Source organism: Streptomyces sp. CB01373 (assembly GCF_002803075.1).
GTDB lineage: Bacteria > Actinomycetota > Actinomycetes > Streptomycetales > Streptomycetaceae > Streptomyces.
In genome coordinates this window covers 1-229,400 of record NZ_NNBK01000008.1, presented here as the reverse complement: position 1 = coordinate 229,400, position 229,400 = coordinate 1, and the positions used below count along the sequence as shown (strand labels likewise).

Sequence of the window (229,400 nt, the reverse complement as noted above, 5' to 3'; positions counted from 1 at the left end):
GGCGCCGCCGAGGTCAAGTCGCTCCTCGACGCGCACGCGCTGCCCGAGCGCACGGACTTCCTCGTCGTGCCGGGCGGCGAGAGCCGCCAGGAGTCGGTCGGGCTCGGCCTGGACGCGCTGCCGCCGGGCCACGACATCGTCCTCGTGCACGACGCGGCCCGTCCGCTGGTGCCGGTGGACACCGTGGACGCGGTGATCGAGGCCGTGCGGGCCGGGGCGCCCGCCGTCGTGCCGGCGCTTCCGCTCGCCGACACCGTCAAGCAGGTCGAGCCCGCGGCGGAGCCCGGCGGGCCCGAGCCGGTGGTGGCCACGCCCGACCGGTCGCTGCTGCGGGCCGTGCAGACCCCGCAGGGCTTCGACCGGGCGACGCTGGTCCGCGCCCACGAGACCGTCACCGACGACGTCACCGACGACGCGAGCATGGTCGAGCAGCTCGGCGAGCGGGTCGTGGTCGTGCCCGGCCACGAGGAGGCCTTCAAGGTCACCCGCCCGCTCGACCTGGTCCTCGCGGAGGCGGTCCTGGCCCGGCGGAGGCTGAACGATGGCTTCTGACGCGCCCCTGCTTCCCCAGGTCGGCATCGGCACCGACATCCACGCCTTCGAGGAGGGCCGCGAGTTGTGGTGCGCGGGCCTGAAGTGGGAGGGCGAGGGCCCGGGACTGGCCGGGCACTCCGACGCCGACGTCGTCGCGCACGCCGCGTGCAACGCGCTGTTCTCGGCCGCCGGCCTCGGCGACCTCGGGCAGCACTTCGGCACCGGGCGCCCCGAGTGGTCGGGCGCTCCGGGGGTCACCCTGCTGGCGGAGGCCGCGCGGATCGTCCGCGCGGCGGGCTTCCGGATCGGGAACGTCGCGGTGCAGGTCGTCGGCCCCCGGCCGAAGATCGGCAAGCGCCGGGACGAGGCCCAGAAGGTCCTGTCCGAGGCGGCCGGGGCACCGGTCACCGTCTCCGGCGCGACCACCGACGGGCTCGGCTTCCCCGGCCGGGGCGAGGGACTGATGGCGGTGGCCACGGCGCTCGTGGTGCGAGTGGCCTGACGGCGTGCGAGGGTACCCGCGTACGCCTCGTCCCCGACGCGTACGCACCCGCCCCCGACGCGGGCACCCGACGCGCGACCAGGTTCACGGAGGTCCCCCATGTCCGCCGCCCTGCCCGACCGGCTCAAGTCACTGCTCGACGGTCCCGTCTTCGTCATTCTCGGCACGATCCAGCCCGACGGCAGCCCGCAGATGTCCCCGGTGTGGGCGAAGCGGGACGGCGACGACGTCCTCGTCTCCACCACCGTGGACCGCCGCAAGAAGAAGAACCTCGACCGCGACGCCCGCGTGAGCGTCGTCGTCCAGGACCCCGAATCGCCCTACGAGTACGCCGAGATCCGCGGCACCGTGGAGACGACCACCGCGGGCGGCCGGCAGCTCATCGACGAGCTGTCCATGAAGTACACCGGCAAGAAGTACGCCGAGTTCAACCCCTCCTCGGCGCAGGACGCCGAGCGCGTGATCGTACGGATCAGGCCGCGGAAGGTCGTCGGCCTCCTCTGACCGCCGCCCTCCCGCGCGGCGCATACGCGTCACCTGTGCGGAAAAGCGGCGGGCGCACGGCGAAAGGCAGGCGAGGCACTGCCCGGCGCCCACTACCCTGGAGTGGTGACCATTCGCCTGTACGACACCAGCGCCCGGCAGATCCGTGACTTCACCCCGCTCGAGCCGGGTTGTGTCTCGATCTACCTGTGCGGCGCGACCGTGCAGGCGGCCCCGCACATCGGGCACATCCGCTCGGGGCTGAACTTCGACATCATGCGCCGCTGGTTCGCCTACCGCGGCTACGAGGTGACGTTCATCCGCAACGTCACCGACATCGACGACAAGATCATCACCAAGGCGCGCGAGCAGCACCGCCCGTGGTGGTCGATCGGCTACGAGAACGAGCGCGCGTTCGACGACGGTTACACCGCGCTCGGCTGCCTGCCGCCCACCTACGAGCCCCGCGCCACCGGCCATGTGCCGGAGATGATCGAGATGATGCAGGGGCTCATCGAGCGCGGCCACGCCTACGCGGCCGACGGCAACGTCTACTTCGACGTGCGCTCCTTCCCCGGCTACCTGGAGCTGTCGCGGCAGGAGCTCGACAACCTGCTCCAGCCCTCGGGCGAGGGCGAGACCGGCAAACGCGACCCGCGTGACTTCGCCATGTGGAAGTCGGCCAAGCCGGGCGAGCCGACCTGGTCGACCCCGTGGGGGCCGGGACGTCCGGGCTGGCACCTGGAGTGCTCGGCGATGGCGCACAAGTACCTCGGCAGCGCCTTCGACATCCACGGCGGCGGCCTGGACCTGATCTTCCCGCACCACGAGAACGAGATCGCCCAGGCCAAGGCCTACGGCGACGACTTCGCGCGGTACTGGGTGCACAACGCCTGGGTGACCATGGCCGGCGACAAGATGTCCAAGTCGCTGGGCAACAGCGTGCTGGTCTCCGAGATGGTCAAGCAGTGGCGGCCCATCGTGCTGCGGTACTACCTGGGCACCCCGCACTACCGCTCGATGATCGAGTACAGCGAGGAGGCGCTGCGCGAGGCCGAGTCCGCGTTCGCCCGGATCGAGGGCTTCGTCCAGCGCGTGGTGGAGAAGGCCGGCCCGGTCGAGCCGGCCGAGCAGGTGCCGCCCGCGTTCGCCGAGGCGATGGACGACGACCTGGGCGTGCCGCAGGCGCTCGCGGTGGTGCACACCACCGTCCGCCAGGGCAACAGCGCGCTCGCGGCCGACGACAAGGAGGCCGCCGTGGCCCGGCTCGCCGAGGTGCGTGCCATGCTCGGCGTCCTCGGCCTCGACCCGCTGGACCCGCACTGGGCCGGAGGGGACGAGCAGCGCGGCGAGGACCTGCACGGCGTGGTCGACACCCTGGTCCGCATGGTCCTCGACCAGCGCGAGGCGGCTCGTGCGCGCAAGGACTGGGCGGCCGCCGACGCCCTCCGCGACCAGCTGAACCAGTCGGGCCTGGTCATCGAGGACAGCCCGCAGGGGCCGCGCTGGAGTCTGGGCGCGCGCTGAGCCCGCCCGCGAGCGCGGAAGATCGATTGTGCCGTCCTGCCTCCCGGGCGGCACACTGCATAGACGTACGTACGACGCTTCAACAGACAGGTAGGTCATGGCCGGGAACAACCGCCGCATGTCCGGCAAGAAGGGCGCGCAGGTCGGCAGCGGCGGCCAGCGGCGCCGGGGGCTCGAGGGCAAGGGGCCGACGCCCCCCGCCGAGATGCGCAAGGGGCACGCCAAGCAGCGCGCTGCCCAGTCGAAGGTGCGCCGCGCCCAGGGCCGCCCGCCGCAGCGGCGCGGTTCGGGCCGGTCGTCCTCCGAGCTCGTGGTCGGCCGCAACCCGGTCGTCGAGGCGCTGCGCGAGGGCGTGCCCGCCACCACGCTCTACGTCCAGCAGTTCATCGACAACGACGAGCGGGTGCGCGAGGCGCTCCAGCTCGCGGCCGAGCGCGGCGGGATCAACCTCATGGAGGCCCCGCGTCCCGAGCTCGACCGGATGACGAACGGACTCAACCACCAGGGCCTGGTCCTCCAGGTGCCGCCGTATGAGTACGCGCACCCCGAGGACCTCGCCGACGCGGCCTACGACGAGGGCGAGGATCCGCTGATCGTCGCCCTCGACGGGGTCACCGACCCGCGCAACCTCGGCGCGGTGGTCCGCTCCGTCTCCGCCTTCGGCGGGCACGGCGTGGTGGTCCCCGAGCGGCGCGCGGCCGGTATGACCGCGGGTGCCTGGAAGACCTCCGCCGGCGCCGCCGCCCGTACGCCGGTAGCCCGTGCCACCAACCTGACCCGCGCCCTGGAGACGTACCAGAAGGCGGGCATCACGGTGGTCGGCCTCGCGGCGGACGGCGAGGCGGAACTCGGCGACCTGGACGCCCTGGCGGGTCCCGTCGTCATCGTCGTCGGCAGCGAGGGCAAGGGTCTGTCCCGGCTGGTCGGCGAGACCTGCGACGTGCGGGTGCGCATCCCGATGCCGGGCGGCGCGGAGTCGCTGAACGCCGGTGTCGCGGCCGGGATCGTGCTCTACGAGGCGGCGCGCAGGCGCGGCTGAGCGGCCGTCCGGAGCCGGGCGCGGGCGCGCCTGGCGGGTCGTCCTCAGCCCGGCGCGGGTGGTCGAACGGTCGTCCGTACGGTCACCCGCCCGGGTGGAACCGGGCGATCCGCACAACCTTGACGCGGTCCGGACAGATCCGACGCGCCGTGACAGTGTCCTAACTCCTCGTCACTCGGTTAGATGAGTGTGGACACCAGAACACCCCGCACACCCACGGGGGACCGTTCGTCGGGATACGACGACGCTCCCGCGCTGAGCATGGTGAAGGTGCCGAGCGATCCGGCGCAGGTCATCGTCAACCACGCCAGTTTCCGCGTGCAGTTGGGCGCCACCTCGCGGCGCGCCCAGACCCGGCGGATCGCCCGGCACCCCGGCGGCACCGAGTACACCGGCAGCGTGCCCGTCGCCGCGGGCCGGGCCGGGGCCGCGACCCACCGCCGTCCGGTCGTCTGGAGCGGCCGGTCCGCCCCCGATGACACCGGCGCCCACCGGCTGCTCCAGGCCGTGCGGAGCGGAAGCGTGCGGTACGCCGACGAGTCGTCCGCGGACACCGGGGCCACGCGGGTCGTCCCGCGCGTCGGCGGCACACCCGGCCACGACGCCTACGACCTCGAACGGACGGTCGAGACCCCCGTCGTCGGCGCCCAGCGCGCGCCCCAGCCCGGCGAGACCCGGCTGCTGCCGCACATGCGGACCGCGGGCAGCGCCTACGAGGAGTCCGCCCACGGCGGTGCCGGATACGGCAGCACCGGGTACGGCGGCGCCGGGTACGGCGAGAACGCGTACGACACTCCGGCACACGGCCAACCGCCGTACGACGACGCCGGCTTCGCGGACGACAGGTACGCCGGGGACGCCGAGGACGGCGCCTACGACACCTACGGCGAGCAGGACGGACACCGGCAGGGCAGGCGCCACGCCGACGACCCGTCCCGGCACGCGTACTACCCGGGCCGGCGGATGAACCTCGGGGTCGTGCTGCTCCCGCTGCGCATCTTCCTCGGGTTCATCTCGCTCTACGCCGGCATGGGCAAGCTGTGCGACCCGCTGTACTTCGACGGCGGCAAGCGCGGCTCCATGGTCAAGTGGCTCGACACCCTGCACCCCTGGGAAGTCGCCGAGCCGCTGCGCCAGTTCGCGCTCCACCACCCCGTCGGCTCCGGCCTCTTCATCGCCTTCCTCCAGGTCGTCGTGGGCATCCTCACGGTCCTGGGCTGCTGGCAGCGGGTCGCCGCGGGGATCGGCGCGCTGCTGTCGGCCGCGCTGATCGTGACGGTGAGCTGGAAGTCGGTGCCCGCCTACGACGCGCCGGACATCATCTACCTCGCGGCCTGGTCCCCGCTGGTCATCGCGGGCGCGCCCGTGTACTCCGTGGACGGCCGCCTCGCCGCCTCCGCCTGGCGGCGGCTCGGACCGCGCTCCGACATCTGGGAACTGCGCCGGTTCGTGCTGCGCCGCGGCGCCCTGGTCACGGTGGTCGTCACCGGTCTGACGCTGCTCGTCGGCTCGCTGGTCGGCGGAGCCGTCCGCGACGCCGACCGGGTGGTCGTGCCCGGGCCGGGCGAGGCCCCGCGCAACGAGCTGCCCGGTTCGCCGCTGCCGAAGGAGACGGGCGAGCGGCGGCAGCAGCCGCCGTCGGCGTCGACCTCGCCGGCCACCCGGCACGGCTCCTCGGCGAGCCCGTCCCGCGGTCCCGCGAGCACGCCGGGCGCGGCCCGCGAGAGCGGTACCGCGACCGGCGGCGTGCCGAGCGAGACCCAGGGCACCGGTCAGACGCCGCCGCGGCACTCCGCCCCGGCGCAGCAGGCGCCCAGCACCAGTTCGGGTCCGACCTCCGGCGGTACCGCGACCGGCGGCAGCACCGGATCGAGCGGTGGCTCCGGGGGACCCAGCTCAAGCAGCGGCGGCTCCAGCGGTGGCGGCTCCTCCTCCGGCCAGCCGGGGCTGGTGGGCGGACTGCTGGGATAGCCCGGCCTCCGCGGCGCCGCACGGGTGCGGCGCCGCGGACTCACCTGCCCAGTGCCGCCAGTTCCTTGGCGGCCTCGGTGAGGTCCTTCGCGGTGTCGATGGCGCGCCAGTAGGCGCCCTGAGGGATCGGGAAGCCGGCGAGCCTGCGTTCGCGGGCCAGGTGCGGGAAGGTGGTGCGCTCGTGGTCGCCGCGCTCCGGGAGGAGGCCGGCGAACTCGGGCGAGAACACGTAGACGCCCGCGTTGATCTCGAAGGTCGAGGGCGGGGCCTCGATGAAGTCCGTGATGTGGCCGAAGCCGTCCGTCCGCACGGCGCCCCAGGGGATCCGCGGGCGGGCCAGCGCGAGTGTGGCGATCGCGTCGCGCTCGGCGTGGAAGTCGGCCATGTCGCGCAGCGAGAACCGGGTCCAGATGTCGCCGTTGGTGGCGTACCAGGACTGGTCCGGGTGGGGCAGCTGGGCGGCGGCGAACTTCAGGCCGCCGCCGCGGCCGAGGGGCTCCGGCTCCACGACGGTGCAGACGCGGACCGGCAGGTCCGCCGAGTCCAGCCACTTCTCCAGCACCTCGGCGAGGTGGCCGCAGGACACCACCACGTCCGTCACCCCCTCCTCGGCCAGCCAGGCGAGCTGGTGGCCGATGATCGGGGTGCCCGTGCCGGGGATCTCGACCATCGGCTTGGGCCGGTCGTCGGTGTAGGGCCGCAACCGGGAGCCCTGGCCCCCGGCCAGGACGACGGCTTGAGTGGGGCGGGACGCGGTCTTCGGAGGGGTCATGCCCGCACTGTACGACCCGCCCTCGGAGCGTCCGTCAGGGGCTGTCACCGTACGCACGGGGGCGACGGACACGGGCGACTCGGCCGGACGAAAGCCACTGCAGGAGGACTGCCGCGTCTCGGGACGAGCCGGACGGGGTCCGGTCCGGCCCCGGTCCCGAAGGGACGGCCGGACCCTCCACGAGTCCCCAGCACGAAGCCGCGCGTGCGGGCGCCGGGCTCCGGCCGGAAGGCGCGGCCGACTGCTCTACGAGGTCCGGGACGCGGAGCGGGGGCCGGTCGGCATGCTGCCGCTCGCCCGGCCGGTCCGCGGCCCGTCGTGCGGGCGCCGGGTCTCGGTTGGGTGGGGCGGCCGACTGCTGTACGAGGTCCGGGGTGCGGGGCAGCGGGGCGGGTGATGGGGCGCGGAGCGGTGGGGTGGGGGCCGGTCGGCGTGCTGTCGGTCGCCCGGTCGGTCCGCGGCCCGTCGTGCGGGCGCCGGGTCTCGGTCGGGTGGGGCGGCCGACTGTTCTGCGAGGTCCGGGGCGCGGAGCAGCGGGGCGGGTGATGGGGCGCGGAGCGGTGGGGCGGGGGCCGGTCGGCGTGCTGTCGGTCGCCCGGCCGGTCCGCGGCCCGTCGTGCGGGCGCCGGGCCCTGGTCGGGTGGGGCGGCTGACCTCTTCACGAGGCCTGGGGCGCGGGAATGGGCGGGCCCGGGCGTGGGGGCGTGGTCTCCGCGCCCGGGTCGTCGGTCGTCCGGCCCGGGTCGGGGCGCACATCACGGTCACCGTGCCCAGGGCCGGAGCTGCCCCGCCGGGTTGCCGGCCCAGGCGCGGGCAGCGCCGGCACGGCTCTCCGCGGTGCCGCCCGGGGACGCGTTCAGGACGGGTGCGGTCCTCCGCGGTGCCGCCCGGGCACGCCTTCAGGGTGGGCGCGGGTCTCCGCGCTGTCGGTTCGGGTGCCGTCGGGTGCGGGGCGGCTCCTATCGCCGCGGTGCACGTCGGGCGCGGAAGCGGGTGGCCCTTGCCCTGGCGCCGAGGGGTGTGCTCGGGCGGCCAGGGCGATGAGGGGCGTCAGTTGTGGGTGGACTGGATGCCGGTGGCGAAGGAGGTGTCGCAGACCGGGCGGGCGTAGGACTGGGCGCGGGTGGGGCCGTAGATGTGGACGGCGGCGCGGCCCAGGGTGCGGGCGATGGAGGCGCAGTGCCGGGCCAGCGACGGGCGGCCGTTGACCGCCTGCTGAAGGTGGGTGAGGACCACGCCCGGGTTCTTGTCCTGCAGCTCGGTCAGGAGCTGGTCGCGCAGCACGTCCTGTGGGGCGCGGGCGCGGGACTTCGCCGCGGCGGGGGCGGCCATCGCGTCCGACGCGGTCAGGACCGAGTTGGAGGTGCTCCCCGACCAGTTGACCCGGGTGACCGCGAGGGTTCCGGAGAGCACCAGGACGACGGGCAGGACGAGGGCGAGGGAGCGGCCGATCCGGCGGGCGGGGCCCGGGCCGCGTCGCGTGGAGTGGTTGGTGGAGTGCTTCACGCGAGTGAGGGTAGCGCCCGGTAATGATTTGGCGACATTTAGTCACCCCTTCGGGGGATGGTCGAACCCTCCCTCCCGGCTGGCGTGTTGACGCACACCGCTCGAAATGTCCGGTGCGCGGGGGTGGTTCGGGGGCATGGAGAAGGGCCCCGCGGCCAGGTCGCGGGGCCCTTCTCGTCAACTTGGGTGAATCGCTCGGGGATGTCCCGAGGTTTCAGCCGTAAGGCGTCAGCCGCGGACGGGTCAGTCCGTCAGCCGCTCGCCCGTGGAGGTCGAGAACACGTGGGTCTCGCCCGGCCGCGGCACGACGTGCAGCGTGGAGCCCTTCTCCGGGACGGAACGGCTGTTGACGCGGACGACGAGGTCCCTCTGCTCGCCGCCGACCTCGACCGAGCCGTAGACGTACCCGTCGGCGCCCGTCTCCTCCACCACGTTCACGGAGACGGCGAGGCCGGCCGGAGCGTCCTCGGTGTCCTTCGACAGGGAGGCCGCCGCGCCGCCGCCCAGCTCGACCACGTCGAAGTGCTCGGGGCGCACGCCCACCGTCACCGTGCGGTCGCCCTTGTCCGAGGCGGCCTTGAGCGCGTCGCGGTTGACCGGCACCACGCTGTTGCCGAACTTCACGCCGCCGTCGGTGATCGGCACCTCGACGAGGTTCATGGCGGGCGAGCCGATGAAGCCGGCGACGAAGAGGTTGGCGGGCCTGTCGTACATGTTGCGCGGCGAGTCGACCTGCTGGAGCAGACCGTCCTTGAGCACCGCCACGCGGTCGCCCATCGTCATGGCCTCGACCTGGTCGTGGGTGACGTAGACGGTGGTGATGCCGAGCCGGCGCTGGAGCGAGGCGATCTGCGTACGGGTGCTCACCCGGAGCTTGGCGTCCAGGTTGGACAGCGGCTCGTCCATGAGGAACACCTGCGGCTCGCGCACGATCGCGCGGCCCATGGCGACACGCTGGCGCTGACCGCCGGAGAGCGCCTTCGGCTTGCGGTCGAGGTACTCGGTCAGGTCGAGGATCTTCGCGGCCTCCTCGACCTTCTGCCGGATCTCCGCCTTGTTGACGCCGGCGATCTTGAGCGCGAAGCCCATGTTGTCGGCGACCGTCATGTGCGGGTACAGCGCGTAGTTCTGGAACACCATGGCGATGTCCCGGTCCTTCGGCGGCAGGTGGGTGACGTCGCGGTCACCGATCCGGATGGCTCCGCCGTTGACGTCCTCCAGGCCCGCGAGCATCCGCAGGGAGGTGGACTTGCCGCAACCGGACGGGCCGACCAGGACGAGGAACTCACCGTCCTCGATGTCGATCTCGAGCGCGTCGACGGCGGGCTTGTCGGAACCCGGGTAGATCCGGGTCGCCTTGTCGAACTGGACAGTGGCCATGGCGAACGGGCCCCCTTCTACCGGCAGGAACGTGCCGGACGATCCGTTGTAGGAAGGTGGTGCCACTACGGGTGATTCCGTTGTGGTGGTGTAGTCCACACGAGTGAACTGGCACAGGACGGTACCTGGCGTTCACCTGGTCTGTCAGTAGCCCAGGCCACGTGAACTTCGCCGAAATTTTCGACGGTGGCGAAGTGATGGGTGCACGAGCGGGCACGCACGGTTGCCGAGACGCGCGAGGCGAGGAACTTCGTGGCCGGGTGAAACGCGCTCTGTGTACAGTGGAGCAGCGCTTCGCGTACGGCGTTGCGGTGCGCGACGCCTCCTTAGCTCAGCTGGCCAGAGCGCCGCACTTGTAATGCGTAGGTCGTCGGTTCGAATCCGACAGGGGGCTCCGGAAAAGGCCAGGTCAGGCAGCGTCTGACCTGGCCTTTCGTGTGCAGCGCCGGGCAGGCGGTGGTCGGCCCGGCTTCCGTGCCTGTCAGATCACGCTGCCGCTCCAGTGCTTCACCGGGGACTTGATGCCGGTGCCGGTGCTGGTGAAGGTGAACAGGGAGTTGATCAGGCGGCCGTCGGGGGTTTTACCGGCGTCGTAGAGGACGCCGACGTCGCACTTGCCGTCCTTGTCGTAGTCGCCGGCCGTCAGCTGGCTCGCGTTCCAGTTGAAGGAGCCTGTGCTGGTCCACACCTCACGGGGGGCGGCAAGGTCGGTGCCGTTGCTGGTGAAGGTGAAGAGTGAGGAGGCTGCCTTGCCGTCGTCTGCCGTGCCCCGGTCGTAGAGGACGGCGACGTCGTCCTTGCGATCGCCGTTGAAGTCACCGGAGGTCAGCTTGGACCGGCTCCAGGTGAAGGAGCCCGAGCTGGTCCAGGTCTTGCGGGGATTGTTGAACTCGGTGCCGGTGCTGGTGAACGTGTACAGGGAGCTGATGTTCTTGCCGTCGTCGGACGTTCCGCCGTCGTAGAGGACGGCGACGTCGTCCTTGCCGTCGCCGTTGAAGTCACCGGAGGTCAGCTTGGACCGGCTCCAGGTGAAGGAGCCCGAGCTGGTCCAGGTCTTGCGGGGATTGCTGAACTCGGTGCCGGTGCTGGTGAACGTGTACAGCGAGGTGATGCTCTTGCCGTCGTCCGCCGTTCCGCCGTTGTAGAGGACGGCGACGTCGTCCTTGCCGTCGCCGTTGAAGTCACCGGACGTCACCTGGGAGGCGCTCCAGGTGAAGCCGGAGTTGGTCCAGGTCTTGCGGGGGTTGCTGAAGCCGGTGCCGGTGCTGGTGAAGGTGTACAGGGAGCTGATGTTCTTGCCGTCGTCGGACTTTCCGCCGTTGTAGAAGACGGCGATGTCGTCCTTGCCGTCGCCGTTGTAGTCACCGGCGGTCAGCTTGCTGGACGCAAAGGTGAAGCCGCCAGGAGTGCTCCATACCTTCTTCGGCTCCGCGAAGCCCGTGCCGGTGCTGTAGAAGACATGGAGTGAGCACCTGTTCTTGCCTTCGGGTGACGTGCCGTTGTCGTAGAAGACGGCGACGTCCTCCCTCCCGTCTCCGTTGAAGTCACCGGAAACGACCTGGCTTGCCCGGGGCAGAGCGCGGACCTGCTGGACCCATTCGTTGAGGTCGTCCACCCTGGTGTCGACGGCACCGGTACGTGACTCGGTGGAGCCGAAGCAGCCTCCCTGCCAGGATCGGCTGTTGACGGCAACGAGCTCGGAAGTGCCGTCGGTGACGCGAAGCGCCGGACCGCCGGTGTCTCCCATGCAGATGGCGCCGTCGGTGCCGGCGAGGGACACACTGTCCGCCTCGACGCTGTCGACCGTGAAGGACGCGGTGTGCAGCCGGTCGGGCACCCAGGCGTCGGCGGTGCGGCCGAAGCCCCCGGCGAGCAGGGTTTCCCCGGTGGACGGGGCGGTGGACGCGACAGTGACCGGTGCGACGTCGGTGACCGGCTGCGCCAGCTTGGCCATCACCAGATCACGGTCCGTGCGCGGAACCAGCTCCACCACCTGGCGGACCTGCCCCTTGGCAGTGGTGAGGTCGGTGCGTCCGATCGTGGCGACCGTCGGCAACTGCGGCGGACCAGCGGGCACATCGATGCCGGCGGCCGGGTTGTCGACGAAGCAACTGGCCGCGGTGAGCAACCACTCGGGGTCGACGAGGGTGCCGGAGCAGGCACGCGTGCCTGCTCCGATGTCGAGGTGGGCTGTGTAGCCGTAGCCGGCGTCGGGTGCGGCCGGACCGGTGACCGCCTGAGCGGACGGAGCGGCGCACGTGCCGACGGCGAGCGCGGCGGCGAGCAGGCCGATGGCCGGCGCTCTACGGACGGAAAGTCTGCGCATAAGAAACTCATTTCGATCAGACTGAAATCGACTGATCCGAAGCTGATCGGCCTCGGCCAAGTGAGCCGCCGTGTCAGGCGGAGTTGGTGACACGTAGGCCGAGACCCTCAATTATTTCACTGAGAAAGTCTCAGTGGCCCACATAGTAGGCAGCGAGGCCGAAGAATACGGCGAGAGCGCATGCCGCCTGTAGCGTCCATGGGCCGGTCGCCTCATCGTAGGGAACTTTGGGGTCCGCCAGCACTTCGCGCAGTGCCTTTCGGTGTCCCAGTATCCCTGACGGTACGGAGATGACCAGTGCGCAGTAAATAGGGAGTATTTCCGTAAAAGGTTCCTTGTATTTCAGGCAGTACGCCGCCAGTGGGATAAAAGCCAGCACTGGGCCGAGAGAGACGAAGATCTTGTGATTTCGCGTGGGCATGGCGGGAAGCATTACAGAAAACCAGATGAGGGCACCTGCGGCGGCGAATAGCCACCACCATGGAGAATCCTTCACAATATTCCGTACCTCTCCGCCGAAGGGAGCAAGGTAGGCTTTTTCTGCTCCCCTCGGCGAGAAACGTGACTATGCCGAGAACCAGCCTACAATATTCGCTGCCATGTCGTGGGCTCCCTGGATCGTTTTTTGACCGAGACGGACTCCGCTGGTTACGGCAACCTTCCCGGCGCCGCTGACCATAGAACCCGCGGCAGCGCTTCCCACCGCTCCGAGGCCCAGGGCGAGGCCTATGCCGGCGACTGACCCCACGAACTCCTTGCTTTTCCAGCCATAGGCCTTGCCGTTGTACAGCGCGCCGATCCCTGCGAACACAAGCGATGCTCCGGCAAGTCCACCCGCAAGCAGCTGCCCGCCGGGGATGAATGCGGAAACCACCGCAGCCGTGCCCAGTACCGCGCTGGCCCGCCCGAAGAATTTGGCAGCTTCCTCGTTATGCTGCTTCTCGAGTGCGGCGAAGTCGACTTCGTCGTTGGCGGGCGAATCGGCGGGATTTACGCGGTTTTGTTCGTTCAGTTTCTTCTCTGCGACCGCCTTGGCCGCCTCTGCGGCCATCTCCTCCCGCCGCTTCTGCCGATACGCGGCCTTTGCCTCGTTGGACGCGGCCAGGGCGGCGCGTTCGTCCTTGCCCGCCGCGATTGCGGCGGCGCGAGCGCTGTCGGCCGAGGCTTGTGCGCTGCTCGCGGCTTCGACGGCGCTGTTGGCCGATGAGATGGCCTGATTGGCCGCGTAGTTGGCCTGTCGTTTGGCCGAACGAGCAGCCGCCGCCGCGTTGGAAGCCTGCTTGGCAGAGGCAGCCGCGGAGGCCGCCGACGCGTCCGCCTTCGCTGCCGACTTTGCTGCGTCATCGGCGTAGCTCTTCGCGCTCGCCGCCGAGTTCGCTGCCTTGGTGGCCCACTCCCGGGCCTCCGCTGCGGCACCGCGGGCGTCGGCTGCCGCCTTGGCCGCCTCGGCGGCGTCCTGGAAGGCTTCAGCTGCGATAGCGGCTGCTCGGGCGATCTGTGCCTGAATGGCCGCCACGTGGGTGGCAGTGTCCTCATCGGCCTGCTGGGCCCTGTGACGGACTGTGCTGACAAAGCGCTCGAGCATCCACTGGGGTCCCTCGAGCGCAGCTTGGGCCGCGGCCTCGACACTGGGGCCGGCGCCCTGCAGAGCCGCGAGGGTCGTGACTCGATCGTCCTCCGTCTTGGCCTTGGGGAAACCGGTAAGGAGGTACCCATGCAGGGCTTTGACGCCGCCATCGTCCAGCGCAGCGTTGGCAGCTGCTGTTACGGCCTTGCCGGCGCCTTGCAGTGTCCTCAGTACCTCGAAGCGGTAGTCCTCGGCCTGAACGGCCAGAGCTCCCCCGGCCAGGAAGTCCGTCACAGCCTGCTGATCGTCATCAGCGAGTACATTTTGGGCCGCCTCGGCGAGCACGGCGTTCCCAGCTGTGGCAAGCGTGAACACCCGTTCCCGGTCATCGAGCGCCATGGCTTCATCGTGTGCCCGAGTGACCCAGTCGACCACCTCCTGATCGTCACCGGCGAGCGCATCCTGGGCAGTTTCACGGGTCCAGGTGCCGACGGCGTCCATCAGGTTGACGGCAGCCTTGCGCCCCAGCACGACCACCCGTGCAGGATCGCTTTCCGACCGTGCCTGAGTCAGCAGATCGCGGGTCTCCTGGTCGGTGAGCTCCTGCTGGGTCTGGGTCTGCTCGACACGGGCGCGGTTTTCGGCCTCTTCCTTCTTCAGCTCCTGGGCCACCTCGATGGCCAGGGCACGTTGCTCGGCGAGCTCTGCTGCTTCCGCCTCGCGGGCGAGAGCCGCGACGTTCTGTGCCTGGGTGACCGCGGCGGCGGCATCCGTGGCCGCGGCGACGGCCTTGTTGGCCTGAATGGTCGCCTCGTTGGCCCAGTCCTGCGCTTTGCCCGCGTTCTTGGCAGCGTCCTCAGCGGCCTTCGCCGCGGCCTCCGCGTGGTCAGCGGCGCTATTGGCAGCCTTGTGGGCATCTTGAGCGGCGGTGGCTGCCCTGGACGCGAGAGTGCCGGCCCGATTCGCAGCCGCCGTAGCTGTGTTGGCGGCGCTGGTCGCCAGCGCCGCGGCCTCTCTGGCTCGCCTGGCCTCAGCCTGGGAGACACCCGCCGCCGCTGCCGCGTCCGCGGCAGCGTTGGCGGAAGCCGCGGCGTTCTGTCCCGCACGGGCTGCGGCCTCGCTCGACACCGTGGCCTGACGGCTGGCCTCCGCGGCAGCAGACGCGGCAGCGGCGGCAGCGCGGGCCTTCTTGGCCGTGTCCCGGGCCACTTGCGCGGCTTCGCGCGCCGCCGCGGCCTGACCGGCGTCCTTTGATGCCGCGGAAGCGGCCTGGTAGGCGCGCACCGAGGCCCGAGAGGCGGTGCCGGCCGCGGCCGCCGCGGCCTGGGCCGCGCTCGATGCCGTGCGGGCCGCGGAGATCGCGGTCCGCGATGCCGCGACCGCGGTACGTGCCGCGGCAGCCGCACCGTTGGCCGCGTCCGCAGCCCGCCCGGCGGCGCGTGACGCCTTGAGTGCGTCGCCCTTGGCCGCGGCGCTCTCCGCGGCTGCCAGCAGGGCGGCCTTTTTGGCCTCCGCGGATGCGGCCTCGGCATGCTCGGCCGCCTCCTTGGCCCCGACCGTTGCCGTGTGGGCGCGGGCACCAGCACTCTCCGCCTGCAGTACAAGTTGATCGATTGTCAGTTTTTCCTGGTCCCGAGCGCGCGCGAGGTGCTGCCCGTACCGCAAGAACTCGCTCACATCGGCTGGCGTGCCGTCCATCGCACGGTTGATGGCCTGGGTGAGGTACGGCCCGGCACCGGACAGCATGGCGACCGTCTCGAACCGGTCGTCATCCTCGCGCGCGGTGGACTGCCCCTCCTGGAGGAAGGCGTCCAAAGCCTCCGGCGAACCATTGTCCAGGGCTGCGTTCGCCTTGCGCACCACGGACTTGCCACCGGCGCCCAGGATCGTCAGGACCGCGACCCGCCGATCATCGGCCAGCGGAAACTTGTAACCCTCCGTGACGAACTCGTGCAATTCCCCGTCGGCGCCGTCGAGGGCCAGTTGAGCCTGCGCCCGCACACCGGGACCCGCAAAGTTGAGCATCTCCAGGACGCAGACGCGGTCGTCCTCAGCCTGCGCCCTGGCCAGCCCGGTGGCAAGGAAAGCTGCCACGTTTGCCTCGGTGCCGGTCAGTGCCTGCTCGGCTTCGGTCCGTACAGCGCGGCCGCCGAGGAGCCAGGCGTCGACAGCCCGAGCTCGGTCACTGCCTTCCGTTCCCCCGTCGGCCGCGATCGCCGACGAGTTCCTTGTCGTCACCACCGAAGCGGCCGTAGCGGCGACCGCCAGGGTCAGAAACCTTCTGCGCGAAGGACCCCATTCAAAGACTCCCTGCCTCGATGGGTTACGTCTCAGCACGCCTGCCCCACTTCCCCTAAAACCATCATTAGTGAGTACAGAACCCACACACAGTCATATGTGAGCCCCCCAACAACCTGTCAGGGCAGTCGACTTTTCGGCAAGAGGGTAGTTTCAGTGCGCACCTTTTGCCCTTTAAAAGTGGACATGCTGTGGAGGGGGTGTAATTTTATGCCGCCAGGGCTTATGAATCCAGGTCGGGCTTATCTCGGTGGAAGATATGATTTTGAACTTCAACTCGGCGGGTAACGGGAGTCCTGACTGGACCCACAAGATCACAAATCGGTAACGGTCTGCGTTGTGCGTCCTTGTTCGCCTTAAGGTGAAAGGGTGGCGCGTTTCGTTTGAATTTCTTTCGATGTGGAGAAAAGGTATGAGAGTTGCGGGTCGTATAGCCGTGTCGATTTGTGCGCTGATTGCTGTCGGTGCGGGCGTCGCGTTCGGTGCAACGGGTCGGCAGGAAACCCCCTTGCAGGTAGATGTCGCGGCTGGAGAGGGTCCGGCGTATGCAGTGGAGTACTTCGATTATCCGCAGGCGGACAAGATCCTCAAAGAGAAGGGGATCGTGCTGAAGCGTGGGGACGGGCATATCCTCCTGGCGGAGTGCGGAAGTCAGGAGGGGTTGCTGGAAGTGTGGCCGCGAACCATGGACAAAATCTGCTTCCGGGTCACTGGTAACGGCGGATACCTGACCTTGGAGATACCGTCGGTTTACGGAGTGAGGGGCAACGCCTACGAGACTGAGGTGAAGATGACCGTGGGCGAGCGGGAAAAGTCCTACGATGTCGCAAAGAACGCTTGGACCAATGTGGGAGAAGCGGCCAACCCGGCGGACGGCGATCACATGTTGGTTGAAATCATCTCCAGCAAGTGAGGTTTTCTCGGCGAAATATTTTCCGCGCGGTTGGCTGATCCGCCCGTTCCTGGATGGGTCAGGCGAGCGGCATCTGATTGCGAGTAGACGTAAAGCTCCTGGCGGGAAAAGTATTGGCGCGGGCTCCCTTTGATGCGGAGCACCTGGCTGCACGTGACCACGATCGGAGATGTCGCCCCCTCGATCCTTGTCATGGCGGAGCCGGGGCCGACAAGTGTGACACCAGGCAGGAAGTCACGCAGCTAACCCCGTGAGGGTCGTCGCAGATGTCGTTGCCCACACCCTGCGCGTGAAGTCCCCTGCGTCGTCGCGAAGTTCTGCGCGGAGTGGGTATTGGTGGCGGAGCGGAAGGCATGCGCCTCGTGGGCGGACAACGCAGGTGCCACCGCGCTGTCCCACGTCTTTTAACGGCGCTCAACAGACAGAAAGATTCCTATGTTTAAAAATCATCCACGTGTCGCTTTGGCAGGCGGCCTCCTTGCCGCTGCCTTCGCGGGCGGTCTCCTCGCCCCCGTTTCGGCGCAGGCCGTTACCGGCACGGCCGCCCTGGACGGGGAGTACGCGTTCACCGCGAAGCTCGACATCGGTTCCCGTGAGACCCAGCGTGCCTGTTCGGGTGTGCTGGTGAATACGAACTGGGTGCTGACCGCGGCCAGTTGTTTCGCCGACGACCCTGCCCAGAACCCACAGGCTGCCGGAGGCAAGCCCAAGTGGGCGACCACCGTCACCATCGGTCGTACCGACCTGAGCAAGACAGCCGGCCAGGTGCGGCAGGTCACCGAGCTCGTCCCGCACGGTGACCGGGACCTGATGCTGGCCCGGCTCGCCACACCGGTCACCAACATCACGCCTGTTGTGCTCAGTTCCACCGCGCCCACGGCAGGGGAGGAGCTGCGGGGCGCCGGATACGGCCGTACCAAGAACGAGTGGGTGCCCGACCGCCTGCACTCGGGTGCGTTCGGTGTGGACTCCGTCGGCCCCGCCGAGGTGAACATCACGGGCAAGGACGGTGCCGCGGTCTGCATGGGCGACACCGGCGGGCCGGTGTTCCGTGTCACGGGTGGCAAGGCTGAGCTGGTGGCAGTCAACAGCCGGTCCTGGCAGGGCGGTTGCCTGGGCAACGACGAGACTCGCACGGGCGCGGTCAGCACTCGTACCGACGACGTGACCGGCTGGATCCAGCGGGTGCGTCTGGCGGGCAAGCCCGAGCGGGCCGAGTGGAGGCTGGACGAGGCCGCCGGCGCCACACAGGCAGAGGGTTCCACCCCGCCGCGATCGGCCGCGCTGTACGGCGCCGCCACCACCGGGGTGGCGGGCAAGAAGGGCACGGCCCTGCAACTGGACGGCACCAGCGGCTACGCCTCCAGCGATCTCGCGGTGGTGGACACCGACCGCGGGTTCTCGGTCTCGGCCTGGGTGAAGCTGGACCGCAAGCCGACCGCGGCCGCGATCGCGGTCACCCAGCCCGGCAAGCACAACCCCGGGTTCGAGCTGTACTACTCCGCCGCCTACGACCGTTGGATCTTCAACCAGTTCACCGCCGACACCTCGAGCGCCACACCGATCCGCGCCATGGCCGCCCAGGCCGGTGGCGTCACCGTCGGCGCGTGGACGCACCTGGTGGGCCTGTACGACGGAACGTCCAAGACGCTGCGTCTGTACGTCGACAACAAGCTGGTCGGTGAGACGCCGGTACCCAAGGCCTGGAACGCCCAGGAGGGACTGGTCTTCGGAGCCGGCCGCTACGACGGCGTGATGAAGTCGTTCTTCCCCGGCTCCATCGACGAGGTGCAGCTCTTCGACAAGCCCCTCTCGGCCACCGAGATCGGCAAGCTCAACTCCCTTCAGCAGATCGCTGACCCGGGCCGTCCCGCGATGGCCGCCTTCTCCATGGACGAGAAGCAGGGAGCGGCCGGGGTCGACGGACACGGCGTCGTAGTGCCCGCGAAGTTCTTCGGCGGGGTCACCCCCGGCCAGCCGGGCATCGACGGCAACGCCGCCGCGTTCAATGGCACCAACGGCTACGCGAAGATCGGCCAGACCACCGGCCCGCACCTGAACACCCAGCAGAACTTCACCGTCTCCGCCTGGGCCAAACTCGACAAGAAGCCCACCAGCGCGGCCATCATCGTCGCGCAGACCGGCCAGTTCAGCCCCGGGTTTGAGCTGTACTACACGGCCGCCTACGACCGGTGGGCGTTCAACCAGTACTCCGCCGACACCGCGGACGCCACGCCCATCCGGGCCATGCAGCCCGACGGCACTACTGCTCAGGCCGGAGTGTGGGTGCACCTGGTCGGCGTGCACGACGTCAGTGCTCACACCCTGACGCTGTACGTCAACGGCACCAAGGCCGGGCAGACCACCCTGAGCAAGCCCTTCTACGGAGGCCAGTCCACGTACATCGGGGTCGGCTCCTACAACGGCGGCCAGCTCAAGAGCTACTTCCCCGGCACCATCGACGACGTCCGCCTCTACACGAGCGCCCTCACCGCCGACGAGGTGCGCCAGCTCTCCCAGCAGAAGGCCCTCAACAACCGCTGATCCTCCCTGAGCAGGAGGCTCCACAGACAGAGGCCATCCGCACCGCCAGGTGCGGGTGGCCTCTGTTCGTTCTCGCAGGTCAAACTGTTCTGAGCACCGTTCGTACGACCTGCCGCAGCGTTGCCTCGGCGTCCGGTACGGCGCCTGTCGCCCGCCAGGCCACGAAACCGTCCGGGCGGACCAGTACCGCTCCGTCGGCCGTGGTGCCGTGGGCACGGGCCCAGTCGGGTGCCGCGCCCTCCACGCCGTCGCGCGGGTCGTGGACGATCTCGGCGCCGAAGCGGTACGAGTCCAGGCGTACGCCGTCGCTCTCGGCGACGCGCAGGGCCGCCGCGTGCCAGCCCGCCGCCGACCGGGCGTCGCTGAGCAGCACCAGGGAGCGCTCGTACAGGTCGAGCGTCGAGATCTGCCTGCCGCCGCGCCGCAGCCACAGGTGGGGCGCCCTGCTGCCCGGCTCGCCGGTCAGGCGCATCGACTCGGGCACGACCTCCTGGTCCGGGTCGGCGCCCACGACGGCGCCCTGCGGGTAGCGGTAGCCGAGGACGACGTTGAGGATGCCGCCGCGCCTGCCGCCGCCGATGCCGGGTGCCGGGGCGAAGCCGGGGTGGCTGTGCTCGACGGAGCGGGCGGAGGCGCGGGCGCTGGTCGCCGTGGCGACGGGGCGGCGCTCGGCGTCGTAGGTGTCGAGGAGGCCGGGTCCGGCCCAGCCGCCGAGCACGGCGGCCAGCTTCCAGACCAGGTTGTGCGCGTCCTGGATGCCGGTGTTGGAGCCGAAGGCGCCGGTGGGGGACATCTCGTGCGCGGAGTCACCGGCGAGGAACACCCGTCCGGCCGAGTAGCGGTGGGCGACCCGTTCGGCGGCGCGCCAGGACGCCTTTCCGGTGATCTCCACATCCAGGTCGGGGGCCCCGATCGCGCGGCGGATGTGCCGCTGGAGCCGGTCCTCGGTGAACTCCTCCAGCTTCTCGCCGCGCTCCGGGTGCCAGGGCGCGTGGAAGACCCAGTGCTCCTTGTTGTCGACGGGCAGCAGGGCCCCGTCGGCGTCCTGGTCGGTGAGGTAGCAGCAGATGAAGCGGCGGTCGCCCACCACCTCGGCGAGCAGCTTGGAGCGGAAGGTGACGCTGACGTTGGCGAACAGGTCGCCGGGCCCGCTGTGCCCGATGCCCAGGCGGCGCCGGACCGGGCTGCGCGGCCCGTCGGCGGCGACCAGGTAGTCGGCGCGGACGGTGCAGCGCTCGTCGGTGCCCCGGTCCCGCACCACCGCGGTCACGCCCTCGCCGTCCTGCTCGAAGGACTCCATCTCGTGGGAGTAGCGCAGGTCGCCGCCGAGCCTGCGGGCGCCCCTGAGCAGCTCGGGCTCCAGGTCGTTCTGGCTGCACAGGCACCAGGTGGCGGGGCTGAACCTGGCGAGGCCGCCGCCCGGGTCGATGTGCTTGAACAGCCACTCTCCCGCGTCGCCTGCCAGCGTCGGCGTCTGGAGGATGCCGTGGTTCTCCGCCAGCAGGGACGCCGCCGTCCTGATGTCCGGTTCGACGCCGGCCGCCCGGAACAGCTCCATGGTCCGCACGTTGTTGCCGCGCCCGCGGGGGTGGATGGAGGTGCCGGAGTGCCGTTCGACCAGCAGGTGCGGCACGCCGTGGCGGCCCAGGAACAGGGAGGTGGACAGGCCCACCAGGGAGCCGCCCACGATGAGGACGGGTACCCGGTGGTCGGCTTCTCGGCGCATCGATGCCTCCAGGAGCGGGGTGCGGGTGTGGGGCGCATCGGAGTCTCCATGCCCTCGCGGAGGCCGTCGTGCGTACGTCCGCGGCACCAATCACCCCTGTGATCACCCGCGTGGTGCACACGAGTCGCGCACCGATCGGGCACGGCACAGGATCGAGATCACGCTGACGTCGCGTCACCCGCGGCCGGCGTTCCTCCTGCCCCGCCAAGCCCGCCAAGGAGTCGTACGCAGATGACCGCCATTTCTGAGCGTGTATCAGAACCTACCGAGCAGCAGGCAGCGACACGTGTCTCCCAGTCCGTCTTCGACGGCTCCCGGCTCCGGGTCATCCTGCTGGTGGACGTCCACGACGGCGCCCAGCAGAAGTTCCTGGAGGCCTACGAGCAGATGGGCAAGCAGGTCGCGGCCGTTCCCGGGCACGTCAGCGACCAGCTCTGCCAGTCCATCGAGAACCCCTCCCAGTGGCTGATCACCAGCGAGTGGGAGAGCGCCCCGCCGTTCCTCGCCTGGGTGAACAGCGAGGAGCACGTGCGGATGGTGCAGCCGATGCACAGCTGCATCCGGGACACCCGGTCGCTGCGCTTCCACATCGTCCGCGAGACCGGCGTCACGGTGGGCAAGGCCGGCGCTGAGCGCCGGCTCCAGGACTCGGCGAGGGTCGGGGACGGTGTGATCCGGCACGCTCTGACCTTCACGGTGAAGCCGGGCAGCGAGCAGAAGGTGGCCGACATCCTGGCCAACTACGAGCCGCCCGAGGCGGACGTGGACGGCACCACCCGGCTGTGCCGCACCTCCCTCTTCATGCACGGCAACCGGGTCGTGCGGGCCATCGAGGTGCGCGGCGACCTCCTCGTGGCGCTGCGGCACGTGGCCCAGCAGCCGCAGATCCGGAAGACCGAGGAGGCCCTCAACCCCTACCTGGAGCAGGACCGCGACCTCGACGACCCGGAGTCCGCCCGGGTGTTCTTCACCCGGGCGGCGCTGCCCGCGGTGCACCACGTGACGGTCGGCCAGGAGAGCACGGAGGGTGAGCGGCACGCGCTGTACTACCCGGCGCGGCCCGGCATGGGCATGAAGCTGGCGGAGCTGCTGTCCCAGCACGACGAGCAGGCCGGCCAGAACCCGGACAGCCCGGTGCTGCGCAGCACGGTCTTCGAGCGGGACGACATCGTCGTCCGGCTGGTCGACGTCCGTGGCGGTCTCGACGCCGACCCGGCCGCCGCGCTGGCCCTGACGGATCCCGCGCAGGCGTCGGAGCTGACCACCCTGCTCGACGAGGGCGCCGCCCCGAAGGACGGCGACCTGGCCCGTCTGCTCACCCTCGCCCGTATGGACCTCATCACCGACCGCCGGTCCGCGCCGGACGCCTGACGCATTCCGAAGCCGACGTACCACACCACCGGAGGAACGACGTGATCAAACCCAGGCCCAGGATCGTGGAGCTCGGCGAAACCGAGCCCAACACGAAGCGCGGAGGGGATCTGCGCGCCATGCTCACCCCGGCCACGGTCGGTTCCACCAGCGGCTTCATGGGCGTGGCCATCGTGCAGCCCGGTGACCGCATCGGCGAGCACTACCACCCGTACTCCGAGGAGTTCGTGTACGTCGTCTGCGGCGAGCTCGAGGTGGACCTGGACGGCGAGCCGCACCCGCTCAGACCGGAACAGGGTTTGATGATCCCCGCCTACATGCGCCACCGCTTCCGCAACGTGGGCGACGTGGAGGCGCGGATCGTCTTCCACCTCGGGCCGCTGGCCCCGCGCCCGCAGCTCGGCCACGTCGACACCGAGGGCACCGAGCCGGCGGCGGCCGGCGCGGAGGCGCCGCCGGCGGACGTGGCAGAGGTCCGATCATGACCAGGCGGGTGGCGGTCACCGGCATAGGCATCGTGGCGCCGGGCGGCATCGGCGTCCCGGCGTTCTGGGACCTGCTGGCGAACGGGCGCACCGCGACGCGGGGCATCACGTTCTTCGACCCGTCGGGGCTGCGGTCCCGGATCGCCGCCGAGTGCGACTTCGATCCGGCGGCCGCGGGGCTGGACGAGGAGCAGGTGGAGCGCTGCGACCGCTACATCCAGTTCGCCCTGGCCGCCGGCCAGGAGGCGGTGGCGGACTCCGGACTCGACCTCGCCGGGGAGAACCCCTGGCGGGTCGGGGTCTCGCTGGGCACCGCGGTCGGCGGCACCACGCGGCTGGAGAACGACTACGTCCTGGTCAGTCACCGCGGCGACCGCTGGGACGTGGACCACGAGCGGTCCCGGCCGCATCTGGAGCGGGCGTTCACGCCGAGCACGCTGGCCTCCACGGTGGCCGAGCGGTTCGGGGCCCGCGGTCCGGTGCAGACCGTCTCCACGGGCTGCACCTCCGGACTCGACGCGGTCGGCTACGCGCTGCACACCGTGGAGGAGGGCAGGGCGGACATCTGCATAGCCGGAGCGTCGGACTCGCCGATATCGCCGATCACGATGGCGTGCTTCGACGCGATCAGGGCGACGTCGCCGAACAACGACGACCCCGCACACGCCTCCCGCCCCTTCGACAACGACCGTGACGGGTTCGTCATGGGCGAGGGCGGCGCGGTGCTCGTACTGGAGGAGCTGGAGCACGCCCGGGCCCGCGGCGCCCATGTGTACTGCGAGCTCAGCGGCTACGCCACGTTCGGCAACGCCTACCACATGACCGGACTGACCAGCGAGGGCCTGGAGATGGCGCGGGCGATCGAGACCGCCCTTGACCACGCCCGCCTGGACGCCACCGCGATCGGCTACGTCAACGCGCACGGCTCCGGCACCCGTCAGAACGACCGGCACGAGACGGCCGCGGTGAAGCGGGCACTGGGCCACCACGCCTACGACACCCCCATGAGCTCCATCAAGTCGATGGTGGGTCACTCGCTGGGGGCGATCGGGGCGATCGAGGTGGTGGCCTGCGTGCTGGCGCTGGCCCATCAGGCGGTCCCGCCGACCGCGAACTACGAGACCCCCGACCCCGAGTGCGACCTGGACTACGTCCCGCGGGTCGCCCGCGAGCGGAAGCTGGACAGCGTGCTCTCCGTGGGCAGCGGCTTCGGCGGCTTCCAGTCCGCGGTGATCCTGACCCGGCAGAGGGAGAGGACACGATGAGCGCACCGCGCAAGCGGCGGGCCGCCGTCACCGGCATCGGTGTCGTCGCGCCCGGTGGCACGAGCACCGAGGCCTTCTGGAAGTCCACCCAGGAGGGCGTGAGCGTCCTGGACCGCGTGACCCGTGAGGGCTGCGAGCACCTGCCGCTGAAAGTGGCCGGCGAGGTGCGGTCCTTCGAACCCTCGGCCGCGGTCGAGGAGCGCTACCTCGTCCAGACCGACCGCTTCACGCACTTCGCGATGGCCGCGGCCGACGCCGCCCTCCAGGACGCCCGGCTGGGTCAGGGCGACACCGACGCGGCGCCGTTCTCCGCGGGCGTGGTCACCGCGGCCGGGTCGGGCGGCGGCGAGTTCGGCCAGCGGGAGCTGCAGAAGCTGTGGGGCAAGGGCAGTCGCTATGTCGGCCCCTGGCAGTCCATCGCCTGGTTCTACGCGGCGAGCACCGGCCAGATCTCCATCCGGCGGGGCTTCAAGGGGCCCTGCTCGGTGGTCGCCGCCGACGAGGCGGGCGGCCTGGACGCCCTGGCGCACGCGGCGCGGGCCGTCGAGCGCGGCACCGATCTGATCGTGGCCGGTTCGACGGAGGCGCCGCTGGCCCCGTACTCGATGGTGTGCCAGCTCGGCTACCGGGAGCTGAGTCCGGTGGCCGACCCGGAGCGCGCCTACCGCCCGTTCACCGAGGAGGCCTGCGGGTTCGTGCCGGCCGAGGGCGGCGCGATGCTCGCCGTGGAGGCGGCCGGGGCGGCCCGTGAGCGGGGCGTGCCCGTACGGGCCGTCCTGGCCGGGCACGCGGCGACCTTCACCGGCGCCTCCCGCTGGGAGCTGTCCCGGGAAGGGCTGGCGGAGGCGATCCGCGGGGCTCTGGCCGAGGCCGGGTGCGCGCCCGAGGAGGTCGACGTCGTCTTCGCCGATGCCCTCGGCGTCCCCGAGGCGGACCGGGCCGAGGCGCTCGCCCTCACCGACGCGCTCGGCGCGCACGGCCGGCGTGTGCCGGTCACGGCGCCCAAGACGGGCACCGGCCGGGCGTACTGCGCCGCCCCGGTGCTGGACGCGGCGACGGCGGTCCTGGCGATGGAGCACGGCCTGATCCCGCCCACCCCGAACGTCTCCGACATCTGCCATGACCTCGACCTGGTGACCGGTCGTGCCCGCGCCGCCGAGGTGCGCACGGCGCTGGTCCTCAGCCGGGGGCTCATGGGCTCGAACTCGGCGCTGGTGCTCCGGCACGGTGCCGCCGAGGCCTCTTAGCGAGGCAGCCACGATCAACCGGGAGCAACAAGGAGAGGAACCGCATGAGTGACCGAATCACAGTGGAGGAACTGGCCGAACTCATGAAGAAGGCCGCTGGGATCACCGTCAGCCCGCAGGAGCTGGCGGACCGGTCCGAGACCGGATTCGACGAGCTCGGTATCGACTCGCTCGGCCTGCTCGGCATCGTGGGCGAACTGGAGAACCGTCACGGCATGCCGATGCCGGCCGACGCGGAGCGCTGCAAGACGCCCAGGAAGTTCCTCGACCTCGTCAACAGCACCCTTCTGGCAGGAGCGTAGAAAATGGCGGGACACACCGAGAACGAGATCACCATCGCCGCGCCGGTGGACCTGGTCTGGGACATGACCAACGATGTGGCGAACTGGCCGCGGCTGTTCAGCGAGTACGCCTCCGCCGAGATCCTGTCCCAGGAAGGCGACAAGTGCACCTTCCGGCTGACCATGCACCCGGACGAGAACGGCACCGTGTGGAGCTGGGTCTCCGAGCGCGAGCCCGACCGGGCCACACTCTCGGTCAGGGCCCGCCGGGTCGAGACGGGCCCCTTCGACCACATGAACATCCACTGGAGGTACGAGGAGGTCCCCGGCGGCACCCGGATGATCTGGACCCAGGACTTCGCGATGAAGCCGGAGGCGCCGGTCGACGACGACTGGATGACCGACAACATCAACAAGAACTCCAAGGTCCAGATGGCCCTGATCCGCGACAGGATCGAGAAGGCCGCCGCCGGGCACCGGGCCGAGCCGGTCCTGACCACCGACTGAGCCGGACGGAGGAAGCATCGTGCACCAAGCCCTGATCGTCGCCCGGATGGCCCCGGACTCGGCACCGGACATCGCCAAGATCTTCGAGGAGTCCGACCGGGGGGAGCTGCCGCACCTGGTCGGCGTCACCCGGCGCAGCCTCTTCCAGTTCGGCGATGTGTACATGCACCTGGTCGAGGCGGACCGTGACCCGGGGCCGGCCATCGCCAAGGTGGCGGGCCACCCGGAGTTCCGCGGCATCAGCGAGCGGCTGTCGGCGTACGTCAGCGCCTACGACCCGCAGACCTGGCGTTCGCCGAAGGACGCGATGGCCCGGCGCTTCTACCTGTGGGAGCGTGACTGAGCCTTCGTACCAGCCAACTGACGAGCCGTCCGATCCCTCACGGACGGCCACCGGCCGCCGGGCCCGCTCTGTCGCGGGCCCGGCGGCCGGTGTCCGGAAAGGTCGCGGCGGCGCCGTCGGCACGGGTCCGCTCAGGCGGGCACCGTGCAGTCGAAGGCGTGCAGGTAGGGGTTGACCGGGCTGATGTCGTCGATGACCAGGCCGGCGGCCTTCAGCCGGTCGGCCATGCTGGCGCTGGTGTGCTTGGCACCGCCGACGTTGAGCAGCAGGAGCAGGTCCATGGCGGTGCTGAACCGCATCGAGGGGGTGTCGTCGACGAGGTTCTCGATGACCACGACCCGTGCCCCGGCCCCGCCCGCCTCGATGACGTTGCGCAGGCAGCGGGCGGTGGAGTCGTCGTCCCACTCCAGGATGTTCTTGATGATGTAGACGTCGGCCTTGACCGGGACGGCCTCACGGCAGTCGCCGGGCACGATCCGTACCCGGTCCGCCAGCGGGCCGCCGGCGCGGAGCTGGGGGTCGGCGTTGTCCACCACCCGCGGCAGGTCCAGCAGGCTGCCGTGCATCAGCGGGTACTTCTCCAGCAGGCTCGCCACCACGTGCCCCTGCCCGCCGCCGATGTCGGCGACCGAGGCGGCGCCGGACAGGTCGAGCAGCTCGGCGACGTCCCGCGCCGACTGCTTGCTGGAGGTCGTCATGGCCCGGTTGAAGACGTCCGCCGACTCGGGGGCGTCCTCGTTGAGGTGGACGAAGAACTCCTTGCCGTACAGGTCCTCCACGACGTTGCGCCCGGTGCGCACCGCCTCGTCCAGTTTCGGCCAGGCGTCCCAGGTCCACGGCTCGGTGCACCACAGGGTGATGTAGCGGAGGCTGGCCGGGTCGTCCTCGCGCAGCAGCCGGGACATGCCGGTGTGCGCGAACGTGCCGTCGTGCTCCTCGGTGAAGACGCCGTAGCAGGTCAGTGCCCGCAGCAGCCGGCGCAGCGGCCGGGGTTCGGTCTTCACCGCGGCCGCGAGGTCCTCCACGGTCATGGGCGCGTCCCCGAGCGCGTCGGCCACACCGAGCCGGGCGGCCGCGCGGAGGGCGGCGGCGCACGCCGCCCCGAACGCGAGCTCCCTGAGCCGCATGGACGGCGGTGGGGCGGACTGAGCGGTCGTCATGTGCCGCCTTCCTTCCTTCTCGGTCCTGTGGGTTGCACGAGTGGCGATGGCCTCAGCACAGTCCGGCGGGCGTGGAGGTCCCGCAGGAGTTGGCTGTGAAGGTGTTGCGGAGCGCGGTCCTCTCCTGGTTGACCAGGTCCGCGGGGGAGTTGCCGTCGAGCATGTTCAGGCTCACCCGGTTCCGCTCGCCGGGCGCGCCGACGAAACTCTTGAACAGCACGATGCCGCCGGACAGGGGGGACCTGCCCGAGTTGCGGGCGACGAGGTTGCGGGACACGTCGGTCCGCTCGGTGCCGGTCAGGACGATGCCCGAGCCCTGGAGGAAGGGCAGCCGTGCGGTCGCCGGGCAGAACCTGTTGTTCTCCACGACCCGGTTGTCGCGCACGGTCAGGGCGCCGGCCCGCGGCTTGTTCTCGTCGCCGACCACGAACACTCCCGCGCAGTTGCCGGTGACGTGGTTGGCCATGACGGTGAGGTCGCGCAGCCGGCGGACGGTGACGCCGATCCGGTTGCCCTCCAGCCGGTTGCCGGCGATCAGCGTGCCGCCGGTGTCGACGGCGCCCTGCTCGGCGGTGATCGTGTTGGCCAGGAAGAGCCCGGCGTCGCCGTTGTTCCGGGCGGTGTTGGAGCGGTACTGGCTGCGTACGGAGCGCTCCTCGGCCAGGCCCCAGACCCCGTTCTTCTCGGCGGTCACCTGCCGCACGGTCAGCCGGTCGGTGCCCACGGCCATCAGGCCCGCCTGGCGGAAGCCGGTGAGGGTCAACTGGGAGACGGTGACGCCTTCGAGGCGCTTGGCCTTGGTCCCCACCACACAGATGCCGTTGCCCCGCTTGCCGCAGGCGCTCGAGGTGCTTTGGCCGCCCGGTTCCAGGACGGTGCCGCGGCCCGTGCCGCGCAGGGTCAGACCGGGCGTCGTCACCTTGACGCTCTCGTGGTAGACGCCGGGCAGCACCAGCACGGTGTCACCCTGCCGCGCGGAGTCCACCGCCCGCTGGATCGATTGGCCCGGGTGCACCAGGTGCGTCCTGGGCGCCGGGACCGCCGGGGCGGCGGCGATGCCCGTACCGACCAGCGCGGTGGCGCTCAGGAGCAGAGCGATATGGCGTTTTGTCATATTCTGTACCGTATGGCGCGACAGTCGGTGGACGTGCCGGATGGGCCGTCCGGCGGCGTGTCACCGGCGCAGGGCGTGCTTCAGCGGCGTGTCACCCGCGCAGGGCGCGGCCGATCCACAGCTGTTCGGGGGACAGCGGACGGCCGTCCTCCAGGTCCCACAGGGCGTTCTGCAGGACGCGGCCGAGCGTCCAGGCGCGGGCCCGGTCCCGGTCGAGGCCCAGCACCCCGGTCATGACCTCGAAGCGCGGGACGGCCTCACCGGGCTCGAAGCGGTTGAACAGCGCCGGGAACAGCTCGAAACCGGGGTCACCGGCGAGCGGCTTGGGGTCGATGGCCAGCCAGGGCTCCCGGCCGGCACCGAGGACGTTGTCGTAGTGCAGGTCCCAGTGCAGCAGCCGGTCGCCGCTCTCGCCGGCGACCTCGCGCACGGCGGCGGCGCAGTCCGCGAGCAGCCGGCGGTCGTCCCCGTCGGGCAGCAGCCGCAGCGCGCCCGGCGTCCGCTCCAGGAGGGCTCCGGCGATGTCACCCAGCCGCCGTGTCCCGGCCGGGGCGGGTACGGACGTCAGACGGGCCAGCAGACCGGCGATCACCTGGACGGCCTCGCGGGTGTCCGGCAGGCATGTCAGCGGGCGGGCGGAGTCGAGCCGTTCCAGCAGCAGCGTGCCGGTCGGTCCGTCGTGCTCCAGCAGCCGTACGGCCCCCGCGCCGTCCCACGCGCGCAGCGCCGGCGCCTCTCCCGCGCTCTCCTCGTCGGGCAGCTGGAGCTTCAGGACGGCGGGCAGGCGGTCGGCGCACAGGACCGGAAGGACCAGCGCGCAGACGCCGTGCATCGCCGGCCCGTCGATCCGCAGCCGCCACCGGTCGAGGAAGCCGGACACCTGCCGGGGCAGACCGGCGACGAAGGCGCGGCCCGCCGTCCCGTTGAATTTCTCCTGGGAAGCGGCCAGCGCGCCGGGCACCTCGATCACCCTGACGACCATACTTGCGCCTGTGAGCGGGGTCATGCGGATGCGGCGTGGGCTTCGGGCGGCGACGGCGTACGTCCGCAGCGCGCCGGGCACCTATGTCTGGCTGCTGATCCTGTTCCTGACCACCGTGGCCCTGCACCACATGTCGCCGCAGTTCGAGCAGCACTTCCTGCGCCACCGCTCGACGAACCTGCGCGAGCTGTCGCACGACCCGGTGCGGGTGCTCTTCTCCAGCGCCATGTGGATCGACAGCGGCCACTGGCTGCCGTACGCGGTCCTCTACACGGTCTTCCACGCCCAGGCCGAGCGCTGGCTGGGCACCCTGCGCTGGCTGCTGGTGTGCGTGACCGCGCACGTGCTGGCCACGCTGATCAGCGAGGGCGCCCTGCTGTGGGCGATCCAGCGGCATGTGGTGCCGGAGTCGGCCGTCAACACCCTGGACGTCGGCGTGAGTTACGCCCTGGCCGGGGTGGCGGGGGTGCTGGCGTACCGGATCGCCCGGCCCTGGCGGTACCTGTACCTGACCGCCGTCCTCGCCTTCTACGCCATGTCGCTGGCGACCGGGCGCACCTTCACCGATCTCGGGCACTTCGCCGCCGCGCTGATCGGCCTGGGGTGTTATCCGCTGGCCAGGGGCCGGGGCAGGCCGTGGAACCCGGGGCAGGCGCTGTCCGCGCTGAGGCGTTAGCGCCCGGCCCTCGTGCCTCATGCCACCGGTTCGCGTACGGGCGCCTTTGCCGGGGCCCCGTGCTTGGGGGCCCTGCCCGTCACCATCAGGCCCGCGACCAGCCCGGCCAGCAGCATCACGGCGGCCGCCCACCAGATGGCGACCGTGTAGCCGTGGACGATGCCCTCCGGCACCACCCGGGCCCGGTCCGCCCCGCCCCGCAGATGGGCGGTGACGTAGGCGGCGCTGCTGGTCGTGGCGAGCGTGTTGAGCAGGGCGGTGCCGATCGAACCGCCGACCTGCTGCGAGGTGTTCGCGGTCGCGGAGGTCACCCCCGAGTCCTGCGGGGCGACGCCCGCGGTGGCGGTGGCGAACACCGGCATGAAGGTCAGGCCCATGCCGAGGCCCATCAGCACCAGCGCGGGCAGCACCTCGCTCGCGTAGTGCGAGTCGACGGTGAGCCGGGTCAGGAGCAGCAGGCCGCCCGCGGCCAGGAGCGTGCCGGGGACCATGAGCGCGCGCGGCGGCACGTGCCGCAGCAGCCGGGCCGAGATCTGCGTCGAACCGGTGATGATCGCGGCGGTCATCGGCAGGAAGGCGAGCCCGGTCCGCAGCGGCGAGTAGCCGAGGATCCCCTGCAGGTAGTACGTCATGAACAGGAACAGCCCGAACATGCCGACCACGGCCAGCAGCATGGTCAGGAAACAGCCCGCCCGGTTGCGGTCCCGCAGGACGTGCAGCGGCAGCAGCGGCACCGGCGCCCGGCTCTGCCACCACACGAACGCCAGGAGCAGCGCCGTGCCGAGGGCGAACAGGCTCAGCACCACCGGATCGGTCCAGCCGCGCGGTTGCGCCTCGCTGAACCCGTAGACGACGGCGACCAGTCCGCCGCAGCCCAGCGCCGCGCCGAGCATGTCGAGGCGGGCGTCCGTCCGGCCCGGTCTGTCACGCAGCAGGGCGAGGGCGCCCAGGACGGCGACGACGGCGATGGGCACGTTGACGTACAGGCACCAGCGCCAGTTCAGGAACTCCGTCAGCACGCCGCCGACGATGAAGCCGATCGCCGAGCCGCTGCCCGCCAGGGCGCCGTAGATGCCGAACGCCTTCCCGCGCTCCCCGGGGTGGGTGAAGGTCGTGGTGAGCAGGCTGAGCGCGGAGGGGGCGAGGACGGCCGCGAAGGCGCCCTGGAGGGCGCGGGCGCCGTAGAGCATGCCCGAGGACGTGGCCGCGCCGCCGAACGCGGAGGCGAGGGCGAACCCGGCCAGTCCGACGACGAACGTGCGCTTGCGGCCCACCAGGTCGGCGATCCGCCCGCCCAGCAGGAGCAGCCCGCCGAAGGCGAGGGAGTAGGCGGTGATCACCCACTGCCGGTTGCCGTCGGACATGTGCAGGGCGTGTTGCGCGGAGGGGAGCGCGATGTTCACGATCGTCGCGTCCAGGACCACCATGAGCTGCGCGAGAGCGATGACGACCAGTGCCCACCAGCGGTGCCGGTCGGTCTCCTGGGACGCGGATTCACCTGTGTGGGTGACGCTCATCTGGCCAGAAGACCATGAATCGGGAGGTATCGCATCCCCGTGTGGACAAGGGGCGCCGCGCGGCCGGAGACGGGCCGGAGAGGGAAGTGCCGGGGCGTTGTCAGTGGCGGGGTGCAGCATGGGGGCATGGTGAGCGGATCGAGCGGCAGGGCCGGTGTGAAGGGCGCGCGGCGGCCCGAGGTGCGGCTGCCGGCGCTGGAGGCGTACGGCGGCGGGGGACTGGCGCCCGACGGGGACTACGACGGGCTGGAGTTCAGGGAGGAGGACTTCGCCGGGCAGGACGGGGCGGGTGCCCGCTTCCTGGACTGTGCGCTCGGGGGCTGCGCGCTGGACGACACGTCGCTGCGCCACGCCCGCTTCCTGGACTCCGTCCTCACCGGCATACGGGGTGTCGGCACCGACCTCGCCGAGGCGACCCTGCGCGATGTGGAGGTGGTCGACGCCCGCCTCGGCGGTGTGCAGTGCCACGGCGCGGTCCTGGAGCGCGTGTGGATCCGCGGCGGCAAGATCGACTACCTGAACCTGCGCAGGGCCCGGCTGCGGGACGTCGTCTTCGAGGGCTGTGTCCTCGTCGAGCCGGACTTCGGGGGCGCCCGGCTGGAGCGGGTGGAGTTCGCGGACTGCGTGGTCAAGGGCGTCGACTTCAGCGCGGCGACGCTCTCGGACGTGGACCTGCGGGGCGCCTCGTCCCTGGAGATCGCGCGCGGCCTGGACCGGCTGGCGGGCGCGGTGATCAGCACCGGTCAGCTCCTGGACCTGGCGCCGGTGCTGGCGGCGGAGCTGGGGATCAGGGTGGAGGGCTGAGAGGGCCGGGAAGAGGGGGGCGGCTCAGAGAGGGAGGCTCCGGGGAAGAGGCTCAGGAGACGCGCGGGTAGCGGGCCTGGAGGGTCCAGATCGCCGGGTTCTCCGCCAGGTCCTCGTGCAGGTCGCACAGGTCGGCCACGAGGTCGTGCAGGAAGTCACGGGCCTCACGGCGCAGCGCCGTGTGCGAGAAGGACAGCGGGGGCTCCTCGGCGGGCATCCAGTCGGACTCTATGTCGACCCAGCCGAAGCGGCGCTCGAAGAGCATGCGGTCCGTGGACTCGGTGAAGTCCAGCTCCGCCCGCTGTGGACGGGAGGCGCGGGACCCGGCCGGATCCCGGTCCAGCCGCTCGACGATGTCGCACAGGGCCCAGGCGAAGTCGAGCACGGGCACCCAGCCCCAGGCCGTGGCCAGTTCGCGGTCCGACTCGGTGTCGGCCAGGTAGACGTCGCCGCAGAACAGGTCGTGCCGCAGCGCGTGCACGTCCGCGCGGCGGTAGTCCGTCTGCGGCGGGTCGGGGAAGCGGTTGGAGAGGGCGTAGCCGATGTCGAGCACGTAGGTGATGGTGTCATGTGCCCCGCATAGGATCGCGCGCGTGTATCGATCCGCCCCGTTCGCCCGGACCGCCGCGGCCGGCTGCGCCCTGCTCGTGCTGACGCTGGCCGGGTGCGACGGCGGCGTCCGGGGCACCCCGGGCGGGACCGGCGTACAGGACCCGTACTTCCCCCGGGCGGGCAACGGCGGGTACGACGTCAGCCACTACGGCCTGACCCTCGACTACGACCCGGACCGCCGTCACCTCACGGGTACGGCGGTCATCACCGCCCGGGCGACCAAGGACCTGTCCGCCTTCGACCTCGATCTCAGCGGGCTCGACGTCCGGAGCGTCACGGTGGCGGGGAAGGCCGCCTGGTTCAGCCGGGCCGGGCAGGAACTCACCGTGCGGCCCCACGACGATCTGCTGAAGGGGGAGACGTTCAGCACGACGGTGCGCTATTCCGGGAGCCCGCGGGTCGTCGTCGACCCCGACGGATCGCGGGAGGGCTGGCTGCCCACCGCCGACGGTGCGCTCGCCCTCGGCGAGCCGGTCGGGTCGATGGCGTGGTTCCCGGGGAACAACCACCCGTCCGACAAGGCCGCGTACGACATCGCGGTCACCGTGCCCGAGGGGCTGCGGGCCGTCTCCAACGGTGAGTTGAGGAGCGAGACGACCAGCGGGGGGCGTACGACGTTCCGGTGGCGCACCGCCGAGCCGATGGCGAGCTATCTGGCCATGGTCGCGATCGGCCGGTTCGAGATCACCCGCTCCACCACGAGGAGCGGCCTGCCCGTGTACGTCGCCGTCGAGCCGTCCCAGGTGCGGGAGAGCAGGGCCGTGCTGGCCAGGATCCCCGAGGTCGTCGAGTGGGCGGAGCGGCGCTTCGGCCCGTATCCCTTCTCGTCCACCGGCGCGGTCGTCGGCCGTCGCGAGGACGCCGGCTACGCCCTGGAGACCCAGAACCGGCCCGTCTTCCCCGGCACGCCCGACATCGGGACCCTCGTCCACGAACTCGTCCACCAGTGGTTCGGGGACTCGGTCACCCCGAAGAGCTGGCGGGACATGTGGCTGAACGAGGCCTTCGCGACCTACGCGCAGTGGCTGTGGGAGGAGGACCACGGTGGCCGGACCGCGCAGCAGGCCTTCGACGCGCTCCTGCGCGGCGACTACTTCACCGACGACGCCGCGAACGAGGAGGTGTGGGCTTTTCCGCCCGCGCGGCCCAGCGGTGCCGAGCACATCTCCGGCCGGCCCGTCTACGAGCGCGGCGCGATGGTGCTGCACCGGATCCGCCAGGCGGTCGGCGACCGGGCCTTCCAGGACATCGTCCGGGGCTGGGCCGCCGCCCACCGTCACGGCAACGCGGACACCGCCGACTTCACCGCCTACGTGCAGAAGAAGGCCCCGGACACGGACTTCGCCGGAATCTGGGCCGACTGGCTGTACGGGGACGGCAGACCTGCGGGTCCCTGACCACGGCCGGCCGCCGGCCGGCCGTGGTCGCCGGACCGCGTCCGTCAGACGTTGACGCCGAAGTCCTGGGCGATGCCGACCAGGCCCGAGGCGTAGCCCTGGCCGACGGCGCGGAACTTCCACTCCGCGCCGTTGCGGTACAGCTCGCCGAAGACCATGGCCGTCTCGGTGGCCGCGTCCTCCGACAGGTCGTAGCGGGCGATCTCGGTGCCGCCGGCCTGGTTGACGATGCGGATGTAGGCGTTGCGGACCTGGCCGAAGTTCTGGCCGCGGTTCTCGGCGTCGTAGATGGAGACCGGGAAGACGACCTTGTCGACGTCGGCGGGGAGCCCGGCGAGGTTGACGTTGATCGCCTCGTCGTCGCCGTCGCCCTCGCCGGTGACGTTGTCGCCGGTGTGGACGATGGTGTTGTCCGGGGTCTGCTTGTTGTTGAAGAAGACGAAGTGCTGGTCCGAGTAGACCTTGCCCTGCGCGTTGACCGCGATCGCGGACGCGTCCAGGTCGAAGTCCGTGCCGGTGGTGGTGCGGACGTCCCAGCCGAGGCCCACGGTGACAGCGGTCAGGCCCGGAGCCTCCTTGGTGAGCGAGACGTTGCCACCCTTGGACAGGCTTACAGCCATTGTTGGGAGTCCCTTCCCTCGTTGCGTATGCGGACGAAGCTACCGCCACCCATAGGAACGCCGAGGAGGGTCCTCCGAGTTCCGCGTCCCTTTACCTTTTTTACCCACCCGGATCGAACACGCCCGCGGCGAAAACAGGATGACGTGACGGGACGGGGAGGGGAACATGGACGACATGTCCGGTCCCCATCTCATCCGCGGCTCCGTCGCGCTCCCCGAGGCCGAACTGGCCTGGCGCTTCTCGCGGTCCTCCGGGCCCGGCGGCCAGCATGTCAACACCACGGACTCCCAGGTGGAGTTGCGCTTCGACCTCGCCAACACCGAGGCGCTGCCGGAGGTGTGGAAGCAGCGCGCCCTCGAACGCCTCGCGGACCGGCTCGTCGACGGCGTCATCAGCGTGCGCGCCTCCGAGCACCGGTCCCAGTGGCGCAACCGCGAGGCCGCCGCCGTGCGCCTCGCCGCGCTCCTCGCCGAGGCGACCGCGCCCCCGCCCAGGCCCCGCAGACCCACCCGCATCCCACGCGGCATCAACGAGCGCCGGCTGCGCGAGAAGAAGCAACGCTCGCAGACGAAGCGGGGACGCTCGGGAAAGGACTGGGGCTGACCGGCGTCACGCCGCCGACGGGACGCCGGCGCGACCGGGCGGTGGCCGGGCACAGCGCGCCGGCGGACGGCGGCCCGGCTCGGCGGTAGTCGGACACCGGATGCGGTCCTGACGTCAGCGCAGGTGGCGGTAGCGGCCGTGGTAGTACATGAGAGGTTCGTCGTTCGTGCCGGGCAGGCGGGCCGTCAGGACGCGGCCGATGACCAGGGTGTGGTCGCCCGCCCGCACCCGCTGTTCGGTGCGCAGTTCCAGGGTGGCCAGGGCGCCGGTCAGCAGGGGGGCGCCGGAGACCTCGCCGCGGGTGTGGGGGAGGTCCCGGAACAGCAGGCGGTCGCTGAGCCGGCCCTTCATGGCGAAGCGGCCGGCGATGGCGTGCTGGCTGTCGGCGAGGACCGAGACCGCCCACAGGGGCTGTTCGGCGAGCAGGTCGTCCATGCGGGAGCCCTCGCGCACGCTGACCAGGGCCAGCGGCGGGTCCAGGGACACCGACATGAACGCCGTCGCCGTCATGCCCGCGTCCTCGCCGGCCGGAGCCCGCGGGTCGTCCGGGTCCAGCGACGGCTCCTGCGCAGTCACCAGGACCACACCGGCGGCCAGCCTGGACATCGCGGCACGGAACTCCTCGTCGGTCACCCCCTCAGCATGCCCGGACGGCGGTCCCTGCCGCCCGAGCGGGGCCGGCTCGGCGGAGGCGGTGGGACAGGGGGCGGGCGGCACGGAGGAAGTGTTCAACACACACGGAACGCTAACCACCGGCCCGCCACCGCCGCATCGGACCCGGGCCCGAACCGGGACCTAGGACCAGCGGCCGAGCAAGTCGTGCATCATGTCCCCACAGCCGCGTGGCCCGCGTTCATCAAACGCACGGGGGAAAGACAGAAACCGCGCTCAATTGTTCACGTTCATCTGTGACTTGAGTCACAAGAGCTGTGAATTGTTGACCCTGTGTACCGAGTGGGCTTCGCGCTGTGATTCAGTGGCTGAGAATGCGCAGACGATACGCCGAACAGCACCCTTGATTCGCTGGCGAGGTCTCGGGGGGAGGGCGAGCATGGAGACCGACTCGGAGCCGTACGTCCGCCTGGCGTCCTTGCGGAAACTTCACCAGGTCATGGCGGACATGAACACCGCACGAAGCCTGGCGGACACACTGCAGACCGTCGCCGACGGCGTGGTGCAGGGCCTGGGCTACGACCTGGCCTGCGTCAACCTCGTGCGCGCCGACGGCGACCTCGTGGTCGCCGCCCTGGCCGGGAACTCCGCCGCCGAGGCGCTCATCACCGGCCGCGTCGGCTCCCGGGAGTCCTGGGACCGCCGGCTGGCCATGGGCGAGCAGTGGGGCGGCCTGGTCTTCATACCCCACACCGAGGGCTGGGTCCTCGACGACGACGACGTCCCCACGTGGTACACCGACGGGCCCGCGCCACGCTTCGAGGACGAGTGGCACCCCGCCGACCGGCTTTTCGCGCCCATGGACGTCCCCGGCGGAGCCGGCGGCTCCTCCGGCGAACTGCTCGGCGTGATCTCCGTGGACAGCCCGCGCAACGGCCGCCGGCCCGGCGCCTGGGGCCGCGAGGCCCTCCAGATGTACGCCTTCCAGGCGGCCATCGCGATCAGCAACGCCCGGCTGCGCTCCAACATGCAGCGCGCCCTCATACGCCTGGAACGCGAGCAGCAGGCCCTGCGCGCCAGCGAGGAGAGCTTCCGCCAGGCCTTCGAGTACGCGCCGTCCGGCATGGCCATCGCCGAGATGGGCGGCGACCAGCACGGCCGGATCCTGCGCACCAACGACGCCCTGTGCCGGCTGCTTGGCCGCCCCGCCTCCGCCATGCGCCGCTACTCCTTCTCCGACCTCGTCCACCCCGAGGACATAGGCACCCTGCTGCGGACCTCGGCGGAGGGCGGCCGGGCGGAGCTGCGGCTGGGCCGCCGCGACGGCTCCTACGTCTGGGTGTCCCTGCGCAACTCCGTCGTCGCGGACGCCGCCGACGGGCCCCGCTTCCTGCTCACCCACGTCGAGGACATAGAGGAGCGCAAGCGCCGCGAGCTCCAGCTCGCCCACCGCGCCTCCCACGACTCCCTGACCGGCCTGCCGAACTCCGCCGAGCTGCGCGCCCGCCTGTCCTCCCGGCTGTGCCGGCGGTCCCAGACCGCGCACGCGGGCGACCCCGAGTCGCAGGACACCGCACACGGCCACCCCGGCTACGACGTCGGCGACCACGGCTTCGACTTCCGGCCGGGCACCGAGGCGTACGACGCCTACGACCACCACGTGCACACCGTCGCCCCCGAGGGCGACCACGACGACGGCACCAAGGGCCTCGCGGTCCTCTTCTGCGACCTCGACGGCTTCAAGTCGATCAACGACCGGTTCGGGCACAACGCGGGCGACGCGGTGCTCATCGAGGTGGCCCGGCGACTGGGCAACGGCGTGCGCGACGGCGACACCGTGGCCCGGCTCGGCGGCGACGAGTTCGTGATCCTCGCCGACGGCCTCGGCCGGGCCGACGCCCAGGACCTCGCCGTACGGCTGCGCAACGAGATCATCCAGCCGATCCGCGCCGAGGGCCGGGCCGTCCGGGTGGGGGCGAGCTTCGGCATCGGGTGGGCCCACTGCGGAATGACGGCGGACGAAGTGCTGAAATCAGCCGACGAGCGGATGTACGTCGAGAAACGATCTCGTCCCAAACAACATCGCCGCGCCGGATGATCCGCAGGTCAGCCGACTTGTGCGGCGTGAGTCACCCGTTTGGGCCCCGCAGAGCGGGTAGGCTCGCATTTCTCACGACGTACCGCCCGACCCCGCACCTGTTGAGGAGTACCAAGGGATGACGCCCGGCAACAGCGGCGCGAGCACGCCCGAGGACGACGACCCGTTCGGTTACCTGTACGCCGACGGTCAGGCCAACGGAGCCCAGCCGCCCTCCGGCGGTTATGGCTACCCGAACGCGGTCAACCGGGTCCACACGGTCGGTCAGCGGCAGTACGGCCAGCAGCCCCCCACGGCGCCCCAGGGCCAGGTCCCGCAGCAGCAGGGCGCGTACGGCAGGCCGAACGCCCACTACGCCGCTCCGGAGGCCCTTCCGGGCGGCGCGCCCACGGGCCGCCAGTCGGGCCAGGGCGGCGGCCGGGGCCCGAACACCAAGGGTCTGCTGATCGGCGCCGTCGCGGTGGTCGCCGCGGTCGTCATCGGCATCGGCGTGGCCATGCTCAACGACGACTCCGGCGACAAGGGCGAGGACACGGCAGGCGGCCCGGCGCCCACGGCCACCAAGAGCTCGGAGCCGAGCCCGTCGACGAGCGCCAGCGCAGAGACCTCGGGTGAGCTGCCGAAGATCGATGCCAAGGCGCTCAGCCTGGAAGGCGGCGCCAGGACGGCGACCGACTTCAAGGGATCCAAGGCTGACGGCGGTGTCTACGTGGCCGACTTCAACCAGGTGGGAGCCAAGGCCACCTGGACCGTCGACGGTATCCGGAACGCCGGTTCCTACCGGCTGAACGTCCGCTACGGCATCCCTGGCGTGGATGCCAACGCGACACTTGCGGTCAACGGCAAGGATGCCTCTCAGACGCTGAGCATGAAGAACTTCTCCCACATGCCCGAAGGGGACTGGGAGAAGGGCTGGCAGACAACCTGGGCGCTCGTGAACCTGAACCAAGGCACCAATACGATCGAGATCGCCTGCAACGACGGCAACCAGTGCAATGCGGTCCTGGACCAGGTGTGGCTCAGCAAGGGATGAGACGGCGGCCGCCCTCGCGTGGAGCGGAGGGCGGCCGCTGTCTTTTTCCGGCCGCCGTCGGAGCTATGCCGCCGTCATTTCCGTCGTCACCCTGACACGCGCCAGCAGATCCTCGTAGGAGCGGCAGTCGTACTCGCCCGCCGCCGGGGACAGGACCGTCGCCGTGGACAGGGCGACCGCGCGGGCCAGGAGGTCCGGCCAGGGCAGGTGCTCCACGAGGCCGGACAGCAGGCCCGCCACGGCCGAGTCACCGGCGCCGGTCGGGTTGCCTCGGACGCGGGTCGGCGGGGCGGCCCGCCACAGGCCGTCGGAGGTGTGCGCGAGCAGGCCCTCCGCGCCCAGGGAGGCGACCACCGCGCGGGCGCCGCGGCGGCGGGCGTCCTGGGTGGCACGCAGCGGCTCGTGGGAGCCGGTGAGCTCGGCCAGTTCGTCGGCGTTCGGCTTGACGATGTCGGGGCGGGCCGCCACCCCCCGCCGCAGGGCCTCGCCGCTGGTGTCCAGCAGGACGGGGACCCCGGCCGCCCGCGCCGTCCGTATCAGGCCGGCGTACGCGCCCACCGGCAGCCCGGGCGGCAGGCTGCCGCACAGCGCCACCGCCGACACCGAGCCGAGCAGCTCCTCGTACACGTTCTGGAAGGCGGACCACTCGGCGGGGCCGACGACCGGGCCCGGCTCGTTGAGCTGGGTGGTGTCGCCGGTGCGCGCGTCGACGACGGCTATGGTGCGCCGGGTCGCTCCCGCGACCGGGACCAGCGCGTCCACCACGCCCGGTGCCTCGGACGCGAGCCGGTCCCGCACCTGGCGCCCGGTTGCCCCGCCCGCGAAGCCGGTGACCGTCACCGCATGGCCGAGGGCCGCCAGCACGCGGGCCACGTTGACGCCCTTGCCGCCGGGGCGCTCGGTCACCTCGGACACCCGGTGGGTGGTGTGCGGCCGCAGGGACGGCACCCGATAGGTGATGTCGAGAGCGGTGTTCAGCGTGACCGTGAGGATCACCGGGCCGGCCTCCCCCGAGTAAGCGCGTGTCCGCCGCGAAGTTCCGAAGACACGATCATGCCAAAGACACAGCCCCGCCGCCCACCCCGCGGACCGGCCACCGCGGCCGGACAGACGGACGGATCAGCCCAGTTGGGGCTCAACCACCCAGGCGCCCCGCCGCATCACGCCCTTGAGGGCGAAGTCCTCGTCGAGCAGCACGAGATCGGCGTCCTTGCCGGGTTCCAGGGAACCCACCCGGTCGTCCATCCCGAGCAGCCGGGCCGGATTGGCGGACAGCGCGGCGACCACGTCCGTGACGGGCAGCCGGTCGACGGTCACCGCCCGGCGGAACGCCCGGTCCAGGGTCAGGGTCGAGCCCGCGATCGAGCCGCCCTCCACCAGTCGTGCCACGCCGTCCGCGACCTCGACCTGGAGCGGGCCGAGCAGGTAGCGGCCGTCGCCGGCCCCGGCGGCGTCCATGGCGTCGGTGATGAAGGCGACCCGCTGTGCGCCCGCGTGGTGGAACGCCAGCTCCAGGGCGGCGGGGTGCAGATGCACTCCGTCGTTGATCAGCTCGACCGTGACCCGCTCGTCCTCCAGCAGGGCCGCGATCGGGCCGGGGGCGCGGTGGCCCAGCGGCGGCATGGCGTTGAACAGATGGGTGGCGACGGTGGCCCCGGCGTCGATCGCCTCCACCGTCTGCTCGTACGTCGCGTCCGTGTGCCCGATCGCCGCGATCACGCCGTGCTCCGCGAGCAGCCGTACGGAGTCGATGCCGCCGGGCAGTTCGGTGGCCAGGGTCATCATCCTGGCCCGGCCGCGGGCGGCGTCGATCAGCTTGCGCACCTCGGCGGGGTCCGGGGCGCGCAGCAGCTCCTCGGAGTGCGCTCCCTTGCGGCACGGCGAGATGAACGGCCCCTCGAAGTGGACGCCCGCGATCTCGCCCTGCTCGGCGAGTTCCGACAGCAGCCCCGCCTGCTTGACGAGGAGGCCCATGTCGTCGGTGACGGTCGAGGCGACCAGGGTGGTGGTGCCGTGCTCCCGGTGGGTGCGGACGGCGGTCAGTACGTCGTCGGCCGTGCCGGAGAAGGAGGCGCCGCCTCCGCCGTGGTTGTGGATGTCGACGAAGCCGGGGACCAGCCAGTGCCCGCGCACGTCGAGGGTCTCGGCGTCCTCCCGGGCGTCGCCGGCGATCCGCGTGCCGTCGACGATCACACGGCCGCCGTCCACGATCCCGGTGGGCAGCACCACCCGGGCTCCGGTCAGAACCTTGCTGGGGGCCATCAGGCGGTTACCTCCGGAGAAGTCGTAGAAGTGTTGAGCAGGTCCCAGGCCAGGAGCCCCGCGCCCAGGCAGCCGGCGGTGTCCCCCAGGGCCGCGGGGACGATCAACGGCAGCTTCTGGAAGGTGACGCGGCGCTGGACCGCCTCGCGCAGCGGCGCGAACAGCGTCTCGCCCGCCTCGGCGAGCCCGCCGCCGATGATCAGCGTGCGCGGGTCCAGCAGGGTGAGCGCGGTGACCAGCCCGTCGGCGAGCGCGTCCACCGCCTCCTGCCAGACCGTTTGTGCCCCGGCGTCCCCGGACTCCACGGCCTTGGCGCAGTCCGCCGCGTCCGCGTCCGGGTCCCCGCACGCCTCGGCCCATGCCTGGCTGACCGCCGACGCGGAGGCGAACCGCTCCAGGCAGCCGCGCTGCCCGCACGGGCAGTCCAGGCCTCCGGGGCGAACGACGATGTGGCCGATCTCGCCCGCGAAGCCGTGCGCGCCCGCCTCCACCCGGCCGTCGATGCCGATGGCGCCCGCGATTCCGGTGCCCAGCGGCACGAAGAGGAACCGGTCCGCGCCCCTGCCCGCCCCGATCCGGCCCTCGGCCAGCCCGCCGGTGCGCACGTCGTGGCCCAGGGCGACGGGGGCGCCGAGCCGCTCGGCGAGCAGATCGCGCAGGGGGACGTCACGCCAGCCGAGGTTGGCCGCGTAGGCGGCGATGCCGCGCTCCTCGTCGACGATGCCGGGGACGGCGACGCCGGCCGCGGCCGCCTCCTGCCCCAGGTGCTGGACGCCGTGGGCGCGCAGCGCCGCGGCGAAGTCGAGGATGCCCTCGACGACGGCGTCCGGCCCGCGCTCGCGACCGGTCGCCCGGCGGGCCCGGTGCAGCAGGGAGCCGTCGGCGGCGACCAGGGCGGCCTTCATCCCGGTGCCGCCCACATCGAGAGCGATGACGTGTTTCACGTGGAACAGTGTGGACCGTCGACCGGGAGAGGTCTAGTCCACTTACTTGGTGCAGACCAATTGTGTCCACTTGGTGACGCCGGGACGGCCGGAACGGTGCGGGCGGGCCCGGGGAAGGCCGCTGTCGGTGGCGGAGGCTACGGTGCCTGGTATGGACGACGACGAGGAGCAGGGGCTCGGGTGCAGGGAGCGGGGCATCCTCGCCCTGGAGCGCCGCGGCTTCACCGGGCCCGGCGCGAAGGAGCGCGCGATACGCGAGGAGCTCGGTCTGTCACCGGTCCGCTACTACCAGCTCCTCAACGCCCTCCTCGACGACACCCGCGCCCTCGCCCACGACCCGGTCACGGTGAACCGCCTCCGCCGTGTCCGCGAGACCCGCCGCGCCGAGCGCTGAACCCGTCCGAGCGTCGAGACCCGTGCCCGGCGGAGGAGTGCGCCGGGTCCCGGAGGGATAGGTTCGCCTCATGGGTAGTCAGGACCGTCACTCCGCCGACTCGACCGCCTCCGTCTCCTCCCTGCCGACGCCCGCCACCCGGGCGGGGCGGGACGGGCTCGCCACGATCCTCGCCCGGCCCGAGCGCGCGCTGATCGCGCTCGACTTCGACGGGACGCTCGCGCCGATCGTCCCCGACCCCGACCAGGCCCGCGCCCACCCGGACGCCGTGCCCGCGCTCGCCGCGCTCGCCCCGAAGGTGGCCGCCGTCGCGGTGGTCACCGGCCGCCCGCCCGGCGTCGCGGTGCGCCACGGCGGCTTCGCGGGCGTACCCGGCCTGGAGCACCTGGTCGTCCTCGGCCACTACGGAGCCGAGCGCTGGGACGCCGCCACGGGCACGCTCACCGCCCCGCCCCCGCACCCCGGCGTCGCCGCCGTCCGCGCCGAACTGCCCGGCCTCCTCGACCGGACCGGCGCCGGGCACGGCGCCTGGATCGAGGAGAAGGGCCGCTCGGTCGCCGTCCACACCCGCCGCGCGGACGACCCGCAGGCCGCGTTCGAGGCGTTGCGCGAACCCCTCGCCGGCCTGGCCGCCCGCCACGGGCTGATCGTCGAGCCCGGCCGCATGGTCCTCGAACTGCGTCCCCCGGGCATGGACAAGGGCGTCGCCCTCCTGGACTGCGCCCGCGACCTGGGCGCCACGTCGGTCCTGTACGCGGGCGACGACCTGGGCGACCTCCCGGCCTTCGCGGCGGTCGACGAGCTCCGCTCGGACGGAGTCCCGGGCGTCCTGGTCTGCAGTGGCAGTACGGAGGTCACCGAGGTGTCGCGGCGGGCCGACCTCGTGGTGGACGGCCCCGCCGGGGTGGTGGCACTGCTGAGGAACCTGGCGGACCGCCTGGCGTAGCCGCCCGTCCGCTCAGCCGCCCAGTTCCTGGAGCTGGTCCAGGAACCACTGGGCGGGCGGCAGCGCGGTCGCGGCCGCGGCCAGCCGCTTCGTCCGCTCCGCCCGCTCGGAACCCGGCATGTTCAGCGCCCGGTGCAGTGCCCCGGCCGTCCCCACCACGTCGTACGGATTGACGACGACCGCGTCCTCGCCCAGCTCGGCATACGCCCCCGCTTCCCGCGACAGCACCAGCGCGCACCCCGAGTCGGAGACGACCGGCACCTCCTTGGCGACCAGGTTCATCCCGTCCCGGATGGGGTTGACCAGCGCCACGTCGGCGATCCGGTACGCCGCGAGCGACCGCGCGAAGTCGTCCTCCACGTGCAGCAGGACGGGGGTCCAGCCGGGCGTCCCGTACCGGGCGTTGATCTCCTCGGCCACCCGCCGCACCTGTTCCGTGTACTCCCGGTACACCGCGAGGTCCTGCCGCGAGGGGTAGGCGAACGCCACGTGCACCACCCGCTCGCGCCACTGCGGGCGCTCCTCCAGCAGCTCCCGGTACGCGTGCAGCCCCCGCACGATGTTCTTGGACAGCTCGGTCCGGTCCACCCGCACGATCGTCCGGCGGGGGCCACCGTCCGGTCCGGTGCCGATCTCCTCGCGCAGCGCCGCCATCCGCTCCTCGACGTCGGCCCGGTGCGACCGCTCCCGCAGGAACTCCGCGTCCGCGCCCAGCCCGTGCACCCCGATCCGGGTGCCCCCGAGCCCGCCGACGAGCGCGTCGCAGCACCCGGCGAACGCGTCGGCCCACCGCTGGGTGAGGAAGCCCAGCCGGTCCGCGCCCAGCATTCCGCGCAGCACCTGCTCGGCGATGTCGTCGGGGAGGATCCGGAAGTAGTCCGCCGGCGCCCACGGCGTGTGCGAGAAGTGCCCGATGCGCACATCGGGCCGGAAATCGCGCAGCATCCCCGGCACGAGCGTCAGGTGGTAGTCCTGCACCACCACGGCCGCCCCCTCGGCCGCCTCCTCCGCGAGCGCCTCGGCGAAGGCCAGGTTGTAGGCCTCGTAGGACTTCCACAGGCGCCGGAACCCGGCGTCGAAGACCGGCTCCAGCGGCGTCTGGTACAGCATGTGGTGGACGAACCACAGCACCGAGTTGGCGATGCCGTTGTAGGCGTCGGAGAAGACCCGCGCGTCGATGTCGAGCATCCGCACCTGCTGCCCGCCGGTCGCCTCCGACGGCAGCCGGCGCCCGCCCTCGAAGCGGCCCGCCGCCTCCCGGTCGGCGTCACTCAGCGCGGCGCACACCCACACCGCCCCCGCCTCCGGGCCGATCGCGGAGAGTCCGGACACCAGCCCTCCGCCTCCGCGCCGGGAGTGGAGCGAGCCGTCCTCGCGCACCTGATACGAAACCGGGCCGCGATTGGACGCGACCAGCACCTCGGCACCGTGCGTAGAAGCCATAAGCCTCAACCTAGCCCGGCCCCGAAACGCTCAAACGTACGGTTCCGCTTCGTAGCCGCCGGAAAGCGGGCGAGGCCGGTGTTTCACGCCACCTGCCGGGCCGCGTACTCCGCGACCTCGGCCATCGGCGGACGCTCTTCGGTGTCCACGGGGTGCGTCCGCGGCTCGAAGCCGTTCTCGCCGCGCTCGAACTGGGTGAGCCGGGGGCGCACGAGATGGCCGCGGGCCAGGCGGAGCTGGGCGGTGCGGTAGATCGCGGCGGCCATCCTGCCGAGCGCCTGCCCGTCCTGGTGCCGGTGCCTGCGCACCCCGACGTCGACCTGCGCGAGCGCGTCCAGGCCCACCAGGTGCAGCGCGTCGACCAGCATGCCCAGCTCGACGCCGTAGCCGACCGGGAAGGGCAGCTGTTCGAGGAGTGAGCGGCGGGCCGCGTACTCGCCGCCGAGCGGCTGCACGAAGCCGGCGAGCTGCGGCCAGTGCATGTTGAGCAGCGGGCGCGCCATCAGCTCGGTGACCCGTCCGCCCTGCCCGGCGGCGGCCGAGGCGGAGGCGTCCTGGCCGGGCACGGTGAAGGGACGGTCGTACATCGCCTTGACCAGGTCGACGTCCCGTTCGGTGAGCAGCGGGCCCACGATGCCGGTGACGAAGTCGGAGGAGAACTCCCGCAGATCGGCGTCGACGAAGCAGATGACGTCCCCGCGGGTGACGAGCAGGGAGCGCCACAGCACCTCGCCCTTGCCCGGCACCGCGGGCAGACGCGGCAGGATCTCGTCGCGGCGCACCACCCGGGCGCCCGCGGCGGCGGCCACCTCGAAGGTGCGGTCGGTGGAGCCCGAGTCGACGACGACGATCTCGTCGACGAGCGGCGCCCGCTCCACCAGGTCGCGGCGGATCACCGCGACGATGTCGCCGACCGTCGCCTCCTCGTTCAGCGCGGGCAGCACCACGGAGACCGACTGACCGGTGCGCTGCTTGGCCGCCAGGATCTGGTGCAGCGACCGGTCGGCGACGGACCAGGAGCGGGTGGCCAGCCAGCGCTCGACTTCTTCCAGCACGGTCAGCGGCTCCTCACTGTCGTCCCGCGACTGTCGTCTCGCGGTGTCGTCTCGCGGTTCGGACGACCGTCTCCGCCGTCCTGGCCTTCCGTTACAGTCTTGAACAACGCGGACGACCATCCCATGCCGGGGGTCACCTCCGCCTCACAACCGAATACAGCTCATCCAGAGGGGCAGAGGGACACGGCCCGATGAAGCCCCGGCAACCCTCCAGCCGGTTCTCGTATCGACTGCTGTGCGCGCACAGCCGATCGTCTTCGCGAGGCTCCCGGCTAGGGAAGGTGCCAAATCCGTCTCACGGCGAGATGCGTCGTGAGGAAGATGAGGAGAAAGGGCCTCGCCTCACATGGCTGTGCAGACTGTTGCAAGCAGCACCGATTCCACCGTGGACCTCGGCCCCGCCGCGGCACTGAGCTGTCGCGAGTGCGGTCACCGCGTCCCTCTCGGCCCGGTCTTCGCCTGCGAGGAGTGTTTCGGCCCGCTGGAGATCGCCTACGACTTCTCGGCCTACGACACCGAGGAGCTGCGCAAGCGGATCGAAGCGGGCCCCGCGAACATCTGGCGCTACGCGCCGCTGCTGCCCGTCCCCGCGGACGTCGCCGGCAAGCCGAACCTGAACCCGGGCTGGACCAAGCTCGTCCGGGCCGACCGCCTCGCCGGTGAACTGGGCGTGACCGGCGGGCTGTACGTGAAGGACGACTCCGGCAACCCGACGCACTCCTTCAAGGACCGCGTGGTCGCCCAGGCGCTGGAGGCGGCCCGCGCCTTCGGCTTCACCACGCTCTCCTGCTCCTCGACCGGCAACCTGGCCGGTGCCGTCGGCGCCGCGGCCGCCCGTGCCGGACTGCGCTCCTGCGTGTTCATCCCGCACGACCTGGAGCAGGGCAAGATCGTGATGGCCGCGATCTACGGCGGCGAACTCGTCGGCATCGAGGGCAACTACGACGACGTGAACCGCTTCTGCTCCGAGCTGATCGGCGATCCGGCCGGCGAGGGCTGGGGCTTCGTCAACGTCAACCTGCGGCCGTACTACGCCGAGGGCTCCAAGACGCTGGCGTACGAGATCTGCGAGCAGCTCGGCTGGCGGCTGCCGGACCAGATCGTCGTCCCGATCGCCTCGGGCTCCCAGCTCACCAAGGTCGACAAGGGCCTGCGGGAGCTGATCGAGCTGGGGCTGGTCGAGGACAAGCCGTACAAGATCTTCGGCGCCCAGGCCGAGGGCTGCTCGCCGGTGTCCACCGCCTTCAAGGCCGGCCACGACGTCGTGCGGCCGCAGAAGCCGAACACGATCGCCAAGTCCCTGGCCATCGGCAACCCGGCCGACGGCCCGTACGTCCTGGACATCGCGCGCCGTACCGGCGGCGCGGTGGAGGACGTGACCGACGAGCAGGTCGTCGACGCGATCAAGCTGCTGGCGCGGACCGAGGGCATCTTCGCCGAGACCGCGGGCGGTGTGACGGTCGGCGTGACGAGGAAGCTGGTCGAGAACGGCGTCCTCGACCCGACGAAGACGACCGTCGTCCTCAACACCGGCGACGGGCTGAAGACCCTGGACGCGGTGGCCGGCACCGGCCTGACCGCGACGATCCGTCCGACCCTGGACTCCTTCCGAGAGGCTGGCCTGGCATGAGCGTGACCGTCCGCATCCCCACCATCCTGCGCACCTACACCGGCGGGCGGGCCGAGGTGAGCGCCGAGGGCGCGACCCTGTCCGACGTCATCTCGGACCTGGAGAAGAACCACACGGGCATCGCGGCCCGGGTCCTGGACGACCAGGGCAAGCTGCGCCGCTTCGTCAACGTGTACGTCAACGACGACGACGTCCGGTTCGAGCAGGGCCTTCAGACGGCCACTCCGGACGGCGCGGGCGTCTCGATCATCCCCGCGGTCGCCGGCGGCTGATCATTACCTTCGGTAATTCCGGTCACGCAGAGTTCACCGGGTTGCCCCTTCCGTAAGAGATACGGAGGGGGCAATTCTGTGTGATTGAACGCGGTAGAGTTGGGGAACGCGCCCTCGGAATCGGAATCCGGGGCCATGGAATCCTGCCGCGGGCCCGGTAAGAAGTAGCCAAAGTCTGCGAGCCTTTTGCGGTATTTGCCTTGTTCGTGGGGCCCGAATTGCCCTGAATTCGCGTGAATTCTTCCTATATTCCGGACCGTGTGCGTCCAGATTTCTCGTCCGATTGACCTGTTGCAGAGGGCAGTTGGGCAGATACATTCGGCCGCGGTCGACGCGTTCCGGCGCACGCCCCCGATTCACGGGGGGTGAGGTCTGACCCGGGTCCGCGAAGTGTGGATCTGTGCAAGGGCCAGTAATAGGGGAGTTAGGCATGGCTCAGGGCACCGTCAAGTGGTTCAACGCGGAGAAGGGGTACGGCTTCATCGCGGTCGACGGTGGTGCGGACGTCTTCGTCCACTACAGCGCGATCCAGATGGACGGCTACCGCACGCTGGAAGAGGGCCAGCGGGTCGAGTTCGAGATCTCGCAGGGCCAGAAGGGTCCGCAGGCCGACATGGTCCGCGTCACGGCCTGAATCGCGCGACCACCGCAAGCGACGTTCTTCTTCGGAAGGGCCCGCACCTCCGCTGCCGGGGTGCGGGCCCTTCGCTGTGCCCGCGCGCCGTCCGGGTGTGCCGGCCTCCGTGCGCCGCTCCCTCGCCGGGCCGGCCCGGCGGTGTCCGCGCGCGGCTGACTGCCCGCCGACCCCCCGAAGGCGCTTGCACTCGAAGGGGTCGAGTGCTAATCATTGGCGTTAGCACTCTGAAGGTGAGAGTGACAACGAAGGACCGAGTCGGTGAGGCCACGGGCCAGGTGGGGCAAGGAACCACCTCAGGCCGGGGCCGTCCGTCGCGGGCGCGGGCGCGGTCCGAAGGAATCACCCCCAGTCCTGGAGGGACCACTTCACATGGCCAAGATCATCGCGTTCGACGAGGAGGCGCGGCGAGGCCTCGAGCGCGGCATGAACCAGCTCGCGGACGCCGTCAAGGTGACCCTCGGCCCCAAGGGCCGCAACGTCGTCCTCGAGAAGAAGTGGGGTGCCCCCACGATCACCAACGACGGTGTCTCCATCGCCAAGGAGATCGAGCTCGAGGACCCGTACGAGAAGATCGGCGCCGAGCTGGTCAAGGAAGTCGCCAAGAAGACGGACGACGTCGCCGGTGACGGTACGACCACCGCGACCGTGCTCGCCCAGGCCCTGGTCAAGGAAGGCCTGCGCAACGTCGCCGCCGGTGCCAACCCGATGGCCCTGAAGCGCGGTATCGAGCGCGCCGTCGAGGCCGTCTCCGCCGCCCTGCTCGACCAGGCCAAGGAGGTCGAGACCAAGGAGCAGATCGCCTCCACCGCCTCCATCTCCGCCGCCGACACCCAGATCGGCGAGCTCATCGCCGAGGCCATGGACAAGGTCGGCAAGGAAGGCGTCATCACCGTCGAGGAGTCGCAGACCTTCGGGCTCGAGCTCGAGCTCACCGAGGGCATGCGCTTCGACAAGGGCTACATCTCCGCCTACTTCGCGACCGACATGGAGCGCATGGAGGCGTCGCTCGAGGACCCGTACATCCTCATCGCCAACTCCAAGATCTCCTCGGTCAAGGACCTGCTCCCGCTCCTGGAGAAGGTCATGCAGTCGGGCAAGCCGCTGCTGATCATCGCCGAGGACGTCGAGGGCGAGGCCCTGTCGACCCTGGTCGTCAACAAGATCCGCGGCACCTTCAAGTCCGTCGCCGTCAAGGCCCCGGGCTTCGGCGACCGCCGCAAGGCCATGCTCGGCGACATCGCCATCCTCACGGGCGGCGAGGTCATCTCCGAGGAGGTCGGCCTCAAGCTGGAGAACGCGACCGTGGACCTCCTCGGCCGCGCCCGCAAGGTCGTCATCACCAAGGACGAGACCACCATCGTCGACGGTGCCGGCTCCTCCGAGCAGGTCAACGGCCGGGTGAACCAGATCCGCGCCGAGATCGAGAACAGCGACTCGGACTACGACCGCGAGAAGCTGCAGGAGCGCCTGGCGAAGCTCGCCGGCGGTGTCGCGGTCATCAAGGCCGGTGCCGCCACCGAGGTGGAGCTCAAGGAGCGCAAGCACCGCATCGAGGACGCCGTGCGCAACGCCAAGGCGGCCGTCGAGGAGGGCATCGTCGCCGGTGGTGGCGTGGCTCTGCTGCAGTCCACCAGCGTCTTCGACAAGCTGGAGCTCGAGGGTGACGAGGCGACCGGCGCCAACGCCGTGAAGCTCGCCCTGGAGGCCCCGCTGAAGCAGATCGCCGTCAACGGTGGTCTCGAGGGCGGCGTCGTCGTGGAGAAGGTGCGCAACCTGGCCGTCGGCCACGGTCTGAACGCCGCCACCGGCGAGTACGTCGACATGATCGCCGAGGGCATCATCGACCCGGCGAAGGTGACCCGTTCCGCGCTGCAGAACGCCGCCTCCATCGCCGCGCTGTTCCTCACCACCGAGGCCGTCATCGCCGACAAGCCGGAGAAGGCCGGCGCGCCGGCCGGCGGCGGCATGCCGGGCGGTGACATGGACTTCTGATCCCTCAAAGGATCGGATCCGTCCTTCACGTACCGAGGGCGGTACTCCCTGGAGACAGGGGGTGCCGCCCTCGGGCGTGTTCCGGGTCACAGGAGTGGATCGGTGGAATGTCGTGGCCGGTGGGGCAGTTGACGCCGGTGCCCGGCCGGCGTGCGTGCGTGCCAGCCGGTACCTGACACGATTTCGAGGAGCCCCCCACCGTGACCGTCACCGCTTCCGAATCCGGGTCCGCGTCCCGCGCGGCCGAGATCCTCTCCCGCCCCGTCACGCTGAACGGCCTCACCGTCCCCAACCGGATCGTGATGGCGCCGATGACCCGGATGTTCTCGCCGGGCGGCGTCCCCGGCGAGGACGTGCTGTCGTACTACGCCCGCCGCGCCGCCGCAGGTGTCGGCCTGATCGTCACCGAGGGCACCTACGTGGGGCACGACTCGGCCGGGCAGAGCGACCGCGTGCCGCGCTTCCACGGCGAGGAGCAGCTCGCAGGCTGGGCGAAGGTCGCCGAGGCCGTGCACGCGGCGGGCGGCACGATCGTGCCCCAGCTCTGGCACATCGGCATGGTCCGCAAGCCGGGCCAGCAGCCGTTCCCCGAGGCGCCCGCCGTGGGCCCCTCCGGGCTGCGCATCGGCGAGTCCGAGGTGACCGGCAGGGCGATGACGCGGACCGACCTGGACGACGTCATCGGCGCGTTCGCCGAGGCGGCCGCCGCCGCGGAGCGCATCGGCTTCGACGGCGTGGAACTGCACGGCGCCCACGGCTACCTGCTCGACCAGTTCCTCTGGGCGGGCACCAACCGCCGCACCGACGCCTACGGCGGCGACGCGGTGGCCCGTACGAAGTTCGCGGCGGAGATCGTGGCGGCGGTGCGCGCGTCCGTCTCGCCCGGCTTCCCGGTCCTCTTCCGGTACTCCCAGTGGAAGTCGGGGGCCTACGACGCCCGTCTGGCCGAGACGCCCGAGGAGCTGGAGGCGATCCTGTCGCCGCTCGCCGCGGCCGGGGTGGACGTCTTCCACGCCTCCACGCGCCGCCACTGGATGCCGGAGTTCGAGGGCTCGGACCTCAACCTCGCGGGCTGGACGAAGAAGCTGACGGGCAAGCAGGCCATCACCGTCGGCTCGGTGGGTCTGGACGGCGACTTCATCAAGGCGTTCAAGGGTGAGGGCGCGGAACTCGGCAGCCTCGACAACCTGCTGGACCGGCTGGAGCGCGACGAGTTCGACCTGGTGGCCGTGGGCCGCGCTCTGCTCCAGGACCCCGAGTGGGCGGCGAAGGTCCTCGGCGGCCGCTTCGACGAGCTGAAGCCGTACGACGCGGCGGCGCTGGAGACGCTGAGCTGAGCTGAGCCGAGTCGCGGGGGCGGCGGCTGCCTGAGGGCGGGCGCCGCCCCTTTTTCTGTGTCTCTTCGGCCCGGCGGGCCGTCCTGACTCTGTCCGGGGGCCTTCCCGGCGGGATTTTCACTTGCTTAAGTCAATCAAGTCCAATTAAAGTTGCCTGAGTCAAGTACACCTGCTCTCCGACGGAGACCTTCCTTCATGTCCGACGCACTCGCACGGCCCGCCGCGGCCGGGCAATCCGCGCCCCGGCCCAACGCCGTCGTGGCCGTACTCGCCTTCGGCGGCATCGTGGTCTCGCTGATGCAGACCCTGGTGATCCCGATCATTCCCGAGCTGCCCCAGCTCCTGCACGCCTCGGCGTCGGACACCGTCTGGGCCGTCACCGCCACGCTGCTCGCCGCGGCCGTGGCCACCCCGGTCATGGGCCGCCTCGGCGACATGTACGGCAAGCGCCGCATGCTCCTGCTGAGCCTGGCCATGCTGGTGGCCGGCTCGGTCACGGCCGCGCTGAGCGACTCACTGACGCCAATGATCGTCGGCCGGGCCCTGCAGGGCCTCGCCTCCGGCGTCATCCCGCTCGGCATCAGCATCATGCGCGACGAACTGCCCGCCGAGCGGCTCGGTTCGGCGACCGCGATGATCAGTGCCTCGCTCGGTGTCGGCGGCGCCCTCGGACTGCCCGCCGCCGCGCTGATCGCCGAGAACCTCAACTGGCACATGCTGTTCTGGGTCTCGGCCGGCCTGGGCGTCGTGGCGGCGGCACTGGTGCTGGGCTTCGTGCCCGAGTCGGCGGTGCGCACCGGCGGCCGCTTCGACCTTCCCGGCGCGATCGGTATGGCGGTGGGCCTGGTCTGCCTGCTGCTGGCGATCTCCAAGGGCGCCGACTGGGGCTGGGGCAGCGGCACGACCCTGGGCCTGCTCGCGGCGGCGGTCGTGGTCCTGGTCGTCTGGGGCCTCTTCGAACTGCGCGTCGAGGAGCCCCTGGTGGACCTGCGCACCACGGCCCGCCGCCAGGTGCTGGTGACCAACCTCGCCTCGGTGGCCATCGGCTTCGCGATGTTCTCGATGTCCCTGGTCATCCCGCAGCTGCTGCAACTGCCCGAGCAGACCGGCTACGGCCTCGGCAGGTCGCTGCTGGCGTCCGGCCTGGTCATGGCGCCCTCCGGCCTGGTGATGATGGCCGTCGCCCCGGTGTCGGCGATCATCTCGCGGACCAGGGGCCCCAAGGTGACGCTGATGATCGGCGCGCTGATCGTGGCCGCCGGCTACGGCCTCAACATCGCCCTGATGAGCGAGGTCTGGCACTTCGTCCTGACGTCCTGCGTGATCGGCGCCGGTATCGGCTTCACCTACGGCTCGATGCCCGCGCTCATCATGAGCGCCGTCCCCGCCTCCGAGACGGGCGCGGCGAACAGCCTCAACACCCTGATGCGCTCGATCGGCACGTCGGTCGCCAGCGCGGTCGCGGGCGTGGTCCTGTCCCACATGACCACCGCGTTCGGCCCCTACCAGCTGCCCTCCGAGAACGGCTTCCGCACGGTCCTCGCCGTGGGCGGCGGCGCCGCGCTGCTCGGATTCCTGGTCGCGTCCTTCATCCCGCGCCCGCGCCCCGCGGGGCCGGGGGAGCCGGCGGCGGCCGGTGAGCCCGCGCCCGCCGGGGCGAAGGTGCCGTAGGCACCGGCCCCACGCCCTACGGGTTGCCGGGGTTGCCGGGGTTGCCGGGGTTGCCCGGGTTGGCCGGGTTGGCCGGGTTGCTCATGGGTTCGATGTCGGTCCGCGCCGGATGGCCCCAGATCCGCACCACCTCGTAGTCCGTGAACTCGTGCACGAGCCGGTAGGCGGGCGCGGCGCGCGGGGCCCGGCGCCGGGCGGCGATGAACAGCTCGGCCTCGCGCCGGTCCCGGCGCGGGGTCCCGCACAACTGCCACTCCCGCCCGTTCCACAGCTCCGGCAGCCACCGCTGCTGGGGCTGCGGCCGGTCCTCGCGGACGCCGTAGCGGGACGGGGCGGAGGCGGCGGGCCCGGCGGCGCGGCGCGCGTACGAGGCGTACGCCCCGTCGACCTCGGAGCGGCGGGCGGCCCGGCGCCGGGTCTCGCACAGCAGACACAGGTCGGGCGCGCTCTCGTCGACGGGCCCGTTCGGATGCTCGGGGCACCGGGTGGCGGGCGCGGCCGTCGTGACGGTCTCGTCCAGCAGGTCGAGAGCGCGCCGGAGGTCCGCCTTGACCTCGTGGAGCCTGGCGTCGGGCGTCTCGGCGGAGAGCGCCTCGCCGTGCTCGCCGAGCAGACGCAGTGCCCGCCCGAGGGCGGTGAGCTGGGCGTGGTTCATGGTGTCCTCCAGCGTAGGGCGCCCCGGCCGGTGGGGGAGCCCCCGGTCCGTCCATGCGCTCCCGCCGCTGGTCACAGGCCCGCCGGGCTCAGTCCTTCGCCCGCTCCAGTGCCGCGCGCAGATGGCCGTCGGACTGCTCCAGGAGGCGGGTCGCCGTGGGGCCGTCGAGGTCGGTGAGGAGGGTGAGGATGGCGGTCTTCACCTCGCCGTCCGCGGCCGCGAGGGCCTGTTCGATGTCGTCGTCCGGCGCGCCCGTGGCCAGGGCGACGATGCGCCGGGAGCGGGCGCGGAGCTTGTCGTTGGAGGCCCGTACGTCGACCATCAGGTTTCCGTAGGTCTTGCCCAGCCGGATCATCGTGATCGTCGAGAGCATGTTGAGGACCAGCTTCTGCGCCGTGCCGGCCTTCAGACGGGTGGAGCCGGTCAGCAGCTCGGGGCCGACGACGACCTCGATGCCGTGCTCGGCGGCGGCCGCCAGCGCGCTGTTCGCGTTGCAGGACAGGCCGACGGTCAGGGCGCCCAGGGCGCGGGCGTGCTCCACCGCGCCGATGGCGTAGGGGGTGCGGCCGGAGGCGGAGACACCCACCACCGTGTCGTCCGGCGTGAGACCGAGGGCGTCGAGCGCCTCTGCCGCCAGCTCCTTGGAGTCCTCGGCGCCCTCGACCGAGGTCACCATGGCCTGCGGGCCGCCCGCGATCACCCCGACGACCTGGGAGGGGCGGGTGTTGAAGGTCGGCGGGCACTCCGAGGCGTCCAGGACCCCCAGCCGTCCGGCGGTGCCCGCGCCGGCGTAGACCAGCCGGCCGCCGCGCGCCATCCGCTCGGCCACCGCGTCGATCGCGGCGGCGATCTGCGGCAGCCGCTCGGCCACTGCGGTGGGCACGGTGGTGTCCTCGGCGTTCATCAGCCGGGCGATCTCCAGCGTCGGCAGCCGGTCGATCTCCGCCAGCTCGGGGCGGAACGCCTCGGTCGTCAGCGACTCCAACTCGGAGCGCAGCTCGCGGTAGTGGGGCGTGGAGGTCATGAGGGGGCGGCTCTCTCGTGCGATGCGGTACGGCTGACCGTGCGGATCCGGGCTTGTTCGGTTCTCGGCTACGAGCGTCGCGAGCGCGGCGAACGCTACGAGCGGTGGGTCCCGCCCCGCGGGCTGTGCCGGTGGGCGAGCGCCTCGTAGGACGCGGCGAGCGCGGGCGCCGCTGTTTCGTACGTCCGCTGTGCTACGCCGACGAACAGGCAGTCCACCACGAGCAGTTGGCTGGTCCGGGAGGACATCGCCGCCGGGCGCAGCTCGCTCTCGCGGGCCGTGGAGGTGGTCAGGACGTGATCGGCGTACTGCGTGACGGGCGCGGTGGGCCGGCCGGTGATGGCGACGGTGGTCGCGCCGCGTTCGAAGGCCACCCGCAGCGGTTCGATCACGTCCCCGGTCGAACCCGAGTGGGTGATGGCGATCGCCACGTCCCCCGCGCGCAGTTGCACCGCGTTGGTGACGGCGAGGTGCGGGTCGCTGTGCGCGTGGGCGACCAGCCCTATGCGCAGCAGTTTCTGGGTGAGGTCCTGGGCGACCAGTCCGGAGGCGCCGATGCCGTAGACGTCGGTGCGGCGGGCGGCGGCCAGCGCGGTGACGGCCGCGCCGAGCTGGATGGTGTCGAGCCCTGCGGCGGTGTCGGCCAGGGTCTGCTGCTCGTCGTAGGCGAGCTTGGCGACGACGTCGGCGATGGGGTCGTCCACCGCGATGTCGGTCGTGATGGCGGGCGCGCGCCCCGACTGCTGCTGGGCGGCCAGGCCCGCGAGGGCCAGGCGCAGGTCCCGGTAACCCGGATAGCCCAGCAGGCGGGCGGTGCGGACGACGGTCGCCTCGCTGGTGCCGGTGAGTTCGGCGAGGCCGGTGACCGTGAGGGCCGCGCAGCCGGCCGGGTCGGCGGCGACGGCCTCGGCGACCCGCTGCATGGAGCGGGTCATCGAGGGCGCGAGCGTGCGCACCTTGGCCGCGAGGGCGGCGGGGGCGGGGGGCGTGAGGCCCGGGGCGCCCACGCCTGCGAAAATTTCCTTCACGTCCTGGGTCACACGATGAAAGGTATTTTCCGTACGGTCGCGGGGTCAAGGCCGCGAGCAGAGGCCCGAAGGCCGGACGCGGACGTCAGCGCACCTCCTTGCGCGCGCCGCGCAGGATCGCCGCCGCCAGGCAGCCGAGCGCCAGCACCACGGCGACGGCCAGGGCCCGTTGCGCCTCGTCGATCGCCGTGTGCCGCAGGAACGCGTCCGGCGCCCGCGTCAGCTCGGTCGGGAGCCAGCGCGACACCCGCGGCACCGCCCCGAGCAGCGGGAGCGTGAACAGCACGAGCAGCGCGTACCCGACGGTGCCGAGCGTGCTGCGCGCCAGCGTCGCGGCCAGTGCCGTGACCGCCACGGCGAACACCAGGTACACCGAACCGACGAGCGCGGTCCTGCCCATGGCCGCCGTACCGGGATTCCCCAGCAGGACGGCCGTCTCGTACCAGGCGGCGAGCAGCCCGGCCAGGTAGCCGCCCACGGCTCCGGCGGCGCTGACCGCGAACCTCGGCACCAGCAGATCGCCGAAGCGCCGGGCGCGCGTGCGGTAGAAGACCGACAGGGCGGTCCCGGCGTCGATCGAGCACGCGTACGCCGCCACGACGACGGTCACGATCAGGCCGATCCCGAGCGCGTTGCCCACGTACTGGACCACACCGTCCGCCGGGACCGGGGGCGGAAAGACGATCTTCACCCGTTGGCCCGAGCTTCCGGCGTGGTTCAGCAGCTCCCCGGAGTACCGGGCGAGCAGCGGCCCGGCGAACCCGAAGAGCACGAAGACGCCCAGCAGTGCGATCAGTCTCTTGGTGCGCAGCAGCCGGAGCCACTCCACCCGCCACAGCGAAAGCTCGTTCACGCCGCACCCGTCCGATCCGCGTCCCGCTGGCCGTCCTTCATGTCCTGTCCGTCCCGCCCGTGCTCCGCGTCCCGTCCCTGCCGTCCGCCGGTCAGGGCGAGGAACGCGGCCTCCAGGTCGGCGTCGACGGGGTGCAGGCTGATCAGAGCGGCGTCCGCCTCGGCGATCGCCTTGGGCAGCCGGCGCTCACCGACCGCCGTGCTCGCCGCCTCGACGCGCACGGACCCGTCCGAGTTCACCGTCACCGAGGTGACCCAGTCCTGCTGCCGCAGCAGTTCGGCCAGCCGCTGCTCGCCGCCCCCGCGCAGCCGCACCTCCCAGGCCGGCTGGAGGAACCGGTCGATCAGATCGCGTACCGGCCCCTGGAACAGGAGCCTGCCCCGGTCGAGCACGCCCACCGTGTCGGCGACCCGCTGGACGTCCGCCAGGACATGGCTGGAGAAGATCACGGTGCGGGTCCGGCCGAGCCCGGCGACCAGGGACAGGACCTCCGCCCGCCCGGACGGGTCGAGCGCGCTGGACGGCTCGTCGAGGATCAGCAGCTCGGGGTCCAGCGCCAACGCCACGGCGAGGCCAAGCCGTTGCTTCATCCCGCGCGAGAAGCCGCCCGTACGCCGGCCGGCCGCCTCGGTCAGGCCGACCTCGGCGAGAACGGCCGCGACCGGGTCGGGGGCGTCCGAGCCGTGGTCGTGCTTCGTACCGCCGCGGCGGCGGCGCCCGTCACGCGCGGCCAGACCGCGGGACTGGCGCACCACCTCCGCCGCGGTGAGCCAGGGTTCGAACTCGGGGGTGTCGGGGCAGACCCCGATCCGTCCCGCGTCGATCGACAGCCGGACCTCGCCCGCGTCGGAGCGGCGCAGACCGGCCACGATGGACAGCAGCGTGGTCTTGCCCGCGCCGTTCGGGCCCACCAGACCGTAGACACCGCCGCGCGGCACCTCCAGGTCCACTCCGTGCAGCCCCGCGCCGTTCCCGTAGTCGCGCACCAGGCCCGCGGTGACCACGGCCGACCCGTTCATCGGTTCTCGCTCCGCCCCGCCACCAGGTAGGCGATCGGGCCCAGGGGGTTCACACACAGGCAGATCAGCACCCAGGCCCAGCGGGGCAGGTGACGCGTGTTCCGGTGCCGCGCGACGTCGACGAGGCAGTACACGAGGAGGGCGAGTTCGGCGACCAGCAGGGGCGCGATCGCGGCCCAGGGGATGTCCGAGGCATGGAGGGTGGAGGCAAGCACGGGACAGTCTTTCTGTGGGCGGTCTGGCTGCGGGGAGAAGAGCTGCGGGGAGGAGAAGGGGAGGCGGAGCGGCCGGATCAGGGCGTCCCGGGTGTCCCGGCCGTCACGGAGTCTCGGGCGGGAGGATGTGCATTCCGCCGACCTTCTCGTCCATGTCGAAGGCGACCCTGGCCTTCATCTCACCGGTCTCGTAGCGCAGCGGGATGTCGACCACGGTGTGGTCGCCGATGCGGCGGACGAACGGCTCGCCGTCGCCGAAGCCCTCGAACGCGCCGACCAGGCCGGCCACGGTGGCCAGGGCGTTGCCCCGCACCTCGTCGGTGAAGGCCGCCAGGACCTCGGCGTTGAAGGACGGCCGGGCGTCGTCCATCCGGCCTTCGAGGACGGCCGTGAAGATTTCGAGGGCGCGCTCCGCGGCGTCGGTCATGAGCACTGTCTTGTCCATGGGTTCTCCCGTTCGGGGGTCGATGGGCTTGCCGAACCGCTGGAAGGCGGCCTGGCGGGTGACTCCGAGCAGGTCCCCGACCTCCTGCCAGGTGTGGCCCGCGTCCCGGCTCTGCTGCACGCAGAGCTTCAGCACCTGTCCGGCCAGGGCGTCGATCTCCTGGGCGCGCCGGACCAGTTCGAGGTAGTCCGGTGCGGCCAACGGGCTGCCCGCCGCCGAGGCCATGGCCGAGGCGTGCTCGGCGAGCCGCGCGCTCAGGGAAGTGAGGGGGAGGGAATCGGTCACGTGTAAAGGGTGCCTTTACGGCCTTGCGCGCGTCAAGGGTCCCTTTACGTCGCTGACGGCCCTCTTCCGGTGAGCGATCCGCCGTCGATGAGTGACCCGCCGTCGGTGCGTGATCGGTCACCGACGGCGGGTCCGTGACTTCCGGGTGACAATGGGGGGCATGGAACCCATCAGCCCCCTGGAGCAGGCCCTGCATGCCGCCCGCGCCCTGGTGCTCGCCGACCTGGTCGCCGGCGAGGTCGCCGACGCGGACGTGGTCTCGCTCGTGGAGGACTCCGTCGTCCAGCGCCGCTGGTGGGTGGAGCAGTGGCCGGAAGGCGCGCGGTACGTCGCGGGTCTGGTCGCGCAGGACGTCCAGGACGCGCTCCTGGAGAGGTACGGCCGCTGGCCGTTGTGCCCGGTGTGCGGCTACGGCGACCCGCACGCGCTGGACGTCGAGCCGGAACTCGGGCCCGACCCGCACTGGGTGTGCGCCAAGGCGGGCGTGAAGGTGGCGGCGGTGGGCGCCCTCGCGGAGGCGACCGGCCGGAGCACGACGTCGTGACGGCGCCGCGCCGGGCGGCCGCGCCGTGACCCTCTACATCGACCCGCCGTCCTGGCCGGGCCACGGCCGTATGTGGTCCCACCTGGTCAGTGATGTCTCCTACGACGAACTGCACACGTTCGCAGAGGGGTTGGGTGTGCCCCGCCGGGCCTTCGAGCGGGACCACTACGACCTGCCCTCCCACCGGTACGCCGACGCGGTGACGGCCGGCGCGGTCGAGGTCAGCAGCCGCGAGGTCGTGCGGCTGCTGTACGCCGCCGGGCTGCGCTGCCCCAAGCGCCATGTTCAGGGCCGGAGTTCGTAGGAGATCTCCTCCTCGCCCTCACTGACGGCGACGAACCCGGCGCGGGTCAGGACGCGTTGGGAGGGCACGTTGTGCCGGTCCACGGTCGCGATCAGCATCCGCAGGCCGTCCCGGGACAGTGCCCAGGCCGACAGCGCGCGCAGTGCCTCGGTCGCGTAGCCGTGGCCGCGGGCGGACACGGCGAGGTCGTAACCGACCTCCGCGCTTCCCTCCTCGTCGGGCACACCGTGGAAGCCCATCCCGCCGACCGCGCGGCCGTCCTCCTGCCGCACCAGCACGAACATCCCCCACTCGGGCCGGTGCACCCCGGCCTCGTACGCCTTCACGGTCATCCCGGCGGCGTCCCGCGTTCCCTCGTAGGGGCCGCCCTCGGCCCACGTGAACCCGCCGTCACCGCCGGCGCTCAGATCGCGGGCGGCGGCGGGGGTGACACCCTCCAGGGTGAGCCGGCCGGCGGGAATGGCCGGCGGGTTGCTCCAGCGCCACTCGGTGACCGGCGGGCGGCCGGGGAGGTCGCCGCGGCCGGTGGCCCACAGCAGCGTCGCCCAGGGCGCGGAGCCCGGCTGGACGTGCGGGAAGAGCCGGGTCAGCACGTCCTCGCACAGCTCGGCGGGCGGCTCGTAGTCCAGGTTCAGGCCGGTCGCGATGTCGTGCGTGTGCAGCAGTACCTCGGCGACACCCATTGCGGCGAAGCCCTCGCGGTTCGCGCTGCGGAAGGGGTACGGGTGGAAGGCCCGGACCTCGCGCGGGGTGGTGCGGACGGCGGCGGTGAGCAGGGCGCCGGTCGTCCCGATCACGTCCAGGACGTCCGCGTTTTTGGTGCCCTCGTCGAGGGTGATCCCGAAGGGGACGTAGGCGCTCTGCGCCCGCCCGGTCAACTGCCCGGCGTACGCGAGGAGATCGCTCGCGATGTGCTCGGCCGTCCGTCGGCAGCTCCACTCAAGCCGCCCGGCCGTCGCCCGGTCCCAGTCCCGGTCCGTCGCCGTCCTCAGCAGCGCCACGGCGCCCGCGACGGCCTGCTCCACCTCTTCTTCGCCCCATGTACGCATACGGCGCAGGGTAGGGGCGGTGGTGCCCTCAGAGCGACAGCATTTCCAGCTCGGAGGTGACGTTGTAGCGGGCGGTCGCCTCCCAGTGCTCCGCCCCGTACGGGGTGCGGAACAGCCGGGGCAGGGCGAGGAGCTGCCGCAGGACGGAGGCACGGCCCTCGCGGAAGGCGTCGTTCGGGACGAAGTGGTACTCCTCGCGGACCCCGGCCGCGTAGGCGGCGTACGCCGACGGAGACGCGGCCAGGATCGCCAGGTCGGCGTCGCACAGCACCTGGCCGTCGCGGTCGTCGTCGGCCGGGTCGTGGGTGACGGTGAGCCGGACCAGGCGGGCGACCTCGGTGGTCCTCTCGGCCGGGACCCCGGCCTCGGGCAGCGCGCGCTCGGCGAGCCGCGCGGACCGCTCCTCGTTCTCGGACCGCTCGGGCAGGTAGACCGCGTCATGGAACCAGGCCGCCAGCCGGACCGCGTCGGGATCGTCGGCGTGCCGCTCCAGTACGTCGACGCGGTCGAGGACGGCGGCGAGGTGCGTGACCGTGTGGTAGTGCCGCTGCGGCTCCTGCCAGCGCGCGAGCAGGTTGTCGGCGTACGGCACGGGATCGGGGCCACCGCCGGGACCCCGCGCACCCTCCAGGGCCCGGGTCCAGCGGAAGCGCAGCGCGTCGAGATCGGCCATGCGCTCATTGTCACCGTTGCCGGACGGTGTTCCTGCCGGGTCGGTTTGCTCGGTGACGGGTGGGCGTAGGTTTAGATTGGACTAGACCTGTCCGCTTCAGGGGAAACGAGGGAAGGGCTCCTATGAGCATGCGTGCAGTCCTGGAGGTGATCGCGCTCGATGCCGGGGACGCGGTCGCCGCTCAGGCCGGAGGCGCGGACCGCCTCGAACTGGTCACCGACATGGCGGCCGACGGGCTCACCCCGCCGGTCCGCACCGTCGCCGGGATCCGCGCCGCCGTGGACATTCCGCTGCGCGTGATGCTGCGGCTCGCGGACGGGTTCGGCGTGGGGGGCGCCGGGGGTCTGGACCGGCTGGCGGGGGTCGCGGGCGAGATGCGGGCGGCCGGTGCCGAGGAGTTCGTGCTCGGGTTCCTGGACGAGGAGGGCGGGGTGGACCTGGGGGCCGTCGAGCGGGTGGTCGCCGCGCTGGACGGCTGTCCGTGGACCTTCCACCGGGCGATCGACCGCGCGGCCGACCGGGACGTGCTGCGCAAGCGGCTGGACGGGCTGCCGGGGCTCGACACGTATCTGACGGCGGGCGCCGCCTCGGGCGTGGACGAGGGGCTGCCCACACTGATCGCGGAGGCCGCGCGCGGCGGGGAACCCGGCTACCAGCCGCAGATCATGGTCGGCGGCGGTCTGCGCCTTGACCATGTGCCCGCGTTGCTCACCGCCGGGATCGGCGCCTTCCACATCGGCGGCGCGGCCCGCCCCGGCGGCTGGGACGGACCGGTCTCCGTCGAGGCGGTCGCGGAGTGGCGCGCGGTGCTGGACGGGGTGGGGGTTTGAATTGCTGCTGTTTGACAGCGGTTGGGTGTGTTCTGGTGAGTATGAGTGAGCTTTGCGGTTGCGGTGCGCGACGTGAGAGGGCGGTGTGTGGCAGGGCGACGGGAGTTCTGGTTTCGAATGCGTGACCTTGGGGCGGGGGTGGTCGTTGGGTGTGGTGGCGGTTCTTCGGTTTCGGGCGGGGGGTGTGCTGTGGGCGGGTTGCGGGAGTTGGCGGCGGCGTTCGTGGTGCCCGGACCGTCCGGGGTGGCGATCCGCGCCGGTCTCAAGGGTCTGACCGGGCAGGACGAGACGGTGCTGCGCCAGGTCGGCGCTCTGCTCGGCTCCCTGGCCTCTCGTGACCTGAAGGTGCGCTGTGCGGCGGGGTCGGCTCACGTCAGTGAGCAGTGGGCGTGGCGGAAGCGGGCGTTGACCGGGCAGTCGTCGTCGCGGTGGGCGGGCAGTATCACCAAGGCCACGCACGACCAGTGGGCGCTGGCCCGGCGCAGTCAACTCGCCCACATCCACAGCCTGCGGGCGGGCGTCGAGACGATCACGCACCGGCTCGCGCAGCCTGTCGGGGCGAAGGGTGCCAAGGGGGTGCCGGGTGGTTACCGCTTCGAGCGGGAGTGGTTCGCCAAGTCCCGGCGCCTGCATGTGCTTGAGGACCGGCTGGAGCGGGTGAGGGCGGACTGGGAGGCCGGGCGGGTGCGGGTGGTGCGCGGCGCCAAGAAGCTGCTCCGTTCCCGGCACCACCTGAGGGCCGCAGGGCTGACCGAGGCGCAGTGGCGGTCGCGGTGGGAGGCCGAGCGGTGGTTCCTGCAGGCCGACGGCGAGTCCGGCAAGCGGTTCGGAAACGAGACGATCCGCGTCACACCCGGCGGTGAGGTGAGCATCAAGCTCCCGGCGCCGCTGGCCCACCTGGCCAACGCGCCGCACGGCCGATACGTGCCGGCCTGCCGGGTCCGCTTCCGCCACCGCGGCGAGCAGTGGGCCGACCGCGTCGCGGCGAACCGTGCGGTGGCCTACCGCATCCACTACGACGTAGACCGGGGCCGCTGGTATGTGACCGCCTCCTGGCAGAACCCGCCCGTGACGACGGTGCCGCTTTCTGCGGCCCGCGCGGGTGGGCTGGTCGGGGTGGACATGAACGCCGACCACCTGGCCGCCTGGCGCCTGGACACACATGGCAACCCCCTCGGCGCGGCCCGCAGATTCGACTACCAGCTGACCGGCAGCGCACAGCACCGCGACGCGCAGGTGCGCCACGCTCTGATCCGCCTGCTGCACTGGGCCGCACGGCACGGCCTGGCCCTGGCGATCGAGGATCTGGACTTCGCTGCGGAAAAGACACGGGAGAAGCACGGCAGACGGAAGCGGTTCCGGAGGCTGATTTCCGGGATGCCGACCGCCCGGCTGCGGGCTCGGCTGGTGTCGATGGCGGCCGGGCTGGGAGTCGCCGTTGTCGCGGTCGACCCGGCCTACACCAGCCGCTGGGGCGCCCAGCACTGGCAGAAACCCCTGACCAGCAAGAACAGGAAGCCCACGCGGCACGACGCTGCCGCCGTGGCGATCGGAAGGCGCGCCCTGGGATGTGCGATCCGGCGTCGGACGGCACCGCCCCCACACGACCGGAGTGATCGTGTGGGGCATCGGACCGTCCAGGCCGCATCGGATGCCCCGGGGCGTGAGGGACCCCGCCCCCGCATTCCCGGACCACGGACACGATCCGTGCCGCCCGGACGCGGAGCGAAAGCGGGCGACCAGTGTGCCCACAACCGTTCGGGGCACACGGCTGAGCACGAGCCCTGACACCAGGACTCACTCCCGCTCAGTTTCTAGGAACGGTTGCCCAGCAAGCTCCGCAGCGTCGTCGTGTACCACTGCTTGGAGCCGCTGCGCTTGCCCGTGGTCTGGCGTGAGGAGTAGCCGGGCGACGGGACGCCCTCCTTGTTGAGGTCGTTGATGATCTGCATGAGCGAGTCCTTGGTCAGGACCCGCTCCACGATCCGCTTGATCGTCTTGGCCTCGTCCTCGTTGACCGCAAGGACCTTGCCCGCCCCGTTGGGGTTGGGGACGACCATGTACCCGTACGGGACCCGACCGCCGGTGTAGCGGCCCTCGCGGCGCAGGTGCTCGTGCGCGCTGGACACCCGCGTCCCGATGGTGTCGGACTCCAGCTCGGCGAAGACCGCGATCACCTTCGCCATGGCCCGGCCCATGGACGACGTGAGGTCGAGCGGCTCCGTCGCCGACGCGAGCGCAACGCTCTGGTGCTCGGCGAGTCGCATGATCTCCGCGAAGTCGACCGTCGAGCGCGCAAGCCGGTCGATCTTGAAGAACACGATCACGTCCAGCTCGGCGAGCCTGGTCAGGATGCGTTGCAGTCCCGGTCGAGCCCACGCGAGAAGCCCGAGACATCGATGTCTTCCTCGGCGGCCACGACCTCCCAGCCGCGTGCCTCGCACAACGCCTCGCAGGCCGCGCGCCGGCGTTCGGGCGAAGTCGTCTCGTCGGTTTCGCGCGATAGGCGAACATAGATAGCGGCGCGCATCCCCGGCGCGCTGGCCGGGACGCCCTTCCGGCGTCGGGCACGGGGCATAGCCCGTGCTGTGACAGGCGTTGTTCCTGTCATGAGACGACCTTATCTCCGGAGGTATGTGTGTCCTGCCTAATCGTCCAGTCGGACAAGACCCTGCTTCTCGAAGTCGACCACGAGCAGGCCGGCGACTGCCGCCGGGCCATCGCGCCGTTCGCCGAGCTGGAGCGGGCGCCCGAGCACATCCACACCTACCGGGTCACCCCGCTCGGCCTGTGGAACGCGCGCGCCGCCGGGCACGACGCCGAGCAGGTCGTCGACGCCCTCGTGCAGTACAGCCGCTACCCGGTGCCGCACGCGCTGCTCGTCGACATCGCCGAGACGATGGACCGCTACGGGCGGCTGACCCTCAGCAAGCACCCGGCGCACGGCCTCGTCCTGACCACCACCGACCGGCCGGTCCTGGAGGAGGTGCTGAAGTCCAAGAGGATCGCCCCGCTGGTCGGCGCCCGCATCGACCCGGACACCGTGGCCGTGCACCCCTCCGAGCGCGGGCAGATCAAGCAGACCCTGCTGAAGCTGGGCTGGCCCGCCGAGGACCTCGCCGGATACGTCGACGGCGAGGCGCACCCGATCGAGCTGCGCGAGGACGGCTGGGCCCTGCGGCCCTACCAGAAGCAGGCCGTGGAGAACTTCTGGCACGGCGGCAGCGGCGTCGTCGTCCTGCCCTGCGGGGCCGGCAAGACCCTGGTCGGCGCGGGCTCGATGGCGCAGGCGAAGTCCACGACGCTGATCCTCGTCACGAACACCGTCTCGGCCCGGCAGTGGAAGCACGAGCTGGTGAAGCGGACCTCGCTGACCGAGGACGAGATCGGGGAGTACAGCGGCACCAGGAAGGAGGTCCGCCCGGTCACCATCGCCACCTACCAGGTGCTGACGACCCGGCGGAAGGGGATCTACCCCCACCTGGAGCTGTTCGACTCCCGCGACTGGGGGCTGATCGTCTACGACGAGGTGCACCTGCTGCCCGCGCCGGTCTTCAAGTTCACCGCGGACCTCCAGGCCCGGCGACGGCTGGGACTGACCGCGACGCTGGTGCGCGAGGACGGCCGCGAGTCGGACGTGTTCTCCCTGATCGGCCCCAAGCGGTTCGACGCGCCCTGGAAGGAGATCGAGGCGCAGGGCCACATCGCGCCCGCGGACTGCGTCGAGGTCCGGGTCAACCTGACCGACTCCGAACGGCTGGCGTACGCGACGGCCGAGACGGAGGAGAAGTACCGCTTCTGCGCGACCACCGCGACCAAGCGGAAGGTCACGGAGGCGATCGTCCGCCGCTTCGCCGGCCAGCAGATCCTGGTCATCGGCCAGTACATCGACCAGCTCGACGAGCTGGGCGAGCACCTGAACGCGCCGGTGATCAAGGGCGAGACGTCCAACGCGCAGCGCGAGAAGCTCTTCGACGCCTTCCGCGAGGGCGAGATCAGCGTGCTGGTGGTCTCCAAGGTGGCGAACTTCTCCATCGACCTGCCGGAGGCCACGGTCGCCATCCAGGTCTCGGGCACCTTCGGCTCCCGCCAGGAGGAGGCCCAGCGCCTCGGGCGGGTGCTGCGCCCGAAGGCCGACGGCCACCAGGCCCACTTCTACTCGGTGGTCGCCCGCGACACCATCGACCAGGACTTCGCCGCCCACCGTCAGCGGTTCCTGGCCGAACAGGGCTACGCCTACCGGATCATGGACGCCGACGAACTGCTGGCGGAGGAGGGCTGACCCGTCCGCGTCCGGCCGGACCACTGTCTGCGGTACGCCAGCGCCACCGCCCCGAGCAGGACGAGGCCCAGCAGGGGATAGGGCGAGGCCAGGGGCTGCTGCCACCAGGACAGGCGCAGCTCCACGCCCTTGTTGGGGACCGTCCACAGGGTGCGGGCCGTGAACACGACCACGGTGACCGCGGCCCAGCCGCGGCGGCCCTCGGCCAGGAGTACGGCGATCAGCGGGACGCACCACACCCAGTGGTGGGACCAGCTGATCGGTGAGACCAGCAGCGCGGTCAGGGCGGTCAGCAGCACGCCCCAGCGCTCCCGCCGCACCCGGCACGCGAGCCACAGTCCTGCGGCGGCCACCGCGACGGCGGGCAGGATCCAGGCGAGGCCGGGCGACGGCTCCCCGAGCAGCCGCGCGGCCAGGCCCTGGAGCGACTGGTTGGCGATGATCCACGGCTTGCCCACCCGGTCGGTCTCGAACAGGCGGCGCGTCCAGTAGTCGACGCCGGCCGCGGGCAGGACGAGCACGCCGACGGCGACGGTCCCGGCGAACCCGGCCAGCGCCGCGGCCGCCTCGCGGCGCCGCCCCCGCAGCAGCAGGTACACGATGAACAGGCCCGGGGTGAGCTTGATGCCGGTCGCGACACCGATCAGGACACCCTTGCCGCGGGCTCCGGGCGGCCGGGTCAGGTCCCACAGGACCAGGCAGGCGATCGCGAGGTTGATCTGCCCGTACACGAAGGTCTGGAAGACCGGTTCGAGCCAGACGGCGAGCGCCGTCGCAGCGCACAGCAGCGGGAGCCCGGCCCGGCGGCCGGCGAGCCGCGCGGAGAGGTGGACGAGCCAGGCGAGCAGGAGCGCGTTGCCCACGAGGAACGCCGCTCTCAGGGCCGCGGCGGGAAGCCACACCGTCGGCACGAACAACAGGGCCGCGAACGGCGGGTAGGTGGCCGGCAGCCGGCCCTGCGTGACCGTGAAGCCGTAGAGGTCACGGCCGTGGACGACCGCCGCGCCCTCGGCCTGGTAGACCACCGCGTCGGCCATCTGCACCCGCTGCACCGCGAACAGGGCCGCGAGGGCGGCGAGGGAGACGACGAGGAGGGCCAGGGCGGGTGCCGCGGGTGACCGGAGAGTCACCTTCCGTGCTGTCACGAACCGACCCTAGTTGCTCACTTGCGGCGTACGCCCGCCTCCTCGCCGTACTCGCCGAGGACGACCACGTCGAACAGGGCGCCCGCGAACACCTTGACGGCGTGCAGGGCGTCGCCCAGGGCATGCTGACGGGGGCCGTCCTGGACAGCCGTGGCGCCGGCCGGGCGGGCGGCGGGAGCGGGGTGGATGGTTGCTGCGCTCATGTCTCCATGGTGGATCCGTTGACACAGGTCCGGCATCGGTCCGCGGACCGGCTCTTCCCGCCCCCGGGTACCCCTCCGGGGGGACCGCGACCCCTGCGCCGGGCGGACGCGGACCCCTAGGGGAAGGCGATCACGGCACCCCGGCGGGCGCGGCAGGAGAAACCGGCGGGAGCAACCGGCCGGGAAAACCGGCTGGCCTCCGCCCGGCCCCGCGTCCTAGAATCCACCCTCTTGCCCGCCTCCCCTTCGGGAGAGCCGCCGTCCGGACGGAAACCGGTCGGCAGATCCCGCCGCCGCGCGGCACAGCCACACGGCACCACCCCACGGCACCCGCCTGCCCCGAAGGCCTTCCGGAGGCACCCCCTTGTCGTCCCTGTCGCCCTCGCCGACCTCGCCGACCTCGCCGATCTCGCCGCTGTCGCCCTCGTCCGCGCCCGCCGCTCCCGCCCCCGACCGCCCCGCCGACGACCCCCTCGCCCGCGAGCGCGCTCACCTGTCCGACTCCCGCGCCGCGCTGCGCGCCATGCGCGAGGACGTGGAGTCGCTCGACATCCGGGACGTCACCGCGAACTGGGTCAACGCCGAGGTGCTCGCCCGCCAGATCGACGAGCGCATCAAGGCGCTGGCCGACCTCAGCGACACCCCGCTGTTCTTCGGGCGGCTGGACTACCTGCACAGTCCGGGCGCGGACCGGGCGGAGGGCGCCGAGGGGGAGCGCCCGCGGCCGGAGGACGCTTATCAAACACTGCACATCGGGCGGCGGCACGTGCACGACGCCGAGGGCGACCCCATGGTCATCGACTGGCGCGCACCGGTCTCGCAGCCGTTCTACCGGGCCTCCAAGAAGGACCCGATGGACGTCGGGCTGCGCCGCCGCTTCGGCTACACCGGCGGCGACCTCACGGCGTACGAGGACGAGCACCTGTCCGACCCGGCCGAGCCGTCTGGGGCCGCCACCACCAGCAGGCTGCTCCAGCAGGAGATCGAACGCCCGCGTGTGGGTCCGATGCGCGACATCGTGGCGACCATCCAGCCCGAGCAGGACGAGATCGTCCGGTCCGGGCTGTCCGGCACCGTCTGCGTCCAGGGCGGCCCCGGCACCGGAAAGACCGCCGTGGGCCTGCACCGGGTCGCCTACCTCCTCTACGCCCACCGCGAGCGGCTGGCCCGCACCGGCACCCTCGTGATCGGACCGAACCGGTCCTTCCTGCACTACATCGAGCAAGTGCTCCCCGCGCTCGGCGAGTTGACCGTCCAGCAGGCCACCGTCGGCGATCTCGTGGCGCATGTGGAGGTGCGGGGCGCGGACGACGCGGCGACCGCGATCGTCAAGGGCGACGCCCGGATGGCCGAGGTGCTCCGCAGGGCGCTGTACTCCCATGTCACGATGCCCACCGAACCGGTCATGGTGGTGCGCGGCTCCCGTCGCTGGCGCGTTCCCGCGTACGAACTGGAGGACATCGTCCGCGAGTTGCTGGACCGGGGCATCCGCTACGGCGCCGCCCGCGAGGCCCTGCCGCAGCGGATCGCGCACGCCGTGCTGGTGCAGATGGAGCGGGCGGGCGAGGCCCCCGACGACCGCGTGCAGGACGCGGTGGCCCGCAACGCGGCGGTCAAGGCGGCCGTCAAGGCGGTCTGGCCTCCGGTCGACCCGGCGAAACTGCTGCTGCGGCTGCTGACGGACGCGGACTTCCTCGCCGAGCACGCGGACGGGATCCTCACCGAGGAGGAGCGCGGGACGCTCCTGTGGGCCAGGCCCGTACGGTCGGTGAAGTCGGCCAAGTGGTCCGCCGCCGACGCCGTACTAATCGACGAGGCCGCCGACCTGGTGGAGCGCACCCACTCCCTCGGGCATGTCGTCCTGGACGAGGCGCAGGACCTCTCCCCCATGCAGTACCGGGCGGTCGGCCGGCGCTGCACCACCGGCTCCGCGACCGTCCTCGGCGACCTGGCCCAGGGCACCACGCCGTGGGCCACCCGCACCTGGGAGGAGGCGCTGGCGCACCTCGGCAAGTCCGACGGCCTGATCGAGGAGCTGACGGCGGGCTTCCGTGTGCCGACGGACGTCATCACGTACGCCTCCCGGCTGCTGCCGCACATCGCGCCCGGCCTCGCGCCCGTCGCGTCGGTACGTGAGAACCCGGGGTTCTTCGAGATCCGCCCCGCCGCCGGGGACGCCGACGTGGTCACCGCCTGCGAGGAGTTGCTGCGCAACGAGGGCTCGGTCGGCCTGATCGCCGCCGACGCCCGCGTCCCGGCCCTGGCCGAGGTCCTGACGGCGGCCGGCCTGCCGTACCTCGCCCCCGGCGAGGAGACGACGGCCGAGACCCGCCTCACCCTGGTCCCGGCCTCCCTCGCCAAGGGCCTGGAGTACGACTACGTCGCCCTGGACGAACCCCAGGCCGTCGTCGACGGCGAACCCGACGAACGCACGGGCCTGCGCCGCCTGTACGTGTCCCTGACCCGAGCGGTCTCAGGCCTGATCGTCACCCACACGACCCCACTGCCCGATCAGCTCTCCTGAGCCCCGCCGGGCTGCTGGGAGGACGGCTCGGCCGGGGCGGGGGCAGCAGGGCTGATCCCATCGGGGCTGAGTGCATCGCCGGGCGCGGCGGGGCCGGTCCCCTCCGGGCTGTGCGCGTCGCCGGGCACGGCGGGGCCGGTCCCATCCGGACTGTGCGCGTCGCCGGGCACGGCGGGACCGGGCGCGGCGCCGGGCGCAGCCGAACCGGACGCGGCGGCACCGGACGCGCCGCCGAGCACGGCAGACCCGGGCCCATCAGCGCCGGAAGGCGCGACGGGGTGGGGCGCATCAGGGCCTGACGGCGCTGCGTCGGACGCGGCGGCCGGGCCGGGGACGGTCGCGTTCGGGGCCGGCGGCGGGTACGGGCCGGGGTTGCCCTGCGGCGGCGCGTAGGGCCAAGGCGCACCCGGCGGCGGCGCGTACACCCCATGCCCACCCGGCTGCTGCGGGTACGGCCACGGCGCTCCGGGCTGCTGCGGGTACGGCCCGTACGCACCCGAACCGTACGCACCCGGCACCTGCCCGTACGGCCAGTACGCGCCCTGCGGCGGGGCGTACGTCGGCTCGGGGGGCGGGGCGGACAGGTGCTGCGGGTGGCGTCGCCGGGCCAGCCGCAGCACGATCGCGGCGAAGAGCAGTACCGAGGCCATGTCGATGAGGGCCAGTTGCCAGGAGGCGTCCGCCGCCGTCTCGTCTGAGGCCAGCCCGTCCACGTACGCGGCGGACACGCCGAAGGCCAGCAGGTTGTTCAGCGCGTGCAGGGCCATGGACGCCTCGAGCCCGCCCGTGCGGATCGTCAGCAACCCCGCCACCACTCCAAAGACCAGAAGGTCGGCGAAGCCCCACGGCGTGCCCCAGCCGTGCGCGGCCGCGAAGAGCACCGCCTGCGGCAGCACCGCGAGCCACGGGGACCGGAGGTACGCCCCGGCCGCCTGGAGCAGCCAGCCGCGGAAGACGTACTCCTCCGCCGCCGACTGCAACGGCACGAGGACAGCCAGCATGGCCAGGGAGACGAGGAACGTCTGCCACCCCGCCCACACGTCGGACCCGCCACCGTCGCCCTCGTCGCCCGGCAGGAAGCCCGCGACCACCGGCAGCAGCACCATGGGGGGCACGGCGGCCAGCAGGCACCAGCCCAGCCATCCCCAACGCGGCCGCCCGATGACGGAGGCCACCGTGCCGGCCGGACGCCGGCCCAGCCAGAGGACGACCAGCAGGACCAGCGGCAGGTCCAGGGCTATGAACGCCAGGTCGAGGCCCGTGTTCGCGATCGGGCCGAAGTCGGTGCCGCCGTCCGGCAGTTCCGGGTAACCGGCGGCCCAGCCGATCCCGTCGACGAGGGCGTAGAGGATGCCGGTGACCAGGACCGACCCGACAACCAGCACCACGGTGCCGAGCAGCGGCCGCCACCAGCGGTGGTGAGGCGAGTACCGGGCCATGCGGTGATAGGGCAGCCCGGTGGGGTCAGGAGACGTTGCTGTCATGAACGACATCGTGCCCGGTCGGAATGGGTCAGACGTACGAATTACGCGGGCCCGGACCCACTTCTCCGCCCCGCCCCGGTCAGGCGGCGACTCTCAGCCCGTGGGCTGCCGAACCGTTCCCATGGACTGAGCGGGAGTGAGTCCTGGTGTCAGGGCTCGTGCTCAGCCGTGTGCCCCGAACGGTTGTGGGCACACTGGTCGCCCGCTTTCGCTCCGCGTCCGGGCGGCACGGATCGTGTCCGTGGTCCGGGAACGCGGGGGCGGGGTCCCTCACGCCCCAAGGCATCCGATGCGGCCTGGACGGTCCGATGCCCCACACGATCACTCCGGTCGTGTGGGGGCGGTGCCGTCCGACGCCGGATCGCACATCCCAGGGCGCGCCTTCCGATCGCCACGGCGGCAGCGTCGTGCCGCGTGGGCTTCCTGTTCTTGCTGGTCAGGGGTTTCTGCCAGTGCTGGGCGCCCCAGCGGCTGGTGTAGGCCGGGTCGACCGCGACGACGGTGACACCGAGCTCGGCCGCCATCGACACCAGCCGAGCCCGCAGGCGGGCGGTGGGCAGGCCGGAGATCAGCTTGCGGAACCGCTTGCGGCGACCGTGTTTCTCCCGGGTCTTCTCGGCGGCGAAGTCGAGGTCCTCGATCGCGAGCGCCAGGCCGTGGCGGGCGGCCCAGTGCAGCAGGCGGATCAGGGCATGGCGCAGTTGTGCGTCGCGGTGCTGTGCGGTGCCGTCCATCTGGTAGTCGAACCTGCGGGGCGCGCCGAGAGGGTTGCCGTGTGCGTCCAGGCGCCAGGCGCCAGGCGGCCAGGTGGTCGACGTTCATGTCGACGCCGGCCAGCCCACCCGCACGAGCCGCTGAAAGCGGCACGGTCCGCACGGGCGGGGTCTGCCAGGACGCGGTCACATACCAGCGGCCCCGGTCCGGGTCGTAGTGGATGCGGTAGGCCACAGCGCGGCCTGCTGTGACGCGGTCGGCCCACTGCTCGCCCCGGTGGCGGAAGACGATCCGGCAAGCGAGCACGTACCGGCCGTGCGGCGCGTTCGCCAGCCCGGCCAGGGCAGCCGGAAGCCGGATGCTCACCTCACCGCCGGGTGTGACGCGGATCGTCTCGTTTCCGAACCGCTTCCCGGACTCGCCATCGGCCTGCAGGAACCACCGCTCGGCCTCCCACCGCAACCGCCACCGCGCCTCGGTCAGCCCTGCGGCCTCCAGATGATGCCGGCTGTTGAGCAACTTCTTGCCGCCGCGCACCACCCGCACCCGCCCGGCCTCCCAGTCGGCCCGCACCCGCACCAGCCGGTCCTCAAGCACATGCAGCCGCCGGGACTTGGCGAACCACTCCCGCTCGAAGCGGTAACCACCCGGCACCCCCTTGGCACCCCTGGCCCCGACCGGCTGCGCAAGCCGGTGCGCGATCGTCTCGACGCCCGCCCGCAGACTCTGCATGTGGGCGAACTGTCCGCGCCGGGCCAAAGCCCACTGATCGTGCGTGGCCCTGGTGATACTGCCCGCCCACCGCGAAGACGACTCCCCGGACAACGCCCGCTTCCGCCGCGCCCACAGCTCACTGTCATGGCCCAGCCCCGCCGCGCAGCGCACCCTCAGATCACGGGAGGCCAGCGAACCGAGCAGACCGCCGACCTGGCGCAGCACCGCCTCGTCCTGCCCGGTCAGACCCTTGAGACCGGCGCGGATGGCCACCCCGGACGGGCCGGGCACCACGAACGACGCCGCCACCTCACGCAGCCCACCCACACCCTCACCCCCGCCCGAAACCGCAACCGTCACCGCACCCAACGAGCAGCCCCGACCAAAGGTCACGCATTCGAAACCAGAACACCCGGTCACCGCCCCCGGCCACGCGCCTTCACCCACGCCACGCTCACTCATACACACCAGAACACGTCCAACCGCTGTCAAACGGCAGCAGTTCAAACCCCCAGTTGCTCGGCCAGGTCGTCGAGGACGGAAAGCCGATCCTGCGGACGGACGGACTGCCGCTGGTCAACCGCCCGCCGATCCTCGACACGGACACCTGGCAGGCGCTCCAGGACGAGTTGGAGCGCCGGGCCAACCCCGGTGAGAAGCGCCGGGAGGGGACGTCGCTGCTGCGCGGCATCATGCACTGCGGAGTCTGCGGTGAGCGCATGTACACCTTCAGCGGGCGCAACGGCCAGCTTCGGTACCGGTGCATCGGCCCTCTGAAGTACCGCCGAACGGCGAAGCCGGGCGGCGTGAAGGCGGAGCCGACCGGAGAGACGCACGCCGAGCAGTGGAAGCGCTCGGACGTGGCCGGTAAGCGAGATCTGCTGTTGAACGCGGGCGGCTACGTGGAGGTGGCACCCGCGAGGCGCGGCGGCAAGAAGCTGGACACGTCGCGTCTGTCGGTGCACTTCGGCGAGGAGGGGCACATGCGGCGGGCGGCAGCGGCGAAGGAGAGCGAACAGGAGACCGAGGCGGCTGACAGCCAGGGCTGACGCCGACGTCAACGGACACAAGCAGCGGCGCGCCCACCGGACGGGGCGGATTCTAAGGATCATCGCAACACGTGATCGCCGCTATGTGATGGCGAGCAGTCCAAGGGTTGTCCCGCAACTGATCTTTGGCAGCACGAGAGTGGCTGGCCGGGATCGCATCCCAGATCCCCCCTGTTCGGGGAGGCGCCGGCCTCGGTTCACCCCTGGGACCGCACGACACAGCAGCGGACAGCAGGGCCCTCCTCCCGACAACGTGCGGACCTACCCACCCAGGGAGATGAGCAGGACCCCTGTTATCGTGCGCCGATGTCAACGATCAAACAGTTCCAAGTGACCTTCGACTGCGCGGAACCTGCGCGCCTCGCCGCTTTCTGGTGCGAGGTGCTGGGGTACGTCGTACCGACGGTCCCGGAGGGCTTTGCCACGTGGGAGGAGTACCACTGCTCGCTGCCGCCTGAGGATGAGATCTACTTCGCGTGCACTGATCCCTCCGGTGTGGGTTCACGCCTGCTCTTCCAGCGAGTTCCCGAAGGCAAGGTCGTCAAGAACCGGGTCCATCTCTGTGTGCGGGCCGGCGCCGGGCTCGTGGGTGACGAGCGCCTGGCCACACTCGAGGCCGAATGCGCACGGCTGATGGCTCTCGGCGCGAAACACGTGCTGACGCAGCGCGCCGATGGCGTCAACGAGTCGTGCATCACGATGCAGGACATCGAGGGCAACGAGTTCTGCCTCGCCTGAATCTCCTCCAAGACTGCGAGGTGGGGAGCCGTCTCCCGTGGACCTCTCAGGTCCCGCATGCGGCAGGAGCTATCCCGTGAGAGCAAGGTTGTGTAGGCGGGCGATGCCGAGCATGGCGTGGTGGACGCCGTCGCCGCGCAGGCGGCAGTCACGAGCGATCCACTGCTCACGATCTCCCGGCGGTCGATCATCCCCCGCACCTCTTGAGAGGGGGATCCACTCGATGCGGTCGGACTCGTTCTTCTCCGTGGGCGGCCCGGCGTAGGCGGCGCCATCAGCGCGGAAGACGTGGTGCTGTGAATCGGTGATGCCGTTGGCCGGCTCGGCGTAGATCAGGGGCTTGATGGGACCAGGGCGCCAGCCCGTCTCTTCCAGGACCTCGCGGGCCGCCGCCTCTTCCGGGTCTCGCCCTCCGCCCTAGGCCCGTCTGGCATCGACGCGTGGCTGCGGATCCGGCGTGTCGGCGAACGGGCGCGGGCGGCATTCGCGCCGGGCCGAGCGATCCGTAGCGGGAGGTGCGGCGGCAGCGCGCCTGCGGGTACCTGAACCGCAAGGCGTAGCCCTGCGCCCTGGCCTGACCTCTCAGTCGGCCAAATCCAGGTGCGAGACGATCCGGGCGGCAGATAGCTTCGCCCGAATGACAGCCATGCTGAACGATTCCGCCCGGGCGCTGCTCGATGCGCCGGTTCCCGCCGTCCTCGCCACTGTCAACCCGGACGGAAGCCCGCAGACGTCGGTGGTCTGGGTTGGCCGCGACGGTGATGACCTGCTCGTCTCCACCGCTGCCGGCCGTCGCAAGGAACGCAACCTACGCCGCGACCCCCGCGCCAGCCTGACCGTCTATGATCCGGCCGACCCGTTGCGCTACGTCGAGATACGCGGCCTCGCCACAATCACCGAGGACACTGGCCGGTGTCTGGCGGTCACCCTCGCCGAACAGTACGAAGGCCCCGGTGCCGGCCAGGAGTACCTCGAGCTCCCGGCAGAGGTTCTCCGTGTTGTCGTCCGTATCAGCCCGACCAAGGTGGTCGGTACCGCCACCGCCTGACTGATCATCACCGGGACGCCATTGCGATAGCGGGGGGCATGAAGACACCCGGCACTGCCGGTGTCCACGCGGAGAAGCGCGAGGACGCCGACAGCGTCGACCTCCCCATGCAGGCCCGTCCGTGCCTCGGACGCGGCCAGCAGATCCGAGCCAGGCGCCACGATCCGAGGTAGGCGGTCCGGCGGTAGCACGCCCGCGGATTCCGGAACCGCAAGGTGTAGCCCTGGCCCGCGTGACCGCGAACCTGGAGCGTCTGTTATCGACATCGGACCCGAAAGCAGACGACCATGAGGGCGTGTCAGGGACGGATCAGGGTGCATGCGGGGCAATCCCTGATCTCTGAGTACGGTGCGGACCGAAAAAATCGACACATGACGAACCGACCTTGGGGAACTCGCCGGACCGCACTGACTCGGACCGCTTTCATCGCCGCACCGCTGTGCATGCTCGCCTACGGAGTCATCCGTCTGTCCGACCCGGACCACGGCCCGGGCCTTGCCTGGACCAGCGGCCACATCGCGCTGATCGCCGGGGTGTTGCTCTTCGCCGCGATCTTCCTGGGGCTCCTGCGGCTGTCGAAGCCGACGACCAGCGCAGCACGGCTGAGCATCCAGGCGGCGACGCTGCTGGGACTGGTGGGGGTGGTGGCCGTCACCGCCCAGGGCGTCATCGACCTCGTTGTCGGATTCCGCGCCGACGACCGGGCCGGGATGGACCGGTTCTTCGAGAGCATTCAGAGCCACCCGGGCGTGATGCCCGCGGTGTACACGGTGGGCCCGAATCTCTTCTTCGTCGGCCTGCTGTGGCTGGTGATCCAGCTCGCCGTGCAGCGCCGCATCGGGGTCTGGCGCCCTGTGCTGGTGGTGCTCGGTACGGCGGCGATGGCGGCCAGTCTGGACCTGATGCCGCTCGGCGCGCTTCTCTTCTGCGCGGCACTGTCCCCTTTGGGACGGAACGCCACAGCTCACCCCACGCGAGCCGAGCTCGGCGAAGCCGATGGTCGGTGGCCACGGCAGCCGGCTTGAGCCCGAGCCAAATACAGGGTGGCCCTCAGCAGCTTTCGAATCTGCGTCACTCAGGCATCCGGAAGAGACTCAGAAGGACTAATGAAATCGGCTAGTCCAGTTCAATGGTGATCTGAGCGGGCGAATAACGACCATTAATGCGGACAAGTGGCTGCGTTCAGTGCTGGAGGAGGCCATTGGCCTCGACGAAGAGAAACTTAATATAAAGTTTAACTGATATTTCCGTGAAACGCTGTTGAATGGCCGCTATGACAGAATCTACGTGGTCCAAGCTGAAGACTGGGGCAGTGAACAAGATCCTTTACTATGTTCTCCGCCGCTCCATGGCCTGTGCGGCAGTGCACTCCTTGCTGATTGCAGTGTTCGTCGTCCTCTTCACCACGGTTGCCGAAGGCTCGCCGGACCGGCCTTTGAGGGACAGTGTCGAGGCCGCCTTCATCCTCGTGCTCATCCTGTTCCTCGGACTCCTGCTGCTCTACGGCCTGATAGGCATGCTCGGCCACGTCCCGGCGGTGCGGAAGCTCGGCTTCGAGCCCACTCCGGGCAATCTCTCGCCATACCAGTCGAGAGCCGTCCCGGTGCGTGGTGGAGGCGCGTACGCCATCGGCCGCGCGCGCAGGATCCTGCAGGAGACGGACGGGGTCCGCATCATCGAGCAGGAGCCGAACGGCACCCGCGTCAGGGCGGTCCGAAAGGCCCATGACGACGCCGGCTACGCGCAGCTCATAGAGATCACCGCGGACCCGTCCGAAGGGGCCTCGAACGTCGAGGTTCGCAGTCGGCCCCGATTCCACCTGGCGCCCTTCGATCGGGGCCAGAACCTGGTAAACGTGGAGAGCATCGCGGCAAGGCTGGGCTAGCCGTAATACGGGCCAATAAGCGCATCCCGCCCGCGGCGGGAGCTCCCGCGGGTAAGGCATCGCCGGATGCTGGTGGGTCTCCAGTTCCTTGATGGGTGACTGGCTGGGCAAGGGGGCCCGGTCGAGATCGCCCCGCGCGTCGAGGAGGTGGCCGCCACGCTGGGCTCCGCCGGGAAGGCGGGCGACGCGTTGTCCGCGGCCCTCGCCGCCCTGACCGTCTTCCTCACCGCCTTCCTCGCCTCGATCCCGGGCCTGGCGGACTGACCCCGGGCGCGGACGGAAAGGCTCAAGCGGAGTCGTCCGCGAGTTCGGCGACCCCGGTCACCCGGTGCAGGGGGTAGGTGCGGACCTCGTCCGCGGTGTGGTCGTAGGCGGTGACGAAGCCGCCCTCGACACGGATCGGCGCGATGACGCGCTGGCTCGCGGTGCCCTCGGCGTTGACGTAGCCGATCCACAGGGACTCGCCGGTGAGGACGGCGGCCTGCATGGTGGCGAGGGTCTCGGCGGAGCCGGTGCGCGGCAGCTCGCCGTCCTCCCGCGTGGCCGCGGTCGGCTTGCGCGGGGCGGTGGAGGCCAGGTCGCCGGCCCGGATCGCGCGGATCGCGGCGGACAGCAGCACGGCGTCCGGGGCGGGCGGGCCTTCCGGGACCGGGTCGGGAGCGGTGCGCGGCGGGGTGCGGTGGGAGTGCGCGCGGGTGATCAGCACGTCGCCCGCCGCGGACTCGGCGGCCGGGGCGTAGCCCATCGCGCGCAGGCCCTCCAGGAGCGCGGCCGGGTCGGCCTGCGTGGCCAGCACGGTCGGCGCGAGGCGGCGCAGGCCCAGCCCGGCGGACCGCTTGTCGGCGAGGATCTCGTTCAGCAGCGCGTCGTCGTCGCAGCGCACGTACGCCGAGGCCGTGCCGACCCGCAGATGGCCATGCCGGCGGGCCACGTCGTCGATCAGGTACGCCAGCGGCTGCGGCACCGGCGTACGGGAGTGCGCGGCCAGGAAGGCGTGCAGGTCGGAGGCGGTGCGGCCGGCGTCCAGGGCGCGGCGTACGGAGGCGGGGGTGAACCGGTAGACGGTCGCGCCGCCCTTGGACTCCACGTCCGCGAGCACGCCCAGCGTCTCGGCGAGCGGACGCCGCAGCGGCCCGGGCGCGACCGCGGTCAGATCCGCCTGGAGCAGCACGTGATCCAGCGGCTCGGGCAGAAGCGGAGCAAGGACCCGGGCCGCCTCGGCGACGGCGGCGGCCTGCTCGGCGGGGGAGTCGGGAGCTGTGGGGTGGACCGGCGGGACCGGAACCACGGCGGGCGGGGACTGGGGTCCGGGGGCGCCGGGGGTTCCCTCCGGGCGGTGGTGCTTGTGCACGGGCAGCTTGTCACCGGGGCTCGCGGGCGTGGCCCCGCCCGCGTCCGTGGCCGGCTCGGCGCGCGTGCCGGGACCACGCCCGCCCTCGCCCGCAGGGGTCCCTTCCGGCGCGGGCGCCGACGCGCCCAGCAGCGCGCGGCCCTGGGTGGACAGGGCGCCCCTGCCCGTGACGCCGAGCAGTTCCGCCTCGGACAGCGTCCACCGGGCGAGGCGGCTGCGCAGGTCGTCCTCCTGCCGCGCCCCGCGCGGCGGGTGCTCCCAGCGCAGCCGGGCCGGCACCGACTCGGCGACCGGCGCGGTGCCCGGCGGCAGTTCCGCGAGCAGCGCGAGGACCCGGTGGCGTACCTCCGGCGCCGCCGAGCGGTCGAGGCCGGGGCCGAGCGCCGACAGCGCCCGGTCCTTGGCGTCCCGTCCGCCGGCCAGCCCCGCGGTCCGCGTGGCCGCCAGCCAGGCCGACGCGAGGTGGGCCCAGCGTTCGGCGGCGGGCCGCTCCAGCCACTCGTCGTGGGCCGGGGTGGCCGCGTACCGCTCGTCCGCCTCGCCGTCGGAGGCGAGCAGACCGGCGGTGTAGGCGAGTTCGACCCAGAAGGCGGCCGCCGGTTCGGGCACGTCCAGGGCGACGGCGGTGCGCTTGAGGTCGCGCACGCTCAGCCCGCCCGCGCGCAGCACGCTCGGGCCGCCCTCGTCCCAGTCCCGCAGCAGTTCCTCCACGGTGGCCAGGGCGGTGTACGCCTGCCCCGCCGCCGTCGCGTCCACCATCTGCGGACGGTGGGCCGCGGCCGCCTCCACGGCCGGCGGCACCGGCTCGGTCGCACGGTGGGCGCGGCCCCCGCGCAGGTGCAGTGCCGCCTCACGGGGCAGGACGACGGTTCCGGGCGCCGTGGGCAGCAGCAGCCCGCGGTCCAGCAGCAGCCGCAGACGCGGCGCCGGGTCGGGGGTGACCTGGCCGTAGGGCGGCCCCCACACCAGGCGCTCCAGCACCTCGACGGAGTCGCCCGGCAGTTCGGCGAGCAGCGCGGACATCCGCTCGCGGTCGGTGAACAGGTCGGTGAGCGAGGCGACGGCGGAGACGGAGTCGTGGGTCGAGGGCAGTCCGGCGGCCGTCACGATCTCCTGGATGCGCCCCGGCGACATGCCCGCCGTGGCCTCCCGCACTGTCGGTCCGAGCCCCGTCGGGGACGGGTGCTGAGGCGACGGCGCGAGCAGCTCGCGTGCCGTGCGCACCAGGCGGAGCTGGTCGTCGCCGCCCCAGACGAGGGCCTGCTCGCGCAGGGTTCCCAGGGCGCGGGGCAGCGCGGCGGCGACGACGGGGTCGCGGCTGTCGGAGGCCATCAGGCCGAGCAGTTCGTCGTACGTGGCCGGATCGCCGGCCACCGCCAGGGCCTGGGCCGTCTGCTGGGCGAACCGGTCGAGCCGCTCCAGGGCGCGGACCACCGAGGCGCGGGTCCCGGCGCGGGTGGCGAGCTGGGTGAGGTCGGTCGGGACCGGGGTGATGAGATCGGGGCGGCTGCGCAGGAGCGCGGCCAGGGAGGCGTCGTCGCGCGCGCGGAGCGCTTCCGCGAGCGAACGCGGGGCCGCCGGTTTCTCATCGCTGCTCATCCGATTCACGGTACCGGCTGCGAGTCGCGCCCGGCCCCGTACTGCGGCACCGGGCACCGCGCGGGAGGCGGTAACGTCGTCCAACGGGGTCATAGGCCAGCCACCCCGGAGGGGCTTCGTGGGGATCGAGAGCGATCAGGTCGTCTACGAGTATCTGAGTCGCGTCGGGGACGTCGCTCAGCAACGCCAGTTGTCCTCGGCCACCCGGATGCGTCTGGTCGCGGAGTTGCGCAACGAGATCGACCGGCGCCGGGCCAAGGCCGCCGTGGACAGTCCCGCCGCCGTGCGCCGCATCCTCGACGGGCTCGGCAGCCCCGACGACGTCGTCGCGGCGGCGGGCAGCGGCGGCGGACCGGGGGCGGCGGCCCCGGCCGTGCCCGCGCAGCGTGAACCGGAGGCGGAGCAGGCGCGTTCGAAGGGGCTGCGCAAGGTCGTACCGCGGCCGCGTCCGCCGCGGACGGGCCCCGTGCCGTCCGACGGCCCTTCCCCGCCGCACCTGGCGACCGCCGACGAACTCGGCGGCCCGGCGAGCCGCTCCGAGTGGTGGGGCGTGGGGCAGGGGACGCCGGCGATGGCCGAGGAGGTACCCGGCTTCATGGGCGGGGTGGAGATCCCGGAGCTGCTCAAGCCCCCGCCGGCGAAGGAGCCCGCGCAGACGGAGCCGGCGCCGGAGGCCGGCGCCGCGGAGCCGGAGGAGGCGGCCGAGCCGGACGCGCCCGCCGGGCGCCGGCGCTTCGCGCTGCCCCCGTTGCTGACGGGCCGGAGCAATCCGCTGCTGCTGTTCGCGGCCGTACTGCTGGTGGTCGGCGCGGTCCTGGGCAACTGGTACGCCCTGCTGTTCGGTTGGGTCATCGCCTACGCCTCCCGCCGGCTGACCCCCACGGAGTCCAAGTGGGCCGTCGTCGGCATGCCCGGCCTGGCGCTCGCCTCGTGGGCGGTCTGGCTGTGGGGCCGTACCGACGACCGGTGGGGCACCCCGATCGCCGAGGGCCACATGAACGACGCGGTCGCCCAGACCTGGCCGTGGGTGGTCCGGGCCGCGGCCGTGCTGTCGGCGCTGTTCCTGGTGTGGCGCTCGCAGCGCCGGAAGTAGGTACGAGCACACCGCCGGAAGCAGGTGTACGTCACACGGGCCTGAGGTCTCGTGGCCGTGCCCCCTGGGCACAATGGCCCATATGACCTCTCACCCGCCGACCGTCGGTTTCGACCTCGACATGACCCTCATCGACTCCCGCCCCGGCATCCGCGCCTGCTACCTGGAGCTCTCCGCGCGGACGGGGACGTACATCGATGCCGACCTGGCGGTCACACGGCTCGGTCCGCCGCTCGCGGAGGAACTGGTCAACTGGTTCCCGGCGGAGCGGGTGGAGGAGGTGGGGGCCCTGTACCGGGAGCTGTACCCGGCGACAGCCGTCTCCGCCACACCCGCGCTGACCGGCGCCCGTGAGGCCATCGAGGCCGTGCGGCGGGCCGGCGGACGGGCGATCGTGGTCACCGCCAAGTACGAGCCGAACGCCAAGCTGCACCTGGAGCACCTCGGCATCGAGCCGGACGCGCTGATCGGCGGTCTGTGGGCCGAGCAGAAGGCCGAGGCGCTGCGCGAGTACGGCGCCCGGGTGTACGTCGGCGACCACGTCGGGGACGTGCGGGGCGCCCGGGCGGCCGGCGCCCTGTCGGTGGCGGTGGCCACCGGACCGTGCGACGAGGGGGAACTGCGGGCGGCGGGCGCGGACGTCGTGCTTCCGGATCTGACCGCGTTCCCGGACTGGCTCGTGGCCGGCGGCGCGCTGGTCAGCCGTCAACGGGAGTCGCCGCGCGCCTGACGGCGGCCCGCCGCGATCGACTGGAGCACGCCCGCGCCGGCGATCAGGAAGCCGACGCCCATGAGCATGCTCAGCCCGAACATGTAGGTCGGGAAGGGCTTCGCGCCGAGGAACAGCGGCGCCAGCGTCACCGCGGTGGCCACCGCGCCGACGAAGAAGACGATGGCACCCGCACGGACCAGCCGGTCACCGGCCGTGGGTTCGGAAGGGGTTCGGGTCTGGTCACGCACCTCACCAGGATAGGTCCTCACGGCGGAGCGGCCGCGGCCCCGGGACGTCCGCCGTCCGGTGCGCTTACTGTCCCGGTGTCGTCACTCTGCGCGAATTCGGGTTGCCGCGGCCGCCCCCTCATGTGCTGAGATATCCCCTGCCTCCCTCACCCGGGAGCGGGCGCGCCCACGTAGATCGGCCAGGTTCGGCCGACTGGAGTGGGCGGGCTCGACGGCGGGTAAAGAGCTGGGGAGGCTTCGGGACAACGGCAGGCACGAGCGAGCGCTATATAGCCTGACCTGCGGCAACTGTGGTTCGGCTGACCGGTGAGATGGGGTGCGTGCTTTGCCTACCGGCAAGGTCAAATGGTTCAACGCTGAGAAGGGCTTCGGCTTCCTCTCCCGCGACGACGGCGGCGACGTGTTCGTCCATTCCTCGGTGCTTCCGGGCGGAGTGGACACGCTCAAGCCGGGGCAGCGGGTGGAGTTCGGGGTGGTAGCCGGTCAGCGCGGTGACCAGGCCCTCTCCGTGACGCTCCTGGATCCGACCCCCTCGGTCGCCGCCGCCCAGCGCAAGAAGCCGGACGAGCTGGCGTCCATCGTGCAGGACCTGACCACCCTCCTGGAGGGGGTCGCGCAGACCCTGGAGCGCGGCCGCTACCCCGACAAGACGTCCGGCAAGAACGTCGCCGGGCTGCTGCGCGCGGTCGCCGACCAGCTGGACGTATGACCCGACGGGGTGGGGCAAGGCCAACAGGCCCACAGGGCTAGGGAAAAGCGAGCGCGTCCGGGCCGAGGGGCGGTACGAGTCCCTCGGCCGCGGCGCGCGTGAGCAGCCCGCGGACCGCCGCGTAGCCGTCCTCGCCGAGGCCGGCGGTGAACTCGTTGACGTACAGCCCGATGTGCTGGTCGGCGACGGCCGGGTCCATCTCCTGGGCGTGCTCCATGACGTACGGCCGGGAGACCTCCGGGTCGTCCCAGGCGGCGCGCACCGAGGCCCGGATCGAGTCGGCGAGCCCCGTCAGCGTCCGCTCGCCCAGCGACCGCTTGGCGATGATCGCGCCGAGCGGAATCGGCAGGCCGGTGGTGTGCTCCCAGTGCTCACCCATGTCGGCGAGCTTGTGCAGGTCGTAGTTCCGATAGGTGAAGCGCGCCTCGTGGATCACCAGACCGGCGTCGACCTTCCCGTCCCGCACGGCCGGCATGATCTCGTGGAACGGCATGACCACGATCTCGCCCACCCCGCCGGGGACCGTGTCCGCGGCCCACAGCCGGAACAGCAGGTACGCCGTCGACTTCTCGCTCGGCACCGCGACCGTGCGGCCGGTGAGATCGGCCCCCGGCTCCTTGGTGAGCACCAGGGGCCCGCAGCCCCGGCCCAGCGCGCCGCCGCACGGCAGCAGCGCGTACTCGCCGAGGACGTACGGCAGCACCGCGTAGGACACCTTCAGCACGTCCAGCTCGCCGCGCTCGGCCATGCCGTTGGTGACGTCGATGTCCGCGAAGGTGACGTCGAGCGCGGGCGCGCCGGGGACGCGGCCGTGGGCGAGCGCGTCGAAGACGAACGTGTCGTTGGGGCAGGGGGAGTAGGCGATCCGCAGTCGGCTGCTGTCAGGGCTCATGTGGGTTCCAACTCGTGAGGACGGGCGCCAGCTTCCCGAAGCCCTCGGTCAGGGCGGCCAGGGCGTCGCCGATGCGCCAGGCGGCGCGGTCGCGCGGGCCGACGGGGTTGGAGACCGCGCGTACCTCCAGCACCGGGACGCGGTGCGCGGCGGCCGCCTCGGCGACTCCGAACCCCTCCATGGCCTCGGCCAGGGCGCCCGGGTGGCGGGCGCGCAGGGCGTCGGCGCGGGCGGCGGTGCCGGTCACCGTGGAGACGGTCAGCACCGTGCCGGTACGGGCCGGGACGGCGGCCGCGATCGCCCGTACGAGTGCTTCGGGTGGACGGTGGGTGACGGTGCCGAAGCCGAGTTCGGTCACCGGCAGGAATCCCTCGCCGGTCTCGGCGCCCAGGTCGGCGGCGGTGATCTCGTCGGCGACGACGAGGGAGCCGACCGGCGCGTGGGGCGCGAAGCCGCCGGCGATACCGGCCGAGACGACGAGGTCGTAGGGGACGCCGCCGAGCGCGGCGGCGGTCAGGGCGGAGGCGGTCGCCGCGGCGGCGAGGGCGGGGCCGACACCGGCGGCGATCAGGTCGACGGCGGGCGGCCCGGGGAGCCGGTGCAGGGCCGCACCGGGCAGCGCCGGCAGCGGCTCCTCACGCCCGGGCCCGGCGAACGCCCGTGCCACCGCGTCCCGTTCGACGGGGACGGCGGTGGTGACGAGGACGCGTGGCGAGGACGTGGTCAGGAGTCCTTGGTCAGCTTGAAGGACCACAGACCTCGCACGTCCTTCTCGCCCTCCTTGATGGAGACCAGCGTCGAGTTGCCGCTGGCGCCGTACTGGGCGTTGAAGAAGACGCTGCCCGGGATGGTGCGGTAGGTCTTGGTGCTGGAGTCGGTCAGCGGCTGACCGTTCATCAGGATGGTCCAGCCCGTGTCCGCGATCTTCGGATCGACGCCGAAGCGGACGGTCTCGTCCGGGTCGACCTTGATCGTCTTGATGTCCTTGGACTTGAGGCACTTGGCCAGGTCGGCGGTCTTGAGCGCGTTGCCGTCGTTGTAGCAGTTGGCTTCAGAGCTCACCGAGGAGCTGCCGACGGTGAGCGTGGCCAGCGGGGTCGGCTTGGAACAGGCCGACAGTGCGAGCAGTCCCGCGGAAACGGCGCCGGCAGCGGCGACGGCGCGGCGGCGTCGCACGGCGGAATGCAGCGTGGTCATGGCCGAAGGCTATCGGGCGCGCCGGGCTCCCCGCCCACGCGGGGGTGCGACGTACCGTACTGCACTGCCCCGGTACGGCGCCTCACGCCACCCGGGGCCGCGTGGTGCCCCCGTGCCGGGCCGAGGCGAGCAGGCCGCGGACGGTGGGCAGCCAGCCGGCGGCCACGAGCCCGGCGCCCACCGACAGGCCCAGCACGCCGTTGAGCGGCAGCACGATGCCGATCGCCCCGCCGAGCACCCAGGCCACCTGGAGCAGTGTCTCGGAGCGGGCGAACGCCGAGGTCCGCACCGGTTCGGGCACGTCCCGCTGGATCAGTGCGTCCAGGGACAGCTTGGCCAGCGCCTGCCCGAAGCCGGCGATCGCGGCCAGGCAGGCCACCAGGAACGCGCCGAAGAAGACCGCGGCCGTGACCGCCGCGCCCAGGACGATGGCGACGACGGTCACGATGATGATCTCGGGCGCGCGCGATCTCAGCCAGGCCCCGACCGCCGTGCCCAGCGCGTTGCCCGCGCCCGCCGCGACGCCCACGATGCCCAGCGAGACCGCCGCGCTCTCGCCGGTCAGCGGGTGCTCACGGAGCAGGAAGGCGAGGAAGAAGATCAGGAATCCGGACAGGCAGCGCAGGGCTGCGTTCGCGGCGAGGGCGTGGGTGACGGCCGTGCCGACGGTGCGCAGGCCGGGGCGCTTCAGCGGCTTTCGGCGCGGGCCGCGCAGATGCTGCTCGTCCGCGGCGAGCAGCGCCCGGTCCTCGCCCTTGGCCGAGTCGACCTTCGGGGGCAGGGCGAACGACAGGAACGTTCCCGCGACGAAGATCACGAAGGCGCCGTAGAGCGGCCAGCGCGGGCCGAGGGTCTGGAGGCCCGCGCCGATGGGGGCGGCCACGCCGGTCGCGAGCAGCCCGCCGAGGGTGACCCGCGAGTTCGCCTTGACCAGGGAGAAGCGGGGTGGCATCAGCCGGGGTACGACGGCGCTCCTGACCACGCCGTACGCCTTCGAGGCGACCAGCACGCCCAGCGCGGCCGGGTACAGCTCCAGGCTGCCGCTGGCGGCGGCGCCCGCGATGATCAGGGCGAGCAGGGCGCGGGCCAGCATCGCGGCGGCCATCGCGGCGCGGCGGCCGTGCGGGAGGCGGTCGAGGAGGGGACCGATCACGGGCGCGAGGACCGTGAAGGGCGCCATGGTGATGGCGAGGTACAGCGCGACGCGGCCGCGGGCCTCGTCGGTGGGAACGGAGAAGAAGACGGTGGAGGCGAGCGCCACGGTGATCATGACGTCGCCGGCGCCGTTCACCGCGTGCAGTTCGATCAGCCTGCCGAGCCCGGACTCGCCGGCGCCGTGGGCGTTGGTCGCCCTGCGGATGCCGCGGACCGTTCCGGTCACGGGCAGGTGCAGGGCACGCCCGACCGCGCGGACGGACTCGCCGAACCGGCCCGAACCGCTGCCCCGGCTGCTCCCCTTGACCCCCTTGTCCCCACCGACGCCGGTGGTTCCCGGGGGCGTCCTCGCGGCTGCCACCCCGTCATACTGCCCCGGAAAGGGCACGGGTAGCGCCATGGCGGCGCGGATGCGACCAACCAGACACCCCGAACCCACCCACCCGGCCCCGGCACACACGGCGGCGCTCGCGGCGGCGGGACCGTCCCGAACGCGGCGGGGCCGCGTTCGCGGTGGTGGGTTCTCCGCGGGGTTCGGCGGGGGGCGACGGCGGTGGGAAAGTTCCGGTGCGGCGCGGTGAAGACAACGTCGGTGTAGGCCGAGCGGCGACGAGAAGGTAGCGTGCGTAGCGCGCCGTGGCGAACGTTCTCGACCGCGCGCCTTACGGGCATACCGCAGAATGGATGACGTAGGTGCGCCCGAGCGCGATCGGGCGCGGACGTCGACGCGGTCCCAGGGTCCGCTCCGTCCGCCCCGCCGCCTTCAGGCCGGCGCACCCGAGAGACGGCGTAGGAGAGAAGCGATACCTGTGAGCGCAGCGACCACGCGAAGCCGCACCCCCGACCGCCTGTGCGCCGAGGCCGTCGACCTCGCCCGGGCCGCGGCCGAGGAGGCGGCCGCGCCCGGTGTCGTCGGCGAGCACGCGGGAGTGCTCTCCGAGGGCGACCGGGTCGTCACGCACTTCTTCGAGTGCAAGGAGTTCGGGTACCGGGGCTGGCGCTGGGCCGTCACCGTGGCCCGCGCCTCACGCGCCAAGATCGTCACCCTGGACGAGGTCGTCCTGCTCCCCGGCCCGGAGGCGCTGCTCGCCCCCGAGTGGGTGCCGTGGAGCGAGCGCCTGCGCCCGGGCGACATGGGCCCCGGCGACCTGCTGCCCACCGACGCCGAGGACCTCCGCCTGGAACCCGGCTACTCCGGCGAGGACGAGCCCGCGCCGAACGCCGCCGTCTCCGGGGAGATGGCCGAGCTGGCGGAGGCGGAGGACGCCGAGGTCACGGCGGGTCCGCCGAGCAACCTCCCCACCGCGCCGTCCCGCGGTTCGATCTCCGCGCTCGCCGAGGAACTGGGCATGCGCCGCGCCCGGGTCCTGTCCCGCTACGGCCTGCATGTCGCCGCCGACCGCTGGGAGGAGGGCTTCGGCGCGAAGACCCCGATGGCCCAGGCGGCCCCGGCGGCCTGCGTGAGCTGCGGCTTCCTGGTGCCGATCGGCGGTTTGCTCGGCCAGGCCTTCGGCGTGTGCGCGAACGAGTTCTCCCCGGCCGACGGCCGCATGGTCTCCCTGACGTACGGCTGCGGCGGGCACTCCGAGGCCGCGGTGATGCCCAAGCCTCCGCAGCCGCCCCCGCCGGTGATCGACGAGACGCGCGTGGACCCCTTCCCGCTGCGTCCGGCCGAGGACTCCGGCTCGGTTCCGGTGACCGGGGACGACGAGACCGCCGAGCTGGGGCACTCCTAGGACGGGCAGGACAGGCAGGCCCCGGTCTGCCCCGTGACCGGTCTTGACCGGTCCGGCCGTCCGCCGGGCGAATGGCCTCTCCCGTGCGCGGTACCTTCGTCGTCACGCCGATGAGGAGAGTGAACGTGAGCATGTTGGTGCAGCCGTCCGCCGGAGGGGATCCGTTCGGGACCGCGCGCCTGCGCCGCGGCGTGCTGGACGCCTGGGCCACCAGCCCGGCCCGATTCCGTGAGGACGCCAACGCGGAGGAGGACCTCGTCCTCGGCGGCTACCGGGACCGGCTCGTCGTCGAGCTGGCGCAGAACGCCGCCGACGCCGCCGCCCGCGCGGACGTGCCCGGCCGGCTGCGGCTCACCCTGCGCGACGGCGTGCTGCTCGCCGCCAACACCGGCGCCCCGCTCGACGCGGCCGGTGTGGAGTCGCTGGCCACGCTCCGGGCCTCCGCCAAGCGCGACGACGCCCGCGACCGCGCCGTCGGCCGCTTCGGCGTCGGCTTCGCCGCCGTCCTCGCCGTCACCGACGAGCCCGCCGTCGTCGGCCGGCACGGCGGTGTCCGGTGGTCGCTGGCCGAGGCCCGCGCGCTCGCCGAGGAGACCGCACGGCACAGCCCCGGCCTCGGCGACGAGATCCGCCGCCGCGAAGGACACGTACCGCTGCTGCGGCTGCCGTTCGCCGCCGAGGGCACCGCGCCCGGCCCCTACGACACGGTCGTCATCCTGCGCCTGCGCGACGCGGCCGCCGCCGACCTCGCCGAACGCCTCCTGCACGCCGTCGACGACGCCCTGCTCCTCGCCCTGCCCGGGCTCGAGGAGGTCGTGGTCGAGATCGGCGACGCCGCACCGCGCACCCTGCGCCGCCGCACCCAGGGCGCCCTGACCGTCGTGGAGGACACCCGCGAGGGCACGACCCGCTGGCGCACCGCGGGCGCGCACGGACCGCTCACGCCCGAACTCCTCGCCGACCGCCCGGTGGAGGAGCGCCTGCGCCCGCACTGGTCGGTCACCTGGGCCGTCCCGGTGGACGCCGACGGCGGCCCGGCCCGCCCCCGCACCAGCCCCGTCGTGCACGCGCCCACCCCCAGCGAGGAACCCCTCGGCGTGCCGGCCCTGCTCATCGCCTCGTTCCCGCTGGACAGCACACGCCGCCACACCGCGCCCGGCCCGCTCACCGACTTCCTCGTGCAGCGCGCGGCCGACGCCTACGCCGAACTCCTCGCCGGCTGGCGGCCGGTGGCCGAGGGCGTCATCGGCCTCGTGCCGGGACCCCTGGGCAAGGGCGAACTGGACGGCGCGCTGCGGCAGGCCGTCCTCGACCGGCTGCCGCGCACCTCCTTCCTGCCGCCCGCGGCCGTGGCCGCCGCCCATCAGGACGACGACTCCGACCTGCCCGAAACCCTCCGCCCCCGGGACGCCGAGGTGGTCGAGGGCGCCGGCGCCGGCACCGTGCGCGTCCTCGCCGAGGTGCTGCCCACCCTGCTGCCCGCCGGACTCGAACGGCGCGTGGAACTGCGCACGCTGGGCGTGGCCCGCCTGCCGCTGACCGACGCCGTCGACCGGCTGGCCGGCCTGGAGAAGGAGCCAGGCTGGTGGAGGAGCCTGTACGACAGCCTCGCGGGCGTCGACCCCGACCGGCTCTCCGGGCTGCCCGTGCCGCTGGCCGACAGCCGTACCACCATCGGGCCCCGGCAGGTCCTGCTGCCCGTCGCCGGCGCCGCCCTCGCCGACCCGGAGCTGCTGGCCCGGCTCGGACTGAAGGTCGCCCACCCGGACGCCGTCCATCCCCTGCTGGAGAAGCTCGGCGCCCTGCCCGCGACGCCGCGTGCCGTGCTCACCACCCCGCAGGTGCGGGCCGCCGTCGCCGCCTCCCTCGACGAGGACACCGGTGGATGGGACGAGGACACCCCGGACGCCGAGGAACTCGCCGAGACCGTCCTCGCGTTGGTCCGGGACGCCGGACTCGAACCCGGTGACGAGCCCTGGCTGGGCGCGCTCGCCCTGCCCGACGAGGACGGCGAACTCGCCCCGGCGGGCGAACTCGTCCTGCCCGGAGGCCCGTTCGCCCGCCTCATGCGCGAGGGTGAACTCCCCGCCGTGGACGCCGAGCTGGCCGGGAAGTGGGGAGAACAGCCCCTCGCCGCGTGCGGTGTGCTCGCCAACTTCGCCCTGGTCCGGGCCACGGACGTCGTCCTCGACCCGGACGAACTCGACCCGCGCGAAGGGGACTTCCCCGAACCGGACGACCCCGGGCTGCTCGACGCGGTCGACGTGTGGTGCGAGGACCTGCTCGACCGGTTCCCGGACACCCCCGTGCCGCCGGTCGCCACCGAGATCGTCGCCGTGCGCGACCTGGACCTCGTCGACGACGACCAGTGGCCCCGGGCGCTCGCGCTGCTGGCCCAGCCGCCGCTCAGGGACGCGCTCACCCAGCCGGTGCGGATCCTGCTGCCCGACGGCACCCACGAGATCGTCCGGCCGTACACCGCGTGGTGGCTGCGCGGGCACCCGGTGCTCGGCGGGCGCCGTCCGGCCGGTCTGCGCGCCGCCGGCTCCGACCCGCTGCTGCGCGGACTGTACGAGGAGGCCGACGCCTCCGGCTTCGACGACGAACAGGTGCTGCGGGCGCTCGGCGTGCGTACGAGCGTCGCCGCGCTGCTCGAGGAACCGGGCGGTGCCGCGGAGCTGCTGGAACGGCTCGCCGATCCCGAGCGACCCGTCGCGCCCGCCCAACTGCACGCCCTGTACGGCGCGCTGGCCGAACTCGACCCGGAACAGGTGACCCTGCCGGACGAGGTGCGGGCCGTGGTCGACGGCCGGGTGGAGGTCGTGGACGCCGCCGACGCCGTGGTGTGCGACTCGCCCGACCTGCTGCCGCTCACCGGGGGCGTCCCGCTGCTGCCCGTACGGCCCGCGCTGGCCGCCGACTTGGCCGAGCTGTTCCAGGTGCGGCGGCTGAGCGAGTCCGTCACCGGCGAGGTCGACTCCGAGGGCGCCGAGCACGACGTGCCGGAGCCGCTCCGGATCCTGCTCGGAGCGCGCACCCCCCGCACCTACGTCGAGCACGAGGAACTGGTCGTCGACGGCACCGGGCTGGACTGGCGTCTCACCTCCGACGGCGTCCTGCACGCGGCCACCCTGGAGGGCGTGGCCGCCGGCCTCGCCTGGGCGTCGGGCCAGTGGCCGCGCCGCTTCGAGGTCGCGGCACTCCTGGAGGACCCGTCCCGGACGGAGGAACTGGCACGGGATCGCTGGTTCGACTGAACCTGTATACCAAATAGCCGCCGTCTCGCGGGGCGCTGGATCAGGGCGCCCCAAGGGCAGCCGACGTGCGATCGCCGCGCACGGCGAGCTGTCTTGGCGTGAGTCCGACGTACGGCCTTCCGGTATACCATTCCGGCATGGCTGATCTGACTCTGACCAATGTCCGCCCCTGGGGCATGGCGGCCGTCGACATCGTCGTCTCCGACGGGAAGATCCGCGATCTGGTGCCCGCCGGTGCCGCGGGCGAGCCCGGTGAGCGTGTGGACGGCGGAGGACTGCTCGCCCTGCCCGGCTTCATCAACGCGCACGCCCATGTGGACAAGAGCTGGTGGGGCCGCCCATGGGTGTCGTACGGCGGCGAGTCCACCATCGCGGGACGCATCGCGCACGAGCGGGCCGAGCGGGACGCGCTCGGCATTCCCGGCGTGGACAACAGCCTCACGGTGCTGAGGGAGTTCCTGCGGCACGGCGTCACCGCGGTGCGCAGCCACGTCGACGTCGACCTGGGAATCGGCCTGCGGGGGATCGACGCCGTCCGCGGGGCGGCGGAGGCGCTCGGCGGCGCGATCGAGGTGGAGATCGTCGCGTTCCCGCAGGACGGGGTGATCCGCCGGCCCGGCGTCCTGGACCTGCTGGACCAGGCGGCGGCGCACGGGGCGACCAGTATCGGCGGACTCGACCCGGCGGCGATCGACCGCGACCCGGTGAAGCAGCTCGACGGGCTGTTCGAGATCGCCGAGCGGCGCGGGGTCGGTGTCGACATCCACCTGCACGACGGTGGTGAGCTGGGCGCCTTCCAGTTCGAGCTCATCGCCGAGCGCACCCGTCGCGCGGGGCTGCGCGGGAAGGTCAACGTCTCCCACGGCTTCGCCCTCGGGGAACTGCCGGCGGGCCGGCAGGCCGACCTGCTCGACGAACTGGCCGAGGCCGGCGTCTCCTGGTCGACGGTCGCGCCGGTGGGCACGGCGCCGCTGCCCTGGCGCGGGATGCGGGACCGGGGGATGCCGGTGGGTCTGGGCACCGACGGGATCCGCGACCTGTGGTCGCCGTTCGGTGACGGCGATCTGCTGCGCGTGGCCCTGGACTTCGCGCGGCTCCACGACCTGCGGACCGACGAGGACCTCGGCTACGCGGTGGAACTCGCCACCACCCGCGCGGCGGGCTTCGTGCACCGGGGCGTCCACGACCTCGCGGCAGGCGCCCGCGCGGACATCGTGCTGGTCGACGCCGAGAACGTGCAGGACGCCCTGATGCGGTCCCCTCGGCGCGAACTCGTGATGTCCGGCGGACGAGTGGTGGCCCGCAACGGCGAGCTGCTGGTCTAGGCGGCCCCGTCTTCACGCATCCTCCGCACATCCGTCATCAGTCGTACAACCTTTCACTTCCGTCCCCGGTCATGTCAGTGGAGTCAGCAGGCTCCTCGGACATGGACCGGGCGCACGGTGTCGAGCCGCGGCGGCCCGGCCTCCTGAACGTGGGGACAACACATGCGCATTCGTGCTTCAGCCGCCGTCGTGACCGGCGCGCTGGCCCTGTCCGCTCTCGCCGTCCCGGCCGCGCAGGCCGACGGCGGGTTCGGCGACGTCAAGATCACCAAGGTCGTCGTCGACGGCGACAACAAGGTGGCCATCTCGACGTCCGGGCTGAAGACGATCAAGGTCAGCGTCACGGCGACGGACAACTCGGGCATCAAGCGGGCCGACTCGTTCACGCTGGAGGGCCCCGGCTTCGGATTCGCCACGAGCAGCAAGCCGACCTGCACCGTCGTCAACGCCACCACCTCGACCTGCACCGGCTCGGTGAAGGTCGACCCGAAGGTCGACTACCTCAGCAACAAGAACGCCGGCCGCTGGTACGTCGACGCGTGGATCGACGCCAACGACGGGGACTACATCTGGAAGGAGAAGGCCGGCTCCTTCCTCTTCCAGCGCGCCGCCAAGCTGACCACCGGCGCCACGCCCAAGCCGGTGAAGAAGGGCAAGACCATAACGGTCACGGGCGCGCTCACCCGGGCCAACTGGGAGACGCTGAAGTACGGCGGCTACGCCTCCCAGGCGGTGAAGCTTCAGTTCAAGAAGAAGGGCTCCAGCACCTACACGACGCTGAAGACCGTCAAGACGGACTCCAAGGGCGGGCTGAAGACCACGACCAAGGCCACGGCCACCGGCTACTACCGCTACTCGTTCGCGGGGAACTCGGCCACCTCGGCGGTCGACGCCAAGGCCGACCTCGTCAGCGTGAAGTAGGCGGCACCGGTTCTGCCCCGGCGGCGGCCGGTCGCGGCCGTCGCCCGGGCGGGCACGGAAAATCCAGATTTCCGTGCAACCTTCTCCACGGGTCGGGGATCTGATCATGTGAGTCAGACAGACTCCACCTTCATTGGGCCCCGCGCCGAAGACGGACCGCGAGGAACGACCGGCGCCGGCCCCTTTCTCCACTTGGGGAAACGCATGCGTATACGAGCCACTGTGGCCGCCGTGTCCGGCGCCCTGGCCCTCTCCGCTCTCGCCGTGCCCGCCGCGCACGCCGCCGGCGCCCCCGGCCCAGCCGTCACCTTCTCGAACGTCAAGGTGAACAAGGGCAAGAACATCGTCGTCGGCGCCACGGGCAAGGTCTCGGTTCCCGTCACCTACACCGTGACCCACCCCGCGAGCCTCGATCCCGACACCTTCGGCACCGGTCCGGTTCTCTACCTCGGCGCCAAGATCACCTCGCCCGCCGACCTCCAGGGCGGCGACGACGCCGGTACCTGCAAGGCCGCGTCCTCGACGGTCCTCAACTGCACGGCGACCATCGACATCCGCCCGGCCCGGGACCTGGTGAACTCCGAAGCCGGTGCCTGGAAGGTCGGCGCGCTCGCCGTGGACGAGGGCGAGAACGCGACCTGGCAGGGCGACCTCGGCTCCACCAAGGTCCAGCGCCTGTCCAAGCTGACCACGGCCGCCAAGCCGAAGCCGGTGAAGAAGGGCAAGACCGTCACCGTCACCGGCAAGCTGACGCGGGCCAACTGGGACGGCGCCAAGTACTCGGGGTACAGCGGTCAGGCGGTGAAGCTTCAGTTCAAGAAGAAGGGCACCACCACCTACAAGACGCTGAAGACCGTCAAGACGGACTCCGCGGGCGCCCTCAAGACGACCACGAAGGCCACCGCCGACGGCTACTACCGCTTCGTCTTCGCGGGCAACTCCACCACCCCGGCGGTCAACGCCGCGGGTGACCTGGTCAGCGTGAAGAAGTAACCCGCTCGCCGGGGGGCCGGCCCGGACTCTCCCGGGTCGGCCTCAGGGAGCGGGCGCCTGCCAGGCACGGACGGCACGGACAGGCCGCTCACAGGAAATCCAGATTTCCGTGCAACCTTCTTCACGGGTCGGGGATCTGATCATGTGAGTCAGACAGACCACACGATCATTGGGCCCCGCGCCGAGGACGGACCGCGAGGAACGACCGGCGCCGGCCCCTTTCTCCACTTGGGGAAACGCATGCGTATACGAGCCACCGTGGCCGCCGTGACCGGCGCCCTGGCCCTTTCCGCTCTCGCCGTGCCCGCCGCGCACGCCGCCGGCCCCTCCACCCACCGCGCGGACGCCGCGAAGATCTTCCAGGCTGTCCACGCGCCGTCCACCGCCAAGGCCGGGATCAAGGCCAGCGTCGCCGGCGACGATGACATGCCGTACGACCTGGGCGTCACCTTCTCCAACCTCAAGGTCGCCAAGGCGCTCAAGGTCGGCACCACCAACCGCGTGTCCACGACGATCACCTACACCATGAAGTTCGGCGCCGACGTGGACGTGCGCGCCGAGGACTTCTTCTCCGAGGCCTACCTGTACAAGGGCTCCTTCGACAGGCCGCAGAACGAACTCTCCGGCGAGGACCTGGCCAGCTGCTCCGTCACCTCGGAGACCACGGCCACCTGCAAGTCCAAGATCGACATCTATCCGGCGGACGGCGACCTGGACAACATCGACGCCGGCACCTGGCGGGCGGGCGCCTTTGCCGTCGCGCTCAACGGCCAGGACCCCATGTCGCGCGACTTCGACCTGAGCCAGGTCGGTTACGCCGAGAAGGGCGCCCTCGGCACCACGCTGGTGCAGCGCAACTCCAAGCTGACCACGAGCGCCAAGCCGAAGCCGGTGAAGAAGGGCAAGACCGTCACCGTCACCGGCAAGCTGACCCGGGCCAACTGGGAGAGCGGCAAGTACTCGGTCTACAAGGGCCAGGCGGTGAAGCTTCAGTTCAAGAAGAAGGGCACCACCACCTACAAGACGCTGAAGACCGTCAAGGCGAACTCCGCGGGCACCTTCAAGGCGACCACGAAGGCCACCGCCGACGGCTACTACCGCTTCGTCTTCGCGGGCAACTCCACCACTCCTGCGGTCAATGCCGCGGGTGACCTGGTCCGTGTGAAGAAGTAAGCCACCCGGCTTTCCGGCCACAGCACTAGTCGGGAAAGCGGCGGCCCGTCCATTTCCACAGGAACTCCAGGACGGCCGCCGCGACCACCGCGATGCCCACCGCGAGCCACGGCATCGTCGTCCCCTCCAGCTTCAGCGCGAAGAAGTCCTGGAACGCGGGTACCGCCAGGACGACGAGGAACGCCACGCCCATCGAGGCCACCAGCGTGATCCGCCACCAGGTGTAGGGGCGGGCGACGATCGCCAGGACCCACATCGAGACCAGGAACAGCGTCAGCGTGGCCGCGCTGGTCTCCGCGTCCAGGGCGCCCGGCCCCGTGTAGTGGTGGCGGGCGACCAGATACGTCACGAAGGTCGCCACGGCGGCCACAGCCCCGCCCGGCACCGCGTAGCGCATGACCCGCCGTACGAAGTGGGGCCGGGCCCGTTCCGTGTTCGGGGCCAGGGCCAGGAAGAAGGCCGGCACGCCGATGGTGAGCGTGGACAGCAGGGTCAGATGCCGGGGCAGGAACGGGTACTCCACCTGCGCGCACACCACCAGCACCGCCAGCAGCACCGAGTAGACCGTCTTCACCAGGAACAGGGTCGCGACCCGGGTGATGTTCCCGATCACCCGGCGCCCCTCCGCGACCACGGACGGCAGGACGGCGAAGCTGTTGTTCAGCAGCACGATCTGCGCGACCGCCCGGGTGGCCTCCGACCCCGAGCCCATCGCCACGCCGATGTCCGCGTCCTTCAGCGCCAGTACGTCGTTCACCCCGTCGCCGGTCATCGCGACCGTGTGCCCGCGCCACTGGAGGGCGCCCACCATGTCCCGCTTCTGCTGCGGGGTGACCCGCCCGAACACCGTGCCTCCGGCCACCACCGGGGCCATCTCCTCCCGCCCGGCGGGCAGCCGGCGGGCGTCGACGGCGGTCCCGTCGAGGCCGACCTTCGCGGCGACCGCGCCGACGGACACCGCGTTGTCGCCGGAGATGACCTTGGCGCGGACGTCCTGCTCGGCGAAGTAGCGCAGGGTCTCGGCGGCGTCGGGCCGCAGCCGCTGCTCCAGCACGACGAGCGCGGCCGGCCGCACGGTCCGGGCCACCTCCGGATCGTCCAGGTCGCGGGAGGCGCGGGCGAGCAGCAGCACACGCAGACCTTGCTCGTTCAGCCGCCCGGTCTCGGCGAGCGCGGGGGCCTCGGCGGGCAGCAGCACGTCCGGGGCGCCCAGCAGCCACGTGCTGGACTCGCCGTCGCCCTCGCTGAAGCTCGCGCCGCTGTACTTGCGGGCGGAGGAGAAGGGCAGCGATTCCACACAGCGCCACTCCTCGCTGTCCGGGCAGGCGGCGATGATCGCCTGGAGGGAGGCGTTGGGGCGCGGGTCGGACTCGCCGAGCGCGCCGAGGACCTTGCGCACGTACGACTCGTCGTAGCCGTCCAGCGACCTCAGCTCGGTGACGTCCATGCCGCCCTCGGTGAGGGTGCCGGTCTTGTCCAGGCAGACGGTGTCGACGCGGGCGAGGCCCTCGATGGCGGGCAGTTCCTGCACGAGGCACTGCTTGCGGCCCAGCCGGATCACGCCGATGGCGAAGGCGACGGAGGTGAGCAGGACCAGTCCCTCGGGGACCATGGGGACGATGCCGCCGATGGTGCGGGCGACGGACTCCCTCAGGTCGTTGTCCTTCACCACGAGCTGGCTGATGACCAGGCCGATCGCGGTCGGGACCATCATCCAGGTCACGTACTTGAGGATGGTGGAGATGCCGGTGCGCAGCTCGGAGTGGACGAGCGTGAAGCGGGAGGCCTCCTCGGCGAGCTGGGCGGCGTAGGCGCCGCGACCGACCCTGGTCGCCTGGAAGGCGCCGCCGCCGGCGACGACGAAGCTGCCGGACATCACACGGTCACCGGGCCGTTTGACGACGGGGTCCGCCTCGCCGGTGAGCATCGACTCGTCGATCTCCAGACCGTCGGTCTCGGCGCAGGTTCCGTCGACGACGACCTTGTCGCCGGGGCCGATCTCGATGAGGTCGCCGAGCACGATCTCGGAGGTGGCGATCTCGACGGCGGTGTCGTCGCGCCGCACCGTGGGGCGGGCCTCGCCTATGACGGCGAGCGAGTCGAGGGTCTGCTTCGCCCGCCACTCCTGGATGATGCCTATGCCGGTGTTGGCGATGATCACAAAGCCGAACAGGCTGTCCTGGATCGGGGCGACGAACAGGGTGATCAGCCACAGGACGCCGATGATCGCGTTGAACCGGGTGAAGACGTTGGCGCGGACGATGTCGGGCAGGGAGCGGCTGCTGCGCACCGGCACGTCGTTGATCTCGCCGCGGGCGATGCGCTCCGCGACCTCGCCGGAGGTGAGTCCGGTCGACCGGACCGCCTTCACGGGCACGGGGTGCACGGGGTCGAGTTCCGCGCCCGCGTCGATGTGCGTCATGCATTCGACGGTACGTGCGGTCGTGCGGCTTCACTCGTCGAGGAGGCGGAAGATCCGACCTGGGGAGGAGCGGGGCTCGTACGGCGGTCGTACGGGAGGGGCGCGCGGCATGGTTCTTCGGTGTTGTGCAGTGCAGAACGCTGCCTTGCATTGCATGGAGCGTGGCCTATGATGCTCGGCACGCTCGGCGCGAGACCCGGCACGCCGATGCGACGAGGAGGCTCGTCTTGACCGATCAGCTCGCCCCCACCCCCGGCGCGCGCAACAACTCGGCCTCGCTGCGCCGGGCGCTCGGGATCCTCGTCGGGCTCGGCGACGACACCGAGGGCAGCGGCCGCACGCTCACCGAGCTGGCCGCACGGCAGGGCCTGAGCAAGTCCACGGCGCTGCGCCTGCTGCAACCGCTCGTCGACGCCCGGTTCGTCCAGGTCCTGCCGGGCGGCGCGTACCGGCTCGGCTGGCGCAACGCCCAGCTCGGCCAGGTGTACCTGGCCGGGAACGACCCGCACCGCGACGCCCGCGACGTGCTGAGGGACCTGTCGGAGTCGACGAACGAGACCGTCCACCTGGTCACGGCGGACTTCCCCCACGTGGTCTACGTCGACAAGGTCGACAGCCCGCTTCCCGTGCGGATGGCGTCGCGGGTCGGCAGCACCCAGCCGGCGTACTGCACCAGCGTCGGCAAGGCCATGCTCGCGCACGCCGATGCCGCCGTCGTCGACGCGGTGATCGCGGCGGGCCTGGCCCCGCGCACCGGGAACACCATCACCGACGGCGACGCGCTGCGCGCCGAGCTCGCGAGGACCCGGGCCCGCGGCTGGGCGATCGACGACGTCGAGAACGAGGCGGGAGTGCGCTGCGTCGCCGCCCCGGTCTTCGACGCCACCGGGGCCGCGACTCACGCGATCAGCGTGTCCGCGCCCGAGGAACGCCTGCCGGCCGAGCGGGTCCCGCGGGTGGTGCCCCTGGTGACAGCGGCGGCCCGCGCCGTCTCGCAGCGGTGGGGAGGCCGCGGATGACCACGGCCGCCCCCGGTGACGAACCCGGCCGCAGCCCGCTCGCGCGGCGCGGCCGGAGCGCCATCAGGTTCCGCTGACCATCCCCGACCCACGGCGTGACCCGCCTCGTCGACGGCGACCGGGCGGCCCGCCCCCCACCATCCCGAAGGAGCTGCTCCGTGGCCCGATCGGCGGCCCCCCTGCCCCTGCCCCCGGCCCTGACCGGGACCCGTGTCGTGGCCGTGCTGCGGCCCGCGACGACCGAGCACCTCGTCACCACCGTGGCCGCGCTCATACGCGCCGGCGTCCGAGCGATCGAACTGACCGCCACCACACCGGACTTCCCGGCCGTCCTGGAACGGACCGTCCGGCAGTTCTCGGCCGACGCGGTGATCGGCGCCGGCACCCTCACCGACGAGACCCTCACCCGCGCCGCGATCGACGCCGGAGCCGGGTTCGCCGTGTCGCCCGGCCTGGTCGACGAACTGCCCCGGATCGCCTCAGGACACGGGGTGCCGAGCATCGTCGGCGCATGGTCGCCGTCGGAGGTGATGCGGGCCCACGCCCTCGGCGCGGACGCCGTGAAGATCTTCCCCGCCGCCACCGGTGGCCCCGGCCATCTGCGCAGCCTGCGCGAACCGTTCCCCGGCATCCCGTTCGTCCCGTCGGGAGGGATCACCGTGGAGAGCGCCGGCTCGTACGTGGCCGCCGGGGCGGTCGCGGTCAGCCTGGGGGGCGCGCTCACCGGAAGCGCGCTGCGCGACGGCGACGTGTCGGTGATCGCCCGGCGCGCGGCCACCCTGTTCACGTCGATCGAGGAAGCGGTGTGAGCGCGATGGGTCCCGAAGTCGTCACCCTCGGCGAGTCCATCGGGCTGCTCACCCAGCCGGCGGGCATGCCGCTGATCCGGCAGCCCACCCTGCGGCTCGGCTTCGGCGGCGCCGAGAGCAATGTGGCCATCGGACTGGCCCGGCTCGGCCGCGCCGCGCACTGGATCGGCCGGCTGGGCACGGACGAGGTCGGCGCGCTCATCGCCCGGGAGCTGCGTGCCGAGGCCGTCTCGACCTCGATCGTGCGCGATCCCGCGCCGACCGGCCTGATGCTCAAGACCCGCCAGGCCTCGGGCCGGGTGCAGGTCGGCTACTACCGCGCCAACAGCGCCGGTTCCCGCCTCGCGCCCGCCGACCTCGACGAGGACCTGATCGCGGGCGCGAGGATCCTGCACGTCACCGGCATCACTCCGGCCCTGAGCGCGTCCGCGTCCGACGCGGTGCACAGGGCCGTCACCATCGCCGGGGAGCACGGCGTCACCGTCTCCTTCGACGCCAACTTCCGCTCCCGGCTGTGGGACGAGGACCGGGCCCGCCCGGTGCTGAGCCATCTGCTCGGCAAGTCCGGCATCTTCTTCGCCACCGCCGAGGAAGCCCTGCTGTTCACCGGCGAGAAGGACCCCGAGCGGCAGGCGAGGGCCATCGCCGCGCTCGGTCCCGGTCAGGTCGTGATCAAGCTCGGCTCCGCCGGAAGCGTCGCCTGCGTCGACGGCGCCGTCCACCGGCAGCGGCCCCGGCCGGTCGCCGTGGTCGACCCGGTGGGCGCCGGGGACGCGTTCGCCGCCGGCTACCTCAGCGGGGTGCTCGACGCGGCGGACCCGGCCGAGTGCCTCCGGATCGCCGGTCTGTGCGGAGCCCGTGCCGTCACCGTCGCCGGCGACTGGGAGGGGGCTCCGTTCGCGGCCGAGCTCGACGACACCGGCTGCGACACCGACGTCGTCCGCTGACGAGGTCCCTGTTCGGCGGACGTCACGGACGTCATTCCGTGGACGTCGGCTGCTGCGGCAGCCCCGCCCGCTCCGCGGCCGCCCGCTTGATGGCGGCGTCCCGCTTGCGGACGTACCAGATGCCGATCAGGCCCAGGCCGCCGCCGGCCAGGCAGGTCCACACCCACCAGGCGCGGCCGTGGTCGTCGAACCAGCCGTAGAAGGGGAGCTGGACCAGGAAGAGGACGAACCACACGATCGTGCCGCCGGTGATGGTGGCGACCACGGGGCCCTCCAGGGGCTCCGGCGCCTCGTGCTTGGGGGTCCACTTCGCCATGGGGATCAGCTTACGGGGCGTGAGCGAGAAGCGTCCCGCCCCTGGCAGAGCCGTGGTCTACGCGCGGAGATGGTCTTTTGTGCTTCATATGTTCATACTGAAACGGTCCGAGTCTGGCCACTTCTCTTCGTAGGAATGCACAACAGACGGAGTCGCGGCAGGGACCTGGGGGAACCTGTTGGTGTCTGTTCTGCTCCTCGGTCCGGCCCGGAACCCCTACTCACCCGCACCCTTGAGGTCTCCCGCATGTCCACCTCGGCCACCGCCAAGGCTTCCGCCCCCGAGCAGCCGGGTACGCCCCCGTACGGCGCCCTCGACCGCTACTTCAAGATCTCCGAACGGGGCAGCACGCTCTCCCGGGAGATCCGCGGCGGTTTCGCCACCTTCTTCGCGATGGCCTACATCATCGTGCTGAACCCGATCATCCTGGGCAGCGCGAAGGACATGTACGGGCACCAGCTCGACAACGGCCAGCTCGTCACCGCCACCGTCGTGACCGCCGCGTTCACCACGCTGCTCATGGGCGTCATCGGCAACGTGCCGATCGCGCTCGCCGCCGGCCTCGGCGTCAACACGGTCGTCGCGCTTCAGCTCGCGCCGCGCATGACGTGGCCGGACGCCATGGGCATGGTCGTCCTCGCCGGTTTCGTGGTGATGCTGCTGGTCGCCACCGGCCTGCGTGAGCGCGTGATGAACGCCGTGCCGCTCGGCCTGCGCAAGGGCATCGCCATCGGTATCGGCCTGTTCATCATGCTGATCGGGCTCGTCGACTCCGGCTTCGTCTCCCGTATCCCGGACGCCGCCCACACCACCGTCCCGCTCCAGCTCGGCGCGGACGGTCACCTCAACGGCTGGCCGGTTCTCGTCTTCATCCTGGGCGCGCTGCTCACGCTGGCGCTGATCCTGCGCAAGGTGCCCGGCGCGATCCTGATCTCGATCATCGCGATGACCGTCCTGGCGCTCGTGATCAACTCCGTCGCCAAGGTGCCGTCCTGGGGTCTGACCACCCCGAAGTGGCCGGGCAGTCCGGTGAGCACCCCCGACTTCGGCCTGCTGGGCAAGGTCAGCCTGTTCGGCGGTTTCGGGAAGGTCGGTGTGCTCACCGGCGTCCTGTTCGTCTTCACCGTGCTGCTGTCGACCTTCTTCGACGCCATGGGCACGATCATGGGCATCAGCGACGAGGCGAAGCTGACCGACGCCCAGGGGCAGATGCCCGGCATCAACAAGGTCCTCTTCGTCGACGGCATCGCGGTCGCCGCCGGTGGCGCCAGCTCCTCCTCCGCCACCACCTGCTTCGTCGAGTCGACGGCGGGCGTCGGCGAGGGCGCGAGGACCGGCTTCGCCAACGTCATCACCGGTGCCCTGTTCGCCGTGGCGCTGTTCCTGACCCCGATCGCCACCATGGTGCCGTCCCAGGCGGCCACCCCGGCGCTGCTCGCGGTGGGCTTCCTGATCCTGTCCGGTTCAGTCAAGGAGATCGACTGGGCGGACTACACGATCGCCATCCCGGCCTTCGTGACGATGCTGATGATGCCGTTCACCTACTCGATCACCAACGGCATCGGCATGGGCTTCATCACCTTCGTGGTGCTGCGCCTGGCCGCCGGCCGCGGCAAGGACGTGCCGGTGGCGATGTACGTGGTGGCGGCGGTCTTCGCCTTCTACTACCTGATGCCGGCCCTCGGCCTGACCTGATCCCCCGGGGTCAGGTTGACCCCGTAGAACCTCTCCGTCTCCTCGACGGCGGCCTGGAACCGCTCGTCGAAGTCATCCCGAATGAGCGTCCGGACGACATAGTCCTGGACGCTCATTCCTCTTTTCGCGGCATGGCACCTGAGCCGTTCGAGCAGCTCGTGGTCCATGCGCAGGCTGAGCACACTGGTCCCCATGGCACGAGGGTCGCGGCACCCTTACGCGCGAGGCGTCATGTTCCGCACCGGGATCACCCGAAAGAGTGACGAGAACTTCAGTGGCGGGAGTCACGGGCGCAGGGTGTGTCCCCGGTGGTATTTAGCGAGAGTAATGAGTTACGCTAAAGAACATGCCGGACCTCACCCATGGCGACGACGCTGCCGCCGTGAACTCCCTGCGCTCCGCCGTGATGCGGTTGTCCCGTCGGCTCAAGCACCAGCGGGTCGACGAGTCGCTGAGCCCCACCGAGATGTCGGTGCTGGGCACCCTGTCCAACTGCGGAAGCGCCACGCCGGGCGAGCTCGCCCGCAAGGAGCACGTGCAGCCGCCGTCGATGACCCGCATCGTGGCGCTGCTCGAAGCCAAGGGGCTGGTCAGCCTGGAGCCCCACCCCGAGGACCGGCGTCAGAAGGTGGTCACGCGGACCGCCCAGGCCGAAACGATGCTGGAGGAGAGCCGCCGCAAGCGGAACGCCTTCCTGGCCGGCCTGGTCGAGGGTCTGGACGAGGACGAGTGGGCCAAACTGAGCGCCGCCGCCCCCGTACTGGAGAAGCTCGCACACCTGTAGAACACGTACCACTCGGCGAGTGAGCAGCCGGCCAAGGAGGCGAACCCTTTTGAGTACGGGATCCGGAGCAGACTCCGCCCCCGCACCGACCACCCACGACTCCCGCACCGCCCCCGACACACCCCGTAAGTCCTCGATGTTCAGCTCGCTGAGGGTCAGGAACTACCGCCTGTTCTTCCTCGGCCAGGTCGTCTCCAACACCGGCACCTGGATGCAGCGCATCGCGCAGGACTGGCTGGTCCTGAGCCTCACCGGCTCCTCGGCCGCCGTCGGCATCACGACGGCCCTGCAGTTCCTGCCGATGCTGCTGTTCGGCCTCTACGGCGGCGTCCTCGTCGACCGCCTGCCCAAGCGGCCCACCCTGCTCGCCACCCAGTCGGCCATGGCCGTCACCGGCCTCGCGCTCGCCGCGCTCACCCTGACCGGCCAGGTCCAGGTGTGGCACGTCTACGTCGCCGCGTTCGCGGTCGGCCTGGCCACGGTCCTGGACAACCCGGCCCGCCAGTCCTTCGTCTCGGAGATGGTCGGCCCGAAGCAGCTCCAGAACGCGGTCAGCCTGAACTCCGCGAACTTCCAGTCCGCGCGGCTGATCGGTCCCGCCGTCGCGGGCCTGATGATCACCGGCGTGGGCACCGGCTGGGCGTTCCTCGCCAACGGCCTGTCCTTCGTCGCGCCCATCGCCGGCCTGCTGCTGATGCGCTCCCGCGAGCTGCACGTCGTCGAGCGCGCCCCGCGCGGCAAGGGCCAGCTCCGCGAGGGCCTGCGCTATGTCGCCGGCCGTCCCGAGCTGATCTGGCCGATCGTCCTGGTCGGCTTCATCGGCACCTTCGGCTTCAACTTCCCGGTGTGGCTGTCGGCCTACGCCGACGACGTCTTCCACGCCGGAGCCGGCGCCTACAGCCTCTTCAACACCGTGATGGCGGTCGGCTCCCTGGTCGGCGCCCTGCTCGCGGCCCGCCGCGGCACCGCCCGGCTGCGCGTGCTCATCGCGGCCGCCGCGGCCTTCGGCGCGCTGGAGATCGTCGCCGCGGCGGCCCCGTCGTACTGGCTGTTCGCGCTGCTGATGGCGCCCATCGGGATATTCGGCCTGACGGTCAACGTCACGGCGAACACCGCGGTGCAGATGGGCACCGACCCGGCCATGCGGGGGCGGGTGATGGCCCTGTTCATGATGGTGTTCATGGGCGGTACGCCGCTCGGCGCGCCCCTTGTCGGCTGGATCACCGACGCCTACGGCGCCCGCGTCGGCTTCGCCGTGGGCGGTGCCGTCTCCCTCGTCGCGGCCGCCACCGTCGGCCTGGTCCTGACCCGCGTCGGCGGCCTGCGCCTCTCCATCGCCTGGCACCGCGGCCACCCCCAGGTCAACCTGGTCCCCCGCGAACAGGGCAAGGAACTGGCGGCGGTGGCGTAGCCCGGGGGCGTCCGGTCCGGCGGGAACGGGTCAGTCGCGGGGGAACTCGTCGGTCTTGAGGACGAGGCCGACCGGGGTGTCGTTCAGGTCGATCTCGTCACCGAAGTCGAGGCTGAGGACACCCCGGTAATCGCCGTCCTTCGGCAGGGTGTGCAGGTGCCATGTGCCGGTGTACGGGTCCACGATCAGGTACACCGGCACTCCGGCTGCCGCGAAGGCGTCCTTCTTCGGGCCGTAGTCGTTCCTGGCCGTGCCCTGGGAGATCACCTCGGCGACCAGCTCGACGTCCCCGGGACGCCAGTGACCCCTCTCGTCCTTCAGGGCACCCTCCGCCAGCGCGACGACGTCGGAGGCGAAGCCGTTGAGGTGTCCGGGGTAGTCGATGCGGACGTCGGACTTCACGCGCCTGCGCGGGTACTTGGCGCGCACCTGTTCGTGGAGGGCCGCGGTGATCTCCCAGTGGGTGTCCCGCTGTGGCGTGACGAAGATGCCCCCCTCGACGATCTCGGTCTTGAAACCTTCGGGGACGGGCATCCGCTCCAGCCACTCGAACATCTCGTCGAGGGTGGGCCAGTCGCTTTGGTCGGCCATCTCGGTCCTGTCTGCCGGAGCAGTCAGTGTGCTGTTTCCCACTGCTGCCGACTGGTCGCAGTGCGGCTGCGCCGTCCAACGATATGCACGGCGGCCAGGTCACGCCCGGGTGTGGGGCGGGACACTGGGGTCATGAGACTCTTCGCCGCCGTGCTGCCGCCGGGGGATGTGCTCCGGGGGCTCGCGGACGAGGTCGCCACGTTGCGGAAGCTGCCCGGTGCGGAGCGGTTGCGGTGGACACAGCGGCCCGGATGGCACTTCACGCTCGCCTTCTACGGCGAGGTCGACGAGGAGGTCGTACCCGCGCTGTCGGCCCGCCTGGAGAACGCCGCGCACCGGACCGGGGTCTTCTCGCTCGCGCTGCGCGGGGGAGGGCAGTTCGGGCGGGGCAAGGCGCTGTGGACGGGGGTGGAGGGCGACCTCGCGGCCCTGCGGCTGCTGGCCGGGCGGGCGGACGCGGCGGCGCGGAAGGCGGGCGTGCCGATGGGGGAGCACCGCCCCTACAAGGCCCATCTGACGGTGGCGCGCAGCCGGGACGCCCTGGACGTACGGCCGTACGTCCAGGCGCTGCGGGACTTCGCGAGCAGCGCCTGGACCGTGGAGGAGCTGGTCCTCGTGCGCAGCCTGCTGCCGGTGTCCGGAGTGCCGGGGGAACAGCCCCGTTACGAACCGGTCGGCCGCTGGCCACTGCGGGCGGCCGGTTAGTCTCGAGTACGTGGACCCGAAAACCCGGAACCGGATCATGGCCGGTGCGCTCGTGCTGATGTTCGTCGTCGTCGCCATGGCGGCCGCGCTCGGCAGGTGACGCGGAGCACGGCCGCCAGGGCCGGTACGGCCGCCGGGGCGGCGCGGCAGGCGCCTACCAGGCGAAGGCCTCCGGAGACGGACCCGGACCGGGGAAGATCTCGTCGAGCCCGGTCAGCAGCTCCTCGCTCAGTTCCAGCTCGACCGCCCGCAGCGCCGACGCGAGCTGCTCGGCGGTGCGCGGGCCGACGATCGGGCCGGTCACGGCGGGCCGGGTGAGCAGCCAGGCCAGCGCGACCTCGCCGGGCTCCAGACCGTGCTTGTCGAGCAGGTCCTCGTACGCCTGGATCCGGTCGCGCATGGCGGTGTCGGCGAGCGCGTCGACGGACCTGCCGGAGGCACGCCGGCCGCCCTCGACCTGCTTCCTGAGCACACCGCCCAGCAGCCCCCCGTTCAGCGGCGACCAGGGGATGACCCCGAGGCCGTAGTCCCGCGCGGCCGGGATCACCTCCATCTCGGCGCGCCGCTCGGCGAGGTTGTACAGGCACTGCTCGCTGACCAGCCCGATGGTGCCGGAGCGCCGCGCGGCGATCTCGTTGGCCTGGGCGATCTTGTAGCCGGGGAAGTTGGAGGAGCCGACGTAGAGGATCTTGCCCTGCTGGATCAGTACGTCGACGGCCTGCCAGATCTCCTCGAAGGGCGTGTCCCTGTCGATGTGGTGGAACTGGTAGACGTCGATGTGGTCGGTCCGCAGCCGCTTGAGGCTGGCGTCCACGGCCCGCCGGATGTTCACGGCGGAGAGCTTGTCGTGGTTGGGCCAGACGTTGGAGTTGTCCGCGGACATGTTCCCGTAGACCTTGGTGGCCAGGACGACCTTGTCGCGCCGGTCCCCGCCCTTGGCGAACCAGTTGCCGATGATCGACTCGGTGCGGCCCTTGTCCTCGCCCCAGCCGTAGACGTTGGCCGTGTCGAAGATGTTGATCCCCGCGTCCAGCGCCGCGTCCATGATCGCGTGGCTGTCCGCCTCGTCGGTCTGCGGACCGAAGTTCATCGTGCCGAGCACCAGTCGGCTGACCTTGAGTCCTGTGCGTCCGAGCTGTGTGTACTTCATGGTCCACAAGCCAACGTCTTGGAGTGCGCTCGATGCAAGGGGGGTTGCGGACGGGGCAACGGGGGTGGTCAGTCGCGGGGGAAGTCACCGGTCCTGAGGACGAGACCGAGGGGAGTGGTGCTCATGTCGATGTCGGTTCCGTAGTCCACACGCAGCTCACAGGTGTAGGAGCCCTCCTTGGGCTCCGTGTACAGATGGCACCTGCCCTGGTAAGGGTCGGCGATGAGGTACACGGGAACACCGGCGAGCGCGTAGGCCATCAACTTGGGGCCGTAGTCGTTGTGGGCCGTTCCCTTGGAGATGACCTCGGCGATGAAGTCGACGTCCTCGTACCGCCAGCGGCCGTCGGGGTCCTTTGCCGCGCCTTCGCGCAGTTTGGCCACATCGGGGCAGAAGCCGTTCTCCAGGCCGGGGAAGTCGATGCGGACGTCCGTGAACACACGCGTGCGGCGTCTTCCGAAGTGATCTTCGAGAGCCCAGAGGATTTCACGGATGGTTTCCCAGTGGATGTCCCGCTGCGGCGTCATGAAGACACTGCCCCCTACGATCTCCGCCTTGTAACCCTCGGGGACGGGCATCCGCTCAAAGCGCTGGAACCAGAGGTCCAGGCGCTCGACGTTCTCGTCGGCCATCGTGATCCTGTCTTCCAGGACGGTCATCGTGGCGTTCCTCCCCAGTCGCCTCACGGACGAGTGCGACCGCGCGGTACAACGATACGCACGGCATCCGGGTCACGGGGCGGCGTGCATATGCCAGTGAGGGCTCAGTCCTCGTACTCCCCGCCCCACCCCCACCCCCGGTGCAGCGCCTCCGCGAACGCGGCCGCGATCTTGTGCTCACCGCTCTGGTTCGGGTGGGTGCCGTCGTAGGTGTCCGTGTGGATGTCGTACGTCGGCGGCGGGGGCGCCAGGAGCAGCGGGGAGCGGGGTTCGTCCAGGTCGGCCACCGCCTTGGCGAGCAGCTCGTTGAAGCGGTCCATCTGCGCGGCGAAGGGCGGGTCGGCCGCGGCGCGGATGTTCGGGATCACCGGGAGCACGACCGCGCGGACGCGCGCGTCGGCGGCCCGCGCCTGCCGCACGAAGGCCTCCACGTTGACCGCCGTCTGCTCGGGGTTCGTGTAGAAGCCCAGGTCGATCAGGCCGAGCGAGACCAGCAGCACGTCCGCGCCGCACTCGCGCACCGCGTCCCCGATGAGCGGGGCCATGTGCCCCCAGCCCTCGCCCCAGCCGGCCAGATGGGCGCGGGGGAAGTCCGGATCGGCGTAGGCGAGGGAGACCGGCGCGTCCGCCGACTTGTCGTAGAGCGTCTCGCGCGGGCCGACGAGCGTGAACGGGCCCCCGTACGTTCCGCACAGGTGCTGCCACAGCCGGTAGCGCCAGGTGTGCTCGCCCGTGCTGCCGATCGTCATGGAGTCACCGACGGGCATGAACCTGAGCATCCGCTCATCATGAACGACGGACGGGAGGGGCGCGACGTGAGGCCCACCACGCGGTGTGAACACACGTACCGGATGGCAGGCTTGGGGGATGCGCCGACCGTTCGCCCTGCTCGCCGGGGCCCTTCTCGTGGGTGCGCTCGCCGCGCCCGCCGCCCTTGCCGCCGACGGCGAGGACGGGTTCACGATCAAGGACCCGCGGATCAAGGAGTCCAGCGGCCTCGCGGCCTCGCACCTGCATCCCGGCGTCTACTGGACGCACAACGACAGCGGCTACGGCCCGCAGATCTACGCCGTGGACGGCAGGACCGGCGAGACCGTCGCCACCATCACCCTCAGCGGCATCGGCAAACCCCGCGACGCGGAGGCCATCTCGATCGGGCCCGGCAACCAGATCTACCTCGGCGACATCGGGGACAACCTCGACGGCTCCTGGCCCTACGTGTGGATCTACCGGCTGCCCGAGCCGAAGGAGCTGAAGGACCAGACGATCCGGGCCACGCAGTACGTCGTGAAGTACTCGGACGGTCCGCGCAACGCCGAGTCGATGGTCGTGCACCCGAAGACGGGCCGCGTCTACATCATCGACAAGAAGGAGGACGGCGGTCACCTCTACGAGGGCCCGGCCGAACTGTCCCCCTCGGGCACGAACGTCTTCAGGCCGATCGCCCCCGTCGACCTGTGGGCCACCGACGCCGCCCTCTCCCCGGACGGCACGCACCTCGCCGTGCGCGGCTACTTCGGCGGCATCCACTACGACTGGAACGGCGCCAGGATCAAGCGTGTGGGCCAGCTCGACGTGCCGCTCCAGAGGCAGGGGGAGTCCGTCACCTACAGCGTGGACGGCACCAAGCTGCTGTACGGCAGTGAGGGATCCGGCAGCCCGGTGCAGGTGCGCGACGCGCCGGAGGCCGACGGCTCCGCCAAGTCGCCCTCGGAGCAGGGCGGTTCGAGTTCCACCGGGGCCGGTCCCGACGGGGGCGGGCGCTTCGGCGTGGGCACCCTCGCCGCGGTGGCCGGCGTGGTGGCCGCGGTGTGGGGGCTGAGGCGTTTGTTGCGTCGACGCTCTTGACGGGCGGTCGTCGCCTGCCTTCCACTGGGAGGCGCGGGTGTGTGGGAGCGCTCCCACTCGTTCCGGTCCCGCGGCCCCCTCGGGAGGAAGCAGCACCATGTTCCGCACCTTGCGAAGAGCGCTGTGCGCTGCTGCGGCAGCGCTCCTGTTACCGCTGGGCCTGGGACTCGGCCTGCCGGCCACCGCGCACGCGGCCCCCGCCGCGGGCGGCGCCGGCTACTGGCACACCAGCGGCCGCCAGATCCTGGACGCGTCCGGGCAGTCCGTCCGGATCGCCGGCATCAACTGGTTCGGCTTCGAGACCAGCAACCAGGTCGTCCACGGCCTGTGGTCCCGCGACTACAAGAGCATGATCGACCAGATGAAGTCGCTGGGCTACAACACCATCCGGCTGCCCTACAGCGACGACATCCTCAAGTCCGGCGCGATGCCCTCCAGCATCGACTTCTCCGCGGGCAAGAACGCCGACCTGCAGGGGCTGAACTCCCTCCAGGTCATCGACAAGCTCGTCGCGTACGCCGGCCAGGACGGCCTGAAGGTCATCCTCGACCGGCACCGGCCGGACTCGGGCGGCCAGTCGGCCCTCTGGTACACCGCCTCCGTCCCCGAGTCGACGTGGATCGCCAACCTCAAGTCGATGGCGTCCCGTTACAAGGGCAACGCCACGGTCATCGGCATCGACCTGCACAACGAGCCCCACGACCCGGCCTGCTGGGGCTGCGGGGACCAGGCGACCGACTGGCGCCTGGCCGCCGAGCGGGCCGGCAACGCGGTCCTCTCCGTCAACCCCGACCTGCTGATCTTCGTCGAGGGCATCCAGACCTTCAACGGCGTCTCCGGCTGGTGGGGCGGCAACCTGATGGGCGTCGGCCAGTACCCGGTGCGGCTCGACGTGGCCAACCGGGTCGTGTACTCGGCCCACGACTACGCCACCAGCGTCGCCCAGCAGACCTGGTTCAGCGACCCGTCCTTCCCCAGCAACATGCCGGGGATCTGGGACAAGTACTGGGGCTACATCTTCAAGCAGAACATCGCCCCCGTGTGGGTCGGCGAGTTCGGCACCACGCTCCAGTCCACGGTGGACCAGAAGTGGCTGGCGGCACTGGTCAGTTACATGCGTCCGACCTCGACGTACGGCGGCGACTCCTTCCACTGGACGTTCTGGTCCTGGAACCCCAACTCCGGTGACACCGGCGGGATTCTGAAGGACGACTGGCAGACCGTGGACACGGTGAAGGACGGATACCTCGCGACCGTCAAGGCGCCGGGCTTCCCGAGCACCGGGGGCGGTGACAACGGCGGCGGCAACGGTGGCGGCGACGGCGGCGGCAAGACCGCCTGCCGGGCCACGTACGTCGTCAGCAGCGACTGGGGCAGCGGCTTCAACGCCGATGTCACGGTGACCAACACCGGCTCCACCGCGATCAAGTCCTGGAAGGTGACCTGGACCTGGAGCGGTGCCCAGAAGGTCACCAACATGTGGAACGCCTCGTACACCCAGAGCGGCGCGACCGTGACGGCGGTCAACGCCGCCCACAACGGGGCGATCGCGGCGGGCGGTTCGGCCTCCTTCGGCTTCGGGGGCGCGCCCGGGAGCGGGGGTGCGCCGAGCCTGAGCTGCACGGCGGCGTGACGACGGCGAGGCGCCCGGGCGATCGACGCCGGGCGCCTTGCGGTTGAGGGACGGGCGGCGCCGCTTTTCCCTCCCTGATGGCGGAAACTGTTCCACTCGGCTGATCGTCTTGGTTGGAGAGGCCGAGCGGAGAGGGAGCCGGGGTGGGTCGGGGGCGGGCGGACAGCGGTGCGGCAGCGGTGAGGGCGGCGGTGCCGTCGTGGGCGCGGCGCCGGGCGGGGCGGAGCGCTCCGAGCCAGGAGGCGCCGGCAGGCGCGGGGCGCCGGGCGGTGTGGCGGCGGGGGCCGGTGCTTGCCGGGTTCGCGGTGCTGACGGCCGGGCTGCTGGTGTTCCACCGGGCCGTGCCCAACTCCGTGGGCCGTGTGGGCAGTCTGCTGGAGGCGTTCCTGCCGTGGCTCGGCCTGGTGGTCGTGGTGCTGTTCGCCCTGGCGCTGCTGCGCCGCTCCGCCGTGGCACTGGTGGCTCTGCTGCTGCCGGTGGCGGCCTGGACGTACCTCTTCGGCGGGCTGCTCCTGCCCGCGACGGCGCCCGGCGCGCGCCAACTGGTCGTGGTGCAGCACAACGTCAGCGACGAGAACGCCGATCCGGCGGGCACGGCCCGCGCCCTGGCCGACGCCGGGCCGGACCTCATCGCGCTGGAGGAACTGGTGCCCCCGGCCCTGGCGGTCTACGAGCGGACCCTCGCCGCCGCCTACCCGTACCACGAGGTCCGGGGCACCGTCGGACTCTGGTCGAGGCATCCGCTGACCGGTGCGCGGGCGCTGGACATCAAACCCCGTGGGATCACGGAGCCCTGGAACCGCGGACTGCGGGCCGAGGTGCGGACGCCGCACGGCCGGGTCGCGGCGTACGTGGCGCACCTGCCCTCACTCCGCGTCCGGGCGAGCGGCCTCGCGTCCGCCCGGCGCGACGAGAGCGCCCGGCTGCTGGGCGAGGCCGTCGCGGCCGAGGAGCTGAGAACGGTGATCCTGCTGGGCGACCTCAACGGCACGGTGGAGGACCGCGGCCTCGCCCCGCTGACCTCACGGCTGAACGTGGCGGAACGGGGCTTCGCGCTCAGCTTCCCCGCGGCCTTCCCGCTGGCCCGGATCGACCAGGTCATGGCCCGCTCGGCGACCGTCACCGACATCCGCACCCTGCCCACCACCGGCAGCGACCACGTACCGGTCGCCGCCAGGGTCGAACTGTCAGCCGCCGGTCGCTGAGGAGACGGGCCTGCTTCGCCGTCCCCACAGGCTCATCGCCCATGACGCGAGGACCAGGAGGACACATGCGGCCTTGGTGATCCGGGCCGCGGGTGAGTGCGAGCCGTACCCGGAGACGAGGACGACGCCTGCCACGCCGGTGACGAGCAGCAGCGCCGGCAGCCCGCGCCGCCACACGGGCAGTTGGCGCATACCCCACACCGACCAGGCCGTCCAGACGCAGACGGACAGGATGAACCACTCGAGGACACTCATCGGACCCTCCGCCGGCGGCGGGAATGCCTGCCCGACGCCGTGACCGCGGGCGCCCGCCTGTTCGCCGGGCGCCCTTCGCTGCTGTGTGCGGGAGACGCTACAGCCGCTCGATCACGTGGTCGACGCACTTGGTCAGGGCCTCGACGTCCGCCGGGTCGATGGCCGGGAACATCGCGACGCGGAGCTGGTTGCGGCCGAGCTTGCGGTAGGGCTCGGTGTCGACGATGCCGTTGGCGCGCAGGACCTTGGCGACGGCGGCGGCGTCGATCTCGTCGGAGAAGTCGATCGTGCCGATGACCTGGGAGCGCTTGGCCGGGTCCGTGACGAACGGGGTCGCGTACTTGGATTCGTCCGCCCAGGCGTAGAGCCGGGAGGAGGAGTCCTTGGTACGGGCCGTGGACCAGGCGAGGCCGCCCTGGCCGTTGAGCCACTCCAGCTGCTGGTTGAGCAGGAAGAGGGTGGCCAGCGCCGGGGTGTTGTACGTCTGGTTCTTGCGGGAGTTGTCGATCGCCGTGGGCAGCGAGAAGAACTCCGGGATGTGGCGGCCGGAGCCGTGGACGCGCTCGGCGCGTTCGAGCGCGGCCGGGGAGAACACGCCGATCCACAGGCCGCCGTCGGAGGCGAAGGACTTCTGCGGGGCGAAGTAGTAGACGTCGGTCTCGGCGATGTCGACCGGGAGGCCGCCGGCGCCGGAGGTGGCGTCGACCAGGACCAGGGCGCCCTCGTCGGCGCCGGCCACGCGCCTGATGGGCATGGCGACACCGGTGGAGGTCTCGTTGTGGGTGAAGGCGTAGACGTCGGCGCCCGCCTCGGCCCGGGCCTCCGGGTGCGTGCCGGGGTCGGAGGAGACGACGGTCGGCTCGGCGAGCCAGGGGGCGAGCTTGGCGGCCTTGGCGAACTTGGAGCTGAACTCGCCGAAGGTCAGGTGCTGCGACTTGTTCTCGATCAGACCGTGGGTCGCGATGTCCCAGAACGCCGTCGAGCCGCCGTTGCCGAGCACGACCTCGTAGCCGTCGGGAAGTCGGAACAGCTCGCGGATGCCTTCGCGTACCTGGCCGACCAGGTTCTTCACCGGGGCCTGGCGGTGGGAGGTGCCCATGAGGGATGCGCCGGTGGCGGCGAGGGCGTCCAGCGCCTCCGTCCGCACCTTGGAGGGTCCCGCGCCGAAACGTCCGTCCGCGGGCTTGATGTCAGAGGGAATCCGGATCTCAGCCACGAACGGGAGAGTAGCGGTCGGAGAAATCCGGGTGAAACACATTCCGCCGGGTGAGACAGCCGCGAAGACGATCGCGTGCATCCTGGACGCATGACCGATCTCGGGGATCTTTCGGAGCTCCGGGCGGAGCTGTGCCGGGCCGTGCGCGGGGAGGTGGCGTTCGACGTCACCTCACGGGCGCTGACCACCATGGACGCGTCCAACTACCGGCGGGTCCCGCTGGGCGTGGTGGCTCCGCGGGACGCCGACGACGTGGCGGCGGCGCTGGAGGTCTGCCGGGCGCGCGGAGTGCCGGTGGTCGCGCGGGGCGGCGGGACGTCGATCGCGGGCCAGGCGACCGGGACGGGCGTGGTGCTCGACTTCACCCGGCACATGAACCGGGTGCTGGACCTCGACCCCGGGGAGCGGACCGCCGTGGTCCAGCCGGGCGTGGTGCTGGACCGGCTCCAGGAGGCCGCCGCGCCGCACGGGCTCCGCTTCGGGCCGGACCCGTCCACGCATAGCCGGTGCACGCTCGGCGGGATGATCGGCAACAACGCGTGCGGCTCCCACTCGGTGGTCTGGGGGACGACCGCGGACAGTGTGCGGGAGCTGTCGGTGCTCACCGCGCGCGGGCAGCGGCTGCGGCTCGGGCGAGGGTGGGCCGGGGCGCCGGACGGGCTGCGGGAGCTGGTGGAGAGCGAGCTCGCCCGGCTGCGGACCGGTTTCCCGCGGCTGCCCCGCCGTATCTCCGGGTACGCCCTGGACGCCCTGCTGCCCGAGAACGGCGCGGACGTGGCGCGCTCCTTCTGCGGCTCGGAGGGCACCCTCGGCGTGCTGACGGAGGCGGTCGTACGGCTCGTCGAGACGCCACGCGCGCGTGTGCTGGCCGTGCTGGGGTACGCCGACGAGGGCGCCGCCGCCGACGCCGCGGCCGGACTGCTGCCGTACGGGCCGCTGACGGTGGAGGGGATGGCACGGGACCTGGTGCCGTCCGCGGCGGCCGGGCTGCCGCGCGGGGACGCCTGGCTGTTCGTGGAGACCGGCGGGGAGACGGCGGGGCAGGCACGCGCGCGTGCCGAGGCGATCGTGCGGGCGGCCGACGCCGTGGACGCCGCGATCGTCGGGGATCCGGCCGCGCAGCGCGCGCTGTGGCGGATCAGGGAGGACGCGAGCGGTACGGCGACCCGGATGCCGGACGGCACGGAGGCGTGGCCGGGGTGGGAGGACTGCGCGGTGCCGCCGGAGCGGCTGGGCGCGTATCTGCGGCGGTTCCGGGAGCTGCTGGCCGCCCACGGGCTGCGGGGCGCCCCGTACGGGCACTTCGGGGACGGCTGCATCCACGTCCGCATCGACTTCGACCTGCTGACCCCGGCCGGGATCGGCCGGTTCCGGCGGTTCTCGGGGGAGCTGGCCGAGCTGGTGGTGGCGCACGGCGGTTCGCTGTCCGGGGAGCACGGGGACGGGCAGGCCCGCGCAGAGCTGCTGCCGACGATGTACGGCGAGCGGATGGTGGCCCTCTTCGAGCAGGTCAAGGGGGTGTGGGACCCCGACGACCTGCTCAATCCCGGGATGCTGGTCCGTCCGGCGCCCCTGGACGCGAACCTGCGCTTCGCCGTGCTGCCGCGCCGTCCGGTCGACGTGGCCTTCGGCTACACGGCCGACCGGGGGGACTTCTCGGCGGCGGTGCGCAGGTGTGTCGGGGTCGCGAAGTGCCGTACGACGGAGGTGTCGGGCGCCGCGGTCATGTGCCCCTCCTTCCGGGTCACGGGCGAGGAGGAGCACTCCACGCGCGGGCGTGCCCGGCTGCTGCACGAGATGCTCGCCGGTGAGCTGGTGACCGACGGCTGGCGGTCGGTGGAGGTCCGGGACGCGCTCGACCTGTGCCTGTCGTGCAAGGGGTGCCGGTCGGACTGCCCGGTCGGGGTCGACATGGCCACGTACAAGGCGGAGTTCCTGCACCACCACTACGCCGGACGGCGCCGCCCGGCCGCCCACTACGCCCTCGGCCGGCTTCCGGTGTGGCTGTGCTGGGCCGGCCGTACGCGCACCGCGCCACTGCTGAACGCGCTCGCCTCCCTGCGGCCGCTCGCCTCGGTGGTGAAACGGCTCGGCGGAATCACACCCGAACGAGGGATCCCGCGACTGGCGCGCGAGCCGTTCACCCGATGGTGGCGCCGGCGGTCGTACGCACCGGCGGACGGCGGGGAGGGGGCGGGCGATCTGGTCGTCCTGTGGCCGGACACCTTCACCGAGCACCTGTCGCCGTCCGTGGGCCGGGCGGCCGTCCGCGTGCTGGAGGCGGCCGGGCTGCGGGTGGCGCTCCCGCCGACCCTGCGCCTGCGCCGCCCTCCGGTGGGCGACGGAAGCTCGGCGCTGCTGAACCCCGTGTCCGTCCTGCGCGGCCGGGGCCGCGTCTGCTGCGGCCTGACATACGTCTCCACCGGCCAGCTGGATAGGGCCCGCGCGGTGCTGCGCCGCACCCTGGACCTGATGGAACCGGTCCTTGACACCGACGCGCCGGTCGTCGTCCTTGAACCGAGCTGTGCCGCCGCCCTGCGCACCGACCTGCCGGAGCTGCTGCCCGAGGACCCGCGGGCCCGCCGCCTGGCCGACCGCGTGCTGACCTTCGCGGAGGCCCTCGGGCGCCACGCCCCCGGCTGGACCCCGCCCCTTCTGGACCGCCCGGTCGCCGGGCAGACCCACTGCCACCAGCACGCCGTGCTCGGCGACACGGCCGACCGGCGCCTGCGCGAGGCGGCAGGGCTGACCGGCGAGCTGTCCGGCGGCTGCTGCGGTCTGGCCGGGAACTTCGGCTTCGAGAAGGGCCACTGGGAGGTGTCGGCCGCCTGTGCCGAGGAACAGCTCCTGCCGTCGGTACGGCGGGCCCCGGCCGGCGCGGTGATCCTCGCGGACGGCTACTCGTGCCGCACCCAGCTGGACCAGCTGGCCGGAGTACGGGGCCGCCATCTGGCGGAGGTACTGGCGGAGGGGCTGGAGGGACGCGGCGACACGTGACGGTGGGTTGCCATGGGTCCAGAGGGGTACGGCGGCTGTGGTGAACCACGGAACGGGGGCCATCGTGGACAGTGGCAAACGGGTTTCACGCCCCTGACGGCGTCCACTACCCTGGACCCAGCAGTACATCCCGATGCACAAACCCCTAGCCCAGTACCTGGACCGCCCCGTGACCACGCCCAGCGCCGCCACACCTTCCTCTCCGTCCCCGGTCACCTCCGCGCCGGCCACCGCGCCCGCGCCCGGGTCCCCGGGCCGTTTCGGCTCGCTCGGCCCGGTCGGGCTGGTCCTCGCCGGGGGCATCTCGGTGCAGTTCGGCGCCGCGGTGGCCGTGACGCTGATGCCGCGGGCCGGCGCGCTCGGGGTGGTGACCCTGCGGCTGCTGGTGGCCGCGATCGTGCTGCTGCTGGTCTGCCGGCCCCGGCTGCGCGGGCACTCGCGCGCCGACTGGGGCACGGTAGTCGTCTTCGGCATCGCGATGGCCGGGATGAACGGCCTCTTCTACCAGGCGGCCGCCCGCATCCCGCTCGGCCCCGCGGTCACCCTCGAAGTGCTCGGCCCGCTCGCCCTGTCGGTGCTGGCCTCGCGCCGCGCGATCAACTTCGTGTGGGCCGCCCTGGCCCTGGCCGGCGTCTTCCTGCTGGGCGGCGGGAGTTTCGGCAGCCTCGACCCCGTCGGTGTCGCCTTCGCACTGAGCGCGGGCGTGATGTGGGCGGCGTACATCGTCTTCAGCGCCCGTACCGGCCGGCGCTTCCCGCAGGCCGACGGGCTGGCCCTGGCGATGGCCGTCGGCGCGCTGCTGTTCCTGCCGCTGGGGATCGCCGAGTCCGGGTCGAAGCTGCTCGTCCCGTCGACGTTCGCCCTGGGCGCCGGGGTGGCCGTGCTCTCCTCCGTCCTGCCGTACACCCTCGAACTGCTCGCCCTGCGCCGCCTGCCCGCCTCCACCTTCGCCATCCTCATGAGCCTGGAACCGGCCCTCGCCGCCTCGGCCGGCTTCCTCATCCTCGGCCAGTCCCTCTCCGCCCTCCAGACCACGGCCATCGTCCTGGTCATCGCGGCGAGCATGGGCGCGGTCCGCACCCAGGTGGGACGGGCGAAGGCGGTGCCCCCGCTTCCGGAGGCGCACCCCTGACGGGTCCCTGCCCAGCGCCGCACCGTCCGACCGGTACCGATCCTCGGCGCCGCGGGGCCGGCCATGAATTCATGCAAGCATGCTTGATTGTTTCGGGGCTCGCTGCCATGCTCCCCGCATGGCCGATCCGACGCTGGTGTTCGACGATCTGCGTGTTGAGGGTGACGAACTCGATCGGCTTGTCGCCGGGCTGAGTCCTGCGGATTGGGGGCGGCCGACGCCCGCGGCCGGGTGGAGCGTCGCCCATCAGATCGCCCATCTCGCCTGGACCGACCGGTCCGCCCTGCTCGCCGTCACCGACCCGGAGGGCTTTCAGGCGCTGGTCGAGGAGGCGCTCGCCGCCCCCGACGCGTTCGTCGACCAGGGGGCGGAGGAGGGCGCACGGCTGCCGTCGGACGAGTTGCCGGCGCGCTGGCGGGAGGGGCGGGACGCGCTCGACCGGGCGTTGCGGGCGGCGCCGCCCGGGGCCCGCTTCCCCTGGTACGGGCCGCCCATGTCGGCCGCTTCCATGGCGACCGGGCGGCTGATGGAGACCTGGGCGCACGGACAGGACGTGGCCGACGCGCTCGGTGTGATGCGCACACCCACCGACCGGCTCAGGCATGTGGTGCGCATCGGGGTGCGGGCGCGGGACTTCGCCTTCGGCGCGCACGGGCTGCCCGCGCCCGCGGAGGCGTTCCGCGTGGAGGTCCGAGGTCCCTCCGGGGAGCTGTGGACGTACGGCCCCGAGGACGCCGGGCAGCGGGTCACCGGGCCCGCCCTCGACTTCTGCCTCCTGGTCACCCAGCGCGCCCACCGCGCCGACCTCGCGGTACGCGCCGAGGGGCCGGACGCCGACCGCTGGCTGGACATCGCCCAGGCCTTCGCCGGTCCGCCCGGTGGAGGGCGGGCGCCCAGGGGGGCCGCCGGATGACCCTGCGCATCGGCAACGCCTCCGGCTTCTACGGCGACCGGTTCGATGCCGTGCGCGAGATGCTCACCGGCGGTGAACTGGACGTCCTCACCGGCGACTACCTCGCCGAGCTGACCATGCTCATCCTGGCCCGGGACCGGCTCAAGGACCCGGCGGCCGGCTACGCCCGCACCTTCCTGCGGCAGATGGAGGAGTGCCTCGGACTCGCCCACGAGCGGTCCGTGAAGATCGTGACCAACGCGGGCGGGCTCAACCCGGCCGGGCTCGCCGGCCGCTTACGGGAGCTGGCCGAACGGCTCGGCATCCCGGTGCGCGTGGCCCACGTCGAGGGCGACGACCTCACCGCCGGCCTCCCCCGCGCCCTCGCCTCCGCCCCCGCCGGGGACGCCCCCCTCGCCGCCCACGCCTACCTCGGCGGCTTCGGGATCGCCGCCTGCCTGCGCGCGGGCGCCGACGTCGTGGTCACCGGGCGGGTCACGGACGCCGCCCTGGTCACCGGGCCCGCCGCCGCCCACTTCGGCTGGCAGCCGGAGGAGTACGACCGGCTGGCGGGCGCCGTCGTCGCCGGGCACGTGCTGGAGTGCGGCGCCCAGGCCACCGGCGGCAACTACGCCTTCTTCGCCGACCACCCCCTCGACCGGCTGCGCCACCCCGGCTTCCCGCTCGCCGAGCTCCACGAGGACGGCGGCTGCGTGATCACCAAGCACCCCGGCACGGGCGGTGTCGTGGACGTCGGCACGGTGACCGCCCAGCTCCTGTACGAGACGGGCGGCGCCCGGTACGCCGGGCCCGATGTCACGGCCCGGCTGGACACCGTACGGCTCAGCCAGGACGGGCCCGACCGGGTGCGCGTCGAGGGCGTGCGCGGGGAGCCGCCGCCGCCCACCCTCAAGGTGGGGCTCAACCGCCTCGGCGGCTTCCGCAACGAGGTCGCCTTCGTCCTCACCGGCCTCGACATCGAGCGCAAGGCCGAACTGGTGCGGCGGCAGATGCGGGACGCGCTCGGGGCCGCCGGGCCGGCCCCCGCCGAGGTGCGCTGGGACCTCGTACGGACCGACCGCCCCGACGCCGGCACCGAGGAGACGGCGAGTGCCCTGCTCCGCCTGGTCGTACGGGACCGGGACCAGCGGGCCGTCGGACGGACGTTCAGCGGGGCCGCCGTGGAGCTGGCGCTCGCCGGATACCCCGGCTTCCACATGCCGGCGCCTCCCGGGAAGGGCACGCCCTACGGGGTCTTCGAGGCCGTGTACGTCCCCCAGGACGCCGTCGAGCAGGTGGCCGTCCTCCCCGACGGCCGCCGTGTCTCCGTGCCACCGCCCGGACGGACGCGCGCACTCGCGGACGTGGAGCGGCCACCGCTGCCGGAGCCCCTCCCGGACGGACCCACCCGGCGGGCCCCGCTCGGACTCGTCGCCGGGGCCCGCAGCGGCGACAAGGGCGGCGACGCCAACATCGGCGTGTGGGCGCGCTCGGAGCGGGGCTGGCGGTGGCTCGCGCACGCGATGACGACCGAGGTGTTCCGGCAACTCGTCCCCGAGAGCCGCACGCTGACCGTGGAACGGCACGTACTGCCCGGTCTGCGCGCCCTCAACTTCGTCGTCGAAGGGATCCTCGGCGAGGGCGCCGCCGCCCAGCACCGCTTCGACCCGCAGGCCAAGGCCCTCGGCGAATGGCTGCGCTCCCGCCACCTGGACATACCGGAGGCCCTCCTGTGACGGTCCTTTCCTCCGCCCTGGACACCGGATCAGCCGAGTACAAGGCCCACCGCGAGGCCATGCTCGGCAAGCTCGCCGCACTCGACGCCGAGCACGCCAAGGCGCTCGCGGGCGGCGGCGCGAAGTACGTCGAGCGGCACCGGCGGCGCGGCAGACTGCTCGCGCGCGAGCGGATCGAGCTGCTGCTCGACCCCGACACGCCGTTCCTGGAACTCTCGCCGCTGGCCGGGTGGGGCAGCGACTACGCCGTGGGCGCCTCGCTGGTCACCGGGATCGGGGTCGTCGAGGGCGTGGAGTGCCTGATCACCGCCAACGACCCGACCGTGCGCGGCGGCGCCAGCAATCCGTGGAGCCTGAGGAAGGCGCTGCGGGCCAACGACATCGCGCTCGCCAACCGGCTGCCCTGCGTCAGCCTCGTCGAGTCCGGCGGCGCCGATCTGCCGTCCCAGAAGGAGATCTTCATCCCCGGGGGCGCCGTCTTCCGGGACCTGACCCGGCTGTCGGCGGCCGGCATCCCGACCGTCGCCGTCGTCTTCGGCAACTCCACCGCCGGGGGCGCGTACATCCCCGGCCTGTCCGACCACGTGATCATGGTCAAGGAGCGGGCCAAGGTGTTCCTCGGCGGTCCGCCGCTGGTGCGGATGGCCACCGGCGAGGAGAGCGACGACGAGTCCCTGGGCGGCGCCGAGATGCACGCGCGCGTGTCCGGTCTCGCCGACCACTTCGCCCTCGACGAGCCGGACGCCCTCCGCCAGGCCCGGCGGGTCGTCGCCCGGCTCAACCACCGCAAGGCGTACCCCGATCCGCCCGCCGCGACGCCGCCGAAGTACGACGAGGAGGAGCTGCTGGGGATCGTCCCCGGCGATCTGCGGATCCCCTTCGACCCGCGCGAGGTCGTCGCCCGGATCGTCGACGCCTCCGACTTCGACGAGTTCAAGCCGCTGTACGGGACGAGCCTGGCCACCGGCTGGGCCACCCTGCACGGTTATCCCGTCGGTGTCCTCGCCAACGCCCAGGGCGTGCTGTTCAGCGAGGAGTCGCAGAAGGCGGCCCAGTTCATCCAGCTCGCCAACCAGCGGGACGTACCGCTGCTGTTCCTGCACAACACCACCGGGTACATGGTCGGCCGCGAGTACGAGCAGGGCGGCATCATCAAGCACGGCGCGATGATGATCAACGCGGTGTCCAACTCGCGCGTTCCGCACCTGTCCGTCCTCATGGGGGCGTCCTACGGCGCCGGGCACTACGGCATGTGCGGGCGGGCCTACGACCCCCGCTTCCTGTTCGCCTGGCCCAGCGCCAAGTCCGCCGTCATGGGGCCGCAGCAACTCGCGGGCGTGCTGTCGATCGTGGCCCGGCACTCGGCGGCCGCCAAGGGGCAGCCGTACGACGAGGAGGCGGACGCCGCGCTGCGCGCGATGGTGGAGCGGCAGATCGAGTCCGAGTCGCTGCCGGCGTTCCTGTCCGGGCGGCTCTACGACGACGGCGTCATCGACCCGCGCGACACCCGCACCGTTCTCGGCCTGTGCCTGTCGGCCGTCCACACCGCGCCCTTCGAGGGCGTGCGCGGCGGCTTCGGCGTCTTCCGGATGTGAGGGATCCCTTGATTTCCACGTTGCTCGTCGCCAACCGGGGCGAGATCGCCTGCCGTGTCTTCCGCACCTGCGCCGAACTGGGCATCCGGACGGTCGCCGTGCACTCGGACGCCGACGAGGACGCGCTGCACACGCGCGTGGCCGACATCGCGGTGCGCCTGCCGGGCGTGACGCCCGCCGAGACGTATCTGCGCGGCGACCTGATCGTGAAGGCGGCGGTGGCGGCCGGCGCGGACGCCGTCCACCCGGGCTACGGCTTCCTCGCCGAGAACGCCGGCTTCGCGCGGGCCGTCCTGGACGCGGGCCTGGTCTGGATCGGGCCGCCTCCGGGGGCCATCGAGGCGATGGCGTCCAAGACCCGCGCCAAGGAGCTGATGGGCGTGCCGCCGCTGCGCGAGGTCACCGAGGCCGACCTGCCGGTCCTGGTGAAGGCCGCCGCGGGCGGCGGCGGACGCGGGATGCGGATCGTACGGCGGCTGGAGGACCTGGACGCCGAACTGGAGGCGGCGCGCGCCGAGGCGCTCGGCGCCTTCGGCGACGGCGAGGTGTTCGCCGAGCCGTACCTCGGGGGCGAGGCGGGCGGGCGGCACGTGGAGGTGCAGATCCTCGCCGACACCCACGGCACCGTGTGGACTCTGGGCACGCGCGACTGCTCCCTCCAGCGGCGCCACCAGAAGGTCGTCGAGGAGGCCCCGGCGCCCGGACTCCCCGCGGACACCGAGCGGGAACTGCGTGAGCTGGCCGTACGGGCGGCTCGGGCCGTCGACTACACCGGCGCGGGCACCGTCGAGTTCCTGGTGGCCGGCGGCCGCGCGCACTTCCTGGAGATGAACACCCGCCTCCAGGTCGAACACCCCGTCACGGAGGCCGTGTTCGGCGTGGACCTGGTCGCCCTGCAGATCCGCGTCGCCGAGGGCCACGCCCTGGACGCCGAACCGCCCGCCGCGCGCGGGCACGCGGTCGAGGCCCGCCTGTACGCCGAGGACCCGGCCCGCGACTGGGCCCCGCAGACCGGCACCCTGCACCGCCTGTCCGTCCCCGGCGTCCGCCTGGACACCGGCTACGGCGACGGCGACACGATCGGCGTCCACTACGACCCGCTGCTCGCCAAGGCGGTCGCCCACGCGCCCACGCGCGCGGAGGCGCTGCGCAAGCTCGCCGGCGCGCTGGAGCGGGCCGCAGTCCACGGCCCGGTCACCAACCGGGACCTGCTGGTGCGGTCCCTGCGGCACGAGGAGTTCGCCACCGGCCGTATGGACACCGGCTTCTACGACCGCCACCTCGCCGAACTGACCGCGCCCGCCCCCGACCCGTACGCGCCCCTGGCCGCCGCGCTCGCCGACGCGCACGGCCGCTCCCGCTTCGGCGGCTGGCGCAATGTGCCCTCCCAGCCGCAGGTCAAGCGGTACCTGATGGCGGGCGAGGAGCACGAGGTGCGCTACCGCCACACCCGTACGGGCCCGGCCCCCGACGCCGTGGGCGTGGGGGTGGTGCACGCGGACGCGCACCTGGTCGTGCTCGAAGCCGGCGGTGTCCGGCGCGGGTACGAGATCGCCCGCTACGGCGAGCGGGTGTACGCGGGACCGACCGCGCTCACCGCCCTGCCCCGTTTCCCCGAACCCGTCGCCCAGCACGCCCCCGGCTCACTGCTGGCCCCCATGCCCGGCACCGTCGCACGCGTCGCCGACGGACTGGCGATCGGCGACACCGTACGGGCGGGACAACCGCTGCTCTGGCTGGAGGCGATGAAGATGGAACACAGGATCGAGGCCCCGGTGACGGGCACGCTCACAGCCCTGCACGCGACCCCCGGACAACAGGTCGAGGTCGGCTTGCTGCTGGCGGTAGTGCAAGCCCCTTAGGGGCGCGGGGCGGCATCGGCATGCGGCTCCGCCGCGTGAGCGCGAGCAACCACACCGAACTCGCACCCGGGAGACGACCATGACCCCCGTCACGGAATCCGAAGAACACAGGGACCTGCGCGCCGCCGTGGCCGCCCTCGGCAAACGCTACGGCCGCGCCTACCTCACCCGCGCCGTCGCCGAGGGACGTCCCCTCACCGAACTCTGGTCGGAGGCCGGCAAGCTCGGCTACCTGGGCGTCAACCTGCCGGAGGCATACGGCGGGGGAGGCGGCGGCATCACCGAACTGGCCATTGTCCTGGAGGAGCTGGGCGCCGCCGGCTGCCCCCTGCTGATGATGGTCGTCTCGCCCGCCATCTGCGGCACCGTCATCGCCCGGTTCGGCACGGAGGAGCAGAAGCGCGCCTGGCTGCCCCCGCTGGCGAACGGCACCCGGACCATGGCCTTCGGCATCACCGAACCGGACGCCGGCTCCAACTCCCACCGCATCACCACCACCGCCCGCCGTGACGGCGCCGACTGGGTGCTCACCGGCCGCAAGGTGTTCATCTCCGGTGTCGACATCGCCGACGCCGTCCTGATCGTCGGCCGCACCGAGGACGCGCGCACCGGCCGCCTCAAGCCCTGCCTGTTCATCGTCCCGCGGGACGCGGAAGGCTTCCAGCGGCGGCCGATCGACATGGAACTCACCGCCGCCGAGAAGCAGTTCGAGCTGGTCCTGGAGGAGGTGCGACTGCCCGCCGGCGCGCTCGTTGGCGAGGAGGACGCGGGCCTGCTGCAATTGTTCGCCGGGCTCAACCCCGAGCGCATCATGACGGCCGCCTTCGCGATCGGCATGGGGCGGCACGCGCTCGGCCGGGCCGTGGAGTACGCGCGCGAACGCACCGTCTGGAAGGCCCCCATCGGCTCCCACCAGGCCATCGCCCACCCGCTCGCGCAGGCCCACATCGACCTGGAACTCGCCCGCCTGATGACGGGCAAGGCGGCCCGCCTGTACGACGCGGGCGACGACGTGGGCGCGGGCGAGGCCGCCAACATGGCCAAGTACGCGGCCGGTGAGGCCTGTGTGCGGGCCGTCGACCAGGCCGTGCACACCCTCGGCGGCAACGGCCTGACACGCGAGTTCGGGCTCGCCTCGCTGGTAACGGCCTCCCGCGTGGCCCGTATCGCCCCGGTGAGCCGGGAGATGATCCTCAACTACGTCTCCCACCAGACCCTGGGCCTGCCCAGGTCGTACTGACCGCCCCGCCCGCCACAAGCGAGGAGGAACCATGATCCGCGGCGAGTGGGAGCAGCGGCCATGACCCTGATCGGACGTACACGCGCGCGTGCCGTGGAGACGCTCGGCCTGGACTCGCCGGGCAACCGCAACGCCCTGTCGGCGGCGCTCGTCGGGGAACTGGCCGCCGCGCTGGCCGACTGCGCCGGGGACGGCGGGGTACGCGCCGTCGTCCTCACCCACACCGGCACCACCTTCAGCGCGGGCGCCGACCTGCGTGACCCTCCCCGGCCCGAGGCGCTGGTGGACCTGCTGCGGCAGATCGTCGAACTGCCCAAGCCGGTCGTCGCCCGGGTCACCGGACACGTCCGCGCGGGCGGTCTCGGGCTGCTCGCGGCCTGCGACATCGCCGTCGCCTCGCACCGGGCCACGTTCGCGTTCACCGAGGTGCGCATCGGGGTGGCCCCCGCGGTGATCTCGCTGCCGCTGCTGCCCCGCGCCGACCCGCGCGCGCTGGCCCGCCACTGCCTCACCGGGGAACGGTTCGACGCGGCCGAGGCGGTCAGGACCGGCCTGCTGACGGCCGCCGGGGACGACGCCGACGCCGTACTGGAGCCGATCCTCGACGGTCTGCGCCGCTCCTCACCCCAGGCGCTGGCCGAGACGAAACGACTGCTCACGACTAGGGTGCTGGAAGCCTTCGACCGGGACGCGGCCGCACTGACCGCGCTCTCGGCCCGGCTGTTCTCCTCCGCGCAGGCGCGCGAGGGCATGACGGCCTTCCTCGAACGACGGGATCCCGAATGGGCGGTGTGACCACACACGACCGCGCGGAACGCGCCCCCAAGCAGGACCGCAGCCGGGCCACCCGGCAGCGGCTCCTCCAGGCCGCCGTGGCCTGCCTCGCCGAACACGGCTGGGCCGGGTCCACGGTCTCGGTGGTCGCCGAACGCGCCGGTGTCTCCCGAGGCGCCGCCCAGCACCACTTCCCCACCCGCGAGGACCTGTTCACCGCCGCCGTCGAGTACGTGGCCGAGGAACGCTCCACCGCCCTGCGCGACCTGTTCCCCGAGGGCGCGGCCGGCGACCGGCGGGCCGTGGTCGCCGCGATCGTCGACCTCTACACCGGGCCCCTCTTCCGTGCCGCGCTCCACCTGTGGGTGGCCGCCTCCAACGAGGACCAACTACGCCCCCGCGTGACCGAGTTGGAGGCCCACGTGGGCCGGGAGACGCACCGGATAGCGGTCGAGCTGCTGGGCGCGGACGAGGCCCGCCCCGGCGCCCGCGAAACCGTCCAGGGCTTCCTCGACATGGCCCGCGGCCTCGGCCTGGCCAACCTCCTCACCGACGACACCGCCCGCCGCGAACGCGTGGTCGCCCAGTGGGCGGCCCTCCTGGAGGAGGCGCTGGGCCGCGGTCCGGCCACCGCGTGAACCGGGCCACACCGCTGTCGCACGCCCCGCAGTACCCTGTGCGCATGTTCTTGCCGCTCGTGCGACGCCGCCACGTGGACTACGTGCGCGTCACGAGCATGGGCTGTCGGCGCTCCGCCTGACCCTGCCCCTTCCGCGGCGGCCGATCGCCCCGCACCTCTCACCCGGTTTCTCTCCTCCGGAACCCGTGCCGCGCGCCCACCCACGGCGGCCGCCCGGGACCCGTACACCCTGCGGACGTGACCCATGACGAACACGGCGACGAACCCGTCGTACGACCAGCTCCCCATCATCGACCTCGCATCCGCCGACCGCGGTCCCCGCGAACGGGCGCTGCTGCACGAGCAGTTGCACGGTGCCGCCCACGACGTGGGCTTCTTCCAGCTCGTCGGGCACGGCGTCACCCGGGCCGAGACCGACGCTCTGCTCGACGCCATGCACGCCTTCTTCCGGCTCCCCGAGGCCGACCGCCTCGCCCTGGACAACGTCAACTCGCCCCACTTCCGCGGCTACACGCGCACCGGGGACGAGCGCACCGGCGGTGCCCGCGACTGGCGCGACCAGCTCGACATAGGCGCCGAGCGGCCCGCCCGCGTCCCCGGCCCCGGCGAGCCCGCGTACTGGTGGCTCCAGGGCCCCAACCAGTGGCCGGCCGCCCTGCCCGAGCTGCGCACCGCCGCGCTCGCCTGGATCGACCGGCTCGGCGCCGTCGCCCGCAGGCTGCTGCACGAGCTGCTCACCGCCATCGGCGCGCCCGCCGACTTCTACGACCCCGTCTTCGGCGAGCACGCCCACCCGCACCTCAAGCTCGTCCGTTACCCGGGCAGCGCCGGCGACGGCACCGACCAGGGCGTCGGCGCCCACAAGGACTACGGCTTCCTCACCCTGCTGCTCCAGGACCGGATCGGCGGGCTCCAGGTGCAGCGCGCGGACGGGCTCTTCCACGAAGTGCCGCCGATCGAGGGCGCGTTCGTCGTCAACCTCGGTGAGCTGCTGGAGGTCGCCACCGACGGCTACCTCGTCGCCACCAACCACCGGGTCGTCTCCCCGCCCGGTGCCACCGAGCGGTTCTCGGTGCCGTTCTTCTACAACCCGCGCCTGGACGCCCGCGTCGCCCCGCTGCCCTTCCCGCACGCCTCCACCGCGCCCGGTGTCACGGACGACCCGGGCAACCCGCTGTTCGCCGATTACGGGCTGAACGAGCTGAAGGGCAAGCTCCGCGCCCACCCGCTGGTGGCCCAACGGCACCACACGGAGCTGCTGAGCCCCGCATGATGCCGTGATGCCGCGCGTGCCGGCCGGATGCGATGCCGCGCGTACCGTCCGGATGCGGTGAAGTGCCCGGTCAGTGCGAGATGTTGTCGTAGCCCGCGATCTCCCGCGGGCTGCGCGGGCCGGGGCCGACGTAGCGGGCGGAGGGGCGCACCAGGCGGCCGGTGCGCTTCTGCTCCAGGATGTGCGCCGACCAGCCCGCGGTACGCGCGCACGTGAACATCGACGTGAACATGTGCGCCGGCACCTCGGCGAAGTCCAGCATGATCGCCGCCCAGAACTCGACGTTCGTGGCCAGCACCCGGTCCGGCCGGCGGTTGTGCAGCTCCTCCAGGGCGGCCTTCTCCAGGGCCTCGGCGACCTCGTAGCGCGGGGCGCCGAGCTCCCGGGCGGTACGGCGCAGCACGCGCGCGCGTGGGTCCTCGGCGCGGTACACCCGGTGGCCGAATCCCATCAGCCGCTCACCGCGGTCCAGGGCGTTCCTGACGTAGCCCGCCGCGTCCCCGGTCCGCTCGATCTCCTCGATCATGCCGAGGACCCGGGAGGGCGCGCCGCCGTGCAGCGGGCCGGACATGGCGCCCACCGCGCCCGACAGGGCGGCCGCCACGTCGGCGCCGGTGGAGGCGATGACGCGGGCGGTGAACGTGGAGGCGTTCATGCCGTGCTCGGCGGCGGACGTCCAGTACGCGTCGACGGCGGCCACGTGCTTGGGGTCCGGCTCGCCCCGCCAGCGGATCATGAACCGCTCGGTGATGGAGCGGGCCTTGTCGATCTCCCGCTGCGGCACCATCGGCACGCCCTGCCCACGCGCCGACTGGGCGACGTAGGACAGCGCCATGACGGCGGCCCGCGCGAGATCGTCGCGCGCCCGCTCCACGTCGATGTCCAGCAGCGGTTTCAGGCCCCACACCGGGGCGAGCATCGCCAGCGCCGACTGGACGTCGACGCGGATGTCCCCGGAGTGCACGGGGATCGGGAACGGCTCGGCGGGCGGCAGGCCCGGGTCGAAGGCGCCGTCGACCAGCAGCCCCCAGACGTTGCCGAAGGAGATCTGACCGACGAGTTCCTCGATGTCGACGCCCCGGTACCGGAGGGCGCCGCCCTCCTTGTCCGGTTCGGCGATCTCCGTCTCGAACGCGACGACTCCTTCGAGACCGGGTACGAAGTCGGACATCAGGCGGCTCCTTGTGGTCTGTGCGACAGAGGGTGCGACAGAGACTGCGACGGGACGACCGAGGTGACGAGGACCGATGGGGACTGGGGCCGAGGGGATTACCGGGACTGCCGGGACGGCGTCCCGTGCGGTGGGCTGTCACCCGACCGGATCGACAGCAGCACCATAACCCCGAGTGCCACAAAAGGGGAGTGGGGCGGCACTCAGTGCCACCTCGGATCCCGGTGGAGGGCGAGGGTACTCCGCAAGGGCGACCGCCGGATACGGCAGGATGACCGCGTGACCGACCGAGAAGCCGGTGAGACCGCCCCCTTCGACCTCGCCTCCATGCGCATGCACTACCGGGCCGAGGGACTGGCCGAGGACGAGTTGGCCGCCACCCCCGTCGCCCAGTTCGCCCGCTGGTTCCGGCAGGCCGCGACCGAGGCCCGGCTGTTCGAACCCAACGCCGTGGTCGTCTCCACCGCGGACGCCGACGGCCGGCCCAGCTCCCGCACGGTGCTGCTGAAGTCCTTCGACGAGCAGGGCTTCGTCTTCTACACCAACTACGACTCCCGCAAGGGCCGCGACCTGGCCGGGAACCCGCATGTCTCCCTGCTCTTCCCCTGGCACCCCATGGCCCGCCAGGTCATCGTCCAGGGCGTCGCCCGCCGCACCGGCCGCGATGAGACCGCCGCGTACTTCCGCACCCGTCCGCACGGCTCCCAGCTCGGCGCCTGGGCAAGCGCCCAGTCCTCGGTGATCGCCGGCCGCGCGGAGCTCGACGCCTCCTACGCCGAGCTGGCCGCCCGCTACCCCGAGGGCGAGCAGGTGCCCGTCCCGCCGCACTGGGGCGGCTTCCGGGTCGCCCCGCGCTCGGTGGAGTTCTGGCAGGGCCGCGAGAACCGCCTGCACGACCGTCTGCGGTACGTGGCCGAGCCGGACGGCGGCTGGCGCGTGGAGCGGCTGAGCCCCTGAGGCGGCCCCGTCGCGGACGGCGCCGTATTGACACGGCTCTGGTCCAGACCTCACCGTGATCCGCGACACACAGTCGCCCCGAAGGGACGGACCACGCATGAGCGACCGCACGCCGGCCGGCCAGTTCCTCGACGCCGCCATCGGCCTGCTCCAGCGGGTCAGGGACGAGGAGGCCGAGCAGATCGCGGCGGCCGGGACGCTGCTCGCCGACACCGTGGCCGCCGGCGGCCGGCTGTTCGCCTTCGGCGCCGGCCACTCCTCCCTCGCCGCCCAGGACCTCGTCTACCGCGCGGGCGGGCTGGCCCTGATGAACCTGCTCGCCGTTCCCGGCACCGTCGGCGTCGACGTCGTGCCCGCCACCCTCGGCTCCGCCCTGGAACGCGTCGACGGCCTCGCCTCCGCCGTCCTGGACACCTCTCCCCTCCGCTCCGGCGACACCCTGGTGGTCATCTCGCTGTCCGGGCGCAACGCCCTGCCCGTGGAGATGGCCGCGCGCGCCCGCGCCCTCGGCGTCCGGGTCGTCGGCGTGACCTCGGTGGCCTATGCGACCGAAACCACCTCACGGAACGCCTCGGGGACGTTCCTGAAGGACCACTGCGACATCGTCCTCGACTCCAAGATCGCGGTCGGGGACGCCGAACTCACCCTCGACACCGTCGCGGCCCCCTTCGCGCCCGCCTCCACCGTCGTGACCTCCGCCCTGCTCCAGGCGGTCATGGCCACCGCCGCGGCCGTCCTCGCCGACCGCGGCATCGAACCGCCGCTGCTGCGCTCGGGCAACGTCGACGGCGGCCACGAGTGGAACGCCCAGGTCTTCGACCTGTACGCCGACCGGATCTTCTACCGGCACTGACCTGTCCCGATCGAACCCGTCGCGGGGGAATTTCCGCGGACGGTAATTCCTTCAATGTTCTGGGAACCCGGTGTGTGCTGGGTCACGTTCGAGTTGAATGATGACCAGTGAGCGAAACGACGCGCCGTACGTGCGGACGCAGCCTGCAGGGGGTCCAGGTGAGTGCTTCCCGGCGTAGTGGGGCCACCGACGAGCTGGGGCCCGACGAGCCCGAGCCGGAGCGGGACGGCCCGCGGGGTTCCGACATGCATGACGGCTCCGATCTGCTGGCCGCCCTCCTCGACGGCATGGACGCGGCCCTGTGCGCCTTCGACGCCGACGGGGTTGTCACCCACTGGAACCGCGAGGCCGAGCGCATCCTGGGCTGGACCGCCGCCGAGGCCGTCGGACGGCACGGCTTCGCCGGCTGGGCCGTGCGCAGCGCGGACGCCGAGGAGGTCGAGGGGCGGCTGATGTCCGCCATGCACGCCCCCGGACGGCAGGTGCACGAGTTCGCGCTGGTCACCAAGGACGGCGGCCGTGTCCTGGTGCGGACCCAGTCGGCGGCCGTGCACGGGCCCGACGGCAAGCCCGCCGGCCTGTACTGCGCCTTCAGCGAGGTGCACGCGCAGATCGACCTGGAGCGGTCCATCGCGCTCAGCGAGGCCCTGTTCGAAGAGGCGTTCTGGGGCGTCGTCCTTGTCGACGCCGACCTGCGGCCCGCCGTCGTCAACGCCTACGCGGCCCAGGCCCTCGGCACCGGCCGTACGGCGGCCCTCGGCCGGCCGCTCGGCGAACTGCTCACCCAGGGCCTGGAGGAGCTGGAGAGCGCGCTCACCCATGTCCTGGCCGAGGGCGCCCCGCCCGCCCCCGCCGAGCTGTGGGTGGGCGTACGCACCCCGGAGGGCGACCGGCGGCGCTGCTGGCGCAGCGGATTCGTCCGGCTTTCCTCACCGCTCGCCGAGGAACCGGTACCGCTCGGCGTCGCCTGGCTCTTCGCCGACGTCACCGAGGCCAAGCAGGGCGAGCAGGAGGCCGCGCTGCTGCGGTTCCGCGGCAACCAGCTGCACCGGGCCGCCCGCGCCGCCGCCGAGTGCGAGGACCCGGGCGAGGCCGTCACCGTGCACCTCGACTTCGCCCTGGCCGGCTTCGCGGACCACGCCCTGATCGACCGGGTGGCGGGCGTGGCCCCGGCCGATCGGGTGACGGGCGGAGCCGTCCCGGCCGACCTCCTGGCGGGCGGGACCGTCCCGGCCGACTCCGAGACGGCGGCCCCGGTCCGGCTGGTCCGCGCCGCGGCCACCCCGTCCGGCGGCCCCGGGCCCAGCCTGCTCACCGGCCGGGCCGGGCTGCCCGTCCGCTACGGAACGGGCCACCCCGCTCTCCAGTGCGTCGAGCGCGCCGGCTCCGTGCGGGCCTCCGCCGGGGCCGTGCCGGCCGACCGGGCGCGCGAGTGGGCCGAGGCCCGGCAGTGGCCGGGGGACGCCGTGCACGCCCTGTGCGCGGTTCTGCGCAGTCGGGGCCGCACCCTCGGCGTCGTGACCTTCCTGCGCGGCTCCGCCCGTACCCCCTTCGAACGCGGCGACGCGACCTACGCCGAGGACGTGGCTGCCCGGATCGCCACCTCCCTCGACCTGGCCCTTCTGCCGCACGACGGCCACACCTGAGCGCGCGAGAGGGGCTCGGCCGCGGCGGCGTCCCCGTCGCGCTCGAAAAAACCTCTTGAGTATCGCCGGTCCGCTTCCTAGGGTGTTGTGCACACACGAAGGGAGGTGATCCGGTAGATGAGTGAGACCCGGACGCGTGAGGTGGCTGCGGGCTAGCGGCCCGTCACCCCACCCTGTGCGGTGCCGGACCAGCGCGTGACAGAGACGTGCGGCCGGCCCGATTCCAAGCAGTCACCCGACCCGCGAGCTGCCGGTACGTCCGGCCGGCTCCTCCGCCGAGGCGGAGGGACCCAGCTCGCGGGTCGTCTGCGTTTCGCGCGGGCAGCCCGCTTGTCAGTGGGATGCGTCAGAATTGACTCCAGGGCCAGCGCACGCGCCGGGGAGCCGCCAGGCTCCCGGCCGAGGTAATCGAGGGGCACGTATGTCCGGACTGATCGACACCACGGAGATGTATCTCCGCACCATCCTCGAGCTGGAGGAGGAAGGCGTCGTGCCCATGCGCGCCCGGATCGCGGAGCGCCTGGACCAGAGCGGGCCGACGGTGAGCCAGACGGTCGCGCGGATGGAGCGTGACGGCCTGGTCTCGGTGGCGCCGGACCGGCATCTGGAGCTCACGGACGAGGGCCGCCGGCTGGCCACGCGCGTGATGCGCAAGCACCGGCTCGCCGAGTGCCTGCTGGTCGACGTGATCGGCCTGGAGTGGGAGCAGGTGCACGCGGAGGCCTGTCGCTGGGAGCACGTGATGAGCGAGGCCGTGGAGCGCAGGGTGCTCGAGCTGCTGCGGCACCCGACCGAGTCGCCGTACGGCAACCCGATCCCGGGCCTGGAGGAGCTGGGCGAGAAGGACGGCGCCGACCCGTTCCTGGACGAGGGGATGGTGTCGCTCGCCGACCTGGACGCGGGCGCCGACGGCAAGACCGTGGTCGTCCGCCGGATCGGCGAGCCGATCCAGACGGACGCGCAGCTGATGTACACGCTGCGCCGCGCGGGCGTGCAGCCCGGCTCGGTGGTCAGCGTGACGGAGTCGGCCGGCGGGGTGCTGGTCGGCAGCAGCGGCGAGGCGGCGGAGCTGGACGCGGAGGTCGCCTCTCACGTGTTCGTCGCCAAGCGCTGAGCCGGCCGCCCGTCCGGCTCGCCGTCTTCCCCCGTCCGTGGTTCAGCGCGTCGAAGCGCAGCGCGCGGGCGCCGGGCGTGCGAGGCTGGGCCGGGAGGCATGGGGACCGAAGGGGTGGGGAGATGTGCCGCAGATATGGGGAGAGCCCCGGCGCCGTGCGGCGCCGGGGCCTGTCCTCCCCTTCGGCGACCCGGAGCCCCGAGCTCTCAGGGTCGTCCCCCTCGGACCGCTTTTCCCCGAGTGGTCCGCCTCCCGTTGAAGATCTCCCCCTGGGGGCGGCGATCAATCCTGGCCAGGCGTCACTCGAACGAGGGGTGTTGACGGCAGAGCCAGCATTTTCGAATGCGTATTCGATAGCCTGAGTGTCCGCGTGAGGGCCTCATGGCCCGCGCTCGCTACAGAATGTGCACGACGGAATACGGAAGCTGAACACGGTTCAGGGGGGTGCCAGGACCAATGGTGCGGCGCATCGACGTGACCGGGTCGGGCGGTGTACGGCTCGCCGCCTGGGAGTTCGCGGAGCCCCCGAAGGCCGTGCCGGGGCAGGGGAGGGAGCCGGCACCCGGGCGGTCCGACGGATCCGGGCGGTCCGACGGCGTGCTGTTACTGCACGGTCTGATGGGCCGCGCCTCCCACTGGGCCGCCACAGCCCGCTGGCTCTCGGGCCGGCACCGCGCCGTCGCCCTCGACCAGCGCGGACACGGCCAGAGCGAGAAGACGCCGCAGGCCGCCTACGGCCGCGAGGCCTACGTCGAAGACGCCGAGGCCGCCCTCGAACAGCTCGGCCTCGGCCCGGCCGTCGTCATCGGACACGCGATGGGTGCGCTGACGGCCTGGCAGCTCGCCGCCCGCCGCCCCGACCTGGTGCGGGCGGTGATCATCTGCGACATGCGCGCCTCCGCGCTCGGCGCCGCCTCCCAGCGGGAGTGGGAGGACTGGTTCCGTGCCTGGCCGGTGCCCTTCGCCGCCCTCGCCGACGTACGGAAGTGGTTCGGCGAGGACGACCCCTGGGTGGAGCGCCCCAACCCGGCCCGCGGGGAGTTCTACGCCGAGGTCATGCACGAGAGCGCCGACGGCTGGCGTCCCGTCTTCGAACCGCAGCAGATGCTCACCTCCCGCGAGGCCTGGGTGTACGACGCCCACTGGGAGGAGCTGGCCCAGGTCCGCTGCCCGGCCCTCGTGGTCCGCGGCCTGGACGGCGAACTCGGCCGGGCCGAGGCCCAGGAGATGGTCCGCGTCCTGCCGCGCGGCCAGTACGCGGAGGTGGCCGACGCCGGTCACCTCGTCCACTACGACCAGCCGGAGGCGTGGCGCATGGCCATCGAACCCTTCCTTGACGCGGTGCTCACCGGATGAGCGCCGCCCCCGCGTCTCCCACGGCGTCTCCCACCACGTCCCCAACCGTGCCCACGGCCGTCCAGGAGGCCTTCCTCAAGGCCTTCCACGCCGAACACCCGGCGGTCACCGCCGACGCCTTCGTGGCCGGGCGATCGCCGGACGGGCGATCCAGCTATCGGATCCTGAGCGACCGGGTGGCCGGCGCCCGGCGGGTCCTGGACCTCGGCTGCGGCGACGGCGTCCTGCTGGACCTGCTGGCCCGCACCGAGGGGCGGCGCCTCGCCGGTGTGGACCTCTCGCCCGAGGCGCTGGCCCTGGCCCGGCGCCGCCCGTCCCTGCGCACCACCGCGCTGGCCCAGGCCAGGGCGCAGCGGCTGCCGTTCGCCGACGGGGCCTTCGACGCCTGCGTCTGCCACATGGCGCTGATGCTGATGGGCGACGTCGACCGGGTCGCGGCGGAGATCGCCCGGGTGCTGTCGCCCGGCTCCACACTGGCCTGCGTGGTCGGCGGCGGCGCTCTCGGCGGGGAGGCGTACGAGCTGTTCAGCGGCCTGCTGAGGGCCGCCGTCGAGCGGGCGCCCGCCGAGCAGCGCATTCCGCCGCTCGGCGACCGCAGGACCCGCAGCCGCGAGGGCCTCGGCGCGATCCTGGAGCCGGCCGGGTTCTGCGCCCCGGACCGGGAGACGGTCCCGATCGATCTGAGCGGCCCGGTGGAACAGGTCTGGGCGGCCCTGTCCGGCATCTACGACGTCGGACCGCTCGACCCGGCCGCCGTCTCCCGGCTGCGGGAGAGCTTCGTACGGGAGGCGGCCGGGCTCGCCGGGCCTGACGGGCGGGTTCCGTGCGGCTTCACCGTCCACGTGGTGACCGCGCGCCTGCGCTGAGCCTGGCCCCTCCCGGGCCCCGCTCAACCCTTGCTCACCGCCGTGAGGATCTCCGGCAGCCGGGCCGCCGTGCGCGGCGCCGCCAGCCGCAGGCCCAGCAGCGTGATCGCCGCCCCGTAGCCCGCGCCCACCGGCAGCAGCACCCAGCTCCAGCTGCCGCCGGTGGCGCTGACGTTCGACCAGATGACCAGGGCGATGAACGGCAGGCACAGCAGGGCCGCCGCGACCATGCCGCCGAGGATGGAGACGAAGGCGAGACCGGCCTGACCGGGAGCCACGTTCTTGTGGCCCTCCTGCGGGATGGAGTACGGGAAGCGCGCCGACGTCCACGCCCCGGTCGCCAGCATCGCGCCGAGCAGGGCGAAGGACAGGCCGAGCACGTCCGGCAGCCGGCGCCACTCGCCGAGCAGGCCCGTCGTCAGCACCGTGACCAGGGTGGCGTACGGCAGGGTGATCAGCAGCAGCGCCAGCGCCCGCGCGCGCAGCTCGACGTAGGCGTCACGCGGTGCCGAGATCGTCAGCGCGACCTGCCAGAACGCGGAGGTGTCCTGGCCGAACTGGTTGTACATCTGGATGCCGAGCATCCCGGCGGCGAAGCAGGAGAAGTACGGCGAGCCGGTGCCCTGGACCGCGTTGAACACCGGGACGATCAGCCCGATGGCGAGCGCGGTCACCCAGGCCGCCTTGGTCTTCGGGTCGCGCCAGACGTAGCGCAGGCTGCGCTCCATGACGGTGCCGGTGCGGCCGTCCGGCAGCCACCGCGCCAGGCCGCCGCCCTCGCGGGCCCGGTCGCGCTCGGGAGCGCCGACGGGCTGGAGGGTCGAGGAGTCGGGCGAGGTCATCAGCCCGGTCAGGCTGCGCGCCCACATCGCGAGGAGGGCGGCCAGGGCGGCCGCGGTCAGCGCGAGCTGGGCCACCGCGACGCCGTAGGAGCCCCTGCTCGCCGAGTCCACCGCGCCCACCGCCGACGCGGGCGGCAGCCACCGCAGCACGTCCGCCACCGGGCCGAGCTGCCCCAGCCCGGCCGAGCCCAGGCGCTGCATGCCGAAGTTGACGACCTGCGCCCCGACCGCGATGACCAGTCCGCTGAGTACCGCGAGGTCCCGTCCCTTGCGGCTGGTCAGCAGCCGGATGTTGGCGGCGGCCACGGCCCGCGCCAGGGCGACGCACACCAGCAGCGTGAGGACGAGGGCGAGGACCGCGACGACGGACGCGGCCGCCCCGTGGGCCACCGCGATCACGCAGCCCACCAGCAGCAGCACCGTGAACAGCGGCCCGATGCCGACCAGGGACGCCGCCAGCAGCGCGCCGACCAGCGGTCGCGGCCGCAGCGGGAGCATCACCAGCCGGGTCGGGTCGAGGGTCTCGTCGCCGGTGGGGAAGAACAGCGGCATCACGGCCCAGCCCAGCGCCAGCACGGCCACGCCCAGGACGGCCACGGAGTCGATGTGCGCGTGGCCGCGCAACGCGATCAGGCCCACCATCTGCAACGCGGCGAACAGCAGCGCGAAGACGGCCGACGCGATGAACGCGGCCCGCCGCCCGCCGGACTGCCTCAGTCCGTTGCGCAGCAGCGACAGCTTCAGGCGTACGACGACGGGCGTGATCGAGGGGGCCCCGGCGCTCATCGGGAACCGCCACCCAGCCAGTCCAGGTCGGAACCCGCGTCCCGGCTCTGCGCCCCGACGAGTTCGAGGAACGCCTGCTGAAGGGTGGGAGCCTCGCCGCGCACCTCGGCGAGAGTGCCCTGGGCGCGGATGCGTCCCGCGGCCATCACCGCCACCCAGTCGCAGAGGGACTCGACCAGTTCCATGACGTGCGAGGAGAACACCACGGTGGCGCCGGAGGCGGTGTACCGCTCAAGGACGCCGCGGATGATCTGCGCGGACACCGGGTCGACGCCTTCGAAGGGCTCGTCGAGGAAGAGGACTTCCGGGTTGTGCAGCAGAGCGCAGGCGAGACCTATCTTCTTGCGCATGCCGGTCGAGTAGTCGACGACCAGCTTGTGCTGCGCGCCCGCGAGGTCCAGCACGTCCAGCAGCTGCGTTGCCCGCCGGTCCACCTCGTCCCCGGGCAGCCCCCGCAACCGCCCGGAGTACGACAGCAGTTCGCGCCCCGACAGCCGCTCGAAGAGCCGAAGCCCCTCGGGCAGCACGCCGATCCGTGCCTTCACCGCCACCGGGTCCCGCCACACGTCGTGCCCGGCGATCTCGACGGTGCCCTGGTCGGGCCGCAGCAGCCCGGTCACCATGGAGAGCGTGGTGGTCTTCCCCGCTCCGTTCGGCCCGACCAGCCCGATGAACTTCCCGGCGGGCAGCGCGAGATCGATCCCGGCGACGGCGACCTGCTGCCCGAACCGCTTCCAGAGCCCCTGCACGCGTACGGCGCTTGTACCCACTGTCACTGCTCCCTCCGTCAGCACGAACCCTACGGGGGACCCTGCCCGAGGGGTGCGGGACCGTGCTGATCTGCGGCTCCACCCTGCGAGGTCGGGCCACCACGGGAGCCGGAGCCGGAACGGGACGGGTGGCTAGTGCTGTGGCCGGAAAGGTTCGCCGGGCGTCGCGAGCCGGTGAACCTTTCCGGTCGCAGCACTAGCGCCGGTCCCTGCCGCACGCGTAGGCCAGTGGCGGGACCAACTCCTCGATGTCCGGCAGCCAGCGATTGGCCGGTGTCGGCCGGCAGGCCCACTGCACCGCCCGCGAGCCGTACCGCGTGGGCGGCGCCACCACGTACGCGCCCTCTCCGAGCGCGACCAGGTCGAGGGAGGCCGGCGACCAGCCCAGCCGCCGCAGGAGGTCCGGCAGTTTCACGGACGCGCCCGGCAGCACGAAGAACTGCATCCGCCGCTCGGGGGTCAGGGTCACCGGCCCCAGCGCGGACCGCAGCCGCTCCAGCCGGGCCAGCGCGAGGAACCCGGCCGTCTCCGGCACGGAGATCGCGTCGAACGTACGGCCCGTGGGCAGCAGGATCGACGCCGTCGGCTGCCGCTGCCACATCCCGCGCACCGTGCTCGCGCTGCCGGTCGCCAGGGACGCCCAGCCCTCGCGCGCCGGGTGCGCGCCGGGCGCGGCGCACCGCGGGTCCCCGCAGGAGCAGTGCTGCACCCCGCCGACCGTCACCAGCCAGGTGCCGGGGAACACGTCCCAGTGACGTTCCTCGGCGTAGCGAAGGGCTGTCTCCTGCAGCGACTCCCCGCGCTGCTGGGGGACGTGACCGGCCACCCGGCCGGCGCTGTGTGCGGCTTCCGCGCCCGCGATCGTCTCTTCCACGCCCCACTCAACTGCCGCGCCCACCTGGAGTTACGGGCGGGTCGGGTGGTCGGACGCGCCGGGGAGGAGCACCCTTCCGTGCTCGGGGCGCATGGGTGCATGTGTGGGGGCGCGCAGGAGGATCGCCGGCGGGCGCTGGGTAGTTCGGTGGGGGGCGGCAACCGCCTTCACCCCGGCAATCCTCACATGTCCCGCATTTTCGGTATGTCCACGGGGCATCGATCTTCACGGCCGGAACTTTTCGCCGGGGCGCGGATCGCGTCCGGCCGCGCAAGAGCCGTCAACTCGGTGCGTGAGCAGGCACCGCAGCTTCAGGGGGTTAACGCCATGGCCGCCAGGCCTCTCGTCGCGCGGCAGCCGAACGAACGGCTGCAGGCGCTCATCCAGGAAGCGGGCTGCTCGAACGCCGGGCTGGCCCGCCGGGTCAACATGTGCGGTGCCGAGCACGGTCTCGATCTGCGCTACGACAAGACGTCGGTGGCGCGCTGGCTGCGCGGACAGCAGCCGCGCGGACGGGCCCCGGCGATCATCGCCGAGGCGCTCGGCCGCAAACTCGGCCGTACGGTCACGATCGACGAGATCGGCATGGCCAACGGCAAGAACCTCGCCTCGGGCGTGGGCCTTCAGTTCTCGCCGACGGTGCTGGGGGCCATCGAGCAGGTCTGCGAGCTGTGGCGCAGCGACGTGGGCCGCCGGGACTTCCTGTCCGGCTCCTCCGTCGCCGCCTCCGCGCTGGTCGAGCCGAGCCGTGACTGGCTGATCTCCGCGCCGGACCCGCAGGTGGCGCGGGCGGCGGGGTCGCGGGTGGGCCAGTCCGACGTGGCCGCCGTACGGGCCATGACGCAGGCGCTGGTCGAGCTGGACCACAGCCACGGCAGCGGGCATGTGCGCCCGGTGGTCGTGCACTACCTCAACAGCGTCGTCTCCGGGCTGCTCGCAGGCTCCTACCGGGAGGCGGTGGGCCGCGATCTGTTCGCCGAGGTCGCCCGGCTCACCGAGCTGGCCGGGTACATGGCCGTCGACACCGGCCAACCGGGCCTGGCCCAGCGGTACTACATCCAGGCGCTGCGGCTCGCCCAGGCGGCCGGGGACCGCGGCTACGGCGGCTATGTGCTGGCCGCCTCGATGAGCCATCTCGCCGCGCAGCTCGGAAACCCGCGGGAGATCGCGCAGTTGGCGCGGGCGGCGCAGGAGGGCGCGCGCGGTCGTGTGACTCCGCGCGCGGAGGCGATGTTCTACGCGGCCGAGGCGCGCGGCCACGCCCTCATGGGCGACGCGCGGGCCGCGCAGTTCTCCGCCGGACGGGCGGTGAGCGCGCTGGAGGCCGCCGAACCGCACTCCGGGGACGACCCGGCGTGGATCGCGCACTTCGACGAGGCTTATCTCGCCGACGAGTTGGCGCACTGCCACCGGGACCTGGGGCAGGCGGAGGCGTCCGCGCGGGCGGCCGAGGAGTCGCTGGCCGGGCATCCCGCGTCACGGGCGCGGCGGCGGGCCATCGGCTATGTGCTCCTCGCCACGGCGCAGGTGCAGCAGCGGGAGGTCGAACAGGCCTGCAGCACTGGGCTGAAGGCGGTGGAGCTGCTGCGGACGCTGCGCTCCGACCGCGGCGCGGAGTACCTGGAGGACTTCCAGCAGCGCCTGGAGCCGTTCCGGGACGAGCCGGTGGTACGGGAGTTCGGGGCGCGGCTGGAGACTCGCGTGGCGGCGTGAACGGGTGCCCGCCGTGAGACCTGGGAAATAAACAGCGTGCGGCGGGCGGGTTTTGTTACTGCCGTCACAGGGAAGGAGGTCTGGTCCTGTGCTGCGTGGCACGGGGCTCCGGGGACCCGGTAGCGTGAGCCGACGATTCCGAAGGTCCCCCATTCGTAGGAGTCCCGGTGACGCAGAGTGGACAGGGCGAGGAGCCCTCGGCGCGACCCGCGCACGAAGGCATCGTGCTGCCCTCCGACGGTGGTGAGCCCTTGCTGCCGGGCATGACCGGCGGGCCGGGCGGCCATCAGGGCGGAGCGGGCGGTCAGGCCCCGGCGGCGACCCCGGCCGGCGGTCAGGCCTGGGGCCAGCCGTGGGGCCCCGACCAGCAGCATCCGCCGCAGCAGGACCAGGGCTGGCAGCAGCCGTGGGGCTCTCCGGAGCCGTACCCGCAGGGCCAGTGGGACGCGCAGGGCCAGGCCCCGCAGCACCCGGGCGCGGGCCCCCTGCCCCCGGAGAACGCCCCGGCGTACCAGCAGCCGGGTGCCGACCCCTACGGCGTCCCCGCGCACGCCGGGCACGGGCTGCCCCCGGCCGGCGCCGGCCCGTACGCGGCCGGGCACGGGATGCCGGGCGCCGACGAGGGTGCGACGCAGTACATCCCGCCGGTCCCCGCGGGCTCCGCGGACGAAGGCGCCACCCAGTTCCTGCCGCCCGTGCCGGGCGCGGGGGTGGACGAGGGCGCGACGCAGTACATCCCGCCGGTGGGGCCGGGAGCCCTGCCGCCGGAGGGACCGGGCGGCGGCCCCGCCCCGTACCCGGGCCAGGTACCCCAGGGCGCAGCACCCGGTCACCCCGACGCCGAGGCGACGCAGTTCATGGCGCCCGTGGACGCCGGCGGGCGGCAGACGCCCGCCGAGTTCGACAACCTCTTCCGCAGCGACTCCGGCGGCGCCGCCCCGTCGACGCAGCAGATACCCCGCTACCAGCAGGGCCCGTCCGGCCAGCCCCACGCCCGGCCCATGTCCGCGCCGCCCGGCGGGTACGACGAGGACGGCGGCGGCCGGGGAGTTCGGCGCACCGGCTCGCGCATGCCGGTGATCGCGGCCGTGGGCGTCGGGATCGCCGTCCTCGGCATCGGCGCCGGGGCGCTGCTCAGCGGCGGCGACGGGGACGGCGACAGCGCCGACAAGAACACCACCGTCGCGGCCACCGCGCCCGCCACCGACGACGCCTCCGCCGCGCCCGCCGCCGATCCGGCCAAGGAGCAGGCGGTCGCGCTGGACAAGCTGCTGGCCGACAGCGGCAGCAGCCGCGCCTCCGTCATCAAGGCGGTGGCCGAGGTCAAGAGCTGCAACAACCTCGGCCAGGCGGCCTCCGACCTGCGCGCCGCGGCCGAGCAGCGCAAGGGCCTGGTCACCCGTCTGGGAGAGCTGTCCGTCGACAAGCTCCCCGGCAACGCCGATCTGACGGCGGCGCTGACCAAGGCCTGGCAGGCCTCGGAGTCGGCGGACCGGCACTACGCGGCCTGGGCCGACCAGGTCGGCGGCAAGAAGGGCTGCAAGAAGGGCCACGCCCGGTACACGGGTGAGACCCAGGCCGGCGACCGCGAGAGCGGGACGGCCACCGCGGAGAAGGCCAAGGCCGCCCAGCTCTGGAACGCGATCGCGCAGACGTACGGCCTCACCCAGCGCCAGCCGACCCAGCTGTGAGGCCCGCCGGCGCGGGAGGGCGGCGGACTCAGCCGGCGTCCTCCAGCGTCTTGGCCACGTTGACGAAGCCCTTCGTGGCCGGCACCAGCCGGCCCTGCCGCACGGTCTGAAGGGACACGTCGGCGTTGGTGAGGCGGGCGAGACCGGTGGAGGCGAGCAGGTCGGACAGGCGCCACCGCAGCGGCGGGGTCAGCCCGCCGGTGCGGACCTCCAGCCCGCCGTCGAGGGCGCGCCGCACGGTGGAGGCGCTCACCTCCCCGTCGCCGATCTGCTCCAGGACGGTCCGGAGCACCGTGTAGGCGATCCACGTGGTCTGCACCCCGGCGTCCTGCGGGTCGACGCGGTTGTCGCCGAAGGCCGTCTCGTTGATCACCTTCTTCATCGGCTCCCAGCGCGAGTCGCCCGCCACCGGGTACCAGCCGGTGAGGTACGACCCCTCGTACGGGCCGGACTTCCCGCCGCTCGCGTCGATCACGGTCTGGTCGACGCTGCCGAGCACGGCGGCGGTGAACACCTGCGGATAGGCGTCGCGGGCGCGGCGGAAGGAGTCCATGAAGATGTTCGTGCGCTCCCCGAGAGCGGGGATCACGCAGCCCGTGCGTGCCGGTTCGGCGCTCGACTGCCGCAGCGCCTGATTGGCCTGGCCGGAGTATTCGGTGGCGTCCTCGGCGGCCCGCTGGTCGTGGGCCGGTGCGTGGCCGCCGGCCCGCAGTCCCGCGTTGAGCAGCCCGGGCAGCTCGTCGCCCGCGATGCTGTCGGGCCGTATCAGCGTGACCGGGCCGCAGTGCGGGGCGAGCTCCTTGCCCAGACCGGCCAGCAGCGCGGGCTGGCCGCCGTTGACCGGGTAGGACAGGGCGCGGGTGAACTCGGTGGTGGTGACGCCGTAGCCGCCGATGTACGGGATGCCGGCCCCCTCCAGGGGCGGGAAGAAGGAGTCGCTGTACTGGCTGTAGGAGCCCACGACGGCGACCGCGTTCTCCTTCACCGCACGCCGGGCGCACTTCGCCGCGCCCACGCTGTCGTTGCCTTCGTTGCAGGTCAGAACGTTGAGTTTGCGTCCGGCGACACCGCCGTGGGAGTTCACCCAGCGGGCGTAGGCACGGGCCATGGCGGGCATGCCGGGCTTGTTGGTCGCCGGGGTGTTCTCCGGCGCCCACGTCATCACGGTGACGGAGCCGTCCCCCGAGCCCCCCGTGGCACCGGGGACGACGCCGCAGCCGGCGGCGAGCGAGGCGCACGCCAGCAGAACTCCCGCCGGCGACAGGGTTCTTCTCACGGACCGGGTGAGGGTGGAGAGGAACGGGCCACGGGAACTTCGCCTGCCGGTCATGCTCCGCACGATTCCGTCACATCACCAACCCGGTGATGACTCTCGGTCAATGAGTGGTGACGTATGAGTGAATTACGGGGGCAGGTGGGGCCCCTGGGGCGGGGAACGTACGATCGGTGACCGTGCAAGGTTCGGAGAACTCTTCCCGTCGCGGCCGTCGCTCCTCCACCATGGGCGGCATGCCACTCAACGACATGCCGTGGTGGCGCTGGCGCAGCAATGTGCGCTCCGCGCTGCACATGCTCTCCGACCCGGTGTTCCAGCGGGACGTCTGGCTGGCAGGCGTCGAAGGGTACGGCGACGTGACCGACGCCGTCTACCGCCTGGTCGAGGACACCTGGCTCGACAACTGGTCCGCCGAGAAGTACGTCGGCACGATCTTCCGGGACTCGCAGGAGGCGGCGCTCGTCGACACCGCGGTCCTGCGGGTGCTGCGGATCATGCACCAGGTCGGCCCGGACGCGCCGGTGTCCGCCTACCTCGACCACGACGCCTGGCCGGAGGCGGTGCGGGCGGCCCACGACGCGCATGTGCGGCTCGCGGCGAGCGACGGCGAGGACCCGGACACGCCGCCCCGCAGCCTGGAGGTGCTGCGCATCATGACCCGGTCCGCCTAGCGGACGACGGACCACTTGCGGGCCCGGACGTGAGACGCTGTCACGCATGAGCGAGCAGTCCTCCCGAGCCGCCGAGGCGCCGGCCGAGCAGTACATCCTCATCCTGTCCTGCCCGGACAAGAAGGGCATCGTGCACGCGGTGTCCAGCTATCTGTTCATGACGGGCTGCAACATCGAGGACAGCCAGCAGTTCGGTGACCACGACACGGGACTGTTCTTCATGCGGGTCCACTTCTCGGCCGAGGCTCCGGTGACGGTGGACAAGCTGCGCGCCAGCTTCGCGGCGATCGGCGACTCCTTCGGGATGGACTGGCAGATCCACCGGGCCGACGAGAAGATGCGCGTCGTGCTGATGGTCAGCAAGTTCGGGCACTGCCTGAACGACCTGCTCTTCCGCGACCGGATCGGCGCGCTGCCGGTGGAGATCGCGGCGGTGGTGTCCAATCACACCGACTTCGCCGAGCTGGTGGGGTCGTACGGCATTCCCTTCCACCACATCCCGGTGACCAGGGACACCAGGTCCGAGGCCGAGGCGCGGCTGCTGGAGCTCGTGCGCGAGGAGAAGGTCGAACTGGTCGTCCTCGCCCGTTACATGCAGGTCCTCTCCGACGACCTGTGCAAGCAGCTCAGCGGCCGGATCATCAACATCCACCACTCGTTCCTGCCGAGCTTCAAGGGCGCCAAGCCGTACCACCAGGCGCACGCCCGGGGCGTGAAGCTGATCGGCGCGACGGCGCACTATGTGACCGCCGACCTCGACGAGGGCCCGATCATCGAGCAGGAGGTCGAGCGGGTGGGCCACGACGTCACCCCGGACCAGCTCGTCGCGATCGGCCGTGACGTGGAGTGCCAGGCGCTCGCCCGCGCGGTCAAGTGGCACGCGGAGCGCCGGATCCTGCTGAACGGTCGCCGGACGGTGGTCTTCGCGTAGCGCGGCCCGACGGCGGTCCAAGAGGCCGTCCGGCGGCAGCCCGTGGGGGCCGGCCTGCAGCGGTACGTGGGGCGACCGACGGCGGTCCGTGGGGGTCAGGCCGGTCGGTGGCGGTCCGTGGGGCCGCCCGGTGGCGGTCCGTGGGGCGGTCGGTGACGGCCGACTGGCAGAGGTCCGTGGGGCGACCGACGGCGGTCCGTGGGGGTCAGGCTGGTCGGCGGTGGTCCGTGGGGCCGCCCGGTGGCGGTCCGTGGGGCGGTCGGTGGCGGCCGACTGGCAGAGGTCCGTGGGGGTCAGGCTGGTCGGCGGTGGTCCGTGGGTCCGCCCGGTGGCGGTCCGTGGGCGGTCGGTGGCGGCCGGCCTGCAGCAGTCCGTGGGGCGACTGACGGCGGTCCGTGGGGGCCAGGCCGGTCGGCGGTGGGCCGTGGGGCCGGTCGGCGGCGGTCCGTGGGGGCGGCCCGTGGCGGCCGGCCTGCAGCAGTCCGTGGCGGCCGGCCTGCAGCAGTCCGTGGGGCGGTCGGCGGCGGTCCGTGGGGGCTGATCTGCGGCAGCCCTGGGGCCGGTCGGCGGCCGTCTCACATACGGCTGAGTGACGCCGCCGCGCACAGCACGTCCCGGATCGCCTCACGGTCGCCGACCTGGCCGGCCGCCGCCTCCCGCGGGGTCACATGCCCCGCCGCCAGCCGGCAGAACTCGACGCCGTCCAGCGCCACATGGGCCACCTCGTGGTCCGCGGAGCCCACCGCTCCGGGCGAGTCGAGCGGGATCAGCCACTGGCCGCCGCCCAGCCCCTCGATCTCAAGGCGCAGACTGCGCCCGGGGTCGCCCGCGGTCACCAGATGCCGGGTGCGGGCGGGGGAGGCGAGCCCGGCCTGCCGCCGGGCGGCCAGCACCCCCGGCAGCATCCGGGCGGCGAGGTCGATCATCCGGTGCAGATGGCGCGGGGCCGGCGGATCGTACGGGTAGTCCACCGCCTCCGCGATGTCCTCGGCGTGCACCCAGCACTCGAAGGCGCGGTCCAGCATCGCGTCGGGCAGCGGCAGCGCGAAGGCGCCGTAGGGCACCGGCGGCTCCTTCACGGCGTTCGCGGCGAAGGAGACCGTGCGGACCAGGTCGTGCGTCTGCTCCCGCCACGGCGCCCGCACCGAACGGGCCGGCGGGGAGTGCGCGGCCCGCCAGTACGCCTCGGTGCGCGCCGCGGGGGAGGGGCCGTCGGCGGAGGTCGCGTCGCCGAGCGGGTCGTCCAGGCCGACGGCCACCGCGACCAGCCCGTCGACGCTCATCAGGTGCGCGATGACCCCGGCGACGGTGGTGCGCCGGCTGGTGGCGTCCTCGCCCTCGAACCACCGCAGCCGCACCGGCGCCTCCCACTCGGCGTCACCCATGTCCTGGAGCAGCGCGTCCAGGCGGGCGGTCTCGGCGTCGTAGGGCGCCGCCCAGCCGGGCACCGGGATGTGCGGCGGCCGCCGTTCGAGACAGCCCGCCAGGACCCGGGTGCGCAGCCCCGGGTCGAGGTCGAGCGTGTCGGGCCGGTGCAGCAGGGCGGCCGCCTCCCGCAGCCCCAGCGCCTCCTCCGCGCAGGTGCCGCACTCGCCGAGGTGCTCCTCCACGGCCGCCGTCTCCTCCGGCGAACACGCGGCCAGCGCCCACGCCCCGAGCAGCGACTTCAGCAACTGATGCGCCGCCCCGTCCCGGTCCTCCGGCTTCCAGGGGTCGTTCGGGGTCATGCGGCGCCTCCGTAGTGGGAGGGTGCGCCGGGGATGTCCGTGTGGTGGGCGGTGGAGAGGAGCTGGAGGCCGAGGCGCAGGCGGCGTCGGGCCTCGTCCTCGGTGACGCCGAGGTCGGCGGCGGTCTGCCGGTAGTCGCGGCGCTGGAAGCAGGCGAGTTCCAGGGCGGCGCGCAGCGGGGCCGGCATGGCGTGGACGATGTAGTCGGCGCGGGCGGCGGCGGAGGCGCGGCACACCCTGTGCTCCAGCTCCTCGGCGGAGCCCGGCCCGCCGCGGGCCAGCGCCGCGGTCTCGGTGGCGCGCAGCCGCTGCACGGCGAGCCGGTGGGTCAGCCCGGCCACCCAGGCGCGCAGCGGGCCCTGTCGGGGGTCGTAGGCGTCGGGGTGCTCCCAGACGTGGGCGAACACCTCGCGGGTGACGTGGTCGGCGGCCTGCTCGTCGCCGAGGACCCGGTGGGCGAGGCCGTGCACGAGCGAGGCGAAACGGTCGTAGAGCTCACCGAGGGCGGCCGCCTCTCCTCGCAGGAGCCGCTCCCGCATTCCGCGGTCCCAGTGGGGCGGTGCGTCCTTCTTCGCCATACGGCCCCCTCCGTGCCCGGCCGTGCCGCGCCCCGCGTCCCGGCCCGCTCCCGTCCAGCTCCGTGTCCGACCGTGCGTCCGACGGTGTTCAGCGTGTCCGACGTGGTCGTCTCGAATGTAGTCGGCATGTCCGACAGCGCACGCCCCTTTATGACAATGTGCGCCCCCTGAAGAGCCGCTGGTGGTAGGGGGAGCGAGAGGTGTTATGGCGCCTGGCGGGCGACTTGCCCCTTCTGTCCCGCCTGGTCTTTCGCTTTCATGTCAACTCGGATAGAACACGACCGAAGGTGACTGAAACAAGCCCCTGGCGGATCGGTCTCGGTTTGCTGTACGGCGTTTGGGGGAACGGCCGCTGGGCAGCCGCGCGGAAAGAAGCGTAGGGACTGGTTCCGTTTCCGGGCGGTTCCGGGGAAGTTCCGGCTGACGGAGGGCGGGCCGTGGCGTTCAAGGTGACCGACGACGAACAGGGCGAGTGGAGCGTGCTCCGGGTCGCCGGTGAACTGGACCTGGTGACCTCGCCGGTCCTGCGCCAGAGAGTGCACGAGGTGGTGGCCCAGGGGCGGCACGACCTCGTCCTGGACCTCTCCGAGGTCTTCTTCTGCGACTCCAGCGGCGTCGGTGTGCTCATAGCCGCCCGCCGTCTGATCCGCTCCTGCCAGGGCCGGCTGCGCCTGATCCTCCCGGCCCGTGGCGCGGTCGACGGCTCCCACGTCAACCGGGTCCTCGGCGCGCTCGGTGTCCGGCGCCTCTTCGACGTCTACGCGGATCTGGCGGCGGCGGTGGACGACGAGCCGCTGTCCGCCTGACGGCCGTCCGCCCCGGCGGTCACCGCCGTTCTCCTCTCACGGGCAACCCCCCGTTGTCCCGGAATTCGCCCGGTCCTTACCCGACCGTGGTGTTCGCGCCCCGGAGCGCTGTGCGCGTCGTACGCTCCCTGCCAGACGCAACCCCACACGTAAGGCGGCCCGTAAGACATGGTCAGCAGCGAGTACGAGCGCAGGATCGCGGCGCGGTTCGCCACCTTCGACCAGGACGGCAACGGCTACATCGACCGCGAGGACTTCAGCGTGGCGGCCCGCTCGCTGCTCGCCGAGTTCGCCACCGCCGCCCGCTCCGACAAGGGCCAGGCCCTGTACGCGGGCGCGGAGGCCTTCTGGCAGGGCATGGCCGGGATCGCCGACCGCGACGGCGACCAGCGCATCACCCGCGAGGAGTTCGTGACCGGCGCGGTCAAGCGCCTGCGCGACAACCCCGAGCGGTTCGCCGAGATCGCCCGCCCCTTCCTGCACGCCGCCCTGGCCGTCGCGGACGCCGACGGCGACGGCGCCGCCACGATCGAGGACACCGTGCGCGTGCTCCGGGTGCTCGGCGTGCCCGAGGGGGCCGCCGGGTTCATCGCCGCCGCGCTCGACACCGACGGCGACGGCAGGGTGGGCGAGCAGGAGATCGTGCCCGCCTTCGCCCGCTACTTCACCGTCCCCGAGTAGCGCCGGCCCCCCGCCCCCAACAACCTGCGAGAACACCGTACTTGAGCCCCCTCCGCGGCGCCCCGCCCCGCCGAGGGGGCTCTCATGCTCGCGCAGGGGCCGAGTCGCGCAACACGCCCGGGCGCATGAGCAGTTCGGAACGCCGATCGGTGCCTCGGCCGCCGTGCGTCGTGCCCGCGTGCGGTGACACCGGCGGTCCTGGACGGCCCCGGCACCGTGGTCTCCCGCGGGCGAATGTCACTGATCGTGGCATTCAATGATCACGGAGCGTTGATGCCGGGTTGTGTCCCGCGCGCGACTCGTCACGTCCCGGAGTCGCCGTCGTGCTCGGGTACCTTGTGTGAAATGCGAGTGGTTCCGAGCTTGAGCCATCCCATGACGGGTGTCGCACAGTATGCCGCACGGGTACTCCTTCGCGCGGGAATATGCCCGAAGCGCTTGTTGCGGTGACGGTGCGTCAACCATGCTGTCTCTCCAGGGAGTCACGTTCCGTGACACTTGCTCTGGCTGTTGTTCTGGTCATGCAGAAAATGGCTACGATCGTGGCCTCGTGAGGCGCGAGGCTGTGTGTCCGCCGGTTCGGATGGTGTGAGCGGTGCAGGTGCTTCAAGTGCAGCTGGAGATCCGGCCCGACCCCGCGGAGGTGGGGCGTGCCCGGCGTTGGGCCCGCTCCCGGCTCGCCGGGTCGGGTATAGCGGCGGACGAGCCGCTCGCCGAGACCCTCGTCCTGCTCGTCTCCGAACTGGTCACCAACGCCGTGGTGCACACCGGTTGCCCGGCCGTGCTGCGGCTGTTCCTGTCCGGGGAGCCGGCCGGGGCGGCCACCGTGCGCCTGGAGGTGGCCGACGCCAGCACCCGGGCCCCCGTCCCGCGCTGCCCCGGTGATGAGTCGACCGGCGGCCGCGGCCTCGCCCTCGTCGACGGCCTCGCCGACCGGTGGGGCTGGTGCCCGGAGGGCGTGGGCAAGCGCATCTGGTGCGAACTCGACAGCTGCGTCAAGGCGGTTGACGCGGCGGAGACGTCGGTGCCGGCGAGCTGCGGCCGCACGTCCCCGGCGTACGAGGGCCTGGCGTACGGGGGGTACGGCGCCTACGGCGGGCTCGCCTACGGGGCGGTATAGCCCCGTACCCCCGTCGCCCCGTAACCCCGTTGTCCCGGCGGCGAGGCCGTGCGCCGGGAGATGCTTCTGTGCGCGCCCCGTTGCGAGCGGGCATAACGGGTAAATCGTCAGGGCGGTGTTGACGCCTCGTGTCCGCTTGATCACGCTGGTGGTCAGCGATTCGCCGCGAGGGGACGACGAGGGCTGGGGCACCGGAAGTCCTCGACGAGTGTGGGTCGTGATGTCGGCGCTGACTGGTCCCTTCAGGGTTCGAGGGGGTGGGACCGGTGCGCCGGGATCGGAGGGCGGCGCGCGCTGCCGCGTGGGGGACGGGCAGGGGCGCGCCGCCAGTCGGGCCCGCCCTGCCTTCCGGAGCACCCGGACGTCATCCACAGGCTGTGGACAACTCGCGGGACCCTAGGGTCTTTCGTTTGGATCAGGCCGGATCAGGGCGCGGTGCCAGGGCCCGCGAGCCCGGCATGATCCAGACGAGAGGCCCTAGACCTCCGCTTCGGCCCTCGCCGATCCGTTCACCCGGAAGGTCCGCCGGTAGGCCGTCGGTGTCACCCCGAGTGCCGTCTGGAGATGCTGCCGCATCGACTGCGCCGTGTTGAAGCCGGCGTCCCGGGCCACCTGGTCCATGGACAGGTCCGTCGACTCCAGCAGGTGCCGGGCCCGTTCGACGCGCTGCTGGGTGAGCCACTGCCCCGGACTGATCCCGGCCTCCTCGCGGAAGCGCCGGGTGAAGGTCCGTACCGACATCGCCTCGCGCGCGGCCATGTCCTGCAACCGGATGGGCTCGTGCAGGCGGCCCAGAGCCCACGCGCGCGCGGTGGTCGTGGTGGCGAGCTGCGGGTCGGGCACCGGCCGGTGGATGTACTGCGCCTGGCCGCCGTCGCGGTGCGGCGGTACGACGGTCCGCCGGGCCACCTCGTTGGCGACCGCCGTGCCGTGGTCGCGGCGCACCATGTGCAGGCACAGGTCGATCCCGGCCGCGACGCCCGCCGAGGTCAGCACGTCGCCGTCGTCGATGAAGAGCACGTCCGCGTCCACCCGGACGCGCGGGAAAACCCGCTGGAAGCGGTCGGCGTCGGCCCAGTGGGTCGTGGCGCGCCGCCCGTCCAGACGTCCCGCCGCGGCCAGCACGTACACGCCCGTGCAGATGGAGGCGAGCCGGGTGCCGGGCCGGATGTGCGCCAGGGCGGCGGCCAGTTCTCCGGTCAGCACCCCCTTCTCGTAGACCGGGCCGAGCTCGTACGAGGCCGGGACGATCACGGTGTCGGCGGTGGCCAGGGCCTCGGGGCCGTGCGGCACGTGGATCGAGAAGTCGGCGTCCGTCTGTACCGGTCCTGGCGGCCGGACCGAGCAGGTGACGACCTCGTACAGCGGTCGTCCGGCGGCGTCCAGGGGCCGCCCGAAGATCCGGTGCGGGATGCCCAGCTCGAAGGGCAGCAGCCCGTCGAGGGCGAGGACGGCGACGCGGTGCGGGCGGAAGTCCGTGGCCTTGTCCATGGCCCGATCCTAGCGAATGCTGTCCTTCGGGCCAGTGGAGGAGATTCGGGCCCTTGCCGCACGCTCTATGGCGTGACCCAGACAACCGAACCCGCGTCCGACACCTCCGCCTCCGCCACCGCGGCCCGGACGCCGTCCGCCCGCCGCGCGGCCCGTGTCCACCGCGCGTGGTTCGTCGCCGCCGTCACCTTCGTCACGATCACCGGTGCCGCGGCCTTCCGCTCGCTGCCCGGCCTGCTGATCGACCCGCTCCATCAGGAGTTCGGCTGGTCGCGGGGCACGATCGGCGCCGCGGTCTCGATCAACCTCGCGTTGTACGGGCTCACCGCGCCCTTCGCCGCCGCGCTCATGGACCGCTTCGGCATCCGCCGGGTGGTCGCCGCCGCCCTCGTGGTGATCGCCACCGGGTCCGGTCTGACCGTGTGGATGACCACCGCCTGGCAACTGTGGCTGTGCTGGGGCCTGCTGGTCGGACTCGGCACCGGCTCGATGGCGCTGGCCTTCGCCGCGACGGTCACCAACCGCTGGTTCACCGAGCGGCGCGGCCTGGTCACGGGCATCCTCACCGCCGCCTCCGCCTCCGGCCAGCTCGTCTTCCTGCCGGTGCTGTCCTGGACCGTCCAGTCGCACGGCTGGCGCCCGGCCGCCGTCACGGTGTCGCTGGCCGCCCTCGCCGTCGTCCCCTTCGTCTGGCTGCTGCTGCGCGACCACCCGGCGGACGTGGGCGTGAAGCCGTACGGCGCCGACGAGTTCGTGCCGAAGCCCGTGCCCGTGCCGGGGGCCGCCCGCCGCACCCTGGCCGTCCTGTCCTCCGCGGTGCGCACCGGGCCCTTCTGGCTGCTGGCCGGCACCTTCGCCATCTGTGGCGCCTCCACCAACGGCCTGATCCAGACCCACTTCGTGCCCGCCGCCCACGACCACGGGATGCCCATCACGGCGGCCGCCTCGCTGCTCGCGGTCATCGGTGTGTTCGACGTGGCCGGCACCATCGCCTCCGGCTGGTTCACCGACCGCTTCGAACCACGCCGCCTGCTCGCCGTGTACTACGCGCTGCGCGGTGTCTCGCTGCTGTTCCTGCCGATGCTGCTGGCGCCGAGCGTGCACCCGCCGATGATCTTCTTCATCGTCTTCTACGGCCTCGACTGGGTCGCCACCGTGCCGCCCACCCTCGCCCTGTGCCGCGAGCACTACGGCGAGGACAGCGCGATCGTCTTCGGCTGGGTGCTCGCCTCCCACCAGGTCGGCGCGGCGCTGGTCGCCTACCTCGGCGGTCTCGCGCGGGACGTCTTCGGCTCCTACGACGTGGTCTGGTACGCCTCGGGCGCGCTGTGCGCCGCGGCGGCCCTGATGGCGCTGGTGATCCGGCGGCGGCCGGCGGTCCTGAGCCCCGCGGCCGCCTGAAGCCCACGACCCCGACGGATGTGACGGGGCGCCAGGCGGATCAGGCCGGCAGCCGGGAGACCTTGCGGCCGTCCTTGCGGGCGTTCTCCTTCGCGATGGCACCGGCGATCCGCTCGGCGTCCAGGGCCAGTTCGCGGAGCATGCCGCTGATGGGGTTGGTGAAGCCGGTGAAGTACAGGCCGGGCGCGTTCTTCGGCGTGCGTCGACCGCGGACCACCGGTCTGCCACGGGAGTCGAGCACGTCCAGATGGCCGACCAGCCCCTCCAGGGCGCGGTCGTAGCCGGTGGCGGCGACGACGGCGTCCGGCTGGATGCGGGTGCCGTCGGCGAGGAGCACCTTGCCGCTCTCGAAGCCCTCCACGGCGGCCACGATCTCGACCCTGCCCTTGCGGACCGCCTTGAGGAGACCGACGTCCTGGACGGGGATCGCGCCCTGGGCGACCCGCGAGTACAGGCCGGTGCGGGGGCGGGGCAGGCCGTGTGCCGACAGGTCCGGCACGCTCACCCTCGCCACCGGTCGCGCGAGCACGTCGACGAGCCGGACCGGCAGCCGCCGTACGAGCACGCCCGTGTACTGGGCGGGCCACCCGGCGGTCGACCGGCGCACGATGTGCGGGGGAGTGCGCACCGACAGCCGTACCCGCTCGGCCCCGCCCTCCACCAGGTCCACGGCTATCTCCGCGCCGGTGTTGCCGACACCGACGACCAGCACGTCACGCCCGGCGTACGGTTCGGCGTTGCGGTACTCACCGGCGTGCACCAGCTCGCCGGGCCCGTTCCGGTACGTCTCCCGGCCGGACCAGTCGGGCAGGCGGGGCGTGTGGTTGTGGCCGGTGGCGACGACCACCGCACCGCCGGTCAGCTCCCGTCCGCCGGAGGCGCGCAGCAGCCAGCCGGTGCCGTCAGGGGCGGGCTCGACGCGGGAGACCTCGACGCCGGTCACGATCTCGAGGCCGTGGTGCTCGGCGTACTTGTCCAGGTAGCGCACCACGTCGTCGCGCGCGACCCACCGGCCGAACCGGCGCGGCATCGGCAGCCCCGGCAACGCGGAGCTGCGCCGGGTGGTGTGCAGGCGCAGCCGGTCGTAGTGCCGCCGCCAGGACGCCCCGACCCGGTCGGACCTCTCCAGGACGACCGCGCGTATTCCCCGTGCGCGCAGCGCCTGTGCGGCGGCCAGGCCGCCCGGACCGCCGCCGATGACGTAGACGGGACGGTCGGCGTGCCGCGCCGCGGAGACGGTGGTCGAGTCGGTCATGGGCATGAGAGTAATCGCCTGCGGGGTTGAGGGGACGCGGTCAATGCTGGTATCGGTTGCGGATTGATCACGAATGAACACCTGTGCGATCCGGGTGCGGTGCGGTGTCTAATGGGCCGGTGACCGCCGACCCGCATGACATACGGAACCTCGCCACGGCACGGACCTCGGGGGACGGGCTGCTGCTGCGTCCGTGGGACCCGGAGTCCGACGCCGACGTGCGGTCGTGGCTGCGCGGCATCACCGACCCGGAGTTCCGCCGCTGGAACACACCCCTCGTCCCCGTCACGGACCTCACCGGCGCCCGCGACTCGCTGCGGGCACGCGCCCTGCGCGCGGGGGAGGGCTTGGCCGCGTCCTTCGTGATCGCGGACGCCGGGAGCGGCACGACGCTCGGGCACATCGGCGTCAACGACATCCGTCCGCCGCTCGGCGTCGCGACCACCGGCTACTGGGTCCTGCCCGAGGCCCGTGGCCGCGGGGTCGCCACCCGGGCGCTGAGGCTGGTGGCGGACTGGGCGTTCGGCGAACTGGGCCTGCACCGGCTGGAACTGGACCACGCCGTGGGCCACGGGGCGTCCTGCCGGGTCGCCGAGCGCTGCGGTTTCCGGTACGAGGGCACGATGCGCGGCGCGATCTTCGAGCCGGACCGCCGCGACGCCTTCCGGGACGCGCACCTGCACGCGCGTCTGGCCACGGACCCGGAGCCGGAGCGCCCCTGAAATTCGCGGGCGCCGGACGGCTGTGGACGGGACCATGGGGCATGACTTCCGGGACGACCACCGATGACTGGCACCTGACCGACGACGTCGGGCAATTCCTCGCGCGCGGAGGGGAGTTCCTCCGCTCACGGCCCGCACCGCACACCATCCTCCTCACGGTGACGGAGAACCTGCGCCTGAGCGGCGACCGGCACTACGGCGACGCCGCACCCGAGTTCGGCCTGCTGGACGGGGCGGGCGGGGCGGGCACGCGGGCCGCCTTCCTCCGCACGCCGCCCCATCCGCTCCTGCTCACCGTCCTGACCGAGGAGGAGGCCGCCGTGCTCGCGGCCCGGCTCGCCGACGCGGGACATCAGGTGTCCGGTGTCACCGCGGACCGTGACACCGCCGCCGCCTTCGCCGGGGCCTGGCGCCGGATCACCGGCGCCGAGGTACGCCTGCGGCAGCGGGTGCGGCTCTACCGGCTGGGCGAGCTGACGGTGCCGCGGCAGGTTCCGCCGGGCCGGGCCAGGGTGGCGGGCGAGGCGGACCGCGAGCGTCTGGCCCGGTGGTTCGAGGAGTTCTCGGTCGCCGTCGGCGAGCCGGGCGCCCAGGACCCGCGGCGCTGGGCGGACGAGCGGGTGCGCCGCGGCGACGTCATGTTCTGGCAGGACCCGGACGGGACGCCCGTCGCCATGGCGGGCACGACCCCGAAGGTCGCCGGGCAGGTGCGGGTGGTCGCGGTCTACACACCGGCGCACCTGCGGGGGCGCGGGTACGCGGGCGCCGTCACGGTCGAGGTCAGCCGGGCCGCGCTGGAGTCGGGGGCCGAGGAGGTGCTGCTGTTCGCCGACCTCGCCAATCCGACCAGCAACGGCCTCTACCAGCGGATCGGCTACCGGCCGGTGTCCGACTTCGCGATGTACGACTTCGGCTGAGCCGGATCAGGGCCACAGCAGTTCGCGCGCCCAGCCGTCCGGCGTACGGCGGTAGCGCAGCCGCACGTGGCGGCGCCGGGCGTCGCCCTGGAAGAACTCGGCCTCGGTGGGCCGGAGGCGGTAGAGGGTCCAGGAGGGGACCTCGGTGTCCGGGGCGCCGGCGGCCCGCTCCCAGGCCGACTCCGAGGCCCGGGCCAGCTCGTCCAGGGAGTCCAGGACCTCGCTCTGCCGACCGGTGAGGGCGGCGGCCAGGGCGCCCGTCGAGCGGGCGTGCAGGTCCGCCTGCGCCTCCTCGGGCGGGGCGAGAGTGACCGGGCCCCGGACGCGGACCTGGCGGCCCAGGACCGGCCAGTAGAAGGCGAGGGCGGCGTGCGGACTCGCGGCGAGCTGGCGGCCCTTGCGGCTGCCGGCGTGGGTGGCGAAGGACCAGCCCTCGGCGTCCGCGCCGTGCAGCATCACGATGCGGACGTCGGGCCGGCCCTCCTCGTCCGCCGTCGCCAGCGACATCGTGTGCGGCTCGGGCTGCCCGGCCGCCGCCGCCTCCGCCAGCCACCGCGCGAAGAGGGGCAGCGGGGTGGCGGGTGCCGTCGCGGGGTCGAGGGCGGGCAGCTCGGTGAACTCGGGGTCCCAGACGCGAAGTGACGCCAGCAGCTCGTGAAGATCCGGTTCCATGCCCCGAGTATCGCCCCGCCCCGCGCCGGACCTCAGCTCTTCCGGGCCTCCGGGGTCTCCGGGGCCTCCGGGGCCTCCTGGCGCTCCGTGACCTCCGTGGTCTCCTCGGCCTCCTCAGTGGTCCGCTTCTCGCGCAGCGCCTGTTCGACCGCGTCCCGTACGCGGGCGTCCTCGCGCAGCTTGCGGCGGGCGCGGCCGCGGCGGGTGCGGACGACCGCTCCGACGGCGACCGCGATCAGCAGGACGAGGAGCAGCAGCAGCGTCCACGGGACGGCCCAGCCGTGCGCGGTGGCCGTCACCGGGTCGAGCGTGGTGGTGGAGCCCGACGCGTCGGTGAGCAGGGGAGTGAGGGTGGCGGTCGCGGTCAGGACGACGCCTGGCACCACGCCGTGCACGGGCACCTTCACCTTCCAGCTCTCGCCCGGGAGCAGCTCGGGCGGCGAGGGGATCCGGTTCGCCTCGGTGCGCAGCCATCCGAACGGGCCCGAGACCGACACCGCCTGCCGGGCCGAGAGCACGGCGTTGCCGGTGTTGTGGATCGTGTACGTGACGGTGGCGTCGCCCGTGGCGAACGGGTTGGCCGAGCCGGAGTGGTCCACGTGCAGGTTCTCGACCGCCAGGGCCGGCCGGAGGTCGCCGCTGACGCGCAGCTTGACCCGGATGCCGAGGCGCCGGTCCACGTTGATGCCCTCGGCCTCGTCGGACTGCCGCAGCGAGGTCAGGACGCCGCCCACGTAGTCGCCGGGCGTGGCGTTGCCGGGCACGGTGACCGTGAAGGGGACCTTGACGGACTTGCCGGGCTTGAGGACGACGCTCGTACGGTCGGCGTGCACCCAGGCGCCGATGCCGACGGACTTCTTGTCCTTGGTGAGCAGGTCGAGCTGGCCGGTGTCGGTGGTGAAGCCGTCGGCGGCGTACAAGGCCAGGGTGAGCGGGGACTTGCCGCGGTTGGAGACCACCATGGCGTCCTCGACGCGTCCACCGGGGTTCACGGCGTAGCTGAAGCTGGACCGGTCGGCACCGTAGCTGTTCGGCGCCGTCCTGACCGTCCAGGTGACGTCGCCGCCGTCCGCCGCGGCCGGGGTGGTCCGCAGCCCGGTGAGGGCGAAGGCCAGGAGCAGGGCCAGGGCGGCGGTGCGGGCGAGTGCGGTGACCGTGGTCTTCCGGCGCGTTGCGGGCAGGGGCATCTCGGGGTCCTCGGGCGGTCTGGAGCGGGTCTGGAACGAGGGGCGGGGGGTGGGCACCGGAAGGTGCCCACCCCCCTGGTCAAGCGGTCACGGTCAGCTGCTCAGAGCGGTGATCGTGAGGGTGGCGCGGTAGGCGCCCTTGTCGACGCTGCCCGGGATCCTCAGATCCAGGTCGGCGCCCAGCTTGGCCTTGCCCTTGGGGTGACCCTGGTCGGCCCAGCCCAGACCGCGCGAGACGGACAGACCCGCGCCGCCGCCGTCGTAGCCGGAGGCCACCTCCCCGCTGGCCTTGGCGCCGGCGCCCTCCTGGAGCACGTTCGGCGTCCAGCCGAGGTAGGCACCGGAGAACACCTTGTCGGCGTCCTTGAAGTCACCCACGCTGGCCGAGATCGACCACGGGGCGAGCGAACGGCGGCTGTCCGACACGAGGATCGGGTTGATCCTGCCGGTGGCCTGGAAGTAGTCGCCGTCGTGGTCCTTGGCGGTGCCGAGGTCCACCAGGCCGTTGTAGCCGTCGATCGTCCAGCCGAACTCGCCCGGGGCGGCGTTCGGGACGTTCACCTGGATGTCCTGGCCGTCGCCGTGGTACGGGTGCACGGTGACCTTGTCGACGACCGAGCCGACCGGCTGACCGGAGGGCGTGTTGACGCAGGAGGACTGGCCGAGCTCCACCGCGGCGTTGGGCGCCGCGCAGGTGCCGCTGCGCAGGTTCTCGACGACGAGCTTGTCGTTACGGACCTTGACCTTGACGTAGCTGCGGACGTTCTCCTGGTTCTGGACCGAGTTGTACCAGTAGTTGCCGGGGTTCAGCGGGTCGGCACCGTTTCCGGCGCCGCTCGTGCCGCTGGTGTCCGGCTTGGTGATGCCGTAGTACTTCGAGCCCGAGGCCGAGTTGGCCGTCACGTACAGCACACCGCCGGGGCCGGGGTACACGTCGGCGGCGCCGGGCTGCTCGTCCTTGTTCTGCTTCTCGCTGTTCTTCAGCAGGTAGCTGCGCGAGTAGGCGTGGTCGTGGCCGGCCAGCACCAGGTCGACACCGAGCTTGGAGAAGGCGGCCGGCAGGTCATTGCGACGGACCTTGGCGTCGGAGTCCTTGGCGTGGGACGCCGGCGAGTACATGGCGTGGTGGAAGACGAGCACCTTCCACTTGGCCTCGGAGCCGTGCTTGTTGATGACGTCCGTGACGTAGCCGATGTGCGCGGCGTCGCCGCCGCCGCCCTGGCTGGTGGCGTAGCTGTTGCTGTTGATGTCGATGAACAGCACATCCTTGTAGATGTACCAGTAGTTGCCACCGGACGTGTTGGAACCCGGCTGGCCGTTGGAGTACAGCGGCGCCGAGCGGTCGGTGTTCGGCGTGTAGAGGTGCTGCTCGTACGCCTTGCCGCCGACGTCGTGGTTGCCGATGGTGGCGGCCCACGGGTACTGGCGGAGCTGGTCGGGGGCGAGGAAGGCGTTCCACTGGGACTCGGTGTTGGCGGTCTCGACGTGGTCGCCGCCCGACACCAGCAGCTCGCTGTCCGGGTTGGCGCCGAGCGCGACGTCGAGGGTGTCCTGCCAGCCGGCCTGGTCCTTGCCGGTGTTGCCGGACGAGCCGATCTGCGGGTCGCCGAAGAACAGGAAGTCGTAGTCGCCCTTGAAGTCCTGCGTCTTGAAGGAGTACGCGGAGGACCAGTTGCCCTCGGAGCCGACCCGGTAGGAGTAGGCCGTGTGCTCACGGAGACCGGTGAGCGTGGCGTGGCGGTTGTAGCCGCCACTGGTGGCGATGTTCTCCCCGCCGAGGGCGTCGAAGGTGATGGCGGAGGCCGGGAACTCGCCCTTGTCCACCTGCGCCGTCGGCGCGAGCTGGACCTTCTGCGCGGTGTCGGCCGAGGAGTACCAGGTCACGGTGCGCTGGGACTCGTTGGCGCCGACGCCGAGGATGATGCCGGTGAACGTGCTGGTCTCGGCCGCCTGGACCGGGGAGGCCAGGCCGCTGCCGAGGGCCACCGTCAGGCCCAGGAATGCCGCGGCGGCACCCGTGGCCACGCGGCGCCGCGCCGACCCGGAAGCCGACGAGGAGGGTCTCGAAATCATCAGATTCGTTCCTTTGGTGCACGGAGGTGCATGGAATGGAGGCCATCAAGGTCTCCGGATTTGGTAAATCAATCGCAAATGCGATCTTGGAATCAGCTGAACTTCGCGCTAGACCTGCGCTGTTCTCAGCCTTCGAGCACCCGCTGCACGAACCACACAGAACCCATGACGGCCACCCCCGCGCACAGTGCGCCGGTCGCCCACATGCCCGCCCTCGGCGCACGGTGACGCAGCAGCGCGAGCAGCGGGAAGACGATCACGATGATCCCCAACTGCACTGCCTCGATACCGACGTTGAACACCAGCAGGGACCACAGCAGGGTCCACGACCACGGCTCGTCGATCCCGAGGGCGCCCGCGAACCCCAGGCCGTGCACGAGGCCGAAGCAGAACACGACCCCGAGGCGCAGCCATCCGGCCCGGTCCAGACCCAACGGGCCCTGTTCCGCGGGTCCGGCGAGGGCGGCCACGTCGTCGCGCCGCCGGAGCCGCAACAGATGCCAGCCGGCGACGACGGCGATCGACAGCGCGATGACGGGCTCCACGATCCGCTCCGGCGCCTCCACCAGGCCGAGGGCGGCGAGCAGGAACGTCACCGAGTGGGCCAGGGTGAAACTCGTGGCCGCGAGCACGATCTCGCGCAGGCGGCGGGACCCGGCGATGAGCGCCAGCAGGAACAGGATGTGGTCGACTCCGGTCAGCAGGTGCTCGGCGCCCAGGCGGAAGAACTCCCAGAACCGCTCGTACCACGACTGACTGATCGAGAAGGACGGATGCCCGGCGTCGAGCGCGGCGCTGCCGGAGAGACCGGTGAGGTCGTAGGTGGCGATCGTCCTGGTGCCGCGGACGTAGCCCTCGGAGTCGGGGAAGAGCGTGCTGCGCACCTCGCGGTCGCCGCCCTCCGCGGGGCAGGCCCACTCCAGCGGCAGGGAGGCGTACGGGACGCCCTCCCGCCGGCCCATCGTGATGTCGCCGGCCCGCGACGGCGTGCAGGCCTTGCCGCCGGCGGCGACCGAGAAGCGCCCGGTGACGTACGTGACGGCCGAGTCGGCGTGCGACTCGAGCGCCGCGGCCTGCGCCCGGGCGTCCTCGGCCTCGAAGGCGGCGGTGCCGGCCCGGAAGAGGGGGTCGTCGTGCTCGGCGTCGGCGGCGGACACGACGAAGAGGTCGTACTCCAGCTCCAGCACCGTGCGTACGCGGCCGCCGTCGCCGCCCGTGATGTGGACGTACACGACGGACGAGAATCCATGGGCCGAGGCCGGTTGCCCGAGGCCCAGGAAAGCGATCACTGCCGCGGTGATTCCGACGAGGGCGCGGCGGACCCGTGATGACATGGTGGCTCCTTGGGGTTTCCCGTGCACGGTGCATGTCATCGGTGAACAAACTCCGGCCCGCCGGCGAACCGTTGAGAAACAAGCCCCGCATCGGCCCTCGCGGGGGCGACCCGTGGCGGTCGCGGATAGCAGGATGGCGGCGCACCCACGATCACTCGGAGGACGATCGCCTTGCGCTCCCCGCTTCGGGCCGTTGCCACGCTGGCCGCGGCCGCCGCGCTGGTCACCGGATGCGGCTCCGGCGACGACTGGTCACAGCCGCACGCGAAGCCCACCGCCGTGGGCATGCTCGGCGCGGGGTTCACCGACCCCTCCGCCCCGCCCACCCCGGAGGCCACGGTCACGCCGCGGCCCGGTTCCTGGAAGGGTGTGCACCCGCCGAAGGGCTACCGCGTGGTGCTGCTCACCGCGGGCGACGACCGTCCGACCAGGGCCCTGGTGTCGGCGGTGAAGGACTGGGCCGCGAGCGAGCACGTCGACCTCAGGACGGTGGCCGCCGACGGCCCCCACGACCTCGTTCCCGCCATCGACAGGGCCATCGGCATGGGCCCGGACCTGGTCGTCGGCGCGGGCAACGATCTCGTCGACCCGCTCGCCGTGGTCACCGCGAGCCATCTGTCGCAGCAGTTCCTCGTCGTCGGCGCGGAGCTCGCCGAACCCACCCACAACGTCACGGCGGTCGACTGGTCCGGTGCCTCGTTCCGGGGCGAGGGGCTCGGCATGTCCTCGACCTACGACCCGGAGTCGTTCACCGCCGCGCGCTGCGCCGCCGCCGTCCGGGCGGGCGTCGCGGCCGTCCTCCACGACCTGACGGGCATCGTGATCTGGCTCGACCGGCTCTAGGGTCGTTCGGGTTTCTCCCCGTACATGGCAGCAGGCGGCGGTCCACCCGGGTGGACCGCCGCCTGCCTGACAGGACTTGGGGCCCGGACGGAGTCCGAGGCCGGTGCACGGGCTATCGCGTCGGCTTCTTGCCGGTGACGCCCAGGTGAACCAGGAGCGCCAGGTTCGGCCTCAGCTCGGCCTGCTTCACCCCCGGGGCGAAGCCCTTCTGGTGGGAGGCGACCGCCGCGAGCATCGCGACCAGCGAACCGGCGATCGCGGCCGGATTCACGTCCTTGTCGACCCGGCCCTTGGACTGGAGTTCGGTGACAGATTCCGCCAGGGAGTTGTTCACGGAGTTCAGGATCTTTGAACGGATCTTGTAAAAGCGCTTGTCGCCCTCGGCGGCACCGAGATCGATCACGCGCAGAATGGCGTCGTTGTGGCGCCAGAACTCGAGAAACCCGTCCACGAGTTCCTGCGCCGTCTGCCAGCCGGCCTTGCCGGCCCACGACCGGCCCTCGAGCAGCTCGGCCAACCCGGCGCCCTCGGCGGCCATTTGCTCGGCGATCTCCAGAACGGCGCCCTCGACATCGGGGAAGTACTGATAGAAGGTCGCGGGCGAAGTCCCCGCCTTCCTGGCGACATCGATGACCTTGACGTCCCGGTAGGGGGAGGAGCTGAGCATCTCGCTGAGGCAGTCGAGCAGCTTCTGCCGGGTCGCCTGCCCACGTCGACCGGCCACGCGGCCGTCGACGGTACGCACTTGTCCTGTCATGTCGTCAGCTTACCGAGCAGTGATCGGAGCGCGATTCGGCCGACTGCAAATGGGGTGCATGAGCTCGGAGAGGCTGGTGTGCCTGGTCTGCGGGCTGCGCGTGACCCGGCTACTTTGGCGACATGGCCGAAAACAGGGCATCCGCGAGCACAGAGGGCGTCCCCTGCTGGGTGGACGCGCAGCTTCCCGACGTCGAGGCGGGAAAGCGGTTCTACGGTGAGCTCTTCGGGTGGAGCTTCGCGGAGGAGACGTACGGAGCGTCCGTACCGGCCCGGCTGCACGGGGAGCCCGTCGCCGCGCTCTCGCCGAAGACGGACGGCCGTATGCCCACCGTCTGGACCGTGTACTTCGCGACCCCGGACATCCGGGCGCTGGCCGAGCGGATCCGGGCCGGCGGCGGGCAGATCGTGATCCCGCCCGCCCGGGTCGACGGTCTGGGCCTGGCCGCCCTCGCCGCCGATCCCGAGGGCGCCGTCTTCGGGCTGTGGCAGCCGGACAGCCACCAGGGCTTCGGCAGACGCCACGAGCCGGGCACCTTCGTCTGGGCCCAGCTCTACGCCCGCGACACCGAGGCCGCCAACGTCTTCTACGGCGGACTGTTCCACGACGCCCTGTTCGGGCCGGGCGCCGAGCCCGAATTCGGCCGGGCCGCCGTCTCCGACGTCTTCCCGCCCGAGATGCCGCCGCACTTCCTCGTCCACTTCCGGGTCGCGGAGCTGGAGGCCGCCCTCGGCACGGTCGCCCGGCTCGGCGGACGGGTGCAGGTGCCGCCCTTCGGGACGTCGTACGGAACCGTCGCCGTCGTCGCCGACAATCAGGGGGCGTCCTTCGCCCTCCTGGAGAGGTGAGGGAGCGGCGATCGGAGAGGTGAAATCCGCCCCCCGACCGGGAAGAGGGGGTTTTGCGGCGTGACATCCCGATGTGTCGCCGGGTTCGCAACCTGTGCGCCGGACAGGAAGAATCAGGGTGCGTGCCGCCACGGCGGTGCGGTGGTGAGACGCTGCACTTCGGTCGCGTACATATGTGGGTGGCGCGGCTCGTACGGGGAGGTGGCAGGCAAGTGGTGGATCAGCTGACGCAGCACGACCCGCGGCGGATCGGGCCGTTCGAGGTGCTGGGACGGCTGGGTGCCGGCGGCATGGGGCTGGTCTATCTCGCGCGCTCGGCGTCCGGCCGGCGCGTGGCGATCAAGACGGTCAGGACCGAGCTGGCCGAGGACCAGCTCTTCCGGGTCCGCTTCACACGTGAGGTGGAGGCCGCGCGGGCGGTCTCCGGCTTCTACACGGCCGCGGTCGTCGACGCCGACCCGCGCGCCGCCGTGCCGTGGCTGGCCACCGCCTACGTCCCGGCGCCCTCCCTGGAGGAGATAGTGACCGAATGCGGTCCGCTCCCGGCCCAGGCGGTGCGCTGGCTGGCGGCGGGCGTCGCCGAGGCGCTCCAGTCCATCCACGGCGCCGGGCTCGTCCACCGCGACCTGAAGCCGTCGAACGTCCTCGTCGTCGAGGACGGGCCACGCGTGATCGACTTCGGAATCGCCTCCGGGGTCTCCAACACCCGGCTGACCATGACGAACGTCGCCGTCGGCACGCCCGCGTACATGTCCCCGGAGCAGGCCAAGGACTCGCGCAGCGTCACCGGCGCCAGCGACGTCTTCTCGCTCGGCTCGATGCTGGTGTTCGCCGCCACCGGGCATCCGCCCTTCCACGGCGCCAACCCCGTCGAGACGGTCTTCATGCTGCTGCGCGAGGGCCCCGACCTGGAGGGACTCCCGGACGAGCTGCGTCCGCTGATCGACTCCTGCATGCAGATGGAGGCCACCGCGCGGCCCAAGCCGGCCGACCTCCAGGCCCAGCTCGCGCCCCATCTGTTCGGCTCCGGCTCCGACGACAGCGGTACGGCCTCCGCCTGGCTGCCCGAGCCGGCGGTCGGCCTCATCGAGTCCCGCCGCGGCGGCCGCCTGGCCCTGCCGCCCGCCCCGCGCGTCGCCGTACCGCCGCCGCCCTCGCACAGCCCCGCCGTCCCGGCCCCGGCCGGACCCGCGCCGGTGGGCGTCCCCGACTCCGGTCCCGTGCGGCTGGCCGGCGCCCAGGTGCCGATCGGCCCCGGTCCGCGCGTCGCCGACGCCCGTGCCGCCGCCGTCAAGGCGCCCCCGCCCGAGGCGGGCCTGGCCGCCACCTGGTCCCGGCCGCACCCCGGCGTCAACGGCGCCGACCCCGCCGTACCGGCCGTGCCGCCGGAGACGCCGGCCGGCTGGCGCCCGTGGCGCTTCCGCATGTCCAACGACGTCTGGGGCACCCCGTCCGTCGCCGACGACCTCGTCTACGTCACCTCCTTCGAGGTGCACGCCCTGGACGTGGCCACCGGCCGCCGCCGCTTCAAGACCCGCGACGTGGCCTGGTCCATGGCGGTCGCCGACGGCCGGGTGCACGCCTCCGACGGGCCCACCCTGTTCGCCCTGGACGCCCGCGAGGGCACCGACCTGTGGCGGGTGCAGACCGACGCCTGGGTGTACTCCCTCAAGGCCGACCGCGGCACGGTCGTCACCGGCACCCGCGGCGGGGGCGTCCAGGCCTGGGAGGCCGCGGGCGGCCAGAAGCTGTGGGAGATCGCCGGCTGCCAGACCGACTTCGAGTCCCCCGAGGCGGGCCCCGTCGTCCACGACGGCACGGTGTACGTCTGGCAGGACGCCCGCCTGCGCGCCCTGGAGGCCCGCACGGGCGAGGAGCGCTGGTCCTACCCGATCGGCGACGCGGCCTCCTGCGGCGGCGTGCCGGTGCGCGTCACCCCGGCCCCGGACGGCTACGTCTACGTCTGCGCCGGCACCCGCGTGCTCGCCGTGGACGTGGCGAGCGGCCATGTCCGCTGGCACTTCGAGGCGCCCGCGGTCTTCCTCTGCCCGCCGGCCTTCGCGCCGGGCCCGGTGGTGAGCGGCGGCGGCGTCTACCTCGCCGACTACCTCGGCACCGTCTACGCCCTCGACGCCACCGACGGCCGCGACCGCTGGCGCATCGCCACCGAGTCCCGCGCCTCCGTCGCCCCGGTCCTGGTCGCCGCCGGGCACGTCCACGTCGGCAGCGGCCGGGGCCTGTACACCCTGGACGCGGTCACCGGAACGCCCAAGTGGCGCTTCCAGGCGGGCGGCGAGATCGTCGGTGCCCCGGCGGTCGCCGAGGGCCGTATCCACTTCGGCTCCACCGACCACCTGCTGTACACGCTCAAGGCCGACGACGGCCGGCTGCGCTGGAAGCTCGCCACCGGCGGCGAGATCACCGGCTCCCCGGTGGTCAGGGACGGGGTCGTGTACGCGTGCAGCAAGGACCGCTGCGTGTACGCCCTGGACGCGGAGAAGGGGACAGGCACCGCCCGCACCACCTGATCCCGCGCCGCGGAGGTGGGGGTGACGGCCGCCGTACGGGATGCGCGGAAGGGGCGCTCGGACGACGGCCGTCGGTCCTGGCCGACGGGGCTCTCGGTCACCACCGGCGCATACGACGCTACTCCGCGTGCGGCACCGCCGCCACGCGAGTCACACCGGGCCGCCACTGCGCCGACCGGGTGACGCCGACCCGCCCCCGGACACACTTCGGCCGCGGCGGCTCCCCCTCGGTGCCACCGCGGCCGATCCCGTGTGCTGAGGCCTACTTCGTCGGCTTGAACGGCTCCGACGTGGCGTGCATGTCCTTCGTCGTGACGGGCTCGCCGGTGGCGTGCATGTCCTGCGTGGTCACGTCGTCGCCCGCGGACTGAGCGGCATCGGCCGCGGCCTCGGCGTTCGTCGTGCCGGTGGCGTGCATGTCCTGGGGCTTGATGACCGGCTTGTCGCTCATGTCCTTGCTCCACTCGGTGTGTTCGTCGATGGTCCTGGCGAAGCCCGCCCGGTCACTCCCCCGAGGGTGACCGGGCGGGCTCTCCTGGGCCGCTCACACTGGTTCGCCAGTGCGAGATCCCCCGTCCCCCCGCAGCCGACCCCTCTGCCCCCCGACGCGAAGGATCGACTGACTTGAGAATGGCCCGAGGCGATAAACGAACGATGAACGGGCCCGCCCAGGCTCCGGGCGGGCCTCACGCCGCCCGCACGGGAGTCAGCAGTTCGCGCACGGCGGCCGCCTCGGGCGAGCCCGATTCCTCGTAGATGCGCAGGGCTTCCCGCCAGCACGCCCGGGCGCGGTCCGTCTGCCCGATGCGGGTGAGGGCGTGGCCGAGCACGGTGAGCACGTTGCCGCGCCTCCACTCACCGCCGATGCCGCGCAGCACCGTCAGGGCCATCTCGGCGTTGGCGGCGGCCTGCGCGGGGCGCTGTGCGGCGATGTCCACCTCCGCCAGGCGGAAGAGGGTCATGCCCTCCCACAGCCGCTGACGGCTGTCGCGGAAGACGTCCAGGGCCTCCAGAAGCCGGTCCGCGGCGCTGTCGACCCGGCCGCTCTGGGTGAGCGCCATGCCCAGGGCGTAGCGGCCGTTCGCGCCTCGCATCGAGTTGCCCATGGCGTCGTAGACGTCGATGCCCTGCTGGGCCAGGGCGACCGCGCTCCCCGTCCGGCCGGTCGCCAGGTGGATGCGGGAGAGGTTGCACAGCGCGCTGGCCTCGCCGGGGCGGTCGCCCAGCATCCGGAAGAGCTGGATGGCCTCGGAGAGGTGCTCCTCTCCGTCCGCGTTGCGGCTCTGGTACAGCGCGATGATGCCGCGCGCGTTGCGGGCCCAGCAGACGGGCAGGAGGTCGTCGGCCTGCCGGGCGAGACGGATCACCTGCTCCGCCTCCTGGTCCGCCATCTCGAAGCGGCCGCCGTCGACATGGGCGTGCGCCAGCGTCATCAGCGCCCGGGCCTCGGCCTGGGCCGAGCCGAGCCGCCGGGCCTCGTCGAGCAGTGCCTTCGCCGTGGCCTCGTACTCCCTGGAGTTCGCCCCCGACTCGGAGATGTCGAGCGCCGCCCAGAGCAGGTCGATGGACCGCCGCAGCATCGACGGCAGGTCCGCGGGCCGGCGCGCGGTGGCGAGGAGGCAGTTCGCCTCGCGGTACAGCCAGTCCCGGGCGCTGTGACGGTCCGGGAACCGGAGCCCGGGGTACTCCGTCGGCTGGAGGTGGTCCACCAGCCGGTCGCCCGGGCGTTCGATCGCGTAGACGCCCGCCGCCGTCGCCAGGTAGAAGTCCAGCAGCCGCGACATCGCCGCCGCGCGCTCGCCCGGCGGGTGTTCGTCGCGTTCCGCGCAGGCGCGGGCGTAGAGGCGGACCAGGTCGTGGAAGCGGTAGCGGCCGGGGGCCGCCGACTCCAGGAGCGAGGTGTCGACCAGGGACTCCAGCAGGTCCTCGGTGTCGTCCGCCGGCAGGTCCAGTACGGCGGCCGCCGCGTCCAGGGACATGTCCGGGCCGTCGGCCAGGCCCAGGAGGCGGAACGCGCGGGCCTGCGCGGGCTCCAACTGCCCGTAGCCCAGCTCGAACGTCGCCTTCACCGCCAGGTCGCCCGCCTGGAGCTCGTCCAACCGCCGCCGCTCGTCGCCGAGTTTCGCCGCCAGGACCGACACCGTCCAGGTCCTGCGCGCCGCCAGCCGGGACGCCGCGATACGGATGGCCAGGGGCAGGAAGCCGCAGGCGGCGACCACGTCGAGGGCCGCTTCGCGCTCGCCCGCCACCCGCTCCTCGCCCACGATCCTCGTGAACAGGGACAGCGCCTCGTCGGGGCTCATCACGTCCAGGTCCACCAGGTGCGCGCCCGCCAGGTCCACCATCCGCACCCGGGACGTGATCAGGGCCGCGCAGCCCTCCGTCCCCGGCAGCAGCGGTCTGATCTGAGCCGCGTCCCGGGCGTTGTCCAGCAGGACCAGGACCCGGCGCCCGTCGAGCACCGAGCGGTACAGGGCCGCGCGTTCCTCCAGGGAGTCCGGGATCGCGGAGTCCGCGGTGCCGAGGGCGCGCAGGAAGGAGCCGAGGACGGTCTCCGGCTCGGCCGCTCTGGCACCGGCGCCCTGGAGGTCCACGTACAACTGCCCGTCCGGGAAGGCGGCCCGCGCCTGATGGGCCACGTGGACGGCGAGCGTCGTCTTGCCCACGCCGCCGATCCCGGCCACCGCCGACACGGCCATCACACGCCCGTCGGCCGAGGCCAGCACCTCGCTCAGCTCGGCCACGAAGGAGCTGCGGCCCGTGAAGTCCGGCACGGTAGCCGGGAGTTGCGCGGGGCGTACGGCGACCACCGCCGGTTCGGCCACCGGCGAGGACGGCTCGGCGAGGGCCGGGTCGGCCTGGAGGATGCGCTGTTGCAGTTCACGCAGTTCCGGGCGGGGGTCCACGCCCAGCTCGTCGGCCAGGAGGCGTCTGGTGTCGGCGTACACCGCCAGCGCCTCCGCCTGCCGGCCACTGCGGTACAGCGCCAGCATCAGCAGCTCGCGCAGCCGTTCCCGCAGCGGGTGGGCCGCCGTCAGCGCCGTCAGCTCCGAGACGGCCTCCGCGTGGCAGCCCTGCTCCAGGTCCATGTCCAGGCAGGACTCCAGGAGTTGCAGGCGCCATTCCTCCAGGCGCACCCGCTGTGCCTCCGCGTAGGGACCGGGCACCCCGGCCAGCGGCTCCCCGTCCCACAGAGCGAGCGCCCGCCGCAGCAGCTCGCGCGCCTGGCACAGGTCCCCGGCCGACCGGGCCTTGTCGGCGCGGACCGTGAGCTCCTGCGCCTCGGCCAGGTCGAGCGCGCCCTCGCCCGCCCCGCGCACGGCGTATCCGCCGGACTCGCTGACCAGCACCCCGGGGTCCAGCGCCTTGCGCAGCCGGGAGGCGTACGTCCGCACCGCCGCCAGCGCCTGCGACGGCGGCTCCTCGCCCCACAGCGCGTCGATCAGCTCGGCCGCGGTCGCGGTGCGCCCCTCGCGCAGCAGCAGCGCCGCCAGCAGGGCGCGTTGCTGCGGGGAACCGGTGGGCAGAGGCTGCTCTCCGCGCCAGGCGCGCACCGGACCGAGCACGCTGAAGCGCAGCGTCGCCGATTGCTCGGGACACCGCTGCTCAGGTACTCGCGGTACACCTTCCATCGCTGCCCCCTGGCCCCCTGTCGAACCGTCAACAAGCAGAGCCAGTTTGCCTTGTTCACGGCAGATGCGTCAGCTCCCGAGACAGCGATCACAGCCACGCACATCCCACGACACAAGGCCCACACATCCTCTCCGCACGCTCTTGGCCCCGACGGCCGGGCGAGCGGGCGCCGCCGGCCGGTCAGACGTGTCCGCCCGCGCCCAGAAAGATCGGGTTCGTGAGTGCCGCCATCACCCCGGGCAGCGGCCCCACCGCCGTCTCATGGCGCACCTCGGCCCGTACGTACGCCGCGTACGCCGGGGTCGTGCGCCACTCGACGGCCCCCGAGCCCGGCACGGGGAACGGGTCGCTGGTGAGCAGCACCCCCTGGTCGGTCACGAGGCGGACCGTGCAGCGCGGTACGCCGGAGGCTTCGAGGCGGACCGTCACCGGGGTGTCCGGGGCCACCCGCAGCCGTTCCCCGATGCCCGCCCGCTCGCCCCCGGCGCCCGTCGCGGTGAAGGCGAGCGACACGCGCCGGGACTCGGCGACGTAGGAGCGGCCCGCGCGGATGCCGTCCTGGACGGCCTCCCGGGTGAGGTCGTCGGCCAGGACGACCGTCTGGGGCAGGCCCACGGAGTCCGGCGGCCGGTGCGCGTCGCTGCTGCCCATCGCGGGCAGCCAGCGCCGGTCCTCTCGTGCCGCCGCCACGAGCGTGGCGTCCCACGCGGCCACCGCCATCTCGTCGTCCGGGGTGAAGGGGCCGTTCCACACCTCCACCGCGTCCGCCTCGCCGAAGCCGAACTTCCAGGCGCAGCCCACGCAGGTGGCGTGCGGGTGGGCGGGCACGACCAGGCCGCCCGCGCGGCGGATCTCGCGGGCGAAGCGGCCGAAGCGGCCCTCCCGCGCCCGGTAGCGCCAGTCGACGAAGGTGCCCGGGTCGGTGCCGAGGGCGAGGACGTGGCCGTTCCTCGTCGTCACCTCCTCGCCCAGCATGATCAGCAGGTCGTCGCCCGCGTGGTCGGCCCAGTGCGCGTGCGAGGCATGGGTGTTGTGGTCCGAGCTGTTGATGAAGTCGAGGCCGGCCGCCCTGGCCCGCGCGGCGATCTCGGCGGGGGTGCGGCGCCCGTCGGAGTACCAGGAGTGCAGGTGGCAGTCCCCCCGGTACCAGGCCCGCCCCCGCCCCCTGGCCCACTGCGGCGGGTACACGGGCGGTACGGCCGTGCCCGGGGCGCCGTGGGTCAGGGTGACGTCGAGCGCGTACGACAGGCCCCGCGGGGCGACCGTGTAGGGCCCGAGCACGATGTGCCAGACACCGGCGCCGACCGGCCCCGCGATGTATCCGGGTGTCGCGTCGTCCGCGCGGACGAAGAACTCCGTACGCGCCCCGCCCGACCAGCCACGGAAGCCCTCGCCGCCCGGCTCGATGCCGCGCTGGTCGAAGATGCCGATGTCCAGCGCGTTGCCGGGAGTGCCCGCGGGAACGGCCGGCCTGTCGTAGGTGTACGAGACCTTGATCTCCCGCACCCCGTCCGGAACGTCGACGGGAACGTACACGTAGTCGGCCGCACCCGGCGCCAGCGTCCCCCGGATCGTCCGGGTCACCTGCCCGCCGTCCGCGCCCCTCGCGAAGGTCACGCTTCCCAACGTAGGCGCCACGGAGGCGGCCGTCACGACGGGAGTGCGCCGTCCGGGTCCACGGCCGGACCACCGGCGCCACCGGCCGGTCCTTCCTTGATCGGCCCTGGTGACCGCGACCGTATGCTCGAAGGATGACGACTTCCGTGCTCTCCGGAACCGGTCCCACCGAGAACTCGCTGCGTCGTGCGCTCAAACGTGCCCGGGACGGGGTCGCGCTCGATGTCGCCGAGGCGGCGGTGCTGCTCCAGGCGCGGGGCGAGCACCTCCGGGACCTCGCCGCCTCCGCGGCCCGGGTGCGGGACGCCGGTCTGGAGGCCGCCGGCCGTCCCGGCGTCATCACCTACTCCAAGAGCGTCTTCATCCCGCTGACCCGGCTCTGCCGCGACAAGTGCCACTACTGCACGTTCGTCACCGTGCCGGGCAAGCTGCGCCGCGCCGGGCACGGGATGTTCATGTCCCCCGACGAGGTCCTCGACATCGCCCGCCGAGGCGCCGAACTCGGCTGCAAGGAAGCCCTGATCACCCTCGGCGACAAGCCGGAGGACCGCTGGCCGGAAGCGCGCGAGTGGCTCGACGCGCACGGCTACGACGACACCATCGCCTACGTACGCGCCGTCTCCATCCGCATCCTGGAGGAGACCGGCCTGCTGCCGCACCTCAACCCGGGCGTCATGACCTGGACGGACTTCCAGCGCCTCAAGCCCGTCGCCCCCTCGATGGGCATGATGCTGGAGACGACCGCGCGCCGGCTGTGGTCCGAGCCGGGCGGCCCCCACCACGGCTCCCCGGACAAGGAACCGGCCGTGCGGCTGCGGGTCCTTGAGGACGCCGGCCGTTCCTCCGTCCCCTTCACCTCCGGGATCCTGATCGGCATCGGCGAGACGTACGAGGAACGCGCGGAGTCCCTGTTCGCCCTGCGCAAGGTCGCCCGCGCCCACCACGGCATCCAGGAACTGATCATCCAGAACTTCCGCGCCAAGCCGGACACGGCCATGCGCGGCATGCCCGACGCCGAACTCGACGAACTGGTCGCCACGGTGGCCGTCGCCCGGCACATCATGGGCCCCTCCGCCTGCCTCCAGGCCCCGCCCAACCTGGTCGACGCCGAGTACGAACGGCTCATCGGCGCCGGCATCGACGACTGGGGCGGCGTCTCCCCGCTCACCATCGACCACGTCAACCCCGAACGCCCCTGGCCCCGGATCGAGCAGCTCGCCGAGAAGTCGGCCGCGGCGGGCTTCGAACTGCGCGAACGGCTCTGCGTGTACCCGGAGTTCGTCACCCGCGGCGAACCCTGGCTCGACCCGCGGCTGCTGCCGCACGTCCGCGCCCTGGCCGACCCCGCCACGGGCCTGGCCCGCCCGGACGCGGTGGTCGAGGGCCGTCCCTGGCAGGAGCCCGACGAGGCCTTCACCGCCACCGGCCGCACCGACCTGCACCGCACCATCGACACCGACGGCCGCACCGCCGACCGCCGGGGCGACTTCGACGAGGTGTACGGCGACTGGGGAGCCCTGCGCGAGGCGGCCGCCCCCGGCATGGCACCGGAACGCGTCGACACCGACGTACGGCAGGCCCTGCGCACGGCCGCCGACGACCCGACGAGGCTCACCGACGACGAGGCCCTGGCGCTGCTGCACGCGGACGGCCCGGCCCTGGACGCGCTGTGCCGGATCGCCGACGACGTCCGCAAGTCCGTGGTGGGCGAGGACGTCACGTACATCGTCACGCGGAACATCAACTTCACCAACGTCTGCTACACCGGCTGCCGCTTCTGCGCCTTCGCCCAGCGCCGCACCGACGCGGACGCCTACACCCTGTCCCTCGACCAGGTCGCCGACCGGGCCCAGCAGGCCTGGGACGTCGGCGCGGTGGAGGTCTGCATGCAGGGCGGCATCCATCCCGACCTGCCGGGCACGGCCTACTTCGACATCGCGCGCGCGGTGAAGGAACGCGTCCCCGGCATGCACGTGCACGCCTTCTCCCCGATGGAGGTCGTCAACGGCGCCACCCGCACCGGCCTGTCCATCCGCGAGTGGCTGACCGAGGCCAGGGCGGCGGGCCTGGACAGCATCCCCGGCACGGCGGCCGAGATCCTCGACGACGAGGTCCGCTGGGTCCTGACCAAGGGCAAGCTGCCCACCGCCACCTGGATCGAGGTCGTGACGACCGCCCACGAACTGGGCATCCGGTCCTCGTCGACGATGATGTACGGCCACGTGGACCAACCCCGCCACTGGCTCGGCCACCTGCGCACCCTGGCCCGCATCCAGCAGCGGACCGGCGGCTTCACCGAGTTCGTGACGCTCCCCTTCATCCACACCAACGCCCCGGTGTACCTGGCGGGCATCGCCAGGCCCGGCCCCTCCGTACGGGACAACCGCGCGGTGACGGCGATGGCGCGGCTCCTGCTGCACCCCTGGATCCCCAACATCCAGACGAGCTGGGTGAAGCTGGGCGAGGCGGGCGCCGCCGAAATGCTCCGCTCCGGCGCGAACGACCTCGGCGGCACGCTGATGGAGGAGACGATCTCCCGCATGGCCGGCTCCTCCTACGGCTCCTACAAGTCCGTCAAGGACCTCGTCGCGGTGGCGGCGGCGGCCGGACGCCCGGCGAAGCCGAGGACCACGCTCTACGGCGAGGTCCCGGAGGAAAGGCGGCAGGCCGCGGCCGCGTCGGACGGCCACCTCCCGGACCTGCTGCCGGTCCTGGACTGAACCGAGTAAGACGCAGCTCGCAGTACGATGATCCGACCCCCGTCGGAGGGGTCGAGTAGCACCGAGGAGATGCGTGCCCATGGCGGCCCGAATACCTTCGTGGGCCTGGGTCAGCGGCCTGACCGTGGGCGCGGTCGCGGCGGTGGCCGTACTGGCGGCGAAGGCCGACCAGGGTGCCCACCCCACGGCCCCGGCCGCCGACCACCGACCCGTGTCCTCGGCGAGCGCGAGCCCCTCCGCCAAACCCAAGCCCAAGCCGTCGGCCCCGCCTGCCGTCCCGGCCGACTCGGGCGTGGGCCACCGGATCGTCTACGCCCTGGCCCAGAAGCGGGTGTGGCTGGTCGACGAGAGCGACAAACCCACCCGCACCTTCCCGGTCTGGCCGGGCACGGTGAGCCCCGACCCGGGCGCCTACGTGATCTCCCAGCGCGTACCCTCGACCACCGGCTCGGACGGCGTCCAGATCGAGCACATCATGTACTTCGCGGGCAAGTCCGGCGTCTTCATCGCCTTCAGCAACGCCGTGGACGGCGCCTCACCCCCACCGGCCGCCGCCGACGCCAAGACGGGCGGCATCCGCATGGGCAAGCCCGACGGCACGGCCCTGTGGACCTTCGCGGACCCGGGCACGAGGGTCGAGGTCGTCAACTAGACCTTCGACCGGCGCGGTTCACGGCGCGGCCCGGCACACCGAGTCCGTCGGCCGGTGCGGTGGCCGGGCGCTGTGCGGTCTGTCAGCCCAGGTCCGCCAGGAGGGCTTTCAGTTCGGTCTCCTGCTGCGCCGGCGACATCGGCGGGTTCGAGTGGTCGATGCCGAAGGTCTTGAGCACTTTGTCCATCTGGGCGTCGACGGAGGTCCAGCCGGTTTCGTCCAGCGGCTCCAGCGAGGCCTGGTCGGCATCCCACAGGTCACGCAGCGACTGGGCGGCCGCATGGGCCCCGGCCGCGTCCCCCGAGCGTGCGTCCTTGAGCGAGGTGGACGCGAGGGTCCGCAGCGCGCCGACCTTCGCGGGCGGGAAGTGCTTCACCGCCTGACCGGGAGGCAACTGGACGGCGGAGGTGGTGTCGGTCTCCGGCGCCGGGCCGACGTGCGGCTGACCGTGGGCCCAGACCAGCAGGGCCGCGGTGGCGACGGCCAGCAGTCCGAAGCCGGCCAGCGCGACGCGCTCCTTGCGCGGGTCGCCGGCGACCCGTGCGGCGTGGGCCGCCTCGTAGGTCTCGGTCACATCCGAGCGCGTCACCGTCAGGTAGACAACCGTCGCCAGGATCAGGCCGAGGAAGATCAGGCTCGTGGTGAACGTGCCCAGCGCGAGACCGGTCGGCTCGCCCGGGCTCTGGGCGACCTTGGGGGAGGCGAGCCAGTCGCCGATGTTCGCGCCCAGCGGGCGGGTCAGGATGTAGGCGAGCCAGAAGGACAGCACCGGGTTCGCGCCGAACCTCCGCAGCACGGTGATCGCCGCGATGAGGCCGAGCGGCAGCAACACCGAGACGCCCGGGCTCCAGCCGGTCAGCTCCAGAGTCCAGTCGCCGGTCGCGGTGCCGAGCGCGAAGGTGACCAGGACGGTCAGCCAGTAGAACGACTCCCGCGAGAGCGTGGTGACCGAGTGGATCGACAGCGTGCGCTCACGCAGCCACCACACGCCGAAGACCACCGCGAGCAGCACCGAGAAGACCGCGGAACTGATCCACAGCGGCACGTTCAGCTGGTCGGTCAGGATGTCGGTGTACAAGGTGCCTGTCACGCTGACAACGACCACGGTCAGCCAGTAGGGGAACGGGACGTACCGCTTCAGCCACAGCTGGACGGCCAGGACCACCACCAGGACCGCGGTGAAGATCCAGGCCGTGTTCACCAGGCCGACGCCCAGCTGGGTGTTGATCCAGTCGGCGAAGCTCTCACCGACCGTCGTGCACAGGACCTTGATCACCCAGAACCAGATGGTGACCTCGGGGACCTTGTTGAGCATGAGCCGCCCGCTGCGCGTGCGTGCTTCCGTCGTCGTTGTCATGCAGGGAGGGTTACGCGGGGAACCTGCACGCAACCTGACTACGTGGCCGCACGCGCGGCCGGGAGCGTCACCTCGACGTGACCGCGGCCGTCCGCGATCGCGCGGACCTCCACACCGGCCGAGGCGGCGATGCGCCGGACCACCGGCAGCCCCAGCCCGTACCCGCCGACGCCGGTCACACCCGCTTCGAAGACCCGGTCGACCTCCGCGGAATCGAACCCGGGGCCGTCGTCCAGGACATCGACCACGATTGCCTCACCCTGGACGCGCGCGGTGATCCACACACGCGACCGCGCATGCCGCAGGCCGTTCTCCAGCAGGGGCGACAACAGCGACACGGTGACGTCGGCCGCCACGGCGACCTCGGCCTTCGCGGGAACGTCGACCTCGACCGCGCGGCCGGCGATCGCCCGCCGCGCGGCGGAGCGCAGATCGCACCGGGTCCCGGCGTCTCCCGGTGCGCGCGCGGCGCGCAGAATCGTCGTGATCGCCGCATTGAGGCGGTCGACCTCGCTCAGCACCGCCTCCGGCGTCACCGGCTCGCCGGACAGCTGCGCCAGCTGCGCCTCGCCCCGCAGGACCGTGAGCGGTGTCCGCAGCTCGTGGGCGATCTCATCGGTGAGCCGGCGCTCGTCCGCCAGCGCGTTGTCCACGCGCTCCAGGAGGCGGTCCAGGGTCCGCCCCAGTTCCCCGAACTCGTCGCGGGGGACTCCGAGGTCGAAGCGGCGCCCGGGTTCGTGATGGCCCCAGTCGTCGGCGAGCGCGGCCATCTCGTGCACGACCCGCAGCGCGCGGCGCACCACGAGGTGCGCGACAACGCCGGCGAGGAGGATCGCGAGGCCGCCCAGGATCAGCGACAAGGTCAGGCTGTGCTGCTCGGATGTCTCGTAGGGCGTGAGGTCCACCCGGACGATCGCCATGACGTTGTGGCCGTCGACCGGGACCTTCCGCGCGTACAGGAGGTAGTTGTCGACGGCGGCGGTCTGCGATCGCCGTGAGCCTGCCAGCGCCTCGACGCGCTCTACCATGCCTGCCGGTACGTTCCCGTCGATCAGGTGGCCGTCGGCATACACCCAGGCGACCTCGTCCAGCGCCTCACTGCTGTTCTCCGTCAGTACGACACGGCCGCCCACGGCGGTGACGTTCGCCGCGACCGCCTCGGCGCGGGTACGCGCCAGATCGTGCGCGTCGGCGTCCGTCACCCCGCTCAGCAGCACGTGCGAGACCACGACCAGGATCGCGACCACGGCGGTGGCGATCAGCACGGTGAGCGCGACGACCCTCCTGCGGAATCCCGTCACTGCCATCGGTAGCCCACGCCGCGGACGGTCGCCAGACGCTCGGCCACCCCCAGCGGACCGAGCTTGGTCCGCAGCCGGCGCACGAAGGAGTCGAGGGTGTTGTCGCTGACCTGCGCTCCGTGCGGCCAGCCGGCGGCGATGAGGGCATGGCGGCGTACCGCGTCGCCCTGCGAGGCGATCAGGCGGCCCAGTAGCCGGAACTCGGTCGGGGTCAGGCTCTCGCTCACCGAGTCGTAGGTCACCACGTGCTTCGCCGGATCGAGGACGACCTCGCGCGGTGCGGGCGCCACGGTGGCCCGGCGCAGCAGCGCTCGGACGCGGACCAGCAGTTCCGGGATGTCGAAGGGTTTGGTCATGTAGTCGTCGGCGCCGGCCTCGAAGCCGCCCACCTTGTGATGCAGGCCGTCCAGGGCGGTGAGCATCAACACCGGCGCGTCGACGCCGCGCGCCCGGAGGGCCAGGCAGACGTCGCGGCCGTCGGCGTCCGGGAGCCCGAGATCCAGGACGACCAGATGGGGCGCCGGTGCGAGCTGCCGCAGCAGGCTGTCGGCCGTGGCGGCGACGGAGACGGTGTGGCCGTCGTGCTCCAGGGCACGCTTGAGTACGCCGCGGACCGCCGCGTCGTCTTCGCATACCATGATGAAAGCCACGTGCCGACCCTAAATACTCCCGGCCCAGTTCTCCATTTTCCCTGGTCAGCCGCCGGCAGGAGTTCGCTGCGGTTCCGGTCCCGACGTTACGGGGCGACACCGTCCAGGAACGCGCTCCAGGACGCACCCCCGAACACGAGCCGCGCACCGCCCCGGTCCTTTGTGTCACGGACGTGGACGGTGGTGAGGGAGGGGGCGGGGGTGGCTATGGCGACCTCGACACAGTCGGGGCCGTCGTTGCTGCTGTAGCTGCTCTTGAACCAGTTGAGCGTGGTGGTCATGTCTCTTCTCCCAGAATCTTCTCGATGAAGGACAGCGACTCCCGAGGCGAGAGGGCCTGCGCACGGATCATTCCATAGCGCATGTCGAGGATCTGGGCCTCTCTCGGGTCGCTGATCACCCGGCTGTGCAACTGGGCCTCCCAGTGCCCCAGCGTCTTGCCGTCCCGGAGCTTCAGGAGCCGCAGCGGTCCCGCCATGCCCGCGTGGTCCTCACGGTCCGTGGGCATCACTTGGACCGATACATGCCGCAACTGCCCGATTTCCAGAAGGCGTTCGAGTTGCTGTCGCAGAACCATTCTGCCGCCGATCGGCCGCCGTAGCGTCACCTCCTCCTGGACAAAGGTGATGAGCGGCCGGGGCACTCGCTCGAACACGGCCTTGCGTGCCATACGCGCGGCGACGTGACGCTCGATCTCGTCCTCCGTGTACGCGGGGCGACGCATCGCATACAGCGCTTGGGCGTACGCAGGAGTCTGCAACAGGCCGTGGATCTGCTGATTGTCGTAGGCCCCCAACTCGACGGCCTCGCCCTCCAGCTTCGCCAAGTCCCGTACCTTTTTGGGGTACCGGGCCCGCTCCACGTCCGCCTTCATCACGGACAGCTTCCCGCCCGCGCCGAGCACCTCGTCGGCCTTGTCGAGGAAGTCGGGCTTGGGGATGCGGCGTCCGCGTTCGACCGAGGAGACCATCTCGTCGCCGTACCCGATGGCGGCGCCGAGTTCGCCCTGCTTGAGCCCGGCGGCCTCGCGCCACATCTTGATCTGCCGGCCGACCGTCCTGAGTACGGCCTCCGCCTCTTCGTCCTCCATGCCATCCCCTTTCGACGTACGAGCCGGACGACTCCGCCCTGCGTGCGTACAGTCACGTTGCGTACCGTGGTGATGGCTGTTCAGCGTAGGGATGGATGACGACTCTGGGTGACATGAGTAAGAAATTCCCCCTATCGATCGCTGCTCCGTCGGCCCATTTCGCCGTGCAGCTCTCCGCGACGCGCAGAGGTGCGCGGCTGGCGCGCCTGCTGGCGGAACGCCAACTGGACGACTGGGGAGTGGGCTTGGGGGACGCGGTGCAGATCGTGGCGGAGCTGGCGGCGAACGCGGCGTTCCACGGGCGCGTCAGGGGACGGGACTTCCGGCTGGCACTGAAGCTGCACGGGGATGGCACCCTCCGCATCGAGGTGACCGACGCGCGCGGTGACCGGCTCCCGAGGATCGGGGATCCGGTGGCGGCGGACGCGGAGTCGGGGCGGGGCCTGCTGCTCGTGGCCGCGCTCGCCGACCGCTGGGGCGTCACCGAGGCACCCGCCCATGGCAAGACGGTCTGGGCCGAACTCGCACCGCGTCGCGGAGACCGGTGACCCGGCGGCGCCCGACGCAAAAGACCAAAGAACCGGGGATAGAACCGAACCCGCCCCCACCGCCCCCGTCGATCACCCAGGGGAGTGAATATGCCCCGCTCGGCTGGCGTGGCGAGGTGATCGTGGTGCAGCGTCTGTTCCACCAACCGCACACATGCATCGGCCCTCGCGGGGACTGCCATCCCACAGCGAGGGCCTGATCATCGGGAAGGGCCGCCTCCCCGATGACTGGAAGGAAGCAGCCGCTTTCCGATGACTGATCAGCACCCTAACGTGCCCGCACGCGCCAAGTCCGGCCATTCCGGCGGCGTCATCCACATGAACGAACCGCACCACGAGAACTTCACGGTGGTCGGCAACCACTTGGCCCAGCACGCCGAGTTGTCCCTGACGGCGATCGGCCTGGCTGTGCACATCCAGTCGCTGCCGAAGGGTGCCCCGATCGGCATCAAGACGCTGGCCGGGAAGTTCCCCGAGGGGGAGATCCGGATCGCCGCGGCCCTGCGGGAGCTGGAGGAACACGGCTACCTCTCACGCGCCAAGGAGCGTCTTCAATCGGGCCGAATGACGACCCGGACGACCTCGTACAACAAGCCGCAGCGCGCCGAAGCCGCCCGGCCCGCCGAGCCCGCTCGCCCGGCTACCCCGCCCAGGCCTGCCGCCGCCTCGACCCCGCCCGCACCCCGCACGGCGAACGACCTGCTGGCCGGCCTCCGCGCCCACGACTCCCGCCTGCTCCTCACCGAACGGGACGTGCACCGGCTGGCACCGGCGGTCTCCGAGTGGCTGGGGCGGGGCGTACCGCCCACGGCCGTGACGCGAACGCTCACGGCGGGCCTTCCCGAGGACCCGATCAAGCACCCGGCGGCGTTCCTGGCCCACCGCCTCGCCTCCCTCCTGCCGCCCCCTCTCCCCGCCGTCCCACCACCTCCCGCGACCGCTCTGCGCCCGTCCCCTCTCCAGACCTGCGACGGCTGCGAGAGAGCCTTCAGATCCCCAGAACCAGGCCACTGCAGAGACTGCCGCCCCTCCGCCGCGGCCGCGTAGGGAGACGTGGAGACGAACCGGATGCCGAGCACTGTCTCCGCGTCGCGCCACCGGCCACACCGGTACCGTACGAGGACCGACGCACCAGTACCGGAGGTCACCGTGAGCGCTCAGACCGACGGCCCGTACGGACCGCTGATCCCCATGCCCGAGCTCACACCGGACGCACTGCGGGCGGCGGTCGCGCGCATCGCTCCGAGCCGGATTCCCGTTCTCACGCAGCACCTGTTCGAAGCCACGACGAACGCGCAGCAGACACAGAGCCTCGCGCCGCTGAGGGCCTTCGTGCACTCCTGGGCGGTGTTCGTGGCGATCGAACGGCACCCGGAGCGGGCCGCCCGGCTGCGCGAGCTGGAACGGATTGTGGACGCGGGAGAGCAGGACCCGGTTCAGGCCATCGCCGAGATCCGCGCCATCCGGGAGGCGGCCGAGGCGGAGGCCGGGCTGTGACCGACTGGGCGTGGGACTACAACCCCAATGCCGAGTACGTCATGGATGGACTACCGCCGGGTGTGGTCGCCGAGGTGGAGCGGATCGCCACCGAACTGGCGGCGCTCGGCCATGATTCGGTGAAGATCGGCAGGCCCTTCGACCGGGAAGGCGGGCTTCGCGAATTCGACATTCTCGGTGGCCGTGGGTTCGTCAGCTTTCTGCCCGTGCCCCGCCACGAGTGCGTCTATGTGTGCAACGTGACCTGGTACGGCTGAAAGCGGTCTTTTTTGACCGCGCCCCTCACGAATTCCCTACCTTTCCGTCTTCCGGACTGACCGTTCCCGTTCGATTACTGTGCTGAACTGTTGGGCGTACGGACGGGTAACTGCCGGGGAGGTCTCAGCGTGGGTGCGACGTCCGGGGGTCTCTGGGGGCGTGGCGAGCAGCAGGACTTCCGGAGTCGGGTGCGGGGGACGCTGCTCGGGGTGGCCCTGGGGGACGCGCTCGGGGCGCCGGTGGACTGCCTGGGCCTCGGAGCGATCAGGGAGGCCCACGGACCCGAGGGGCTCCGGGATCTCGTGCCCGCCCACGGCCGCCGCGGTGCCGTCACGCACGTCACGCAGCTCACCCTGTTCTCCGTCGACGGGCTCATCCGCGCGCAGGTCCGCCGCGACACCGGGGCCTGGCACCCGCCCACCGATCTGCACCGCGCGTATCTGCGCTGGGCCGCCACCCAGCGGGACTGGGGGCCGGACGAGCGGCGTGAGGAGGACGGCTGGCTGGCCCGCGAGGAGTGGCTGTACGCCCGGCGCGGTCCGAGCAGGCCGCTGCTGATCGGGTTCGGCGACGACACCATGGGCACCCTGGAGGCGCCCAAGAACCCCGCCGAGGCCGGTCCGGAGGCGGTCGCCAGGTCGGCGCCCTTCGGACTTCTCGTCGGCTGGGAGCCGCAGCTCGTCACGCAGCTCGCCGTCGAGTGCGCGGCGCAGACCCACGGGCACCCCGTCGCCTGCCTCGCCGCCGGGGCCTACGCGGTGATCGTGCACGCCCTCGCCCGCGGCGACGACCTCGACGGCGCCGTGCAGAAGGCGCTGGCGCTGCTCGCCGCACGCCACGGACACCAGCCGGTGTCGGAGGCCCTGCAGCACGCGCTGGGCGCGGTACGGCAGGGCATGCCGACCCCGGACCGGGTGGAGGAACTGGCGGGGCAGGGGACGGCGGCGGGGCTGCTCGCCGTGGCCGTCTACTGCGCCCTGGTGAGCGAGGACGTACGCCACGGGCTGTGCCTGGCGGTGAACCACAGCGGGTCCTCCGGCGCGGCCGGTGCCCTCACCGGCGGGCTGCTCGGCGCCCTGTACGGAGAGACGGCCCTCCCGCCGGCCTGGCTGGCCGAGCTGGAGGGCCGTCCCACTCTGCTGGTCCTGGCGGACGACTTCGCGATGGAGATGACCCAGGGACCCGCGCTGCACGGGCCCACCGGATCCTCCCCGGCCTGGCTGGCACGCTATCCGCGGGGGACCCGGTAGCCGCACGGGCCGCGTGCCGCTACGGCTGCTTCCCCACCGCGTCGTCGCCCGCGCCCGCCGGAGCCGGCACCGCGGCCGCCGCCAGGTCGCCGTCGCCGTCCGTGTTGACCTTCTCGATGACCGCGAGGCGTTCCGGTGTGTCCTCCGGCTTGACGAACCCGATGCCGATGTAGAGGACCAGGGAGACCGCGAGCGGCACCGACACCTGGTACTGCAACGGCACTCCGCCGTCGACGTTCCAGTTGATCGGGTAGTTCACCAGCCAGAAGGCCAGCAGGCCCGCCGCCCAGCTGGTGAGCGCCGCCGTCGGACCGGAGCGGCGGAACGGGCGGAGCAGGCCCAGCATCATCGGGATGGCGATCGGTCCCATGAGGCCGGCGACCCATTTGATGACGACGGTGATGATGTCCTTGAACGTCGGCGAGTTGACCTGCGTGGCCACCGCCATGGACAGCGCGAGGAAGACCACCGTGGTCAGCCGGGCGGCGACCAGCCCGCTGCGCTGGTTCCAGGCCCGTGCCCGCGCGGAGACGACGGGCGCGATGTCCCGGGTGAAGACGGCCGCGATGGCGTTGGCGTCGGAGGAGCACATGGCCATCGTGTGCGAGAAGAAGCCGACGACCACCAGCCCCAGCAGGCCGTGCGGCAGCAACTGCTCGGTCATCAGGGCGTAGGAGTCGGAGCCGTCCGGCTTCTGCGCGTGGACCAGCAGCGGCGACATCCACATCGGGAAGAACAGGACGAGCGGCCAGACCAGCCACAGGACGGCGGAGAGCCGCGCTGAGCGGGTGGCCTCACGGGCGGACGCCGTGGCCATGTACCGCTGCGCCTGGTTGAGCATTCCGCCGTTGTACTCGAACAGCTTGATGAAGAGGAACGCGAGCAGGAACACCGTTCCGTACGGGCCGACCAGCGGCTTGGTGTGGCCGTGCAGCGCCGGGTCGTCCCAGACGCCGAAGAAGCCGCCGTGCGGGCCGAGTTCGGCGACCACGGCCACGAACATGGTGATGCCGGCCAGGAGCTGGATGACGAACTGGCCCAGTTCGGTGAGGGCGTCGGCCCACAGACCGCCGATGGTGCAGTAGAAGGCGGTGATCACGCCGGTGATCAGGATGCCGTGGTTGAGGGACATGCCCGTGAACACGGACAGCAGGGTGGCGATGGCGGCCCACTTGGAGGCCACGTCCACGACCTTCAGCAGCATCCCGGACCAGGCGAGGGCCTGCTGGGTGGGCAGGTTGTAGCGGTTCTTCAGGTATTCGAGCGGCGAGGCCACGTGCAGCCGGGACCGCAGCCGGTTGATCCGCGGGGCGAACAGCCTCGACCCGATGGCGATGCCGAGCGCGATGGGGAAGGACCAGGTGACGAAGGACGTGACACCGTAGGTGTAGGCGATGCCGGCGTAACCAGTGAACATCACCGCGCTGTAGCCCGACATGTGGTGCGAGATGCCCGACAGCCACCAGGGCATCTTGCCGCCCGCGGTGAAGAAGTCGCTGACGTCGTCGACGCGCCGGTGGGACCAGACGCCGATGGCCACCATGACACCGAAGTAGCCGATGAGTACGGCCCAGTCGAGACTGTTCATGGGTTCATGGCTCCCTTCCAGGGTCCGCCTTGTGAACTCCGCTCAGCTGGTTGGCACTTCGCCTGAACGGGGTAGGGGCGAGGAAGGTCGCGAAGTGCCCGCTCATCGTGGGTTCGATGGCGTGGGCACGACAAGCAAGCGTCAGGTCAAGAGCGGGCAAAGATGTTCGCCTTGCTGACCTTGGTTCATGTACGTGAATTAAACCGGGCGGGGCCGGCGTCCGGGCACAGCGGAGCCCCCTCGGCAAGGACGGCGAACTCGTCGAGAGGGCTCATCAGCTGGTGCTTGTTGCAGTTGTCGTGCGGTTGTCTTCTCAAGCCTTGAGCGACGTCACGAACGTGTTCCATGCGTCGGCGTGGAAGTCGAGCACCGGTCCCGAGGAGACCTTGGAGTCCCGGACCGCCATGGCCGCGACCACCGGTGACTTGACTTCGACGCACGCGCCGTTGCCCGTGGAGTACGAGGACTTGGTCCACGTCTCCCTGACGCCCTGACGAATTGCCATTTCTGCTCCGGATTGCGAGTGGAGTGGATTGCGCCACCGTTGTTGATCGATGGCGTGATCGACGCTACCCGCCGCACTCCGGGTCCGAAGGGACTATTCATCCTTACGGATGGCATATTCCAATGGAGTCTTCCGCTTTGGCCTGGTGAAGGTGTACCGTGCGGCACCTTCAAGCTGCGGCACTCAATGCGTGTGTTCCTTGGCGATATTCGCGATGAACTGCCGTGACTGCTCCACGTTCAGCGCCTGCGCCCGCAGGTGCTCGTACATCACGCTGTACTTCTGTACGTCGTTCGCCTTCTCCAGGTACAAGTCGCTGGTGACGCCCTCGATGTAGACGACGCTGGAGTCCGCCGTGTCCGGGAACTCCAGGATCGCGTACTGCCCGTTGAGGCCCGGGTGCGCACCCATCTCGAAGGGGATCACCTGCACGGTCACGTGCGGCAGCCGGGTCTGCTCGACCAGGTGCTCCAACTGCTCCCGCATCAGGGCGGGGCTGCCGACGACCCGGCGCAGGGCGGCCTCGTCCAGGACCGTCCACAGCCGCAACGGGTTCTCCGCGGCGGAGATTCGTTCCTGCCGGCGCATTCTGACCTGCACCCGCTTCTCGATGTCGACGGGCGCCGTCTCCGGCAGTGCGCCCGCGATGAGCGCCTCCGCGTACTGGCGGGTCTGAAGCAGCCCGGGAACGACCTGGGGGTCGTAGATCCGCAGGCTCGCCGCGTCCGTCTCCAGGCCGATGTAGACGCTGTAGGGGATGTCGCCGAAGGAGTGCCACCAGCCCTGCTGGCGCGAGTCCTTGGCCATCTGCATCAGCGAGTCGACGATCCGGTGGTCCTCCACCTCGTAGACCCCGCACAGATCGCGGACGTCACGCTGGCTGATGCTGCGCCGGCCGTTCTCCAGGCGGCTGATCTTCGACTGCGACACCAGCAGCCTCTCGGCCACCTCCTCGGCCGTCATGCCCTTGTTTTCGCGCAGCTTGCGCAACTCCTGGCCGAGTCGGCGTCGCCTGACAGTGGGATTGACATTGGACGCCACGGGACGTGCACCTCCGGCCGCATGCCTCTACTTTGCGTATCTGCTGCTGAGCAGATTGCCACCAAGGTGCTTACTACCGCTGGAAAACGCCGGATATGCAGCGAGTACACGTCAGTTCGGCAACGCCCTTTGCACCCGGACGTGGCCGCGAGGGCGGCGGGACGCGTACGAGGTGTACGGTCCCGCCGCTCCTGTCGAACCTGCGGCTCCCGGACTGTCGTTCCGGGACGGGGGACTGCGGTGCTGCGTCGTGCGGTGTGGCGCTGTGCTGCGTGGCGCTGCGTTGTGCGGCTCAGTGGGCCACGGCACGGGCCATGGAGCCGTGGCGTGGCTGCATCGGAACGCCGCGAGCGGGTTCCGCCGCGGGCCTGGCGCCCGCCCCGCGGCGCGGCTGCGCCCCCACTCCGTTCTGGACGTCCATCACGGCGTGCGCCACGAGGCCGCCCATGGGGTCGTGCCGGATCAGGTCCCTGAGCCGGGACCGTGACGACCGTCCCTCGTTGCCGGGGTACAGGTGCTTGCCGAGGCCGACCGCGTGCGCCAGTGCGGCGAGCGCCGCGGTCCGCGGGTCCGGCGGTACGCCGGTGCGGATCGCGGAGTCCAGCCGGGACCTGATCTCCCGGCTGATCTCGGTGTCCGTCGCCTGATAGCGAGTTGTCGGCAGCACCCCGCACATCTGGCCGGCCACGGCATGCACCATGCCGCACCGCTCCAGATGCGAGAGGTACGTCTGGCGGAGCCCGAGACGCGGCCCGCCGATCCAGTGGACAGCGCGAACCGGAGCGCCGCGCCTTCGCAGCAACTCCAACGCGCAGTCCAGAGTCGGATCTCCTGTCGGCCGTGGCGCCACCACGGCGATACGATCCCCGTCTGGGGCTATCCGTCCGGCCAGCGCCAGCTCCACTAGCTGTGCTCCGGCCAGACCCAGGTCGAGCGACTGCGGCTGTGCAGTGGTACCCGTGGCCGGGTCCAGTGCCAGCAGCAGAAGCTCCTCCGGAAGTGTTCTGCGGCTCCTGCCCATCCATGCCTCCCCGCGTGGATGAAAGACAGGGTGACCCCTCTCACATTGGTCTGTCGAGGGTGCGTGACCGGTTCGTAAGGGAACCGGTAGCTATGTCGTTCTCGTCTACCGCGTGGGTTTGGCCCGTACACAGGACACTGGTACATGGTTCGGACAGCGGTACGGCCAAGGGTTCGGTCGCGTCGTCCGGGTGGCGGTTCAGATCGTGATTCACGGTTCGGTAGCGGCACGTTGGGCGTGCGGCACATGAGGAGGCATCGGTGGCGGGCGAGTCCCCCGACAGGTCGAAGCAGCGCGAGTCGTCGGCACGAACGACGTCGGGGAGCGCGGACTCGGTTCCCGAGTCCAGGAACGAGGCGGGCGACCCGCGCGTCGCGTTGACCGGGGAGTCGGACGAGGCCGGCGCGTCCGGCGCGTCTGGCGGTTCCGAGGGGCGCGGCGGGGTCGACACGGCCACTCGGGTGCTTTCGGTCCGGGATGTGAAGACGAAGTCGGAGACGGACTCGAAGACTGAGTCGTCTTCGAAGACGGAGACCGACGTCGACGACGTCGATGACACCGAGGGCGCCGCGGAGAGCGAGGAGGAGGCCTCCGAGGCCGCCGCCGACGGCGACGAGACCGACGGGGCGGGGGACACACGCCTGCGTGCGGCGGTGGCCGCGTGGGTGGACTCCGACGCGGACGGGAAGGACGCGGAGGCCGCGCCCGGGGCCGACACCGAGGAGACGGAGGCTTCGGAGGCCAAGGGGGACGCCGACGACGCCGACGACGCCGAGCCTGCGAAGGCCGGAGTCGCGCCCGAGAACGACGCGGAGGAGCCCGAGGACGCCGCGCGCGGCAAGGGCGGGGCTGAGCCCCAGGACGCCGACGAGACCGCGGTGGACGCTTCCGACGCGGAGGACGCCGACACGCCCGACGACGAGCGTGCCGACGACGAGCGTGTCGACGCCGACGCCGACGCCGACGCCGACGCCGACGCCGACGCCGACGCCGGCCCCGAGGCCGGGACCGCGTCCGAGGCCCCCGAGCGTGCCAAGGCCGTGGCCGAGCCCGAGGACGGCGCCGAGGCGCCCGAGGACGGCGACGGCGAGCGTGCCGAGGACGACGCCCCCGAGGCCGGTGACGACGGCGACGGCAAGTCCTCCGGCGACAGCAAGCGTGCCGAGGACGACAAGGCGCCCGAGGGCGACGCGGGTCCGGGTGAGAAGCCGCCCGTGGACCAGCCCACCACCATGCTGAAGCTCGGCGGTGCCGCCAAGCCCCAGGTCGACCAGCCCACCACCATGCTCAAGCTGGGCGGCGCCAAGAAGCAGGCCCCCGAGGCCGAGGCGGAGCGGACCAGCAAGTTCGTCGCGCTCAAGCCGCACGACGCCCCGCCGGCCCGCAAGCCGCAGCTCCCGAAGTCGCCCACGCCCCCGAAGTCGCCGACGTCCGCGCCCAAGCCCGCGGACCCCATGGCCGCCGTCCCGCAGCTCGGCCCCGAGCGCACCACCCAGCAGCCGCTGCCGCCCAAGCCGCCGCTGGACCTGCTGGCCGAACTCACGAACACTCCGCCGCCCCCGGAGACCCCGCTGCGCACCACGGTGCGCCGCGTCAAGATCTGGACCCCGCTGGTCATCCTCCTGCTGATCGTCTTTGCGGTCGTGCAGTCCGTGCGCCCGCTGCCGGAAACCAGCCTCGCGCTGACCGCCGAGGACACCTACACCTTCGACGGCGACCCGGCGAAGCTGCCCTGGCCGGACGAGGGCCAGGGCTGGATGGACGTCGACGGCGTCGGCACGATGGACCACTTCGGCGAGCAGAAGCCGGTCCCCATCGGCTCGGTCGCCAAGACCATGACCGCGTACATCATCCTGCGCGAGCACCCGCTGAAGGTCGACGAGGAAGGCCCGAAGATCGAGGTCGACCCGACGGCCGAGAAGGAGGCCGGCTACAGCAAGGACGGTGAGTCCACGCTCGACAACGTCAAGGCCGGCAGCTTCCTCACCGAGAAGCAGGCCCTGTCCGCCGTCATGATCCCCTCCGCGAACAACATCGCGCGCCTGCTGGCCCGCTGGGACGCCGGCTCCGAGGCGGAGTTCGTCAAGAAGATGAACGCCACCGCCAAGGAACTCGGAATGTCCAACACGACGTACACCGACCCCTCGGGCCTGAACAAGACCACCGTCTCGACCGCCGAGGACCAGGTGAAGCTCGGCAACGCGGCCATGAGGATCCCGGCCATGGTGGCCATCACCAGCGCGGCGAGCTGGACGGACCCGACCGGGAAGAACTGGACCAACTTCAACCAACTGCCGTACACCATCGGCGCGATCGGCATCAAGACCGGCTCCACCACCGCGGCCGGCGGCAACCTGCTCTTCGCCGCCCACAAGCAGGTCGGCGGCCAGACGGTGACCATCGTCGGCGCGATCCTCGGCCAGCACAAGCCGTCGATCCTCGACACGGTCAACGCGGTCAGCAAGACCGCTCTGCTCGCCGCCCAAAAGGTGCCGACCTCGGCGAAGATCCTGAAGAAGGGCGACGTCGTCGGGTACGTCGACGACCAGCTCGGCGGCCACACGCCGGTCGTCGTCACCAAGGACGTCACCGCGGTCGGCTGGGGCGGCCTGCGGCTGAAGCTGTCCCTCACCACCAAGGACGCGCTGCCGCACACCGCGAAGGCCGGCACGGAGGTGGGCATGCTCACCGTCGGTGAGGGCGCGGAGAGCGCCGTTCAGGTGCCCGTGGCCCTCCAGGACGATCTCGCCGAGCCGGGCTTCCCGGCCAAGCTGACCCGCGTCGGCTGATCTCCGCGTCGTCCCGGCGGCCGTCGCCGCCCCCGCCCACCCCGTCGGGCAGCCCCACCCGGGAGCTGGCCCGGCGGGGTGCGTGCTAGCGTCACGAAACGGACACGTCGCCGGTCGCGGGACGCGGCCGCGAACAGGGAACAGGACACGGGGAGAGCCGTCAGGTGGCCACAGCGGATCCGACACGCGCCGACGACGCCGATCCGGGCCGCCCGGGGGAGGGACCGCGAATAGGCGCGTCGGCGACGGACGCGAAGGACGACCACCGTCGGAAGGACGGCCCGGCGGGCGGTCAGGTGGGCGGCCCCGGAGGCGGCCGGGACGGGGAACGGGACGGCGGAGGGTCCCGTGTCCGGGCCGCGGTCATGGCGGTCCGGGAGCGGATGCTGCGGCACCCCGTGCTGTCCGTCACCGCCCTGGCAGGCCTGTTGCACGTCGTCTGGTTCTTCACGCTCGCCAACAGCGGCGGCGACCTCGCGGCGCAGGACGCCTGGGCCGAGTTCGTCGGCCGGCACCCCGACTCGGCGTACAACCTGGCCTGGTACGGCGGCATGCACCCGGTGTCGTACAGCGTGGTGTCGCCGTACCTGATGTCCCTCCTCGGCGTCCGTACGACCATGATGATCGCGGGCACCGTCTCGGCGGGCCTGCTGATGCTGGTCCTCATCCGCAGCCCCTCGGTCAGGAACCCCCTGTGGGCCGCGCTGATCGGCGTCTTCGGGCTGCTGTGCAACGCGATGTCGGGCCGGGTGACCTACGGCCTGGGGACCATGTTCGCGCTGGGCGCGGTCGCGGCCGTGTTCTGCTGGCCGCACCGCTGGCGCTTCAAACGCTGGGCGAAGGCGCTGGTCGCGGCCCCGCTGGCCGCGCTCGCCACCATGTCCTCGCCCGTGGCGGGCCTGTTCGTGGGCCTGATCGCGGTCGCGCTGTTCTTCCAGAAGCGCCGCCCTGGCTTCTGGGCGCTCGGCCTGGCCCCGGCCGCGGTGGTGGCCGTGTCGGCCTGGCTGTTCCCCTTCTCCGGCACCCAGCCGATGGCGTTCGCCTCGGTGATCCTGCCGCTGATCTACGCCGTGCTCGCCGTCGTCCTCGTCCCCCGGGACTGGAAGACGGTCCGGATCACGTCCGCGGTGTACGGCCTGGCGGTCGTCATGGTCTGGCTGGTCAGCTCCCAGATCGGCTCCAACATCACCCGGCTGGCCATGCTGTTCGCGGGGGTGGTGCTGGTGGCGGCGCTGCCGTTCGCGGTCCCGCGCTCGCGCACCTGGTACGCGATCGTGGTGGCCGTCGTCGGCTTCGTCGGCTGGATAGGGTTCAAGTCGGTCGACGACAACGTCAACACCACTCCCGCCGCCTCCTGGGCGCGTGAGCTGGCCCCCCTGGTCAACCAGTTGCAGCGGGCCGGCGCGGAGAAGGGCCGCGTCGAGGTGGTCCCCGCCCGCTCCCACCGCGAGGCCTCCGCGCTGGCGCCCTACGTCAACCTGGCCCGCGGCTGGAACCGCCAGGCCGACATGCAGCGCAACCCGCTCTTCTACGACGACACGCTCAACTCGGCGAACTACCACGACTGGTTGCAGCGGTGGGCGGTGCACTACGTGGTGCTGCCCAAGGGCGAGGTCGACGGCAACGGCGGCGAGCGTGAACGCGCGCTGGTGCAGGAGGGCATGCCGTACCTGAAGCAGATCTGGGGCGACGCCAACTGGCAGCTGTTCAAGGTCACCGACCCGGCGCCGCTCGCCGAGCCGGACGCGGTCGTCGAACGGGCCGAGCAGGGCGAGATGACCCTCCAGGTGCGCAAGGCGGGCCGCATCCTCATCCGCATCCCGTACTCGCCCTGGCTGAGCCTCGTCGACGACCAGGGCAAGAGCCTCAAGGCGCCCCAGGAGACCGACGCCTCCAAGCACCGCGCCGAGGGCGAGCCGAAGACGTACGACAACGTCAACGGCTGCCTCATGGAGACGGAGCAGGACGCCCAGGGCGACAAGTGGACCGAGCTGCTCGCGCCGAAGCCGGGCACGTACCGGCTGGCGGCGCCGTACCAGCTCCCGCGCGGCACTCCGTGCCCGGACGAGCTGAAGAAGTGACCGTCCGCCGGCCCGGGAGCCACGGCCCCGGGCCGGCGGACCGCTCACCTCAGGGGGAGGGGCTCGTCAGGCGAGCTGCTCCTCGACGGCCGTGACCAGCTCGGCGGCCTCGGGGGCGGTCTGCGGGGAGAACCGGGCGACGACCTTGCCGTCCCGTCCGACCAGGAACTTCTCGAAGTTCCAGCGGATGTCCCCGGTGTAACCCTCGGCGTCGGCGAAGCCGGTCAGACGCTCGTAGAGCGGGTGCCGTCCCTCCCCGTTCACCTCGGCCTTCTCGGTCATGGGGAAGGTGACGCCGTACGTGGCGGAACAGAACGCGGCGATCTCCTCGGCGCTGCCCGGCTCCTGCCCCATGAACTGGTTGCACGGCACGCCGAGCACGGTGAAGCCCTGCGCCGCATACCGCTCGTGCAGTTGTTCGAGTCCGGCGTACTGCGGAGTGAGCCCGCACTTGGACGCCACGTTCACGATGAGCACGACCTGCCCCGCGTACTGCCCGAGTCCGGCCGCCCCGCCCTGAAGGGCACCGATCTCCACGGCCAGGGGGGAGTCCGGGGCGAGTTCGCTGCTGCTGTCTGAAGTCGTCATGAGCGGATGCTAGTGCCCCGACAGGCTGCCGCCTCGATGAGGACCTGGCCCGCGCCGGTCCGTGAGTACAGGACCGAGCGTCCGGCTCGGCGGCGTTCCACCAGGCCCGCGTCAAGGAGTACGCGCAGGTGGCGGCCCACGGAGCCCAGGGTCTGGCCGGTCACGGCGGTCAGCTGGGTGGTGCTGAGCGGGGAGACGAGCAGGAGCAGGACCTCGGCGCGGGCGCGGCCCAGCAGGGCCCCGAGGCCCGTGGGCACGGAGGCGCGGCGCGCGTCGGTGTCGGCGAGGGCGCCGGCGCAGGGATAGACGACGGCGTAGCGGCGCCGCGGTTCGTCCCACGCCACCCAGCCGGTCTTCGGGGTGACCGGCACGAAGACGAGCTGGGCGCCGGAGAGCTCGCGCGGCGGATACTCGTGCAGGTTGACCTGGAACCGGTTCTCGCCGAGCCAGCGCGTGCCCGGTCGCAGGGTGTCCAGCACCGCGGCCCAGCCGCCCCGGCTGACCTGCGCGGTCCGTGCGACGACATCGGCTTCGAGGACGTGTCGCCGCCGGGTCCAGGAGGGCCGTACGGTGTCCGCCCAGACGTACTCCAGGAGCCGGGCCGCGCGTTCGGGCAGGTCGTCCCGCTCCAGGGCGGCCGGCAGCGGTCCGGCGAGCGAGGTCCGCAGGTGCGCTCGGGCCGCCTCCGGGTCGGCGGCGCGTACCCGCTCGACGCCTTCCTCGAAGGACTCCTCGTCCAGCGGTGTGGGGGTGAGGAAGTCGGCGATCCAGTCCCGGCCGAGTCCCGCGCGGACGAGGAGCGCGGTGACGGGGTCGCCGGCGAGGAGGCGCCGGAAGGCGGGCAGGTGCGCGCGCAGCCACGCCTGTTCGCCGGGGTGGTTGCCGGAGCCCGCGTGCAGCAGTTTCAGGCTCGCGAAGGTCTCCGCGAGCGGCGAGAGCACGAACCGGCTCCCGGCGAGTGTGTCGGCGTTGATCTGCCACAGGCCCATGGACTGCCCCTCCCCGGCGACCTTTCGCGCCTGCGCGAAACAATAACCACCGGCCCCGTTCCCGCCCGAGACTCCGGCGCATGCGCAGCTACCAGCAGCTCTTCCGCACCCCGGAGTTCACCCCGCTCTTCCTCGCGTCCTGCGCGCAGACGGTGGCCCAGACGGCGAGCGGTCTCGCGCTCGGCACCCTGGTGTACCGGGCGACGGGCTCGCCCCTGCTCTCCGCGGTGAGCATGTTCGGGCCCTCGCTGGCCCAGGTGCTCGGCGCGACCCTCTTCCTGTCCGGGTCGGACCGGCTGCCGCCGAGGCGTGCGCTGGTGGGCGTCTGCCTGTCCTTCGCGGCGGGCACGGCGCTGCTGGCGGTGCCCGGTCTGGCGCTGTGGGCGGTCTTCGCGGTGATCCTCGCGCAGGGGCTGGTCGCCTCCCTGGGCGGGGGAGTCCGCTGGGGCCTGCTGAACGAGATCCTGTCCAAGGACGGCTATCTGCTGGGGCGTTCGGTGTTCAACATGATGAGCGGCATCATGCAGATCATCGGGTTCGCGACGGGCGGGGTGCTGGTGGCGGCCCTGTCACCGCGGGTCTCGCTGCTGCTGTCCGCCGCGCTGTACGCCGTGGCGGCGGCGGTGCTCCGCCTCGGCCTGACCCGGCGCCGTCCGCGCACCTCCGGCCGCCCGTCCGTCTCGGCGACCTGGCGCACCAACGCCCTGCTGTGGTCGTCCCGCCCGCGCCGTCTGACCTACCTGGGCCTGTGGCTCCCCAACGGCCTGGTGGTCGGCTGCGAGTCCCTGTACGTCTCCTACAGCCCCGCGGCGGCGGGCACGCTGTTCGCGTGCGCGGCGTTCGGGATGCTGGCCGGCGATGTGACGGTGGGCCGCCTGCTGCCTCCGGCGGTACGCCGCCGGGCGGCCACGCCGCTGCTCCTGCTGCTGGCCGCCCCGTACCTGCTCTTCGTCCTCCACCCGCCCGTACCGGTGGCCGCCTGCCTGGTGACCCTCGCCTCCGTCGGCTTCGGCGCGAGCCTGGTCCAGCAGGAGCGCCTGATGGCGTCGACCCCCGACGAACTGGCCGGCCACGCCCTGGGCCTGCACTCCGCGGGCATGCTCACCCTCCAGGGCGCGAGCGCCGCCCTGGCCGGCACGATCGCCCAACTCACGTCCCCCGCCACGGCGATGACGGCAACAGCAGCGGCCTCGACCGCGATCACCCTGACCCTCGCCGCAGCCTCCCGCCGCCCTAACACCGAGAACCCGAACCCCTCCTCACCCACGCCCGACACCCCCACCGCGCGAACAACCCCACCCCCAACGCCCCAAGAAGAGCACCCCAGTCGATGACATGCGGCAACCCGGGAAAGAAGGCGAAGAAGGCAAGGACGACGCCGAACCCCACGACGAAGCCGCAGAGCCCGGCTCGCCGCCGCATCGCGTCGGCTCGCTCCTCCGCCGGTCCAGCCGCCTTCCCCTGCTGCCGCTGCTGCTCGCTCATACTCGGCTCACTTCGTGACGTGATGGCACTGACTCACCCGCCGCACGCCATTGACGTAGAGGTGGGCGCATGTCTTGCCATAACGAGGAAGCGTCTGAGGAGAGTTGCTCCGCATGGGGTCGATCTTGCACTCGTCGTGCGTCCTGCCGCGCGAGGTGCGGTAGGTGCGGTTGCCTGTGTCCGCGTAGGTGAAGTCGATCCGCCAGTTGCAGAAGCCACTGCTGAGTGCCCCCACGAAGGCGCAGTCGACACCGGCGTTCTGGTAGGTGATCCGGAGTGCGCTGCCGCGGATGATGTGCGTGAACATGCAGCCCGTGGGGACCTTCATGGTCACGCCGCCCACGCTGTACTCGAAGGTCTGAACCGGTGTCGAGCCGACTGCGCCGGCACTGGCGCCCGTCGCCGAGGTGAAAACCAGCGCGACGGCGGCACCAAGGGCAGTGACAAGGCGCGCGACCTGCGGAATGGCCATGGTGATCCCCTCCTGATGGCCTCTTGCCAATCACGGGGGACAACCGCACCCAGGCAGGGCGGGTTGCGGGGCTCCCATCCGGTTCACCGTCCCAGGTGATCACGGAAAGCTCACGCTGACCTGCAGAAACGTTATGGACGGCGCGGCGGGTTGTGCCGCCCGCCGCGGCGCGCAGGGCCCGCGCCGCTCGGTGGGTGGCTTGGTGTGGTCGTCCTAGTCCTTGACCGCTCCCGCGTTCGCGCCCTGGACGAAGTGGCGTTGGAAGGAGAAGAAGAGGATGGCCACGGGGAGGGTGGACAGGAGGGCCGCGGCGAGTTTCAGGGGGTACTGGGTGCCGCCGCCCAGGCTGCCGGAGACCATGCGGGCGAGGCCGGTGGTCAGGGTTTCGTACTGGCTGGACTGGGTGGCCACCAGGTAGTGGGTGAACTCGTTCCAGGAGCCCTGGAAGGCCAGGATCGTCACGGTGATCAGGGCCGGCCGGGCCATCGGCAGCACGACCGACCAGAAGGTGCGGAAGACACCGGCGCCGTCGACCCGCGCGGCCTCCTCCACCTCCCGGGGGATCGACTCGAAGAACTGCTTCATGATGAACACCTGCGCCGCGTCCACCAGCAGCGGCAGGATCATGGCCGCGTAGGTGTCGAACAGCCCGAAGGCGTTGAGCACCAGGAACCGCGGGATCAGCAGCACCACGGGCGGCACGGCGATGATCGTGAGCAGGAACCCGAACAGCAGGGTGCGGCCCGGGAAGCGCAGCCGGGCCAGCGCGTACCCGGCCATGGAGGCGAACAGCACCCGCCCCGCGGTGATGACGACCGCGACGAACACCGAGTTGCCCAGCCAGCGCAGGAACGGCACACCCTCCCCGGCCTGGCTGATCCCGAACAGCCGCTGGTAGGCGGCGGTCGTCGGAGTGACCGGGAACAGCCCGAGCGGATGGTTCGCCGCGTCCGGGTCCGTCTTGAACCCGGTCGCCAACTGGATGGCGAACGGCAGGACATACAGCAGCCCGAGCCCCACCACCAGCGCGTACCCGAGGATCCGCAGGGGCCGGGGAAAGCGTCCGAGCACCGGACGCCCCTGCGCCCGGGCGGCAGTGGAATGCGCGCTCATCGGTTCCTCCGGGGACGGGCGGCGCGCTCGCGCAGCAGAAGGCGCTGCAGGGCCGTCATGGTCAGGATCAGTACGAGCAGGATGAAGGCGATGGCCGCGCCCTGGCCGAAGTCCGCGTCGTCGAACGCGGTGGAGTAGGACAGGAAGGCCGGCGTGAGCGTCGTGTTGCCGGGAGCGCCCTGGCTCATGACGTACACCTGGTCGAAGACCTGCCAGGTGGCGATCAGACCGAGGGTGAGCACGAGGAACAGCACCGGCCGCAGCGCGGGCAGCGTCACGTACCGCAGCATCTGCAAGCGGCCCACGCCCTCGATCGCGGCCGCCTCCTCCAGCTCGCGCGGCACGTCCTGGAGCGCCGCGAGGAAGATCAGCATGAAGGTGCCGGACGTCGTCCACACCGCGAGCAGGATGATCGTGCACATCGCGACCGACGGCCCGGACAGCCACTCGAACCAGGACAGCCCCATGAAGGAGTGGTCGGCCAGCGCGCCCGAGGGATGACCGGTGTCGACGACGCCCAGGCCGCCGAGCAGCAGGGACAGCACTCCCCGGGGGTCGTTGAACCAGTTCGGGCCCTTCACCCCGATCCAGGAAAGCGCGGTGTTGACGGCACCGCTGCCCTGGAACAGGAACAGGAAGATCGTGGACACCGCGATCGAGCTGGTGACGGAAGGGAAGAAGAACGCGGTGCGCAGGGCGCTCCGGGCACGCAGCAGCCGCTGATTGACGACGAGCGCCAGACCCAGCGCGAGGAAGGTCTGGAGCGGCACGGTCAGCAGCACGTAGTACACGGTGTTGCGCAGCGAGGTCGCGAACAGGGTGCGGTCGAGGCCGTCCTCGGTGAGCAGCGTCCGGTAGTTGTCCAGGCCGGCGAAGTCCGCCTGCGCGCTGAACGGGTTGGACTGCCCGTCCCAGTGCAGCAGGCTCACCCACAGCGCCATCAGCGTCGGCAGGACCAGGAACAGGCCGAGGACGAGCACCGCGGGGCTGACGAACAGCCAGCCCCAGGCGCCCTCCGAGCGGCGCCCCACCCGCCGGGCGGGCGCCGCCGACTTCAGGCCGGGCCCGCCGGGCGTGTCAGGTTCGCCCGGCGGGCCGGCCGTACGGGACCCCTGGCCGGCGCGGGAACGCGGCTCCGGCCGGGGGTGGTGTGACGTACGCGCGGACACGGTGGGTCAGTTGCCCTTCGTGAGCGCGCGTTCGCCGTTGCGCTGGAGGTCGGCGAGGATCTTCTTCGGGTCGGCGGTGGCCAGCCCCGCGAGGTCGGTGTTGAACTGGCCGAGCACCTTGTCGAATCCGGCGAGCGTCACCGGGCCCTGCGCGTAGGCGCTGCCGTCGACCCACGCCTTGGCAGCGGGGTTCCGCTTCGCGTACTCGGCCAGGGCGCTGGTGCGCGAGGGCATCACACCGAACGCGTCCGCGTTCTTCAGCTGCTGCGCGCTGGAGTTGAGGTACGTCACCAGGTCCACGGCCGCCGCCCGGTGGGCGCTCTCGGCGGCCACGCCCCAGCACTGGCTGAAGGCGAGCGTGCCCTGGCCGGCCGGACCGGCGGGCAGCGGGACCACCTTGTACTTCACGTCGGGGTAGTCGGCCTTCATGGCGCCGTCGAGCCAGTTGCCCTCGATGGTCATGGCGGCCTTGCCCTTGCCGAAGGCCTCGCCGCCCCAGTTGGTGTCGACCTGGCTGGCGTACTTCACGGAACCGGACTTCAGCAGGGACTGCACGTACTGGAGCGCCTGCACGTTCTGCGCGCTGTCGGCGGTCATCTTCGTCTGGTCGGCGTTGGTGATCCAGCCGCCGGCCTCCTTCATGAAGACGCCCAGCCGCGCGTATTCGCCGCTGGTGACCAGTCCGGTCACGCCGTGCCCGGTCAGCTTGCCCGCGACCTTCTTCAGCTGGTCCCAGTCCGCCGGGTAGTCCTTCTCGGTCAGCCCCGCCTTCGTCCACAGGTCGGTGTTGACCGCCAGGGCGAGCGTGGAGGTGTCCTTGGGCAGGCACACCAGCTTGCCGTCGTGGGTGAAGGAGGCGCGCAACTGCTCGGAGAAGTCGTCGACGTCCTTGACCTGGTCGCCGTAGGCGTACAGGGAGCCGCCTCTGGTGTAGTTCGCGAACTGGTCGGAGTTGACGTAGAAGGCGTCCGGCGGCTTGTGCCCGGCGAAGGCCTGGGCGAGCTGCTGGTTCATGTCCTTCGCGACGTCGACGGTCACCTTGTTGCCGGACTGCTTGGCGTACGCGGCGGCCGCCTCCTTGACGGCCTTGGTCTCGGCGTCGCCGGAACTGGCTATCAGCACCCGCAGGTCCTGGTGGGAGCCGGTGTCCTGCTCGGTCTTCTTGTCGCCGCCGAAACTCGACGAGCAGCCCGCGGTGACGAGCAGTGCCGCGCAGGTGGCGAGGGCCGTGGCAGCCGTGCGGTGGGACATGGATACCTCCAGGATTCGGGGATGGTGAGTGCGGCTCCGCCCGGCGGCACGAAAGACGGCCGGAGGGTGGAGGAGAAGAGAGCTCGGTGTGGGCCGGGGGTGGTTGGACCGACGCGGAGGGGGACGGGTCGGGTCGGGGACGGTGCCGACGGGGAGGGGTCCGGGTCGGGCGGGGGAGGACGGGGACGGTGAGGACGGGAAAGACGGGGACGGTGGGGACGGGGGCGGACCCCGTGGGGACGGGGACCGTCGGGGCAGTGCCGACCGAGCCGGGGCCGGGATGTGCCGGCCGGGATGGTGCTGATCGGGACAGCCGGCCGGGATGGTTCCGGTCGGGACGGTGCTCGCCGGGGGTGACCGGCGTCCGCCAAGTTCGTCGGTTCGTGGGGCTGTCGAGCCGCCGAGCCGCCGGGCCGTCGGCCCGTCGGCCCGTCGGCCCGTCGTCAGACGGCGGTCGCGGTCGCGGTCCCGTCCGCGACGGGGGCGGCCCGGATGCTGTCCCGGACGACCAGGGACGGCGGCAGCAGGATGCGTTCGGGCGGTGCGTCAGGCGCGGCCAACCGCGCCAGCAGCAGCCGTACGCACTCCCGGCCGACCTCCTCCAGCGGCTGGGCGATGGAGGTCAGCGCGGGCGACAGGAGCCCGGCGGTCGGCGAGTCGTCGAAGCCGACCACGGCGACGTCGCGACCGGGGACGTCCCCGCGTTCGCGCAGCGTCTGGTAGCAGCCGAGCGCCAGCATGTCGCTGGCCGCGACCACCGCGGTCGCCCCCGCGTCGAGCAGCGGCTTCACGGCGGCGCGGGCCGCGTCGATGTCGTTCACGCTCTGCGCGCGCCGCCCGCGCGTCGGCAGCCCGTGCCGTTTCATGGCCCGCTGCCAGCCCTCGGCGCGGTCGTCACCGGCGCCGGAGGAGCCGCGCCCCCAGCCGAGGAAGGCGATCCTGCGGTGCCCCAGACCGATCAGGTGCTCCACGGCGGCGTCCGTGCCCGAGGCGCCGTCGACGTCGATCCAGTCGCCGATCTGCCGCCGCGACCACATCCGGCCGAAGGCGACGAACGGCACCCCGCGCTTGGCGAGCCAGGCCTGGCGCGGGTCGTTGTGCTCGGTGCCGCTGAGCACGAAGCCGTCGACCTCGTGCTGGTCGAGCAGTTCCTCGTAGCCGTCCAGCGTCGGGGTGCCGGGCCGGCAGGCGAACAGCAGAATCCGGTACCCGGCCTCGTCGGCGGCCTGCGACAGGGCGTGCAGGAACCGGTCGAGGACGGGACTGCTGGCCGGCAGGGGCTGGATGCCGTAGCCGATCAGCCTGCTGGAGCGGGTGCGCAGGGTCTGCGCGGCGCGACTGGGGCGGTAGCCCATCTCGTCGATCACACGGCGGACCCGCTCCAGGGTCTCGGAACGCAGCAGGTCCGGCGAGTTGATCGCGTTCGACACGGTCTGCGGGGAGACCCCGGCCCGGCGCGCGACCATGGCGAGCGTCACCGGGCCGCCCCTGGCGGGCGGGTCGTTGCTGGAGCGGGGCATTGCGGTCTCCGGCGTGCAGAGGGAACGAGGAGCAGTTTTAGCGTTCCAAAAGCATTGTCAGCGCTCTGACGAGTCACTTAATGTCTTTGGAACGATCAAACGCTGAGAGGTTCTACTTCCTTGGACTCGACTGTCAAGACCCTGGACGCCAACGGCTCGGTCACGCCGCCCCCCGCGGTGACCGAGGGCCTTCAGCCGTTCCTGCACGACGCGGTCGTCACGCTGTACGCGCCCAGCTTCGTGATCTCACGCGCCGACGGGGCCTTCGACGGAGGCGCGGACGGCTTCTTCCACGGCGACCGCCGGGCGCTCTCGCGACTGACCGTCACGGCCGAGGGCATCCCGCTGGCGCCCGTCGGACACGGGCTGCGCGGGGCGGACCGGGCGGACTTCCGGTCGATCCTGCGGGGGCTCGGCGAGGTGACGGCCGACCCCGCGGTCGCCCTGCACCGCCGCCGGACCACGACGGCCGGAGGGCTGGAGGAGGTCCTCGACGTCACCAACGCGGGTACCCAGTCGGTCCGTTTCCGGCTGACGGTCACGGCCGGCACGGACCTCGCCACCATGGAGCAGGTCAAGTCGGGCCGCCCGGCCCGGGCGGCATCCGCGCAGGCCGCCGGCACCGGCGAACTGTCCTGGGCGAGCGACGGGTTCGCCGTACGCCTGGCCAGTGACCCCGCGCCCGACGCGCTGGACGTGACGGCGGGACGGCTGTCCTACGACATCGCCCTTGAACCCGGCGCCTCGTGGACGGTCACCCTGCGTTGCACCGCGGCCCACGCGGACGGCGACCAGTTCCCGGCGCCCCCCGCCGACGCCCTGCCGTGGCGCACCCCCGTCCTGCGCAGCGCGGACCGGGGCCTCGACCGGTGGCTGGAGCAGTCGCTCGCCGACCTGGACCGCCTGCGCCTGACCGACCCGCGCTCGCCCGGGGACCGGCCGGACCAGTTCCTCGCCGCGGGCGCGCCCTGGTTCCTGACCCTCTTCGGCCGCGACTCGCTCTGGGCCGCCCGCATGCTGCTCCCGCTCGGCACCGAGCTCGCGGCCGGCACCCTGCGCACCCTCGCCCGCCGCCAGGGCGGCGTCACCGACCCGGCCTCCGAGGAGCAGCCGGGCAAGATCCTGCACGAGGTCCGGCGCGACACCTCGGCGTTCAGCGACACGTTCTCGCTCCCGCCGGTGTACTACGGCACGGTCGACGCCACCCCGCTGTGGATCTCCCTGCTCCACGACGCCTGGCGCTGGGGCCTGGCGCCGGAGGAGGTCGAGCGGATGCTGCCGCACGCCGAGTCGGCGCTGGCGTGGATGCGCGACCAGGGGGACGCCGGCGGCGACGGCTTCCTCAAGTACGTCGACCAGTCGGGCCGGGGCCTGGCCAACCAGGGCTGGAAGGACTCCGGCGACTCCATCCGGTACCGCGACGGCAGCCTCGCCCGCCCGCCGATCGCGCTGTGCGAGGTGCAGGCGTACGCCTACGAGGCCGCGCGCGGCGGAGCGGCGCTGCTGCGGTCCTTCGGCCGCCCGGGGGCCGACGAGTGGGAGGAGTGGGCGGACCGGCTCGCCACGCGCTTCCGCGAGCGCTTCTGGGTGGAGGACGCACGGGGCCCGTATCCGGCGGTCGCGCTGGACGGCGACGGCAGGCCGGCCGACTCGGTCACCTCGGGCTTCGGCCACCTTCTGGGCACGGGTCTGCTGAACGACGAGGAGAGCGCTCTCCTGGCCGCCCGGCTCTCCGGCGGCGACCTGGACTCGGGCCACGGTCTGCGCACGCTGAGCAGCGAGGCGGCGGGCTACAACCCGTACGGCTACCACATCGGTTCGATCTGGCCGCACGACACCGCGATCGCCGTGCACGGCCTGGTCAGGTCCGGCTTCCCGGACGCCGCGGCGTCGCTGGCGGACGGCCTGCTGACGGCGTCGGCGGCGTTCGAGGCCCGGCTGCCCGAACTCTTCGCGGGCCACGGCGCCGAGGCCGGCCCGCGTCCCGCGCCCTATCCGGCGTCCTGCCGGCCCCAGGCGTGGGCGGCGGCGTCCTCGGTCCTCGTCCTCCAGTCGGCCCTCGGCCTGAGCGCGGACATCCCGGCCGGCACTCTGACGGTCGCCCCGGGCTTCGCCCGCGCGTACGGACCGCTGACGGTCACCGGGCTCGAGGCCGGGGGGAAGCGGCTGGACATCGCGGTGAAGGGGGACGGATCGGTGGAGGTGTCGGCGCCGGAAGGGGTCACGGTGATCAACGGCTGACCGTGAGTCCTCGGAGCTGGTGTCGGTCGTAGGGGTCGGGGTCCGCGTCACGCGCAGGAGTCGGCGTCACTCGTCGTCGGGTGGCGCCGCGCACTCCGCGAGCCGTTCGCCGATGTCGTCCGCCCATTCCTGGGCCCAGCGGCGGAGCTCGGCGATCGCCCGGTCGTCGAGCCCGCAGGCGGCGAACTCGCGGTCGTCGATCCACTCGGCCCCGACGAGGCGGGTCTGGAGATCGGCGAGGTCGAAGACGTCACCGGCGTGGCGGCGGCCGAGTTCCTCCAGCTCGGGGTGGCTCCACCGGTCGGCGGCGGCGTGGACGTCGACGAGATCGGGGGCGAGGCCCTGACCGGCCAGCGCGCGCACCCTGGTGCCGACGAGGTCCTCGAGCGAGAGGACCGGGCCGAACTCGCCCAACTCCAGCGGCCGCCACAGCACCTCCTTGACCACCTGCACGGCGAACTCCTGCCTGGGCCCGGCCTCGGCCCTGGCTCCGGCTCCGGTCCCGGCTCCGGTCCCGGTCCCGGCTCCGGTCCCGGCCCTGGTTCCAGCCTCCTCGCCGCCGACCCCCAGGTCACCGACCACGAGCCGGGCCGCGAGTGGCTCCGTCTCCCACGTCCGCACCCGCCAGCCGCGTTCCTCCAGGCCGGCGCGCAGCGCCGCGGCGATGTCCCCCGCCCCGACCGGGCTCTCGGTGGCCACGTCGATGCCCTGGCCGGGCCGGTCCACCAGCCCGTGCGCCCGCACCGCGTCCCCACCGGCGAGCGCCAGCCCGTACGGTGCCCCGACCGCCAGCAGATCGCCCAGCAGCCGCCGCCGCACCTCACCGCCGTTCACCCGGCGATTATCGCCGCCGCGCACCGAGCGCGGCGGGACCGACGCCAGGCCGCGCGTCGGCGTACACAGCCGCTCCGCGAAGAAATCCCGCGGGGGGTGTCATCCGGAAGCGGTCCCGGCGGGGTTTGAACGGGTGGAGAGGCGCCCTCCTTCCATCAGTCATTCCGGATCCCCCAAGGGTCCGTGTTCCAAGAGGAGTTGCCCGTTCATGAAACGGACGCTGAAGTTCCTGGCCTGCGCCGCCGTCGTCGCCGCCGTGGCGGGGACGGCCACAGCGGCGTACGCCGTACCCGCGAAGGCACCGCACGCCACGGTCGCGCAGGCGGGAACGGCACAGACCCAGGCCGCTTCCGCCGCGAAGGTCCGGGCCTCCACGCCACTGCGGCCGACCGCGAAGAAGACCGCCCCGACGCCCCGTGTCGTCGCCTCCGGTGAACATGTGACAGCGGCCCCCGGCTTCGAGCTGTGGCTCACGGCGGAGGGCAAGTACTGGACGACGCCTTCCATGCCCGACGAGCCGCAGTTCCGCAGCGTGGTCGACGGCAACATCGACCGCAACACCCCCGGCGTCTCGATGCAGGCCGAGGGCGACAGCAGCCACGTCTACCTCTCCGGCCTGTACTACGGCGGCAAGGGCACCGCGTCCAGCGTCGAGGTCGAAACGGCCGACGGGACGGTGCACGGCAAGCTCATCGAGCTGCCCGGCAAGCCGGGTTGGGGCGCCTGGTACGCCGTCGCCGACGTCAAGCCCGGCAGCGGCTCCTGGGACTACGTCTCCCGGGTCACCGTCCACGACACCAAGGGCAAGATCTACGCCCAGTTGAAGCTGCGCTGACCTCCCGGGCGGGGGCCGCGCGGCCCCCGCCCCGGAGCTCCCCGGCTCCATTCCTCCCCGTACCCGACCCACAGGGAACCGCGTTCGTGCCGCAGTACGAGAGATTCGCAGGCTCCTCCGGGAGCACCGACTTCGCCGCCTACGCCAGTGCGGCCTGGACCCGTCTGCTACGGACCGCCGTCCTGCTCACCGGCGACCACCACGAAGCCGAGGATCTCGTGCAGACCACCCTGGCCAAGGTCTACGCGCGCTGGGGGCGCATCCCGCCCGACGACGTCGACCTCTACGTACGACGCTCCCTCGTCAACAACAACCTCAGCCGGATCCGCAGAAGACGGGTCACGCATCTGCTGATGCCGTTCCTGCCCGAGCGGGTGCATCAGCCGGACAACGGCCACGCCGAGTCCGTCGAGCGCCGCGCCGCGGTCACGCAGGCGCTCGCCACTCTCTCCGCCCGGCAGCGGACGGTGCTCGTGCTGCGCTACTGGGAGGACCTTCCCGAAACCGCCATCGCCGAGGTGCTCGACTGCTCGCTCGGAACGGTCAAGACCCATGCGCGGCGCGGCCTCGCGGCTCTGCGCTCCCACCCGGCCTTCGCGGCCTTCTCCGACTCTTCTGCACCTTCCGCATCCTCCGCCCCCTCCGACGCCTCCGACCGCTCCCACCCCGTCACCGGAGCCCGCTGATGAACCACCCCAGAACCGAAGCAGACACAGGCCCGGGACACGCCGAGACCGCATGGCTGCGCCAGGCACTGGCCGAGGCCGCACACGAGCTCAGGCCCTCTCCGCTGCCACTGGCGGACGTGGAGCGCCGGGGGCGGCGGATCCGGCTCAGGCGGCGGACGGCCGTACTCGGCGCGGGATGTGGGCTGCTGCTGGTCCCGCTGGCCGTGGTCGTGCTGCGCGGCACGGAACCCGGCGCCACCCACGACGCGCCTCCCGCGGCGCCCGCGTCCGTCTCGCCCTCGCCGTCCGCCTCCTCGGCGGCCCCGGCCCCGGCGCCCCGTGTCGTCGCCTCGGGTGAGCACGTGACGGCCGCCCCCGGCTTCGAGCTGTGGCTCACGGCGGAGGGCAAGTACTGGACGACGCCTTCCATGCCCGACGAGCCGCAGTTCCGGAGCGTGGTCGACGGCAACATCGACCGGAACACTCCCGGAGTCGGGGTGCAGTCCGAGGGCGACAGCAGCCACGTCTACCTCTCCGGCCTGTACTACGGCGGCAAGGGCACCGCGTCCAGCGTCGAGGTCGAAACGGCGGACGGGACGGTGCGGGGCAAGCTCATCGAGCTGGCCGGCGATCCGGGTTGGGGTGTCTGGTACGCCGTCGCCGAGGTCAAGTCCGGCGGCGGCTCCTGGGACTACGTCTCCCAGGTCACTGTCCACGACACCAAGGGCAGGATCTACGCCCAGTTGAAGCAGCACTGACCTCCGGCGCGGGCCGCGCGCCCCGCGGGACGGGTTCAGTCCTCGAAGCCCTGCTCGCGCAGGATCCCGTCGACACGGGCGCGGTGGGCCGCCTCCCACGCGTCGAGGGTCTCGTCCGCCTCCTTGGCCGTCTTCGCCCGTGCGGCGGCGAGGATCTCCTCGCGGCGGGCGGCCGGGACGACCACGACGCCCTCCTCGTCGGCGACCACGACGTCGCCGGCGTTCACCTTCGCCCCGCCGCAGGTCACCTCCGTGTTCAGCGGCTCCACGGCCTTCTTGCCGCCCGGGATCGGGATGACGCCCCGGGCGAACACGGGGAAGCCCGCCTCGCGGACCTCGCCCAGATCGCGGATCAGACCGTCCAGCACGAAGGCCGCGACGCCGCGGCGCTGAGCCACGGCGCACACGTTGCCGCCCGCCAGGGCGTAGTCCAGGTCGCCGGACTCGACGACGATGACGGAGCCCGGGGCGGCACGGTGAATGGCCGCGTGCAGCATGAGGTTGTCACCGGGAGGGCACCGCACGGTGAAGGCCGGCCCGGCCACGCGCGGCACCGGCGACCACAGCGGGCGGACGCCGATGTCCATGACCTGCGCCCGGCCGAGGAGGTCGGCCAGTGTGGTCGTCGGAATGTCCGCGAAACCGGCGGTGGGAGCGGTGGGGCCGGTGGCGTCCTTCATGGCGTCCGTCATGGCACCTCTGATCGTCTCGGGTGTGGTCGTCCCTGAGGCCGGCTGGCCCGCGCCCGACAGTACGGGCGCTCGTCGCGCGTGGTCCATCGGGTTTGCCGGACAGCGATGTCATCGAGCAGCCTGATCAGCACGAACGACGAACGACGAACGACGACGGAGACCACTGACATGCCCCTGCGCTGCGCCGTGCTCGACGACTTCCAGGACGCCGCCCTCTCCTCCGCCGACTGGAGCCCGGTCGAGGACCGGGTGGAGATCGTCACGTTCCGCGAGCACCCCACCGGCGAGGACGAACTCGCCGGTGTCCTCGCCGACTTCGACATCGTCGTCACCCTGCGCGAGCGGATCCCCTTCCCGGCCACGCTGTTCGACCGCCTGCCCCGCCTGAAGCTGCTCGTCGCCTCCGGCATGCGCAACTCGGTCATCGACTACGCCGCCGCCGAGCGCCGCGGCGTCACCGTGTGTGGGACCGGCAGCTCCTCCACGCCGCCGGTGGAACTGACCTGGGCGCTGCTGCTCGGCCTCGCCCGCAACCTGGTGACCGAGAACAACGCGCTGCGCGAGGGCGGCCCCTGGCAGTCCACCGTGGGCGCCGACCTTCAGGGCCGCCGCCTGGGCCTGCTCGGCCTCGGCAAGATCGGCAGCCGCGTCGCACAGGTGGGCCTCGCCTTCGGGATGCGGGTCAGCGCCTGGAGCCGGCATCTCACCGAGGAGCGCACCAACGAGGTGGGCGTCGAACTCGCCTCCTCCAAGGAGGAGTTGCTGTCGGCGAGCGACTTCGTCTCCGTCCACCTCGCGCTGAGCGACCGCACCCGTGGCCTGCTGGGAGCCACCGAACTCGCCCTCCTCAAGCCCACCGCCTACCTGATCAACACCTCCCGCGCCGCCGTCGTCGACCAGGACGCGCTGCTCGCCGCCCTGCACGAGGGCCGTATCGCCGGCGCCGGAGTGGACGTGTTCGACGTCGAACCACTCCTCGCCGACCACCCGATGCGCACCGCCCCACGCCTGCTCGCCACCCCCCACCTCGGCTACGTGTCGCAGGCCAACTACGCGACGTACTACGGCGACGCGGTGGAAGACATCCAGGCCTACCTGGCGGGCAACCCGGTACGCGTCCTGGGCTGAGGCGCCCCGCGACCGGACGGGCGCGTGACCGGGTGGCTGGGCCGATGGCCACCTTCATCGACCCGGCAACCAGGAAGAGGCCCCGCGAGACCGCTGAGTTCGCGGTCCTCGCAGGCCGGGGCCGGGGGCGGCACCGAATTTCCAGTCGGCGATTGTCACTGACATGCCATACGCTGCTGCTTCGGCAGCGTCCACGCACCCGTAGTCCGTGCGCGGGGGGATACGCGGCCCGTCCGTTTCCGCCCGGCGAGAACCGGGCTTCTTCTGTGGGGGTTCCATCACTGTGCGCAGACGTAGCATCTCGGCCGCGACGGCACTCGCGGTCGTGTTCAGCTCCGTGGTCCTGGCCACGGGCATGGCGGGTCCGGCGGCTGCCGACTCCGCGAAGGTCCTTCCGGTGAACTCGGTCGGCGACATGGTCGTGGACGGTGTCCACCAGCGGGTCTACATCTCCGACCCGAGCGCCGGCAAGATCGTCGTCACCGACTACTCGGGCACCGTGAAGGCGACACTCGCCGGTCTCCCCGGCGTGACCGGCCTCGCGCTGTCCGCCGACTCCGGCGAGGTGTACGCCGCCGTGAAGAACGACAACCGGATCGTCTCGGTGGAGACGGGGACGTACACCCGGACCGCGAGCTACCCGGTCGACGCGGCGCCCGGCGACCTGGAGGAGGTGGACGGCCGGATCTGGTTCTCCTACGGCGGCGACTTCGGCTCGCTCGACGTCTCCGGCCCCGAACCCGTCGTCCACCTCGCCCAGCGCGGAGACAACGACTCCTACCCGGGCACCGAAACGCTGCTGGCCGCCGACCCGGCCGTCCCGGGCGTCCTGGTGGCGGGCAGCGGCTCCAGGCTCGCCGTGTACGACGTCTCAGCCGACGACGCCACCCTGCGCGCCGAGGGCGACATGGGCAGCGGCGTGAAGCAGCTGGACCTGATGCCCGACGGCAGCCAGGTGCTCACCTCGTGGGGCGCCGGGTACAGCATCGGCGCCTACTCGGCCACCGACCTCACCGAGCTGGCCGGCTACCCCGTCGGCCCGTACCCGAACGCCGTGCGCGTCGCGCCCGACGGCACCATCGCGGGCGGCAGCTTCTCCTGGTACGACCCCGACGTCCACATCCACCGGCCCGGTGACCGGGTGCCGGTGCGGGAGTACGACTTCCCCAACACCGGCAACGACAGCGGCGCCGACACCCTCGTGGACGGGGCGCTGGCCTGGGCGCCCGACTCGAGCCGGATCTTCGCCGTCTCCGTGAACTCCTACGGCGTCCACACCCTGCGCGCCCTGACCGACCCCACCAAGGAACTGCCCACCCTCAAGGTGTCGGCCCCCGCCAAGTCGGAGCGCGCCAAGACGCTCACCGTCAAGGGCAAACTGACCTCGAAGAGCCTGCCCGCCGCCGGCGCCGCGCTGAAGGTGACCCGCACGGACGTCGAGTCGCCGAGCGGCAAGGCGCTGGCCGCCGTCAAGACCAAGGCGGACGGCAGCTTCTCCTTCACGGACGCCCCGCCCGCCGGTGGCAAGGTCACCTACAAGGTCACCTACGCGGGCGACGCCGCCCACATGCCCGCCTCTGCCTCGGGCGCGGTGGACGTCTCCCGCAAGGCGGCCGCGCTGACCCTGAACAACAAGGGCAAGCTGTACTCGTACGGCAAGAAGGTCACCTTCACGGCGCACCTCGGCACGACGTACAAGAACCGCACCGTCTCCATCTACGCGGATCCCTTCGGCCCCGACAAGCCGAAGAAGCTGCTGAAGACGGCCAAGGTCAACTCCAAGGGCAACCTGTCGGCGACCGTCAGCATGACCCGTGACACCACCGTCAGCGCCGTCTTCGGCGGCGACGCCCGCTACGCCGCCAAGACCGTCAAGTCGACCGCGTACGCCCGGGTGAAGGTCTCCACCGCCGTCTCCAAGCAGTACAAGACGGGCAAGATCGGCTCCACGACGTACTACTACTTCCACAAGAAGACCGATCCGCTGTTCACCACGACCATGACCTACTACCCGGGCCGCAAGCAGCGCTTCCAGCTCCAGGTGTACTACCAGGGCAAGTGGTACGACTCGGGCTACGAGTACTTCGCCCTCGGAACCAGCGGCAAGTCGGCCGTGAGCCTGGAGGCACCGGGCGAGTCCGGCATCCGCGCCCGCATGCGCTCGTCGTACATCAACGGCTCCTCCGGCGACAACGTGAACTCCACGACCCACGGCGCCTGGAAGTACTTCGCCTTCACCAAGTGACCACCCCCTGAGCCGAACCGGTACGGCCCCGACTCCCCGGGGCCGTACCGGCGCGACAGCCGCCCCACGCCGGGAAAACAGAAAAGCACGGACACCGCGGGTGGTTTCCTCGCCCGCTACCTGTTCCGCTGGAATGCGCGCCGCAGCCGATTGACGCGCCAGGGAGTCAGCGCCATCGCGCCCCCGCCCACCAGCAGGCTGCCGATGGCGATCCCCCAGCTCGGAAGCGAGTATCCGGGCTGATCCGTCCAGTCCCACCACCGGAACCGCCCCAGGCCGTCGACCTGCCAGTACGTCAGCGGGAAGAGGGTGACCAGGGGGAGGATCCAGGAAAGCCTCCATCCCCATACCCGCCCGGACAGCAGGGCGAGTCCGACCCAGATCAGCAAGCCTCTCAGGACCAGCAGAACGGTGCCCATGGGGCTTACGAACGCCTCTGCCGCGATGAGCAGCACCGCCGCCACCGAGACGGCCCCGACGAGGCAGGAGACCTCGGCCCGTCTGAAGCCGTTCGCCGCAGCCTCCTCCAGGGAGTCCATGGCGCTGCCGAGGCCGCCTACGGCGATCACAGCCAGGGCGAGGGGAATCTCGTGCCGCAAAGGGGTCGCGGAGGATCCGCCGCCGCTGAAGGGGAAATCGAGCCGGGTGGACCCGAGCGCCACATCGCACGCGATCACCACAGCCCAGCCCACGGCGATGCCGCGGAAGCGATGAGCCCGCAGGTAGCGGATCCAGGACCCGCGGAGATCAAGCACAGCGCGTACCCTCGATCACCTTGATCCGCTTCTTCGCCCAGTCCTCCTGTGCCGGCCCGGACTGCTTGATCAGCCTTGCGATCGCTCTCTGGTCGACACCAGGCGGCCCTCCGTGAATGCCGGACGGCTGCCCAGCACCTGAGATCCGGGCCGCGAGCCACGAGTCGAGCTCGAAGTACGCCATCATGCGCCGGTCTTCGGCACTGCTGTTCACCGCCTGGCAGTAGGGCGGAGTGGACGCCCGGGAGATCGCGATGGACATGCTGTCGGCCACCTCCCACATGGACCCCTCGAAGATCGAGAAGTCGGTGTCCTGTGCCTTGTCGCCCCTGAGCCCTTCCTCGTAGAACACCGAGGGGGATTTGATGACCGGAGGAAGCTCGGATACGCGCCTTGCCAGCGCCTCAAGCCGCGGTATGTACATGCGCTCCTCGGGCCATACGCAGATCTTGGGCTCGGTACGCGTGCACATCGGAGCGCTCGGATTCGCCCGCGCCGTCTGCACGGGGCCCGCCGTGAGCACGCCTGCCAGGCACGCGACGGCCAGCGCCGAACTGCCGATGGCCGGCAGCCTGACGATCAGCTTCCCGCGTGCGCCGGCGTATCCGAGCAGCCTTCGTGGCGTGAGAACGGCGACGGCCACCGCGGAGAGCGCCAGCCCCCATCGAATGGCGAGACGCTCCGGAGTCACTTCCACGGCAGGGGCACCGGAGAGCACGAACAAGCCGGCCTTCATCGGGCCGCCGTTCATCGTCACCGCCACGAAGCAGGCCAGACCGGAGACGACCGGGGTGGCGAAACCGGACGGGAACCAGCGCCCGGCGAGGTGGCCGACAGCGATGCACAGAACGATGAGCGCGGCACCCAGCAGCAGGTAACTGGGCCACAGGAACCCGGGTCCGGCATCGTGGTGACTGACTGCCGCGGCAACCACGGCGCCCACGATGTAGGCGCCGCCACCGTAAACGGCGACTGCCGCGATGTGCACTCCCTCGACCTGCCATCTGGGCCTGGTTCCCGCGGTGTGCTGGTCCTCGAAGCCGAGCCGATGGATCCGTCCGGAGGCCCAAGCGGCGTACGCGGCCAGGAACGGGCCGAGATAGAAGGCGGGTATCTGGGCCGCCGCGCTGGCCTGCGGCCAGACGCCGATCCACCATTGAGACCGTCCGAAAAGAACCGCCACGTCCAGGGCGACGAGGACGGGAAACCACCATCGCAGCGGAGAGCGCCGCAGCTCCATCACGAGAATACGCATCAGGAAAGCGCCCCCTGCCCCGACAAGGCCGCCATGTATCCGCGCTCCAACGGGCTGTCGCCCGCCACTCCCGATCGGGAGTTGCCCGCAAGGGTCTCGGGGGTGCCGCGGAAGAGGAACCTTCCGGACTGCATGACGACGACCTGGTCGCAGACAGCCGCCACATCCTCGACGAGGTGTGTGCTCAGCACGATCGCCGAGTCCGTCAGCGATCTGATCAACTCACGGAACTGCAAGCGTTGTTCCGGGTCCAGGCCGACGGTCGGCTCGTCCAGGAGCAGGAGTCTCGGCGAGCCGACGATCGCCGCGGCAATACCTGCGCGCCGTAACATGCCGCCGGAGAGAGACTTCATCGTGTCCTGCGCACGTCCGTCGAGAAGGACGGATGCGATCGCTTTCAGAGCCGCGCTGTGGGCCTCACCGTCGGGAACTCCCCGCAGCCACGCGCTGTACCGGACGAAATCGTAGACCGAAAAGGACGGGTAGTACCCGAACTCCTGGGGCAGGTAGCCGATCAGAGGCCGAGCCGCCCTGGCCGTCCGCTCGGAGTGCACCTTTCTGCCGCAGATCTCCAGAGCCCCCTCCTGGGCAGGCGCAACCGTGGCAAGGGTGCGGAGAAGCGTTGTCTTTCCCGCACCGTTGGGACCCAGAAGCCCATGGACCCCCACGCCGAGATCCCAGTCGAGTCCACTGATCACCTGGTGCCGGCCGTAGCCCTGAGCGATCCCCGACAGCGAAGCGATCGGTTCCACGTTGTTCCTTTCACATGCGCGACCGGGTGCCACCCGAGGGCGGCACCCGGTCACATCACCTTTGCCGGCCGAGATGCCTCACGAGGTGCACAGGCCGTAAGACGCACGGCGACTTGCCGATGGTGGCGGTTGTTGATCGCGTAACCGTACAGTTGATGTGTACACGCTGCGTAGTGTGGAAGAGTGTCGGCCTGCTCCAAGGGCGGGGCCTCCTCGGATCAACAGCTCCAGCTCTTGGGCAAGCCACCTCTTCGTCCCGAAACAACTTGGGCGGGCGCTCGACCATGGGCCGGTGTGGCACTCACCTGTCCTGAAGGAGCGTGCAGAGTCAGCCCATGGGTTTGTTTCAACTCCTTTTGCTGTTCGTGGTGTTGGTCGGGCTGGGGCTCTGGCTCTGGGGCCGGTTGCTGGTCGGCGGCCGGTGGCGGCGCAGTGCCGGCTGGTTCGCCGGGACCGCTGTGCTGCTCCTGCTGGGGACCGTGGCCTCCTGGCTCGTCGGTGCTATGGCCGGAACGTCGCTGGACCCGGCGGAGGCTTGCCACTCCGCCGGCCAGACCTACGACGAGGCCTACCGCAGTGCGCATCTCAACGAAACGCAGTTTTTCCCGCTGCACGACAAATGCAACGCGGGCTACGACATGGTGCCGGGCTGGGTGAACCCGGCCGTGGTCGTCCTGCCCGTCCTGGCCGTCGCCTGCCTGGCGTACTCCGTACGGCTGGCGGTCATCCACCGACGCACCAAAAAGCTTCCGCAGTAGTGACGTTGGCGGAGCAGCCTTGCGTCCGAGCCTTGGTCCAGGTGACCGGCCTCACCATCCGCAGTCGATGTCGGCCGATCCTCCACGGATGACCGGATCGGTGCTCGTACCGCTGATTCGCAGAAGACCGCCGTCCCGGCCCCAGACCAACTCGTACGTACCTGCGTCGACGGGCCGGTAACCGTCGTCGACCGTCCACGACCCCGACTTGCCCAGGGCCAGGCCGGTGCGACCCACCGCGTACGCCTCTCCATTGCCGATCATGAGAAAGGACGTCTCCCGCACCACGGCCGTGCAGCCCCCCGGCCCCTCAGGGCGCAGCACGTGGTACTTCGCGATGAAGATCAGGTCGCCGGCCGCTCCCCCTGCCGTGCCGAGCACTGCCGCGGTGATCAGCAGAATGCTCCCCAGCCGCGCCCACGTGGCCCGCTTCTGCGGGAGCCGCGAAGCACCCGCCGTGCTACCCATCCGCATGAGGGACCGTCGGAGAACGAGCGACAGGACAAGAACAACTGCACTCACGACCCAGCCGGGGATCACCCGCCCCTGCACGACCAGTAGGAGGCTGCTCCAACTCGCCACGGCGGCGATGGTCAGACCGCCGATGCCCACTGCCGTGGAGGCGGCGGGCGACAACATCACGCTGTGCTCTGCACGTTCTTCTGCCACGGCGGGTACGACTCTCCGAACCTGCCCCCCGGTTGCGCCGAGAGGACGAAGCACGGCGAGAGCCCCGGGCCGGATCCGCCATGCCTTCGGGAGCTGCGCGAGCGCGGACGTCCCCGCCGGTCCCGTTACCCTTGCGGGCACGCCGCCCTGTCGATCATGGCGGCGTGCTTCGCAAGCGACACCGGTACCCGCTCGACGCGCCCAAGTACGGGCGTTCCGGGGCCGGTTGGGAGGGGGTCCCATGACAGAGAAATTACCTGTGCCCGCCGAACCGCCCGAGCGGTCCAGGCAGTCGGGGCGAATACCTGAGCGAGAGGCCGCGGACACGGGGGGAGCACAGCGGGCGGGAACACCACCGGAGGGCAGGTCGCGCGCGGCGACGGACACGCCGCCCGGCGAAGCCGTCAGCGCCGGGCACCCGCCGTACCTTCCGCCCACTTCTCCCAGCCCTCTGTACGCGGGCGCCTACCCCTACAAACCCTCGTTACCCGACCTGCGCCGCGAACCGCCCTCCACCGTGAACACCGACGTCCTCTGGGCGGCACTCGCCACCGGTGTGCTCAGCATGGTGCTGCTCAACGACGGTATGGGCGCCAACCTGTTCCTCGTCGCCCTGCCCGCCGCGGTCACCGCCTACTTCGCCGCGCGCCAGGCAGGCCGGGTACAAGCCCGTCCCTGGACGCTCGCCTGGGGCATCGGAGGACTCGCCCTCCTGCTGGTTCCGGCGGTCCGCGCCGCCCAGTGGCCTTCCCTCCTCGCCGTGGCCACCGCCATCGGTCTCGCATCGCTCGCCCTCCACGGCTCGCGGACCTGGTCCGGCGTCGTCCTCAGCCCGTTGGGACTGCTCGACTCGCTGCCCAAGGGCGCACGCTGGGGCTGGCGAGGAGTGCGCACCCGTGCCGGCAACGCATCCGGCAGTCTGGGCTCCGCGCTGCGCGCCCTCGCAGTGACGGCTGTGCTCCTCCTCGTCTTCGGCGCACTGTTCGCCGGGGCCGACGCGGCCTTCGCCGACCTGCTGAGCAGGATGGTCCCGGACACGTCCGTCGGCGATGGCCCCTGGCGCCTGGTGCTGTTCGCCCTCGGGGTCTTCGGTGCCCTCGCGGCGGCTCACACCGCCGCCGCCCCTCTGCGGTGGGACAGCCTCAAGACGAGCCCGGGCCGCGCCCGCGGCCGGGCTGAGTGGGCGCTTCCCCTGCTCGTGCTGTGCGTGCTGTTCGCCGTCTTCAACGCCATCCAGCTCGCCGTCCTCTTCGGCGGGTACAAGGCTGTCCTGGACAAGACCGGCCAGACCTACTCCGAGTACGCGCGGCAGGGCTTCTGGCAACTCCTGTTCGCAACGCTCCTCACCCTCCTGGTCATCGTCTTCGCGCTGCGCTGGGCACCGCGCGGCGGGCCCGGTGACCGGAACCTGGTGCGAGGAGTCCTCGGCACCCTCTGCGCACTCACCCTGGTCGTGGTCGCCTCGGCGGTACGGCGCATGGGCATGTACGTCGAGGCGTACGGGCTGACGCGGCTGCGGATCTCCGTCGTGACCGTGGAGCTGTGGCTCGGCCTGGTCATCCTGCTGATCATGGCCGCCGGAGTCTGGGGCGCACGCTGGCTGCCCCGCGCCGTCGCCGCGTCGGCCGCTGCCGTGGCCCTCGCCTTCGGCCTGGCCTCTCCCGACGGGCTGATCGCCGAGAACAACGTGCGGCGGTACGAGAAGACCCACAACTTCGACCTGGACTACGCGCGTGGCCTCTCGGCGGACGCGGTCCCGGCTCTGGACAGGCTGAGAGAGCCCATGCGGTCCTGCGTCCTCGGTCCCCTGGCAAAGGGACTCGGCCCGGCAACGGCGTCCTGGTACGAGACCAGTTGGGGAGAGGTACGAGCCCGACGGATCCTCAAGGAACGTCCGCCGACGACAACTGACCCGGGAACCTGCTTCACCAGCGGGGAGAGCACCGAGTACGACCGCTGACCTGACGCCCCGTTCCGCCGGGGCGGCCATGTGAATTGGCGCGGACTCCAGTGGCCCACGTGTGGCCCGACCCCGAACACGACGAAGGGCCGGCCCGGAAGGAACCCCCTCCCGAGCCGGCCCTTCCCTCTCTGCCCCCGACAGGATGCGAACCTGCGACACCCGCTCTCCTGGCCGAACATCGGGGCCTGCTGTTTCCTGCGGTGATGTCCGCGGACATGTACCCCTCGGCGAACGGACGGTGGCGGAGTTCTAGAGTCGGCGCGTGGACAGCAGCCCCTGGTTCGTAGTTGAAGACCCTCAGGAGGACGGCGAGGAGCCCTGGGACTTCGATGCGGGCGAGCTGGCTTTCATCGCGACCCTGCGGGCCCGAGCCGCTTCATGGCGCGTGCCGCCGGCACACAGCAGCGTCGACCGCCCCGAAGACGACTCATCGCTGCTGGTCCACATCTCTCTCAGCGACAGCGAGCGGCGCCTGACACTCGGCGAATGGGCGGTGCACTTCCACGGCACCCATATGCGTGCCGGCAAGGTCCGCGACCAGCTCTTCAACCTCCACGAGACACCCGAGGACGGGTTCTTCCACGCGAGCGGGACGGCAGAACAGCTCGCCGAGCAGTGCGCCACCTGGTTCGAGACTGTCCTGAGCAGACCGGTCATTCGCATGGAGTGGCTCAGCCTGGACAGCGTGTATGCAACGGGCTGGTTCTTCGCGGATACCGCAGAAGCCCTGGCAGGCGGCGTCGACCATGCCCTCGCCTCCACGTCGCATACGGGGTGGCGTACCTCCCGCGTCCGCCCCGACCGCCACCACCGCTGCACTCTGGTCCGCGGCACCTCGCAACCGCAGAAAGGCCTTCACGCGCCGCTCTGCCCGTACGAACCGAAGCCTGCCGGCTCCCCCGCAGACCGGCCGGTGGCGCCGGAGCCAGTGCGAACGGCCCCGTCAGCCCGCGAGGAGGGAAGAGGCTCCGTCGGCCACCGCCTCAGGAGTTGGATCGCGGGCTGGTTCTGATGCCGTCGCCCTTTTCCGTGACGACCGGATCAGCATTCGTGGGTACACGCCTGCCCGGAGTCGCTGGTGTCGGGGTTCATCACGACGGCTATCGGCGCTGTCTCCCGATATTCGCGAGAGATCGGCAGGGGCCCGGGGGTAACCTCCCGCGGTGACTTCACCTGACCAGTTCCTCGTGGCTCCCGATTTCGCCGTACCGCACCCGCCTGCCACCGACCGCTTCCGCCTGGAGCCCCTCGGTCCTCAGCACAATGCTGCCGATCACGCCGCCTGGACCTCCAGCATCGCCCACATCCGAGCCAACCCCGACTTCGCCGGCCGCTCCTGGCCGCCTCCGGTGGGCATGTCCCTGGAGGCCAACCTCGACGACCTGCGCCGGCACGCGGAGGACTTCGACCGGCGCGTCGGCTTCACCTACACCGTCCTGTCGGTCCCTGGGGATGACGTCATCGGCTGTGTCTACATATACGGCTCACCCCAAGACCCCGGTGTCACTGACGTCCGCTCCTGGGTCCGGGCGGATAACGCTTCCCTCGACGCTGAGCTCTACCGCGTCGTCAGCGACTGGCTGTCCCGTGAGTGGCCCTTCGAGCGTGTGGCGTACGCGCCTCGCTGAACCAGGCGATCCGTGCCACCACGTCCGGAAGGCAGCAGGGAGAAGGCCCGCATGTGCACTTGCTGAGTGGCGGCGGCTCAGCGGTGAGGGATGCCGCCCAGCGCCGAGGGTGACTCCCTGCAGGCCCCGGGGTCCATGGGGCGCGAAAGCCACGGAAGCCCATGTTCTATGACGTCGGTCACAGCGCTCCACCAATCAACCGGCGTACTTAGTAGTCGTGGCATGACGGGCATCTGTGGTTTTGTCCGTCTTGGTCCGTATTTGTATTCCGTCATGCTTCCCGGAATTCCACTCGGTCGGTCCGCACGCCCGCTGCCCCGTCCCGTAAGGCTTCTGACGATGCGACAGCTTCCCCTCCCGCCGCCATGTGCGGAACCGGAGGCCCGTGCACTGCCCTGGCGAGGTCCCGGGACCTACGAGGCGACGTAGTGGCGGGGCCCTTTGCGCTCCCTGTGGAGCCGTTCTAAGAATGTCGACCCACAGGACGTCGCCGCAGTTCGGAACCGGTGTTCACGCATGGTCGACCGCGCACCGGGCGCTCGGCGTCACCGAGTGAGTAGGAGCCCCCCACATGAAGTCGTCCCGAACGTCCGCGAGACTCCTCGCCCTCGCTCTCGGCCTGGGTCTGGCCTCGAGCACGCTGATGGCGGCCGTGCCGGCGAGCGCCCAGCCGGCCGCCACCCCGTCCGCTGCCGCCGGTACCTCCGTGGCACGGTACGCCGGGTCGGGTGAGGAGGCCGCGAACAACAAGGCGTTCTTCGAGGCGGTGCTCAAGTCCGTCGCCGAGAAGCGTGCCGCCCAGCCGAACGCGCAGGCGGTGACTGTCTACTACAACGCCTCCCACGCACCGAGCTTCCGTTCGCAGATATCGAGCGCGGCCTCGATCTGGAACAGCTCCGAGTCCAACGTCAAGCTCCAGGAGGCGTCGAGCGGTGCCGACTTCTCCTACTACGAGGGCAACGACTCGCGCGGGTCCTACGCCTCCACCAACGGCCACGGAAGTGGCTACGTCTTCCTCGACTACAACCAGAACCAGCAGTACGACTCGGTCCGCGTCGTCACCCACGAGACCGGGCACATACTGGGCCTGCCGGACGACTACAGCGGGCCGTGCAGTGAGCTGATGTCGGGCGGCTACGCCGGCACATCCTGCACCAACCGCTACCCGAACGCCACCGAGCGCTCGCGTGTCGACCAGCTGTGGGCCACCGGACTCGCGCAGGCCCCGGGCGCGGTGAACCAGCCCGCTGACCCCCCGAGCGCCGCACCGCCGGTACGGCCCGCGGCGCCGAGCCACGGCCCATGGCATCCGCGCCACAGCGCAGTACGTGTGGCCCCTGCCGAGACTCCTGCCGGTTTCCCCGCTCAATCCGCACCCTGGCCTTCCGCGCGGCGCTGATCCGCAGCACATGACCAGTACTTGAGTCAGGCCGTCGCCATCGGCTCGAAGCCATGATCCACGAGGACGGGGGAGGGGCCTCCGGCCAGGGGACGTGGCATCCGGATGGCACAAGCGGCACACCCGTGGCACAGCCTCGAACACGACGAAGGGCCAGCCTGGGAGGAAAACCCTCCCGAGCTGGCCCTTTTCTCTGTGCCCCCGGCAGGATTCGGACCCGCGACACCCGCTTCAGGAGTTCGATCCGACGACTGTTTGCGGCCCAGGATCGCTACGGCTGTGTGGCCGCACCTACTCCGCGGCGATCCGGTGACATCCGCTGTCGTTGAGGTCCGGCGTGGATGTCAGCCTGCCCCCGACACGCACTCCGACGAACGGTGGAGCGGGGTAGCTGGGGGCCGGACCTCAGGAGCAGTCAAGTGTCACACCGCGGGTGGGCGTGGCCGTTGTGCGAGCGCCTCTCCTGGATCCAACCACCGTGATCAACCGCCTGTAGGTGCTCGTATCGCTCGTTCGGGTGCGTATCCGGTGCAGGTGTCAGGCCCGATGTCCAGGATTGACCTCGCGATGTGTTTCCTCGTGAAGGTGGGAGAGCATGCCGACGTACATCACGCTGATGAACTGGACCGATCAAGGGGTCCGGGACTTCAAGGACACCGCGAAGCGCGCCGAGACCTTCGGCGCAGCGGCACAGAAGATCGGGGCGAAGCTCCTGAACATCTACTGGACCGTCGGTCCGTACGACCTCGTGGCCGTCGTCGAGGCACCCGACGACGAAACTGCTACCGCAGCACTCCTGCATCTCGGCGGGGTGGGCAACATCCGTTCCACGACTCTGCGGGCCTTCGGCCAAGGGGAGATGGAACGCATCATCGCCAAGGCGACCGTCTGAGGACCTCCACTCACTGCAAGCGAAGGCGCATGGTGAGCCGGCTGAGCAGGGTGCCTTACGCCCAGCTGAGGAGCCCGAGTCGGCCACCTGGGTACAAGCCAGGGCTACCACTTGCAGGTCAAGGCCGTCGGATCGCCGTGGACGGCCATGAAACCGCGGTGCTTGAGACGGAACCTGATACGGGCGCTGCCGAGCGGCCTCGGAGGGCGGTCTGGGCAGCCTGCCGTCAAAACGGCCCGGACCATGATCGGTCCGGGCCGCTTTGCCTGGTGCCCCCGGCAGGATTCGAACCTGCGACACCCGCTTTAGGAGTTTTCCCCGGACAGGGCTGTGACCTGCGGAAACAGCAGTCGAATGGTGTCTGGTCTCGGAAAACACCCCTCCGTGGTTCTCGTGTGTTCACGGGATTTCCCGGCCTCGTGTGTGCCGAATCCGTTCTGGCTGGGGTCGGCTGCCCGGGACAGGGCGATTCGGGAAACATCGACGCCCGTGGCGCGAGGAGTAGCGTGGAAACGACGAGGCGAGTCCCGTGATCGCACCGATTCCAGAAGACGGGTGATCCTCATGACCGGCTCCGATGCACGGCCTGTTTCCCGGAATCTGCCCAGTGGCGTTCACGAGGCCGTGCGGCCGGGGTGTGCGTTGCTCCGGCTGGAGACCACGGAGGCACGCGAAGGCGTCCTCGATGGTGCGTGGTGGCCGCGGTCGCGCGACATCGGTGCCGAGCTGCCCGCGCTGCTGAGCGCCCTGACCGGCCACCTCGGCCCCGTCACGCGCGTCGGGCTGGACGCCGCGGCCTGGGAAGGGCTCCCGACGCGGATCGTCGTCGAGGACCGGGTGGTGCACATCGACTCCTTTCCGGTGGGCGACGACACCGTCCTGATCACTCGCGGCGATCAGGACATCTTCTCGCTGCTGGTGGTTCCGCCGGACACGGCACCCGAGGCCGCCCGCGCCGCGATGGCTCAGGCCGTCCGGGCCGACAACGTCACCCAGGCGGAACAGATTCTCATCGACACCGGAAGCGGGCAGGTGCCGCCGGAGTGACGAGCGAGCCGGAGGCAGCACCGGACGACACCAGTGAGGTCAGCCGCGCCACTCCACCAGGAGCAGCGTCGCGTCGTCCGTGGTGTGTCCGCCCCGCGCCCGCTTGAGCGTGTGGGACAAGGAGCGCGCCACTGTCCGGATCCCGCGGCCGGTTCTCTCCAACTGGTTCACCCAGTCGATCAGCTGGCTCTCTCCGAACTGCTCTTCACCCATGGCGTGTTCCTCGATCAGTCCGTCGGTGAAGCAGAGGAGGCGGTCCCCAGACTCCAGCTTCATCTCGCAGATCTGCGGCTCCGGACCGCCGAAGCCGACAGGGAGGGTCGTCGGACCGGTCAGCCGGAGGGCTACACGATGATCACGGACGAGCATCGGTGACGGGTGCCCGGCGTTGACCCACTGAAGATGTCCCGTCGTGGTGTCCAACTGCAGCATCTGCGCGGTGACGAAGTGCTCGGGGCCGAACTGGTCCGCCACAGCGCGGTCCATGAAGTCATAGATCTCCGGCAGCCCGGTGCCGGCGCGGCGGGCGTGGCGGTAGGCACCGATGGCCACGGTGGCCATCGTGGCCGCGTCCAGGCCGTGGCCCATCGCGTCGATCATGGCCACGTGGAGGACGTCTCCGTTGAGGGCGTAGTCGAAGCTGTCCCCCGCCACGTCATAGGCGGGTTCCAGGATCCCGGCCACGGCGACCCGAGGCATGAGCATCGCCAGTGGCGGCAGCAGGGACCACTGGATCTCCGCGGCGACGCTCATCGGTTCACGGCGTCGGACACCGAAGAAGAGGTCGGAGTAGCCGTGCTTGGTCACCAGTAGGTCGGCCACCAGGCCGGCGATCCTGCGCAGTATGCGGCGGTCGTGGTCGTCGACGCTGTCCAACGTGACTGCCATGACCCCGACCTGGTCGCCGCCGTCCAGCAGCGGCAGGTGGACCCGCACGCCGTCGCCCTCGGGCAGCTCGACGGGGTGAGCGTCGAGAAAGCAGCGGCCCGCCTCGGAGTCGTCGATCACCTGCGGTTCGCCCTTCGTGAGGCCGTCGCCGGGCAGGGGTATCAGCAGCAGTTGTCCGTAGTCCTGCAGCAGCACCTGCGGTCGGCGGCCCCCGAGCCGCTCCATCATGTCGGCGACCAAGGGCCCGATGAGATGGGGCGGCAGTTCATGCGCGCGATCGAGGACCTCGCCCAGCAGAGCTTCCCCGAAGCTCTCGGAGCGGTCCGCCCGCCGTCCGGTCGTCATCCACTCACCCGCCACGGGCCGGGCCGGTCAGGGCGGCGGGCTGGGACGACGCAGGGTCTGCCGATGTCATCGCTCCATCGAAGGGTCGTAGATGCCCCGGGACCGGCCCCGTCACCCGGGTCCGTCCGGATCGGGCCTCTCACCTGAGTCCGGACCCTCCTTCCGACTCCCATGTGTCTTGTCCGTCGAGGCCGCTCTCGACGAGTGCCAGCAGGCGCGGAGCCGACAGTGGGTTCCCGGGGTCGGCGGCAGCGGTCAACAGCCGGGTGGCGGCTCCGGCCGGCTCGTCCGGGGGGATCACCAGCAGTTCCCAGCGTCCCACGGTGCCGCAGTCCACGGTGATGGCATGCGCCTCGGCGGCGAGGTCGGTCAGGTCCACCTCGATCACATGCCCGGGCGCCATCACCTTCTGCGGGGCATCGGGCCAGGCGGCGGTGCCCACGGTGACGTGGATGACGGTGCCGACGCTTGGATCCAGGGAGCCGACCAGCGCGGGCAGCTCCAGTTCCAGTTCGGCGCAACGCGGCCACCACGCTCCGTCCACCGGGCCGTGGCCGGCGTCCCGCGTGAGGCGCAGCCGGGGCAAGGGCATCCGGTAGGTGTGTCCCTCAGCTGGTGCCGGACCTTCGGCGGGCTTGGTGATGGCGTCCATCGTGCGATCCCGTCCCGGGCTGCTTGCGGCTGCCCGCGTCTGTCACTCGCCGGGAACGGCGCCGCCGTGGTCGTGCGCCCGAAAAGCTCTCGGTATTTGCCAGGTTACTCCCGGCCGTCGTGGGCGGCGCGGCGCGCAGTCCTCGCGCGGAGATACGTCCGTACGGCAGACGACGGGTGGCGTGACCGCCGCGGCAGGTACGAACGCCGGCTCATCGCCCCTCCGCCACATCACCGGCGTGCCGGGGACAGCCCTTCGACAGGCAGGCTCAACAGGCAGGGGGCGACGGGGCCGGGCAGCCCGACGACCTCACCCATGTTCTGCCAGCCCCAGGACGAGAAGGCGGCTTGTCCTGCCTGGTCGGCAGGATGCAGCAGGGTGACCCCGAGGGAGGAGTGCAGGTCTGTGAGCAGACGCTGTTGCAGGCGGCGGGCGATATCGCGGTGCTGAGCGTGCGGACGGGCCACGACCTGGGTGAGGACGACGAACCGCCCCCGGGAGGTGAGCCGCTGGATGGTCTCCTGGAGCGTTCCGTCGAACCCCCGCCGGCCGGAGCCGTCAGGGCCCACCGGAAAACCGAAGGCGCAACCGACCAGCACCGTCGTCTCTGCGACCAGCAGGGCGAAGCCGGGGCGGTGGGCAGTGACCGCCAGGCGGTGCAGGAAGTCTCCACGGTCGTGGTACGCCTCGCCGGGGGTGCCGGCGACAGACTCCGCGGCCAGGTCCGCGATGTCCTCGTGCATGTCTTCGGCCTGCCAGCGGGTCAGCCGGCGAAGGCGGATCGCGTCCTTGAGGACCGGCAGATCCGGCCGACGAGCGGGGTCCTCGGGCGCCCGCGCCGCGGTACTCATGAGGTCGCCGGGTGCGGCGGGCGGCACGGGGCTCACAGGAGCCGCAAGGAGCAGCGAAGCGGATCCGGTGACAGCGAGGAGCTGGGTGATCTGCGCGCACGGGTGGTGCAGCCGTAGGGAGGCGTGAACCCGGCCGGCGCGCCGTGACGCCGACAGGAGGATGTCCAAGCCCCTGGCGTCGCAGGAGCCGACCGTGGTCAGGTCGATGTCGATCACGGCGACACCGTCCAGCAGACACTGCTCCAATGCGGCCCGCAGCAGCGGCGTCGTGGCCGGTCCGATGTCACCGGCGAGCGTGACGAGCGTCCGCTCCCCTCGGTTCCGCCGACGGATGTCCAGCCGGGAAAAGGCCATCACGCTTCCCCTCGGCCGGGGCGTGGGCCGGCGCGGGTGCTCAGCGCGGCCCCAGCCATGATGAGCTTGCGTGGAGTTGCTTCGACCGCGGCGGACATGATGCCGACCCGTCTCCGCGCCGACCACTGGGGCGGCCCGGGTTCGTCTCTCGCCGAGGACGACCCGGCGCGGCGGCCGGAGTGCGTGGTGCCCTCGGTACGTCAACCCTACGTCGCCTGCGACGGGAAGCGGCTGCGTCGAGGGTGCCAGGAGTACGGTGGGGAGGGTCGGGGGTACTTCGTACACCGGTGACAGGGCTGGTCTCGTCCTCGGCGCGCGGCTCGGTAGGGGTCGCGCGACACCTCACGGGTTGTTTCCAGCCCGGGACAGGTTCCGCCCGATGACCACCGAATCCCTGCGCTCACCGTACTCATCCCTGACCTTGGACGTCCCGGATCCCCCTCCCGCCGGGGGCAGGGTCGAGGTCCGCATCGTCTCCACGGACGCCGAAGCGGCCCGGCACGTCGCGGACGCTCTCCGGCTGCTGTTCGCCGGGGGCGAGCAACGCAGTTACCCGGCCTTCTCGTCGGGGAGAGGGACGCGTCTGCACCTCACGCTCGACCCCGAGCGGGGCGCCGGCCCGCTCCGCCCCTGGCTGGAGGCCAGCAGGCCGCCGGTCGACCGGACACATCCGGGCGAGACGGCGTCATGCGTGTGGCCGCCGGGCGGGCCGTCGCCCGCCGAACCCCCGACCGTGGCGAGTCCCCCACCCCTACCGCCCCAGGAGTCCCCATGACCACCACCCTTTCGCTTCACCCGCCTTCCGCCCGGCTCCGGCTGAGTGAGCAGTCCTTCCAGGACGGTTCGGCCCGGCGTATCGACGGGGCCTGGTGGCCGAGGTCCTACGACCTGACCGCCGAGCTCCCCGGACTGCTCGCCCGGCTGCCGCACCGCTGGGGGCAGATCAGCAGCGTTCTCGTGAACGGGGCGATGTGGTCGCTCTCCGGGGACGGGACGCGCATCGAGGACCAGGGGGTGCACCTGCGCCGGACGGACTTGCCGCGAGCCGAACACACCATCTGCCTGCTCGCTCCCGGGTACGGTCGCTGGGACCTGCTCGTCGTGCCACCCGCCGCCACGGAGGCGGAGGCCGAACGGCTCATGGAGACGGCCACGGCGGACGCCCCGCTTGCGGGGCGCACTGCCTGACCTGGACGGGCGCCCTGCGGGGAGCGGGTCGGCTCCAAGCCGTCGGCAGGAAGCCGGATGGTCACAGGCGCATGCCGAGGCGGCGCGTTCCTACCGGACAGCGGCGGTGGCTCACTGCTACCGGCGGATCGCTCCCGGGGTGGATGGCGCGCCCGCCGCGCTGTCCGAAGGCGTTGTCCGCCAGCGCGGTGACGACCTGCCCGCCGGCCGCGATGGCCCGTGCGAACGCCTGGTCCGCGTCGGTGACGAACACACGGAGCAGGCTTGGCGTGGCGGGCCAGTCCGCGCGCCGGTCGAAGGCCAACACGACGGTGTCGCCCACGCGGATCTCACCGTGCCCGGTCAAGCCGTCCTCGGTCGCCACCCGCCCGAGCTCCTCTCCGTCGAACGCCTGGGCGACAAAGTCGAGGAAGGCCCCCGTGTCGTCGGTGACGACCCAGGGTGCAACCGTGGTGTAGCCCTCGGGCGCGGCGTTGGTCTGCTCCGGCATGGCGTTCCTCTCGCTGACGATGCCTACCGACGGCGAGGATGGGTACGGAATGGGTCTGATCCCGTCCTAGATCATCAGCATGCCGGGCGCGGCCGCTCCCGCGCGGTGCTGTTTTCCCTGGTCGACAGTGCACGGCCAGCCGCTTGATCCGGCTCATGCCGCCCTGTACCGGGCGCCGTCCGCTCACGCATCGCTCACGCACAGCGGGCCGCTGAGCAGCATGTGGGTCAGATCTGCCCGAGGTCGATCTCCACCGGGAATGGAGCCGTGACCTTGACGACGCCGGTGAACACGTCACCCTCCCGGTATGTTTTTGTCGCAGGGTCAAGCACGTACGTGTACACCAGAGGAACGCCCGTCGCGGCCTGCTCGATCCGCCAGTAGAAGCCTATGCCTGCCTTGGCGTACTGGTCGACCTTCACGATCCGGTCAGTGGTCTCCGAGCCCGGTGACACCACCTCCGCCACCAGCAGCACGTGCTCGGGCCGGGTAGGCGTGACATCGATCGTGTCCGCGCGGTACACCACGACGTCCGGGCGACGATTGGTCAGTGGGACGTCCTGGAGCCGGACGTCGAAGTCCGTGTCCGCGTTCCAGTCCGGCCCCGCGGCGGCATCCAGGGCGTTCGCCAGCATCCGGGCCAGCCGGTTGTGCCGCTTGGACGCACTCGGACTCACGACGACCATCCCGTCCACGATCTCGATACCGGCGCACTGCTCCTCGGACCAGGACTCGTACTCCTGCGCCGTGATCTGCTCATGCATCCACGCCGGGGCCACCATCTCGGCCGTCATGAAGCACCTCCCGGACACTGTGCTGCGGGCCCGATCCCGCTGGATTCAGCGTACTGTCTGCCACACGTCCAGCACGCTGATCTCGCTCACGCCCGCTCCCCGTCGGTCGGCATCCGACCAGTGAGTCCACGACAGTCAGGAACCATCGTGGTGGACCGGTCATCAGGGCCGTGGCTCAAACCGGCAGGCCAGGCACGGGCAGCCAGCTTGCCCGTTCGGGGCAACGGCAGGGGCGACAGGGGCGTGCAACGGGCATGGTGGGAAACCCCCCCCCTTGGCGCGACTGGGCTTCGACACCGCAGTTGCTACGAAGAGGTCCCGGCCCCGAGGCTATCCCCCTCTAGGGCCAATACCGGTGACTTTGGTGGTTTCTGGTCGTTGGGTGGGTTGTGCCAAGGCCG

General features: G+C 71.9%; 203 protein-coding genes, 1 tRNA gene, 5 pseudogenes and 1 riboswitch (1 of these 210 running past the window's edge). Of the genes and pseudogenes, 114 read left to right on the top strand and 95 right to left on the bottom strand.

What is annotated here, in order from left to right:
* The 6 genes from ispD to CG719_RS14720 form a co-directional block, all read left to right on the top strand.
* A protein-coding gene (ispD, locus tag CG719_RS14745) for a 2-C-methyl-D-erythritol 4-phosphate cytidylyltransferase (protein WP_100569068.1) crosses the window boundary here: on the top strand, positions 1–552 show its 3' portion. 213 nt of this gene lie to the left of the window's left edge; only the last 552 of its 765 coding nucleotides appear in the window; the start codon falls outside the window, past its left edge; the stop codon is at positions 550–552.
* A complete protein-coding gene (ispF, locus tag CG719_RS14740; RefSeq protein WP_100569067.1) occupies positions 542–1,036 on the top strand; it encodes a 2-C-methyl-D-erythritol 2,4-cyclodiphosphate synthase in 495 nt (164 codons plus the stop codon). The genes ispD and ispF overlap by 11 nt, the downstream gene beginning before the upstream one ends.
* 99 nt (positions 1,037–1,135) lie before the next feature.
* Complete coding sequence (locus CG719_RS14735) at positions 1,136–1,540, top strand: PPOX class F420-dependent oxidoreductase (RefSeq protein WP_100569066.1); 405 nt, start codon at positions 1,136–1,138, stop codon at positions 1,538–1,540.
* Between the two features lie 105 nt (positions 1,541–1,645).
* On the top strand, positions 1,646–3,046 hold the full coding sequence (cysS, locus tag CG719_RS14730; RefSeq protein WP_100569065.1) for a cysteine--tRNA ligase: 1,401 nt from the start codon (positions 1,646–1,648) through the stop codon (positions 3,044–3,046).
* Positions 3,047–3,143: 97 nt separating this feature from the next.
* The gene (gene rlmB, locus CG719_RS14725) at positions 3,144–4,085 is read left to right on the top strand and encodes a 23S rRNA (guanosine(2251)-2'-O)-methyltransferase RlmB (protein ID WP_100569064.1); all 942 of its coding nucleotides are present in this window, start codon (positions 3,144–3,146) and stop codon (positions 4,083–4,085) included.
* A 183-nt stretch (positions 4,086–4,268) separates the two neighbouring features.
* Positions 4,269–6,056 carry a DoxX family protein gene (locus tag CG719_RS14720; protein WP_100569063.1) on the top strand — a complete coding sequence of 596 codons (1,788 nt, stop codon included), beginning with the start codon at positions 4,269–4,271 and terminating at the stop codon, positions 6,054–6,056.
* A gap of 40 nt (positions 6,057–6,096) precedes the next feature.
* Here CG719_RS14720 and CG719_RS14715 read toward each other — a convergent pair whose 3' ends face one another.
* The 3 genes from CG719_RS14715 to CG719_RS14705 all read right to left on the bottom strand — a co-directional run bounded on the left by CG719_RS14715 (position 6,097) and on the right by CG719_RS14705 (position 9,714).
* Positions 6,097–6,828, bottom strand: a complete 732-nt coding sequence (locus CG719_RS14715) for a nucleotidyltransferase family protein (protein WP_100569062.1) — start codon at positions 6,826–6,828, stop codon at positions 6,097–6,099.
* 1,050 nt (positions 6,829–7,878) lie between these two features.
* Positions 7,879–8,334: a hypothetical protein gene (locus CG719_RS14710; protein WP_100569061.1), complete on the bottom strand. Its 456-nt coding sequence runs from the start codon at positions 8,332–8,334 to the stop codon at positions 7,879–7,881.
* A gap of 243 nt (positions 8,335–8,577) precedes the next feature.
* Positions 8,578–9,714, bottom strand: coding sequence for an ABC transporter ATP-binding protein (locus tag CG719_RS14705; RefSeq protein WP_100569060.1), 1,137 nt, complete (start codon positions 9,712–9,714; stop codon positions 8,578–8,580).
* Between the two features lie 320 nt (positions 9,715–10,034).
* Between CG719_RS14705 and CG719_RS14700 the strand changes: the two genes are divergently transcribed.
* A tRNA-Thr gene (locus CG719_RS14700) sits at positions 10,035–10,108 on the top strand.
* Positions 10,109–10,195: 87 nt separating this feature from the next.
* Here CG719_RS14700 and CG719_RS14695 read toward each other — a convergent pair.
* From CG719_RS14695 to CG719_RS14690, 3 genes are all read right to left on the bottom strand, one after another.
* Positions 10,196–12,040 carry an FG-GAP-like repeat-containing protein gene (locus tag CG719_RS14695; RefSeq protein WP_100569059.1) on the bottom strand — a complete coding sequence of 615 codons (1,845 nt, stop codon included), beginning with the start codon at positions 12,038–12,040 and terminating at the stop codon, positions 10,196–10,198.
* A 130-nt stretch (positions 12,041–12,170) separates the two neighbouring features.
* A complete protein-coding gene (locus tag CG719_RS35395; RefSeq protein ID WP_159024881.1) occupies positions 12,171–12,536 on the bottom strand; it encodes a hypothetical protein in 366 nt (121 codons plus the stop codon).
* Positions 12,537–12,605: 69 nt separating this feature from the next.
* Complete coding sequence (locus CG719_RS14690) at positions 12,606–15,944, bottom strand: ALF repeat-containing protein (protein ID WP_159024880.1); 3,339 nt, start codon at positions 15,942–15,944, stop codon at positions 12,606–12,608.
* Positions 15,945–16,413: 469 nt separating this feature from the next.
* On the opposite strand from CG719_RS14690, the gene CG719_RS14685 reads away from it, so the two are divergent.
* Together CG719_RS14685 and CG719_RS14680 are read left to right on the top strand one after the other, a co-directional pair.
* On the top strand, positions 16,414–16,818 hold the full coding sequence (locus tag CG719_RS14685; protein ID WP_100569057.1) for a hypothetical protein: 405 nt from the start codon (positions 16,414–16,416) through the stop codon (positions 16,816–16,818).
* A 462-nt stretch (positions 16,819–17,280) separates the two neighbouring features.
* Entirely contained in the window at positions 17,281–19,362 is a 2,082-nt protein-coding gene (locus CG719_RS14680; RefSeq protein ID WP_234375583.1) for a LamG-like jellyroll fold domain-containing protein, read from the top strand.
* 79 nt (positions 19,363–19,441) lie between these two features.
* Here the strand turns inward: CG719_RS14680 and CG719_RS14675 are convergent, their stop codons facing one another.
* Positions 19,442–21,088, bottom strand: coding sequence for an FAD-dependent oxidoreductase (locus tag CG719_RS14675; protein ID WP_100569056.1), 1,647 nt, complete (start codon positions 21,086–21,088; stop codon positions 19,442–19,444).
* A gap of 231 nt (positions 21,089–21,319) precedes the next feature.
* On the opposite strand from CG719_RS14675, the gene CG719_RS14670 reads away from it, so the two are divergent.
* Genes CG719_RS14670 through CG719_RS14640 form a run of 7 tightly spaced genes read left to right on the top strand, consistent with a single transcriptional unit; the run spans position 21,320 to position 26,587 of the window.
* Positions 21,320–22,459 carry a SchA/CurD-like domain-containing protein gene (locus CG719_RS14670; protein WP_100569055.1) on the top strand — a complete coding sequence of 380 codons (1,140 nt, stop codon included), beginning with the start codon at positions 21,320–21,322 and terminating at the stop codon, positions 22,457–22,459.
* Positions 22,460–22,500: 41 nt separating this feature from the next.
* On the top strand, positions 22,501–22,944 hold the full coding sequence (locus CG719_RS14665; RefSeq protein ID WP_199836637.1) for a cupin domain-containing protein: 444 nt from the start codon (positions 22,501–22,503) through the stop codon (positions 22,942–22,944).
* Complete coding sequence (locus tag CG719_RS14660; RefSeq protein ID WP_100569053.1) at positions 22,941–24,209, top strand: beta-ketoacyl-[acyl-carrier-protein] synthase family protein; 1,269 nt, start codon at positions 22,941–22,943, stop codon at positions 24,207–24,209. The genes CG719_RS14665 and CG719_RS14660 overlap by 4 nt, the downstream gene beginning before the upstream one ends.
* On the top strand, positions 24,206–25,456 hold the full coding sequence (locus CG719_RS14655) for a ketosynthase chain-length factor (protein WP_100569052.1): 1,251 nt from the start codon (positions 24,206–24,208) through the stop codon (positions 25,454–25,456). Before CG719_RS14660 ends, CG719_RS14655 begins: the two co-directional genes overlap by 4 nt.
* A 44-nt stretch (positions 25,457–25,500) precedes the next feature.
* Entirely contained in the window at positions 25,501–25,758 is a 258-nt protein-coding gene (locus CG719_RS14650; protein ID WP_100569051.1) for an acyl carrier protein, read from the top strand.
* A gap of 3 nt (positions 25,759–25,761) precedes the next feature.
* Positions 25,762–26,244 carry an SRPBCC family protein gene (locus tag CG719_RS14645; protein ID WP_100569050.1) on the top strand — a complete coding sequence of 161 codons (483 nt, stop codon included), beginning with the start codon at positions 25,762–25,764 and terminating at the stop codon, positions 26,242–26,244.
* Positions 26,245–26,263: 19 nt separating this feature from the next.
* Positions 26,264–26,587, top strand: coding sequence for a TcmI family type II polyketide cyclase (locus tag CG719_RS14640; RefSeq protein WP_100569049.1), 324 nt, complete (start codon positions 26,264–26,266; stop codon positions 26,585–26,587).
* A gap of 131 nt (positions 26,588–26,718) precedes the next feature.
* Here the strand turns inward: CG719_RS14640 and CG719_RS14635 are convergent, their stop codons facing one another.
* From CG719_RS14635 to CG719_RS14625, 3 genes are all read right to left on the bottom strand, one after another.
* Positions 26,719–27,747, bottom strand: coding sequence for a methyltransferase (locus CG719_RS14635; protein WP_100569048.1), 1,029 nt, complete (start codon positions 27,745–27,747; stop codon positions 26,719–26,721).
* 52 nt (positions 27,748–27,799) lie between these two features.
* A complete protein-coding gene (locus CG719_RS14630; RefSeq protein WP_100569047.1) occupies positions 27,800–28,861 on the bottom strand; it encodes a right-handed parallel beta-helix repeat-containing protein in 1,062 nt (353 codons plus the stop codon).
* 91 nt (positions 28,862–28,952) lie between these two features.
* The gene (locus tag CG719_RS14625) at positions 28,953–29,843 is read right to left on the bottom strand and encodes an aminoglycoside phosphotransferase family protein (protein WP_100569149.1); all 891 of its coding nucleotides are present in this window, start codon (positions 29,841–29,843) and stop codon (positions 28,953–28,955) included.
* 22 nt (positions 29,844–29,865) lie between these two features.
* Here CG719_RS14625 and CG719_RS14620 point away from each other — a divergent pair, with 22 nt between their 5' ends.
* Positions 29,866–30,519, top strand: a complete 654-nt coding sequence (locus CG719_RS14620) for a rhomboid-like protein (protein WP_100569046.1) — start codon at positions 29,866–29,868, stop codon at positions 30,517–30,519.
* 17 nt (positions 30,520–30,536) lie between these two features.
* Here the strand turns inward: CG719_RS14620 and CG719_RS14615 are convergent, their stop codons facing one another.
* Positions 30,537–32,036: an MFS transporter gene (locus CG719_RS14615; RefSeq protein ID WP_100569045.1), complete on the bottom strand. Its 1,500-nt coding sequence runs from the start codon at positions 32,034–32,036 to the stop codon at positions 30,537–30,539.
* A 126-nt stretch (positions 32,037–32,162) separates the two neighbouring features.
* Here CG719_RS14615 and CG719_RS14610 point away from each other — a divergent pair, with 126 nt between their 5' ends.
* The gene (locus CG719_RS14610; protein ID WP_100569044.1) at positions 32,163–32,840 is read left to right on the top strand and encodes a pentapeptide repeat-containing protein; all 678 of its coding nucleotides are present in this window, start codon (positions 32,163–32,165) and stop codon (positions 32,838–32,840) included.
* A 52-nt stretch (positions 32,841–32,892) separates the two neighbouring features.
* Here CG719_RS14610 and CG719_RS14605 read toward each other — a convergent pair whose 3' ends face one another.
* Positions 32,893–33,393, bottom strand: coding sequence for a hypothetical protein (locus tag CG719_RS14605; protein WP_100569043.1), 501 nt, complete (start codon positions 33,391–33,393; stop codon positions 32,893–32,895).
* A 40-nt stretch (positions 33,394–33,433) separates the two neighbouring features.
* Here CG719_RS14605 and CG719_RS14600 point away from each other — a divergent pair, with 40 nt between their 5' ends.
* Positions 33,434–34,849, top strand: coding sequence for a M1 family metallopeptidase (locus CG719_RS14600; RefSeq protein ID WP_234375581.1), 1,416 nt, complete (start codon positions 33,434–33,436; stop codon positions 34,847–34,849).
* A 44-nt stretch (positions 34,850–34,893) separates the two neighbouring features.
* Here the strand turns inward: CG719_RS14600 and CG719_RS14595 are convergent, their stop codons facing one another.
* Positions 34,894–35,469, bottom strand: a complete 576-nt coding sequence (locus CG719_RS14595) for a TerD family protein (RefSeq protein ID WP_100569041.1) — start codon at positions 35,467–35,469, stop codon at positions 34,894–34,896.
* A 166-nt stretch (positions 35,470–35,635) separates the two neighbouring features.
* Here CG719_RS14595 and arfB point away from each other — a divergent pair, with 166 nt between their 5' ends.
* Positions 35,636–36,073, top strand: coding sequence for an alternative ribosome rescue aminoacyl-tRNA hydrolase ArfB (gene arfB / locus CG719_RS14590; protein WP_100569040.1), 438 nt, complete (start codon positions 35,636–35,638; stop codon positions 36,071–36,073).
* 114 nt (positions 36,074–36,187) lie between these two features.
* On the opposite strand, the gene CG719_RS14585 is transcribed toward arfB, so the two are convergent.
* Positions 36,188–36,706, bottom strand: a complete 519-nt coding sequence (locus CG719_RS14585; protein WP_234375580.1) for a flavin reductase family protein — start codon at positions 36,704–36,706, stop codon at positions 36,188–36,190.
* Positions 36,707–37,124: 418 nt separating this feature from the next.
* On the opposite strand from CG719_RS14585, the gene cdgB reads away from it, so the two are divergent.
* Entirely contained in the window at positions 37,125–38,783 is a 1,659-nt protein-coding gene (gene cdgB, locus CG719_RS14580) for a diguanylate cyclase CdgB (protein ID WP_100569039.1), read from the top strand.
* A gap of 118 nt (positions 38,784–38,901) precedes the next feature.
* The gene (locus CG719_RS14575) at positions 38,902–39,816 is read left to right on the top strand and encodes a carbohydrate-binding protein (protein WP_100569038.1); all 915 of its coding nucleotides are present in this window, start codon (positions 38,902–38,904) and stop codon (positions 39,814–39,816) included.
* Positions 39,817–39,879: 63 nt separating this feature from the next.
* Here the strand turns inward: CG719_RS14575 and CG719_RS14570 are convergent, their stop codons facing one another.
* From CG719_RS14570 to CG719_RS14560, 3 genes are all read right to left on the bottom strand, one after another.
* Positions 39,880–40,812 carry a 1-phosphofructokinase family hexose kinase gene (locus CG719_RS14570; RefSeq protein ID WP_100569037.1) on the bottom strand — a complete coding sequence of 311 codons (933 nt, stop codon included), beginning with the start codon at positions 40,810–40,812 and terminating at the stop codon, positions 39,880–39,882.
* A 123-nt stretch (positions 40,813–40,935) separates the two neighbouring features.
* Positions 40,936–42,078 carry an N-acetylglucosamine-6-phosphate deacetylase gene (gene nagA / locus CG719_RS14565; RefSeq protein ID WP_100569036.1) on the bottom strand — a complete coding sequence of 381 codons (1,143 nt, stop codon included), beginning with the start codon at positions 42,076–42,078 and terminating at the stop codon, positions 40,936–40,938.
* Positions 42,078–43,022: an ROK family protein gene (locus CG719_RS14560; protein ID WP_100569035.1), complete on the bottom strand. Its 945-nt coding sequence runs from the start codon at positions 43,020–43,022 to the stop codon at positions 42,078–42,080. The genes nagA and CG719_RS14560 overlap by 1 nt, the downstream gene beginning before the upstream one ends.
* 151 nt (positions 43,023–43,173) lie before the next feature.
* Between CG719_RS14560 and CG719_RS14555 the strand changes: the two genes are divergently transcribed.
* Together CG719_RS14555 and otsB are read left to right on the top strand one after the other, a co-directional pair.
* Entirely contained in the window at positions 43,174–43,416 is a 243-nt protein-coding gene (locus CG719_RS14555; RefSeq protein WP_100569034.1) for a DUF3263 domain-containing protein, read from the top strand.
* Between the two features lie 70 nt (positions 43,417–43,486).
* Entirely contained in the window at positions 43,487–44,362 is an 876-nt protein-coding gene (gene otsB / locus CG719_RS14550) for a trehalose-phosphatase (RefSeq protein ID WP_100569033.1), read from the top strand.
* Positions 44,363–44,374: 12 nt separating this feature from the next.
* Here otsB and CG719_RS14545 read toward each other — a convergent pair whose 3' ends face one another.
* Both CG719_RS14545 and CG719_RS14540 read right to left on the bottom strand, forming a co-directional pair.
* Positions 44,375–45,805: an alpha,alpha-trehalose-phosphate synthase (UDP-forming) gene (locus CG719_RS14545; protein ID WP_100569032.1), complete on the bottom strand. Its 1,431-nt coding sequence runs from the start codon at positions 45,803–45,805 to the stop codon at positions 44,375–44,377.
* Positions 45,806–45,888: 83 nt separating this feature from the next.
* Complete coding sequence (locus tag CG719_RS14540) at positions 45,889–46,860, bottom strand: glucosyl-3-phosphoglycerate synthase (RefSeq protein ID WP_100569031.1); 972 nt, start codon at positions 46,858–46,860, stop codon at positions 45,889–45,891.
* Positions 46,861–47,018: 158 nt separating this feature from the next.
* A riboswitch (SAM riboswitch) is annotated at positions 47,019–47,188 on the top strand.
* A gap of 18 nt (positions 47,189–47,206) precedes the next feature.
* Between CG719_RS14540 and thrC the strand changes: the two genes are divergently transcribed.
* The 6 genes from thrC (at position 47,207) to CG719_RS14510 (ending at position 54,399) form a co-directional block, all read left to right on the top strand.
* A complete protein-coding gene (gene thrC / locus CG719_RS14535; protein WP_100569030.1) occupies positions 47,207–48,490 on the top strand; it encodes a threonine synthase in 1,284 nt (427 codons plus the stop codon).
* Positions 48,487–48,762 (top strand): MoaD/ThiS family protein, encoded by a 276-nt coding sequence (locus CG719_RS14530; protein WP_100569029.1) that lies wholly within the window; start codon positions 48,487–48,489, stop codon positions 48,760–48,762. The genes thrC and CG719_RS14530 overlap by 4 nt, the downstream gene beginning before the upstream one ends.
* A gap of 430 nt (positions 48,763–49,192) precedes the next feature.
* On the top strand, positions 49,193–49,396 hold the full coding sequence (locus CG719_RS14525; protein ID WP_004986573.1) for a cold-shock protein: 204 nt from the start codon (positions 49,193–49,195) through the stop codon (positions 49,394–49,396).
* A 372-nt stretch (positions 49,397–49,768) separates the two neighbouring features.
* Positions 49,769–51,391 carry a chaperonin GroEL gene (groL, locus tag CG719_RS14520; protein WP_100569028.1) on the top strand — a complete coding sequence of 541 codons (1,623 nt, stop codon included), beginning with the start codon at positions 49,769–49,771 and terminating at the stop codon, positions 51,389–51,391.
* 200 nt (positions 51,392–51,591) lie between these two features.
* The gene (locus tag CG719_RS14515; protein ID WP_100569027.1) at positions 51,592–52,728 is read left to right on the top strand and encodes an NADH:flavin oxidoreductase; all 1,137 of its coding nucleotides are present in this window, start codon (positions 51,592–51,594) and stop codon (positions 52,726–52,728) included.
* Positions 52,729–52,923: 195 nt separating this feature from the next.
* Positions 52,924–54,399: an MFS transporter gene (locus CG719_RS14510; protein WP_100569026.1), complete on the top strand. Its 1,476-nt coding sequence runs from the start codon at positions 52,924–52,926 to the stop codon at positions 54,397–54,399.
* A 16-nt stretch (positions 54,400–54,415) separates the two neighbouring features.
* Here CG719_RS14510 and CG719_RS14505 read toward each other — a convergent pair whose 3' ends face one another.
* The 7 genes from CG719_RS14505 to CG719_RS14475 form a co-directional block, all read right to left on the bottom strand.
* Positions 54,416–55,054 carry a hypothetical protein gene (locus tag CG719_RS14505; RefSeq protein WP_100569025.1) on the bottom strand — a complete coding sequence of 213 codons (639 nt, stop codon included), beginning with the start codon at positions 55,052–55,054 and terminating at the stop codon, positions 54,416–54,418.
* 88 nt (positions 55,055–55,142) lie between these two features.
* The gene (murQ, locus tag CG719_RS14500) at positions 55,143–56,078 is read right to left on the bottom strand and encodes an N-acetylmuramic acid 6-phosphate etherase (RefSeq protein WP_100569024.1); all 936 of its coding nucleotides are present in this window, start codon (positions 56,076–56,078) and stop codon (positions 55,143–55,145) included.
* A 95-nt stretch (positions 56,079–56,173) separates the two neighbouring features.
* A complete protein-coding gene (locus CG719_RS14495) occupies positions 56,174–57,118 on the bottom strand; it encodes a MurR/RpiR family transcriptional regulator (RefSeq protein ID WP_100569023.1) in 945 nt (314 codons plus the stop codon).
* A 73-nt stretch (positions 57,119–57,191) separates the two neighbouring features.
* Complete coding sequence (locus CG719_RS14490) at positions 57,192–57,959, bottom strand: hypothetical protein (RefSeq protein WP_100569022.1); 768 nt, start codon at positions 57,957–57,959, stop codon at positions 57,192–57,194.
* Positions 57,956–58,978 (bottom strand): ABC transporter ATP-binding protein, encoded by a 1,023-nt coding sequence (locus tag CG719_RS14485; RefSeq protein ID WP_100569021.1) that lies wholly within the window; start codon positions 58,976–58,978, stop codon positions 57,956–57,958. The genes CG719_RS14490 and CG719_RS14485 overlap by 4 nt, the downstream gene beginning before the upstream one ends.
* A complete protein-coding gene (locus CG719_RS14480; protein WP_100569020.1) occupies positions 58,975–59,193 on the bottom strand; it encodes a PLD nuclease N-terminal domain-containing protein in 219 nt (72 codons plus the stop codon). Before CG719_RS14480 ends, CG719_RS14485 begins: the two co-directional genes overlap by 4 nt.
* A 103-nt stretch (positions 59,194–59,296) precedes the next feature.
* Entirely contained in the window at positions 59,297–59,923 is a 627-nt protein-coding gene (locus tag CG719_RS14475; RefSeq protein WP_100569019.1) for a DUF3887 domain-containing protein, read from the bottom strand.
* Positions 59,924–60,083: 160 nt separating this feature from the next.
* Here CG719_RS14475 and CG719_RS14470 point away from each other — a divergent pair, with 160 nt between their 5' ends.
* On the top strand, positions 60,084–60,467 hold the full coding sequence (locus CG719_RS14470) for a hypothetical protein (RefSeq protein ID WP_100569018.1): 384 nt from the start codon (positions 60,084–60,086) through the stop codon (positions 60,465–60,467).
* 25 nt (positions 60,468–60,492) lie between these two features.
* Positions 60,493–60,771 carry a DUF4031 domain-containing protein gene (locus CG719_RS14465; protein ID WP_100569017.1) on the top strand — a complete coding sequence of 93 codons (279 nt, stop codon included), beginning with the start codon at positions 60,493–60,495 and terminating at the stop codon, positions 60,769–60,771.
* Here CG719_RS14465 and CG719_RS14460 read toward each other — a convergent pair.
* Together CG719_RS14460 and CG719_RS14455 are read right to left on the bottom strand one after the other, a co-directional pair.
* Positions 60,753–61,820, bottom strand: coding sequence for a GNAT family N-acetyltransferase (locus tag CG719_RS14460; protein ID WP_234375579.1), 1,068 nt, complete (start codon positions 61,818–61,820; stop codon positions 60,753–60,755). The genes CG719_RS14465 and CG719_RS14460 overlap by 19 nt on opposite strands.
* A 28-nt stretch (positions 61,821–61,848) precedes the next feature.
* Positions 61,849–62,493: an HD domain-containing protein gene (locus tag CG719_RS14455; RefSeq protein ID WP_100569015.1), complete on the bottom strand. Its 645-nt coding sequence runs from the start codon at positions 62,491–62,493 to the stop codon at positions 61,849–61,851.
* A gap of 122 nt (positions 62,494–62,615) precedes the next feature.
* Between CG719_RS14455 and CG719_RS14450 the strand changes: the two genes are divergently transcribed.
* Together CG719_RS14450 and CG719_RS14445 are read left to right on the top strand one after the other, a co-directional pair.
* On the top strand, positions 62,616–63,323 hold the full coding sequence (locus tag CG719_RS14450) for a copper homeostasis protein CutC (RefSeq protein WP_100569014.1): 708 nt from the start codon (positions 62,616–62,618) through the stop codon (positions 63,321–63,323).
* A 189-nt stretch (positions 63,324–63,512) separates the two neighbouring features.
* Positions 63,513–65,111, top strand: a complete 1,599-nt coding sequence (locus tag CG719_RS14445; RefSeq protein ID WP_100569013.1) for a transposase — start codon at positions 63,513–63,515, stop codon at positions 65,109–65,111.
* A gap of 26 nt (positions 65,112–65,137) precedes the next feature.
* Here the strand turns inward: CG719_RS14445 and CG719_RS37140 are convergent, their stop codons facing one another.
* Positions 65,138–65,650, bottom strand: coding sequence for a recombinase family protein (locus CG719_RS37140; RefSeq protein WP_267895359.1), 513 nt, complete (start codon positions 65,648–65,650; stop codon positions 65,138–65,140).
* Positions 65,651–65,670: 20 nt separating this feature from the next.
* A complete protein-coding gene (locus tag CG719_RS37135; RefSeq protein WP_159024879.1) occupies positions 65,671–65,853 on the bottom strand; it encodes a recombinase family protein in 183 nt (60 codons plus the stop codon).
* Positions 65,854–65,961: 108 nt separating this feature from the next.
* On the opposite strand from CG719_RS37135, the gene CG719_RS14430 reads away from it, so the two are divergent.
* Positions 65,962–67,605: a DNA repair helicase XPB gene (locus CG719_RS14430; RefSeq protein WP_100569010.1), complete on the top strand. Its 1,644-nt coding sequence runs from the start codon at positions 65,962–65,964 to the stop codon at positions 67,603–67,605.
* Here the strand turns inward: CG719_RS14430 and CG719_RS14425 are convergent.
* Both CG719_RS14425 and CG719_RS14420 read right to left on the bottom strand, forming a co-directional pair.
* A complete protein-coding gene (locus CG719_RS14425) occupies positions 67,560–68,750 on the bottom strand; it encodes a glycosyltransferase 87 family protein (RefSeq protein ID WP_442802728.1) in 1,191 nt (396 codons plus the stop codon). The two genes, CG719_RS14430 and CG719_RS14425, sit on opposite strands and share 46 nt — an antisense overlap.
* Before the next feature lie 17 nt (positions 68,751–68,767).
* On the bottom strand, positions 68,768–68,953 hold the full coding sequence (locus tag CG719_RS14420; protein WP_100569009.1) for a hypothetical protein: 186 nt from the start codon (positions 68,951–68,953) through the stop codon (positions 68,768–68,770).
* Between the two features lie 523 nt (positions 68,954–69,476).
* Here CG719_RS14420 and CG719_RS14415 point away from each other — a divergent pair.
* Complete coding sequence (locus CG719_RS14415; RefSeq protein ID WP_234375593.1) at positions 69,477–71,477, top strand: HelD family protein; 2,001 nt, start codon at positions 69,477–69,479, stop codon at positions 71,475–71,477.
* Here the strand turns inward: CG719_RS14415 and CG719_RS14410 are convergent.
* A complete protein-coding gene (locus tag CG719_RS14410) occupies positions 71,465–72,961 on the bottom strand; it encodes a CPBP family intramembrane glutamic endopeptidase (protein ID WP_234375578.1) in 1,497 nt (498 codons plus the stop codon). The two genes, CG719_RS14415 and CG719_RS14410, sit on opposite strands and share 13 nt — an antisense overlap.
* 149 nt (positions 72,962–73,110) lie before the next feature.
* A pseudogene (locus CG719_RS37535) lies at positions 73,111–74,716 on the bottom strand (IS200/IS605 family accessory protein TnpB-related protein).
* A gap of 188 nt (positions 74,717–74,904) precedes the next feature.
* Here CG719_RS37535 and CG719_RS14400 point away from each other — a divergent pair.
* Positions 74,905–75,438 (top strand): zinc ribbon domain-containing protein, encoded by a 534-nt coding sequence (locus CG719_RS14400; RefSeq protein WP_100569008.1) that lies wholly within the window; start codon positions 74,905–74,907, stop codon positions 75,436–75,438.
* A 306-nt stretch (positions 75,439–75,744) separates the two neighbouring features.
* Complete coding sequence (locus tag CG719_RS14395) at positions 75,745–76,176, top strand: VOC family protein (protein ID WP_100569007.1); 432 nt, start codon at positions 75,745–75,747, stop codon at positions 76,174–76,176.
* A gap of 69 nt (positions 76,177–76,245) precedes the next feature.
* Here CG719_RS14395 and CG719_RS14390 read toward each other — a convergent pair.
* Positions 76,246–76,335: pseudogene (locus CG719_RS14390) on the bottom strand (IS5/IS1182 family transposase); the annotation flags it as partial.
* Positions 76,326–76,587 (bottom strand): annotated as a pseudogene (locus tag CG719_RS14385) (NUDIX hydrolase); the annotation flags it as partial. The pseudogenes CG719_RS14385 and CG719_RS14390, both read right to left, overlap by 10 nt.
* Before the next feature lie 226 nt (positions 76,588–76,813).
* On the opposite strand from CG719_RS14385, the gene CG719_RS14380 reads away from it, so the two are divergent.
* From CG719_RS14380 to CG719_RS14370, 3 genes are all read left to right on the top strand, one after another.
* Positions 76,814–77,224 (top strand): PPOX class F420-dependent oxidoreductase, encoded by a 411-nt coding sequence (locus CG719_RS14380; protein ID WP_100569006.1) that lies wholly within the window; start codon positions 76,814–76,816, stop codon positions 77,222–77,224.
* A 443-nt stretch (positions 77,225–77,667) separates the two neighbouring features.
* Complete coding sequence (locus CG719_RS14375; protein WP_100569005.1) at positions 77,668–78,249, top strand: hypothetical protein; 582 nt, start codon at positions 77,668–77,670, stop codon at positions 78,247–78,249.
* A 287-nt stretch (positions 78,250–78,536) separates the two neighbouring features.
* A complete protein-coding gene (locus tag CG719_RS14370) occupies positions 78,537–79,109 on the top strand; it encodes a hypothetical protein (RefSeq protein ID WP_100569004.1) in 573 nt (190 codons plus the stop codon).
* Positions 79,110–79,395: 286 nt separating this feature from the next.
* Here the strand turns inward: CG719_RS14370 and CG719_RS14365 are convergent, their stop codons facing one another.
* Entirely contained in the window at positions 79,396–82,059 is a 2,664-nt protein-coding gene (locus CG719_RS14365) for a helicase C-terminal domain-containing protein (RefSeq protein WP_100569003.1), read from the bottom strand.
* A gap of 118 nt (positions 82,060–82,177) precedes the next feature.
* Between CG719_RS14365 and CG719_RS14360 the strand changes: the two genes are divergently transcribed.
* Positions 82,178–83,152 (top strand): hypothetical protein, encoded by a 975-nt coding sequence (locus tag CG719_RS14360; protein ID WP_100569002.1) that lies wholly within the window; start codon positions 82,178–82,180, stop codon positions 83,150–83,152.
* An 82-nt stretch (positions 83,153–83,234) separates the two neighbouring features.
* Entirely contained in the window at positions 83,235–83,882 is a 648-nt protein-coding gene (locus CG719_RS14355; protein ID WP_100569001.1) for an HAD family hydrolase, read from the top strand.
* Here the strand turns inward: CG719_RS14355 and CG719_RS14350 are convergent.
* A complete protein-coding gene (locus CG719_RS14350) occupies positions 83,858–84,112 on the bottom strand; it encodes a hypothetical protein (protein ID WP_100569000.1) in 255 nt (84 codons plus the stop codon). The genes CG719_RS14355 and CG719_RS14350 overlap by 25 nt on opposite strands.
* Positions 84,113–84,437: 325 nt before the next feature.
* Between CG719_RS14350 and CG719_RS37350 the strand changes: the two genes are divergently transcribed.
* Positions 84,438–84,821, top strand: coding sequence for a cold-shock protein (locus CG719_RS37350; protein WP_100568999.1), 384 nt, complete (start codon positions 84,438–84,440; stop codon positions 84,819–84,821).
* 37 nt (positions 84,822–84,858) lie between these two features.
* Here CG719_RS37350 and CG719_RS14340 read toward each other — a convergent pair whose 3' ends face one another.
* The 4 genes from CG719_RS14340 to CG719_RS14325 form a co-directional block, all read right to left on the bottom strand.
* The gene (locus CG719_RS14340; RefSeq protein WP_100568998.1) at positions 84,859–85,713 is read right to left on the bottom strand and encodes a 1,4-dihydroxy-6-naphthoate synthase; all 855 of its coding nucleotides are present in this window, start codon (positions 85,711–85,713) and stop codon (positions 84,859–84,861) included.
* Positions 85,703–86,467: a futalosine hydrolase gene (locus CG719_RS14335; RefSeq protein WP_100568997.1), complete on the bottom strand. Its 765-nt coding sequence runs from the start codon at positions 86,465–86,467 to the stop codon at positions 85,703–85,705. Before CG719_RS14335 ends, CG719_RS14340 begins: the two co-directional genes overlap by 11 nt.
* Positions 86,437–86,910: a DUF2771 domain-containing protein gene (locus CG719_RS14330; RefSeq protein WP_100568996.1), complete on the bottom strand. Its 474-nt coding sequence runs from the start codon at positions 86,908–86,910 to the stop codon at positions 86,437–86,439. The genes CG719_RS14335 and CG719_RS14330 overlap by 31 nt, the downstream gene beginning before the upstream one ends.
* An 82-nt stretch (positions 86,911–86,992) precedes the next feature.
* A complete protein-coding gene (locus tag CG719_RS14325) occupies positions 86,993–88,426 on the bottom strand; it encodes an MFS transporter (protein ID WP_100568995.1) in 1,434 nt (477 codons plus the stop codon).
* 448 nt (positions 88,427–88,874) lie between these two features.
* Here CG719_RS14325 and CG719_RS14320 point away from each other — a divergent pair, with 448 nt between their 5' ends.
* The 6 genes from CG719_RS14320 (at position 88,875) to CG719_RS14295 (ending at position 97,470) form a co-directional block, all read left to right on the top strand.
* Entirely contained in the window at positions 88,875–89,801 is a 927-nt protein-coding gene (locus CG719_RS14320; protein ID WP_100568994.1) for a DUF3027 domain-containing protein, read from the top strand.
* 125 nt (positions 89,802–89,926) lie between these two features.
* Positions 89,927–93,058 carry a sacsin N-terminal ATP-binding-like domain-containing protein gene (locus CG719_RS14315; RefSeq protein WP_100568993.1) on the top strand — a complete coding sequence of 1,044 codons (3,132 nt, stop codon included), beginning with the start codon at positions 89,927–89,929 and terminating at the stop codon, positions 93,056–93,058.
* Positions 93,059–93,195: 137 nt separating this feature from the next.
* Positions 93,196–94,383, top strand: a complete 1,188-nt coding sequence (locus CG719_RS14310) for an amidohydrolase (RefSeq protein ID WP_100568992.1) — start codon at positions 93,196–93,198, stop codon at positions 94,381–94,383.
* Positions 94,384–94,545: 162 nt separating this feature from the next.
* The gene (locus tag CG719_RS14305; protein ID WP_100568991.1) at positions 94,546–95,304 is read left to right on the top strand and encodes a calcium-binding protein; all 759 of its coding nucleotides are present in this window, start codon (positions 94,546–94,548) and stop codon (positions 95,302–95,304) included.
* A 204-nt stretch (positions 95,305–95,508) separates the two neighbouring features.
* Complete coding sequence (locus tag CG719_RS14300; RefSeq protein WP_100568990.1) at positions 95,509–96,297, top strand: hypothetical protein; 789 nt, start codon at positions 95,509–95,511, stop codon at positions 96,295–96,297.
* Positions 96,298–96,537: 240 nt separating this feature from the next.
* Positions 96,538–97,470: a hypothetical protein gene (locus CG719_RS14295; RefSeq protein WP_100568989.1), complete on the top strand. Its 933-nt coding sequence runs from the start codon at positions 96,538–96,540 to the stop codon at positions 97,468–97,470.
* A gap of 25 nt (positions 97,471–97,495) precedes the next feature.
* Here the strand turns inward: CG719_RS14295 and CG719_RS14290 are convergent, their stop codons facing one another.
* Positions 97,496–99,892, bottom strand: a complete 2,397-nt coding sequence (locus CG719_RS14290; protein WP_100568988.1) for an HAD-IC family P-type ATPase — start codon at positions 99,890–99,892, stop codon at positions 97,496–97,498.
* Between the two features lie 227 nt (positions 99,893–100,119).
* On the opposite strand from CG719_RS14290, the gene CG719_RS14285 reads away from it, so the two are divergent.
* The 3 genes from CG719_RS14285 to CG719_RS14275 all read left to right on the top strand — a co-directional run bounded on the left by CG719_RS14285 (position 100,120) and on the right by CG719_RS14275 (position 102,667).
* Complete coding sequence (locus tag CG719_RS14285; protein ID WP_100568987.1) at positions 100,120–100,911, top strand: IclR family transcriptional regulator; 792 nt, start codon at positions 100,120–100,122, stop codon at positions 100,909–100,911.
* Between the two features lie 158 nt (positions 100,912–101,069).
* On the top strand, positions 101,070–101,720 hold the full coding sequence (locus CG719_RS14280) for a bifunctional 4-hydroxy-2-oxoglutarate aldolase/2-dehydro-3-deoxy-phosphogluconate aldolase (RefSeq protein WP_159024878.1): 651 nt from the start codon (positions 101,070–101,072) through the stop codon (positions 101,718–101,720).
* 5 nt (positions 101,721–101,725) lie between these two features.
* Complete coding sequence (locus CG719_RS14275; protein ID WP_100568985.1) at positions 101,726–102,667, top strand: sugar kinase; 942 nt, start codon at positions 101,726–101,728, stop codon at positions 102,665–102,667.
* Between the two features lie 31 nt (positions 102,668–102,698).
* Here CG719_RS14275 and CG719_RS14270 read toward each other — a convergent pair whose 3' ends face one another.
* A complete protein-coding gene (locus CG719_RS14270) occupies positions 102,699–102,983 on the bottom strand; it encodes a DUF2530 domain-containing protein (RefSeq protein WP_100568984.1) in 285 nt (94 codons plus the stop codon).
* Positions 102,984–103,229: 246 nt separating this feature from the next.
* Between CG719_RS14270 and CG719_RS14265 the strand changes: the two genes are divergently transcribed.
* Positions 103,230–104,678 (top strand): NCS2 family permease, encoded by a 1,449-nt coding sequence (locus CG719_RS14265; protein ID WP_100568983.1) that lies wholly within the window; start codon positions 103,230–103,232, stop codon positions 104,676–104,678.
* Here CG719_RS14265 and CG719_RS14260 read toward each other — a convergent pair.
* Positions 104,648–104,872, bottom strand: a complete 225-nt coding sequence (locus CG719_RS14260) for a ribbon-helix-helix protein, CopG family (protein ID WP_100568982.1) — start codon at positions 104,870–104,872, stop codon at positions 104,648–104,650. The genes CG719_RS14265 and CG719_RS14260 overlap by 31 nt on opposite strands.
* A gap of 152 nt (positions 104,873–105,024) precedes the next feature.
* Here CG719_RS14260 and CG719_RS14255 point away from each other — a divergent pair, with 152 nt between their 5' ends.
* Positions 105,025–105,462, top strand: a complete 438-nt coding sequence (locus CG719_RS14255) for a MarR family winged helix-turn-helix transcriptional regulator (protein WP_100568981.1) — start codon at positions 105,025–105,027, stop codon at positions 105,460–105,462.
* 49 nt (positions 105,463–105,511) lie between these two features.
* Positions 105,512–106,873 carry an MFS transporter gene (locus CG719_RS14250; RefSeq protein WP_100568980.1) on the top strand — a complete coding sequence of 454 codons (1,362 nt, stop codon included), beginning with the start codon at positions 105,512–105,514 and terminating at the stop codon, positions 106,871–106,873.
* Positions 106,874–106,903: 30 nt separating this feature from the next.
* Here the strand turns inward: CG719_RS14250 and CG719_RS14245 are convergent, their stop codons facing one another.
* Positions 106,904–107,464, bottom strand: a complete 561-nt coding sequence (locus tag CG719_RS14245; RefSeq protein ID WP_100568979.1) for a Uma2 family endonuclease — start codon at positions 107,462–107,464, stop codon at positions 106,904–106,906.
* A 132-nt stretch (positions 107,465–107,596) separates the two neighbouring features.
* On the opposite strand from CG719_RS14245, the gene thpR reads away from it, so the two are divergent.
* A complete protein-coding gene (gene thpR / locus CG719_RS14240; RefSeq protein ID WP_100568978.1) occupies positions 107,597–108,169 on the top strand; it encodes an RNA 2',3'-cyclic phosphodiesterase in 573 nt (190 codons plus the stop codon).
* A 154-nt stretch (positions 108,170–108,323) separates the two neighbouring features.
* Here the strand turns inward: thpR and CG719_RS14235 are convergent, their stop codons facing one another.
* From CG719_RS14235 to CG719_RS14225, 3 genes are all read right to left on the bottom strand, one after another.
* Positions 108,324–109,319, bottom strand: a complete 996-nt coding sequence (locus CG719_RS14235) for an aldo/keto reductase (RefSeq protein ID WP_100568977.1) — start codon at positions 109,317–109,319, stop codon at positions 108,324–108,326.
* 68 nt (positions 109,320–109,387) lie between these two features.
* Positions 109,388–109,978 (bottom strand): Uma2 family endonuclease, encoded by a 591-nt coding sequence (locus CG719_RS14230; protein ID WP_100568976.1) that lies wholly within the window; start codon positions 109,976–109,978, stop codon positions 109,388–109,390.
* Positions 109,979–110,082: 104 nt separating this feature from the next.
* Positions 110,083–110,757, bottom strand: a complete 675-nt coding sequence (locus CG719_RS14225; RefSeq protein WP_100568975.1) for a GDSL-type esterase/lipase family protein — start codon at positions 110,755–110,757, stop codon at positions 110,083–110,085.
* A gap of 88 nt (positions 110,758–110,845) precedes the next feature.
* Here CG719_RS14225 and CG719_RS14220 point away from each other — a divergent pair, with 88 nt between their 5' ends.
* The 3 genes from CG719_RS14220 to CG719_RS14210 all read left to right on the top strand — a co-directional run bounded on the left by CG719_RS14220 (position 110,846) and on the right by CG719_RS14210 (position 114,664).
* Positions 110,846–111,826 carry a hypothetical protein gene (locus CG719_RS14220; RefSeq protein ID WP_100568974.1) on the top strand — a complete coding sequence of 327 codons (981 nt, stop codon included), beginning with the start codon at positions 110,846–110,848 and terminating at the stop codon, positions 111,824–111,826.
* 97 nt (positions 111,827–111,923) lie between these two features.
* The gene (locus CG719_RS14215) at positions 111,924–113,459 is read left to right on the top strand and encodes a cellulase family glycosylhydrolase (protein WP_100568973.1); all 1,536 of its coding nucleotides are present in this window, start codon (positions 111,924–111,926) and stop codon (positions 113,457–113,459) included.
* A 269-nt stretch (positions 113,460–113,728) separates the two neighbouring features.
* Positions 113,729–114,664: an endonuclease/exonuclease/phosphatase family protein gene (locus tag CG719_RS14210; RefSeq protein WP_100568972.1), complete on the top strand. Its 936-nt coding sequence runs from the start codon at positions 113,729–113,731 to the stop codon at positions 114,662–114,664.
* Here CG719_RS14210 and CG719_RS14205 read toward each other — a convergent pair.
* Both CG719_RS14205 and serC read right to left on the bottom strand, forming a co-directional pair.
* Complete coding sequence (locus tag CG719_RS14205) at positions 114,647–114,919, bottom strand: hypothetical protein (protein WP_100568971.1); 273 nt, start codon at positions 114,917–114,919, stop codon at positions 114,647–114,649. The genes CG719_RS14210 and CG719_RS14205 overlap by 18 nt on opposite strands.
* Before the next feature lie 97 nt (positions 114,920–115,016).
* Positions 115,017–116,135, bottom strand: coding sequence for a phosphoserine transaminase (serC, locus tag CG719_RS14200; protein ID WP_100568970.1), 1,119 nt, complete (start codon positions 116,133–116,135; stop codon positions 115,017–115,019).
* Positions 116,136–116,225: 90 nt separating this feature from the next.
* Between serC and CG719_RS14195 the strand changes: the two genes are divergently transcribed.
* From CG719_RS14195 to CG719_RS14150, 10 genes are all read left to right on the top strand, one after another.
* The gene (locus CG719_RS14195) at positions 116,226–119,132 is read left to right on the top strand and encodes an FAD-binding and (Fe-S)-binding domain-containing protein (protein ID WP_100568969.1); all 2,907 of its coding nucleotides are present in this window, start codon (positions 116,226–116,228) and stop codon (positions 119,130–119,132) included.
* Positions 119,133–119,301: 169 nt separating this feature from the next.
* Positions 119,302–120,264 carry an EamA family transporter gene (locus tag CG719_RS14190; RefSeq protein WP_100568968.1) on the top strand — a complete coding sequence of 321 codons (963 nt, stop codon included), beginning with the start codon at positions 119,302–119,304 and terminating at the stop codon, positions 120,262–120,264.
* 118 nt (positions 120,265–120,382) lie between these two features.
* The gene (locus CG719_RS14185) at positions 120,383–121,177 is read left to right on the top strand and encodes a TIGR03084 family metal-binding protein (RefSeq protein ID WP_100568967.1); all 795 of its coding nucleotides are present in this window, start codon (positions 120,383–120,385) and stop codon (positions 121,175–121,177) included.
* On the top strand, positions 121,174–122,892 hold the full coding sequence (locus CG719_RS14180; RefSeq protein ID WP_100568966.1) for an acyclic terpene utilization AtuA family protein: 1,719 nt from the start codon (positions 121,174–121,176) through the stop codon (positions 122,890–122,892). The genes CG719_RS14185 and CG719_RS14180 overlap by 4 nt, the downstream gene beginning before the upstream one ends.
* Positions 122,889–124,487 carry an acyl-CoA carboxylase subunit beta gene (locus CG719_RS14175; RefSeq protein ID WP_100568965.1) on the top strand — a complete coding sequence of 533 codons (1,599 nt, stop codon included), beginning with the start codon at positions 122,889–122,891 and terminating at the stop codon, positions 124,485–124,487. Before CG719_RS14180 ends, CG719_RS14175 begins: the two co-directional genes overlap by 4 nt.
* An 8-nt stretch (positions 124,488–124,495) precedes the next feature.
* Positions 124,496–126,349: an acetyl/propionyl/methylcrotonyl-CoA carboxylase subunit alpha gene (locus CG719_RS14170; RefSeq protein ID WP_100568964.1), complete on the top strand. Its 1,854-nt coding sequence runs from the start codon at positions 124,496–124,498 to the stop codon at positions 126,347–126,349.
* Positions 126,350–126,428: 79 nt separating this feature from the next.
* Positions 126,429–127,589, top strand: coding sequence for an acyl-CoA dehydrogenase family protein (locus tag CG719_RS14165; protein WP_100568963.1), 1,161 nt, complete (start codon positions 126,429–126,431; stop codon positions 127,587–127,589).
* Positions 127,590–127,649: 60 nt separating this feature from the next.
* Positions 127,650–128,384 carry an enoyl-CoA hydratase family protein gene (locus CG719_RS14160; RefSeq protein ID WP_100568962.1) on the top strand — a complete coding sequence of 245 codons (735 nt, stop codon included), beginning with the start codon at positions 127,650–127,652 and terminating at the stop codon, positions 128,382–128,384.
* Positions 128,372–129,001, top strand: a complete 630-nt coding sequence (locus tag CG719_RS14155; protein ID WP_100568961.1) for a TetR/AcrR family transcriptional regulator — start codon at positions 128,372–128,374, stop codon at positions 128,999–129,001. The genes CG719_RS14160 and CG719_RS14155 overlap by 13 nt, the downstream gene beginning before the upstream one ends.
* A 246-nt stretch (positions 129,002–129,247) precedes the next feature.
* Entirely contained in the window at positions 129,248–130,276 is a 1,029-nt protein-coding gene (locus CG719_RS14150) for an isopenicillin N synthase family dioxygenase (protein WP_100568960.1), read from the top strand.
* Between the two features lie 70 nt (positions 130,277–130,346).
* Here the strand turns inward: CG719_RS14150 and CG719_RS14145 are convergent, their stop codons facing one another.
* The gene (locus tag CG719_RS14145; protein ID WP_100568959.1) at positions 130,347–131,447 is read right to left on the bottom strand and encodes a citrate synthase 2; all 1,101 of its coding nucleotides are present in this window, start codon (positions 131,445–131,447) and stop codon (positions 130,347–130,349) included.
* A gap of 279 nt (positions 131,448–131,726) precedes the next feature.
* Here CG719_RS14145 and pdxH point away from each other — a divergent pair, with 279 nt between their 5' ends.
* The 6 genes from pdxH to CG719_RS14115 all read left to right on the top strand — a co-directional run bounded on the left by pdxH (position 131,727) and on the right by CG719_RS14115 (position 138,239).
* Positions 131,727–132,404 carry a pyridoxamine 5'-phosphate oxidase gene (pdxH, locus tag CG719_RS14140; protein ID WP_100568958.1) on the top strand — a complete coding sequence of 226 codons (678 nt, stop codon included), beginning with the start codon at positions 131,727–131,729 and terminating at the stop codon, positions 132,402–132,404.
* A gap of 97 nt (positions 132,405–132,501) precedes the next feature.
* On the top strand, positions 132,502–133,257 hold the full coding sequence (locus tag CG719_RS14135) for an SIS domain-containing protein (protein ID WP_100568957.1): 756 nt from the start codon (positions 132,502–132,504) through the stop codon (positions 133,255–133,257).
* 158 nt (positions 133,258–133,415) lie between these two features.
* Entirely contained in the window at positions 133,416–134,903 is a 1,488-nt protein-coding gene (locus CG719_RS14130) for a PAS domain-containing protein (RefSeq protein ID WP_100569145.1), read from the top strand.
* Between the two features lie 421 nt (positions 134,904–135,324).
* A complete protein-coding gene (locus CG719_RS14125; protein ID WP_100568956.1) occupies positions 135,325–136,017 on the top strand; it encodes a metal-dependent transcriptional regulator in 693 nt (230 codons plus the stop codon).
* A gap of 456 nt (positions 136,018–136,473) precedes the next feature.
* Positions 136,474–137,373, top strand: a complete 900-nt coding sequence (locus tag CG719_RS14120) for an alpha/beta fold hydrolase (RefSeq protein ID WP_100568955.1) — start codon at positions 136,474–136,476, stop codon at positions 137,371–137,373.
* Between the two features lie 47 nt (positions 137,374–137,420).
* Complete coding sequence (locus CG719_RS14115) at positions 137,421–138,239, top strand: class I SAM-dependent methyltransferase (protein ID WP_234375576.1); 819 nt, start codon at positions 137,421–137,423, stop codon at positions 138,237–138,239.
* Between the two features lie 23 nt (positions 138,240–138,262).
* Here the strand turns inward: CG719_RS14115 and CG719_RS14110 are convergent, their stop codons facing one another.
* The 3 genes from CG719_RS14110 to CG719_RS14100 form a co-directional block, all read right to left on the bottom strand.
* A complete protein-coding gene (locus CG719_RS14110; protein WP_100568953.1) occupies positions 138,263–139,867 on the bottom strand; it encodes a transporter in 1,605 nt (534 codons plus the stop codon).
* Positions 139,864–140,658: an ABC transporter ATP-binding protein gene (locus CG719_RS14105; protein WP_100569144.1), complete on the bottom strand. Its 795-nt coding sequence runs from the start codon at positions 140,656–140,658 to the stop codon at positions 139,864–139,866. Before CG719_RS14105 ends, CG719_RS14110 begins: the two co-directional genes overlap by 4 nt.
* Positions 140,659–140,833: 175 nt before the next feature.
* Positions 140,834–141,511: a bifunctional DNA primase/polymerase gene (locus CG719_RS14100; RefSeq protein WP_100568952.1), complete on the bottom strand. Its 678-nt coding sequence runs from the start codon at positions 141,509–141,511 to the stop codon at positions 140,834–140,836.
* Positions 141,512–141,838: 327 nt separating this feature from the next.
* Here CG719_RS14100 and CG719_RS14095 point away from each other — a divergent pair, with 327 nt between their 5' ends.
* Together CG719_RS14095 and CG719_RS14090 are read left to right on the top strand one after the other, a co-directional pair.
* Positions 141,839–143,224 (top strand): transcriptional regulator, encoded by a 1,386-nt coding sequence (locus CG719_RS14095; RefSeq protein WP_100568951.1) that lies wholly within the window; start codon positions 141,839–141,841, stop codon positions 143,222–143,224.
* 167 nt (positions 143,225–143,391) lie between these two features.
* On the top strand, positions 143,392–144,915 hold the full coding sequence (locus CG719_RS14090) for a hypothetical protein (protein WP_100568950.1): 1,524 nt from the start codon (positions 143,392–143,394) through the stop codon (positions 144,913–144,915).
* Between the two features lie 28 nt (positions 144,916–144,943).
* On the opposite strand, the gene CG719_RS14085 is transcribed toward CG719_RS14090, so the two are convergent.
* Complete coding sequence (locus tag CG719_RS14085; protein WP_100568949.1) at positions 144,944–146,245, bottom strand: ABC transporter substrate-binding protein; 1,302 nt, start codon at positions 146,243–146,245, stop codon at positions 144,944–144,946.
* Positions 146,246–146,361: 116 nt separating this feature from the next.
* Here CG719_RS14085 and CG719_RS14080 point away from each other — a divergent pair, with 116 nt between their 5' ends.
* Entirely contained in the window at positions 146,362–146,862 is a 501-nt protein-coding gene (locus CG719_RS14080; protein ID WP_100568948.1) for an SCO4402 family protein, read from the top strand.
* Positions 146,863–146,908: 46 nt separating this feature from the next.
* Positions 146,909–147,793, top strand: a complete 885-nt coding sequence (purU, locus tag CG719_RS14075; protein ID WP_100568947.1) for a formyltetrahydrofolate deformylase — start codon at positions 146,909–146,911, stop codon at positions 147,791–147,793.
* A gap of 575 nt (positions 147,794–148,368) precedes the next feature.
* Here the strand turns inward: purU and CG719_RS14065 are convergent.
* Entirely contained in the window at positions 148,369–149,520 is a 1,152-nt protein-coding gene (locus tag CG719_RS14065) for a maleylpyruvate isomerase N-terminal domain-containing protein (RefSeq protein WP_100568945.1), read from the bottom strand.
* Positions 149,517–150,098, bottom strand: a complete 582-nt coding sequence (locus CG719_RS37345) for an RNA polymerase sigma factor (protein ID WP_100568944.1) — start codon at positions 150,096–150,098, stop codon at positions 149,517–149,519. Before CG719_RS37345 ends, CG719_RS14065 begins: the two co-directional genes overlap by 4 nt.
* Before the next feature lie 437 nt (positions 150,099–150,535).
* On the opposite strand from CG719_RS37345, the gene CG719_RS14055 reads away from it, so the two are divergent.
* The 3 genes from CG719_RS14055 (at position 150,536) to CG719_RS14045 (ending at position 152,705) form a co-directional block, all read left to right on the top strand.
* Positions 150,536–150,904, top strand: a complete 369-nt coding sequence (locus CG719_RS14055; protein ID WP_100568943.1) for an STAS domain-containing protein — start codon at positions 150,536–150,538, stop codon at positions 150,902–150,904.
* 168 nt (positions 150,905–151,072) lie between these two features.
* Positions 151,073–151,585: an EF-hand domain-containing protein gene (locus CG719_RS14050; RefSeq protein ID WP_100568942.1), complete on the top strand. Its 513-nt coding sequence runs from the start codon at positions 151,073–151,075 to the stop codon at positions 151,583–151,585.
* A gap of 610 nt (positions 151,586–152,195) precedes the next feature.
* Positions 152,196–152,705: an ATP-binding protein gene (locus CG719_RS14045; RefSeq protein ID WP_100568941.1), complete on the top strand. Its 510-nt coding sequence runs from the start codon at positions 152,196–152,198 to the stop codon at positions 152,703–152,705.
* 477 nt (positions 152,706–153,182) lie between these two features.
* Here CG719_RS14045 and CG719_RS14040 read toward each other — a convergent pair whose 3' ends face one another.
* A complete protein-coding gene (locus tag CG719_RS14040) occupies positions 153,183–154,196 on the bottom strand; it encodes a GlxA family transcriptional regulator (protein WP_100568940.1) in 1,014 nt (337 codons plus the stop codon).
* Between the two features lie 72 nt (positions 154,197–154,268).
* Between CG719_RS14040 and CG719_RS14035 the strand changes: the two genes are divergently transcribed.
* A complete protein-coding gene (locus tag CG719_RS14035; protein WP_100568939.1) occupies positions 154,269–155,597 on the top strand; it encodes an MFS transporter in 1,329 nt (442 codons plus the stop codon).
* A gap of 40 nt (positions 155,598–155,637) precedes the next feature.
* Here CG719_RS14035 and CG719_RS14030 read toward each other — a convergent pair whose 3' ends face one another.
* The gene (locus CG719_RS14030; RefSeq protein ID WP_234375575.1) at positions 155,638–156,852 is read right to left on the bottom strand and encodes a flavin-containing monooxygenase; all 1,215 of its coding nucleotides are present in this window, start codon (positions 156,850–156,852) and stop codon (positions 155,638–155,640) included.
* A 119-nt stretch (positions 156,853–156,971) separates the two neighbouring features.
* Here CG719_RS14030 and CG719_RS14025 point away from each other — a divergent pair, with 119 nt between their 5' ends.
* Both CG719_RS14025 and CG719_RS14020 read left to right on the top strand, forming a co-directional pair.
* A complete protein-coding gene (locus tag CG719_RS14025) occupies positions 156,972–157,574 on the top strand; it encodes a GNAT family N-acetyltransferase (protein ID WP_234375574.1) in 603 nt (200 codons plus the stop codon).
* Positions 157,575–157,615: 41 nt separating this feature from the next.
* Positions 157,616–158,491, top strand: a complete 876-nt coding sequence (locus tag CG719_RS14020; RefSeq protein WP_100568937.1) for a GNAT family N-acetyltransferase — start codon at positions 157,616–157,618, stop codon at positions 158,489–158,491.
* 6 nt (positions 158,492–158,497) lie between these two features.
* Here CG719_RS14020 and CG719_RS14015 read toward each other — a convergent pair whose 3' ends face one another.
* The 4 genes from CG719_RS14015 to CG719_RS14000 form a co-directional block, all read right to left on the bottom strand.
* The gene (locus CG719_RS14015) at positions 158,498–159,163 is read right to left on the bottom strand and encodes a pyridoxine/pyridoxamine 5'-phosphate oxidase (protein ID WP_100568936.1); all 666 of its coding nucleotides are present in this window, start codon (positions 159,161–159,163) and stop codon (positions 158,498–158,500) included.
* Positions 159,164–159,195: 32 nt separating this feature from the next.
* Positions 159,196–160,350 carry a WxL protein peptidoglycan domain-containing protein gene (locus CG719_RS14010; protein WP_100568935.1) on the bottom strand — a complete coding sequence of 385 codons (1,155 nt, stop codon included), beginning with the start codon at positions 160,348–160,350 and terminating at the stop codon, positions 159,196–159,198.
* A 93-nt stretch (positions 160,351–160,443) separates the two neighbouring features.
* Positions 160,444–162,423: a purple acid phosphatase family protein gene (locus CG719_RS14005; RefSeq protein WP_100568934.1), complete on the bottom strand. Its 1,980-nt coding sequence runs from the start codon at positions 162,421–162,423 to the stop codon at positions 160,444–160,446.
* A 125-nt stretch (positions 162,424–162,548) separates the two neighbouring features.
* On the bottom strand, positions 162,549–163,757 hold the full coding sequence (locus CG719_RS14000) for a HupE/UreJ family protein (RefSeq protein ID WP_100568933.1): 1,209 nt from the start codon (positions 163,755–163,757) through the stop codon (positions 162,549–162,551).
* A gap of 171 nt (positions 163,758–163,928) precedes the next feature.
* Between CG719_RS14000 and CG719_RS13995 the strand changes: the two genes are divergently transcribed.
* A complete protein-coding gene (locus CG719_RS13995; RefSeq protein ID WP_100568932.1) occupies positions 163,929–164,600 on the top strand; it encodes a hypothetical protein in 672 nt (223 codons plus the stop codon).
* Between the two features lie 112 nt (positions 164,601–164,712).
* Here CG719_RS13995 and CG719_RS13990 read toward each other — a convergent pair whose 3' ends face one another.
* Entirely contained in the window at positions 164,713–165,345 is a 633-nt protein-coding gene (locus CG719_RS13990; protein ID WP_100568931.1) for a TetR family transcriptional regulator, read from the bottom strand.
* 134 nt (positions 165,346–165,479) lie between these two features.
* Here CG719_RS13990 and CG719_RS13985 point away from each other — a divergent pair, with 134 nt between their 5' ends.
* Positions 165,480–166,205: a VOC family protein gene (locus CG719_RS13985; protein WP_100568930.1), complete on the top strand. Its 726-nt coding sequence runs from the start codon at positions 165,480–165,482 to the stop codon at positions 166,203–166,205.
* A gap of 212 nt (positions 166,206–166,417) precedes the next feature.
* On the top strand, positions 166,418–168,733 hold the full coding sequence (locus tag CG719_RS13980; RefSeq protein ID WP_100568929.1) for an outer membrane protein assembly factor BamB family protein: 2,316 nt from the start codon (positions 166,418–166,420) through the stop codon (positions 168,731–168,733).
* A gap of 262 nt (positions 168,734–168,995) precedes the next feature.
* On the opposite strand, the gene CG719_RS13975 is transcribed toward CG719_RS13980, so the two are convergent.
* From CG719_RS13975 to CG719_RS13965, 3 genes are all read right to left on the bottom strand, one after another.
* Positions 168,996–169,184, bottom strand: coding sequence for a hypothetical protein (locus tag CG719_RS13975; protein ID WP_100568928.1), 189 nt, complete (start codon positions 169,182–169,184; stop codon positions 168,996–168,998).
* A gap of 235 nt (positions 169,185–169,419) precedes the next feature.
* A complete protein-coding gene (locus CG719_RS13970; protein WP_100568927.1) occupies positions 169,420–172,365 on the bottom strand; it encodes an AfsR/SARP family transcriptional regulator in 2,946 nt (981 codons plus the stop codon).
* A 181-nt stretch (positions 172,366–172,546) separates the two neighbouring features.
* Positions 172,547–174,019: a CehA/McbA family metallohydrolase gene (locus tag CG719_RS13965; RefSeq protein WP_100568926.1), complete on the bottom strand. Its 1,473-nt coding sequence runs from the start codon at positions 174,017–174,019 to the stop codon at positions 172,547–172,549.
* A gap of 98 nt (positions 174,020–174,117) precedes the next feature.
* On the opposite strand from CG719_RS13965, the gene CG719_RS13960 reads away from it, so the two are divergent.
* Both CG719_RS13960 and CG719_RS13955 read left to right on the top strand, forming a co-directional pair.
* Positions 174,118–176,703 (top strand): bifunctional FO biosynthesis protein CofGH, encoded by a 2,586-nt coding sequence (locus CG719_RS13960; RefSeq protein ID WP_100568925.1) that lies wholly within the window; start codon positions 174,118–174,120, stop codon positions 176,701–176,703.
* Between the two features lie 79 nt (positions 176,704–176,782).
* Positions 176,783–177,355, top strand: coding sequence for a L,D-transpeptidase (locus CG719_RS13955; protein ID WP_100568924.1), 573 nt, complete (start codon positions 176,783–176,785; stop codon positions 177,353–177,355).
* 82 nt (positions 177,356–177,437) lie between these two features.
* On the opposite strand, the gene CG719_RS13950 is transcribed toward CG719_RS13955, so the two are convergent.
* The 5 genes from CG719_RS13950 to CG719_RS13930 all read right to left on the bottom strand — a co-directional run bounded on the left by CG719_RS13950 (position 177,438) and on the right by CG719_RS13930 (position 181,753).
* Positions 177,438–178,712 (bottom strand): COG4705 family protein, encoded by a 1,275-nt coding sequence (locus CG719_RS13950; RefSeq protein WP_100568923.1) that lies wholly within the window; start codon positions 178,710–178,712, stop codon positions 177,438–177,440.
* Between the two features lie 38 nt (positions 178,713–178,750).
* On the bottom strand, positions 178,751–180,019 hold the full coding sequence (locus CG719_RS13945) for a sensor histidine kinase (protein WP_100568922.1): 1,269 nt from the start codon (positions 180,017–180,019) through the stop codon (positions 178,751–178,753).
* Positions 180,010–180,663, bottom strand: coding sequence for a response regulator transcription factor (locus tag CG719_RS13940; protein ID WP_100568921.1), 654 nt, complete (start codon positions 180,661–180,663; stop codon positions 180,010–180,012). The genes CG719_RS13945 and CG719_RS13940 overlap by 10 nt, the downstream gene beginning before the upstream one ends.
* A gap of 86 nt (positions 180,664–180,749) precedes the next feature.
* Positions 180,750–180,944 (bottom strand): DUF397 domain-containing protein, encoded by a 195-nt coding sequence (locus CG719_RS13935; RefSeq protein ID WP_100568920.1) that lies wholly within the window; start codon positions 180,942–180,944, stop codon positions 180,750–180,752.
* Positions 180,941–181,753 (bottom strand): helix-turn-helix domain-containing protein, encoded by an 813-nt coding sequence (locus CG719_RS13930; protein ID WP_100568919.1) that lies wholly within the window; start codon positions 181,751–181,753, stop codon positions 180,941–180,943. The genes CG719_RS13935 and CG719_RS13930 overlap by 4 nt, the downstream gene beginning before the upstream one ends.
* A 113-nt stretch (positions 181,754–181,866) precedes the next feature.
* Between CG719_RS13930 and CG719_RS13925 the strand changes: the two genes are divergently transcribed.
* The 5 genes from CG719_RS13925 to CG719_RS13905 all read left to right on the top strand — a co-directional run bounded on the left by CG719_RS13925 (position 181,867) and on the right by CG719_RS13905 (position 185,306).
* A complete protein-coding gene (locus CG719_RS13925; protein WP_100569142.1) occupies positions 181,867–182,301 on the top strand; it encodes an ATP-binding protein in 435 nt (144 codons plus the stop codon).
* Between the two features lie 252 nt (positions 182,302–182,553).
* On the top strand, positions 182,554–183,348 hold the full coding sequence (locus tag CG719_RS13920) for a DNA-binding protein (RefSeq protein WP_100568918.1): 795 nt from the start codon (positions 182,554–182,556) through the stop codon (positions 183,346–183,348).
* Between the two features lie 102 nt (positions 183,349–183,450).
* Positions 183,451–183,798, top strand: a complete 348-nt coding sequence (locus tag CG719_RS13915) for a DUF6247 family protein (RefSeq protein WP_100568917.1) — start codon at positions 183,451–183,453, stop codon at positions 183,796–183,798.
* On the top strand, positions 183,795–184,055 hold the full coding sequence (locus tag CG719_RS13910; RefSeq protein ID WP_100568916.1) for a hypothetical protein: 261 nt from the start codon (positions 183,795–183,797) through the stop codon (positions 184,053–184,055). The genes CG719_RS13915 and CG719_RS13910 overlap by 4 nt, the downstream gene beginning before the upstream one ends.
* A 129-nt stretch (positions 184,056–184,184) precedes the next feature.
* A complete protein-coding gene (locus CG719_RS13905) occupies positions 184,185–185,306 on the top strand; it encodes an ADP-ribosylglycohydrolase family protein (protein ID WP_100568915.1) in 1,122 nt (373 codons plus the stop codon).
* Between the two features lie 19 nt (positions 185,307–185,325).
* Here CG719_RS13905 and CG719_RS13900 read toward each other — a convergent pair whose 3' ends face one another.
* The 4 genes from CG719_RS13900 to CG719_RS13885 form a co-directional block, all read right to left on the bottom strand.
* Positions 185,326–186,894 carry a sodium:solute symporter family protein gene (locus CG719_RS13900; protein ID WP_100568914.1) on the bottom strand — a complete coding sequence of 523 codons (1,569 nt, stop codon included), beginning with the start codon at positions 186,892–186,894 and terminating at the stop codon, positions 185,326–185,328.
* 313 nt (positions 186,895–187,207) lie between these two features.
* Complete coding sequence (locus tag CG719_RS13895) at positions 187,208–187,399, bottom strand: DUF397 domain-containing protein (protein ID WP_100568913.1); 192 nt, start codon at positions 187,397–187,399, stop codon at positions 187,208–187,210.
* A 183-nt stretch (positions 187,400–187,582) separates the two neighbouring features.
* Complete coding sequence (locus tag CG719_RS13890; RefSeq protein ID WP_100568912.1) at positions 187,583–188,440, bottom strand: helix-turn-helix domain-containing protein; 858 nt, start codon at positions 188,438–188,440, stop codon at positions 187,583–187,585.
* Between the two features lie 292 nt (positions 188,441–188,732).
* The gene (locus tag CG719_RS13885; RefSeq protein WP_100568911.1) at positions 188,733–189,461 is read right to left on the bottom strand and encodes a GOLPH3/VPS74 family protein; all 729 of its coding nucleotides are present in this window, start codon (positions 189,459–189,461) and stop codon (positions 188,733–188,735) included.
* Between the two features lie 479 nt (positions 189,462–189,940).
* On the opposite strand from CG719_RS13885, the gene CG719_RS13880 reads away from it, so the two are divergent.
* On the top strand, positions 189,941–192,250 hold the full coding sequence (locus CG719_RS13880) for a D-alanyl-D-alanine carboxypeptidase (protein WP_442802727.1): 2,310 nt from the start codon (positions 189,941–189,943) through the stop codon (positions 192,248–192,250).
* 164 nt (positions 192,251–192,414) lie between these two features.
* Positions 192,415–194,331, top strand: a complete 1,917-nt coding sequence (locus tag CG719_RS13875; protein WP_100568909.1) for a hypothetical protein — start codon at positions 192,415–192,417, stop codon at positions 194,329–194,331.
* Between the two features lie 66 nt (positions 194,332–194,397).
* Here CG719_RS13875 and CG719_RS13870 read toward each other — a convergent pair whose 3' ends face one another.
* Positions 194,398–194,919: a glutathione peroxidase gene (locus tag CG719_RS13870; protein WP_100568908.1), complete on the bottom strand. Its 522-nt coding sequence runs from the start codon at positions 194,917–194,919 to the stop codon at positions 194,398–194,400.
* Positions 194,916–195,908, bottom strand: a complete 993-nt coding sequence (locus CG719_RS13865) for an ArsR family transcriptional regulator (protein ID WP_100568907.1) — start codon at positions 195,906–195,908, stop codon at positions 194,916–194,918. Before CG719_RS13865 ends, CG719_RS13870 begins: the two co-directional genes overlap by 4 nt.
* A gap of 80 nt (positions 195,909–195,988) precedes the next feature.
* On the opposite strand from CG719_RS13865, the gene CG719_RS13860 reads away from it, so the two are divergent.
* Positions 195,989–197,242, top strand: a complete 1,254-nt coding sequence (locus CG719_RS13860; RefSeq protein WP_234375572.1) for an MFS transporter — start codon at positions 195,989–195,991, stop codon at positions 197,240–197,242.
* A 158-nt stretch (positions 197,243–197,400) separates the two neighbouring features.
* On the opposite strand, the gene CG719_RS36385 is transcribed toward CG719_RS13860, so the two are convergent.
* From CG719_RS36385 to CG719_RS13830, 5 genes are all read right to left on the bottom strand, one after another.
* Positions 197,401–197,865: a hypothetical protein gene (locus CG719_RS36385; RefSeq protein ID WP_234375571.1), complete on the bottom strand. Its 465-nt coding sequence runs from the start codon at positions 197,863–197,865 to the stop codon at positions 197,401–197,403.
* A 213-nt stretch (positions 197,866–198,078) separates the two neighbouring features.
* Complete coding sequence (locus tag CG719_RS13845) at positions 198,079–198,978, bottom strand: carbohydrate ABC transporter permease (protein ID WP_100568906.1); 900 nt, start codon at positions 198,976–198,978, stop codon at positions 198,079–198,081.
* A complete protein-coding gene (locus tag CG719_RS13840; protein ID WP_100568905.1) occupies positions 198,975–200,147 on the bottom strand; it encodes a carbohydrate ABC transporter permease in 1,173 nt (390 codons plus the stop codon). Before CG719_RS13840 ends, CG719_RS13845 begins: the two co-directional genes overlap by 4 nt.
* 6 nt (positions 200,148–200,153) lie before the next feature.
* Positions 200,154–201,398: a sugar ABC transporter substrate-binding protein gene (locus CG719_RS13835; protein ID WP_100568904.1), complete on the bottom strand. Its 1,245-nt coding sequence runs from the start codon at positions 201,396–201,398 to the stop codon at positions 200,154–200,156.
* Between the two features lie 443 nt (positions 201,399–201,841).
* Positions 201,842–202,918: a LacI family DNA-binding transcriptional regulator gene (locus tag CG719_RS13830; RefSeq protein ID WP_100568903.1), complete on the bottom strand. Its 1,077-nt coding sequence runs from the start codon at positions 202,916–202,918 to the stop codon at positions 201,842–201,844.
* A gap of 120 nt (positions 202,919–203,038) precedes the next feature.
* Between CG719_RS13830 and CG719_RS13825 the strand changes: the two genes are divergently transcribed.
* Entirely contained in the window at positions 203,039–205,159 is a 2,121-nt protein-coding gene (locus CG719_RS13825) for an amylo-alpha-1,6-glucosidase (RefSeq protein ID WP_100568902.1), read from the top strand.
* 66 nt (positions 205,160–205,225) lie between these two features.
* Here the strand turns inward: CG719_RS13825 and CG719_RS35810 are convergent, their stop codons facing one another.
* On the bottom strand, positions 205,226–205,993 hold the full coding sequence (locus CG719_RS35810; RefSeq protein ID WP_199836636.1) for a hypothetical protein: 768 nt from the start codon (positions 205,991–205,993) through the stop codon (positions 205,226–205,228).
* A gap of 208 nt (positions 205,994–206,201) precedes the next feature.
* Here CG719_RS35810 and CG719_RS13815 point away from each other — a divergent pair, with 208 nt between their 5' ends.
* The 3 genes from CG719_RS13815 to CG719_RS13805 all read left to right on the top strand — a co-directional run bounded on the left by CG719_RS13815 (position 206,202) and on the right by CG719_RS13805 (position 208,254).
* Positions 206,202–206,828, top strand: a complete 627-nt coding sequence (locus tag CG719_RS13815) for a hypothetical protein (RefSeq protein WP_100568901.1) — start codon at positions 206,202–206,204, stop codon at positions 206,826–206,828.
* Positions 206,829–206,914: 86 nt separating this feature from the next.
* Positions 206,915–207,514 carry a SigE family RNA polymerase sigma factor gene (locus CG719_RS13810; RefSeq protein ID WP_100568900.1) on the top strand — a complete coding sequence of 200 codons (600 nt, stop codon included), beginning with the start codon at positions 206,915–206,917 and terminating at the stop codon, positions 207,512–207,514.
* The gene (locus tag CG719_RS13805; RefSeq protein ID WP_100568899.1) at positions 207,514–208,254 is read left to right on the top strand and encodes a hypothetical protein; all 741 of its coding nucleotides are present in this window, start codon (positions 207,514–207,516) and stop codon (positions 208,252–208,254) included. The genes CG719_RS13810 and CG719_RS13805 overlap by 1 nt, the downstream gene beginning before the upstream one ends.
* Before the next feature lie 35 nt (positions 208,255–208,289).
* Here the strand turns inward: CG719_RS13805 and CG719_RS13800 are convergent, their stop codons facing one another.
* Positions 208,290–208,946 carry an RraA family protein gene (locus CG719_RS13800; protein WP_234375570.1) on the bottom strand — a complete coding sequence of 219 codons (657 nt, stop codon included), beginning with the start codon at positions 208,944–208,946 and terminating at the stop codon, positions 208,290–208,292.
* Between the two features lie 168 nt (positions 208,947–209,114).
* On the opposite strand from CG719_RS13800, the gene CG719_RS13795 reads away from it, so the two are divergent.
* Both CG719_RS13795 and CG719_RS13790 read left to right on the top strand, forming a co-directional pair.
* Positions 209,115–210,074, top strand: coding sequence for a D-2-hydroxyacid dehydrogenase family protein (locus tag CG719_RS13795; protein ID WP_100568898.1), 960 nt, complete (start codon positions 209,115–209,117; stop codon positions 210,072–210,074).
* A gap of 283 nt (positions 210,075–210,357) precedes the next feature.
* The gene (locus CG719_RS13790) at positions 210,358–212,319 is read left to right on the top strand and encodes a hypothetical protein (protein ID WP_100568897.1); all 1,962 of its coding nucleotides are present in this window, start codon (positions 210,358–210,360) and stop codon (positions 212,317–212,319) included.
* A gap of 116 nt (positions 212,320–212,435) precedes the next feature.
* On the opposite strand, the gene CG719_RS13785 is transcribed toward CG719_RS13790, so the two are convergent.
* From CG719_RS13785 to CG719_RS13775, 3 genes are read right to left on the bottom strand one after another with little or no spacing between them, the layout of a single operon-like run.
* Positions 212,436–213,074, bottom strand: coding sequence for a hypothetical protein (locus tag CG719_RS13785; protein WP_100568896.1), 639 nt, complete (start codon positions 213,072–213,074; stop codon positions 212,436–212,438).
* On the bottom strand, positions 213,067–214,314 hold the full coding sequence (locus CG719_RS13780; RefSeq protein WP_159024876.1) for an ABC transporter permease: 1,248 nt from the start codon (positions 214,312–214,314) through the stop codon (positions 213,067–213,069). Before CG719_RS13780 ends, CG719_RS13785 begins: the two co-directional genes overlap by 8 nt.
* A 14-nt stretch (positions 214,315–214,328) precedes the next feature.
* Positions 214,329–215,081 (bottom strand): ATP-binding cassette domain-containing protein, encoded by a 753-nt coding sequence (locus CG719_RS13775; protein ID WP_234375569.1) that lies wholly within the window; start codon positions 215,079–215,081, stop codon positions 214,329–214,331.
* A 335-nt stretch (positions 215,082–215,416) separates the two neighbouring features.
* On the opposite strand from CG719_RS13775, the gene CG719_RS13770 reads away from it, so the two are divergent.
* The gene (locus CG719_RS13770) at positions 215,417–215,839 is read left to right on the top strand and encodes a hypothetical protein (protein ID WP_100568894.1); all 423 of its coding nucleotides are present in this window, start codon (positions 215,417–215,419) and stop codon (positions 215,837–215,839) included.
* Between the two features lie 51 nt (positions 215,840–215,890).
* Here the strand turns inward: CG719_RS13770 and CG719_RS13765 are convergent, their stop codons facing one another.
* Positions 215,891–216,508 (bottom strand): hypothetical protein, encoded by a 618-nt coding sequence (locus CG719_RS13765; RefSeq protein WP_159024875.1) that lies wholly within the window; start codon positions 216,506–216,508, stop codon positions 215,891–215,893.
* A gap of 241 nt (positions 216,509–216,749) precedes the next feature.
* Here CG719_RS13765 and CG719_RS13760 point away from each other — a divergent pair, with 241 nt between their 5' ends.
* The 6 genes and pseudogenes from CG719_RS13760 (at position 216,750) to CG719_RS13730 (ending at position 223,437) form a co-directional block, all read left to right on the top strand.
* Positions 216,750–218,468: a DUF4153 domain-containing protein gene (locus tag CG719_RS13760; protein ID WP_199836635.1), complete on the top strand. Its 1,719-nt coding sequence runs from the start codon at positions 216,750–216,752 to the stop codon at positions 218,466–218,468.
* A gap of 265 nt (positions 218,469–218,733) precedes the next feature.
* Positions 218,734–219,483, top strand: a complete 750-nt coding sequence (locus CG719_RS35805) for a hypothetical protein (protein ID WP_199836634.1) — start codon at positions 218,734–218,736, stop codon at positions 219,481–219,483.
* A gap of 151 nt (positions 219,484–219,634) precedes the next feature.
* The gene (locus CG719_RS13745) at positions 219,635–220,099 is read left to right on the top strand and encodes a GNAT family N-acetyltransferase (RefSeq protein WP_100568891.1); all 465 of its coding nucleotides are present in this window, start codon (positions 219,635–219,637) and stop codon (positions 220,097–220,099) included.
* A gap of 571 nt (positions 220,100–220,670) precedes the next feature.
* Positions 220,671–221,324, top strand: a pseudogene (gene snpA, locus CG719_RS13740) (snapalysin); the annotation flags it as partial.
* Positions 221,325–222,093: 769 nt separating this feature from the next.
* Entirely contained in the window at positions 222,094–222,390 is a 297-nt protein-coding gene (locus CG719_RS13735) for a GYD domain-containing protein (RefSeq protein ID WP_100568889.1), read from the top strand.
* A gap of 564 nt (positions 222,391–222,954) precedes the next feature.
* On the top strand, positions 222,955–223,437 hold the full coding sequence (locus CG719_RS13730) for a DUF5994 family protein (protein WP_234375568.1): 483 nt from the start codon (positions 222,955–222,957) through the stop codon (positions 223,435–223,437).
* A gap of 39 nt (positions 223,438–223,476) precedes the next feature.
* On the opposite strand, the gene CG719_RS13725 is transcribed toward CG719_RS13730, so the two are convergent.
* The 3 genes from CG719_RS13725 to CG719_RS13715 form a co-directional block, all read right to left on the bottom strand.
* Entirely contained in the window at positions 223,477–224,670 is a 1,194-nt protein-coding gene (locus tag CG719_RS13725) for a PP2C family protein-serine/threonine phosphatase (RefSeq protein WP_100568887.1), read from the bottom strand.
* 139 nt (positions 224,671–224,809) lie between these two features.
* Positions 224,810–225,322, bottom strand: coding sequence for a DUF5994 family protein (locus CG719_RS13720; protein WP_234375567.1), 513 nt, complete (start codon positions 225,320–225,322; stop codon positions 224,810–224,812).
* Positions 225,323–225,552: 230 nt separating this feature from the next.
* Positions 225,553–226,527 (bottom strand): STAS domain-containing protein, encoded by a 975-nt coding sequence (locus tag CG719_RS13715; protein ID WP_100568886.1) that lies wholly within the window; start codon positions 226,525–226,527, stop codon positions 225,553–225,555.
* A gap of 379 nt (positions 226,528–226,906) precedes the next feature.
* Between CG719_RS13715 and CG719_RS13710 the strand changes: the two genes are divergently transcribed.
* Entirely contained in the window at positions 226,907–227,302 is a 396-nt protein-coding gene (locus CG719_RS13710) for a hypothetical protein (RefSeq protein ID WP_324838202.1), read from the top strand.
* Positions 227,299–227,715, top strand: a complete 417-nt coding sequence (locus tag CG719_RS13705; protein WP_100568885.1) for a DUF5994 family protein — start codon at positions 227,299–227,301, stop codon at positions 227,713–227,715. The genes CG719_RS13710 and CG719_RS13705 overlap by 4 nt, the downstream gene beginning before the upstream one ends.
* 136 nt (positions 227,716–227,851) lie before the next feature.
* On the opposite strand, the pseudogene CG719_RS13700 reads toward CG719_RS13705, so the two are convergent.
* Positions 227,852–228,205 (bottom strand): annotated as a pseudogene (locus tag CG719_RS13700) (VOC family protein); the annotation flags it as partial.
* Between the two features lie 227 nt (positions 228,206–228,432).
* The gene (locus tag CG719_RS13695) at positions 228,433–228,999 is read right to left on the bottom strand and encodes a Uma2 family endonuclease (protein WP_100568884.1); all 567 of its coding nucleotides are present in this window, start codon (positions 228,997–228,999) and stop codon (positions 228,433–228,435) included.
* Between the last annotated feature and the right edge of the window lie 401 nt (positions 229,000–229,400).

Excerpts from the sequence above, each read along its gene's own strand:
- CG719_RS14185 (WP_100568967.1), top strand. The coding sequence starts at position 120,383 with ATGGCCGATCCGACGCTGGTGTTCGACGATCTGCGTGTTGAGGGTGAC.
- purU (WP_100568947.1), top strand. The coding sequence starts at position 146,909 with ATGAGCGAGCAGTCCTCCCGAGCCGCCGAGGCGCCGGCCGAGCAGTAC.
- CG719_RS13960 (WP_100568925.1), top strand. The coding sequence starts at position 174,118 with ATGACGACTTCCGTGCTCTCCGGAACCGGTCCCACCGAGAACTCGCTG.
- CG719_RS14460 (WP_234375579.1), bottom strand. The coding sequence starts at position 61,820 with ATGCGTACATGGGGCGAAGAAGAGGTGGAGCAGGCCGTCGCGGGCGCC.
- CG719_RS13970 (WP_100568927.1), bottom strand. The coding sequence starts at position 172,365 with ATGGAAGGTGTACCGCGAGTACCTGAGCAGCGGTGTCCCGAGCAATCG.
- CG719_RS14310 (WP_100568992.1), top strand. The coding sequence starts at position 93,196 with ATGGCTGATCTGACTCTGACCAATGTCCGCCCCTGGGGCATGGCGGCC.
- CG719_RS13985 (WP_100568930.1), top strand. The coding sequence starts at position 165,480 with ATGGCCGAAAACAGGGCATCCGCGAGCACAGAGGGCGTCCCCTGCTGG.
- CG719_RS14635 (WP_100569048.1), bottom strand. The coding sequence starts at position 27,747 with ATGACGACCGCTCAGTCCGCCCCACCGCCGTCCATGCGGCTCAGGGAG.
- CG719_RS13735 (WP_100568889.1), top strand. The coding sequence starts at position 222,094 with ATGCCGACGTACATCACGCTGATGAACTGGACCGATCAAGGGGTCCGG.
- CG719_RS14485 (WP_100569021.1), bottom strand. The coding sequence starts at position 58,978 with ATGAACGGGTCGGCCGTGGTCACCGCGGGCCTGGTGCGCGACTACGGG.
- CG719_RS13860 (WP_234375572.1), top strand. The coding sequence starts at position 195,989 with ATGCGCAGCTACCAGCAGCTCTTCCGCACCCCGGAGTTCACCCCGCTC.
- groL (WP_100569028.1), top strand. The coding sequence starts at position 49,769 with ATGGCCAAGATCATCGCGTTCGACGAGGAGGCGCGGCGAGGCCTCGAG.
- ispF (WP_100569067.1), top strand. The coding sequence starts at position 542 with ATGGCTTCTGACGCGCCCCTGCTTCCCCAGGTCGGCATCGGCACCGAC.
- CG719_RS37135 (WP_159024879.1), bottom strand. The coding sequence starts at position 65,853 with ATGCGCGCCGCTATCTATGTTCGCCTATCGCGCGAAACCGACGAGACG.
- CG719_RS14525 (WP_004986573.1), top strand. The coding sequence starts at position 49,193 with ATGGCTCAGGGCACCGTCAAGTGGTTCAACGCGGAGAAGGGGTACGGC.
- CG719_RS13950 (WP_100568923.1), bottom strand. The coding sequence starts at position 178,712 with ATGACAACGACGACGGAAGCACGCACGCGCAGCGGGCGGCTCATGCTC.
- CG719_RS13720 (WP_234375567.1), bottom strand. The coding sequence starts at position 225,322 with ATGGACGCCATCACCAAGCCCGCCGAAGGTCCGGCACCAGCTGAGGGA.
- CG719_RS13945 (WP_100568922.1), bottom strand. The coding sequence starts at position 180,019 with ATGGCAGTGACGGGATTCCGCAGGAGGGTCGTCGCGCTCACCGTGCTG.
- CG719_RS14450 (WP_100569014.1), top strand. The coding sequence starts at position 62,616 with ATGAGCATGCGTGCAGTCCTGGAGGTGATCGCGCTCGATGCCGGGGAC.
- CG719_RS14415 (WP_234375593.1), top strand. The coding sequence starts at position 69,477 with ATGCGCGAGGACGTGGAGTCGCTCGACATCCGGGACGTCACCGCGAAC.
- CG719_RS14470 (WP_100569018.1), top strand. The coding sequence starts at position 60,084 with ATGGAACCCATCAGCCCCCTGGAGCAGGCCCTGCATGCCGCCCGCGCC.
- CG719_RS14595 (WP_100569041.1), bottom strand. The coding sequence starts at position 35,469 with ATGGCTGTAAGCCTGTCCAAGGGTGGCAACGTCTCGCTCACCAAGGAG.
- CG719_RS14050 (WP_100568942.1), top strand. The coding sequence starts at position 151,073 with ATGGTCAGCAGCGAGTACGAGCGCAGGATCGCGGCGCGGTTCGCCACC.
- CG719_RS14220 (WP_100568974.1), top strand. The coding sequence starts at position 110,846 with ATGCGCCGACCGTTCGCCCTGCTCGCCGGGGCCCTTCTCGTGGGTGCG.
- CG719_RS37345 (WP_100568944.1), bottom strand. The coding sequence starts at position 150,098 with ATGGCGAAGAAGGACGCACCGCCCCACTGGGACCGCGGAATGCGGGAG.
- CG719_RS36385 (WP_234375571.1), bottom strand. The coding sequence starts at position 197,865 with ATGGCCATTCCGCAGGTCGCGCGCCTTGTCACTGCCCTTGGTGCCGCC.
- CG719_RS14215 (WP_100568973.1), top strand. The coding sequence starts at position 111,924 with ATGTTCCGCACCTTGCGAAGAGCGCTGTGCGCTGCTGCGGCAGCGCTC.
- CG719_RS14555 (WP_100569034.1), top strand. The coding sequence starts at position 43,174 with ATGGACGACGACGAGGAGCAGGGGCTCGGGTGCAGGGAGCGGGGCATC.
- CG719_RS14330 (WP_100568996.1), bottom strand. The coding sequence starts at position 86,910 with ATGACCACGCTGCATTCCGCCGTGCGACGCCGCCGCGCCGTCGCCGCT.
- CG719_RS14375 (WP_100569005.1), top strand. The coding sequence starts at position 77,668 with ATGCTCGCCTACGGAGTCATCCGTCTGTCCGACCCGGACCACGGCCCG.
- CG719_RS14225 (WP_100568975.1), bottom strand. The coding sequence starts at position 110,757 with ATGCTCAGGTTCATGCCCGTCGGTGACTCCATGACGATCGGCAGCACG.
- CG719_RS14180 (WP_100568966.1), top strand. The coding sequence starts at position 121,174 with ATGACCCTGCGCATCGGCAACGCCTCCGGCTTCTACGGCGACCGGTTC.
- CG719_RS13760 (WP_199836635.1), top strand. The coding sequence starts at position 216,750 with ATGACAGAGAAATTACCTGTGCCCGCCGAACCGCCCGAGCGGTCCAGG.
- CG719_RS13925 (WP_100569142.1), top strand. The coding sequence starts at position 181,867 with ATGAGTAAGAAATTCCCCCTATCGATCGCTGCTCCGTCGGCCCATTTC.
- CG719_RS14155 (WP_100568961.1), top strand. The coding sequence starts at position 128,372 with ATGGGCGGTGTGACCACACACGACCGCGCGGAACGCGCCCCCAAGCAG.
- CG719_RS14670 (WP_100569055.1), top strand. The coding sequence starts at position 21,320 with ATGACCGCCATTTCTGAGCGTGTATCAGAACCTACCGAGCAGCAGGCA.
- CG719_RS14420 (WP_100569009.1), bottom strand. The coding sequence starts at position 68,953 with ATGAGCGCAGCAACCATCCACCCCGCTCCCGCCGCCCGCCCGGCCGGC.
- CG719_RS13780 (WP_159024876.1), bottom strand. The coding sequence starts at position 214,314 with ATGGAGCTGCGGCGCTCTCCGCTGCGATGGTGGTTTCCCGTCCTCGTC.
- CG719_RS14030 (WP_234375575.1), bottom strand. The coding sequence starts at position 156,852 with ATGACCGACTCGACCACCGTCTCCGCGGCGCGGCACGCCGACCGTCCC.
- CG719_RS14125 (WP_100568956.1), top strand. The coding sequence starts at position 135,325 with ATGTCCGGACTGATCGACACCACGGAGATGTATCTCCGCACCATCCTC.
- CG719_RS14695 (WP_100569059.1), bottom strand. The coding sequence starts at position 12,040 with ATGCGCAGACTTTCCGTCCGTAGAGCGCCGGCCATCGGCCTGCTCGCC.
- CG719_RS14645 (WP_100569050.1), top strand. The coding sequence starts at position 25,762 with ATGGCGGGACACACCGAGAACGAGATCACCATCGCCGCGCCGGTGGAC.
- CG719_RS13795 (WP_100568898.1), top strand. The coding sequence starts at position 209,115 with ATGCCCCTGCGCTGCGCCGTGCTCGACGACTTCCAGGACGCCGCCCTC.
- CG719_RS14705 (WP_100569060.1), bottom strand. The coding sequence starts at position 9,714 with ATGGCCACTGTCCAGTTCGACAAGGCGACCCGGATCTACCCGGGTTCC.
- CG719_RS14205 (WP_100568971.1), bottom strand. The coding sequence starts at position 114,919 with ATGAGTGTCCTCGAGTGGTTCATCCTGTCCGTCTGCGTCTGGACGGCC.
- otsB (WP_100569033.1), top strand. The coding sequence starts at position 43,487 with ATGGGTAGTCAGGACCGTCACTCCGCCGACTCGACCGCCTCCGTCTCC.
- CG719_RS14150 (WP_100568960.1), top strand. The coding sequence starts at position 129,248 with ATGACGAACACGGCGACGAACCCGTCGTACGACCAGCTCCCCATCATC.
- CG719_RS14630 (WP_100569047.1), bottom strand. The coding sequence starts at position 28,861 with ATGACAAAACGCCATATCGCTCTGCTCCTGAGCGCCACCGCGCTGGTC.
- CG719_RS14120 (WP_100568955.1), top strand. The coding sequence starts at position 136,474 with ATGGTGCGGCGCATCGACGTGACCGGGTCGGGCGGTGTACGGCTCGCC.
- CG719_RS13705 (WP_100568885.1), top strand. The coding sequence starts at position 227,299 with ATGACCACCACCCTTTCGCTTCACCCGCCTTCCGCCCGGCTCCGGCTG.
- CG719_RS14300 (WP_100568990.1), top strand. The coding sequence starts at position 95,509 with ATGCGTATACGAGCCACTGTGGCCGCCGTGTCCGGCGCCCTGGCCCTC.
- CG719_RS14305 (WP_100568991.1), top strand. The coding sequence starts at position 94,546 with ATGCGCATTCGTGCTTCAGCCGCCGTCGTGACCGGCGCGCTGGCCCTG.
- CG719_RS13920 (WP_100568918.1), top strand. The coding sequence starts at position 182,554 with ATGACTGATCAGCACCCTAACGTGCCCGCACGCGCCAAGTCCGGCCAT.
- CG719_RS14610 (WP_100569044.1), top strand. The coding sequence starts at position 32,163 with ATGGTGAGCGGATCGAGCGGCAGGGCCGGTGTGAAGGGCGCGCGGCGG.
- CG719_RS13870 (WP_100568908.1), bottom strand. The coding sequence starts at position 194,919 with ATGACGACTTCAGACAGCAGCAGCGAACTCGCCCCGGACTCCCCCCTG.
- CG719_RS14615 (WP_100569045.1), bottom strand. The coding sequence starts at position 32,036 with ATGAGCGTCACCCACACAGGTGAATCCGCGTCCCAGGAGACCGACCGG.
- CG719_RS13900 (WP_100568914.1), bottom strand. The coding sequence starts at position 186,894 with ATGAACAGTCTCGACTGGGCCGTACTCATCGGCTACTTCGGTGTCATG.
- CG719_RS13885 (WP_100568911.1), bottom strand. The coding sequence starts at position 189,461 with ATGGGCAGGAGCCGCAGAACACTTCCGGAGGAGCTTCTGCTGCTGGCA.
- rlmB (WP_100569064.1), top strand. The coding sequence starts at position 3,144 with ATGGCCGGGAACAACCGCCGCATGTCCGGCAAGAAGGGCGCGCAGGTC.
- CG719_RS13730 (WP_234375568.1), top strand. The coding sequence starts at position 222,955 with ATGACCGGCTCCGATGCACGGCCTGTTTCCCGGAATCTGCCCAGTGGC.
- CG719_RS14000 (WP_100568933.1), bottom strand. The coding sequence starts at position 163,757 with ATGTCATCACGGGTCCGCCGCGCCCTCGTCGGAATCACCGCGGCAGTG.
- CG719_RS13935 (WP_100568920.1), bottom strand. The coding sequence starts at position 180,944 with ATGACCACCACGCTCAACTGGTTCAAGAGCAGCTACAGCAGCAACGAC.
- CG719_RS14235 (WP_100568977.1), bottom strand. The coding sequence starts at position 109,319 with ATGAAGTACACACAGCTCGGACGCACAGGACTCAAGGTCAGCCGACTG.
- CG719_RS13805 (WP_100568899.1), top strand. The coding sequence starts at position 207,514 with ATGAACCACCCCAGAACCGAAGCAGACACAGGCCCGGGACACGCCGAG.
- CG719_RS14295 (WP_100568989.1), top strand. The coding sequence starts at position 96,538 with ATGCGTATACGAGCCACCGTGGCCGCCGTGACCGGCGCCCTGGCCCTT.
- CG719_RS14095 (WP_100568951.1), top strand. The coding sequence starts at position 141,839 with ATGGCCGCCAGGCCTCTCGTCGCGCGGCAGCCGAACGAACGGCTGCAG.
- CG719_RS13975 (WP_100568928.1), bottom strand. The coding sequence starts at position 169,184 with ATGAGCGACAAGCCGGTCATCAAGCCCCAGGACATGCACGCCACCGGC.
- CG719_RS14735 (WP_100569066.1), top strand. The coding sequence starts at position 1,136 with ATGTCCGCCGCCCTGCCCGACCGGCTCAAGTCACTGCTCGACGGTCCC.
- CG719_RS13815 (WP_100568901.1), top strand. The coding sequence starts at position 206,202 with ATGAAACGGACGCTGAAGTTCCTGGCCTGCGCCGCCGTCGTCGCCGCC.
- CG719_RS14275 (WP_100568985.1), top strand. The coding sequence starts at position 101,726 with ATGGGTCCCGAAGTCGTCACCCTCGGCGAGTCCATCGGGCTGCTCACC.
- CG719_RS14655 (WP_100569052.1), top strand. The coding sequence starts at position 24,206 with ATGAGCGCACCGCGCAAGCGGCGGGCCGCCGTCACCGGCATCGGTGTC.
- CG719_RS14085 (WP_100568949.1), bottom strand. The coding sequence starts at position 146,245 with ATGACCGGCAGGCGAAGTTCCCGTGGCCCGTTCCTCTCCACCCTCACC.
- CG719_RS13865 (WP_100568907.1), bottom strand. The coding sequence starts at position 195,908 with ATGGGCCTGTGGCAGATCAACGCCGACACACTCGCCGGGAGCCGGTTC.
- CG719_RS14195 (WP_100568969.1), top strand. The coding sequence starts at position 116,226 with ATGACCGATCTCGGGGATCTTTCGGAGCTCCGGGCGGAGCTGTGCCGG.
- CG719_RS14625 (WP_100569149.1), bottom strand. The coding sequence starts at position 29,843 with ATGGTCGTCAGGGTGATCGAGGTGCCCGGCGCGCTGGCCGCTTCCCAG.
- CG719_RS14380 (WP_100569006.1), top strand. The coding sequence starts at position 76,814 with ATGACAGCCATGCTGAACGATTCCGCCCGGGCGCTGCTCGATGCGCCG.
- CG719_RS13930 (WP_100568919.1), bottom strand. The coding sequence starts at position 181,753 with ATGGAGGACGAAGAGGCGGAGGCCGTACTCAGGACGGTCGGCCGGCAG.
- CG719_RS14265 (WP_100568983.1), top strand. The coding sequence starts at position 103,230 with ATGTCCACCTCGGCCACCGCCAAGGCTTCCGCCCCCGAGCAGCCGGGT.
- CG719_RS14715 (WP_100569062.1), bottom strand. The coding sequence starts at position 6,828 with ATGACCCCTCCGAAGACCGCGTCCCGCCCCACTCAAGCCGTCGTCCTG.
- CG719_RS13770 (WP_100568894.1), top strand. The coding sequence starts at position 215,417 with ATGGGTTTGTTTCAACTCCTTTTGCTGTTCGTGGTGTTGGTCGGGCTG.
- CG719_RS13830 (WP_100568903.1), bottom strand. The coding sequence starts at position 202,918 with ATGCCCCGCTCCAGCAACGACCCGCCCGCCAGGGGCGGCCCGGTGACG.
- CG719_RS14340 (WP_100568998.1), bottom strand. The coding sequence starts at position 85,713 with ATGAGCCCTGACAGCAGCCGACTGCGGATCGCCTACTCCCCCTGCCCC.
- CG719_RS14395 (WP_100569007.1), top strand. The coding sequence starts at position 75,745 with ATGTCAACGATCAAACAGTTCCAAGTGACCTTCGACTGCGCGGAACCT.
- CG719_RS14620 (WP_100569046.1), top strand. The coding sequence starts at position 29,866 with ATGCGGATGCGGCGTGGGCTTCGGGCGGCGACGGCGTACGTCCGCAGC.
- CG719_RS13845 (WP_100568906.1), bottom strand. The coding sequence starts at position 198,978 with ATGAGCGCGCATTCCACTGCCGCCCGGGCGCAGGGGCGTCCGGTGCTC.
- CG719_RS14260 (WP_100568982.1), bottom strand. The coding sequence starts at position 104,872 with ATGGGGACCAGTGTGCTCAGCCTGCGCATGGACCACGAGCTGCTCGAA.
- thrC (WP_100569030.1), top strand. The coding sequence starts at position 47,207 with ATGGCTGTGCAGACTGTTGCAAGCAGCACCGATTCCACCGTGGACCTC.
- CG719_RS14255 (WP_100568981.1), top strand. The coding sequence starts at position 105,025 with ATGCCGGACCTCACCCATGGCGACGACGCTGCCGCCGTGAACTCCCTG.
- arfB (WP_100569040.1), top strand. The coding sequence starts at position 35,636 with ATGGACGACATGTCCGGTCCCCATCTCATCCGCGGCTCCGTCGCGCTC.
- CG719_RS14530 (WP_100569029.1), top strand. The coding sequence starts at position 48,487 with ATGAGCGTGACCGTCCGCATCCCCACCATCCTGCGCACCTACACCGGC.
- nagA (WP_100569036.1), bottom strand. The coding sequence starts at position 42,078 with ATGGCCCCCAGCAAGGTTCTGACCGGAGCCCGGGTGGTGCTGCCCACC.
- CG719_RS14575 (WP_100569038.1), top strand. The coding sequence starts at position 38,902 with ATGACGCCCGGCAACAGCGGCGCGAGCACGCCCGAGGACGACGACCCG.
- CG719_RS14660 (WP_100569053.1), top strand. The coding sequence starts at position 22,941 with ATGACCAGGCGGGTGGCGGTCACCGGCATAGGCATCGTGGCGCCGGGC.
- CG719_RS14135 (WP_100568957.1), top strand. The coding sequence starts at position 132,502 with ATGAGCGACCGCACGCCGGCCGGCCAGTTCCTCGACGCCGCCATCGGC.
- CG719_RS14065 (WP_100568945.1), bottom strand. The coding sequence starts at position 149,520 with ATGACCCCGAACGACCCCTGGAAGCCGGAGGACCGGGACGGGGCGGCG.
- CG719_RS14675 (WP_100569056.1), bottom strand. The coding sequence starts at position 21,088 with ATGCGCCGAGAAGCCGACCACCGGGTACCCGTCCTCATCGTGGGCGGC.
- CG719_RS14110 (WP_100568953.1), bottom strand. The coding sequence starts at position 139,867 with ATGAGCGCCGGGGCCCCCTCGATCACGCCCGTCGTCGTACGCCTGAAG.
- CG719_RS13800 (WP_234375570.1), bottom strand. The coding sequence starts at position 208,946 with ATGACGGACGCCATGAAGGACGCCACCGGCCCCACCGCTCCCACCGCC.
- CG719_RS14720 (WP_100569063.1), top strand. The coding sequence starts at position 4,269 with ATGAGTGTGGACACCAGAACACCCCGCACACCCACGGGGGACCGTTCG.
- CG719_RS14245 (WP_100568979.1), bottom strand. The coding sequence starts at position 107,464 with ATGGCCGACCAAAGCGACTGGCCCACCCTCGACGAGATGTTCGAGTGG.
- CG719_RS14230 (WP_100568976.1), bottom strand. The coding sequence starts at position 109,978 with ATGACCGTCCTGGAAGACAGGATCACGATGGCCGACGAGAACGTCGAG.
- CG719_RS14545 (WP_100569032.1), bottom strand. The coding sequence starts at position 45,805 with ATGGCTTCTACGCACGGTGCCGAGGTGCTGGTCGCGTCCAATCGCGGC.
- CG719_RS14650 (WP_100569051.1), top strand. The coding sequence starts at position 25,501 with ATGAGTGACCGAATCACAGTGGAGGAACTGGCCGAACTCATGAAGAAG.
- CG719_RS14160 (WP_100568962.1), top strand. The coding sequence starts at position 127,650 with ATGACCCTGATCGGACGTACACGCGCGCGTGCCGTGGAGACGCTCGGC.
- CG719_RS13955 (WP_100568924.1), top strand. The coding sequence starts at position 176,783 with ATGGCGGCCCGAATACCTTCGTGGGCCTGGGTCAGCGGCCTGACCGTG.
- CG719_RS14290 (WP_100568988.1), bottom strand. The coding sequence starts at position 99,892 with ATGACGCACATCGACGCGGGCGCGGAACTCGACCCCGTGCACCCCGTG.
- CG719_RS14040 (WP_100568940.1), bottom strand. The coding sequence starts at position 154,196 with ATGGACAAGGCCACGGACTTCCGCCCGCACCGCGTCGCCGTCCTCGCC.
- CG719_RS14145 (WP_100568959.1), bottom strand. The coding sequence starts at position 131,447 with ATGTCCGACTTCGTACCCGGTCTCGAAGGAGTCGTCGCGTTCGAGACG.
- CG719_RS14015 (WP_100568936.1), bottom strand. The coding sequence starts at position 159,163 with ATGGAACCGGATCTTCACGAGCTGCTGGCGTCACTTCGCGTCTGGGAC.
- CG719_RS14355 (WP_100569001.1), top strand. The coding sequence starts at position 83,235 with ATGACCTCTCACCCGCCGACCGTCGGTTTCGACCTCGACATGACCCTC.
- CG719_RS14010 (WP_100568935.1), bottom strand. The coding sequence starts at position 160,350 with ATGCCCCTGCCCGCAACGCGCCGGAAGACCACGGTCACCGCACTCGCC.
- CG719_RS14510 (WP_100569026.1), top strand. The coding sequence starts at position 52,924 with ATGTCCGACGCACTCGCACGGCCCGCCGCGGCCGGGCAATCCGCGCCC.
- CG719_RS13715 (WP_100568886.1), bottom strand. The coding sequence starts at position 226,527 with ATGGCCTTTTCCCGGCTGGACATCCGTCGGCGGAACCGAGGGGAGCGG.
- CG719_RS14005 (WP_100568934.1), bottom strand. The coding sequence starts at position 162,423 with ATGATTTCGAGACCCTCCTCGTCGGCTTCCGGGTCGGCGCGGCGCCGC.
- CG719_RS13835 (WP_100568904.1), bottom strand. The coding sequence starts at position 201,398 with ATGTCCCACCGCACGGCTGCCACGGCCCTCGCCACCTGCGCGGCACTG.
- CG719_RS14455 (WP_100569015.1), bottom strand. The coding sequence starts at position 62,493 with ATGGCCGATCTCGACGCGCTGCGCTTCCGCTGGACCCGGGCCCTGGAG.
- cdgB (WP_100569039.1), top strand. The coding sequence starts at position 37,125 with ATGGAGACCGACTCGGAGCCGTACGTCCGCCTGGCGTCCTTGCGGAAA.
- CG719_RS14270 (WP_100568984.1), bottom strand. The coding sequence starts at position 102,983 with ATGGCGAAGTGGACCCCCAAGCACGAGGCGCCGGAGCCCCTGGAGGGC.
- CG719_RS13695 (WP_100568884.1), bottom strand. The coding sequence starts at position 228,999 with ATGACGGCCGAGATGGTGGCCCCGGCGTGGATGCATGAGCAGATCACG.
- thpR (WP_100568978.1), top strand. The coding sequence starts at position 107,597 with ATGAGACTCTTCGCCGCCGTGCTGCCGCCGGGGGATGTGCTCCGGGGG.
- CG719_RS14165 (WP_100568963.1), top strand. The coding sequence starts at position 126,429 with ATGACCCCCGTCACGGAATCCGAAGAACACAGGGACCTGCGCGCCGCC.
- CG719_RS14505 (WP_100569025.1), bottom strand. The coding sequence starts at position 55,054 with ATGAACCACGCCCAGCTCACCGCCCTCGGGCGGGCACTGCGTCTGCTC.
- CG719_RS13710 (WP_324838202.1), top strand. The coding sequence starts at position 226,907 with ATGACCACCGAATCCCTGCGCTCACCGTACTCATCCCTGACCTTGGAC.
- murQ (WP_100569024.1), bottom strand. The coding sequence starts at position 56,078 with ATGACCTCCACGCCCCACTACCGCGAGCTGCGCTCCGAGTTGGAGTCG.
- CG719_RS13725 (WP_100568887.1), bottom strand. The coding sequence starts at position 224,670 with ATGACGACCGGACGGCGGGCGGACCGCTCCGAGAGCTTCGGGGAAGCT.
- CG719_RS14365 (WP_100569003.1), bottom strand. The coding sequence starts at position 82,059 with ATGAGCAGCGATGAGAAACCGGCGGCCCCGCGTTCGCTCGCGGAAGCG.
- CG719_RS14410 (WP_234375578.1), bottom strand. The coding sequence starts at position 72,961 with ATGACAGCAACGTCTCCTGACCCCACCGGGCTGCCCTATCACCGCATG.
- CG719_RS13895 (WP_100568913.1), bottom strand. The coding sequence starts at position 187,399 with ATGGCAATTCGTCAGGGCGTCAGGGAGACGTGGACCAAGTCCTCGTAC.
- CG719_RS14020 (WP_100568937.1), top strand. The coding sequence starts at position 157,616 with ATGACTTCCGGGACGACCACCGATGACTGGCACCTGACCGACGACGTC.